The sequence below is a fragment of the Desulfosediminicola ganghwensis genome (genome assembly GCF_005116675.2).
In the GTDB taxonomy this organism is placed as follows: domain Bacteria; phylum Desulfobacterota; class Desulfobulbia; order Desulfobulbales; family Desulfocapsaceae; genus Desulfopila; species Desulfopila ganghwensis.
The window spans coordinates 5,385,687-5,616,372 of record NZ_CP050699.1; the positions used below are offsets into that span (position 1 = coordinate 5,385,687).

The 230,686-nt window shown below is 47.9% G+C and carries 184 protein-coding genes, 3 tRNA genes, 3 pseudogenes and 1 riboswitch (1 of these 191 running past the window's edge); of the genes and pseudogenes, 85 read left to right on the plus strand and 105 right to left on the minus strand.

Annotation, left to right across the window (positions count from 1 at the left end; translation table 11 throughout):
- The 5 genes from FCL45_RS23190 to FCL45_RS23210 all read right to left on the minus strand — a co-directional run.
- Positions 1–144, minus strand: the 5' end (the start) of a protein-coding gene (locus tag FCL45_RS23190) for a pilus assembly protein (protein WP_136795720.1). The gene continues 6,189 nt to the left of window position 1, outside the view; the window shows 144 of its 6,333 coding nt (coding positions 1–144); its start codon is at positions 142–144; the stop codon falls past the left edge of the window.
- Positions 145–221: 77 nt separating this feature from the next.
- Positions 222–884: a pilus assembly PilX family protein gene (locus tag FCL45_RS23195; RefSeq protein WP_167495641.1), complete on the minus strand. Its 663-nt coding sequence runs from the start codon at positions 882–884 to the stop codon at positions 222–224.
- Positions 885–896: 12 nt separating this feature from the next.
- Positions 897–1,349 carry a type IV pilus modification PilV family protein gene (locus FCL45_RS23200; protein ID WP_136795722.1) on the minus strand — a complete coding sequence of 151 codons (453 nt, stop codon included), beginning with the start codon at positions 1,347–1,349 and terminating at the stop codon, positions 897–899.
- Between the two features lie 4 nt (positions 1,350–1,353).
- Positions 1,354–2,088 carry a PilW family protein gene (locus tag FCL45_RS23205; protein WP_136795723.1) on the minus strand — a complete coding sequence of 245 codons (735 nt, stop codon included), beginning with the start codon at positions 2,086–2,088 and terminating at the stop codon, positions 1,354–1,356.
- Positions 2,089–2,112: 24 nt separating this feature from the next.
- Positions 2,113–2,604: a GspH/FimT family pseudopilin gene (locus FCL45_RS23210; RefSeq protein ID WP_167495642.1), complete on the minus strand. Its 492-nt coding sequence runs from the start codon at positions 2,602–2,604 to the stop codon at positions 2,113–2,115.
- 1,452 nt (positions 2,605–4,056) lie between these two features.
- Positions 4,057–4,361, plus strand: a riboswitch (cobalamin riboswitch).
- A gap of 23 nt (positions 4,362–4,384) precedes the next feature.
- On the opposite strand from FCL45_RS23210, the gene FCL45_RS23215 reads away from it, so the two are divergent.
- From FCL45_RS23215 to FCL45_RS23225, 3 genes are all read left to right on the plus strand, one after another.
- Positions 4,385–6,502, plus strand: coding sequence for a ribonucleoside triphosphate reductase (locus tag FCL45_RS23215; RefSeq protein ID WP_136795725.1), 2,118 nt, complete (start codon positions 4,385–4,387; stop codon positions 6,500–6,502).
- Entirely contained in the window at positions 6,502–7,098 is a 597-nt protein-coding gene (locus FCL45_RS23220) for an anaerobic ribonucleoside-triphosphate reductase activating protein (RefSeq protein ID WP_136795726.1), read from the plus strand. The genes FCL45_RS23215 and FCL45_RS23220 overlap by 1 nt, the downstream gene beginning before the upstream one ends.
- Before the next feature lie 359 nt (positions 7,099–7,457).
- Positions 7,458–8,468 carry a Gfo/Idh/MocA family protein gene (locus FCL45_RS23225; RefSeq protein WP_136795727.1) on the plus strand — a complete coding sequence of 337 codons (1,011 nt, stop codon included), beginning with the start codon at positions 7,458–7,460 and terminating at the stop codon, positions 8,466–8,468.
- Positions 8,469–8,562: 94 nt separating this feature from the next.
- Here the strand turns inward: FCL45_RS23225 and FCL45_RS23230 are convergent, their stop codons facing one another.
- The 5 genes from FCL45_RS23230 to FCL45_RS23250 form a co-directional block, all read right to left on the minus strand.
- Entirely contained in the window at positions 8,563–9,822 is a 1,260-nt protein-coding gene (locus FCL45_RS23230) for an OmpP1/FadL family transporter (RefSeq protein ID WP_136795728.1), read from the minus strand.
- Positions 9,823–9,989: 167 nt separating this feature from the next.
- Positions 9,990–11,855, minus strand: a complete 1,866-nt coding sequence (locus FCL45_RS23235; RefSeq protein WP_136795729.1) for an aldehyde ferredoxin oxidoreductase family protein — start codon at positions 11,853–11,855, stop codon at positions 9,990–9,992.
- 37 nt (positions 11,856–11,892) lie between these two features.
- A complete protein-coding gene (locus FCL45_RS23240) occupies positions 11,893–13,074 on the minus strand; it encodes an iron-containing alcohol dehydrogenase (RefSeq protein WP_136795730.1) in 1,182 nt (393 codons plus the stop codon).
- Positions 13,075–13,156: 82 nt separating this feature from the next.
- Positions 13,157–13,696, minus strand: a complete 540-nt coding sequence (locus FCL45_RS23245; protein ID WP_136795731.1) for a hypothetical protein — start codon at positions 13,694–13,696, stop codon at positions 13,157–13,159.
- Positions 13,697–13,793: 97 nt separating this feature from the next.
- Positions 13,794–14,363, minus strand: a complete 570-nt coding sequence (locus tag FCL45_RS23250) for a TetR/AcrR family transcriptional regulator (protein ID WP_136795732.1) — start codon at positions 14,361–14,363, stop codon at positions 13,794–13,796.
- Between the two features lie 368 nt (positions 14,364–14,731).
- Between FCL45_RS23250 and FCL45_RS23255 the strand changes: the two genes are divergently transcribed.
- Both FCL45_RS23255 and FCL45_RS23260 read left to right on the plus strand, forming a co-directional pair.
- Complete coding sequence (locus tag FCL45_RS23255) at positions 14,732–15,769, plus strand: NADP-dependent oxidoreductase (protein ID WP_136795733.1); 1,038 nt, start codon at positions 14,732–14,734, stop codon at positions 15,767–15,769.
- A gap of 48 nt (positions 15,770–15,817) precedes the next feature.
- Positions 15,818–16,498 (plus strand): type 1 glutamine amidotransferase domain-containing protein, encoded by a 681-nt coding sequence (locus FCL45_RS23260; protein WP_136795734.1) that lies wholly within the window; start codon positions 15,818–15,820, stop codon positions 16,496–16,498.
- Between the two features lie 12 nt (positions 16,499–16,510).
- Here the strand turns inward: FCL45_RS23260 and FCL45_RS23265 are convergent.
- Positions 16,511–16,586: transfer RNA gene (locus FCL45_RS23265), tRNA-Thr, on the minus strand.
- A gap of 47 nt (positions 16,587–16,633) precedes the next feature.
- Positions 16,634–16,718 (minus strand) — tRNA-Tyr (locus FCL45_RS23270).
- Between the two features lie 416 nt (positions 16,719–17,134).
- Here FCL45_RS23270 and FCL45_RS23275 point away from each other — a divergent pair.
- Entirely contained in the window at positions 17,135–18,334 is a 1,200-nt protein-coding gene (locus tag FCL45_RS23275; protein WP_136795735.1) for a TDT family transporter, read from the plus strand.
- 190 nt (positions 18,335–18,524) lie between these two features.
- On the opposite strand, the gene FCL45_RS23280 is transcribed toward FCL45_RS23275, so the two are convergent.
- The 8 genes from FCL45_RS23280 to FCL45_RS23315 form a co-directional block, all read right to left on the minus strand.
- Positions 18,525–18,725 (minus strand): cold-shock protein, encoded by a 201-nt coding sequence (locus FCL45_RS23280; RefSeq protein ID WP_136795736.1) that lies wholly within the window; start codon positions 18,723–18,725, stop codon positions 18,525–18,527.
- Between the two features lie 277 nt (positions 18,726–19,002).
- Positions 19,003–19,079: transfer RNA gene (locus FCL45_RS23285), tRNA-Arg, on the minus strand.
- A 94-nt stretch (positions 19,080–19,173) separates the two neighbouring features.
- Positions 19,174–21,504, minus strand: a complete 2,331-nt coding sequence (gene cysS, locus FCL45_RS23290; RefSeq protein WP_136795737.1) for a cysteine--tRNA ligase — start codon at positions 21,502–21,504, stop codon at positions 19,174–19,176.
- A 179-nt stretch (positions 21,505–21,683) separates the two neighbouring features.
- Entirely contained in the window at positions 21,684–22,157 is a 474-nt protein-coding gene (locus FCL45_RS23295; protein ID WP_167495643.1) for a DciA family protein, read from the minus strand.
- A 386-nt stretch (positions 22,158–22,543) separates the two neighbouring features.
- Positions 22,544–23,872, minus strand: a complete 1,329-nt coding sequence (glnA, locus tag FCL45_RS23300; protein WP_136795739.1) for a type I glutamate--ammonia ligase — start codon at positions 23,870–23,872, stop codon at positions 22,544–22,546.
- Between the two features lie 198 nt (positions 23,873–24,070).
- The gene (glnD, locus tag FCL45_RS23305; protein WP_136795740.1) at positions 24,071–26,659 is read right to left on the minus strand and encodes a [protein-PII] uridylyltransferase; all 2,589 of its coding nucleotides are present in this window, start codon (positions 26,657–26,659) and stop codon (positions 24,071–24,073) included.
- A 3-nt stretch (positions 26,660–26,662) separates the two neighbouring features.
- The gene (locus FCL45_RS23310) at positions 26,663–27,001 is read right to left on the minus strand and encodes a P-II family nitrogen regulator (protein WP_136795741.1); all 339 of its coding nucleotides are present in this window, start codon (positions 26,999–27,001) and stop codon (positions 26,663–26,665) included.
- A gap of 197 nt (positions 27,002–27,198) precedes the next feature.
- Positions 27,199–28,419, minus strand: a complete 1,221-nt coding sequence (locus tag FCL45_RS23315) for an ammonium transporter (protein ID WP_136795742.1) — start codon at positions 28,417–28,419, stop codon at positions 27,199–27,201.
- 475 nt (positions 28,420–28,894) lie between these two features.
- On the opposite strand from FCL45_RS23315, the gene mtnA reads away from it, so the two are divergent.
- Positions 28,895–30,004, plus strand: a complete 1,110-nt coding sequence (mtnA, locus tag FCL45_RS23320) for an S-methyl-5-thioribose-1-phosphate isomerase (protein ID WP_136795743.1) — start codon at positions 28,895–28,897, stop codon at positions 30,002–30,004.
- 331 nt (positions 30,005–30,335) lie between these two features.
- Positions 30,336–30,758, plus strand: a complete 423-nt coding sequence (locus FCL45_RS23325; RefSeq protein ID WP_136795744.1) for a PilZ domain-containing protein — start codon at positions 30,336–30,338, stop codon at positions 30,756–30,758.
- A 30-nt stretch (positions 30,759–30,788) separates the two neighbouring features.
- On the opposite strand, the gene FCL45_RS23330 is transcribed toward FCL45_RS23325, so the two are convergent.
- Entirely contained in the window at positions 30,789–32,225 is a 1,437-nt protein-coding gene (locus FCL45_RS23330; RefSeq protein ID WP_136795745.1) for a mannose-1-phosphate guanylyltransferase/mannose-6-phosphate isomerase, read from the minus strand.
- 41 nt (positions 32,226–32,266) lie between these two features.
- Complete coding sequence (locus FCL45_RS23335; RefSeq protein WP_136795746.1) at positions 32,267–33,631, minus strand: phosphohexomutase domain-containing protein; 1,365 nt, start codon at positions 33,629–33,631, stop codon at positions 32,267–32,269.
- A gap of 125 nt (positions 33,632–33,756) precedes the next feature.
- Here FCL45_RS23335 and rfbA point away from each other — a divergent pair, with 125 nt between their 5' ends.
- A complete protein-coding gene (rfbA, locus tag FCL45_RS23340; protein ID WP_136795747.1) occupies positions 33,757–34,635 on the plus strand; it encodes a glucose-1-phosphate thymidylyltransferase RfbA in 879 nt (292 codons plus the stop codon).
- Positions 34,636–34,640: 5 nt separating this feature from the next.
- Positions 34,641–35,543: a dTDP-4-dehydrorhamnose reductase gene (gene rfbD / locus FCL45_RS23345; RefSeq protein ID WP_136795748.1), complete on the plus strand. Its 903-nt coding sequence runs from the start codon at positions 34,641–34,643 to the stop codon at positions 35,541–35,543.
- Between the two features lie 78 nt (positions 35,544–35,621).
- On the opposite strand, the gene FCL45_RS23350 is transcribed toward rfbD, so the two are convergent.
- Genes FCL45_RS23350 through FCL45_RS23360 form a run of 3 tightly spaced genes read right to left on the minus strand, consistent with a single transcriptional unit; the run spans position 35,622 to position 37,467 of the window.
- The gene (locus FCL45_RS23350) at positions 35,622–36,005 is read right to left on the minus strand and encodes a PilZ domain-containing protein (RefSeq protein WP_136795749.1); all 384 of its coding nucleotides are present in this window, start codon (positions 36,003–36,005) and stop codon (positions 35,622–35,624) included.
- 11 nt (positions 36,006–36,016) lie between these two features.
- Positions 36,017–36,802 (minus strand): UPF0280 family protein, encoded by a 786-nt coding sequence (locus tag FCL45_RS23355; protein WP_217907623.1) that lies wholly within the window; start codon positions 36,800–36,802, stop codon positions 36,017–36,019.
- 20 nt (positions 36,803–36,822) lie between these two features.
- Complete coding sequence (locus FCL45_RS23360) at positions 36,823–37,467, minus strand: CvpA family protein (RefSeq protein ID WP_136795750.1); 645 nt, start codon at positions 37,465–37,467, stop codon at positions 36,823–36,825.
- A gap of 124 nt (positions 37,468–37,591) precedes the next feature.
- Here FCL45_RS23360 and FCL45_RS23365 point away from each other — a divergent pair, with 124 nt between their 5' ends.
- The gene (locus tag FCL45_RS23365; protein WP_167495644.1) at positions 37,592–38,365 is read left to right on the plus strand and encodes a 4'-phosphopantetheinyl transferase family protein; all 774 of its coding nucleotides are present in this window, start codon (positions 37,592–37,594) and stop codon (positions 38,363–38,365) included.
- An 8-nt stretch (positions 38,366–38,373) separates the two neighbouring features.
- A complete protein-coding gene (mutM, locus tag FCL45_RS23370) occupies positions 38,374–39,204 on the plus strand; it encodes a bifunctional DNA-formamidopyrimidine glycosylase/DNA-(apurinic or apyrimidinic site) lyase (protein WP_136795752.1) in 831 nt (276 codons plus the stop codon).
- Between the two features lie 112 nt (positions 39,205–39,316).
- On the opposite strand, the gene FCL45_RS23375 is transcribed toward mutM, so the two are convergent.
- The 8 genes and pseudogenes from FCL45_RS23375 to FCL45_RS24980 form a co-directional block, all read right to left on the minus strand.
- Complete coding sequence (locus FCL45_RS23375) at positions 39,317–39,976, minus strand: PEP-CTERM sorting domain-containing protein (RefSeq protein WP_136795753.1); 660 nt, start codon at positions 39,974–39,976, stop codon at positions 39,317–39,319.
- A gap of 1,092 nt (positions 39,977–41,068) precedes the next feature.
- Positions 41,069–41,713, minus strand: a complete 645-nt coding sequence (locus FCL45_RS23380) for a PEP-CTERM sorting domain-containing protein (protein WP_167495645.1) — start codon at positions 41,711–41,713, stop codon at positions 41,069–41,071.
- Between the two features lie 556 nt (positions 41,714–42,269).
- Positions 42,270–42,508, minus strand: a pseudogene (locus FCL45_RS25435) (sugar transferase); the annotation flags it as partial.
- Between the two features lie 411 nt (positions 42,509–42,919).
- Entirely contained in the window at positions 42,920–43,093 is a 174-nt protein-coding gene (locus FCL45_RS23390; protein WP_153305534.1) for a hypothetical protein, read from the minus strand.
- A gap of 120 nt (positions 43,094–43,213) precedes the next feature.
- Positions 43,214–44,596, minus strand: coding sequence for a TIGR03013 family XrtA/PEP-CTERM system glycosyltransferase (locus FCL45_RS23395; RefSeq protein WP_136795755.1), 1,383 nt, complete (start codon positions 44,594–44,596; stop codon positions 43,214–43,216).
- Between the two features lie 575 nt (positions 44,597–45,171).
- Positions 45,172–46,581, minus strand: coding sequence for a hypothetical protein (locus tag FCL45_RS23400; RefSeq protein ID WP_176360088.1), 1,410 nt, complete (start codon positions 46,579–46,581; stop codon positions 45,172–45,174).
- 58 nt (positions 46,582–46,639) lie between these two features.
- Complete coding sequence (locus FCL45_RS23405) at positions 46,640–47,383, minus strand: polysaccharide biosynthesis/export family protein (protein WP_167495648.1); 744 nt, start codon at positions 47,381–47,383, stop codon at positions 46,640–46,642.
- A gap of 309 nt (positions 47,384–47,692) precedes the next feature.
- Positions 47,693–47,818 (minus strand): hypothetical protein, encoded by a 126-nt coding sequence (locus FCL45_RS24980; protein ID WP_267313998.1) that lies wholly within the window; start codon positions 47,816–47,818, stop codon positions 47,693–47,695.
- A 427-nt stretch (positions 47,819–48,245) separates the two neighbouring features.
- Between FCL45_RS24980 and FCL45_RS23410 the strand changes: the two genes are divergently transcribed.
- Complete coding sequence (locus FCL45_RS23410) at positions 48,246–49,058, plus strand: cyclic di-GMP-binding domain-containing protein, MshE-related (protein WP_136795758.1); 813 nt, start codon at positions 48,246–48,248, stop codon at positions 49,056–49,058.
- Between the two features lie 40 nt (positions 49,059–49,098).
- Positions 49,099–49,977 (plus strand): XrtA system polysaccharide deacetylase, encoded by an 879-nt coding sequence (locus tag FCL45_RS23415; RefSeq protein ID WP_136795759.1) that lies wholly within the window; start codon positions 49,099–49,101, stop codon positions 49,975–49,977.
- Between the two features lie 425 nt (positions 49,978–50,402).
- Here FCL45_RS23415 and FCL45_RS24755 read toward each other — a convergent pair.
- Positions 50,403–50,727 (minus strand): annotated as a pseudogene (locus tag FCL45_RS24755) (transposase); the annotation flags it as partial.
- A gap of 342 nt (positions 50,728–51,069) precedes the next feature.
- Here FCL45_RS24755 and FCL45_RS23420 point away from each other — a divergent pair.
- From FCL45_RS23420 to FCL45_RS23435, 4 genes are all read left to right on the plus strand, one after another.
- On the plus strand, positions 51,070–51,981 hold the full coding sequence (locus tag FCL45_RS23420) for an exosortase/archaeosortase family protein (protein ID WP_136795760.1): 912 nt from the start codon (positions 51,070–51,072) through the stop codon (positions 51,979–51,981).
- Positions 51,978–52,622 carry an exosortase C-terminal domain/associated protein EpsI gene (locus FCL45_RS23425; RefSeq protein WP_136795761.1) on the plus strand — a complete coding sequence of 215 codons (645 nt, stop codon included), beginning with the start codon at positions 51,978–51,980 and terminating at the stop codon, positions 52,620–52,622. Before FCL45_RS23420 ends, FCL45_RS23425 begins: the two co-directional genes overlap by 4 nt.
- A 1,631-nt stretch (positions 52,623–54,253) precedes the next feature.
- Positions 54,254–63,265: an IPT/TIG domain-containing protein gene (locus FCL45_RS23430; RefSeq protein ID WP_176360089.1), complete on the plus strand. Its 9,012-nt coding sequence runs from the start codon at positions 54,254–54,256 to the stop codon at positions 63,263–63,265.
- Positions 63,266–63,501: 236 nt separating this feature from the next.
- Positions 63,502–65,025: a glycosyltransferase family protein gene (locus tag FCL45_RS23435; protein ID WP_136795763.1), complete on the plus strand. Its 1,524-nt coding sequence runs from the start codon at positions 63,502–63,504 to the stop codon at positions 65,023–65,025.
- Between the two features lie 256 nt (positions 65,026–65,281).
- Here the strand turns inward: FCL45_RS23435 and FCL45_RS23440 are convergent, their stop codons facing one another.
- Positions 65,282–66,781, minus strand: coding sequence for a lipopolysaccharide biosynthesis protein (locus FCL45_RS23440; RefSeq protein WP_136795764.1), 1,500 nt, complete (start codon positions 66,779–66,781; stop codon positions 65,282–65,284).
- A gap of 473 nt (positions 66,782–67,254) precedes the next feature.
- On the opposite strand from FCL45_RS23440, the gene wecB (FCL45_RS23445) reads away from it, so the two are divergent.
- The 23 genes and pseudogenes from wecB (FCL45_RS23445) (at position 67,255) to FCL45_RS23555 (ending at position 95,350) form a co-directional block, all read left to right on the plus strand.
- Entirely contained in the window at positions 67,255–68,358 is a 1,104-nt protein-coding gene (gene wecB, locus FCL45_RS23445; protein ID WP_136795765.1) for a non-hydrolyzing UDP-N-acetylglucosamine 2-epimerase, read from the plus strand.
- Positions 68,359–68,499: 141 nt separating this feature from the next.
- Positions 68,500–70,161 carry a Gfo/Idh/MocA family oxidoreductase gene (locus tag FCL45_RS23450; RefSeq protein ID WP_136795766.1) on the plus strand — a complete coding sequence of 554 codons (1,662 nt, stop codon included), beginning with the start codon at positions 68,500–68,502 and terminating at the stop codon, positions 70,159–70,161.
- A gap of 227 nt (positions 70,162–70,388) precedes the next feature.
- Positions 70,389–71,390, plus strand: a complete 1,002-nt coding sequence (locus tag FCL45_RS23455; RefSeq protein ID WP_136795767.1) for an NAD-dependent epimerase/dehydratase family protein — start codon at positions 70,389–70,391, stop codon at positions 71,388–71,390.
- Positions 71,391–71,546: 156 nt separating this feature from the next.
- Complete coding sequence (locus tag FCL45_RS23460; protein ID WP_136795768.1) at positions 71,547–72,863, plus strand: NAD(P)/FAD-dependent oxidoreductase; 1,317 nt, start codon at positions 71,547–71,549, stop codon at positions 72,861–72,863.
- Between the two features lies 1 nt (position 72,864).
- Positions 72,865–73,992: a glycosyltransferase family 2 protein gene (locus FCL45_RS23465; protein ID WP_136795769.1), complete on the plus strand. Its 1,128-nt coding sequence runs from the start codon at positions 72,865–72,867 to the stop codon at positions 73,990–73,992.
- An 8-nt stretch (positions 73,993–74,000) separates the two neighbouring features.
- On the plus strand, positions 74,001–74,369 hold the full coding sequence (locus FCL45_RS23470) for an EamA family transporter (RefSeq protein ID WP_136795770.1): 369 nt from the start codon (positions 74,001–74,003) through the stop codon (positions 74,367–74,369).
- Positions 74,370–74,460: 91 nt separating this feature from the next.
- Positions 74,461–75,615, plus strand: a complete 1,155-nt coding sequence (locus FCL45_RS23475; RefSeq protein ID WP_136795771.1) for a glycosyltransferase family 2 protein — start codon at positions 74,461–74,463, stop codon at positions 75,613–75,615.
- Between the two features lie 163 nt (positions 75,616–75,778).
- Positions 75,779–76,936: a glycosyltransferase gene (locus FCL45_RS23480; protein ID WP_136795772.1), complete on the plus strand. Its 1,158-nt coding sequence runs from the start codon at positions 75,779–75,781 to the stop codon at positions 76,934–76,936.
- Positions 76,933–78,282, plus strand: a complete 1,350-nt coding sequence (locus tag FCL45_RS23485) for a phenylacetate--CoA ligase family protein (protein ID WP_217907624.1) — start codon at positions 76,933–76,935, stop codon at positions 78,280–78,282. Before FCL45_RS23480 ends, FCL45_RS23485 begins: the two co-directional genes overlap by 4 nt.
- 42 nt (positions 78,283–78,324) lie before the next feature.
- Positions 78,325–79,263, plus strand: coding sequence for a glycosyltransferase family 2 protein (locus FCL45_RS23490; protein WP_176360090.1), 939 nt, complete (start codon positions 78,325–78,327; stop codon positions 79,261–79,263).
- The gene (locus FCL45_RS25440) at positions 79,260–79,664 is read left to right on the plus strand and encodes a GtrA family protein (protein ID WP_136799909.1); all 405 of its coding nucleotides are present in this window, start codon (positions 79,260–79,262) and stop codon (positions 79,662–79,664) included. Before FCL45_RS23490 ends, FCL45_RS25440 begins: the two co-directional genes overlap by 4 nt.
- On the plus strand, positions 79,622–81,334 hold the full coding sequence (locus FCL45_RS23500; RefSeq protein WP_136799910.1) for a glycosyltransferase family 39 protein: 1,713 nt from the start codon (positions 79,622–79,624) through the stop codon (positions 81,332–81,334). The genes FCL45_RS25440 and FCL45_RS23500 overlap by 43 nt, the downstream gene beginning before the upstream one ends.
- Entirely contained in the window at positions 81,331–82,476 is a 1,146-nt protein-coding gene (locus tag FCL45_RS23505; protein ID WP_136799911.1) for a glycosyltransferase, read from the plus strand. The genes FCL45_RS23500 and FCL45_RS23505 overlap by 4 nt, the downstream gene beginning before the upstream one ends.
- A gap of 598 nt (positions 82,477–83,074) precedes the next feature.
- Positions 83,075–84,016, plus strand: coding sequence for a glycosyltransferase family 2 protein (locus FCL45_RS23510; RefSeq protein ID WP_136799912.1), 942 nt, complete (start codon positions 83,075–83,077; stop codon positions 84,014–84,016).
- 224 nt (positions 84,017–84,240) lie between these two features.
- Positions 84,241–85,611 carry an O-antigen ligase family protein gene (locus FCL45_RS23515; protein WP_136799913.1) on the plus strand — a complete coding sequence of 457 codons (1,371 nt, stop codon included), beginning with the start codon at positions 84,241–84,243 and terminating at the stop codon, positions 85,609–85,611.
- A 106-nt stretch (positions 85,612–85,717) separates the two neighbouring features.
- A pseudogene (locus tag FCL45_RS23520) lies at positions 85,718–86,748 on the plus strand (IS3 family transposase).
- Positions 86,749–87,099: 351 nt separating this feature from the next.
- Positions 87,100–87,555 (plus strand): hypothetical protein, encoded by a 456-nt coding sequence (locus tag FCL45_RS23525; protein WP_136799914.1) that lies wholly within the window; start codon positions 87,100–87,102, stop codon positions 87,553–87,555.
- Positions 87,556–87,992: 437 nt separating this feature from the next.
- Positions 87,993–88,940 (plus strand): glycosyltransferase family 2 protein, encoded by a 948-nt coding sequence (locus FCL45_RS23530; protein WP_136799915.1) that lies wholly within the window; start codon positions 87,993–87,995, stop codon positions 88,938–88,940.
- 324 nt (positions 88,941–89,264) lie between these two features.
- Positions 89,265–89,861, plus strand: coding sequence for a sulfotransferase domain-containing protein (locus FCL45_RS23535; RefSeq protein WP_176360091.1), 597 nt, complete (start codon positions 89,265–89,267; stop codon positions 89,859–89,861).
- Between the two features lie 233 nt (positions 89,862–90,094).
- Complete coding sequence (locus FCL45_RS23540; protein ID WP_136799917.1) at positions 90,095–91,318, plus strand: transposase; 1,224 nt, start codon at positions 90,095–90,097, stop codon at positions 91,316–91,318.
- A 392-nt stretch (positions 91,319–91,710) separates the two neighbouring features.
- Positions 91,711–92,838 (plus strand): non-hydrolyzing UDP-N-acetylglucosamine 2-epimerase, encoded by a 1,128-nt coding sequence (wecB, locus tag FCL45_RS23545; protein WP_136799918.1) that lies wholly within the window; start codon positions 91,711–91,713, stop codon positions 92,836–92,838.
- Between the two features lie 74 nt (positions 92,839–92,912).
- A complete protein-coding gene (locus FCL45_RS23550) occupies positions 92,913–94,226 on the plus strand; it encodes a glycosyltransferase family 4 protein (protein WP_136799919.1) in 1,314 nt (437 codons plus the stop codon).
- Positions 94,227–94,315: 89 nt separating this feature from the next.
- Positions 94,316–95,350, plus strand: a complete 1,035-nt coding sequence (locus FCL45_RS23555) for an IS630 family transposase (protein ID WP_136799920.1) — start codon at positions 94,316–94,318, stop codon at positions 95,348–95,350.
- Positions 95,351–95,352: 2 nt separating this feature from the next.
- Here FCL45_RS23555 and FCL45_RS23560 read toward each other — a convergent pair whose 3' ends face one another.
- The 4 genes from FCL45_RS23560 to FCL45_RS23575 form a co-directional block, all read right to left on the minus strand.
- Positions 95,353–95,961: a PEP-CTERM sorting domain-containing protein gene (locus FCL45_RS23560; RefSeq protein WP_136799921.1), complete on the minus strand. Its 609-nt coding sequence runs from the start codon at positions 95,959–95,961 to the stop codon at positions 95,353–95,355.
- A gap of 121 nt (positions 95,962–96,082) precedes the next feature.
- A complete protein-coding gene (locus tag FCL45_RS23565; RefSeq protein WP_176360092.1) occupies positions 96,083–97,981 on the minus strand; it encodes an Ig-like domain-containing protein in 1,899 nt (632 codons plus the stop codon).
- Positions 97,982–98,120: 139 nt separating this feature from the next.
- Positions 98,121–98,513 carry a fibronectin type III domain-containing protein gene (locus FCL45_RS23570; protein WP_136799923.1) on the minus strand — a complete coding sequence of 131 codons (393 nt, stop codon included), beginning with the start codon at positions 98,511–98,513 and terminating at the stop codon, positions 98,121–98,123.
- A gap of 151 nt (positions 98,514–98,664) precedes the next feature.
- Complete coding sequence (locus FCL45_RS23575; RefSeq protein WP_176360093.1) at positions 98,665–101,817, minus strand: PKD domain-containing protein; 3,153 nt, start codon at positions 101,815–101,817, stop codon at positions 98,665–98,667.
- A 1,410-nt stretch (positions 101,818–103,227) separates the two neighbouring features.
- On the opposite strand from FCL45_RS23575, the gene FCL45_RS23580 reads away from it, so the two are divergent.
- Both FCL45_RS23580 and elbB read left to right on the plus strand, forming a co-directional pair.
- Positions 103,228–105,507 carry a tetratricopeptide repeat protein gene (locus tag FCL45_RS23580; protein WP_136795126.1) on the plus strand — a complete coding sequence of 760 codons (2,280 nt, stop codon included), beginning with the start codon at positions 103,228–103,230 and terminating at the stop codon, positions 105,505–105,507.
- A gap of 112 nt (positions 105,508–105,619) precedes the next feature.
- Positions 105,620–106,273 (plus strand): isoprenoid biosynthesis glyoxalase ElbB, encoded by a 654-nt coding sequence (elbB, locus tag FCL45_RS23585; protein WP_136795127.1) that lies wholly within the window; start codon positions 105,620–105,622, stop codon positions 106,271–106,273.
- Positions 106,274–106,373: 100 nt separating this feature from the next.
- Here elbB and mnmE read toward each other — a convergent pair whose 3' ends face one another.
- The 6 genes from mnmE to rpmH form a co-directional block, all read right to left on the minus strand.
- The gene (mnmE, locus tag FCL45_RS23590) at positions 106,374–107,765 is read right to left on the minus strand and encodes a tRNA uridine-5-carboxymethylaminomethyl(34) synthesis GTPase MnmE (RefSeq protein WP_136795128.1); all 1,392 of its coding nucleotides are present in this window, start codon (positions 107,763–107,765) and stop codon (positions 106,374–106,376) included.
- Positions 107,766–107,803: 38 nt separating this feature from the next.
- Positions 107,804–108,748: a Jag family protein gene (locus tag FCL45_RS23595; RefSeq protein WP_136795129.1), complete on the minus strand. Its 945-nt coding sequence runs from the start codon at positions 108,746–108,748 to the stop codon at positions 107,804–107,806.
- A 76-nt stretch (positions 108,749–108,824) separates the two neighbouring features.
- Positions 108,825–110,477 carry a membrane protein insertase YidC gene (gene yidC, locus FCL45_RS23600; protein WP_136795130.1) on the minus strand — a complete coding sequence of 551 codons (1,653 nt, stop codon included), beginning with the start codon at positions 110,475–110,477 and terminating at the stop codon, positions 108,825–108,827.
- 74 nt (positions 110,478–110,551) lie between these two features.
- Positions 110,552–110,752: a membrane protein insertion efficiency factor YidD gene (gene yidD / locus FCL45_RS23605; RefSeq protein WP_228721527.1), complete on the minus strand. Its 201-nt coding sequence runs from the start codon at positions 110,750–110,752 to the stop codon at positions 110,552–110,554.
- Positions 110,753–110,780: 28 nt separating this feature from the next.
- Entirely contained in the window at positions 110,781–111,137 is a 357-nt protein-coding gene (gene rnpA, locus FCL45_RS23610) for a ribonuclease P protein component (RefSeq protein ID WP_228721406.1), read from the minus strand.
- Positions 111,138–111,147: 10 nt separating this feature from the next.
- Complete coding sequence (rpmH, locus tag FCL45_RS23615) at positions 111,148–111,285, minus strand: 50S ribosomal protein L34 (RefSeq protein WP_136795133.1); 138 nt, start codon at positions 111,283–111,285, stop codon at positions 111,148–111,150.
- A 313-nt stretch (positions 111,286–111,598) separates the two neighbouring features.
- On the opposite strand from rpmH, the gene FCL45_RS23620 reads away from it, so the two are divergent.
- From FCL45_RS23620 to lgt, 3 genes are read left to right on the plus strand one after another with little or no spacing between them, the layout of a single operon-like run.
- Positions 111,599–112,435 (plus strand): class I SAM-dependent methyltransferase, encoded by an 837-nt coding sequence (locus FCL45_RS23620; protein WP_136795134.1) that lies wholly within the window; start codon positions 111,599–111,601, stop codon positions 112,433–112,435.
- A gap of 43 nt (positions 112,436–112,478) precedes the next feature.
- Positions 112,479–114,365: a tRNA uridine-5-carboxymethylaminomethyl(34) synthesis enzyme MnmG gene (gene mnmG, locus FCL45_RS23625; RefSeq protein ID WP_176360094.1), complete on the plus strand. Its 1,887-nt coding sequence runs from the start codon at positions 112,479–112,481 to the stop codon at positions 114,363–114,365.
- Between the two features lie 6 nt (positions 114,366–114,371).
- A complete protein-coding gene (lgt, locus tag FCL45_RS23630; protein WP_136795136.1) occupies positions 114,372–115,175 on the plus strand; it encodes a prolipoprotein diacylglyceryl transferase in 804 nt (267 codons plus the stop codon).
- A gap of 30 nt (positions 115,176–115,205) precedes the next feature.
- Here lgt and FCL45_RS23635 read toward each other — a convergent pair whose 3' ends face one another.
- Together FCL45_RS23635 and FCL45_RS23640 are read right to left on the minus strand one after the other, a co-directional pair.
- Positions 115,206–115,478, minus strand: a complete 273-nt coding sequence (locus FCL45_RS23635) for an HU family DNA-binding protein (RefSeq protein ID WP_136795137.1) — start codon at positions 115,476–115,478, stop codon at positions 115,206–115,208.
- 301 nt (positions 115,479–115,779) lie between these two features.
- On the minus strand, positions 115,780–116,448 hold the full coding sequence (locus FCL45_RS23640) for a response regulator (protein WP_136795138.1): 669 nt from the start codon (positions 116,446–116,448) through the stop codon (positions 115,780–115,782).
- A 344-nt stretch (positions 116,449–116,792) separates the two neighbouring features.
- On the opposite strand from FCL45_RS23640, the gene FCL45_RS23645 reads away from it, so the two are divergent.
- The 4 genes from FCL45_RS23645 (at position 116,793) to FCL45_RS23660 (ending at position 123,042) form a co-directional block, all read left to right on the plus strand.
- Complete coding sequence (locus FCL45_RS23645; protein ID WP_136795139.1) at positions 116,793–117,395, plus strand: carbonic anhydrase; 603 nt, start codon at positions 116,793–116,795, stop codon at positions 117,393–117,395.
- A gap of 39 nt (positions 117,396–117,434) precedes the next feature.
- Positions 117,435–119,597 carry a SulP family inorganic anion transporter gene (locus tag FCL45_RS23650; RefSeq protein ID WP_136795140.1) on the plus strand — a complete coding sequence of 721 codons (2,163 nt, stop codon included), beginning with the start codon at positions 117,435–117,437 and terminating at the stop codon, positions 119,595–119,597.
- A 181-nt stretch (positions 119,598–119,778) separates the two neighbouring features.
- Positions 119,779–121,206 (plus strand): sodium:proton antiporter NhaD, encoded by a 1,428-nt coding sequence (gene nhaD, locus FCL45_RS23655; RefSeq protein WP_136795141.1) that lies wholly within the window; start codon positions 119,779–119,781, stop codon positions 121,204–121,206.
- A gap of 33 nt (positions 121,207–121,239) precedes the next feature.
- Entirely contained in the window at positions 121,240–123,042 is a 1,803-nt protein-coding gene (locus FCL45_RS23660) for a YgiQ family radical SAM protein (protein ID WP_136795142.1), read from the plus strand.
- Between the two features lie 72 nt (positions 123,043–123,114).
- Here the strand turns inward: FCL45_RS23660 and FCL45_RS23665 are convergent, their stop codons facing one another.
- From FCL45_RS23665 to efp, 4 genes are all read right to left on the minus strand, one after another.
- A complete protein-coding gene (locus FCL45_RS23665) occupies positions 123,115–124,050 on the minus strand; it encodes a polysaccharide biosynthesis tyrosine autokinase (protein ID WP_136795143.1) in 936 nt (311 codons plus the stop codon).
- Positions 124,051–124,142: 92 nt separating this feature from the next.
- Entirely contained in the window at positions 124,143–125,702 is a 1,560-nt protein-coding gene (locus tag FCL45_RS23670; RefSeq protein WP_136795144.1) for a GumC family protein, read from the minus strand.
- A 471-nt stretch (positions 125,703–126,173) separates the two neighbouring features.
- A complete protein-coding gene (epmA, locus tag FCL45_RS23675; protein WP_136795145.1) occupies positions 126,174–127,100 on the minus strand; it encodes an EF-P lysine aminoacylase EpmA in 927 nt (308 codons plus the stop codon).
- Between the two features lie 4 nt (positions 127,101–127,104).
- Positions 127,105–127,668 carry an elongation factor P gene (gene efp / locus FCL45_RS23680; protein WP_136795523.1) on the minus strand — a complete coding sequence of 188 codons (564 nt, stop codon included), beginning with the start codon at positions 127,666–127,668 and terminating at the stop codon, positions 127,105–127,107.
- A gap of 300 nt (positions 127,669–127,968) precedes the next feature.
- Here efp and FCL45_RS23685 point away from each other — a divergent pair, with 300 nt between their 5' ends.
- From FCL45_RS23685 to FCL45_RS23695, 3 genes are all read left to right on the plus strand, one after another.
- Positions 127,969–128,466 carry a metallophosphoesterase family protein gene (locus FCL45_RS23685; protein WP_136795146.1) on the plus strand — a complete coding sequence of 166 codons (498 nt, stop codon included), beginning with the start codon at positions 127,969–127,971 and terminating at the stop codon, positions 128,464–128,466.
- 154 nt (positions 128,467–128,620) lie between these two features.
- Entirely contained in the window at positions 128,621–131,296 is a 2,676-nt protein-coding gene (gene mutS, locus FCL45_RS23690) for a DNA mismatch repair protein MutS (protein ID WP_136795147.1), read from the plus strand.
- 231 nt (positions 131,297–131,527) lie between these two features.
- Positions 131,528–133,411 carry an N-acetylmuramoyl-L-alanine amidase gene (locus FCL45_RS23695; RefSeq protein WP_136795148.1) on the plus strand — a complete coding sequence of 628 codons (1,884 nt, stop codon included), beginning with the start codon at positions 131,528–131,530 and terminating at the stop codon, positions 133,409–133,411.
- A gap of 181 nt (positions 133,412–133,592) precedes the next feature.
- On the opposite strand, the gene FCL45_RS23700 is transcribed toward FCL45_RS23695, so the two are convergent.
- The 9 genes from FCL45_RS23700 to FCL45_RS23740 form a co-directional block, all read right to left on the minus strand.
- A complete protein-coding gene (locus FCL45_RS23700) occupies positions 133,593–134,003 on the minus strand; it encodes a F0F1 ATP synthase subunit epsilon (RefSeq protein WP_136795149.1) in 411 nt (136 codons plus the stop codon).
- A gap of 29 nt (positions 134,004–134,032) precedes the next feature.
- Positions 134,033–135,448: a F0F1 ATP synthase subunit beta gene (gene atpD, locus FCL45_RS23705; RefSeq protein WP_136795150.1), complete on the minus strand. Its 1,416-nt coding sequence runs from the start codon at positions 135,446–135,448 to the stop codon at positions 134,033–134,035.
- A 49-nt stretch (positions 135,449–135,497) separates the two neighbouring features.
- Complete coding sequence (gene atpG, locus FCL45_RS23710) at positions 135,498–136,367, minus strand: ATP synthase F1 subunit gamma (protein WP_136795151.1); 870 nt, start codon at positions 136,365–136,367, stop codon at positions 135,498–135,500.
- Between the two features lie 17 nt (positions 136,368–136,384).
- Positions 136,385–137,908, minus strand: coding sequence for a F0F1 ATP synthase subunit alpha (gene atpA, locus FCL45_RS23715; RefSeq protein WP_136795152.1), 1,524 nt, complete (start codon positions 137,906–137,908; stop codon positions 136,385–136,387).
- Positions 137,909–138,454, minus strand: coding sequence for an ATP synthase F1 subunit delta (gene atpH, locus FCL45_RS23720; RefSeq protein WP_136795153.1), 546 nt, complete (start codon positions 138,452–138,454; stop codon positions 137,909–137,911).
- Positions 138,451–139,137 (minus strand): F0F1 ATP synthase subunit B family protein, encoded by a 687-nt coding sequence (locus FCL45_RS23725; RefSeq protein WP_136795154.1) that lies wholly within the window; start codon positions 139,135–139,137, stop codon positions 138,451–138,453. The genes atpH and FCL45_RS23725 overlap by 4 nt, the downstream gene beginning before the upstream one ends.
- Before the next feature lie 2 nt (positions 139,138–139,139).
- The gene (locus tag FCL45_RS23730) at positions 139,140–139,556 is read right to left on the minus strand and encodes an ATP synthase F0 subunit B (RefSeq protein WP_228721407.1); all 417 of its coding nucleotides are present in this window, start codon (positions 139,554–139,556) and stop codon (positions 139,140–139,142) included.
- A 305-nt stretch (positions 139,557–139,861) separates the two neighbouring features.
- Positions 139,862–142,513 (minus strand): alanine--tRNA ligase, encoded by a 2,652-nt coding sequence (gene alaS / locus FCL45_RS23735; protein WP_136795156.1) that lies wholly within the window; start codon positions 142,511–142,513, stop codon positions 139,862–139,864.
- 100 nt (positions 142,514–142,613) lie between these two features.
- On the minus strand, positions 142,614–143,204 hold the full coding sequence (locus FCL45_RS23740; protein WP_136795157.1) for an isochorismatase family protein: 591 nt from the start codon (positions 143,202–143,204) through the stop codon (positions 142,614–142,616).
- A 539-nt stretch (positions 143,205–143,743) separates the two neighbouring features.
- Between FCL45_RS23740 and FCL45_RS23745 the strand changes: the two genes are divergently transcribed.
- Positions 143,744–144,037: an ArsR/SmtB family transcription factor gene (locus FCL45_RS23745; RefSeq protein ID WP_136795158.1), complete on the plus strand. Its 294-nt coding sequence runs from the start codon at positions 143,744–143,746 to the stop codon at positions 144,035–144,037.
- A 39-nt stretch (positions 144,038–144,076) separates the two neighbouring features.
- The gene (locus FCL45_RS23750; protein ID WP_136795159.1) at positions 144,077–144,286 is read left to right on the plus strand and encodes a YgaP family membrane protein; all 210 of its coding nucleotides are present in this window, start codon (positions 144,077–144,079) and stop codon (positions 144,284–144,286) included.
- A 39-nt stretch (positions 144,287–144,325) separates the two neighbouring features.
- On the opposite strand, the gene FCL45_RS23755 is transcribed toward FCL45_RS23750, so the two are convergent.
- The 6 genes from FCL45_RS23755 to FCL45_RS23780 form a co-directional block, all read right to left on the minus strand.
- On the minus strand, positions 144,326–144,568 hold the full coding sequence (locus FCL45_RS23755; RefSeq protein ID WP_136795160.1) for a hypothetical protein: 243 nt from the start codon (positions 144,566–144,568) through the stop codon (positions 144,326–144,328).
- 312 nt (positions 144,569–144,880) lie between these two features.
- Positions 144,881–149,170 (minus strand): PEP/pyruvate-binding domain-containing protein, encoded by a 4,290-nt coding sequence (locus tag FCL45_RS23760; protein ID WP_136795161.1) that lies wholly within the window; start codon positions 149,168–149,170, stop codon positions 144,881–144,883.
- A 239-nt stretch (positions 149,171–149,409) separates the two neighbouring features.
- Positions 149,410–150,414: a type I glyceraldehyde-3-phosphate dehydrogenase gene (gap, locus tag FCL45_RS23765; protein ID WP_136795162.1), complete on the minus strand. Its 1,005-nt coding sequence runs from the start codon at positions 150,412–150,414 to the stop codon at positions 149,410–149,412.
- 95 nt (positions 150,415–150,509) lie between these two features.
- Entirely contained in the window at positions 150,510–152,153 is a 1,644-nt protein-coding gene (locus tag FCL45_RS23770) for a glycogen synthase (protein ID WP_228721408.1), read from the minus strand.
- 50 nt (positions 152,154–152,203) lie between these two features.
- Complete coding sequence (aroC, locus tag FCL45_RS23775; RefSeq protein ID WP_136795163.1) at positions 152,204–153,286, minus strand: chorismate synthase; 1,083 nt, start codon at positions 153,284–153,286, stop codon at positions 152,204–152,206.
- Positions 153,287–153,292: 6 nt separating this feature from the next.
- A complete protein-coding gene (locus tag FCL45_RS23780; RefSeq protein WP_136795164.1) occupies positions 153,293–153,829 on the minus strand; it encodes a shikimate kinase in 537 nt (178 codons plus the stop codon).
- Positions 153,830–154,227: 398 nt separating this feature from the next.
- On the opposite strand from FCL45_RS23780, the gene FCL45_RS23785 reads away from it, so the two are divergent.
- From FCL45_RS23785 to FCL45_RS23805, 5 genes are all read left to right on the plus strand, one after another.
- Positions 154,228–154,638, plus strand: a complete 411-nt coding sequence (locus FCL45_RS23785) for a secondary thiamine-phosphate synthase enzyme YjbQ (protein WP_136795165.1) — start codon at positions 154,228–154,230, stop codon at positions 154,636–154,638.
- 18 nt (positions 154,639–154,656) lie between these two features.
- Positions 154,657–154,917 carry a hypothetical protein gene (locus tag FCL45_RS23790; protein ID WP_136795166.1) on the plus strand — a complete coding sequence of 87 codons (261 nt, stop codon included), beginning with the start codon at positions 154,657–154,659 and terminating at the stop codon, positions 154,915–154,917.
- A gap of 9 nt (positions 154,918–154,926) precedes the next feature.
- Entirely contained in the window at positions 154,927–156,705 is a 1,779-nt protein-coding gene (locus FCL45_RS23795) for a UbiD family decarboxylase (protein ID WP_136795167.1), read from the plus strand.
- Entirely contained in the window at positions 156,702–157,418 is a 717-nt protein-coding gene (locus tag FCL45_RS23800) for a pseudouridine synthase (protein ID WP_136795168.1), read from the plus strand. The genes FCL45_RS23795 and FCL45_RS23800 overlap by 4 nt, the downstream gene beginning before the upstream one ends.
- Positions 157,419–157,666: 248 nt before the next feature.
- On the plus strand, positions 157,667–157,948 hold the full coding sequence (locus FCL45_RS23805; protein WP_136795169.1) for an HU family DNA-binding protein: 282 nt from the start codon (positions 157,667–157,669) through the stop codon (positions 157,946–157,948).
- A gap of 206 nt (positions 157,949–158,154) precedes the next feature.
- On the opposite strand, the gene rimO is transcribed toward FCL45_RS23805, so the two are convergent.
- The 7 genes from rimO to hemL form a co-directional block, all read right to left on the minus strand.
- Positions 158,155–159,492, minus strand: coding sequence for a 30S ribosomal protein S12 methylthiotransferase RimO (rimO, locus tag FCL45_RS23810; RefSeq protein ID WP_136795170.1), 1,338 nt, complete (start codon positions 159,490–159,492; stop codon positions 158,155–158,157).
- A 103-nt stretch (positions 159,493–159,595) separates the two neighbouring features.
- The gene (locus FCL45_RS23815; RefSeq protein ID WP_136795171.1) at positions 159,596–160,312 is read right to left on the minus strand and encodes a nucleoside phosphorylase; all 717 of its coding nucleotides are present in this window, start codon (positions 160,310–160,312) and stop codon (positions 159,596–159,598) included.
- A 133-nt stretch (positions 160,313–160,445) separates the two neighbouring features.
- Positions 160,446–160,685, minus strand: coding sequence for an ATP synthase F0 subunit C (gene atpE, locus FCL45_RS23820; RefSeq protein WP_136795172.1), 240 nt, complete (start codon positions 160,683–160,685; stop codon positions 160,446–160,448).
- A 108-nt stretch (positions 160,686–160,793) separates the two neighbouring features.
- A complete protein-coding gene (atpB, locus tag FCL45_RS23825; RefSeq protein WP_136795173.1) occupies positions 160,794–161,516 on the minus strand; it encodes a F0F1 ATP synthase subunit A in 723 nt (240 codons plus the stop codon).
- Between the two features lie 8 nt (positions 161,517–161,524).
- The gene (locus FCL45_RS23830) at positions 161,525–161,947 is read right to left on the minus strand and encodes an ATP synthase subunit I (protein ID WP_167495604.1); all 423 of its coding nucleotides are present in this window, start codon (positions 161,945–161,947) and stop codon (positions 161,525–161,527) included.
- 7 nt (positions 161,948–161,954) lie between these two features.
- A complete protein-coding gene (locus tag FCL45_RS23835; RefSeq protein ID WP_275942946.1) occupies positions 161,955–162,209 on the minus strand; it encodes an AtpZ/AtpI family protein in 255 nt (84 codons plus the stop codon).
- An 86-nt stretch (positions 162,210–162,295) separates the two neighbouring features.
- Positions 162,296–163,588, minus strand: a complete 1,293-nt coding sequence (gene hemL / locus FCL45_RS23840; RefSeq protein ID WP_136795175.1) for a glutamate-1-semialdehyde 2,1-aminomutase — start codon at positions 163,586–163,588, stop codon at positions 162,296–162,298.
- Between the two features lie 362 nt (positions 163,589–163,950).
- Here hemL and trxA point away from each other — a divergent pair, with 362 nt between their 5' ends.
- From trxA to FCL45_RS23855, 3 genes are all read left to right on the plus strand, one after another.
- Positions 163,951–164,277, plus strand: coding sequence for a thioredoxin (trxA, locus tag FCL45_RS23845; RefSeq protein ID WP_136795176.1), 327 nt, complete (start codon positions 163,951–163,953; stop codon positions 164,275–164,277).
- Between the two features lie 90 nt (positions 164,278–164,367).
- On the plus strand, positions 164,368–165,306 hold the full coding sequence (gene trxB, locus FCL45_RS23850; protein WP_136795177.1) for a thioredoxin-disulfide reductase: 939 nt from the start codon (positions 164,368–164,370) through the stop codon (positions 165,304–165,306).
- 13 nt (positions 165,307–165,319) lie between these two features.
- The gene (locus FCL45_RS23855) at positions 165,320–166,090 is read left to right on the plus strand and encodes an outer membrane protein assembly factor BamD (protein WP_136795178.1); all 771 of its coding nucleotides are present in this window, start codon (positions 165,320–165,322) and stop codon (positions 166,088–166,090) included.
- Positions 166,091–166,400: 310 nt separating this feature from the next.
- On the opposite strand, the gene FCL45_RS23860 is transcribed toward FCL45_RS23855, so the two are convergent.
- Genes FCL45_RS23860 through FCL45_RS23870 form a run of 3 tightly spaced genes read right to left on the minus strand, consistent with a single transcriptional unit; the run spans position 166,401 to position 168,483 of the window.
- Positions 166,401–166,847 carry an NIL domain-containing protein gene (locus FCL45_RS23860; RefSeq protein ID WP_136795179.1) on the minus strand — a complete coding sequence of 149 codons (447 nt, stop codon included), beginning with the start codon at positions 166,845–166,847 and terminating at the stop codon, positions 166,401–166,403.
- A gap of 18 nt (positions 166,848–166,865) precedes the next feature.
- The gene (locus tag FCL45_RS23865) at positions 166,866–167,474 is read right to left on the minus strand and encodes a P-loop nucleotide/nucleoside kinase family protein (protein WP_167495605.1); all 609 of its coding nucleotides are present in this window, start codon (positions 167,472–167,474) and stop codon (positions 166,866–166,868) included.
- Positions 167,461–168,483: a phosphotransferase gene (locus tag FCL45_RS23870; protein ID WP_136795181.1), complete on the minus strand. Its 1,023-nt coding sequence runs from the start codon at positions 168,481–168,483 to the stop codon at positions 167,461–167,463. Before FCL45_RS23870 ends, FCL45_RS23865 begins: the two co-directional genes overlap by 14 nt.
- A 509-nt stretch (positions 168,484–168,992) precedes the next feature.
- On the opposite strand from FCL45_RS23870, the gene secD reads away from it, so the two are divergent.
- Genes secD through FCL45_RS23885 form a run of 3 tightly spaced genes read left to right on the plus strand, consistent with a single transcriptional unit; the run spans position 168,993 to position 172,953 of the window.
- Positions 168,993–171,557 (plus strand): protein translocase subunit SecD, encoded by a 2,565-nt coding sequence (gene secD / locus FCL45_RS23875; RefSeq protein WP_136795182.1) that lies wholly within the window; start codon positions 168,993–168,995, stop codon positions 171,555–171,557.
- 19 nt (positions 171,558–171,576) lie between these two features.
- Positions 171,577–172,305, plus strand: coding sequence for a YkgJ family cysteine cluster protein (locus FCL45_RS23880; protein WP_136795183.1), 729 nt, complete (start codon positions 171,577–171,579; stop codon positions 172,303–172,305).
- A gap of 24 nt (positions 172,306–172,329) precedes the next feature.
- Positions 172,330–172,953: an HAD family hydrolase gene (locus tag FCL45_RS23885; RefSeq protein WP_136795184.1), complete on the plus strand. Its 624-nt coding sequence runs from the start codon at positions 172,330–172,332 to the stop codon at positions 172,951–172,953.
- A gap of 53 nt (positions 172,954–173,006) precedes the next feature.
- Here FCL45_RS23885 and FCL45_RS23890 read toward each other — a convergent pair whose 3' ends face one another.
- On the minus strand, positions 173,007–173,999 hold the full coding sequence (locus FCL45_RS23890) for a DUF4388 domain-containing protein (RefSeq protein WP_167495606.1): 993 nt from the start codon (positions 173,997–173,999) through the stop codon (positions 173,007–173,009).
- 503 nt (positions 174,000–174,502) lie between these two features.
- Between FCL45_RS23890 and FCL45_RS23895 the strand changes: the two genes are divergently transcribed.
- Positions 174,503–176,875, plus strand: coding sequence for a hypothetical protein (locus tag FCL45_RS23895; protein ID WP_167495607.1), 2,373 nt, complete (start codon positions 174,503–174,505; stop codon positions 176,873–176,875).
- Positions 176,876–176,943: 68 nt separating this feature from the next.
- Here the strand turns inward: FCL45_RS23895 and FCL45_RS23900 are convergent, their stop codons facing one another.
- Entirely contained in the window at positions 176,944–177,915 is a 972-nt protein-coding gene (locus FCL45_RS23900; RefSeq protein WP_136795187.1) for a KpsF/GutQ family sugar-phosphate isomerase, read from the minus strand.
- A gap of 543 nt (positions 177,916–178,458) precedes the next feature.
- Between FCL45_RS23900 and metK the strand changes: the two genes are divergently transcribed.
- Both metK and ahcY read left to right on the plus strand, forming a co-directional pair.
- Positions 178,459–179,622: a methionine adenosyltransferase gene (gene metK, locus FCL45_RS23905; RefSeq protein ID WP_136795188.1), complete on the plus strand. Its 1,164-nt coding sequence runs from the start codon at positions 178,459–178,461 to the stop codon at positions 179,620–179,622.
- A 45-nt stretch (positions 179,623–179,667) separates the two neighbouring features.
- Positions 179,668–180,966 carry an adenosylhomocysteinase gene (gene ahcY, locus FCL45_RS23910; RefSeq protein WP_136795189.1) on the plus strand — a complete coding sequence of 433 codons (1,299 nt, stop codon included), beginning with the start codon at positions 179,668–179,670 and terminating at the stop codon, positions 180,964–180,966.
- Between the two features lie 90 nt (positions 180,967–181,056).
- Here ahcY and FCL45_RS23915 read toward each other — a convergent pair whose 3' ends face one another.
- The 9 genes from FCL45_RS23915 to dnaG all read right to left on the minus strand — a co-directional run bounded on the left by FCL45_RS23915 (position 181,057) and on the right by dnaG (position 192,579).
- Positions 181,057–181,803 carry a biotin--[acetyl-CoA-carboxylase] ligase gene (locus FCL45_RS23915; RefSeq protein ID WP_136795190.1) on the minus strand — a complete coding sequence of 249 codons (747 nt, stop codon included), beginning with the start codon at positions 181,801–181,803 and terminating at the stop codon, positions 181,057–181,059.
- 83 nt (positions 181,804–181,886) lie between these two features.
- Entirely contained in the window at positions 181,887–182,132 is a 246-nt protein-coding gene (locus FCL45_RS23920) for a dissimilatory sulfite reductase D family protein (protein WP_136795191.1), read from the minus strand.
- A gap of 93 nt (positions 182,133–182,225) precedes the next feature.
- Positions 182,226–183,353 carry a dissimilatory-type sulfite reductase subunit beta gene (gene dsrB, locus FCL45_RS23925; protein WP_136795192.1) on the minus strand — a complete coding sequence of 376 codons (1,128 nt, stop codon included), beginning with the start codon at positions 183,351–183,353 and terminating at the stop codon, positions 182,226–182,228.
- A gap of 56 nt (positions 183,354–183,409) precedes the next feature.
- The gene (gene dsrA, locus FCL45_RS23930) at positions 183,410–184,690 is read right to left on the minus strand and encodes a dissimilatory-type sulfite reductase subunit alpha (RefSeq protein ID WP_136795193.1); all 1,281 of its coding nucleotides are present in this window, start codon (positions 184,688–184,690) and stop codon (positions 183,410–183,412) included.
- Between the two features lie 284 nt (positions 184,691–184,974).
- Positions 184,975–186,600, minus strand: coding sequence for a glucose-6-phosphate isomerase (locus tag FCL45_RS23935; protein ID WP_136795194.1), 1,626 nt, complete (start codon positions 186,598–186,600; stop codon positions 184,975–184,977).
- Between the two features lie 110 nt (positions 186,601–186,710).
- Positions 186,711–187,394, minus strand: coding sequence for a ribulose-phosphate 3-epimerase (gene rpe / locus FCL45_RS23940; RefSeq protein WP_136795195.1), 684 nt, complete (start codon positions 187,392–187,394; stop codon positions 186,711–186,713).
- Positions 187,395–187,472: 78 nt separating this feature from the next.
- Positions 187,473–188,711 carry a DNA-processing protein DprA gene (dprA, locus tag FCL45_RS23945; protein WP_136795196.1) on the minus strand — a complete coding sequence of 413 codons (1,239 nt, stop codon included), beginning with the start codon at positions 188,709–188,711 and terminating at the stop codon, positions 187,473–187,475.
- A 144-nt stretch (positions 188,712–188,855) separates the two neighbouring features.
- Entirely contained in the window at positions 188,856–190,508 is a 1,653-nt protein-coding gene (locus FCL45_RS23950; protein ID WP_136795197.1) for a sigma-70 family RNA polymerase sigma factor, read from the minus strand.
- Positions 190,509–190,755: 247 nt separating this feature from the next.
- Positions 190,756–192,579: a DNA primase gene (gene dnaG / locus FCL45_RS23955; RefSeq protein WP_136795198.1), complete on the minus strand. Its 1,824-nt coding sequence runs from the start codon at positions 192,577–192,579 to the stop codon at positions 190,756–190,758.
- Positions 192,580–192,870: 291 nt separating this feature from the next.
- On the opposite strand from dnaG, the gene FCL45_RS23960 reads away from it, so the two are divergent.
- Both FCL45_RS23960 and FCL45_RS23965 read left to right on the plus strand, forming a co-directional pair.
- Positions 192,871–193,605 carry a hypothetical protein gene (locus FCL45_RS23960; protein ID WP_136795199.1) on the plus strand — a complete coding sequence of 245 codons (735 nt, stop codon included), beginning with the start codon at positions 192,871–192,873 and terminating at the stop codon, positions 193,603–193,605.
- A 314-nt stretch (positions 193,606–193,919) separates the two neighbouring features.
- Complete coding sequence (locus FCL45_RS23965; protein ID WP_136795200.1) at positions 193,920–195,611, plus strand: ABC1 kinase family protein; 1,692 nt, start codon at positions 193,920–193,922, stop codon at positions 195,609–195,611.
- Positions 195,612–195,707: 96 nt separating this feature from the next.
- Here FCL45_RS23965 and FCL45_RS23970 read toward each other — a convergent pair whose 3' ends face one another.
- From FCL45_RS23970 to ychF, 10 genes are all read right to left on the minus strand, one after another.
- Positions 195,708–197,420: an FAD-dependent oxidoreductase gene (locus FCL45_RS23970; protein ID WP_136795201.1), complete on the minus strand. Its 1,713-nt coding sequence runs from the start codon at positions 197,418–197,420 to the stop codon at positions 195,708–195,710.
- A gap of 400 nt (positions 197,421–197,820) precedes the next feature.
- The gene (locus FCL45_RS23975) at positions 197,821–198,573 is read right to left on the minus strand and encodes a triose-phosphate isomerase (protein WP_167495608.1); all 753 of its coding nucleotides are present in this window, start codon (positions 198,571–198,573) and stop codon (positions 197,821–197,823) included.
- A complete protein-coding gene (locus FCL45_RS23980) occupies positions 198,542–198,844 on the minus strand; it encodes a DUF167 domain-containing protein (RefSeq protein WP_136795203.1) in 303 nt (100 codons plus the stop codon). The genes FCL45_RS23975 and FCL45_RS23980 overlap by 32 nt, the downstream gene beginning before the upstream one ends.
- A 42-nt stretch (positions 198,845–198,886) precedes the next feature.
- Positions 198,887–199,717: a DivIVA domain-containing protein gene (locus tag FCL45_RS23985; RefSeq protein WP_136795204.1), complete on the minus strand. Its 831-nt coding sequence runs from the start codon at positions 199,715–199,717 to the stop codon at positions 198,887–198,889.
- 45 nt (positions 199,718–199,762) lie between these two features.
- On the minus strand, positions 199,763–200,062 hold the full coding sequence (locus FCL45_RS23990) for a YggT family protein (RefSeq protein ID WP_136795205.1): 300 nt from the start codon (positions 200,060–200,062) through the stop codon (positions 199,763–199,765).
- A 17-nt stretch (positions 200,063–200,079) separates the two neighbouring features.
- Entirely contained in the window at positions 200,080–202,032 is a 1,953-nt protein-coding gene (metG, locus tag FCL45_RS23995; RefSeq protein ID WP_136795206.1) for a methionine--tRNA ligase, read from the minus strand.
- Between the two features lie 60 nt (positions 202,033–202,092).
- Complete coding sequence (locus tag FCL45_RS24000; protein ID WP_136795207.1) at positions 202,093–202,992, minus strand: PSP1 domain-containing protein; 900 nt, start codon at positions 202,990–202,992, stop codon at positions 202,093–202,095.
- 13 nt (positions 202,993–203,005) lie between these two features.
- Positions 203,006–204,037, minus strand: coding sequence for a DNA polymerase III subunit delta' (holB, locus tag FCL45_RS24005; protein WP_136795208.1), 1,032 nt, complete (start codon positions 204,035–204,037; stop codon positions 203,006–203,008).
- A gap of 53 nt (positions 204,038–204,090) precedes the next feature.
- Positions 204,091–205,122, minus strand: a complete 1,032-nt coding sequence (locus FCL45_RS24010) for a 3'-5' exoribonuclease YhaM family protein (RefSeq protein WP_136795209.1) — start codon at positions 205,120–205,122, stop codon at positions 204,091–204,093.
- 17 nt (positions 205,123–205,139) lie between these two features.
- Complete coding sequence (gene ychF, locus FCL45_RS24015) at positions 205,140–206,237, minus strand: redox-regulated ATPase YchF (protein WP_136795210.1); 1,098 nt, start codon at positions 206,235–206,237, stop codon at positions 205,140–205,142.
- 251 nt (positions 206,238–206,488) lie between these two features.
- Between ychF and FCL45_RS24020 the strand changes: the two genes are divergently transcribed.
- From FCL45_RS24020 to FCL45_RS24055, 9 genes are all read left to right on the plus strand, one after another.
- Positions 206,489–207,781, plus strand: coding sequence for an amidohydrolase (locus FCL45_RS24020; RefSeq protein WP_136795211.1), 1,293 nt, complete (start codon positions 206,489–206,491; stop codon positions 207,779–207,781).
- 522 nt (positions 207,782–208,303) lie between these two features.
- Positions 208,304–209,005, plus strand: a complete 702-nt coding sequence (locus FCL45_RS24025; protein ID WP_136795212.1) for an SDR family oxidoreductase — start codon at positions 208,304–208,306, stop codon at positions 209,003–209,005.
- A gap of 1 nt (position 209,006) precedes the next feature.
- On the plus strand, positions 209,007–210,152 hold the full coding sequence (locus FCL45_RS24030) for a DMT family transporter (RefSeq protein WP_136795213.1): 1,146 nt from the start codon (positions 209,007–209,009) through the stop codon (positions 210,150–210,152).
- Between the two features lie 124 nt (positions 210,153–210,276).
- Positions 210,277–211,785 (plus strand): threonine ammonia-lyase, biosynthetic, encoded by a 1,509-nt coding sequence (ilvA, locus tag FCL45_RS24035; protein WP_136795214.1) that lies wholly within the window; start codon positions 210,277–210,279, stop codon positions 211,783–211,785.
- Positions 211,786–211,889: 104 nt separating this feature from the next.
- Complete coding sequence (locus FCL45_RS24040) at positions 211,890–212,399, plus strand: nitroreductase family protein (RefSeq protein ID WP_136795215.1); 510 nt, start codon at positions 211,890–211,892, stop codon at positions 212,397–212,399.
- 604 nt (positions 212,400–213,003) lie between these two features.
- The gene (locus FCL45_RS24760; RefSeq protein WP_228721409.1) at positions 213,004–213,375 is read left to right on the plus strand and encodes a hypothetical protein; all 372 of its coding nucleotides are present in this window, start codon (positions 213,004–213,006) and stop codon (positions 213,373–213,375) included.
- Positions 213,282–213,470: a DUF1214 domain-containing protein gene (locus FCL45_RS25445; protein ID WP_420811247.1), complete on the plus strand. Its 189-nt coding sequence runs from the start codon at positions 213,282–213,284 to the stop codon at positions 213,468–213,470. The genes FCL45_RS24760 and FCL45_RS25445 overlap by 94 nt, the downstream gene beginning before the upstream one ends.
- The gene (locus tag FCL45_RS25450; protein WP_136795216.1) at positions 213,400–213,612 is read left to right on the plus strand and encodes a DUF1214 domain-containing protein; all 213 of its coding nucleotides are present in this window, start codon (positions 213,400–213,402) and stop codon (positions 213,610–213,612) included. Before FCL45_RS25445 ends, FCL45_RS25450 begins: the two co-directional genes overlap by 71 nt.
- 107 nt (positions 213,613–213,719) lie before the next feature.
- Entirely contained in the window at positions 213,720–214,496 is a 777-nt protein-coding gene (locus tag FCL45_RS24055; RefSeq protein WP_136795217.1) for a hypothetical protein, read from the plus strand.
- Between the two features lie 127 nt (positions 214,497–214,623).
- Here the strand turns inward: FCL45_RS24055 and FCL45_RS24060 are convergent, their stop codons facing one another.
- Positions 214,624–215,940: an MFS transporter gene (locus tag FCL45_RS24060; RefSeq protein ID WP_136795218.1), complete on the minus strand. Its 1,317-nt coding sequence runs from the start codon at positions 215,938–215,940 to the stop codon at positions 214,624–214,626.
- Positions 215,941–216,178: 238 nt separating this feature from the next.
- Between FCL45_RS24060 and FCL45_RS24065 the strand changes: the two genes are divergently transcribed.
- On the plus strand, positions 216,179–216,370 hold the full coding sequence (locus tag FCL45_RS24065) for a hypothetical protein (protein WP_136795219.1): 192 nt from the start codon (positions 216,179–216,181) through the stop codon (positions 216,368–216,370).
- 101 nt (positions 216,371–216,471) lie between these two features.
- Here FCL45_RS24065 and FCL45_RS24985 read toward each other — a convergent pair whose 3' ends face one another.
- From FCL45_RS24985 to FCL45_RS24090, 6 genes are all read right to left on the minus strand, one after another.
- Entirely contained in the window at positions 216,472–216,603 is a 132-nt protein-coding gene (locus FCL45_RS24985; RefSeq protein WP_267313999.1) for a hypothetical protein, read from the minus strand.
- A gap of 387 nt (positions 216,604–216,990) precedes the next feature.
- Entirely contained in the window at positions 216,991–217,218 is a 228-nt protein-coding gene (locus FCL45_RS24070) for a hypothetical protein (protein WP_136795220.1), read from the minus strand.
- Positions 217,215–218,384, minus strand: coding sequence for an FMN-binding protein (locus FCL45_RS24075; protein ID WP_136795221.1), 1,170 nt, complete (start codon positions 218,382–218,384; stop codon positions 217,215–217,217). Before FCL45_RS24075 ends, FCL45_RS24070 begins: the two co-directional genes overlap by 4 nt.
- A gap of 17 nt (positions 218,385–218,401) precedes the next feature.
- Complete coding sequence (locus tag FCL45_RS24080; protein ID WP_136795222.1) at positions 218,402–218,707, minus strand: hypothetical protein; 306 nt, start codon at positions 218,705–218,707, stop codon at positions 218,402–218,404.
- 50 nt (positions 218,708–218,757) lie between these two features.
- Complete coding sequence (locus FCL45_RS24085) at positions 218,758–220,398, minus strand: 4Fe-4S dicluster domain-containing protein (RefSeq protein ID WP_217907625.1); 1,641 nt, start codon at positions 220,396–220,398, stop codon at positions 218,758–218,760.
- Positions 220,399–221,223 carry a tetratricopeptide repeat protein gene (locus FCL45_RS24090; RefSeq protein WP_167495609.1) on the minus strand — a complete coding sequence of 275 codons (825 nt, stop codon included), beginning with the start codon at positions 221,221–221,223 and terminating at the stop codon, positions 220,399–220,401.
- 216 nt (positions 221,224–221,439) lie between these two features.
- Here FCL45_RS24090 and FCL45_RS24765 point away from each other — a divergent pair, with 216 nt between their 5' ends.
- A complete protein-coding gene (locus FCL45_RS24765; protein WP_228721410.1) occupies positions 221,440–223,089 on the plus strand; it encodes a sigma-54 interaction domain-containing protein in 1,650 nt (549 codons plus the stop codon).
- A gap of 101 nt (positions 223,090–223,190) precedes the next feature.
- Here FCL45_RS24765 and FCL45_RS24100 read toward each other — a convergent pair whose 3' ends face one another.
- On the minus strand, positions 223,191–224,795 hold the full coding sequence (locus tag FCL45_RS24100) for a sigma-54-dependent Fis family transcriptional regulator (RefSeq protein ID WP_217907626.1): 1,605 nt from the start codon (positions 224,793–224,795) through the stop codon (positions 223,191–223,193).
- 243 nt (positions 224,796–225,038) lie between these two features.
- Between FCL45_RS24100 and FCL45_RS24105 the strand changes: the two genes are divergently transcribed.
- From FCL45_RS24105 to FCL45_RS24115, 3 genes are all read left to right on the plus strand, one after another.
- Entirely contained in the window at positions 225,039–226,745 is a 1,707-nt protein-coding gene (locus FCL45_RS24105) for an FAD-dependent oxidoreductase (RefSeq protein WP_136795225.1), read from the plus strand.
- A gap of 8 nt (positions 226,746–226,753) precedes the next feature.
- On the plus strand, positions 226,754–227,269 hold the full coding sequence (locus FCL45_RS24110) for a cytochrome c3 family protein (RefSeq protein ID WP_167495610.1): 516 nt from the start codon (positions 226,754–226,756) through the stop codon (positions 227,267–227,269).
- Positions 227,270–227,832: 563 nt separating this feature from the next.
- A complete protein-coding gene (locus FCL45_RS24115; RefSeq protein WP_136795227.1) occupies positions 227,833–230,571 on the plus strand; it encodes a winged helix-turn-helix domain-containing protein in 2,739 nt (912 codons plus the stop codon).
- Positions 230,572–230,686 lie beyond the last annotated feature (115 nt).

The following is a 230,686-nucleotide window of genomic DNA, read 5'->3' on the forward strand; positions in this document are numbered from 1 at the left end:
TAAATTCGCATCAGACCCCGATGCAAGAAACGGTGGTTCCCCCGTGCCCTCACCACAAACCGCCGCAAAAACAGGCGACGTAAAACTGCACAGTATCAACCCGAAGAGACCAATAATCAGAACTTTCATTTCTTGCCGTTTCATTTCCTCAACTCTCTTATGACTCCACAATTTGCCGTAAAATGGTCACACAGTCTTGACAATCAAAAGAACTTTTATAGCTAGTACTGACATGCGCTTGGATCTTCAGTACCCACCAGATGACGCCAGCCCATAGCTATAGTTGTCTGGCTCTCGGTCTGGCCAGCAAACTGGGAGTAGACATCGATCACTTTCGCCACTCCACCCTGGCCGGCCGACTTACCTTTGCCTTCATATCCGGCTGTCATTTGCAAGGCACCACCAATCTGCACCATTGTTTTTGCCTCAAAGTAGAGATAACCGGTTTCTTCATCATCAGTTCCACTCGTCTTGAGGTTGCTTTTGGGATAGGCTGCATCGGCCTTATCCGGATCACCGATTTTACTAGCCAGGGCTGCTGCACTAGTGGACCGAGCGTTGTTATAGAGCACATAGTCTCCATCCCGGCTATAGACCCGAATATCTGTGCCACCAAGATCAGCCCATTTATTGGTCGCATCAGTTTCTTTGAATCCCGCCACACAGCTGAACGATTGTTCTATAATTTCCGTTCCCAACGCGGCTCCGGCTTCGGCCTCAAAGTATGTCTTTTTATTCACCTTATCGTTGCTGGCAATCTGTAATTCAATAGAGGTGTTGGTTGTAGTGGCGATTCCCAGGATTGTAAGAACCAACATGATCAACAGCGCAGCAACGAGTACAAACCCTTCGGGATTACCAATCGATATCGTCTTATTTTTCATAGCCATCGGAGATTATAGATATTTAGCTTTGAGATAATTCATCGTTACCGTCCTGGTCCCACCATTCACCGCACGCACAACCAACACGCGAATGGTTTTTGTATTCGGCAGTGCCACGTTCTCTGCTACATTCCAGTAAATTGTGAAATACCCGTCGGGGGAAACTCTCTTACCATCGGCTGTAGTGTCGGTAAAACTATTAAGACCTGCCGTAGAATCTGCGTTTATGGCGGTATTGGTGATGCTGTTGTCATCCACCAGATCGGGATCGTCATACTCCAGGGAGAAGAGTTGCTCAATCTGGTCAGATCCCCAATCCGAGGCCACGGTTATTCTTTCTGCCTTTGCATTGCCCTTGATGCCGGCAACCTGCATTGACACCAAAGATAAAATTCCCACACCAAAAACAACAATGGCAATAAGGACTTCAATAAGGGTAAAACCACTTGTATCTCTTAATCTCATAGTTCTATAACCTCAGGTTTCTGCAATCGACGGTCATAATCTTGAATCGCCTTCGGTAATTATCATTAAATTGCCACTTATCTCCGGACAATGTTCCTTTGTTATAGGCGGCAAGATTGGATGCAGGGTTATAGATGAATGAATTTTTAAAGGAGGAATCCGGTTCTTCCGCTCTGGCAATGATTGAGACAACAACAGTTTTTACCAGATCCTCGTCTGATGTTTCCTTTTCATCCTCATCAAGGTACATGAACTCTATCTTCTCGATGCGCTCTGCTACGATTACCGGCCCACTGCCACTTTTAACTTCCCAGTGACCGCTTCCCTTATCTTCGGTATCAATCGTGCCATTAGCAGCAGTACGACGTAGAGCTAAAACACCATTGTCTTCTTTGAGGTCGTACGCGATATGTTCGTCTGTGTCTGAAACGTCACCATCCTCATTTCGATCGATGGTGAAATAGATAAGGTCAGGTTTAATCTGGACGATCTTACCAGTGCCTTCTCCTATGGTGCTCAGCTCAGCACCGTTATAGCCAGCCATTCGTATATCACGGGCCAGCAGTTTCATTGCCGCACGGATATTTTGCTGCATCTCAGTGACATCGAGCTGGGCTTCGTATACATCCTGCTGTTTGGCGTAAATTTGAAAAACGGCCATCATAACCATTAAGCCGACAGCCATCGCGATAAGGAGTTCTACAAGGGTGAAACCTCTTTCTCTTGATCTTCTGTTCATCTTTTGCACCCGCAATACCCCACCCTAATTAATTTGGATTGAGCCTGCAGAACTCTGACTCAACTCTCGTGTTCTGCTTATTTTCGTATGGCCAAGCTCGATTTTGCCAATTGCTCCTCCAGACAGGCCCATTGGGTCAAATCCACTCTCATTTGTCTCATCCTTATTGGCAAAAGAAGAATTCAGAATACAAATACCATCAGCCATACTTCCGCCAGCAACAATGTTGCCCGCAGAATCCTCAAATGAGTAACTTGAACTACCTGTACAGGAAGGATCTACATTAAAAGTGAAGTAAACCGTTCTATTTGTCTTTACGGCATACACCCTGGCTTTTTGAAAAGATGCATATATCTCCTGGGTGGTTGCCTTTAAACGATAATTGGGAACCCATTTACCTAAAGCAGAAAAAGAAATTCCGCAGAGAATTGTGATAACAGATACCACAACTAAAATTTCTATAAGAGTAAAGCCGCAACAGCTCTTTATTTGGGCCTCACCATAATATTTCTTCACAGAATACACGTTTCCCCCACTGATTATCCATGCGGTTTCGAGATTATCAGAAGAGCAATCTCCTGAACATCAAACACAACACAAATCGAGCCCAACACATCACTATCATTATACATTTCTACAGACAACTAACAGACTAAACCAGTTCAATCAAGAACTAAAGTGAATATTATATACAATTATTTAATTACTTAGAGCTATCGACACGAAACAAAAAAATAAAGATCTGAGGTTTGAAGGAGAAAAGAAAACACATGGTACACTTGAAGCGAAACACACAATTCCACATCACATCATAAGAAGGGCCAATTTTCTATTTATTTCATATCCATTATTGAACCCAATCGACCTAGCACAAACATTAAGCACTGGAGGTATTTGAGGAATTTATGAAAGCCCTATAAATGAAGACATTTATTTTTTATGGTGGTAATTATGTCAATAGAATCCCCTATGTCACAAACCTCTACCAGATAAAGAACAATAACAACTCCGTGGAGCATTCACTTTTTTTTAAAAAAAATTTATGGTCGGAATTATGTTCTTAAAAGTTGCCATTAGTATTATTAAAATATCTGATTATCCCTAATCTTCAGCTTGAAAAGGTTAGGAGATAGACATGTAATGATGAACGTGACTGATTGGTACGTGACCAATCCCCGGAATAGCTCCGCAATCGGCTTGTAGAGTAGTGCTTTTAGCTTTAAGTTTGTACTCCTACCACCTTTCTCCGCACCCCTCACTCCGTGAAGCTGATCCTCAGTGGTAATCAGAATTATTCATCCAACAACCTGACTAAGGTCTATAACCAGATCACAAGCAACCGCAAAGGAACGCCAGGCGGCACTGAGTACCGCTTGGCACTCGTTGGTTTCACAGTCTAGACCTGACTATAGAGTCACAAGCAGAGCGCCTTTCGCGAAGTACCCCCCTAAAGAAAACAACAGTTTTCCTGCGACAACACACTGCTTTTACTAACTTTTTCTTAGTAGATTACAATACATAATCAGATTGTGTCCACGCGCCAGGCAGTGGTCGATCTCTTCTCGTCTCTAATGGAGAAATCCATGAAAAAATTTATCTATCTCATTAGCACAACCCCAGTATTTGCCGCAGGCGGCAAAAATCATGGAGATGTAGGATAGGGAACGTGTCGATCAGGGGGACACCGGCAGTGAAACCGGAGAAGCTGCCGGAGACAATGCCCAGGATAACCAAAGCCCTTAATCTTCAGTTGCCCGAGACCAACCGCCGCCCCATTACAAACCGATTCTGAGATTACTCACCAGATGTGATGGGGCTCAAAAAAACACCTGATTTTTTTTCCTCACACTTTCCTTCCTACTTCAACCGAACTTCGCATAGAAACGATTTCGTTAGCAGAAATGCGAACAACTTCATGATGGAACACACTATCTAGTGGTTGACTTTGCCCCCTCGCACAATATAAAGTAGGCGCCTCATTGTATTGGTTCACTTCAGGTGAAGTGTGGCAACAGGGAATCTGGTGAGAAGCCAGAACTGTCCCGCAGCGGTTATCAGAAACGAAAACCATTCAAATGCACTGGAACTGTCAGGATCTTCATCCGGAATTTTTTCGTATGTAAACCAGATAGTCCGGGAAGCTATGGTGATTAGGCAACAGTGGTTCTTACCAGGCACGACCTGCGCGAGAATCCCACTTACGCCGTTGTTGATACCAGCACTACGGCAAAATGTCTGAAAGTCCGAAGACCTGCCAATACCTCACAGTCATTGACCACCTTCGAGGAGAGGAGTTATGTCAGCACATCCAGCAGAGATCCGACCGCTTGGCCTATATAAGATCAGAAAACGGAACGGTGAAGTTGTTTCGTTTGAATCACACAAAATCACAATGGCCATAGCCAAAGCAGGTCTTGCAACCGGCGAGTTCGGTAAAGACGAAGCCAAACGACTCAGCATTAAGGTATTGTCACTGGCACACCAGATTGTTGAGGGCATACCTGAAGTTGAAGAGATCCAGGATCTGGTTGAAGAGGCTCTGCTCGCCTCACCCCACAGAAAATCAGCCAAGGCCTACATCCTCTATCGCGATCAGCAGAATCGCCGCCGCGAGATGATCGAAGAAGCCGATGTGCAGCTCATCGACAACTACCTCGACCGACTTGACTGGCAGGTGAATGAAAACTCCAACATGGCGTATTCACTTCAGGGGTTGAACAACTATATCGCCAACGAAACCAGCAAGACCTACTGGCTGCACCGCATCTATCCCCCTGAGGTACGGCAGGCTCACGAGAGTGGCGACCTGCATATCCACGACCTCGGTCTGCTCTCTGTCTACTGTGTTGGCTGGGATCTCCAGGATTTGCTCAAAAAAGGCTTCCGTGGCGTACCAGGCAAAGCTGCCTCTGCTCCGGCTAAGCATTTCAGGAGTGCGATGGGCCAGGTTGTCAACTTCTTCTACACCCTTCAGGGTGAGGCCGCCGGTGCCCAGGCTTTTTCAAGCTTCGACACTTTGCTTGCCCCTTTCGTCCGCTACGATAAGCTGAGCTATAAAGAGGTAAAACAGGCAATTCAGGAGTTTATTTTTAACCTGAATGTACCGACACGTGTCGGCTTCCAGACACCTTTTACCAACCTCACCATGGATCTTCAGCCGCCATCCACCTTACGCGACCTGCCGGTTGTGATTGGCGGGGTTGAGCAGGAAACCTGCTACGGCGACTATCAGGCTGAAATGAACATGATCAACGAGGCCTTTTTAGAAGTTATGTCTGAAGGTGATGCCAATGCCCGTGTTTTCACTTTTCCCATCCCAACCTACAATATTAGTCCGGACTTCAACTGGGAGGACCAGAGCCTTGATAAGCTCTGGTCGGTGACGGCCAAATACGGCATCCCCTATTTTGCCAACTTCGTCAACTCTGACCTCTCCGTGGAAGACGCCCGCTCCATGTGTTGCCGTCTGAGGCTTGACACCCGTGAGCTGGAAAAACGAGGGGGCGGTCTGTTCGGCGCCAACCCGCTCACCGGCTCCATCGGTGTTGTCACCATCAACCTGGTTGCACTCGGTTACCAGAGCAAGGATAAGACCGAGTTTTTTGAACGGTTAAATGCTCAGCTGGCAATTGCCAGAGCAAGCCTCGAACTGAAACGCAAGGTGCTCGAAAACTACACCACCAAGGGGCTTTACCCATACACCAAATACTATCTGCGCAAAGTATATGAGCGCTTTGGTCGCTACTGGGAAAACCATTTCTCCACCATCGGCGTGATCGGCGCCAACGAGGCCTGTCTCAGCGTGATAGGAGATGGTATTGCCAGTGCTGAAGGCAAACAGTTTGCCGAGGAAATTCTTGATTATATCCGTGAGAAGCTTTCCACCTTTCAGGAAGAGACAGGCAACCACTACAACCTTGAAGCCACCCCGGCTGAAGGTACCGGTTTCCGTCTGGCCCAGATAGATCAGAAGCGCTTTCCGGAGTTGACCACCGCCCTCAGAACAAGCGATGGCAAAACCCCGATCTACACCAACTCTACCCAGTTGCCGATTAACTACAGTGACGACATCCATGAGATCTTAGACCTGCAGGACAGCCTGCAGACCAGGTATACCGGCGGCACAGTCCAGCATATCTTCCTGGGCGAGGCTGCACCGGATCCTGAGGCAGTGAAGAACTTCGTACGTTCAACCTGCAACAACTACCAGATCCCGTATTTTACCCTGAGTCCGTCATTCTCTATCTGCTCTGATCATGGCTATGTAAATGGAGAAGTTACCTCCTGCCCAACTTGTAATGCCGACACCGAAATTTACTCACGTGTTGTCGGTTATCTCCGCCCGGTACAGCAGTGGAATGAAGGAAAGCAGTCCGAATTTGCCCAACGTTCCCACTTCACAGTGGTGAAATAGTGCGGTTAGGAGGTTTACAGAAGTTCAGCCTCTCCGATTTTCCGGGAACTCCGGCTGCCATTATCTTTACTCAAGGGTGCAACTTTCGTTGCCCCTTTTGTCATAATGGCAGCCTGTTGCCGACTGCTGGAGAGCATGAACTCGACGTTGAGGAAGTGCTCTCCTGGCTGAAGACTCGTTCTGGCAAATTGGAAGGAGTAGTGGTGACCGGTGGCGAGCCGACGATTCATGCTGACTTACCCGACTTTTTGGCCACGATCAGGGGGATGGGCTACAAGATCAAGCTGGACAGCAATGGCAGCAACCCGAAAATGTTGAAGCAGGTCATTCAAGCAGAGCTGGTCGATTATATCGCCATGGACATCAAGGCTGACTGGGGAAATTATGAGAGGCTGTGCGGTACGCCCGTAGATCTTGAAAAGATTAACAGAAGTATTGAAATACTTGCAAACTCCGGCACCCCGCACCTCTTTCGCACCACCGAGGTTAAAGAACTCATGTCCACCCATGAAATAGCAAATATCGAGCGGATGCTGCCAGCCAGCTCAAACTATAGTATTCAAACGTTCAAGCCGGAAACCGCCTGGAACATGTAACAACACTTCCACCCCGCCCGCAATTTTTCACTCCTTCAGTCATGACTCTTCGCCGGTTAGGCGAAGAACCCTTTCAAGAACCATCAACACGTTATCTATTACTTTCTGCCTAAAAGAAATATTTGCCCTTTGCAGCCCCCTTTTCGGTCAGATCAGGCCAGTGGCCCAGGACAATAATAAATTCATTTCCATATAGATAGCCGACGACATCTGACAATCCCGGCTATCCATTCTTGCTAAGGGCCAAACCAGCTGCATTGCTTCCTGCCAGTTGCCTGATCTGTTTCTATTGCCACCTGTTATGGATATCAATTAATGTTGGGGCAAACAGTACATTCATACTCTTTGGAGGAGTGAAAATGAATACAATCCGGTTCGGCATCCTCTCCACCGCCAAAATTGCTCGCCAGAAAGTCATTCCTGCCATGCAGCGGTCTGCCCATTGTGAGGTTACGGCTATCTGCTCGCGTAATCTTGACAATGCAAGGCAGTACTCTAAGCAGTTAGGCATAGCCAAGGCCTATGGCAGTTATGAAGAACTATTGGCTGACCCTGAAATTAATGCCGTTTATATCCCTCTGCCCAATCATCTGCATGTCGAGTGGTCGATAAAAGCCCTCGAGGCAGGTAAGCATGTTCTCTGTGAGAAACCGATTGGCCTGAATAGTGGCGAAGCACAAAAGCTTATCGATGCTGCATCCTGCTTTCCAGACTTGAAAATCATGGAAGCCTTTATGTATCGCCACCACCCGCAGTGGATCGAGGCTAAACAGCTGGTTGAGAGTGGAGCAATCGGTGAGCTGATTACCATCCAGTCGTTTTTTTCCTACTTCAATAATGATCCTGGAAATATCCGGAATATTTCAGATATAGGTGGTGGCGGCATGATGGATATCGGCTGTTACAACATCTCACTCTCCCGATTCCTTTTTGATGCTGAGCCGGATCGTGTCACAGGCTTTATCGACCGCGATCCTGATTTCGGCACTGACCGGTTATTTTCGGGCATGATGGATTTTGGCGGTAAAGTCTCCTCGTTCACCTGCTCAACCCAGCTTTCACCGTATCAACGGGTGAACATTCTCGGTACTTCCGGTCGCATAGAAATCCTTATCCCATTTAATGCTCCACCGGACAGAGAGTGTGAGATTGTCCTCCAGAAGGAAATACCCGACCAGGCAAGTTCATTAAAGACATTCACCTTTCCAGCATGCGATCAATACACAATACAGGCAGACCTGTTCTGTGAGGCTATTTCAGAGGACAGCCAGCTTCCGACCCCACTTTCTGATTCGCTGAATAACATGCTGGTATTGGAGGCACTTGTTCACGCTGCTGATGGGAAAAAATGGCTTGAGTTTAAGGCCTAACCTGCTCTCAAGATCGATTACCTCTATAATGGGCAGATTCCCCCCTGCCCGTTATAGTTTCGAGACCAGTATTGCGTGATAGCTGCATTTCTTATCAGAATCGGTAATTCAGGCCAGCTGTAACCAGCACCGCACAGGCATTCGAAAATTCGCCAAAAACTATACCCTCAGGATCAGCAGTATTCGATCTGGTTTCTTTATGATCATAGAGAGCTGCTATGCCAATATCCATCTTGTCATTGACCGCGTATTGCATGCCGATTGTGTAGATATAGCCGGTTGAATCAGGTGTGCTGAATTCCAGATTTTCGGTAGGGATTGGATCGTCATCGTAGGCAAAGCCCGCCATGAGCGTATATTTTTCATTCAACTTGTAAGTAATGCCAATACGAAAGGTATCGGCATCATCCCAGTCTCTTGCGGCTGGCAGAGCAAAAGGATTTGATTCCGGATCATTAAAGGGCGGTGCATAGTTGAATTCAAGCGCGTCATACTCTGACCAGAAGGTTCTATCCCAAACCAATTCTATGTTGAGCTTATCTGTGACGTCATAGGCTACTGCAACAGCCAGAACGGCTGGTGCCGGGACTTCAACCTCACCGTATACTGTAAAAGGATTTCCCATTATATTTAGATAGCTGTTATCCTCGAATTCGAGATCCACATTCGAGCGATAGGTAACAGCCAGATCCAGCCGATCATTTGGTTTTGCCGCCAATGCTACATTCCAGCCCCATTCTATCGTACCGTCCTCCATCGATCTGGAGAAAGGCCCTACCAACTCTACTACCCCATCGTCCTCTCGTTCAGGGACATACAATCCTGTGCTTTTTACCTTTGCTTCGGAATAAATCATCCTAAGTCCTGCCGCCACCGAGAACATATCTCCTATACCATAACTCACCGTCGGGTTTATATCGAAAACAGCCAGGGAGAATTCTTCAGCGAACGCCTTGGCATACCCCTCCTGCCATCGCTTCTTCAGGCCAAACGGTTCAGTAATTGAAAGGCCGAAGCGCGCCCCGCCATAGCTTGGTGAAACTATAAATCCTGTTGGCAGCAGGCAGTGTTCCTTTTCAGAATCACTGTCAAAAGCTGGTGTTCGATCGTCTTCATATTCAACACTCGAGAGATAGAGATATGTGAGATTTCCTTGAATATGCCACGTGTCCTCCATCCAGGTCATTTTTGCAGGGTTATAGTAGGCCGTATCAGCACGACTTGCCGAAGCGATGTTGGCACTTGCCTTGGCAGTGGCGTCTACCGATTGCTCAGGTATGCGATATCCTGAAGCCCAAGCTGTACCGCCGGAAATGATACCCAGAGAAGCAACAACACAGATAGTTTTCTTCATGCTTTTCTCCCATTACGTTGAAGTATTTCGCAATTGATCCCGATACAATCAATTGCCCTCCTCTCTCTTCACTATTTAAAACGGGATACTGCACAATATGCCTTTTACGTTAAAGTCAATTAGCGGACCCGTTTTGGTCATACGCCAACACTTCAACAACACCTCTTTCAAACTTCGTTTATCTTCAGTTTTTTCAGAATGTTCTTACCGGGGGCACCATTTTGATCATAGCCCCGTAAGCTGTAATAGCGTGGAACAAGATCGTCTATGGGTACAGTCTTCTTCTCTGCATCACAGGGCAATGGTTCTTTCGTCAACCGCAAGGGCAGGATATCTTCTGATCCAGTTCTCCCTTCACGAATATTCATATATCGTTCAAGGACATGGATACGATCCCCTGCCTGTAAAAATTCGCGGTTCGACATTCGTATCCCGGTGGCTCCATTCCACAGTTGGGTGTAAGTGCTGAAGTCGATCAGAGCTATGGCAAGCTTCGGGATATTCTGCATCAGCAATCCCAAGATCAGATCTGGGGTATATTTAGACAGCAGCGGTTCCAGGGTGTAGGAGTACATGGTAAATTGACAGGTTTGCAGGGCATTGATACAACAGGTCAGGCGCTCGAAGAAAATTACGAACTCAGGTTTCGCCCGGATGGTGTCAGGCTTCAGCAATCCAAAGTAATTCTCCAGCGCCACCAGATATGCCGAAAGATGACATGGACCCCTGTTGGCCACTGCATAGGCAAGGCCTTGCCCGAAACTTCCTCTAGGGTCGTAGGCTGCCATCTCAAGGCCCTTGACCTGCATGGCAAAATCCTGCCCACCATATTTTTCAGACAAAGCCCGACAACCAAGACCTAGCTCTTTGCCAAACCCTCTGCCATAGGCTATATCGGCTATTACTTCGGCAACCTTCTCCTGCTCGCCAAATCTCAGATCCATATCGATCAGACCTTTTTCAGCAGCCTCCATAGCCCAGCCCAGAGTCCCGCCGGTACTGATGGTATCAAGCCCCAACTCACCACAAAGCTCGTTGAATTCGGCAATGGCCTGTCGATCAAAGATATCCAGGTTAGAGCCGAGCATGGCTGTAGTCTCATATTCCGGCACTGCTAAGGTTTTCCCACCATAATTGCCTTTATGACCACAGAGGATCTTGCATGGCTTGCAGGTCTCGAACCGGGTGGTGTGAACGTCCTTTACCATTTCGCCGGATATTTGATACGCTCTGTCATCTCTGCCATCGGAAAAATTTTTCACCGGCAGAATCCCGGCCCTGTTGTTCGGATTCACATTGGAATTCGTACCGTAATTCCTGAGCCGCACAGCACTCATCTCATTGCGTGCTATATAGCTACTGCCTCGCTTTGCCGCCCGCTTGTACTCCTTTTTACTGACTGGGGCAATTCGATAGGCTCCGCCGCACGCAACCAGCGCCTTGAGCTTCTTGGCCCCCATCACCGCACCAAGCCCGCCTCTCCCGAGGAATCTCTTGCCGGAACGAACATTGGCATAACGCACCAGATTTTCTCCGGCCGGGCCGATCAATAACGAACTCTGTTTCTCATCATCCAGTACATCCTGAGTTTCCACTGTGGATTTTCCCCAGAGATGATCCGCAGCATGAATGCTCGCACCGTGCTCATCAATCAGGATATAGACTGGTTTTTCCGAACTTCCTGAAACAAGGATACCGCCCCAACCGGCTGTGCGAAGCGCCAGACCAAAGGGTCCGCCGCAGGAAGATGTTGAGATGATACCCGTCAAGGGAGATTTGGCCAGGGCATGAAACCTGCCTGTGCAGGGGCCACCCATACCAAGCAGCACTCCTGGCATGATCGCGAGAATATTGTCCGGCCCCAGAGGGGCCCTGCCAGGTTTGAGACGGTCAAAGAGGAGTTTCAGACCTAGCCCTTTTGCTCCCAGATAGAGGCGTCTTTCCTTATCCTTTACCTGGTAGATCGATACCTTGCCCGTAGACAAGTCAACTTCAAGGATTCTATTGCCGGGCCCTGTGAATTCCTGTGTCATTGCGGTCCAATCCCTGCTCATGTTAACAATTCAGTTCTCAATACGCCTTTTTCAGAATATTAAGCGCATCCTCATACTCAAGCTCTCTTGTGTTGAAGGTTACCGAGCCGTCTGAGATTGCCGCTCTGGCAATCTCCCCGAGCTGATGTTCTGCCACACCTGCGTCTCGCAGATTCATAGGAAGCTGACAACACTTATAGAGTGATCTCTGTAGATCTCTAATGACAGAGATTGTCTTAAACGCACGCTCATCCGAGTGGGTTCCTGCGTAAAGTTCAGGACCAGCCAGAGGGAGCAGAAGCTCGGCAATCAAATCCTCGTTCACACTCAAATTGTATTCAAGGCCGAGGGGAAGAAAAATTGACATTGCCTGCCCATGGGGAATATGCGCAACGCCACCCGCAGCATGGCCGAGAGCATGCACCACGCCCACCATTGAGTTAGAAAACGAAATACCAGCCATGGTGGCAGCATTGGCCATAGCCATACGTGATTCGCGCCCAGTTCCATCCTGAACAACAGAGAGAAGATGTTCACCGACAAGCTTTATCGCAGCAACAGCATACGCATCGCTTAAAGGGTTTTTCTGCAAGCCGGTATATGCCTCCATGGCGTGGGCCAACGCATCCATACCGGTGGCGGCTGTTATTTTGGGTGGCATAGTCAGGGTCATCCGCGGGTCAAGAATCGCCACATTCGGCAAGAGACGCCTCGACGCAAATGCCATTTTAACATTCCGTTCCGGGTCCGAGATAACGGCGACCTGGGTAACTTCTGAACCAGTGCCGGAGGTGGTCGGAATAACCAGCAGCGGTTTCATCGGCTTTTCAAGAATATCCACACCCATAAATTTCATCAGGTCATCAGAACCTTCCGAAACCAGAATATTGACCCCCTTGGCAGTATCGATCGGTGAACCACCTCCGATTGCTATGATCGAATCACAGCAATTCTCTGCAAAAATTACCGCTATTTCATTCACCACCAGGCTGGATGAATCGGCTGGAACCGTGTCATATATCGCCCCGATGGTCACCTCGGAACTGTAAAATGCCTTGATCAGCTTCTTGACCAAACCGGCTCCTGCCACACCCTGATCCGTGATCACCAGTGGCCTTTGGACCCCAAAATTCTTTAATTCGGAAGGTATGTTCTCGAGCGCTCTCTGCCCCGAAACAATTTTAACAGGATTACTGAATTCGTAATACGACGGTATCATGTGCGACTCCTTTGATTATGGACGACTCAACACATATTCCCCGATAACAATTTGATACTACACAATACTTATATTGAAGTGGTTATCGCCCAAATGGGATGCCAACCATGTAGAGATACAACCTGCGTCTGTATAAAGAGTGAATCGGCTCCGGTAGTCGCTTAACCAGCCTCCTGGCAATAACTCCAGGATAGAGATAGGCAAGAGTAACATTCAGACAACGGGTCAAGGCTACGGCTTTTGCCAGATCGCCGACAACACTCAACCTGCTTTCGGAAAAGGCTCTGGCCGCCCCCATCTGGGGGGTGAGCACCAAAAAGGCAGATTCGAGATTGTTAAAGCGTATGGTAAGATCTGCCCGGGAACGGAGACGGCCTGTATATTTGAGCCTGCCGTTCGCTTTCTCCAGTACCATTGTGGGGGAGATCCGGCCTGTTTCCCTCTCCGGCAATACCACCATTTTTATTGTGAAACCTTCCGGCAACTGAGCTACTTCGTTTTCGAGGCGGTGATCAAACTTTGCAGCACTCTGCAATGCCCGACCAAGAACAGACAAAACGATCTGGCAGATATATTCTTTCAGCCATTTCCTTTTGGGCGGGACAGCTTTGCAGAATTTCACATTATACCCCCTTCTTTTATGTCCAATCCATAGACTGCATTACATGATCATCTGAAAGCACAGCATATTTTCAGCTGAAATACCCCTTCCGTACTGGTTAGAATCTGCTTAAATACTCACCTATCTCTTTGGTGGGGATATCTCTTGCACCAAGCAGGCTCTGGAGAATGAAACCGTCTATCACCGCAATGATGGTGTCTGCCAGATAGGGATGATTGACACTTTCCGGGTCGAGTTGCGCCATATTCGCGACCAGCAACTGTCGCCATTCACTGTATTTGCCCCTGAAGCGTTCCCTGAGTGCCTCATTGCCTGTTAATGCCTCATGCATCAGGTAGTTATGCAGACGCCCACGGGTTTCGGCCTGAATCAGTGCCTCTAGCACCAGACCAATAGCCTCTGCCAACGACTTATCCTGCATGGTATTTGCCACCAGATCGAGTAGCTCTTCGGTCAACCCGGCCATCTGGCGTTCCGTAATTGCAAATATCAGGTCGTTTTTGGAGCTGAAGTAGTAATACAGCGTTCCTTTACTTATTCCTGTTGCCTTGGCCACGTCAGACAGACTGGTATTGTGGACCCCTTTTTCTACAAAAAGCCCCTCGGCAACATCCTGGATCCGCTCTTTATTATTTGGCTTTTCAGCACATTTTTTCTGCACGCTCACCCGACGCCTCCGTCCTGCTGGTTGTCAGTCGGCCGGCTGGCCGACAATTTACGTTTAACTGCATCGTATTGTTTTGTCAACATTATTCATTGACCACTGCGACGTTCATCGGTGCATGCAGACAGTGCAGGTACTGGATCAACTTTGCTAATCTCCCCCCTGGAATCCTGCCAAACCTGAGAAGCCCCCCTCACTTTTGCCGACTCAGCACAAAAGCCGAAATCGCAGACACTGCCCTTGTCAAACTCCCGGCAGTGACTAATAAGGTACTTAATAATAAAGCAAATCAGCTAACCAGAACTTCACATACGGTTGCTCCTTTATGCCGATCTAAAAAATCACGATAATTTCACCTCGGACGGATCAATATGAAAAGTTTAGAGCACAAAAACTGCAGGATAGTTCTCGCTTCAAGACCTAAGGGTGCCCCGACCAAAGACAACTTCAGAATGGAAGAAGTCACCTTGCCGCAACTGACTGCGAATCAGGTTCTTCTGCGGACCGTCTTCTTATCGCTGGATCCATATATGCGCGGTCGGATGAGTGATGCCCCCTCCTATGCGGCCCCGGTGAAAATTGGTGAAGCTATGGTAGGTGCCACTGTCTGCCGTATTGAAGAATCCTTGAACCCGAAATTCCAGGAAGGCGATTGGGTACTGACCTATGGTGGTTGGCAGTCCCATATAATTTCAGACGGTTCAGATCTCACCCGATTGGGCAGTAACCCTGAAAAACCTTCCTATGCTCTCGGCATTATGGGTATGCCAGGGTTCACTGCATATATGGGCCTGCTCGATATAGGCAAACCTCAAGATGGTGAGACACTGGTTGTCGCTGCTGCAACAGGCCCCGTGGGTGCAACCGTCGGCCAACTAGGTAAACTCAAGGGGTGCCGGGTAGTGGGGGTGGCAGGTAGCCCTGAAAAATGTAGATATGCAATCGACACGCTCGGCTTTGATGCCTGCCTGAATCACAAAAATGCTGATTTCGACGAACAGTTAAAAACTGCCTGCCCCGGCGGTATAGATATTTACTATGAAAATGTCGGTGGCAAGGTCTTCGACGCTGTTATGCCACTTTTAAACGTTGGAGCGCGAATCCCCGTTTGCGGCTTGATTTCCCGTTACAACGCAACCAGTCTTCCCGATGGCCCGGATCGATTGTCGCAATTAATGGCCACCATCCTGATCAAGCGCCTTACAGTAAAAGGGTTCATCATCTTCGACGACTACGGCCATCGTTATGATGAATTTGTTCGGGAAATGAGCCAAATTCTTAAAAGTGGCAAGATGTATTACCGGGAGCAAATTGTCGAGGGACTCGACAAAGCACCTGAAGCGTTCATCGGCCTGCTGGAAGGCACAAATTTCGGCAAGCTCATCATTCAGGTTTCCTCGGAAGATTAATAGTTCAGGGCAACTCCCACAAAACCAGAATATCACCAGGAGTAATTTATGAATATTTTAATGGTACTCACCTCCCACAATCAACTTGGCGACACCGGGCACAAAACCGGCTTCTGGCTAGAGGAGTTTGCATCTCCATATTACCTCTTCAAGGACCGGAATTTCACCGTCACCCTTGCCTCGCCGAAAGGTGGCCAGCCTCCTGTTGATCCTATGAGTGAACAACCCGACCATCAGACTGCTGCAACCCTACGCTTTAGTAACGACGACGAGGCTAAAGAACAGCTCGCCAACACCCTTCGTCTCGATAGTGTTGAACCTGAAAATTTCGATGCGATCTTTTACCCCGGGGGTCATGGTCCGCTTTGGGACCTGGCCGAGGACAAGCATTCAATTTCACTTATTGAGCAATTTGCCCGTCAGGAAAAACCTGCCGGTTTTGTCTGTCATGGGCCTGCTGTTCTGAGACATGTAAAAGGAATTGATGGCAGACCGCTGGTTAGTGGCAAGCGAGTGACTGGATTTTCAAACAGTGAGGAAGCCGCTGTGCAATTAACAGGGGTCGTCCCTTTTTCAGTGGAAGATATGTTGACGGCAAACGGTGGTCTTTACATCAAAGCAGATGACTGGACGAACCACGTTCAGGTAGATGGCAGGTTAATAACAGGCCAAAATCCTGCATCTTCTGAAAGCACAGCATTACATCTTGTGAAGGTACTGAAAAAGTAAGAGCGGCAGTAGTGGAGCCCACGACCGGATTTGAACCGGTGACCTCATCCTTACCAAGGATGCGCTCTACCAACTGAGCTACGTGGGCCTCCAAAACGAGTACAGTATGCCAAGAGCTCTCTGCATACTGAAAAATGGTGGAGGGGGGAGGATTCGAACCTCCGAAGGCTGAGCCGACAGATTTACAGTCTGTTCCCTTTGGCCACTCGGGAACCCCTCCATATTTTGGGCGCCTCATTGAAAAGGCAGAGTCCTATTTACACTCTCTGCTGCTCTCTGCAAAGATCTTTTTTACTTTTTTTTGAAAAATTTAAAGAGAGTCAGTGAGTCAATATCGACTATCCACCATAAGTCGGCAACATAGCACCTCCCCTGATCCCGGTTTGAGAAGGCATCCAATCCAGGGAGCAAATCAAACAGGATTTTCCCGCCTGTACCGGTATCGATTTTTCATCCAGCAGACAGACTCCCAGCCACGATAGTCATTCTGCAACCTGACTTAACCGGGCAAACGGTATCCCCTGTTTCTGATCAATCCGAAAGCTTCATTCCCCCAGCGCCCTTGTCTCGCAATGATATAGGGTTTCAGTCAATTTTCATCTAACCTTTTCCTCTTTTCACAGATATGATCATAGGATGAACAATGAACGAAGAAATACCAATGTCAAAGGATTTTGGTGGAAGCGTTTCTTTTACTCGGTCACAGGAGCAACCAATGACTACGAGTTGGGCCCCAACTGGTTTGCCTCCGTGATGGGTACAGGAATCATAGCCAACGCAGCCGCTTCGTTGCCTCTACTTTCTGAAAAACTTCAAGTATTTGCTCTCATTGTCTGGTGCATCGCGTTTACCATGCTGGCTGGCCTTATGCTTGCAACCTTCGTCCTCCTGCTCCAGGGACTCAGTGTCTGGAGAAAGCATTTCAGAGATCCGATGATGGCGCAATTTTACGGGGCACCTCCCATGGCCATTCTCACCATTGCAGGTGGCACCATCCTGCTGGGTGATACCATCCTCGGCCAGGAATTTGCTCTTAGAGTCAGCTGGGCTCTCTGGTTTCTCGGCACCATCAGCGGCCTTGGCTCTGCTGTGATTATTCCCTATCGCTTGTTTACTAAATTCAGGGTGCGACAGGACTCTGCCTTTGGAGGTTGGCTGATGCCAGTTGTCCCTCCAATGGTATCCTCGGCAATTGGGGCGATGCTTGTTCCCCACACCCCTGCGGGCACTATCAGAGAGACGATGTTTTACCTCTGTTTTTCCATGTTCGGGTTGAGCATGGTGACTGCCGCGATCATCATATCAATGATCTGGAGCCGACTGGCGCACCATGGTACATCCGGCACCTCCCGGGTACCAACTCTATGGATTGTTTTAGGCCCATTGGGCCAGTCCATGACCGCGGCAGGTATACTCGGTACTGTCGCCGATGGCGCGATCCCGACCCATATTGCTCAGGGGTTTGAGTTGTTCGCTGTGCTCTATAGTGTACCAATTTTCGGATTTGTGATCCTCTGGACATGCATGGCAACGCTGCTGACCTTTCGTGCCCGTCGCCGGCAGATGAGATTTGCCCTTACCTACTGGGCATTCACCTTTCCTGTGGGTACGTGTGTCACCGGTATTGCGCAATTAGCCCACCACACCGATCTTCCCCTGTTTGAATGGGTGAGTATTTTCTTCTATCTCTGCTTATTAACCGCCTGGGCTGTGGCCGCCTTTGGCACCACAAGAGGCATGATAACAGGACATCTGTTTCGACCACCAGCCTCAACATCCCCCATCATATCCACCAAAGACCCCGACTTCACCGGTGACATTCTCGATGAGCCATAGTCGCTGTCAGCACAAGGCATATAAAATCAATGAGTAAAACTTCGATCAGTCATAACGTGATAGGGCCCCGACACGTAATTTTCGGATATAGTCGCCCTGCATTCCTTCCCTTCCGTTGACTACAAACAAAAAAAGCCCCATGGACCGAAGTCCATGGGGCTTTTACAATCTACTCTAAACGTAATCAGAATTAGATCTGGGTAACGTTTGCAGCAGCAGGTCCTTTCTGACCCTGTACAACGTCGAAGGTTACGCGAGCGCCTTCTTCGAGGGTTTTGAAACCGGTAGCATTGATTGCGGTGTGGTGTACGAACAGATCGTCGCCGCCATCCTGAGCAATAAAACCAAAACCTTTTGAATCGTTAAACCATTTTACTGTTCCTTCAGCCATGATACTTCTCCATAATGAAGTTCTTTGTTCCAAACCAAGGCAGAATCCATCATACTGAAAAAACAGTATAGTAATAAATTTCGCATCCTAAGTACTGAAACAGAGTAAGAGATAACTTTCTTACCTCTATTTAATATGAATAAGACGAAATGCCCTATCCATCTCTACTGTGCCGTCTCCCGATCCAATATGAACCAATCGATCATGCACCCTACCGACACTCTGTCGGAAATTTTTCGAGGGTTTACAGCTAAAAACCATCCTCCCTCTTTATATCTGGTACGCCCGAGAGGATTCGAACCTCTGACCTACGGATTAGAAGTCCGTTGCTCTATCCAGCTGAGCTACGAGCGCTCATAGATTGTAGATGTGTAGTGCCAACAAAGACAACACAGTCACGAGCGACATAATAACCAAACCAAAACAAAAAGCAACAGGTTCTTTTAAATTAATCGAGTCCCCTGATTTTTTTCCATACAGGGCCACTGTCAGTATCGATCACAGTTATCCCCTTAGCTGCCAGCTCTTCTCTTGCATCATCAGCAAGTTGCCAATCTTTTTTTAACCTGGCCTGCTCCCGGCGCTGGATCAAAGCATTCACTTCCGGCGCCAGTGGACAACCCTGCAAACGAAAAATTCGCAGCACATCATCAATTTTTTTCAGGCATTCAAGAATATACTCTTTTTGGTCACGATCCAGATTATTGAGCAGGAGAATGGGATTGGTCCGATTGATAAAGATGTAAATCGCAGCCATCGCTTTAGAAACGTTCAGATCGTCATCCATTGCCTCGAAAAACTGTTCTTCCATGGCCGACACATAACTTGCAACTTCCGGATGCGGCTTGCCCGGCGGCAAACAGTGCAGCTTGCAGATAAATTCATCAATACGCCTCAAAGCCGTACGTACACTCTCTAACCGTTTATAAGAGAAGTTGATTGGCTTGCGATAGTGCACACTCAGAAGCATCAAGCGCACTTCCCTTGCGGTGAAACCCTTCGCCACCACATCGGCAAGAGTCACCACATTACCATTCTCAGCAGCCATCTTTTTCCCATCAACCAGGAGCATCTCAGAGTGCAGCCAGTATTTCGCCAGTGGTTTGTCCGTCAACGCCTCCGATATTGCGATCTCATTCTCATGATGGGGAAACATCAGGTTACGGCTGGAGGTATGGATATCCATCGTCTCACCGAGATTGCGAATTGCCATGGCAGCACACTCTACATGCCAGCTTGGGCGTACATTTCCCCAGTCTGTCTCGAAGAAGATACCTTTTTTCAACTCAGACAGAGTCGAACGCTTTAAAAGAGTAAAATCACGCGGGTTGTCTTTTTCATAGTCATCCAGATCAACTGTTTTGCCCAACTGAATCTTGCTAAGATCAACCCCGGAGAGCCGGCCGTATCTGGGAAATTTAGAGATATCGAAATAGATTGAGCCATTTTTTTCGTAGGCATACCCTTTATGCAGCAACTCATGGGCAATCTCGATCATGTCCTTTATATGCTCGCTGGCCCGGGGGTAACCTGTTGCCTTCCTGGCACCCAATGCCTCAATATCTGATATAAACCCATCGATATAGCCCTGGGTAAAATCAGCCAGTGGCTTACCTGCCGCCTCTGCACCGGCGATGGTGTTATCATCGATATCGGTAAAATTCATATACGCTGATACCTCAAAGCCTTTAACTTCGAGATAACGAGTCACAAGATCCGAAAATACAAAGCGCCTGCAGAGCAGCAGGTTTGCCTCTTCATATGCGGTGGGTCCGCAACTGTACAGGGTGACACTCCCCTCTTTTTGTGGCTCGAACAGTTCTTTTTTCTTGGAAAGAGTGTTGAAGAGATGAAGTTGAGATTCTTTTTCCTCTCTCTTTTTCGGGGGTGTAAAAAGCGGAGTACTGAGATACCGCTCACCACTATCCGGCAGCAGCACTACAAACATCCCACCCTCGACGTTTTTGGCATAATCCACCGCCGCAGACATGGCCGCACCGCTGCTCATGCCAACCAGCACTCCCTCTGTGCGCGCTAACCTGCGCACCATGTTGAAGGCATCATCATCTTCAATAGGCAGAATCTGGTCCGGCTGATTTTTATCATATATACCAGGACGATACGACTCCTTCATGTTTTTCAGACCCTGGATTTTATGTCCCCGGCCTGGCTCGACAGCCAGCACTTTGACCTGGGGGTGATTATCCCTGAACCATTTACTCAACCCCATGACGGTGCCTGATGTCCCCAGGGTTGCGACCACATGGGTCACCTTTCCTTCCGTCTGCCGCCAGATCTCCGGGGCGGTACCGACATAGTGCGCCCGCCAGTTGGCCTCGTTGTTGTACTGGTCGGTCATAAAGTAGCGATCGGGAAATTCCCTGGCCATTGCATAACACTTCTCTATCGCCCCATCTGTGGCGCGCCTGGCAGGAGTCAGTAGAATCTCCGCACCATAGGCTTGCATTATCTTACGACGCTCAATGGAGGCAGACTCCGGCATCACCAACACACAACGGTAGCCCTTGGCTGCACAAACCATAGCCAGGCCGATACCGGTATTGCCGCTGGTAGCCTCCAGCACGATCTTTTCCTTGGTCAACGCGCCGCTGGCCTCGCCAGCTTCGATCATGGAAAGAGAGATGCGCTCCTTGACGGAGCCGCCGGGATTGGTGGCTTCCACCTTGCCGTAAATTTCTACACCAGGCTGGTCCAACAGCCTGTTCATGCGGACCAGCGGGGTGTTCCCAATTGCATCAAGAATTGAATCAAATAACATTGGCCAACCGATGATTTTGAACACACCACGATACATCTGTGATGGAGTTGTTGATAGATGAGCTTTCAGAGAGAAAACTTAAGAACCACATCCGGAAATAACTAATACTTCGTGGAAGATACAGCCTATCACAGTTGGGTCAAGTCATTTTTTGGGGGACAGGACCTGGCAAACCCTTTCTACTCGCGCCTGCAGGCTTTGGAAAGGTACCAGAGCCGGACCAGGGCCTCCCGTGATGCCTCATCCTCAATAAAGGACGACTGTTCCTCGAATTTTTCCACCTCATCCCGTGGTGGGGCAACGAATTTCAGCTTCGGCTCCTCAACCTTCGCCTTTCGGCTCTCATGGGGCAGAACAAAGCGAATATCCTTAATTTTGGAGTTTTTCAGATGACCATTAATAGTCTTTAAAAGCATTATTTTCTGGTATTGAAACTGCTGCATCCAGGCAGAGTTCTCCACCTCTATCCATAAAGTTTCTTTGACAATTTTTAACGGTTGGGCGTAGGTGGCAGTGGTCTCATCCACAACCTTTTCCCAGTCTGGAAAGATGGAGTGCATCTCGAGCCTGGCTTCCCAGCCGTTGTCCTTCATCACTCGAGGCAGAATTGCCGCCAGCAATTTTTTTGCGTTTTTTCTTTGTTCATCTCTCATAGGTAACACCAGACCAGAATATTTCATGAAAGCGCTGTTTTTTCTGGCTATATCATGAAACACGATGTGATTACGCCTCATTTCGCCACTCTTTTAAGGGTAATACATATACCCGGCGGTTGCAGATCAGATTTCCTTCATTCGGCAACGTCTACCGATTTCGTACTCTTTATTATTAAAATTAACCCGTGCTTACTACAGTCCGACCCTTCACACCAGGATTCTGGAATCAATAAACACACGAAATACTCGGATCAGCAGATTTTCTTCTATCTACTTCCTTGCCAATCATTATTCAATGTTACACATGAAAAAACCCGCATCCCTCAGATGAGGGATGCGGGTCGCAAAACAACAGTGGCAAAATACTGCTGTGAAAAGATGTGCTAGTAAATGGTGAGGTAGTTCTCAAGTTCCCACTCAGTTACGGCGGTACGGAAACTATCCCACTCTGTCTCTTTAGCTTCGATATACTTCTCGAAGATATGCGGTCCAAGTGCTTCTTTAGCGATTGGGCTCACTTTAAGCTCTTCGATAGCCTCTTTGAGATTAGCAGGCAAAACGGTGATACCTTCTTCTTCCATATCTGCAGTGGTCATCTCGAAGATGTCCTTCTTTACCTCAGCTGGCGGAGCCAGCTCGCCCTTAACACCCTCAAGACCACAGCTCAGCATCATAGCCAGTGCCAGATATGGGTTACAGGCTGGATCCGGGCAACGGAGCTCGGTACGGGTAGAAATTCCGCGGGAAGCAGGAATACGAATCAGCGCAGAACGGTTGGAAGCAGACCATGCAGCATAAACAGGTGCCTCGTAACCAGGAACCAGACGCTTGTAGGAGTTAACCAGCGGATTGGTAACAGCTGCGAAACTACGAGCATTCTTCAAAAGACCGGCAATATAAGAGTATGCTTCCTTGGAAAGTTGCAGCTCATCGCTCTCGTCAAAGAAGGCGTTGGTGCCATCAAGCTTGAACAGGGACTGATTGGTATGCATACCGGAGCCGTTGATGCCAAAAATCGGCTTTGGCATGAAGGTCGCATGCAGACCGTATTTGGAAGCAACAGACTTAACAACCCATTTGAAAGTTACGGTATTGTCAGCTGCGGCCAGAGCATCGGCGTACTTGAAGTTAATCTCGTGCTGTCCTTCAGCAACCTCGTGATGAGATGCCTCAATCTCAAAACCCATGGACTCGAGGGTCTCGATAATCTCACGACGACAGTCATTGGCCATATCCTCAGGATCGAGGGAGAAGTAGCCAGCAGTATCGTTGGTGATAGTGGTCGGCAGACCATCTTCGTCACGCTCAAACAGGAAGAACTCAGCCTCGGTACCTACATTCATGGTGTAGCCAAGCTCTTTTGCTTCGGCAAGTACACGCTTGAGGTTCACACGTGGGCAGCCTTCGAACGGAGTGCCATCAGCTTTATAGACATCACAGATGATACGTGCTGCAGCAACACCGTCTTTATTTCTCCAAGGCAATACCGTGAAGGTATCATAATCCGGCTTGAGGTACATATCAGACTCGTTGATACGTACAAAACCGTCAATGGAAGAACCGTCAAACATCATATTTCCATCAAGAGCTTTACCAATCTGGCTCTTCGGAATAGCTACGTTCTTCATAAAGCCTAGAATATCAACGAACTGCAGACGGAAATACTGGATATTCTGGTCCTCAATAATCTGCAAAATTTCTTCCCTGGTCATTTCAGGTATCTCCTTTTTGTACTTATTTTTTTTTCTGCACTGCTCAACAACTACGCTCATTAATTGATTGGTGCTAAAATAACATTTCTGACAACCTTTGCAATAGCAATTTTAATTTTTGTTACACTTTTGTCATTTTTGATGCGCAAAAAAAATGCGCACACAATGACTTAGTGTACGCATCAGACAACGTGGGATCTATTTTTCAGAGCGTCCGAGAGAGTAGAGCACCCCCTGGGTTATCTCCTGCTTAAAATCCTCATCCTCGACTTTTCTGCCCCGGGAGTCGAGAACATAAAAAACATCAATCAACTGCTCGACTTCCGTGGCAATAATCGCCTTATGTATATTCATGCCGAAATCAGCAAGCGTCTGGGTGATATGATAGAGAAGACCAGGCAGATCTGCCGAATACACCTCGATAACCGAGTAGGTATCAGAACTTTCATTATCAATCACCACCCGCGGCTCAACCTTGCTCACAAGCTCATGACGCCTGCCGATAGTAGGCGCGAGCTTCTGATACAACCTGTGCCCGAGACCAAGGCGATGAACAATCGCCCTATCAAGATCATCATTAATGGCCAGCCAGTCTTTTTCGACAAAACTCAAGCCGTCTGTCGGTCGCACATCAAGAATATCCACAGCGGTATTATCATCCCAGGTGAAAATCTGAGCACGAACCACATTAAGATTATGCAGAGCGAGCACGCCGCATATTTTCGCCAGCAACCCCGGCCTGTCCATTGACATAACCAGAAGCGACCAGCAGTCATCACGATCACTGGCGACAACGAGAGACTTCTGGCGCACCAGCCCATAATGATCCCGGTGCAACCGGACATGATCACAAACGGTATCTGGAGAGAATGTCATCACATAATCAATCGGCAACATCTCCAGATCGACTCTCAGACCATTGCTCCCCTTAAGCCGCTCGGCTATCTGGGTTCGCAGCCACTCGGCATTCTGCTCCACATCCCCTTCAGACAAACCGGCCTCAACTTCAACCACTTCCATTGTCTCAATGGAGGAACGCACTTTAAAATACATCTCCTGCATAAGGGCGGCTTTCCAGTCACTCCAGGCGGAAGGCCCGGTGGCACGAGAATCCGCAACACTCAGCAGATAGAGCATAGACAATCGCCCAACATCACCGATGGTTTCGGCGCAGCGCTGGATAAATGACACATCGTTCAGATCACGCCTGAGTGAATTTTCCGGGACAAAGAGATGATAACGGACGAGAAAGGAAAGACATTCAATCTCTTCATCCGTAAAGGACATGCGCCGCCCTATCCTGGCCACGACATCGGCACCCTCATCCGAATGATCACGCCCGGAACCTTTACCTACATCATGCAACAGCGCTGCCATAAACAGCATAGCCGGCATCTCAACCAACTCAAAAATACCCGGTTCAGCGTCAATCACCTTGCGAAGCTCAGCCACAGCCTGCAGCGAATGACGATCTACTGTATATATATGGTAGATATCATGTTGAGCCAGGGTCTCGATTTTCTTAAACTCCGGAATGTATGCCGAGAGCAACCCGGTCTCCAGCATAACCTCCAGGATTGCGAATACATCGTCCGCCTCCTCGAGAATATGCACCAGAGCCTTTGACATGCGGGGCGAATGCCGCATCTTGTCATTTACCCGATCGAGGGATGACGCGATCAGCTTGCGGGTTCTATGATGCAGAAGCACACCAGTGCGTGCAGAAGCGAGAAAAGCCCTCATCAACAATTGCGGCTTGGCCGCGATCTGCCTCGGCATCGCAGTGATATGCACACGCCCCCGACGGATCTCCACTCCCTTCTCAATCTCACGATCTGGGATCTGTTGAGCGCTTTTCGTAGCGAACCCGAGAACCTCGTCGACATGATCAAAGAAGAGATCGGAGGCGATGGCAATATTTTCCATATGCCCGTAGGTATCGCGCATGAACTGCTCGACCCCCAAAACACCATCAACAACCTGATACCCGAGCGCCTGGGCGACTTCTTCCTGCAACTCAAAATAAAGCTGGTCGTTCTTACGGCGCGAGCAGTAGTGGAGGCGATTCCGCAACTGGACCAGCGCATCCCAGGACTTGAGAAACTGATCCCGCTCATCCTCCAGCATCAGCCCGGCATCACAGAAGTCCTCAACACCCTGGAGCCCGAACACAACCTGCGCCACCCAGGACATGGACTGGATATCACGCATCCCGCCCTTTCCCTCTTTTATATGGGGCTCAAGCAGAAAACTATGGCTGCCGTAACGATTACGGCGCCGCTCACGGTGCTCTTTCATCTGCTCGACAAAACTGCCGCGATTACCTGTCACAAACTTCTTACGATACGCTGTCAGCAACTCGTCAAAGAGGCTCTGCGACCCGTGAATAAGCCTGGCGTCAAGCATGGCTACCTGGAAAAAATAATCTTCCCCGGCCTGCTGCATCGATCGCTCCACGGTCCGAACACCGTGCCCGACCTCCAAACCGGTATCCCAGAGCGGATACAGTATCCCGTCGACCACAGCACCAATTCCGTCCTCCAGATCCTGATGATACAAGATCATCAAATCGATATCCGAAAACGGAAAGAGCTCACGGCGGCCATAGCCGCCAAGGGCCAACAGGGCAACCTGGCCCCCGCCCACATCCGGCTTCACCTTTTCAAAACACTCGACAATAAACTCGTCGACCAGACGGCTATGCTGCAGGAGAAGCTCTTTGCCGGTCAAGCCCTGCTCCCATAACCGCTCGAGAGCCTCTCTGTCTGCACGAAGCTGTACACTCATGAATTACACCGCATCCCGCCCTTCTTCACCAGTACGCACGCGAATAACCCGCTCAACCGGGGTGACGAATATCTTACCGTCTCCAATTTTATTGGTATTGGCGGCATTCCTGATCTTTTCGACTACCAAATCAACCTGGTCGGCCGGAACAACCAGTTCGATCTTAACCTTTGGTATAAAGTCGACGACATATTCGGCACCGCGATAAATCTCTGTATGCCCTTTCTGACGACCATACCCCTTCACCTCTGAGATTGTCATACCCTTAAGACCAACCTCATTCAAAGCATCCTTTACATCATCAAGTTTAAACGGCTTGATAATCGCTTCAATTTTTTTCATGGCTTCCCTCTATATTTGGCCCTGACCGGAACCACAGACTATCGCCTGCGGCTTCCGGTCAGAACATAATCATTTCATCATACAGCCAACCCATCTGCCTGATTCTCAATGCGACATAGTAGCCGACATCACTTCCAATAACAACACGTTGCAGCACAGTCAGGCAAATGATCGAAAATCGACCCGCTGAACGAAAACTAATTATTATAGGCCGTCTCCGAATGCTCGGAAGAATCCATACCAACGACCTCGGCCTCCTCTTCAAGCCTGAGACCAATAGTCGCGTTGATCACCTTAAAAAGCACCCAGCTCACAACAAAGGTATAGCCCCCTACAATCAGGATGCCCTTCACCTGAGCGACCAACTGAGCAACATTACCATAGAGCAGGCCATCAACTCCACCCGGATTTACCGCAGTTGAAGCAAAGATACCAAGACAGAGGCTACCCAGCAAGCCACCGATACCATGAATCCCCACAACATCCAGAGAATCATCCAGTTTAAACTTCGATTTTGAGTTCACCGCGATAAAACAGACCACGCCCCCCATAAGGCCAATCAATATCGCTGCATTCGGCCCTACAAAGCCTGCGGTCGGAGTAATGGTCGCCAACCCCGAAATCGCACCGGATGCCGCGCCAAGCGTAGTCGCCTTACCCTGGGTAATCCACTCCATCACAACCCACATGAACATCCCTGCCATACCTGCAAGATGCGTGGCCACAAAAGCGGTGGCAGCGACTTCATCTGCAGCAAGAGCCGAACCGCCATTAAAACCAAACCAGCCGAACCAGAGTAGTCCCGTGCCGAGCATAGTCATCGGCAGATTATGCGGCATGAAACTGGTCCTGCCATAACCGCGACGATTGCCTATCACCAGCACACCGGCCAAAGCTGCCGCACCACAGGTAAGGTGAACAACGAGACCACCCGCAAAATCCATAACCCCCATATTACCGAGCCAACCGCCCTTACCCCAGATCCAGTGACAAACCGGGTTATACACCAGAATCGCCCAAAGAACTGAGAAGACCAGAAATGGCACAAAACGAACGCGCTCAGCAAAAGCGCCGGTAATCAGCGCAGGAGTAATAACTGCAAACATACACTGGTATATCATAAACACGGTCTGCGGAATCGTGCTTGCATAATCAGGGCTCGGCGCAGTTGTCACACCATTCAGGGCAAACCAGGACAAATCACCTACAAGCCCTCCCACATCCGGGCCAAAAGCCATCGAATACCCAACATAAACCCACTCCAGAGAAATGAGTGCAATCAGAAAAAGACTCTGCATAATGGTTCCGAGTACATTTTTCCCACGAACCATACCACCGTAAAATAAAGCCAGACCCGGTGTCATGAGCATAACGAGCCCGGCAGCTGCCAAAATAAACGCTGTATCAGCACTATTCATCCAACCCTCTCCTTGTTGAAATTTTTTCAGCCGGAAACGCTCTCCAGGCACTTCCAAACCGCATCACAATTACATTTCTGTAATTTTTATTGTATTTTCAGCACGGAGGGTAACATAATTGAATCTTAAATCAATAATGAATTTTCGGCACACCAGGCAATGGACCACCTCAATTATCCCGACTTAACCATTATTTACTCCATTTTAACGATGAGATATCCAGTTTTTCACACGAACTATTAATTACTTTTTTGTTATATTTTAGTTTTAGATCTTACCAGATCCCCTTCTGGGGCGTTTTACTCCTTCCCTCCCCTTGAGTCCTTTCCACCTGCCGGTGCCATGTTAAATGCTGGTTAAAGAGCAGATCTCTGTTTCGAACGCGTTTACATTTGCCAACCATCGCAGTATTCTGGCCAGACCTGTCAAGCCACACCCCTCAACCAGATACATACATGACTTTTTAGGCAAGATTATGAACATACATGGAAAGCACTACAGAACCATCTGGCCGGAAATCGGGAAAAATGGTGTTATCAACATCATAGACCAGCGCCAGCTACCCCACTCCTTTATCGTAGAACAACTTTGCACCGTCGATGACGTGTTCAAAGCCATACGCGAAATGCACGTCCGCGGCGCCGGCCTCATTGGAGCGACAGCCGGCTTCGGCATGTATATAGCCGCCTGCAAAGCTTCTGACGATAGCTTCATGGAAGAGATGATCAAAGCAGGCGAGCATCTCAACTCCAGCAGGCCAACAGCAAGAAATCTTAAATGGGCAGTAGACAGAGTTCTTGCCGCACTGAACCAGGTTGAATCGGCAGCGGCAAAACGCAAAGTTGCTTTTGACACCGCCTGTGCAATCGCCGATGAAGACGCTGATTTCTGCAAACGACTTGGAGAGCATGGTAAAGAGTTGATTGCCGAAATAAGCAAAAAGAAAGGCGGCAAGCCGGTCAACATCCTCACCCACTGCAATGCCGGCTGGCTTGCCTTTGTTGACTACGGAAGTGCCACAGCCCCGATTTATGCAGCACGGGATGCCGGCATCCCGGTCCACGTCTGGGTCGATGAAACCCGACCCTGGAATCAGGGCGCCAAACTTACCGCCTGGGAATTACAGCAGGAAGGTATCGACAATACGCTGATCACCGACAATGCCGGTGGCCATCTGATGCAACATGGCATGGTAGACATGGTAATCGTTGGCACGGACAGAACCACCAGAGCAGGAGATGTTGCCAACAAGATCGGCACCTATCTGAAAGCCCTGGCCGCCAGAGACAACAGCATCCCTTTTTACGTCGCACTACCATCTTCAACCTTTGACTGGACCATCGATAACGGGTACGATATTCCGATAGAAATGCGGTCAGGCGATGAGATTACAAAAATTTCCGGGCTTGATCCTTCCGGCGCTGCCAATACGGTAGCCATCGCTGCGCCGGGCACCAAAGCAGCAAACTACAGTTTTGACATAACACCCGCCAGGCTCGTCACAGAACTCATTACCGAGCGTGGCAGATGCAAGGCCGACAAGATGGCAATTGCCGAGCTGTTTCCGGAATACGCTCATCTTTAAAACCGCTTTCCTTTCCAAGTTACATTTTGCAATCATCACGAGCTGCAGGGACGGACTCCAGGCATATTTCAACCTGCAGCTTTTTTATGACGACACACCTCATGCACACTCATGTATGCTTGGCGATGCTACCATATCAGTACGCATGCCAAGGCTTCAGGCTGCCAGAAAAAACTCTGTCAGCTAACGGCACAAAACCACCAGCCACTGCCTGACACATCACAGCGCCATCATTGATTTCTTGCCAGGGGCCCAGGAACATTTGATCTGGGATTTCTCATAATAATCCCGGCCTAACTCATTCTGCTGATAACTCTAACAAGGCAACCCTATGAGCGAAAAACGGAAATTCATTCGACACAACGCCATTCACCTGCTGGACTATCTGGTTCTGGAAGATGACGGCACCAAGACGACCTATTCCATGGGCCGCACCATCGATGTAAGTGCAGGTGGAATTAAGCTGGAGACAGCGCATGAACTTGAGCCAGGAACCCGCCTTGAAATAACGGTTGGCCTGGAAGAAGATCTGGTTGACCTGATTGGGACGATAGTGTACTGCCGAGAGAAAATGGGGAGATATATTTCTGGAATTGCCTTTGAAGAACTTCACGGTGAACACAAGAGGGTCTACCAGAAATATGTAGACGCCTTTTTAGAGGTAAAAAAAGGGCAGAATCTAAATAGAGAGCCAATTAACTATTTGCATTCTCCGCGATCAGACGGATCCGAACGCGAAGAATTGCAGTTTTAGACGACCAGCTGACCTGCCAGAAACACCCGGCTAATTTTCATCTCGCCCATATTCATCTTCGAAACGGACGATATCGTCTTCGCCAAGATACGGCCCTATCTGCACCTCAATGAGCTCCAGAGCAATAACACCTGGATTCTCAAGACGGTGAACTGAGCCCGCAGGAATATAGACCGACTCGTTCTCATAGACCAGCAGCACCTCGTCCCCGTTCGTCACCCGTGCTGTCCCCTTGACCACAACCCAATGCTCATAGCGATGATGATGCATCTGCAGTGAAAGTTTCGCTTTCGGGTTAACAGTAATCCGCTTCATCTGATAGCGTTCCTGCTCTTCCAAAACCGTGTAATTCCCCCAAGGTCTATGGACTGTCCGGTGGAATTTAAATTCCTTACGATTTTTCTTTTTCAGCTTGTTTACTATTTTCTTTACATCCTGAGCCCGCGAAAGGGGTGCCACCAATACGGCATCGGCTGTCTCAACTATCAGGGTATCCTCCATGCCGACAGCAGCAACCAGTGTATCGCCGGATCTAACGAGGCAGTTTCTGGTGTCTTCAAGCAAAACATCACCCTGACAAACATTACCATCAGCATCCTTATCCAGCACCTGCCACAGAGCCTGCCATGATCCTATATCACTCCACCCGAGATCCGCGGCAACAACTGATGCTTTATCGGTTTTTTCCATCAGGGCATAGTCGATCGAATCGCTTGGGCATTGTTCGATCACGTCGGGATTAAATCGAAAAAAAGCTCCGTCTCTGGTTCCAGTCGCAACCGCTTTTTTCATGCAGTTATAAATTTCAGCCGCATGTTGTGCCATCTCGTCTTTAAAAGCTGTCAGCGAAAAGGCAAACATACCACTGTTCCAGAAATAATTGCCACTGAGGCAATACTCCTGAGCCACGGCCAGGTCCGGCTTTTCCTTAAATGATCGAACCCTACTCTTCTCTCCGCGCTCTATATAACCATAGCCCGTTTCAGGGTGTGTCGGCTCGATTCCAAAAGTGACAATAGCCCCTTTTTGAGCGAGTTCGGCTGCATGGCCTACGGCCTCACAAAAAGCATCTACCTTCAACACCACATGATCTGCCGGCAATACCAGCATCACAGCATCATCGGCGATATTTGCCGAGCAATATTCAACCGCCCCGCAAATAGCCGGAGCCGTGTTACGGCCAGTGGACTCAAGAAGGATAGTAAATTCCGGAAATACACCAAGCTCCTCGATCTGCATCGTGGTGGTAAACCGATGCTCCTCTCCCACCACAATCACCGGTGGCAGGACATTATCAAGCGCATGTATTCTCAAAAGAGTGGTCTGCAGCAGGGAATGTTCGTTGGTAAGCTGCAACAACTGCTTCGGATACAATTCACGCGAAAGCGGCCAAAGCCTGGAACCGCTTCCGCCAGCTAAGATGACAGGTTGTATTTTTGGCACAGATGCACCTCGTATTTTTGGCATTTTGTTTATATCCCTCTACGACCAGAAGTTGGAGATGCCGGCTAAGCACCCTCGATAAGAGCCAATAACTCTCCTGTCTTCTGCCGGAGTAGCTCTACATCACCTCTGGTTTCCACATTGAGCCGCAACAGGGGTTCGGTATTCGATTTTCGCACATTAAACCGGAAGTCTGAGAATTCTACCGACAAACCATCAATATAGGTTTTCTTTCCGTCAGAATATCTCTCTTCAATAGCCTGAATTACCGTATCTGCATCAGCTACTCTACGATTAATCTCTCCGGAAACCGGGTAGGCGCTCATTCGCTCGGTCACCAGCTCTGATAGTTTACGCTTATCAATACTCAGCTGAGCGCAAACCAAAAGCCAGGGAATCATGCCCGAATCGCAGTAGCCAAATTTCCTGAAGTAATGGTGCGCAGACATCTCACCGCCATAAATGGCATCTTCTTCTCGCATGCGCTCTTTAATGAAGGCATGACCTGTTCTGGTAATAACCGGTATCCCCCCCGCCTGCCTGATAACCTCTTCACTGTTCCAGGTGAGCCTTGGATCGTACAGAATTTTGCTGCCGGGCTCCTGGACCAACATCTCCTGGGCCAGTAAACCGACAATGTAATACCCTTCTATAAATTCCCCTCGCTCATCCCAGAAAAAGCATCGGTCAAAATCCCCATCCCAGGCAAGTCCGAGATCCGCCCCGGTCTTCCTAACCATCGCCGCGGTTTCCTCTCGATTTTCCGGCAATAGGGGGTTTGGCACACCTTTTGGGAAGGTGCCGTCCGGTTCATGATTCAAACGTATAAATTCGAATGGCAGATGTTGTTCCAGCAGATCAACTATTGCACCAGCGCAACCATTGCCACTGTTCACCACAATCTTCAGCGGCTTGAGCTGAGCTGCGTCTACATAACTGAGGAGATGATCTATATACGGAGTTTTATCCTCCAGCGACGACTCTCGTCCATGCCCGTCTTTCTTACCGGACAAACCACCCTCGTTTATAAGCCGGGCCATTTCCAACAGACCGGATTCACCGGTGACCGGCCGTGCACCCTGAACCACAAACTTCATGCCATTGTAATCAGCAGGATTATGACTTGCGGTAACAATTATTCCACCGTCAACACCTGAGCCCTGCATTGAAAACGCTGCATGGTAGATCTCTTCGGTACCGCAAAGCCCTATATTTACCACGTCCACTCCGCTTTCGAGAAGACCGGCAATTAGTGCACCAGCCAACTCCTTGCTGCTCAACCGGATGTCATAACCAACCGCAACACGCTGAACTCCAAAAATTTTGCTATAAGCTCGCCCAATCTGCCTGGCCAGATCAGGGTTCAACTCTTCCGGAACTTTGCCGCGTATGTCATAGGCCTTGAAACAGGCCGGAATTTTATCTACCATAATACCATTTCATATTTTATTTTGGGCGGTTATACTATCAAATTGATTATGTGATATACTCGATAGTATAAGAAATTCAAGCCAACATCAACGACCAAACCTAAACTCCTGAAAAAACACTTCTTATGAAAGGAATAATCCTTGCCGGAGGCTCGGGAACCCGCCTCTACCCTCTCACCCGTGTCGTCAGCAAACAGCTTATCCCGGTATATGATAAGCCAATGATATATTACCCACTTTCCGTGCTGATGCTGGCGGGCATACGTGATATTCTGATCATTTCCACACCGCATGACCTGCCGGGTTTTGAAGACCTCTTTGGCGACGGCAGCCATCTGGGGCTGAGAATCAGCTACGAAGTACAGCCAAAGCCAGAGGGACTTGCCCAGGCCTTCATCATAGGCCGGGAATTCATCGGAGATGATTCGGTTTGCCTTATACTTGGTGACAACATCTTTTTCGGCCCCGGTTTTTCACGTATTGTCAAAAGCGCAGCACAACTCACTGAAGGCGGCCTGATTTTTGGTTACCTGGTAAAAGATCCAGAGCGATACGGCGTGGTTGAATTCGATGAAAAAAATCAGGTATTCGGCATTGAAGAAAAACCGTTCAAGCCAAAATCAAAATATGCAGTTCCCGGCCTCTATTTCTACGATAATAATGTTCTTGAAATCGCAGAAGGGATCACACCATCTGCACGGGGTGAGCTGGAAATCACCGATATAAACAACGAGTACCTGAGGCGCGGTAAACTCTCTGTAGAACCCCTTGGCCGCGGCTTTTGCTGGCTCGATACCGGTACCCATGAGTCGCTTATGCAGGCTTCCAACTATGTGCAGGCGGTTCAGGAACGCCAGGGGCTAAAAATTGCCTGCATAGAAGAAATCGCCTTCCAACTCGGCTATATCACCTTGGACCAACTCAACAGCCTGGCCGAAGACATGCTTAAAAACCAGTATGGTCAGTATATCAGGGAAATATCCTCAGAATTTCAGATGCGTTAAGATCTATGAAAATTGTTATTACCGGAAGTACCGGACAGCTCGGCCGCGATTGCTGTGCGCTGCTCGCTGAAAATCACCAGGTGATTGGCTGCAACGCCCCACGTATGGATATCAGTGACGCTGCAACCATCAACAGCCATATTGCCCGGCACCAGCCCGAGGTATTGATAAACTGCGCCGCCTACACTGCAGTTGACGCCTGTGAGACCGAAAGGGAACACGCCTGGAAAGTAAACGCGCTCGGGCCTGAATTACTGGCTAAGGCCAGTCACGAGCATAACTTCAGGCTGATACATATCTCGACAGACTACGTGTTCGACGGCTCCCTGCCTGCTCCTGAGGCGTACACAGAAAATGATTCAACCAACCCGCTTTCCGAGTATGGAAGATCCAAACTTGCCGGCGAAGAAGCTATAGCGCGCTATGCAGAAGATTACGTTATTTTACGAACGGCCTGGCTCTATTCAGCCCATGGCAAAAATTTCCTGAAAACAATGCTGCGTCTGGCACTTGCCGACAAGGCCGGCAAACTGGCCAACGGAGTACGGGTAGTCCATGACCAGTACGGTTCACTCACCTGGTCGTACACCCTGGCGCAACAGATAGAGCGCTTGCTGACTTCAGACATCAAGGGAATCGTCCATGCAACAGCCGATGGCTACTCCACCTGGTTTGAAGCCGCGCTATACTTTCTCATGAAAATGGGCATAGAGCATAATTTCTCCCCCTGCGCTACCAGCGATTATCCAACACCTGCCCACCGCCCTGCCAATTCTATTCTCGCCAACAGCCGGCTTGATGGCGCTGGCATCTCCACTTTTCGACACTGGCAGAAAGATATCGATCGTTTTGTGAATCATCACAGGGAAGAACTTCTGAAAGAAGCTGAAACTTCATTGGGAATATAGAGCTACTCAGGAGAGTGGGAGTAATCGGAACAGATGGTCTCCCCCTCTCACCTCACTCCGCTCTCCAACCTCTATCGCTCAGGACTGAAAGCTGAATTTTTTCAGGAGTTGATCGATATACTTGCTCACCTCTGTGGTAATTTTGTGTATTTCGAAGCCTGCTATATAAAAGTGCGGATTTTCGTCCTGTTTGCACCAACGACTGGTTGCGCTGAAAATGAGCTCATCCTTGTCAGCAATTTCAGTCGGTAACCGCATACGCAGTCTGTATTTCTGATCGACCGAAACCGGTTCATCACAGATCAGCATCATCCCCTGGTGGGAGATGTTGACAATATGGCCGACAACCCTGTTGCTCATGCCATCAAAAACCCGTAAATAGAATACGAGGTGCATCCTCTCCAGGGCACGATTTTCCCCAAGTGGTTGCTTTCCTCCCGAATCTGCTCCATGCTCAACCATTATCAGATCCCTCACGACAAGCTGACGAGTTCAACCTCTCCTGCTGCGCCTATTACCTCACCACAGATAACCACCACTCCACGAATGTCAGGAATGGACTTTGCGACAGCAAGCGCCCTGTTCACTCCTTCCTTGCCTCCTTTACCCTTGCCGACCTCGTTGCCCAACCTCGTGGCGGCCGCATCTGCAAGCGCTGTACTTTCTGCCAGCACTGTGACAGAATCGGCATCACCGAAGCTCAAGGAATGCCCCACCGTACCTGAAGAAGTGCACACTCCGCAGGGCATCCGCCCTGCAGCTATTTTTATCCCCACATTATAGCTCAAAGGTGACTGACCGGCAAAGATGGCTATCCTGCTGTCCTTTTTCCGGCTTAAAAAAATATCACCGCCGTTTTCTACAATGACTTCCGTTGCCCCCTCCCTCAACAAACCATTACCCACATACTCTGCCAAGGTACCGGCCACCGCTGCCATCGGCCCCACCTCCGTGGCCCGGGCGGCGACCAGCATCTGCCGTATAAGGGCTGGCGCCGACTCATCGACAGGTCGTGGTATCAGCGAAGTCGCAAATTCAGGAAAGCGATCGATATAAGACTGCAACTGCAACCGTGCCTGTAGCACCAAATCCCTGGCTGCATCCTCATCCATGCGATCGCATGAGATATGAAGATCTGTCTCTTCAATACAGACCCTCGCAGAGCTCAGCTCGCTGACATCCGCCACCAGGCGATAATCGCGCTGGACATATGACTCTGGAGCTCTCACCTGCTTGCGCTTTTGCGGAGTATCACCCATGCAGTCCCTGCCCCCTCATATTATTTCTCAGTATTTGCAGCAGCTTTTTCTCCAGCTTCCGCCTTACCCTTTGCAGTCTCCCCGCCTGAATTAAAAAGAGTCGAAGATATCGGCTTCAGGTAACCCTTTACTGCATCGAGGGTAATGGCCGGCTCCCGCCGTTTTAAAGCTTCACGCACCTCTTTGCTGGAAATCAGGTCCCGGGTGACCTCTGACGCTGCGTTCAAGGTGTCACAACTTTGGCAATCGCGGGTCATTTTGCTTTCCGGTGAAAGAACAGCTCCCAGGACCATATGCATCAGCACGACAATGATCAGTGCCTTGCCAAAACCGAGAACCGCACCGAGAATACGATCAAACCAGCCGACAATAGAGACTTGAATGGTGTGCGCCAGCAACTTTCCAAACAAAAGTATTATGATATAGGTAACTATGAAAAGTATGACATAGCTGGCCAGAAAGACAATTTCGGGGTTATCGGATAAATCTCGCAAAAAGGGAAAGAATTTGTCATGATACCGACTAGCCACAATGTAGCCAAGATAGAGCGCAAGCAAGCCAGTTATCTGCTTGATAAAACCAAGCCAGATGCCGCGTCCGATCAAAATGGCAAAAAGTGAAAGAACGACAATATCATAGGCTGTCACACCAGCGCCACCATCCATAATATACCTCTGATAAAGTTACAGAAAAGACCGGGATAACCGGAATAAACAGTGTCTATTAGTTAGCAGCCTGCATACAAATTGCAAGTTTTTTTTCCAACACCTGCCAATGTGCAACACTCCGATGTTTGTTAATATTTTCCCTAAAAATCTTCTTGGCCTGATTCGACTCCTTAACCCCCGCCATCGGTTTCAGGCTGTTATGCTGCCCATTATGGCTCTTGGTGAATATCAGCAGATATGCAGCAACATACCAGCAAAGCTGCACAGCCTCAACAAACAAGAGCTCTCTGAGGCCACCTCATTTAAACTTGAAAAACGCCAAAAAGAGTGGCTCACCGGTCGAGTTTGTGCCAAAACGGCATTTATCCAATATCATAATAAGTTTGCCCAAAATGACCGCCTGTTCACCCCCCGGGAGATACTGATAGGGAACGCCGCCAGTGGCCGTCCCCTGCTACAGGTACAAAACGCCCAAACACCTCTAGAAGTTGATCTGTCCATATCACATGGTGCAGACTTTGGAGTTGCCTTGGTTGCGGAGACTCAATGCGGCATAGACATCCAACGCTCCCAGGATACCCTGCTCAGGGTACGTGAAAAATTCTGCTGGCCTGAGGAAGAAGAGGTACTCTGTAAAAATTTTGGAGATCTTTCGGAACTCATGCATCTTACCCTTCTATGGACGGCAAAGGAAGCTGCCAAGAAGGCACTCAGCAGTGAGCGGATGCCAGGTTTTCTCGAACTTATACTCACCCAGGCCGAAGCGCACACCAATGGTTGGCAATTAAGTTTTCTCATAAGCTCAAGGTATTTTGACAACTACCCATTAACCATAGATGTCGGTATCGAGCTCTATGACGGCTACGCCATCGCTTTCTGCATTCTGCCCAAATAAAGAATCCTATGCCAGAGTTGCCAGAAGTAGAAACCATATGCCGTGGTATCAGACCGCATATTAATAACAGGGAAATCATAGCCATTTCCCATAGCGGCAAAGATCTGCGTCAGCCTCTGCCCATAACAGAGATGCGCCTTCATATGATTGGGGCGAGAGTATCCTCAGTCACTAGACGTGCGAAGTTTCTCATGGTTGAGATGGATAATGGCACCATATTGATCATCCACCTTGGCATGACTGGCAATCTCGGCATCTTTTCACCGGAAACACCACCCGCAAAGCATTGCCATGTGCAATTTCTGCTCGATAACGGTATGGAACTGCGCTACACAGACGTCAGGAGGTTTGGTTCAATGAACCTGGTTACAGCCCGGGAAGTGCCAATGCTCGAAGAGACCTTCTTCCGCACATCCGGACCGGAGCCGTTCAGCGATGCATTTAATGCCAAATATCTCTACGATCTGTCCCGCTCGCGTTCTATCCCGGTCAAGACCTTTCTCATGACCAATCAGGTGGTCGTCGGGGTTGGTAATATCTACGCCAACGAAAGCCTCTTTGAGGCTGGTATTCGTCCCAACCGCATAACTTCTACTATCCCCCGAAAAAAGTGGACGGTTATCGTTGAAAAAATTCAAACGGTTCTGCAACACGCCATTGAGTGCGGCGGGTCCACAATCAGTGACTATGTCAATGCCGACCAGTCCAGTGGCTATTTTCAGATTAATTTCCAGGTCTATGGCAGGGCAAACCAACCTTGCAGGAGATGTGAAGGAACCATAACAAAGTCTGTTATCGGTGGCAGAGCCAGCTACTATTGTCCCGATTGCCAACACTAGTGCAACATGCGGTTAGGCACACTCTTGCCACCACAACATATAGTTCACAGCCCAAAGGGCCAAGGCAGATCACACTGCACGGCCCCTTTGGGGCAAGCGTAATTCAAAAGAATTACTTCTTCATCTTACGGCGAAGCCCTGCAAGACACACAAGGCCGGTGCCTAAAAGAAACATAGTTGCCGGATCGGATACTGGAACAGGGGCAACATCAGCCATGTTGACAAGGTGCTTGATTTTATCGAAACAACCAGAGTTGTACCATAACGAGACGTTAACCGTGTCAACACCAAAATCCGGGTTCATCATCATGAGGCATTTATTCTCATTGAAGTTGAACTGTGAAGCAGAGTAGATTCCGGAATCGTACTTGTAGCCATCAACCTTATAGTAAAATCCGAAGTCAGTAACGAAGTCATCATAATTATCCACTCTTATATTACCACCAACTGGATTTTTCACTGTTACTTGAAGGTCGTAGTTTGAGCCGTCGAAGGTAAACGACGCAATAGCAGTATTTCCATAAATATCTATACCATGGAAGACCGATGCCTCGGTGTCGAGCATATTGCCGTTTGCGGTAAAAATACCGAAAGAAATCTCATCCCAGTAGTCACGATCAAAAGCAATGCCGAAGTTGACGGTACCATCGGGGCCTGCAGTTAAATCCGACAGTGACCAGCAGGAAATGAGACTGTTAGCGTAAGTTAACGTTGAGGCTAAGGTTAAGCACCCTGCTAACAACAACGATTTAACAAACATCCTGGATTTCATAATTTCATCCCATAGTCATTGTTAATGAAAATTGGATGCTGCACTCCACATTCAGTTTTTGCAGGAATTTTGGATATGAGCAATAAAGGACCCAAAACGGCAAAATGCAAGAAACGGCAAAGTGACAGAAACGATTTGATATCAGGTGCCCCAAGCCACGCGGGGCACCTGATTTTGTTTTCTAAGAGTAGCTTAGGGCAGCTTTAAAAAAAATCCAAGGGAGAAAATACCTGACGAATTGCATGCGTAGTTTTAACAGGATGTTGGAAAATTTTTTTTCTAACTACCAGCAATCCAATGTTAGCGCTCTGGAATGAGGCCAATGTCGTGAGGCATGATACATATGGAAGTTCAACAAACGGCGAAGATTGACAGGCTGGTTAAATCAAAAGCAGAATTCACCCAGATATTGAGGTAAACGGCTATGGATTATCCAGTGACATATATCGGTAATGGAATTTTTCACATTACCAATTATGGTGCTCAACCGATCAAATACTCGAAATTCTGGATCAAACTGCCCCCCCCCTGCCAAAACCTATAAGCAGTGGAGGACCTTTCTTATTCGTGAGGATAGCAGCGATAAATGGTGTTTTTCCTTTAGCACCCCGTCTTCGCTTTCCACCAGAGCAATTGCCGCCCCAATAGACTTCATCATCCTACACAAAATTTTTAAGCGGCAGGGAATCGTCATAAATTTTCATAACCATCTGCAGATTATACTTGGTCCGCATGGCAGCAGTAGCGGAGATACCTAGAATACGTCGTAGTTTCAGAGAGGAAATGACTTCCTTTGATCGACTTGTCTGGGTGGCACACAGTGTGCACCCAGACAAACAAAACGTTAGGCTGAGCTTTAGTGGTAATCAGATTGTTTTTGAAGAGTTGCTCTCAATTCAGGATAGGTGATAAATACCTTGCAAATTAGTGAGTTCAACTAATTCAGAATGACGGATATAAAACAGTGTTTCTTAAAAAGTTACATTGAAAAGAATAGATCTCCCCTCTTTCATAGACCAACTCCTATAACGCAAAAAGGCCTGCAGCGAATCGCTGCAGGCCTGATCTAAAACCAAACTAAGGGATTATTGATTACTTCTTTCTTCTTCTCCAGCCTGCGATACCAGCAAGGCCAGAACCAAGCAACAACATAGTGGCTGGCTCGGGTACAGGAGCTACGTCGGCAGCCTGAACGACATATTTCAGTTCTTCACCGTAATACAATTGAAGAAAAACAAGTTCGTTATCCAGATCTGCCACCATGTCCATGGAGTTGTCACCCTCATTATTATTGAAGGCTGGATCAGAGAATATCCAACGACCGCCATCTGCTTCCCGGTAAAAATAGAAGCCGAAGTCCGCGCCAAAACCATCATAGGAATCAGATGGTTGCACCAGGTTTCCTGTGTTGTCTCTCAGGCTCACAACAACATCATACTCCGTACCATCCCATGTAAATTCTACCGCTGCTGTGTATCCAACTGCAGTATCGGGCTCAAAAATTGGGATAAGCGTGTCAATCGCGGTGTTACTTGGATCGGTTGTATTGAAAATTCCAAAGGTAATGTTACTGTTTGAAGCATTGTCAAAAGTAACACTAAAGTTTGCAGTACCATCCGTACCCGTTGTAAGATCTGTCAAGGTCCAATATGGATACCCATCTGCCATTGCTCCGCCTGCGGTAAGCAGTATGCTTGCACAGAGCAAAAACACCCACCTGACAACCTTTCTTTTCATAACTTCCTCCCTGGCTACCTGACCTTTTTGAATGTTATAGAAATTACAGGATGTAAAAGATACACCCCCCCTTTCTAACAGTTTAGAAATCATTACATATGCCGTCCTCCCCCATTTGAATCATTAACGAATCATCCAATGGCCCTTTATTACGATAACCAAGCCATCTAACACAATGATCCGACATAACACCTGGGAACTCGACACTTCCAAGATTGGAAAAGACAATCCACTCTCTCAAGAAAAATGTGTTTGTTTGAACCTTAGAGAGTTATAAATGTTTACCATTCCAGTACTTATAACAATTGCGAGAAACCCGCGACTATTACTCCTTTTAAAAGTTAGGTATATGCTCTACCCAGCATACACCAACACCCACCTTGCAACAACACTTATTAGTTAGGCAAATGTTTTTTTTACATTTACCTGCCAGTGGGAGTTGGATTTTTTTACTATTGGAAGATGATACGGGAGGGTAAATTATTTTGGATCTCTGCTAGGAAAAACGCGACGTCGAAAAGATCTGATACCCCTTATAAAGGGTGAAAAAATAATATCAGCGCCCTCCTCTACCAAAGTGCACTGTTTTCACTGTGTGAAAAATAACCAGCAGGTCCAAGGCAAATGAAATATTCTTGAGGTAGTACAAATCATTTTCCAGTTTACGCAGGCATCTTCATTTGATGCTGCGTAAGGGTAACACACTTGAGCCCATCCAGTGACACCTGGCTTAACCACATGCCTGACAGAGTAATAAGGTATCTCTTTCGCAAGCTCCTCTAAGAAACGGTACCGCATAATAAACACCAGCAAGAATAATACACCCAACTCCGAATCCTACAAATATCTTCGTTACCTTTTTTGGAAGTTGCCATTTGCAGTGACAGTTGAGGATTACAAGAAGTTGCTGCCGTCCATGATAACTCTGCAGATGCTGCAGGAAGTCACTCAAGTCAGTTCTGTGTAAGGTGGTTGAGTCCGCTATAGGAACCACTTATCCTAGTACAGTTGGTGAAACGCTTACGTTGCTGTATGGAAAATACAGATGCCAGAAATCTCCCAAAAGAAGTTCAGCAGCACAACAACAGGGATCAAGCTATTCGTTTGTCATTTCTAGAATTGACAGTGGAGGGAAATTTGGCGGACAACGCTACGGAGTAAAAGGGGCCGCCCAATGTTCCAGCTGTATAAGGTCAGCCTTGAACTTCATGATATCGAACATTGTAGCTCCAGAGCCTGCACTCCAAGAACTGCTCGCTTGACCGCTTCAACCGCACCGTAGTTGACAACTCCTTCCGTGCTGCTTTCAGGAAAAAGCTGCATGAATCTGTTGAAGCGTTGCAGAATGATTCTGCAGGAACGTCTCACTATTTCAATCATTAGCGGCCTCAGCGAAGGCATCGCCATCAACCTAGATCGTAGGCTTACTGAAACGTTTGACAAAACAGAGAACCACCTAGATGGCAAACTACGTAGCTCCATTGATATGAAAAGGAACTATCAACGCCCTCCTCTACCGAAGAGCACTGTTTTCACAGTATGAAAAATTACCAGAAAGTCTAGAGCAATGGAGATATTTTTAATGTAGTATAAATCGTACTCCAACTTACGCAGCGCATCTTCCTTGGATGCTCCGTATGGATAGCAAACTTGAGCCCATCCGGTGATACCAGGTTTGACAACATGCCGAACAGAGTAATATGGTATCTCTTCTGCGAGGTCATCGATAAAAACCTTCCTTTCCGGCCTTGGCCCCACCAGGCTCATTTCCCCTTTTAGTACATTGATGAGTTGGGGCAATTCATCAATTCTTGCTTTTCTTATGAACCTTCCAAACGTCGTAACCCGATCATCATTCTCCTTGGCCCACACCGCCCCATCTTTTTCAGCATCCTGGCACATGGACCTGAACTTTATTACTTGAAAAAGCTTCCCATTCTGACCGACTCTTTCCTGCAAATAAAAGACAGGCCCCTCGGACTCCCACTTTATGATTATGGAGGAAATCAGCATTACCGGAAAAAAAATGACGAGTAAACCTGCTGCCATTAAGATATCTATCAGCCTTTTAGTGAAATACTTCCAAACGCTCAAGACAAAACCATCTGCAAAAATGATCCAACTGGGATCTATCCGCTCAGCAAGGACCTTTCCAGTGATCCTTTCATAAAACGTGACACCCTGCTCAACAGCTACTCCTCTGAGCTTCCAGGCAAGCAAGGTCCGAACAGGCATGGTCCCCCTGCGCTCATCCGGTGCGACCACTATACGCCTGATGGTTAACCCTGGATAAGCCTTCTGCAAATCTTCGAGACTTGCTATTAGTGGGACTTTATATGGATTAAATTGGGGTTCATCTTGTCCAATAAACGCCAACACCTTGTATTCTGAGTCATGTTTATGCTCAATCTCCCGGGAAATGTCATCGGCCAGTTTGCCAGTACCAACGATAACCACTCCGTTATGAAATAACCTTTTTCGAAGAACGTAATAATACAGTGCTCTGTAGCTCAACAGCACTGCACCCGTCGCCACAAACCCAGACCAGAATATCAGGGTAGTGATCGTAAGAAACGGTATAGCATAGTATACCCCTGCCAGGATAATACATCCTACCCCAAAGGCTTGTGCCAGGCGGGTAGCTGTATCAGGCATACTCTGGTGCTTGCTCAACTCATATAGGTCAAAAAAATACAAACATAGCAAAAAGACAACTGTCACCAACAGCGCCTGGCCTGTGTAAAGTTGCCAATCGGTAACGAAAAGATCATACCCCTTGAACCCCAGGCACATGAGCATCATAGAAAAGAGAATGAGCAATCCCTCACCCAGTAAAAACATAACATTTCTAACTGAATAATACCTGTTTAGGATGTATGGCATATTTATCAATCTCACATAAAGTATATATACGCAACTACAATATGTTATAAGATATAGTCTACACAGCCCCTAACGCTTCCCCCCCAATCAGCCGTTCTGATACAGTCTCTCCTATTTCTTCATTTGAAACAGTTAAGATCTTCCCAAACAGTTAGAGCCAAGATAAACGCCCCCTGCCATTGAAAGGGCTGAGGGGGAGCATATAAAGGGCGCCCGGCTTTGTCGAGTCCCCCTACCGTACGGTGCTCGACAAATTCTTCCTCACTGCTTGCAGCCAAAACTCTATGATTCGGTTGGACCATTGCAAATCGATCTGGCTGAATGGCTTCACCATTACAATTACGACCAGCCGCACCGAGGTTATCGCAACCAGTGGGGCGCAGGCTTATTGAGACGTTTGAAGATGGCAAAATATTATGGCAGGAACACAATTGAACTGAATTTGATCTGACAGGCACCTCGGAACAACTTGTAACTGTCAGATCAAATCTGAACTACTATAGGCGATCAAGATGAGTATACTTGCACCCCTCACCTTTGCTCAGCATATTGCCTCCGTCCCATTCTTTGATCAATCACCATCTGAAAAAATCATTTTCATATATCAGAGACACAAAAAATTTGTAACTGTCATACTCATCTTCCGGCAGGTCTGAATTGTACACATTATATACGTATTTGAAATCAAACACATAATGAGCACTGAGACGATAATCAAAGCCACATCCAAATGCATACCGATCTGTTGTAACTGAGCGCAACACCAAACCACTTACTGGGCCCTCACCTCCAGAGTCTGTATCAATTACAGGAACGTCATCTTCATCTTCCTGTCGATAGGTAAAAAACGCTCGCAGATTCAGATATTCGATAGGCATGTAGCTCACATCCGCCTGCAACTGCTGGAAATCTACTGTTCCTCTTTGCTCAGTACTATTAAAGTTTTGAAATTCGCTGCCGGTCGCCGCCGTCAGGTTCAATGAGCCTCTCTCAATTCTCCTGGATAATCCCACATTGGCATTTAATGACCAGTCACCACTTTTCCCATCTATTTTGGTGTAGGTTGGGCCAGCCCCAATGTTGAACTCAGTCTTCGGTGAAAACTCCTTGATCCAGCCAAAAGTTATATCCTGAATTTCATTATCCGGTTGCAATGGAGCGTCATAATCGGCCCGACTGTATTTGTATGCTGCACTGTATGATTCGACAGCAGATACCCTGTACTCCCCACGCACCCCAGCAAAATACTCATCCAAATCATCTGAAAGCTCCAAGGATGTTCCGGGTAATTCTTCCTCTTCAAAATCACCAATCACATAACCGAGGCTGGCGGATGTGAACCAGTTACCAGTAAGGAGATGAGCGATCTCTGCAATAAAGCTATATTTATCGTAATCCTGATAACCGTTAGATGCCTCATCATCCTCGTCATTATCCAACGTAGTCCAGTTATAATCGAAAGCGAAATAACTCCCTTCCTGATAGGCGTATTTCGTCCCAAAACTCAAAGCGTTGCGCGTATACCTTCTTACCCCCTGATCATCACTTATACTCTCTCCTGAGGCAAGGTCTTCACCTGGGGTCCCCGATATGATCGAATCTGTATCCGGGTCGAGTACCGGTGCATAGGAGTTGGCATCCTCAGCCTGCAAGAAATCGTTAGCTGCTGTAAACTCCCACCGCTCCGTCAGCTGTCGTTCATAGTCCAGAATGAGCCGGTTATCTACGTCGTTGTCATCGCTATCGTCCAGATCGAAGCGAAACGTTGGACTATAACTAAAGGAAAGAGTATCCCGGGCGCTTTCAGTAGCTATCAAAATGAAGGGTGAGAGAATAATCCTCGAATAGTCATCGCTACTCGAGGAGGGGCGTTCGATATCATAATCTCTTTCATAATCAGTATAACCGAGAGAAACTCCTCCGGAGAGGGTGGTAACCCTTGCTTGTGCCTCACCGACTATCATCAAACAACAAAACACAGCCATCCCAGACAGTATCCGTGCATTCATGTTCAGTGCTCTTTAGTATTGTCGAAGCAGTTCGTTAGTGAACTATGATAATATCATCCGGCTCAACCTGAATGTTTCTCTTCAGGTCTTTCCCTTTGAGGAATTCATCATAGTCAAATTTCAAGGTATTACCTTCAAACAACCGGGTTTGCTTTTCGGTGTTCTCCCGAACCACCGTCATCTTAGAGTTGGCCCACTCGGTAAAACCGCCGGAGCGCGCGATAGTCTGCACCAAATTAATCGGGTAATCTATATAATAGACACCAGGGCTGAGCACCTTACCCATAACCGTATATCTCTTGCTGTTGCTCTTATTCAGCACCACAGTCACAATGGGGTCTTCATAAACTGTTTTGTATAGTATTTTTAGATAATCCGCCATTTGGGTGAGGGTCATCCCGACGACCTCAACCTCACCGATGTGTTTGAGAGATACCCGGCCATCAATACGAACCTGCACCCCGGCGCCACCTGCCCGCACCATGTCCGGAGACGGCTCGATTCCCAGCGTTCCTGCAGACGGGGTTGGTGCGGATACCGCCATACTCCCTTCTCCATAGAGCTCCACCTCCAGGAAGTCACCAGCACCAATAATGTATCCCGATGTATCTGAAGATTTCCCCGCATCTTTCCCCAGCACTGTCTTTCGAGCCTTTTCCTTTAATTCATTGGATGCCATAATATCTGTGGTCGACTGTGCAGCATGGGCCACGAATGATACTCCAACTACAAACACGACACATATCAGCATTACAAGTATTGTGCGAAGGCTGTTCATGTTTCCCCCTCTGGTGGTAGTATGGAACCAGTATGGTAGCAGCTTGAAATTAAGATCAAAGGAATTGTTAGATTTGACCATATTTAGAATGCAATGTCAAAACTTTACACGATATCGATACTGTACGACTACATATTTACCAGAGTCATCCTAACTATCTGTACACACAAGTGATCAATAAAAAGAAGACCGTAATCGACTTGAAATCACATCCCTTTCTATGGAAAATCTTCATTAAATTTTTTTTGCGTGTGGTGGAGGGGGCACAGAATTTTGCCGGACGATTGATTCTCAAACAGGTTCGGGACTTCATACGGGTACCCCTTTCACCGCTACGCAGCGGCCCGGGTAGCGATTCACACCTTTCAGTATATAAATCAGCTCAAATACGGTATCATAAGGGATTCCACCGACTCCACCCTCTATCAGAATCATGACCTTATGGTGACTTTTGAAGAGAGAGAAAAATTGTACTTCGGGACAAATGGGCATATTCCAGAGCCTAATACAAGGTATCGTTTAACCGAATTCCTGTCATCAGCTCGTTTATAAAGAACCAAAAGGACGGCTTTTCTGATAAGCAGAAGGAATGGCTTGACTCGGGTAGATACAAGGGAAAACACAAGACCTAACTGCAGTACTTAGAACTGAGTGAAACTGTTACGAAACAAGGTTTGAATTGGAGTGAAGCGATGAGGAGTGTTGCGGAGGGTGCATTTAATCATTCATGACTTCGGTGGGTTAACGTGTGGGCGAGGAAAGGTTACACATGGCGCGAAGGTGGCGTTGCCCCCCCACGAGTCGTGCTTATTTTTTTCACAGATAATATTATAACTCCCATTTCTTACCTGGAGGTAGTGTTATGGCAGAGAAACAGCGACTTGGCGAACTCCTTATTCAACAGAAGATGGTGTCTAAAGACGTTGTCGATGAAGCTCTGCGCCTGCAGGCCGGAGGGAACCGCAGGCTTGGGCATATCCTTGTTCGGATGAAAGCCATATCAGACGACCAGCTGGCGGAGACGCTCGCAGGTCAGCTGGGCACCACAATTTGTGATATCGACCAGAGTTACTCGCCCGAAGTAAAAAAAGTTTTACCCCGTTACCTGTGTCGCCAGTTCGGAGTGTTGCCACTTTCCTTCCAGGATAACAACATCCTGAAGGTAGCCATGACCGATCCATCCGATCAGGAAACCATAAGCAACCTCGAGCATTACACCAATATGGCGGTGAAACCCGAGCTGGCACGTCACTCCGAAATCGACAGGGAAATCTCCAAACGCATACCTTTCGGCATCAAAGACCTGTTCTCACCGCAAGCCAGCAGCATAATGACCCGGTCGATTGCGGCCGTGGCCCTTGTCTTTGCCCTTGGACTGGGATTTTATACCTACGATTACATAAAAAAAGTCAGAGAGGGAACCGTTTCCATCACCAACGATATGGTGCTCTATCATCACCACGATCTGACCTTGGCACTGGATAAAGAGGGTACGTATTCCCTGCAGGGACACGGCACCTATGCCGGAGGACTGTATAAGGCCAGTTTTAACAACCTGCAAGACCTGTCCGCCTTTATCGAGCGCCGTGCGCACGAACTGTCCGGCAAGCAAAAAGAGTGGTTGCAGTGGGCGGTCCCTCAGATAGAGGCCACACGGGCAGAAAGACAAAAGTAATGGCCCAGAATTAACACCATTCATTATCTTGGATAGACTTATGGGACCAGTCTCTTTTACGGGGAAAAATATACTTCTTACCTTCGACGTTGAAGACTGGTTTCAAGTGGAGAATTTTAAATCGTATATCGATTATTCCTCCTGGCCCAGTCAAGAGCTTCGAGTGGGGAGAAACACCCATGAGTTGCTGAATCTGCTGGACGACTTCCAGACACCGGTACAGGCCACCTTTTTCATCTTGGGCTGGGTTGCCGAACGCCGCCCCGACCTGGTACGGGAAATCCATAGCCGAGGGCATGAAGTGGCTTCCCATGGCTATGCCCACCAACTCTGTTATGAGCTGACAGAAGACGAATTACGACAGGACCTGATTACCAGCAAAAAACTACTTGAAGACATTGTTGGCCATGCAGTCTCAGGATATCGTGCCCCGAGTTTCTCTATTTCGGACGAGGCCCTCAGTCTGGTTCGTGATGCCGGCTATCTTTATGACTCCAGCTATAATTCATATGAGGGCCATGGTCGTTATGGTTCCTGCACTTTGCCCAAAACCAGGAGCCCCGATCCTCCGCTCTACTCCATTTCTTCTTCATTTCACGAAATCCCGGTGAGCAATCTGCGCATCGGCCGAAAGCTGATTCCCTGGGGTGGTGGTGGATATTTCAGATTGCTGCCGGGACTTGTACACCAGGTCGGGGTAAAGCACATCCTGCGCAAGAGCGGCTGTTACACTTTTTACATGCATCCCTGGGAGATCGATCCCGAACAGCCACGAGTAAAAGAAGCGAAAGCATCCTATCAGTTCCGACATTATGTCAACCTGAAAGGTGCAAAAGCGAAGTTGAAAAACTTTGTGAGATGTAATCGTAAGCATAGGTTTCTTACTTGCCGTGATTTTGTGCTATCGCAAAAAGGATAGTGTCCAGAATTCTGTTTCATCTTCCACAATGGTACGGTATCTATCCTGCCCGTGAGCGGAGCAGAAAGCCTACTTCGAAAATGGGTCTTTCACTAGCGCTCGTCGGAGCTGCTTGCTTTCGGCGAAAGGAGTAGCTAACTCTACCCCCACACCTAACTTGCCCACACCTTCAAGACCCTAACCCGGATATTTCACGAGTTTGGCGGCTTCATGTGCTAGGCATCAAGGGTGAAGCTGTAGCAATTTACCGCAAGCCTTTTATAACGCCGCATATGAGTCTGTCAGATACGCCCGAAGGGTGAAACGCCAGACTCTGATCACGGGTACAAACTGCACCCTGAGAAATAGAGTTATTGTTAAATCCAAGCGACCGACTCAATGGAATTACATGTGATCTGCTCAAACATTTCATGAAATAATCGGGTTAATTCATTATTAAGCTGGCCCTCGAAGAAAATAGCCAATTGAGAAAGGGCCAGGGTCCAGTTTCTTATGGCCATAGCCCACTTCTTCTGAGCAATTTGGGCTCCAAGATACAATAACTGCAGCAGACTATCCTTACTCGGAAACGCACCCTTGGTTTTGGTAGCTTGCGAAACTGGCGATGCACTGCCTTAATGGTATTCGCAGTGTAGATGATTCGACGTACCTTTTCAGGATACTTGAAATATTCATTCAGCCCCTTCCAGTTCTTGCGCCACGATGTGGTGACCAAGGGTATTTACCGCCCCACGTTGCTTCCAGGTTATCGCTAATGGAGGTTTGCCGCTTCTTTACCGGCTACTGAGAAAAACTACCACTGAACTACTTTATGGTCCTTTGGTATTTATTATTTTTCCGGTTATCTGTGACTTTCTGAGTGAAATGTGAATCCAGCTCAGTCTCAAGTGCGGTCCCTACAAGCTACTTGATTAATGGGGTTAAAATGCTCCCTTTGCCCTTCTGTAATTCTTCGGGGAGACGGTTGAAATCGAATTCGGATTTTTCACCTGTCATGTCAGTCTCCCTGAGTCGCTGACGATATCAACGTTTCATATACGGACACAATACACTGAATATCCTAGCAAAAAATAGTTGTATAATGTGACACTAATGTATAACATGGAACTTACGTCGTTTATGGAACTTATCGAAGTTATGAAACTTATAGAACTTATGGAACTTAAGACAACTCGATTCAAGAGATCTCCATTCGGCCACATCCTGGGTCTGACCATAGTCTGCCTGCTCATCATCTTCCTGTACAAGATAACGCTGCTGTGGATGTATGACCGTTACACGGCAGCGGACAGCTATTACTCCCACGGCTTTCTCGTGCCACTCATTTCGCTCTATTTTATCTATCAGAAACGGCAGCAGCTTCAACTGTACACACAACAATTCAGCATGCTTGGATTGCTGTTGATACTGTTCGCCCTGCTCCTGCATATCCTTGGTACTGTCCTCTACATTTTTTCGATCTCCGGCTTTTCAATTTTTTTCCTGACTATTGGTCTATCCCTTTTTCTCTTCGGCAACCAACGAACGAAAGTTATCTGGTTCCCCCTGCTTTTTCTGATCTTCATGTTCCCGCTCCCAATGACTGTTATCAGCTTTATAGCATTCCCGCTGAAAATGATGGCCGCAAAGGCAGGCGTGTGGGTGACGAGTCTGCTTGGGGTACCTGTCTATCATGAAGGATTCAATATTTACATTCCGGCCGGCCATCTCCTGGTAGACAATCCATGCTCCGGCTTACGTTCGCTTATCTCCTTCATGGCTCTCGGTTCAATCTTTGCCTACGTCGCCCCCATCCCAACAGGCCGCAAATGGCTGCTCTTTTTGCTTACTATTCCCATTGCACTCTTCTCAAATTTCACCCGGGTGCCTCTGCTTGTTCAGGCCTCGCACTACTTGGGGTTAGAGGCTGCAGCACCCGACACCATTATCCACACCGGAACGGGAATACTGGTATTCGTGATAGGCTTTGTTCTTCTTCTGACCTCTGCCAAGGTGCTCGAATGACAAGTATTACATTCCGATACATTGCAGCTATTCTCCTGTTGATATCGACCTCCGCCGTGGTCAATGCCCTCCAGTACACCGCCAAGCATGATGATGAAACAGGATTCGCCATCCTGAGGCAAATCCCTTCACAAATCGGCGAATGGCAGGGGAGAGACTATCCTTTAGAGGAAAAGGTTTATGATATTCTCGAAACCAGGTCCATTATCCACCGTTCATTCAATAGCGACAGCGGGCAAAATGCCTTCCTCTCCATTGTCCATTACCACGACACAAAGGTAGATTTCCATAGACCCGAGTCCTGCCTGGGTGGAAGAGGCGTGGAACTTGAAAAGACCACCAAGGCTGTGACACTGCAATCAAACAGCGAGCCCATCACCTTTGATATTGCCAGAATAATTTCTACCAGCAGTAATGGGAAAACACTGGTCTATTATTTTTTTAAAGCGAACCGATTCATCGGTAGCAGCTATCTCATGATGCGTCTTAATATTGCCGCCAACAAAATGACTGGGAACGACACCAGAGGGTCACTGATCAGGATTTCGACCAACTATACACCAGGCAGGGAAACCGAGGCCGAAACAGTGTTGCTCGGTTTTTTGCAGGATCTATTCCCCCATATCGAAAACCTGTTATAGATTGTTTGGCAGTGCTCGCTTTTCGACGATATTGAATTGTAACGATCGGAGTAAGTCCGATTGTGATCCCCCCCAAAATTTCATCATAAACTTAAAGCACGGCAGCATCAGATAAACACACAGGCCACACCACGCTGTGTAATCACTGAATTTTGGGATGATTCAAGAAATGTTGTCACTTCGATATCTTATTTGAAGCACTTGAAGAATAGTTCGATTTTCCACCGTTCTTTGTAAACCGCCACGCCCTCGGATGCTTTCAGTTTCCGGGTCAACAGGGATGATTCGGCGAAAAGTACACTTTACGTTTATCGAGACGATCGTGCCAATTGTACTTGGTGAAACCACGATCAGAGACAATGCAGGAGGTAGTGTTCATAATTCTGTTTCATCTTCCACAATGTTCATGTTTCTAGCCCGTCAGTGAGTTCCGCCGAAAGCCAACGTCGAGAATGGGCCTCACTAGCACTCGCCGGGGATGCTGGTTTTCAGCGAAACGGGTCGCTGTTAGGACGAAACCTGATTACCTGACATTAAAAGGATTTTCGAATAGCTATTGAGGTGAAGTTACATTATGTAATCTCCAGGCTATGTCAGGTAATCACCGTACCCCTGACTAACTCCATACTCCTACCTAAATTGCCCACATAGTCAAATCCCTAAATCATTATCAAGTCCCCCCTCAAAGAAAATAGCCAATTGAGAAAGGACCTGTGCCCAATCTCCTGCCCGGATATTTCAGGAGTCTGACAGACACGCCCGAAGGGTGAAACGTCAGACTCTGACCAGGGGGGCAAACTGTACCCTGAGAAATAGAGTTATTGTTTGACCTAAGTAACCGATACAATTGAGTCAAATGTCATTCACTCAAACATTTCGTGAAATATCCAGGCTGGGCATTCACGATTGCAAGGTGAAGTAACTTCAGCTAACTCCCCAGATTCGGAAACGAGCCCTTTGTTTTGTGATACTTCGCCCAGGTAAACGCTGATGGGCAAAAGTTTATTGTCGTTGCATAGAGTAGGTACCTCTGGCCTTTCAACTTGAAGCTGAGCTTACGTGCAATCACCTGGAATTTCCTGAGATGATTATAAAGCCTCTCCTGTTACCTTTGGTATGGTTGCTCGCATCTACACGTGTCAGTGCCGCCCTGCTAATCAATTTCATCCCCAGATGGCACATGCGCTTTTCCTGGATGTGAGTTGAGCTATTGCCATCACAAAAAAACGTCCTTCCCCATTGAAGGAGCTGAAGCTCCGGTCACGATGAAATTTTTTGAGCACGTTTTTCAAAATCATGTCTCTGGACTAATAAAACGATCTGATCGAGAACCGTAGCGTAATGTGCCATAACTCGGATCTCCTTGATGTTGTTTTGTTCTATCGCACAGTCAAAATAGCACAAAAAGCACTCCGAGTCTTTTTTTGTGGTACCTGCCTAACCGGCTATGAGACCAATGCGATATGTGCTAAAATCAGATGAAGCCCCTGGTAATGAAGCATTATTTACATTCACAGACACTAGTTAGGTACGGTTTTTATTAGGATTACAACGTAGTCGCCGCTCTCATTTGTGCATAATCCCATTGCCGCGCATAAGTAGTGCCCATCCAGGAGTTAAAGGAGATGCAGATGAATATCATACACCTATTTTCCAAGTGCTGTATCCTGCGGGGTGACACCTTGGTACAGGTGAGCAAAGCAAGCATGATCCATGATAGAGACAGGCTCAGGCATTGTCTTGGAATCACCCTCCTGATAGCTTGTCTTTTGGTTTCACTTCTCGGCTTTACTGCAATAAAGATGGCGAATGCCCGCATTCTGACTGTTGCGGTCCTGATTGATTCCGGCAATATCGCCGGCTATAACGAAATTCCTTCAACCCCTGGTGAATTTCAAAGATATCCGGAAAGGTACCTGGAGCATCTACAGGTTCCGTATGAAATCTTCGACGTATCGGCACAGGAGCCTCCTGCTGATCTGGCAGAGCGCCAGTTGATCCTCGTCGGTCATAAGGATGTCCTGTTGTCCTCTGCGTGGAGAGAAGGTATTGTCTCGGCGGTATTCGCCGGTTCGGGTCTGGTGAATCTCGACTGGAACGAGAACATCGGCTTGGCATCCCATATTCAGCAAATTTTCGGGAGCTATGATTCTTTTCCCGACAATCCCGCTTCTACCATTACAGTCCCTTTTTCTATCACACCGGATGGCTCGGAACCACACTTCATAGCCGGATTACAGCGTAAATTTCTCGGCGATCCGTCGGGGGATTTCATTTACAATTTTCATGAGGACGAAAGTGGACTGATTCAGGAATCTTCCGCGACAGTCCTGGCTGGGTCAACAGGCACCGTAATCGCCTATCTCGGCGCAGCTCCACTGATTACAGCAACGAGCTACGGTCAGGGACGTGCGGTTCAATTTGGGACCCTTGAGTACCTGAAGGCGGATCGTTTCGGCTTTCTGATGGGCATCGACGATCTGTTCTGGCGAAGCTTGGTATGGGCCGCCAGGAAACCATTTATTCTACGTGGTTACCCCCGGATGTGGGCCATTCAGATGGATGATCAGAAAGCCGACTGGGGCTATCGCGTTAAGGACATGTATAACACCACGCTCACAGGCCCAGTCGACTCTACCGGCATCGGTGGTCCCTGGAAGCCAACCGGCTACATCATGTCATACATGCTCCGTGGAGATGAACGCAATTCGGTAATCGCTGACATAGAAGCTGGTTTACTGGAAATCTCTCCCCACTCCTTAAACCACGTTGAATACGGGGACTTTTTCTGGAATGGAAGCAACGGAGAACTCACCGATTCTCAGTGGGTTGCCAACCTTTCGGATTTTATTACCTGGGAAGAAGGGGACAGCTCAGTCCAACCGATCCCCTCGTTATCCCGATCAATGGTGGGCCACTTCTGGGATATAAGCGATAATATCGGCTATGACGCCTGGCATACTCTGGGGTTCAGGTACATTACTGCCATTCTCAGACCAGGCTTTCAGAATCCATGGTACGACCCGGATCTGTACGGCGGTTCCGAACGCTTGAGCCCACGTCCATTCTGGATTTATGAAAGGCCACCCAAAACCACAGCGGATGAGGATTTTTCATTTTTCTTCGCTGACGATCTGATCATCAACAGCCGAGCAGGTTTCCCGGCACAGACCTTTTATCTGTTCACGACCCAGTTTCATGACTACTCCCTCTACAATCGTCCTGACATATCCTGGCCCGACGCCTATGCTTCTGACAACATGACCGCGGCTGAGAGTGTTGGCATGCATACCCGTGCAACGTGGCGCTTCTGGTCATCTCTTGCCCCTTTTCAAGTCTACACCCATGACGGTAGTAACTATCAATATTCTTCAGTTGAGGATCGCCGCCAGGTTATCCAACAGGTTTCCAGCTGGTTGAGCCAAAATGGTGTCCGACACGTGTTCATGGACGAGATGGGAGATTACATTTATGCCCGGAACAACTCGATGCTGGAATCAGTCACCTCAGATAACAACATGCTAACCTGTTCCTTTAGCGGCACGACTGCGACGGCTGGTGGGACTCCGGTAGATACCGAGGTTCTGGTTTTCCCAGACCAGAACTCCCAGGGCACCTCTATCACCATACCCGCATTCAGCGAAGGTCAAACTCTGACAATTCCGATCACCCCTACCAATCCTCCCACAATATCGGATGTAACCCCCAATCAAGGCACGATAGATGGCGGCACCCAAATCACCATCAGCGGGACCAACTTCCTCGCAGATGGTGAATTGAATATCACCGGAGTACTGATTGGTGGCAACTCCGCCACGGCCGTTACCGTCATCGATTCCAACACCATTACCGCGACAACACCGGCCGGGTCGACAGGCCCGGCAGATGTCGCCGTGCTCAGCACTGCAGGAACCGCCCTGCTCCAAAACGGCTTTTTCTATATCGGCGCACCGGTCATTACCTCATTGAGCCCGAATTCCGGTTCGGAAGAAGGCGGGACAACAGTAACCATCACCGGACAGGGATTCGAACCGGGCAGCACGGTACAATTTGGCACTACCCCGGCATTATCCGTCACATATGTTGGTGCCACTCGGCTGGATGTCATCACTCCTGACGGCACAGCTGGCTTTGTTGATGTCTCTGTAAGTAACTCAGTCGGCAGCACGACCTACTCGGACGGCTTCCAGTATATATCCCCAGGCAGTCTGCTCGCCTCTGATGACTTCAACGATGGCAACGCCGACGGCTGGACGATCTCGCCCCTCGGGGGAGCGGATGGCTGGAGCGTCATCGATGGTGTTTACCATTATGACGGATCCGGTCACACGCAATCCTACAGCGGGGATGCAAACTGGGGCGACTACGTCCTGGACGTTAAATTCCGGTTAAGCACCTTGAGCGACTATCCGGGTGGCATCCGCGGCCGAGTCAACCCAGACACCGGCGCCGCCTACGCTGTCTGGCTCTACCCCGGGAGCGGCAAGATTGTTCTCTGGAAAACCACCGGCTGGAACATTGATAGTGCCGGCGTGAGCCAATTGGGCGTGGCTTCGGGAATTACTTTCGATACCACGCAGTTTCATCTGCTCAGTATGAGTTTCGAAGGAGATCAGATTACGGTTTCATATGATGGCGCACCCATCATCACCGCCACGGACGCAAGCTACGCCAACGGCCTGATTGCCCTGGATGTGTCAAATCAGGCAATAGATTTCGATGATATCGTCGTCAACACCATCAGCTCGGGCGGGTCACCCACGTTGACAGGGCTTTCAGTCACGCCGGCCTCAGTTACATTCAGCCAACTCCTCGAAACGGCCCAACTCCAGGTGACCGGACAGTATAGCGATGGGAGCACCACCGACCTGACCAGCGACCCGGACACCAGTTACAGCTCCGGTAACACCAACGTGGTTACCACCACCAGCACCGGCCTGCTGACCGCTATCGCTGATGGCGATACCTCTGTTACCGTTGCCAACGGCACGGTATCCACTCTGGTACCGGTGACAGTAGCCACAATCCCTGCTCCACCCGAAATCCTTGGCGTCACTCCCACCTCCGGCCCGGTCGAAGGTGGCACGAACATTGTGCTAACTGGCAGCAATTTTCTCTCCGACTCAACGGTTACGATTGGAGGTGCACTTGCCAGTGATATTGTTATCGTCGATTCAAACACCATCAACGCTGTTACACCGCCAGGTATTGAGGGAAGCGCCGATATAATCGTGACAACATCGGCCGGTTCTGCAACCCTGGCAGGCGGCTTCGCTTATACAGGTACGCCACAACTCACCGAGCTGCAAGTGTCTCCCAGCTCGGTGAATCTCTCCACGATAGGTCAAACCCAGCAACTGGAGGTTACCGGCCTCTTCTCCGATGGCTCAACCCAGCCCCTGACCAGCGATCCGGATACCAGTTACACCTCCGGCGGCACCAACGTGGTTACCACCACCAGCACTGGCCTGCTGACCGCTATCGCAGATGGCGATACTTCGGTTACCGTTGCCAACGGCACGGTATCCGTGCTGGTACCGGTTACCGTGAACACCTCCCCAACTCCACCTGAAATCCTTGGCGTCACTCCCAACTCCGGCCCGATCGAAGGTGGCACGAACATTGTCATAACCGGTAACGGCTTCTTGTCCGACTCGACGGCTACGATCGGAGGCACCCTAGCCGGCGATATCGTTGTTGTCGATTCAAACACCATCAACGCTGTTACACCGCCAGGTATCGAGGGGAGCGCCGATATAGTGGTAACCACATCAGCCGGTTCCGCGACCCTGACAGATGGTTTTTCCTACACCACCGGCACAGGCGGTATCCTGTTCAGCGACGATTTTTCAGACGGAGATGATCTCGGCTGGACGATATCCCCACTTGGGAACGAAGCAGGTTGGAGCGTCATTGATGGTGTATACCATTATGATGGATCCGGTCACACCCAATCCTACAGCGGTGATCCTACCTGGACCGACTATGTCCTGGACGTTAAATTCAAGCTAACCATCTTGAAAAACTACCCAGGTGGTATCCGAGGCCGGGTCGATCCGGACACCGGCACCTCTTATGCTGTCTGGCTCTATCCGACCAGAAAGCAAATCATCCTTTGGAAAACCACCGGCTGGAACATTGACAGTTCCGGCCTAACCAGATTGGGCGTAGCTTCAGGGGTCAGCTTCGATACCACGCAGTTTCATCTGCTGAGTATGGCCTTCGAGGGGGATCAGATCACGGTCTCATATGATGGCGATACCATCATCACCGTCACCGATGCAAGCTACGCTGGCGGCCTGCTTGCCCTGGATGTATCAAATCAGGCGATTGATTTCGATGATATCGTCGTCAAAGCAATCGGCTCAGGTGGGTCGCCGACGTTGACAGGAATTTCAATAACTCCAGACTCAGTTACATTCAGCCAGCTCCTCGAGACAGCCCAACTCCAGGTGACCGGACAGTATAGCGACGGGAGCACCACCGATCTGACCAGCGATCCGGAGACCAGCTACTCCTCCGGCAACACGGACGTGATCACAAGCAACAGCACAGGCCTGCTCACAGCTGTCGCGGATGGCGATACCTCGGTTACCGTTGCCAACGGCACCTTATCCGTGCTGGTGCCGGTTACCGTAGCCACCACCCCTGCTCCACCCGAAATCCTTGACATCAGCCCCTCCTCCGGCCCGGTCGAAGGTGGCACGGACATAGTGATATCCGGCACCAGTTTTCTCTCCGATTCAACAGTCACGGTCGGAGGCACCCTTGCCGGCAGCATTGTTGTTGTCGATTCAAACACCATCAACGGTGTTACACCTCCGGGTACCGAGGGCAGTGCCGATATAGTGGTAACGACTTCGGCCGGCTCGGCCACCCTGGCAGGCGGCTTCTCGTACACAAGTACGCCTGAGCTCACCGAGTTGCAGGTGTCACCCAACTCGGTGACTCTATCCACGATAGGCCAGACCCAGCAACTGGAAGTTACCGGCCTCTTTTCCGATGGCTCCACGCAATCCCTGACCAGCGATCCCGAAACAAGCTACAGCTCAGGCAACATTAACGTGGTTACCACGACCAGCACCGGCCTGCTGACCGCTGTCGCAGATGGCGATACCTCGGTTACCGTTGCCAACGGCACCTTATCCGTGCTGGTGCCGGTGACCGTAGCCACCACCCCTGCTCCACCCGAAATCCTTGACATCAACCCCTCCTCCGGCCCGGTCGAAGGTGGCACGGACATAGTGATATCCGGCACCAGTTTTCTCTCCGATTCAACAGTCACGATCGGAGACGTACTTGCCGGCAGCATTGTTGTTGTCGATTCAAACACCATCAACGGTGTTACACCTCCGGGTACCGAGGGCAGTGCCGATATAGTGGTAACGACTTCGGCCGGCTCGGCCACCCTGGCAGGCGGCTTCTCGTACACAAGTACGCCTGAGCTCACCGAGTTGCAGGTGTCACCCAACTCGGTGACTCTATCCACGATAGGCCAGACCCAGCAACTGGAAGTTACCGGCCTCTTTTCCGATGGCTCCACGCAATCCCTGACCAGCGATCCCGAAACAAGCTACAGCTCAGGCAACATTAACGTGGTTACCACGACCAGCACCGGCCTGCTGACCGCTGTCGCAGATGGCGATACCTCGGTTACCGTTGCCAACGGCACCTTATCCGTGCTGGTGCCGGTGACCGTAGCCACCACCCCTGCTCCACCCGAAATCCTTGACATCAACCCCTCCTCCGGCCCGGTCGAAGGTGGCACGGACATAGTGATATCCGGCACCAGTTTTCTCTCCGATTCAACAGTCACGATCGGAGACGTACTTGCCGGCAGCATTGTTGTTGTCGATTCAAACACCATCAACGGTGTTACACCTCCGGGTACCGAGGGCAGTGCCGATATAGTGGTAACGACTTCGGCCGGCTCGGCCACCCTGGCAGGCGGCTTCTCGTACACAAGTACGCCTGAGCTCACCGAGTTGCAGGTGTCACCCAACTCGGTGACTCTATCCACGATAGGCCAGACCCAGCAACTGGAAGTTACCGGCCTCTTTTCCGATGGCTCCACGCAATCCCTGACCAGCGATCCCGAAACAAGCTACAGCTCAGGCAACATTAACGTGGTTACCACGACCAGCACCGGCCTGCTGACCGCTGTCGCAGATGGCGATACCTCGGTTACCGTTGCCAACGGCACCTTATCCGTGCTGGTGCCGGTGACCGTAGCCACCACCCCTGCTCCACCCGAAATCCTTGACATCAACCCCTCCTCCGGCCCGGTCGAAGGTGGCACGGACATAGTGATATCCGGCACCAGTTTTCTCTCCGATTCAACAGTCACGATCGGAGACGTACTTGCCGGCAGCATTGTTGTTGTCGATTCAAACACCATCAACGGTGTTACACCTCCGGGTACCGAGGGCAGTGCCGATATAGTGGTAACGACTTCGGCCGGCTCGGCCACCCTGGCAGGCGGCTTCTCGTACACAAGTACGCCTGAGCTCACCGAGTTGCAGGTGTCACCCAACTCGGTGACTCTATCCACGATAGGCCAGACCCAGCAACTGGAAGTTACCGGCCTCTTTTCCGATGGCTCCACGCAATCCCTGACCAGCGATCCCGAAACAAGCTACAGCTCAGGCAACATTAACGTGGTTACCACGACCAGCACCGGCCTGCTGACCGCTGTCGCAGATGGCGATACCTCGGTTACCGTTGCCAACGGCACCTTATCCGTGCTGGTGCCGGTGACCGTAACCACCACCCCTGCTCCACCCGAAATCCTTGACGTCAACCCCTCCTCCGGCCCGGTCGAAGGTGGCACGGACATAGTGATATCCGGCAGCAGTTTTCTCTCCGATTCAACAGTCACGATCGGAGACGTACTTGCCGGCAGCATTGTTGTTGTCGATTCAAACACCATCAACGGTGTTACACCTCCGGGTACCGAGGGCAGCGCCGATCTAGTGGTAACGACCTCGGCCGGCTCGGCCACCCTGGCAGGCGGCTTCTCGTACACAAGTACGACTGAGCTCACCGAGCTGCAGGTGTCACCCAGCCCGGTCAATCTCTCCACGATAGGCCAGACCCAGCAACTGGAAGTTACCGGCCTCTTTTCCGACGGCTCCACGCAATCCCTGACCAGCGATCCGGAGACCGGTTACACCTCCGCCAACACGGACGTGGTCACCACCACCAGCACCGGCCTGCTGACCGCTGTCGCAGATGGCGATACCTCGGTTACCGTTGCCAACGGCACGGTATCCGTGCTGGTACCGGTGACCGTAACCACCACCCCTGCTCCACCCGAAATCCTTGACGTCAGCCCCTCCTCCGGCCCGGTCGAAGGAGGCACGGACATAGTGATAACCGGCAGCAGTTTTCTCTCCGATTCAACAGTCACGGTCGGAGGCACCCTTGCCGGCAGCATTGTTGTTGTCGATTCAGCCACCATCAACGGTGTTACACCTCCGGGTACCGAGGGCAGCGCCGATCTAGTGGTGACGACCTCGGCCGGCTCGGCCACCCTGGCAGGTGGCTTCTCCTACACAAGTACGCCTGAGCCCACCGAGCTGCAGGTGTCACCCAGCCCGGTCAATCTCTCCACGATAGGCCAGACCCAGCAACTGGAGGTTACCGGCCTCTTTTCCGACGGTTCCACGCAGTCCCTGACCAGCGATCCGGAGACCGGTTACACCTCCGCCAACACGGACGTGGTCACAACCACCAGCGACGGCCTGCTCACCGCTGTCGCGGATGGCGAAACCTCGGTTACCGTTGCCAACGGCACGGTATCCGTGCTGGTGCCGGTTACCGTGGCCACCACCCCTGCTCCACCCGAAATCCTTGACGTCAGCCCCTCCTCCGGCCCGGTCGAAGGAGGCACGGACATAGTGATAACCGGCAGCAGTTTTCTCTCCGACTCAACGGTTACGGTCGGAGGCACCCTTGCCGGCAGCATTGTTGTTGTCGATTCAGCCACCATCAACGCAGTAACACCGACAGGCACCGAGGGCAGCGCCGATCTAGTGGTAACGACATCGGCCGGTTCCGCAACCCTGGCAGGTGGCTTCTCCTACACAACTGGCACAGGCAATATCCTGTTCAGTGACAATTTCTCTGATGGAGATGCACTCGGCTGGACTATTTCCCCACTTGGAAATGAAGCAGGCTGGAGCGTCGTTTCAGGCAGCTACAGTTTTGACGGCAGCGGACATACGCAATCGTATACCGGGGATGCCGCCTGGCAGAATTATACCTTGCAGGTCGATTTTCAGCTTGATTCGCTGAGCAATTATCCGGGTGGAATCCGCGGGCGTATCGATCCAGCCACCGGTGCAGGATATGCGCTCTGGCTCTATCCGGCCGACGGTCGTATTATCCTCTGGAGGACAACTCAATGGCACGTGGACAGTCCGGGATTGGAGCAGCTGGCGAACGCATCAGGAATCAATTTCGGTGTCGGCACACAGCACACGATCGCCATGAATTTTACTAACAACGTGATCGAGGTGTATTTTGACGGTGAACTCCAATTCACTGTGGTGGATGACACGCTCAGCTCCGGCTTGATCGCGTTGGATGTTTCTAACCAGCCAATCAGCTTCGATAATGTTGTCGTAACCTTGTCGCAATGACAAGGATAGAGTACTGAGTAAAAGTGTTGCTTTATTTTAAAGGTCAAGACAACCGAACATTTAGTTGTCAGGCAGCGATCTCCATGTACGGCAACGCGGTGGAGTGGCACAAACAGCTTTACCACCTTACATATGCGAGGTCATTTCCTAATTTGACATAATCTTCATTAACAATGCGGTCTAGAAGAAGTCGTTCTACCATATTGAGCTGATACAACAGCATAAGAGGCAAAATAATGTCTATGAGAGTCTTTTTCCGACAACCGGGAACGATGATCGCTACGCTCATGATGTGTCAGTTAGCGCTGACACTGTATCTATCTTTCACGCTCAACATATGGGTTGACGAATACTTTTCATTATTTGCCACCGAAGGCTCAATGAGAAGAGCCATCTGGCAATCTATTCACTTTGACTCTCAACCGCCGCTCTACTATTTTCTGTTGAACTTGTGGCGAATGGGTGACAGTTCCGTACTATTTGCCCGGCTATTTTCCGTCATAAGTGTAGCTCTGGCCACATATATCATCTACCTTCTCGCCTGCCGCTTGTGGGGGCAGTCTAAGGTTCTGCCGTTCTTCCCAATCCTTGTACTAAACCCTTACTTGATCTGGGCAGCGAGCGAGATCCGACTCTACGGTTTCCTTTTATTGGAATGCGCGCTGTTGATGTACTTTTTCCATAAAGCTTTTTTACATGATGATCGGCAGCACGCCACAAGGGACCGACTGGCCTTCTTTGCTTTGTCCCTGGCAATACTCTATACACAATATTATGCAGGATTTCTTCTGTTGGCCGGTGCTTTCGCATTAATGGTGCTGGGGCGTTGGCAGGAGTTAAAGGTGTATATTGTTGGTATGCTGGTGGTTGGCATTCTCTTTCTGCCGATGATAGGCGTGCTCTCCGACCAGGTGCGCGAGGTCAGTCATACTGCCTCAGCAGCTGTTTCAGCACCGGGACTTACGGAAAGCGTGAAGCATGTGTGCTGGCTGCTTCAGGGATTGCTGTTTCCCGACAACGGAATTGCTGGTTGGGCGGCCGTGAAGGATTGGATCGTTCTGCTGTTGGTGCTGTATCTGGTTTATCTGCTTGTGCGACACAAATCTTGTGTAATCACGCTTCCAAATATGTATTTGCTCACACTTTTGTTCGTACTAGCAGGCAGCTTCACCCTTATCTGCTGGAAACTTGGTATGTATTATACCCAGCGGCGTCATCTGGCCATACTGTTCTTTCCGCTTCTTGGTCTGTGGCTTGGTTATCTCTGCTCGATCAAGCAAAGGTGGCTTGGTTGGCTGCTTCTGGCAATATGCATGGCCACTTATGCGAATGCTCTCATGTATAAGTATGTACCTCCGGTAAAGTACGGAGATTGGGAGCGGGTCGCCGGGCATATTTCCAGCTCAAGTCATTATAATGCCCCCATTCTGGTTTTTCGAAATACAGGCGCCTTGCCGTTCTCCACTTATTTCAAACCGACTGCCAATATCATTCCTGTACCGAATGCATTCGGCTTGGATCATTTTGATGCTCAATCTCCTGTTCTCAAGAGTGAACAATTACTTATCGAAATGGCAGAGAAGCTTGATAAATCTTCAAATCATTTCTGGCTGTTGACCTATGCAACTGGTTCTTGGCTCGGGGTTGATATCGGCGCGCGGTTTGTTGAACAATTTGTCGAAACACATTGCACAGTTATTGAGCAAAAGAAATTTGTTGGTACCAAGGTTCGTCTTGTCAGGTACAATCAGGCTCGTTAACTCTGTCTTTTGTCATAAGTTGGGCGCATACATTAACTCCTCTATTTATCCAACTCACAAAACTTTAAATTTCTCTAACATTATAAAGATGAATCCGACCAGGTTTCATCACGTTTTTGATAGTCACAAAAAACGATACCGACTCTTGGATGCCTCTCTATAAAACAGATCAGTTCACTACGGTAACGTTCAAGACTGGACTTGATTGAAAGAATGGCGTCATCCTGAACCTTTTTGACGATCTCTGTCTTGCGGTCTATCGTCTAACCATACTAAGAAGCAGGTTCCTTTCCTTCCGGGAAAAAAAGAGAAAGGGAATGATAGATATATAAATTATTCCTGCCACTGTGGTAATTGCCATAATATCGAGATAGCTGGGCACGGTGAGCCGAGCCTGTGAGAGCCAGTAGGTAATGGCAAGGTAGAAAACGGAAAAACCGATGATGTTACCTAAACTGGTCAAATATTTCCAAAGCGGAAGGTCAATTTGCCGGCAAGCGTACACCGGAACAAAAAAGATGCGTGCTACCAGCAGTGGAATTGCAGTAGCTACAGCAACCCCTAAAATCCCATATCGATGGATGAGGATAAGACTTAACATGAGATTCACGACACCTTCAACACTGTTCAATATGGCCAGAAATCGATGGCGATTGATCGCATATAACAGGTTATCAAGTGGATTTACTATAATTTGCACCATTATGGCGAGCATCAAAGTTATGAGTACCGGATAGGCATCTGTGTAATCGGTCCCCATCCACTTGATAATGAATGCCTTGCCTACAATGATGATTATCCCTCCTCCGAAAATGGCAAGAATGGTGTTGATGCGAGTGACAAACAACAATTTTTCCCGAATAGCGGCCTTGTCGTTTCGCGCGTGATATTTGGTGAACACGGGGGTCATCATATTGGTAGCCTTATAAACCAAGGTCCGAAAGTATTCCACCAAACGGGCACCAATAAAATAGTGGGTCACAGCTGAGGCTGAAAGGATACCTCCAATAACCAATGAATCAACACGGAACCGCATTTGATTGGCTATCTGGGTCAAGAAGGCCCAAATACTATAGGTAAAGAGTTCTTTTACTTCGGATTTTCGGAAAAGTCGGATATCGATTTTTAGTTTTTTGAACAAATGCTTTGCCACGAAAAAGAACATGACATTACAGAGCTGGTTGGAAAAAAGAGAGATTATAGATAAGGTCAGAATGCCATAGCCGTGGCTAAGAAAATACAACACAGCCATTGTTCTTAAACTAAAGGAAATGAAGTGGGAATAGGTAAGTAGATCATAGCGGAGGTAGGCCTGAATGATTCCAGCAAAGGCCTTGAAGGGAAACTCAAGGGCCATGTTGAGGCCCATGACCACGATAATTATCCTGATCAGACGCAATTCCTCGGGCGAGGCAACAAACACAGTGGTAAAGAATGCAATGATAGCCGCTACAACCAGGATCAATACTGCTATAAGGCTATAAATCACCAAAGAGGTATTGATAATGATGTTGGCTTGCTCGTATTTCTGTTTTTCAATGGAGGTCGTGACATACCGGGTGACGGCAAAAGCCAGACCGAAATCGAGAATATAATAGTAACTGGCGAAACTACCGAGAATAACCCAGATACCGTACCAATGGTCCCCCAACTGGCCCACGATGAACGGCATCATGATAAATGACACGACAATATTGAAGATCAAAAAGAGGGTTCTCGCAACCGAGCTGATAAAGAGTGTTCGGGGAATATTCATAATTTCATGTTGTTGTGATCGGTGTGGCCTAATGCCCTCAATTCATTTCCCGCCCTAACAACCTGCAGCGAAAGCGATATCACTCGACAAGATACTTTCTTCTCAATCGAGACACATGCGGAATTGTACCGCAGGCATTGGTCGCTACCCAGTGGAGCAATTCAATGGAATATCTGACAGTTAGGAGCAATTGGCCTTTTCTGGAAGGATATAACTTAGTGTTCGTGTTTATTATGTCATTTACGCAACTGGAATTCCAATCATAATCAAACCCAAACTAATCCATTATCTGCTTCAATCATGCAGAATTCAAGCACTCATTCGCTGTAGAACAACCTTTCCTCTTTCGTTCTTTTTTTTTGTCAGGATTACACTTTTTCCCTAGTATTTCAATTCATTTTTTGCTGTACTCAAGGTGTTAGGGACGCCCTCATGCCACTAAAAATCAGCGTAAACTGAGACGGAAGAATCAAGTGAATGTCGTCACGATCATAGGAGCACGCCCTCAATTCATCAAGGCTTCGGTGGTCAACTCTGAAATCAGGAAAAGATCTGAAAATCGCGACCTAGGTCATAATCGAGAGATCATAGTTCACACCGGCCAGCACTACGATTACAACATGAGTCGGGTGTTTTTTGACGAGCTGGACATACCGGAACCTCACTATCATCTGGAGGTAGGATCCGGCAGTCATGGGAGCATGACTGCCCGGATGATGAGCAAAATCGAGGAAGTCCTGAACGTTGAGCATCCGGACTGGGTTCTTGTCTACGGCGACACAAACTCAACGCTTGCCGGTGCGATAGTGGCCGCAAAAATGCACATCCCTATTGCTCATGTCGAGGCTGGCTTACGAAGCTTTAACAAACGAATGCCGGAAGAACTCAATAGGGTCCTAACTGATCATATGTCCGAGGCCCTCTTTACTCCGACAGAAATCGCAACAGCCAATCTCGTAAGGGAGGGAATTACCGAGGGAGTTATATTAACCGGCGATGTGATGTTCGATGCCTTCCTGCAATTCAAAGAGAAGGCGGCCGCTCGCTCCCGGATTCTAGATACACTTGACCTGTCCTCCGGCTCGTATTGCCTTGCCACCGTCCATCGTCAGGAGAATACCGATGATTGCCGGAGACTCACCAACATTTTCAGCGCACTCAAAGAGCTCTCGTATGGTGGACAGCAGATAGTACTGCCGCTGCACCCTCGCACTCGCAAGGCGTTAGAACAAAACAATATCTGCATTGATGACAATACAGGCATACGAGTGATAGAGGCGGTCGGGTATCTGGACATGATTCACCTGGAGGCAAATGCCGGCTTGATATGCACCGATTCGGGCGGGGTCCAAAAAGAGGCTTATTTCGCTGGCGTTCCTTGCATAACGCTCCGTGACGAAACCGAATGGGTTGAGACGGTGGAAGCGGGAGCAAATATTCTGGCCGGGGCGGAAAAGCAGGCCATCCTCAATGCCTGCACACTGGCTCGAAATACCAATGTGACAGTGCAGCCCGGTCTTTACGGCGACGGTGATGCAGCAGCCAAAATCGTTGATAGCTTTGATGCAAAACATTGAATTTGCACTACAATCCTTTCTCTTTTAAACATAACAGGATTCGGAGGATTTTCAGTCTGCCTAGGCATTCTTACCCCAAAATAGCCAAGCAGAAGAGAATTACCGAGATACTTGATAGCAATATACGGTCAGGGGGGTAAAATGGATACAATATCAGATTATAAACTACCTTCGGTGGCAGTTATCGGAACTGGATACTGGGGAAAAAATCTCGTCCGTAATTTTCACCAGCTCGGAGCGTTGAAGCTCATCTACGACAAGAGTGTGCCGGTACTCAGTTCACTCAAGGAGCAGTATAGTGGTGTAGACACCTGCCGCTCCTTAAACCAAGTGTTGGAGCGTGAAGATATCCAGGGCATAGTCATTGCCACTCCGGCTGAAACCCATTTTCAGGTGGCGCACAAAGCACTGCTCGCCGGCAAACATGTTCTTATTGAAAAACCGTTGGTATTACACGAAGCGGAAGGCATAAAACTTATAAAAATAGCGCAAGACAAGGGGCTCACCCTCATGGTCGGCCACCTTTTGCAATACCATCCAGCCTTTATCAAACTCAAAGACATGGTTATGTCCGGCGATTTGGGACGCGTGGATTACATTTATTCCAACCGGCTTAATTTTGGCAAAATTCGTCGTGAAGAGAACATCCTCTGGTCATTTGCACCGCACGATATATCTATGATTCTATCGTTGTCAGGAGAGGAACCGGAAAACATCATGACAACAGGCGGATATTACCTGCATCAACGTATTGCCGATGTCACGACAACTCATTTCGGATTTGCCAGCGGCCTGAATGCTCACATTTTTGTATCCTGGCTCCACCCTTTTAAGGAGCAGAAGCTGGTGGTTGTAGGCGAAAGGAAGATGGCGGTGTTTGACGACACCAAGCCCTGGCCTGACAAACTTCTCACCTACCCCCATCAGATGCAATGGGTAAATGGATTTCCCACACCGGAAAAAGCGGAAGCGGAACGGGTGGATATTCCGCAGGATGAACCATTGCGTCGTGAGTGCATCCACTTTCTGGAATGTATTGCCACCGACAAACAGCCGATTACTGATGGGTACGAAGGGCTTCGGGTATTACGTATTCTGAACGCAAGTCAACGCTCACTGGATGAGCATGGGCAAAAGGTACGTATAGACGGCACGCTGGTGGTAAGAGAACGCAGAGCCTCCGACCGGCTACGAAACCTTTCCTCCATGCACACCACAACTGGCGATATCCAGGTCCATGAAACAGCTATCATCGATGAGGGGGTCGAGATAAGCAACGGAACAAAAGTATGGCATTTTTCCCATATACTATCTGGATCAGAAGTTGGCGAACAGTGCAATATCGGACAAAATGTGGTGATCGGCCCTGATGTCAAAATAGGAAAAGAATGCAAAATTCAGAACAACGTATCCGTCTACAAAGGAGTCACTCTCGAAGACGGTGTATTTTGTGGACCTTCCATGGTCTTTACCAACATTACCAATCCTCGGGCCGAACTCTCCAAAATGGATCAGGTAAAACCCACATTGATCAAGCAGGGGGCGACCATAGGCGCCAATGCTACCGTCGTCTGCGGTAACGTCGTTGGTCGCTACAGTTTTGTCGGGGCAGGTGCGGTGGTCACTCGTAAAGTCCCTGATCACGCTCTGGTTGTCGGCAATCCTGCCAAGGTAATCGGGTGGGTGTGCAAATGCGGCGAAAGACTTGCTGAAGATTTCGCATGCAGTTTCTGTAACAAAAAATACGATCAAACGTCAGAAGGGTTACAACTCACGGCGCCTGATCATCTTGTCGTTAATTAGTGCCCCAAAAAAAGATATTTTTCTTCTCAATCGAGGCGTGTGAAAAATTTCGCCAATGGCATTCAGCTGATATTCCAAGGCTAGATTTTCGCACAATGATGAAGTAGGAAGAGATGCCGATTCTGGTTGGGACTCACCTACTCTTTTGATTCGATGTGAAATTCGGGGGGGTCTCACGATAACCCACCGCATAGAACAATCAGACCACGGATAAAAAGGTGGAATATATGAAACGTGTATTGATAACCGGTGTTGCCGGAATGATCGGTTCACATCTGCTGGATGCTCTTTTAGAGAAAAACACATATAGCGTTATCGGTGTTGACAATTTTTCCTATGGGAAAAAAGCCAATATCAGACACCACCTCCAAAACCCTCGTTTTACGTTTTATCGAGTAGACATAAGCGACTTCGAGACACTCAAGATTCTTACTCGCGACGTTGACACAATTGTTCATCTGGCTGCGGTGAAAAAAATAGGTGAGGCTGACTCCAGCATGGATACGTTGAGGGTCAATGAACACGGCACGAGAAATATCTTGGAGGTCGCCCGGATGTGGGGATGCAAGGTGTTTTTTGCATCGACGTCGGATGTATACGGTATGTCCCCGGACCTCCCATTTCGCGAAGACGGTGATTTGCTGCTTGGCCCTAGCATGATCAAACGCTGGAGTTACGCTGTTTCAAAACTTTACAGTGAGCAAATGGCTTTCGCATATTACAAGGATTACGGGGTACCCATAGTGGTCATTCGTTATTTTGGCGGATTCAGTCCGCGGTCCAGTTTCTCCTGGTCCGGAGGCCACATCCCGATTTTTGTCGACGCGGTTTTAAAAGATCGGGAAGTTCCCATTCATGGTGATGGCTCACAATCGAGGTCTATGGCATATGTCGACGACCTGATCAGTGGTTCGCTGCAGGCAATGGAAAATGAAAAAGCGGTTGGAGAGATAATCAACCTGGGAAATGATGAAGAGTTGAGTGTGCTGGAATCTGCCAGGCTCATTCATGAGATAGCGGAGACGGGTCTTGAACTGAAGCTCAAGTTTATTCCCATGGAGGAGGTTTTCGGTAAAAAATATAAGGATATTTTGCGCCGGCGACCTGATCTCACCAAAGCCAAGCGATTACTGGATTACGAGCCCAGGATAACTATGCGGGAAGCAATCAGGAAAACCATCGATGTCAGGCGCAGAGACCTGGAGACAACTGCCGCGTATGTCGCCTGACGTGAGCCCCTGCACCCGTCACATGATGTGGGACAGGCTGCCGCGCTTACCTTTCGAAGTACCGAAGATACTAAAACGAATGGACTGGATCTGCTTTATAGCCGATAACCAATGGCCATCCAGCAACAATGAATACTTAACGCATTGGAAAAGAGCATGAAGGTTGCGGTAATTGGTGGTGGAATGATGGGATTGGCAAGTGCCTTCTACTTGTCGCAACGGGGTTATAAGGTAACCCTTTTCGAAAAAGAACAGGAGATTGGCGGGCTCTCGAAAGCCGAGGAGTTGATTCCCGGTTTTAGCTGGGATCGTTTTTATCATGTTATCCTGTCAACAGATTCGGAGTTGCTGGGGTTTATCGATGAAATCGGTTTATCCCTCGACGTCCGTTTCACTGAAACGAAAACAGGTTTTTTTACCAACGGTCGGTTGCATTCGATGAGCACCACCCTTGAGTTCCTCCGATTCAAGCCCCTCTCCCTTTGGGAAAAGCTTCGATTGGGCGCCGGGATTTTCTATGCTTCGAAGATCCGCAATTCATCCAGGCTGGAGAAGCTGTATGCAAAAAACTGGCTGATCACGGTATTCGGGCGACGTATCTACGAGAAAATATGGGATCCGCTGCTGAGATCAAAGTTCGGTGCGGCCAAAGACCACGCCTCCGGCAGCTTTATCTGGTCATGTATTACCCGTTACTACGGCACCCGCGAGAAAACCTCAAAAAAGGAGATGATGGGAGTCGTCCGAGGTGGCTATTGTTCAATTCTTGACAGCATAAAGAGCCGGTTGCTTGACAACGGTGTGGAAGTCTACCAATCCAGGGGGATTCAGAAAATCGTCGCGACCGCAAGCGACCATATTTCTCTAATCGACAGTACCGGGCATGCTCATCGATTCAACAAAGTCTTGTCGACTATTCCAAACCCCGAGCTGATCCGGCTATGGCCTGACATGCCCAATGCGTATAGAGAAAAACTGGGTTCAGTGGACTATTTGCGCCTGATCTGCACCAACCTTGTGCTCAAGAAATCGTTGAGTCCGTATTACGTGACGAACTTGACGGATCCTGGCTTTCCATTTACCGGTTTTATCGATGCTACGAACATCGTTCCACCCGCAACACTTAACGGCAATGCATTGATTTACCTGCCGCGATATCTGCCTCCGGACGATCCCTACTATCAGCGCTCCGATAAAGAAGTCCTGGAGGATTTTCTCGCCGGAGTTCGCCGAATCTTTCCAGCCTTTTCCCGAGACGATATCGTCGCCACTGCCATTCATCGGGAACCGTTTGTTCAACCTATTCAAAAAATCAATTATTCCCAAATGGTGCCTAGCATGACGACACCGATGAAAAACCTGTTTTTGGTAAATACCACCATGATTGTCAATTCGACCCTCAACAACAACCAGGTTATCAAACTCGCCAGGCAGGCTGCCGACCTTCTTGCCGGCCAGGCAGGAGATGATTGACATGACCACTGCCGAAAGCCTGTCGTACGATCGCAGCAGAAATGTAAACAGGAAGGACGAGGCAACAAACATACCTCTGCTCAGTGTTATCGTCCCTGGATATAATGAAGCTGAAATAATCGAGAAAAATCTTGAAATCCTTCATCAATATCTGTGTATCAATGAGTATCGGTTCCACTGGGAACTCCTCGTCATCAATGATGGGAGTACAGACAACACCGGAGAACTGGCCGAACGTTTCGCCGGCCATCATGCCAATGTGCGCGTGCTGCACCACGCAGTCAATTTCAATCTGGGCCAGGCGCTGAGATACGCCTTCAACGAATCACAGGGCGCCTATGTCGTCACCCTGGATATTGACCTGAGCTATGCTCCTGAGCATATCGGCGCCATGTTCGACGCAATTGTGAGGGAACATGCGAAAATTGTCATCGCCTCGCCGTACATGGAAGGAGGGAAGGTTGCCAATGTTCCCAGGATCCGCAAATTCTTGAGTATCAACGCAAATAGATTCCTTTCAGCAACCTCGGAGGAGGATCTCGCCACCTTGACCGGCATGGTGCGAATCTATGATGGAACGTTTCTCAGGAACCTGAGCCTGAGGTCGATGGACGTTTCTATCCATGCCGAAATACTGTATAAAGCGATTCTGCTCGGCGCCCGTATCATCGAGATCCCTGCAACACTTGACTGGAATCCAACAAACGATCAGAATTTCAATAGAAGTTCGAGCATGAAAATCCGAAAGAGTATCTTTGCCTACCTCTTTTCCGGATTCATGTTCAAACCGTTTATTTTCTTCATCCTGCCCGGACTCCTTTTCCTGCTGCTCTCGTTCTATTCGACCTTCTGGGTCTTTGCACATACTTTTAGGAACCTGCCGCTGGTACAACACCTTGGCAATTCCTACGCTACCCGTTTGTCGGCAGCGGTAGCAGAGGCTTTTCAGCAGGCCCCCCATACCTTCATCATAGCAGGCATAGCGCTGATGCTTGCCATCCAGCTGGTAAGCCTTGGGGTACTCTCCATGCAAAACAAGAGATACTTTGAGGAACTGTTCTATCTAGGGACGGATATTTATAAGGCAAACAAACACGCCAAATCAAACCACGGTTCGAAATACAATTAGGGTGATATATGAAAGCATTATCGATTAGTTGCCTACTTACCAGTATCCTTATGGGAGCTATTGGTCAGGTTTGGATAAAAAAGGGTTTGAACAGTATTACCGATCTCAACTTTGCCAACGGCGTAATTAGCTCCTATTTCAAGATTTTTCTTTCCTCCTATGTTATGCTAGGCTTAACACTGTACGCATCGGGCGTTTTTTTCTGGCTCTATGGCCTTTCAAAGGTCCCACTGAGCTTTGCCTTCCCCTTCGTCAGTTTGAGCTATGTACTGGTGTTTTTCTTGAGCTGGTTTTATCTGGGCGAGCACATCTCCATGCTCCGATGGACAGGGCTCTGTACCATCTGCCTTGGGGTCTTTATCGTTAGCATGACCTGAGGAAAAGAGAGGTTTCATCCATGAAGCACTGTTGCACGAAATCAAAAACAACCCGTTACCATTCACTGAAAGAAAGCGACGGCATAGAGCAATGAACGCACTCTATTATGAAAGTATTTTTTTCTTCAGCATGTTCATGATATTCTATGTTTACATCGGTTATCCTGCGTGTATCTGGGTGCTCTCCAGACTCCTTGGGCGACACGTGAACAAGACCGCGAGCGAACCACGGGTCAGCATTCTCATAGCAGCTTTCAATGAAGAAGAGCATATCGGCCAAACTATAGCCAATAAGCTGGAGTTGAATTACCCAAAGGATAAAATGCAGATAATCGTTGTCTCAGACGATTCAACCGACAGGACAGATGAGCTTGTCAACAGCTTTCCTGAAGAAAACGTGACGCTCCTGCGCCAAGAACCTCGGGCCGGCAAGACATCGGCTCTCAATTTGGCAATTCCCCATGCCAATGGAGATGTCCTCGTTTTCTCGGATGCAAACTCGATCTACGCCGCCGATTCCCTGAGACATATCATGGCAAATTTTCATGACCCACAGGTAGGATATGTTACAGGAAAGATGATCTATACCAATCCGGACGGCACTCCAATCGGCGATGGCTGTTCGGCATATATGAAATATGAAAATTTCCTGCGTAGTCTGGAAACACAGATAGGCTCCGTGGTCGGCGTCGACGGTGGTATCGATGCCATGCGGAAGGGCCTGTATCGTAACATGACCCCGGATCAACTTCCGGATTTCGTACAACCTCTCAAAGTGATTGAACAGGGGTATCGAGTTGTCTATGAACCCGAGGCGATCTTGAAAGAATCAGCACTGTCACAATCCAGAGAAGAATATCAGATGAGAGTTCGGGTATCACTCCGCTCATTATGGGCTCTGTACGATATGCGCCCCCTTCTCTTCGGAAAAGCCGGTCTGGTCTTCGCCTGGCAGCTCTGGTCGCATAAGCTACTTCGATATCTAGTTTTTTTGTTTTTACTGGGAGCGCTTGTTACTAACAGCCTGCTTTTGACTGATGCATTCATCTACAAAGTAGTTTTCGTTACGCAAACAGCATGCTATGCAGGGGGCTTTTTCTCACTTCTGTTCGAAAAAACCAGGATGCAGCTTAACCGTTTACATTTTCTTCATTATTTTATTCTTTTGAATACTGCAGCAGCCCATGCTGCAATAAAATTCATATTAGGAAAAAAACAGGTTATGTGGACGCCTCGAAAAGGTTGAAATGAGTTAGGATTATTGACAAGGCTAATCCAGTTTGATAGTTAAATAAAGGATTGTTGCTTAACAAACTTTCTATAAACTCATTAGAATCGCCTGATTCTACCTGTAACAAGTCATTACGGACGTGATATTTTGCGTTCATATAATAGCAGGGATAATAGAGATGGGAAGAAGAGAGTGGAAAGAAGCACAGATACGAATCGCTTTTCTTATTGATTCAATTACCTGTGATACCGCAGGTACACAAAAACAATTGCTCGAGACAATCCGTCGCTTGGATCGCGAGCGCTTCGCCCCGTATCTTATCTGTCTTTCGAACTCTGAATGGCTCACACAGAACAGCCCCCCCTGTCCCTGTATAATTTTGGGGTATCAGGGCTTCTTAAAATGGAGCTTCCCTAGCGTCATAAAAAAGCTTACCCAAGTGATAAGGGAGAGACGGCTTCAAATCATTCAGACATTTTTTGAAGATTCGATTTTCGTTGGTTTTTTAGGTAAATTATTTACCGGGAATTCCTTGGTGTTACTATCAAGCCGGCGTGATATCGGGCTTGGAAACGAAAACAGCCCCTGGTATCATTCTCTTTTCACAATAGCATTACCATATGTTAATCGATCTTTCGCAGGAATAATCGCCAATAGCGAGCAAGTTCGGCTTTACGTCGCAGAACGAGAAAAAACCGTACCTGATAAGATAAAAGTCATTCCCAACGGGATCTCTGTTCCTGACAAATCCGATCATTCTCCACCTATCTTCTCGACGAATAGCAATGTCATCTGGATAGGAATGGTCGCCAGTTTAACACCGGTAAAACGTCATGATGTACTGATAAGGGCTGTCGCTGAACTGCAGTGTTTGGGTACCCAACAGGAATTCAGAGTTCTGTTGATTGGAGAGGGGCCTGAGCTTGAACACTTGAGTAACTTGGTAAAACATTATGATCTCAAGAATCAAATTTATTTTACCGGGTCGGTTAAAACAGTCCCAGCATATCTCCACAATCTTGATATAGGCGTTCTTTGTTCAGATCGTGAAGGGCTGTCAAATGCCATCCTCGAGTATATGGCCTGTGGCTTACCAATCGTCGCCACTACTGTCGGAGGCAATATCGAACTGGTCAATCATGAAAATGGTATTTGCTGTCCGGCCGGAGATTATCGAGCCATTGGACAGGCACTGCATAGATTGATTGAAAATCCAGATCTGCGACATAGACTTGGCGCCGAATCTTTAAAGAAAATTGAAAGGTCTTTTTCCTGGATTAAGACTATTGCTGAAACTGAAAAGTATTACCGATCATTAGTGAGAATAGAAATATGATTTTTCCATTGTTGAGACGACATTTCTTCGAACCACTTTACATAATGAAATCGGGGAGTGCTAAACTTTCGTATTGGCGAAGATTAGAAGAATCTCAATTCTACTCCAGAAACCAGCTTGAGGAGATTCAGTGGAGCCGCTTGCAAAAATTGTGGCGATTTCTATGGCGTGAGAATGGATTTTATCAAAAACAATTCCAAAATGCCGGCTTGAAAGAAAATGATCTTAAAGGACCTGAAGATATTAGACGATTACCAATTTTGACCAAGAAAGAGATCCTTCGTCAAGGACATGCCATGCTCTCAACCGGTTACCAGCCGAATAGACTGCTCAACTTTAAGACTGGAGGGTCCACCGGGAAAGCTCTGGAAATACTTATAACAGAAGAGTGCAGTGAATTAAGAAATGCTTGTGCCAGACGTCATGATCGCTGGACAGGATGGGAACCCGGAGAGCAGATAGGTGCAGTGTGGGGTAATCCTAAATTGCCCAAGACATTACGTGCCAAACTACTTAATGCCTGCGTCCAGCCTTATATTTACCTGGATACAATGGCAGTGACAGATGAATCGGTTCAAGAATTTGCGAAAACATGGGATAATAACAAGCCAACTCTGTTGTTTGGTCATGCTCATTCACTCTACATAGTAGCTAAGTATATTGAGAGACTAAAAATCGACACTATACGGCCAGTTGGAATCCTTTCAACCTCAATGATGTTGCTTCCCCATGAGCGAACGATGATTGAAAGAGTTTTCAACTGTAGCGTAACTGACAGATATGGTTGCGAGGAAGTGAGCCTTATCGCGTGCGAATGTGAAAAACATAATGGTATGCACATGAACATCGAGCACCTGGTCATCGAGTTTATACGAGAGGATGGATCGCATGCAGGTCCAGGAGAACCAGGTCGAATTGTAGTCACTGATTTGATGAATAGGGCTATGCCTTTTGTCCGCTACGAGGTGGAAGATGTTGGTGTGTTCTTTGATCAGGACTGTACCTGTGGTCGAGGTCTACCGTTGATGGGGAAAGTAACTGGCCGCGTGGCGGATTTTCTGTTAAAGCGGGACGGTACAAGAGTAGCTGGAGTTTCACTCATTGAAAACACTCTGACCAGGATACCCGGCATAGAGCAGATGCAGATAGTTCAGGAAGACCTTGATTCTTTTAATCTGAATATTGTCCCAGGTAAAAGCTATGGCCACTCGCAAGCCAACGAGCTTGAACGTTATTTCCAGACTTTGTTTGGGGATTCCCTCCGAATTAATATTCGGGTAACCGATGAAATAAAACCCGAAAAATCGGGTAAATACCGATTCTCCATTTGCAAAATTGATCACTGATGACCTATTTCTCATTACTGAGTACATGAGTAAGGGGTGAGGATGAGTACTGTAATAAGTGTTGTCGTCCCGTTGTATAACGAAGAACTTGTCATATCCGAAATGTATAGGCGCCTAAAAGAGGTTCTGGATAAGTGCGCAAGTGATCGATATGAAATTATCTTGATTGACGATGGTAGTCATGATGGTACTCTCAATCTGGCCAAGGACCTCTGTGACCAAGACGCTAATGTAAAATTATTAAGTTTCTCCCGAAATTTTGGTCACCAGATAGCAATAACTGCAGGCATGGATCGGGCCATTGGTGATGCAATCGTGATCATCGATGCTGATCTTCAAGACCCACCGGATGTGATCCCGGAAATGATGGAAAAATGGCGGAACGGATATCAAGTCGTTTATGGTATTCGTTTGAGCCGTAAAGGGGAAAGTTGGTTTAAGCGATTTACTGCAGCAGCTTTCTATCGCATTCTGAAAAAGGTAACATCTATTGAAATACCAGTGGATACTGGAGACTTCCGATTGATCGACAAAAAAGTGCTGCGAGAATTTAACCAAATGCGTGAGCAAGCTCGCTTTGTACGTGGAATGGTCAGTTGGGTTGGTTATCGTCAGGGAGAAATCTATTATAGTCGTAATGAACGATGGGCTGGGGAGACGAAATATCCTTTCAGGAAAATGCTTAAGTTTGCGATTGATGGGATGTTATCTTTTTCACATATTCCCCTTAAACTATCCTCTGCCTTCGGATTACTGAGTGCTATATTTAGTTTTTTTATGATCGCTTACGGATTAATTATAAAATATTTCTTCCCAGCACATGCTATTCCTGGCTGGGCCTCACTGTTTTCAGCAATTCTTTTTATTGGTGGGGTACAGCTATTCTGCCTGGGAGTCATAGGTGAATATATTGGGCGAATGTATGAAGAGTTAAAAAAGCGACCGCTTTATATCATCAATGAAGAAATAAACTTCAAATGAAAACTAGCTTTCAATTAGTGAGATTTGCCTTCATTGGGGCATTGAACACTCTAATCCACTACCTTATATTCATTTTACTTTTTAGGGCATTAGGATTTGCAATGATTACCGCATCAGTCATCGGGTACTTCTCCGGCATGATAAACAGCTTTATATTGAACAGAAGATGGACTTTTCAATTATCAGGACCAGGATTTGGTAGTGAATTCATTAAATTTGCGGCAGTTAATATTGTGTCATTGGGGATAAATATTCTATTCCTTCAAATGTTAGTGTCCTTTTTTGATATCTTACCGGAGATCTCCCAAGTAATGGCTATTATTGTCGCCCTATCGGTAAATTTTTCAGGAAACAAATATTGGACATTTCAACACAAAAGCCCGAGACGCGGGGATTTATGATAAGATCTCTACAAATTTTAGAAAACAAACTGGATCTAACCTCCGACTTGAGCAGATCCCTGATCCTGTTTTCTTTCTTTCTTTTGTCATTTTTACTAAAATTTTCTCTTATCAAGGTAGGATCGCCATTTGTTACTATTGATGACATAACGACCTTTGAAGGAGGCTTTTTAGTGTGGTTCGGTCAATCACCGCCACAACATATGTACCTTGAAAGCTGGATATGTGGTCTTTGTTCCCTTTCAACATATGTATTTAAAATGGTTTCATCGGGTAATGTGGATGCCATCAGTTTTAATCTGGTCGCAGACGCTTATCGTGATTTCTATGGTCAACCAGATGAATATGTCCATAACTACAGGATTCTGGTGATACTTATTGATATGGCAACAGGTTACCTTGTTTACTGTGTGGGAAAACAAGTAATCGAAAATTGTTGGCAAGGGTGGGCAGCAGTTCTGATTTGTGTAAGCTATCTCCTATCGTATAACACTTTCTGGTGTGATATTGTTGCTCGACCAGATTCATTTGTCGTCTTTTTCAGCACCCTGGGATTGTATTTTTATTATAAATCAGTATTTGGCAAGCGACTTGGATGGTTTCTCGCCGCAGCAGTTGCATTCGGGTTGGCGGCAGGCATGAAGTTGCATGGTGCTTTTTTTACAATCTTTATTGCACTCGATTTATTCCGTTTTCACGGCCTGCGTAAGGGATTTGGCAGTATCGTCATTTTTGTATGCATTTCCATCTTCTTTTTTTGTTTTGCTGCGGGATCCTTATTTGCGGATCCATTGACCTATATCAAACTTCGAATGGCAAATGTGAAAGATGATTTTTCTCCGTGGATCAACTGGGGAGAACAGTTCATCGCTATTTTTAATGGAACAGGATGGCTAATAGTCCCAGGAGTTCTGGGCGCGTTCGTGTTTGCTTTGTTTAATTGGAACAGCATTGATGGCCCGAACGAGAAAATGAAGAGTATCATACTGCAATCAATGTGTTGGCTTACTCTATTTGCCAGTATCCGTCAATTGCGAGCTTATTGGATGTTACCGGCGCTCCCCCTCTTTTATTCAGCTGCGGTTTACGGTTTAAGTCGTTTACCAAGACGGAGTATTACGGCAACATTAGCAATCTTTTCTGTTGTTATTCTGACTATCCAGTCCTATGCCCAGGTACGAGAGTTTAAGAGTGTCGATTTTGGGCAACTGCGGAGTTGGATTCAGGATAATGCCTTTGAAAAACCATTTTACATTATAGGCTTCGAATCGGTGATTCTTCCCAAAAATACTATCTGTATTAGAAATAGAACTACAGGCATTCGTAGATCTATGTCTAAATCGTTAGCAGCAGGTTTACCATTTACCCTGCGGCACCTTAAATACTGGGAAGAACGCTCACAATTAGTCTTATTTGATATGCTCGATCAGAGATATGACTCTGGGTATGAGTACTATTCTTTTTATCGAACTCCGCTTGATGCATACTCCGACATTATAGATATCGAGGATATGCACTATATTCTTCTACAAGAACATTTCCCAATAGCTGGTCAATTGGAATTAGCTGTCTATATTAAAAAGAATTTTACCGAAATTGCAGAACTGACAGGTGCCGGTGGTGGCGGAACCGGATTAAAATATAAAATATTTGAGAGAATACCACTTTGAATCAAACGAAAAAAAGAATACTTCACTTGCTTGATAGCGGTGGTATGTATGGTGCAGAAAATGTAGTTATCAACCTTTCAAGGGAGATGATGACCACTGGGTGCTACCGGCCGATTGTAGGCTGCATTGTCCCAAAGGCTGGAACTAAGGTCGATCTGCATATCGCAGCACAACGTAATGGTCTGGATTCACACATTTACAGCATTAACAACTACTTACTGTTTCGAGATCTGCCGCGATTTGCTCGCTCGTTGAAAAAGCATAAAATTGATCTGATACACTCTCACGGGTACAAGGCATCAGTATTTGCTTTTTGCGCCAAACTCTTGAATGGTATCCCTGTAATTGCAACTTGTCATTTATGGTTTGCAGATACCAAGCAACCTTTAAAAAAGAGATTGATGATAGGTTTAGAGAAACTTATCTACCGAACATTTCCAATCATCGTTGCTGTGTCAGAGGATATCAAGAGGATGTTAGTCGATTCAGGTGTAAATGAAAGGCAAATACGTATTGTCCACAACGGTATCGTTCTTTCAGACCACGTCGACTTGCCTTTTTCTGACAAGCAGCGGCTAAAAGAGCAACTTGGCCTGGGAGAAAAGGATATTTGTGTTTTTAATGTTGGCCGCTTAACTGCTCAGAAAGGTCAAGATTCACTTATTTATGCAGCAGGTTATGTCAGAGGAATCAATACGCAAGTAAAGTTTTATATTGCAGGCGAAGGAACCTTAAGAGAGTCACTACAGGAGAAGATTAACACCCTTGAACTCGGGGACACAGTTCATCTTCTTGGCTTCAGAGACGATATACCTAACTTACTCCAGGTTGCTGACCTGTTTGTTTTACCGTCACTTGATGAAGGAATGCCAATAGCGTTATTAGAAGCAGTGGCAAACCGTGTACCAGTCATCACCACCGCAGTTGGGGATATTCCCAAACTAATTGTTGCCGATAAGACCGGTATCATCTTGAGTTCTAACGAACCGGTTAGTTTAGGAAAAGAAATACTGAAGATTCTAGATGATCAACAAAAACAGCAAGCATTAGTCGAACAGGCTTGGGATAGATTTATCTCAATCTACACAAGTCAGACAATGTCTAAACATTACCATTATTTATATGGATCAATTATAAACTAGGGGCTTGACACTCTACTGCATTTCAGCACATTTGCCAAGACATGTTACATTGGTATACACTTAAAATAATAAAACATTTTCTCAGCCATTCATCTTAGCATTTAAAGTTTAGTAACATCAGATATCAGGAGAAATATATAAACAATCAATAGTTGCTAAAATATTATAGAACAAAAAAGTATCCTTTTCAAGTCTTCTGATTGACATTAATAAGACTAATCGAAACGTTTAACTGAATGATGGTTTAATATATGTTTCGTTTATCAACCACATTTACGCAAACTGCGAAATTAAGCGAACTTCAAACCAATATTGTGTTTGCTCACTATTTTTTCAGCCATATCGGAAATTTCAGATTTGCATCAAATGCACAGATAGAATATCGCTTTTAAAAAAGGGCTACATACAGACTGACTCAGGAAAACAAAATATGGTATCAGTGAAACATTCAGCTATGTTTTGCTATGTCACAACTGGCGACTGTTGACATGTAATTAGACAATTAATTACATTATACTCTTTAGCGTTCCCATGCAAATTATTACTGCACATTAATTTGTATGAGCAATTACTATTCAGCTTAAGATGGAGAAAGAAGATGCCTCGTGTAAGTATAATTATGCCAGCTTACAATTCAGCCTCTTTTTTACCTGACGCTATTAACAGTATATTAGATCAGACCTTCAGTGATTTCGAGTTGATTATTGTTGATGATTGTTCAACTGATAGCACTTATGCAACAATTGCCGGATACGATGATTCCCGCCTCCGCTACATACAATTGGCAAAAAATCATGGTGGCCCTTCAAAACCTAGAAATATTGGCATCAAAGAAGCAAATGGTGAGTATATCGCATTGTTTGATTCAGATGACATCATGTTACCTGAAAAATTAGAACTAGGTGTAACTATGCTGGACAGTTGCCGAGAAATATCAGCAATCTTTACAGATTGCTATAGATTTCTAGATAACGGCATGGTCTACCCAGACACACTCCTCCAAGACTATTATGGCCTAAAGAATTTACTTAACAACTATACCAAAGATGGTTTTTTTATACTTTCAGCTCAAGATGCTTTCCATAATCTTTTTCTTGAGAACTACATACCCACTAGCAGTGTTATGTTAAGAAAAAATCTTCTAGAGGATATAGGTTATTTTGACGAAGCTTTAGTAAATGGTGATGATAGAGATATGTGGTTTAGACTTTGTTTGAATTACTCAATCGGATTCATCAATTCTCCGTTACATAAATATCGTATAAGAAGCGGCAGTGTTTCGAGTAGAGGTATTATCGCACATCAAAATCGAATCAAAGTAATGAAGAAACAATTAAATAACGGTTTACCAAAAACACTTGAAACCCTTGCAAAGAAACTGATTTCCAGGAATTATTTCAGCATTGGATATATCCATCAGGCGCAGGGCAACATGACACTAGCCAGAGAATACTACCTAAAAAGCAACAGATACAATTTTAGAGTTTATTCGATTATTAGCTATCTTAAAACTTTTATAAAAGCCACAACAACCCCTTAAATAACTATATCCACAATGGCTATATCATTTTTTCCTTATTTTACGTTTGAAGCAATAAAACTCCTAACTTAGAGACACATCATGAATCCATATAATCAAAGCTCCTATCAAACAACACAGATTTAGATTGCGAGGAAAGAAACAGCATGAAATACCTATAATCACTTCTTCTTACTTCAGAAAGTATAGACAGAACTGTTCTACCTTTACCAAGGGTTTTGATCATGAGTGAATATAGCACTAATTATCCAAAAATAATTTTACCAGTTACATTTTTGTTTAATATTTATGTTTTTACTTGGTGGCTAGAAATAGGAGAGAGGTGGCCTTTTTTGGGAGATATTCGTTTTGAGTTTATTCTAGGAGCTACCCTTGCTGTAGCAACAATACTCACTCCGACAGGACCCACAAACAAAAGGATCAGCAACGTACCTATCTATTCTATTTGTATAGTTTATTTATTGGTCCTGATGTTTAGTCAATTCTTTTCTTATGATTTTGATACCGCATGGAACTCATATATCAATCGAGTAGTAAAATTCTCATTGATGACATTATTTATTAGCAAATTCGTTGCTTCTCCTACTTATTTGCGCTATTTTTTGTTTAGTACATTTTTAGCATTTTTCAAAATAGGCCAAGAGGCTATGATCGGAAAGATCACTGGGAGTCAGGTGTGGCAAAACCAAGGAATCATGCGATTACATGGCACTCAGGGCTCAATGTTTGGACATCCGAACTCACTATCAGGTAAGACCCTGAGCCTATTACCATTTATGTTGTATTTATTGCCTTCTGTGAAACAGAGATGGCTAAAAATATTAATCGGTCTGCAGGTTGTTTTCTCGATTAACATCTTAATATTCACTGGATCCAGAACAGGTTACTTGACTTTTATTTCCTTTATATTTTATGTATTTATTTTAAGTACCAAAAAGTGGAAATTGAGTGTGCTAATACTACTAACCGCCGTAATGGCAGTCACCTTCATACCAGGTCAGTATCAGGAAAGATTCGAATCATCCTTTACTGGTCAAGAAAAAGAAGGGCGCTCTAGAAACGCCCGTATCACACTCTTGAAAGATTCTTGGGAGGTTTTCCTTGACAACCCTACGGGTGTCGGTCTTTTGTGCTTCCCAAAAGTTCAGGAGGACGCCGGGAGAAGAGTACAGGAAACTCATAACCTTTATACTCAAATCCTCGCTGAGACAGGAATACAGGGGGCAATTTGTTTTTTGTCTTTCATGATCATACTTTTCCGCCAAAGTTTTATTATACGTAACGAGCTGAGTAAGCTTTTAGAATCACTAAATGCATGGCAAAATAGGTCTAGCGTAAAAAGACAAGATCGATCAATCATCAATGAACAAATGGATATAAAACTTATGCTATGTATTATGAACGCAACAATAGTATTCTTACTCGTCAGATTAACGCTTGGATTGTTTGGTCATGATTTATTGGAAATATACTGGTGGGTAGCGGCTGGAATAATTTTATCCATTTCGAAAATGTATACTATAGCAAGAAATCGATTTGAGGAATTAACTCAAGTCCACCATCAACTGCACAACCCAACACCTTTTACCAACTAATCGGTTCTATCATTAAGAATTTGTTTTATGTAGTTATCCCAAAAAATAGTACCAGCATGAATTAGAAAATCCCCTCATACTTCCCTATATCTCAGAGTAGGAGCCTATGCGGATAAAGCAAATCACAAAGCAACAGATCATTAAGGTCCTGAAACAGGTCGAAGCTGGACCCAAGTTCAAGGAAATTTGCCGAGAATGAGGGGTGAGCTAGGCCACTTACTACAATTGGAAGTTAAAATAAGGCGCCATTGAAGCATCTGATATTAAACACATCAAGGACTTGGATGCTCAGAATATTAGACTTAAGCAGATATATGCCAACCTCTCACTCGAGAAAGAGGTACTCAAGGACATCCTGGGAAAAAGATTTAAAGCCTGCAACAAAATGAACTCTGGTTGATTACCTCTGGAGAACTTTTGAGCTGAGGATTAGAGCGAGTTGTCGGCTATTACAGCTGAGCAGAACCGTGTATTGATATAAGCCTAATATGCATCGGAAGGATGAGGTCATAGCTGGAATCACAAGCGGGTCCATCGTGTGTATTGCAAGATGGGCTTGAACATAAGGCGGAAAGGTAAGCCAAGGCTAGCAAGTCGAAACCCACAACCCTTGTCCGTTCCTGCATCTACAAACCAGTGCTGGCATTAGATTTTATGAGTAACAGTCTTTCTGACAGCAAGACTTTCAGGACATGTAATGTTGTAGACGACTATAACCTTGAAGTGTTGGTCATTGAGGTCGACCTCAATTATTCCGTAAAAACGCATTATCAGGGTATTGGAAAGGATCACTGCCTGACGGTGATAGCGAATTAATCACAGCTGAGAGATGACAACGGGCCCGAAATTGTCTCGCTGGCCATGCCAGAATTCGCAGAAGATAACGCTATCCAGCTTGAGTTTGTTGAAAAAGGTAAACCTACTCAGAACTCTTATGTTGAAAGGTTCAATAAAACGTACCGTTACGAAATAATGGATTTCTATATTTTCAATACGTTAAGTGAGGTAAGGGAGATCACAGACAACTAGGTCGACTAGTACAATCGTGAAAGGCCCCACCAGTCCTTAGATAACTTAACTGCAGCAGAATATCTGCAGGAGAAACAACCGGATTTTTCTAAATTGCTATTGGACTAAAAGAAAGATATTTACATTTATTTTTTTGCTATTTATATGTTTTTGCAAAATTTTATAAAGTGGATATGCTTTTTACTATCAATGTCTTAACATACAATAGGAAACACATTCTAAAAAATCTTTTGGAAGATTTACGTAAAACCAGGTACCAAGACCTTGAGATTTTCATTGTCGACAATTGATCGAGTGACGGCACCCATGAGATGATTTCAAAGCAATACTCGGATTTATCTTCATTGCTATGAATAAGAACTTAGTGGTCTCTGCTAGAAATGAAGGATTAAAGAGAGCGAAAGGGGCCATAATAATATTAAGGAGTACGGTGATTAGTAGACATTGGCCTGAGATAAGATGACGCAAATCCTGTTACATAACAGCCCATGCTTGCAAATCAATGTCTGGCAATCAGTTTTCGTCTTAATAACCTTGAATGATGACTTTTTCGGAATTGATAACAGCGCAATTGACAACCATGTTGAATATTTTGGAAAGAAAACAAACGTTGGTGCACTGGACTTCAGCATAACAGATAGATTCTCAGGTAAAATAACTAATTGGATACATCACAGAGAAGTCGAAGTTTACTCGTCTAGAGAATTTATAACATATGAAATTTCTGAATGTGCCGTCGCATTTCATAAAGAAGAATTGAATGTTTCCGTTTTTTATACAGATTATTTTTTCCTTAGTTATGAAGGACTTGGTTTAGCATTTAGAATACTTAACTCCGGATTTGAGGTGCGCTATTCGCCAATGGTAAAGGTGTTGCAGACACATGCGCAAGAAGGACGGAAATCATGGTTATGATATTACTTCGACACCATAAATCAATTCTATCTTGCAATGCAAAACGTCCCTCCTTGGTATGCTACAAAATAGTTAATAAAGCCCTCTCTATCGACACTTTTCTATTCCCTTAGAGATGGTTTTTTTATGGTTGCTGGATTAAAGGTGTATATGACGGTATTTGTGACAGGGACACTTACTCTTCTGGCAGAAATATATTAAGCAAAATACCATGACATTTATATATGAAGTCGACACAAACAGACCATCACTAATTCACATGGTGAAAATAAATAATTTTCATAAATGAAATGAGATTACAATTACTACTATTACATATAAACACCCAACCACACAAAGTTTAAACATGAAATTAAGCATAATTAAGTGATGAAAACAGGGATTCAACTCTTGACCAATTTCTGCAACCGACCAACACCTAATTCATCCAGGTTTATATGGAAAAGCATGCTAACTACTACATTTCTCATAAGCTGACACCTCCTCCGAGAGTTTCTGTAGTTATTACCTGCTATAATTATGGCCGTTTTCTCGCCAGCTGTCTGAATTCTGTCTTAACACAAACATTCTCAGATCTCGAGGTCATTCTTATAGATGACGGTTCCACAGATAATTCCAAGGATATAGCTACTTCATTCCTTGATGATAAACGCTTCCGTTACATCAGACAATCTAATGGTGGACAGGCGAACGCAAAGAACCGCGGAATTCAGGAAGCCACAGGTACTCTTATTGCATTTTTAGATGCCGACGATACGTGGAATCCGAGAAAATTAGAAAAACAAATTCCGCTATTTGATGACCCGTTAGTCGGCGTTGTCTATGCTAGACAGAGCTTTATTGATGAATCCGGTAACCCTGTTGAAACTGGACCACGTCCTAAAACTTTGCGACCTTTCAGGGGAAATGTGACGAAAAGCCTCTTCATCGATAATTTTATACCTTTTTCCTCAACGATTGTAAGAAGTTACTGTTTTAATGAATTTAATGGTTTTGACGAGTCTCTCCCCATGGGAATCGATTGGGACCTCTGGCTTAGATTATCCACACGCTATTGCTTTGAATATATTGATGCTCCTCTTTTGATCAGTCGAATCGGTCACAGTGATCAAATGTCTAAGAATACACTCACACGTCACCAATGTTCTGACCGTATCATGGCAATGTTCAAGAAAAACTACCCTGAAGCTGTGCCTGCTTACCTCGAAAGGAAGGCATATGCTTTCACGTATTGTAATCGTGGAGCATATTTTCGGCGTGATGATAATGTGCCCTTGTCCACTCAGCACTACCTGCAAGCATTACGTTATCATCCCCTTTGGGTCGCAGCCTATAAGGGATTGTTAAGAAACGCTTTTTCAATTATTACCAAAAATAATAGGTAAATCGTGAATTCGAACCATAACCTTGTTTTCCTCTTTTCAAATTGGTATTCCGGCGCGACCTTGCTTGCAATATTGCTTAACAACCACTCAAAGCTGGTTTGCAATGGTGAGACATTCCCCTTTCAATATGATACTAACAACAAGGACGTATACATCTGCTCCTGCGGTCAACATATCCGCCAGTGCGATTTTTTTATTAAAACAACCGCGTCATTTAAAACCAAGTCTGGTGATTGGAACAATAATTTTCGGATACTACCCAATATTTCCTCTTTCAAGATACTTAACAAAGTTATCTGCAGTTTCAATCCACATTTCTCGCTGATGCATCTTCTGCTGGCTCCCGGAACTCCTCTACGCAATCGCCTTAACCGCTATCTTGACATCCATCAGGAATTCTATAAACAGGCACGATCCTACTATAATGACTCAGCATGTTATATCGACGGTACCAAATCAATCCGCAGAGCAGAACTTTTCATCCGATACAAGCAGAATAAGACCAAGATTATTTATCTTATTCGTGATGGGAGAGGGTTTTGCTGGTCGTATTTAAAAAACCATAACCTTTCAACAGACCAACTCAATATTGCCGCCATTGCTTGGCAGAAATACATTTCAATTGTTGATGAATTCCAGAGGAGATTTCCGCACGTTGAGGTACTCGTTGTTCGTTATGAAGATCTCTGCGAGAAACTTGAAAACACCTTATCAGAAGTTTGTGAATTCCTTGGAATCGAGTATGATTCGACTATTATCGGTCAACCGACTAATCATCATCTATTTGGTAATAGAATGAGAACATCGTTCGACGGAATCGTTAGGGAGGATTTGTCTTGGATGAAATCTTTCACTGATAACGACGTAAGGGCATTAACAGAACTAATCAAAGACGATTTGACCAGATTTGGCTACATTTGAAGCGCCGCTAGATTCAAGTAATAAGTGCAGCAATTCCCGACCCAACTTTAACTCATTAATATTCCGTCATTCACAATAGAGGACTTTCGTAAACATTTACCACAATATATGATGTAACATCTAAAAAATATAGCATGATTTTTTTGGTAGCGAGGCAGTTTTTCACTTGACAAAAACCGCTGCTGAAAATCGCGTTTTTCTATGTGATTACAAATATATACATAGGAAACGACATGAAAACAAAACAGTACAGTTCAGCCAAAGCTATAACGCTTACAAAGACATTCAAACGTAAAGTGAGAAAACACCTAAACGCAGATAGCCTGTTCGCTGGGATACGCGAAGACTTTCAACAAATTGCAGATAGCAGAAGTGCGAATTCATCAATATCACTTGATGATGCACTTATGTCCGCTCTGGCAATGTTTCAGCTTAAGGATTCATCATTACTAGCATTTGACAAACGAAGGAGAAATGAGCCAACTAATCTCCATAGCATATTCGGAATAACCAACATACCCTGTGACAGCCAAATGCGGACAATACTTGACCCCTTGGCCTTATCTTCCTTACGTCGTCCATTCCGCACTGTGTTTCGTCACCTTCAACGCGGTAAGGACTTCGAGAAGATGATGTGTTTTGACGACCATTACCTACGGAGTTGCGATGGAGCCGGTTTTTATTCATCGGAGAAAGTCGCCTCTCCGTATTGTTGGGAATCAAAGAGCAGAAACGGCAACATTCGCTATTATCAGCAGATGTATGCATCGTCCTTTATACACCCTGGCTGTAAAGTCGTCATCCCGGTATTCCCTGAAATCATGACGACAAAAGATGGTACCAAGAAAGCTGATTGCGAAAGAAAAGCTGCGAAACGGTTCTTTAAAGAATTTCGTAGGGAACACCCTCACTTGAAAGTTATTGTTGTGGAAGACGGTTTGAGCAGCAATGCTCCGCATATCAATGAACTTAAAAAGCACAATTTACGCTTTATTTTAGGAGCCAAGCCAGGAGATCACAAAGCACTGTTCGTGGAGCTCAATAAGGCGTGTGAAGAAGGTAGAGCGACAGAAATTCAATCTCTTGATTCAAAAGATCGGAACACTGCACATTTCTATAGGTTTTTGAACAATGTCCCCTTAAATGCTTCGAATCCAGATCTTCTGGTTAATGTTCTTGAATATACGCAAATTGGCAAAAATGAAAAAATTACCAAGTTCAGTTGGGTAACCGATGTCGAAATAACCCCAGAAAATGTGTATTCCATCATGCGTGCTGGGCGTCCCCGTTGGAAGATAGAGAATGAGACATTTAACACCTTGAAGAACCAAGGGTATAATCTGGGGCATAATTATGGCCTTGGCAAGAAGAATCTGAGTGGCATTTTTGCCATCCTGATGATGCTCGCTTTTCTCGTGGACCAAGCGCAACAACTTGGTTGCTGGCTATTTCAATAGGCACTGAAGCGTGAAGAATCCAAGAGGGCCCTTTGGGAAACGATCAGGGGAGCATTCCGTTTGTACCGGGTAGATTCTATGGAATCAATACTCCGGTTAATAGCGCACGGAACTGATCAGGGAAAATTAGACGAGGTATGCATCACGTAAGAAAGCTGAAAATCTGTTCTGTAATAAGGTTGTCAGAGATCAGAAACTTCCCCTGAAAATTGATATCTTCAGAGCGTGTGGACAACTGTGTCCGAATTACGTGATAAATACAGAAAAATCTGTCACATGAACAGGAAGCTTCAATAGAAGTAGCTTTTTTTTCATGTTTTAGAGTTATCTCAAGAGTAGAATGCCATTTGAGTCAACATTTTTAACGATCTTAGATTAAAACGGGAATAGCTGTGAAAATATTATCTATATTTGGCACTAGGCCAGAGGCCATAAAAATGGCCCCGGTTATTAAGGCTTTGAAAAGCCACCCTGACATAAATAGTCTTGTGTGTGTTACAGGCCAACATCGACTAATGTTAGATCAAGTGCTTAAACTTTTTCAAATTGAGTCGGATTTTGATTTAAATATTATGAAGCCGGGACAGGATTTATATGATGTAACCTGTTATGTCTTGCAGGGTTTAAAGCCGATCCTACTTGAACAACAACCTGATGTCGTATTGGTTCATGGAGATACGACTACCACGATGGCTGCAAGTTTAGCTGCTTTTTACTCACATACAAAAGTTGGTCACATTGAGGCCGGGTTAAGAACACACAATAAATGGGCTCCATTTCCAGAAGAAATTAACAGAAAAACAGTCGGATGTATTGCAGATTTTAATTTTGCACCAACAACAGCAGCACGAGAAAATTTGATCAGAGAGGGTGTAGATGAAAAATCAATTTTTATTACTGGCAATACTGTGATTGATGCTCTTCAGTCAATTTCAAAAATTGTAACTAATGAGAATGTAGGTAATAAATTATCTGATGAATTTTCTTTTCTTAATTCGAACAAAAGATTAATTCTGGTGACTGGACATAGGAGAGAAAATTTCGGGAAAAAATTTGAAGATATTTGTCATGCACTTGTAGAAATTGCAGTGATGTATTCAGATGTTGAGATTCTTTATCCAGTTCACCTGAATCCCAATGTTCAAGACCCCGTAAAACGAATTATCGGACAAGCTAGGGTAGATAATATTTATTTAATTGATCCCGTAGACTATTTGCCGTTTGTGTATTTGATGAACCGTTCATTCCTGATAATCACTGATTCTGGTGGAGTGCAAGAAGAAGCGCCATCACTTGGGAAGCCTGTGCTGGTAATGCGTGAGTTAACCGAACGTCCTGAAGCCGTCACGGCAGGAACAGTAAAAATGGTCGGTACAGACAAAGGGAGGATCGTAACTGAAGTAACCAGACTCCTAAACGACTCAAATCGCTATCAGGAAATGAGCATGGCTAATAATCCTTATGGCGACGGCTTAGCCGCTAGTCGCGTTGTTAAGGCATTGCTTGATTCTAATAGCTGAAAAAAATACTAAGGAAACATTATGGGTACAAATTTGCGTAATTGACTGCCAACACACGAGCAATTGCTCGTTAATTGGCTAAAAGCCGACTTAAGGTTGAAATTTATGTTGTTAAACCAGATCGTGATTTTTTAGTCAAAACCCTAAGTCAAAGCGGCAAAGTGTGCTCCGAGATAGCTCACGTTCACCATTGGAGGGTTTATAGTTTGAATATTATGGGAATATATGCAGAAGACTATCCCTGGGATGTCCGAATTGAGAAAATCCTTGGGGGGCTAGCAATACATGGCCATAATGTCTCACTTGTTTGCCGGAATTTAAACAGAAGTGATAGGACTGAACAAATTGGAAATATTCTATGCCTAAGAGTTTTAAATCCGAGAATAGGCAGATTCTGGCAATCTCTTTTCAGCATACCGGCATTTTTTAACCCCGTTTGGAAATTAGCAATCAGAGAAGCAATATCTATCAATCAGATTGATTTGGTTATTGTTCGTGACCTACCATTAGCACCCCTTGCTTTGAGTGAAGCAAATCATGCTGGAATCCCCTGCATAGTTGACATGGCGGAGAACCACCCTGAAATGTGGAAACAAGTCGGCCTTAATGACAGCTGGAAGATCAGATCATTTATTTTCAAGAACCCCTATTTAGCCAAGAAGATGGAGTTCAACGTAGCCAACTCTTCAGCTGTTATTTTTGTTGTTGTAGAGGAAATGCAAAACCATTTGCTGTCGTTAGGTGCTAATCCAAATAATGTTTATGTAGTGTCGAATACTCCCGAATTGAAGAATGTAAGCCAATGTCCGACTCCAACGAGTGTAACCCTGGGGAAAAAATATTTAGACATTGTGTACACAGGGCTTATTACGAAAAGACGAGGCCTTGACAAAGTTATTGAAACTTTATCAACACTGAAAAACATGACTCCTTTACCGAGACTACAGATTATAGGTGCTGGAGATAATGTGGAAGAACTAAAAAAATTAACGCAATCCCTTCAATGTGAACACCAAATCCATTTCCATGGCTGGGTTGACCACAAGAATCTAACCGCCATGATAGCCGAATTCGATGTCGGAATTATACCTCATCCCCGAAATGGCCACACCGACAACACTATTCCCAATAAGATTTTTGACTATATGGCGGTAGGAAAACCGGTTCTTGTGTCTAATGCTCGCCCCCTTAAACGACTGGTAGAAAATTTCAATTGCGGAAGAGTGTATATTGATGGCAGTCTTGATAGCATGGCAAATGCTATTAAAGCCTTTTCTGATTGGGGCCAAAACTTTGAAATGGGAGTTAATGGATATAACGCAGTAAGATTACAATATAATTGGAAAACAGACTTCAAACGAGTTTTAGAAATCATAGATTCACTTTAGATGTAGTGGCCCAGATGCTGAAAAAAGAAGTGGTCCCGAATTTTATTAACCCGGGGGCCATTTAGGTTCTTGCGTGGTATAATCTGTCTATGAAAAATACAGATGGCAGGAACCTTCCCAGGGAAGTTCAACAACACAACAGAACTCAGGTGATTCGACTTTTCCAGGACGGAAAATCCCGTAAAGAAATCGCTGAAATAGTATCAGTACATTACAACGTAGTGTGTCGGTGGATTCGCGCATGGAAGAAAGGTGGCGACGATGCAATTCAGTTGAAAAAGAGAGGACGCGGATCCCAAGAGCAACGAATGTTGACTGAGAGCCAGGAAGCCATGCTGAAAAAGCTGTTAACGGAAAAGAATCCAAGGCAGCTCAAGTTGCCCTTTTCTCTCTGGAACCGAAAAGCTATTCAATCAGTTATATACCAGAACTGGCGCAAGCAAATCACGATAAGAACTATCGGTGATTACATGAAGCGTTGGGGATTTACCCCACAAAAGCCGATCAAAAAAGCTTACGAACAAAGCCCAAAAGCGATGCAGGAATGGCTCGACCACACGTACCCTGAAATCAGGAAATTAGCCAAAAAGGATGACGCTGAAATTTATTGGGGTGATGAGACTGGTATCAGAAATGACTGCCAACATAGTCGTGGTTATGCTCCAAAAGGTAAAACTCCGGTTGTTGAGATCAATGCGAAACGATTTTCCCTTAACATGATATCAGCAATCAACAACCAGGGATTGGTGCGTTTTATGACGTATGAAGAAAGCATGACAGCCCGTGTTCTTATCAAGTTTGTGAAAAGATTGATAAAGGATGCCAAGAAAACGGTTTTTCTGATTCTGGATAACCTGAGAGTACATCATGCTAAAATAGTGAAAGAATGGCTTAAACGACATGAAGATGAGATAGAGGTTTTCTATCTGCCTTCTTATTCACCAGAACTGAATCCCGATGAATATCTCAATTGTGACTTAAAAAATGGGATTCGCAGTTCATCGCCTTCAAGAAATGTTGAAGAGCTGAAAAGTAAAGTTCGGGGCCATATGCGGATGTTACAGAAAAAGCCTGCCAGAGTGAGAAAGTACTTTAAGCATCCGGCTATCCAGTATGCTGCGTAACCCTAATTGCCCGCCGGATTAATATTTATCGAACTGTTTCTCCAACGGATCAGACCCAACCCGACTATTCCAAACCCCAGGACCAGGACTGTAGCCGGTTCTGGAACTGGCGTTACATTTAATGATACCGAGGTGATTAATCCGTCATACTCCCAGTACTCCGGCAAATCAGGGTCATTATGATTAACAGCTATCCACAGAATCTGCCAATCAAGATCACCAAAAAGATCCCAGTTAACCGAACCATCGTCTGAAATGAGCTCCTTAGATGAGTCAAGTCCATGAATGTGCCATATACCGAGTGGATGGTCAATTGCCAAACGATAATAGATTACATCAAAATCTTCAGTAGAATCTAACTCAAATAAAGGGGTAGGACTGAGACTGTGGTATATTTCTTCCTCGATTTCACAATATGCTTCTTCTCCGAGGTCCCCCCACATTCCAAATATACTGAAAGCTGTAGGTATCTCGATAAATGGATCAAAGCCGTTTTGTTCCCAATAGTCGCTGAAGGTAATTAACCCCTTAAATTCATAATTATAGACTGACGAAAAGGCAAAGGAACCGTGAAGCAAAAAGACCATGGACAACAGGATCACTTGTTTCATTATAACCTCCTCTACGTATACCGTAAGGTTTCACCCCTTCGCCATTGCTGACCTGAGAGAAGGTTATGGCTCATAATACGCTCAACCATAAACTCTCTTAAAGTGTATGAAAAACTGCACCTTATGGTGCCTGTTGAAAATCCGGAGTGGGAGGAACGTTAGCCGGATCAGAAACATAAATCCTCGAGAACGCATGATAGTCCTCGCCTACCCAATGCCCATTCCCACCCCAATCTATATCGTAGGTTCGATCCTCAGTCGAAAAAGTGAGTTCCCGATAGCCAGCCGGTGGAACAAGATAAACAGAGGGAGCATCGATTTTAAAGGTCACATAATAATCGGTACCAGGCTGCAAGTTGAAATTCAGCGGATCGCTCAGCTTTTCCGTGTTTGCACTAACAGTTACGGCATTGTTCCACGCAGCACCGTCGAAAAACACTTGGGTCCAGCTCTCATCAACCACATCGCCCTCACGCCCTGCAGTATCCCTCTGTGCGATAGAGACATTTCGAATAGTATAATCACCCGAATCACGTCCTTGAAAACTCAGAGCAATCTTGCTCGCGGCACTCGTTATGCTATCGCCTTCTATCAGTAGCCTGACGCAGTATCTCACGCTGGAGTGTTTCCAAACAGAATCACCTGTCTGTATGGTTGCATCCCAGGCAATGGACCCGCTATCCGGGCCGGAGACACAGGTGATAGTCAGCGTCTTATTGGTGCCTTGCCCCGCATCGTCAGTTGCAGTTACCGTTACGACAATTGTTTCACCCTGGTTAACCGTCACCGGAAAATTCCAGTTGGCATAGCCGTCATCGGTAACGGCCTCGCCCGTTACCCCGGTATCAGTTGAGTAAGTGACAGATGATATCATGCTATCATCGCTTGCCGTCCCTGCAATCGTGATCGTTTCCTGATCGTTTGCTGTTTCGATCGTATAGCTGGAACCAGTAGTTGGTTGAGTGAAGGACAAACTGGGAGGTGTGTCAACTCCGCCACCGTCTCCCTCGCTGCCGATGGTGACAGGAAATCCTGAACTTACACTTCCATCTGCCTTGAATACGAATAGGTACGCTGCTTCGCCAGCTGAAAAAACTCCAGTATTAACCGTTGCGGTAATACTGTTATTACTCCAGGCCGTTGGGGTCAAAATCGTCATCCGGGTTGAATCTGAATAGGTAGAAGCATTGCCGATTTCCACCCTGGCCTGCGCTGACGGCCCTGCCGCGATATAAATATCGTCAAATGAACTGAAACAGTTTGATGTTTGTCGCCCATAGCCATTTGGCCGAACCCTTTCCCAATACCCCCCAGCCCCTGCGGCCTTGAGATTATTAACGCCGAGGTCATTTTCTCGCTGTACGACACCACCTTGGGTCAACTCCCAGAACTTCACCTCTCCATCATTGCTGGTTGAGGAGGTCGAACCTTTCATCCATATCCAAAGCCTCTTCCACTCACCTTTGACAAAATCAACGTTGGTATAGTTTGAATACCCCGGATCAGGCTCATTTCCATTTATCTGCCATGTGGAACCACCTCTTCCTGGCAAAATTAAATCGTCATCATTCGTGCTGCTGCCCTGCAGCCACATTTGTTTCCAATTTATTCCAGACGATGAACCTTCCCCTGGATAATTGTTGCCCGAAGGCAGATAGAGCCACCAGGAGATAAATACATTTCTTGTGTTTGCTGGCAAATCCGCCTGTATCCAGTTAGCATAATGTACCGAATAATCAGACGTAAACGATTGTGAACCGCTCACTGATGCGGTCGTTCCATAATAGGAACTACCGTCTCTCGAAGACCACCCACCGAATTTTGCTGATCCCGGCCCCGTGGAAATGTTTGCACCGGATTGCCCAGATTCAAAATCGTCAAAGAGAATTACGTCAGGTCCTGCTGCACCAAAATCTGAACCACTGATAGTGATGACCTCCCCATCTGCAACAACTCCTTTGACTCCACTTACCGCCGCTGCCTGACTTATATCCCCGGAGGCTAACAATGAAATACACATAAAGAGTAAGCAGCTCATTATAGTGCCAGCCCGTACTTTACAAATTCTGCTATATGTAGCTAAGCAATATCCCATGCCATTCCCTCCATGTGATTCACTCTGAAATTTCACCTAATAAAAAAAACCTACTACCCCTCTACTACTGCACGGTAATATTTATAATTACCGGAGCATCCTGTGGGGAAACGGTCACCATTGCAGATTGCCCGCTTTCTCCATTTTCATTAAAGGCGGTGAGCACGAAATGATAGGTCTCATCTTCCAAGAGCCCTGTCACAGTATACGAGGTAACTTTGCCGACCAAGATAGGCGATGCCCCCTGGCTTAGCTCAGTTCCCACCCAGGGAGGCCCACCCGTTCCACCCGAATTGTAATAGAGTCTGTATCCGGTTAGTGGCTCGGGGACTGCCGTCCACTGGAAAGTAACATCTTTAGCGTTTGTAGAAAGTGGAAGCAGAAAAACAGTCAGCAACAACAAGGTTGCATTGATTAAGGCCACTTTGATATATCGAGCGGTTTTGAACGATTTCATTGCCTTTTTCCCTTAAACAATATAGTTAACAGTTTTATAAGTTGATCAGTTTGTCTTCATCACTTAGCTTAACTCTATTCCATTCTGAATATTGAGTGCTGACTTATGCGTGAGTTAGTTTATCAACAAGAGTTTTTCCTGTTACCCCTATTTACTCTTGTCCCGGCGGAGTGGAACCAATAACCAGATATCCAACCGTTTCCGGAGCGTGGCTCACCTCCTGGTCTTGAGACTGTTCTTCCTCAACTTTTATCAGAACAGATGAAGTTCCGGCATCTTTCATTCTCAGTGCAGCGGTATCACTCTCATTGGTCGTCTGCATTGTGGCAAGAAATAGCGGAATATCAGAGAACCCGCTTTGATAGGTAATTGTGGCCCAGCTATCTGTAATCGAATTCGGTGTCAAAACTGCTTCATACGCCAATTGATTCTCCGGGAAGAAACCGGAGCCACTCTCCCAGGCGATATAGCCTATGCTTTCTTGTCCATGGTTTGATTGCGTCGATTCCTGCCCTTGCAACTGATATTCGAATCCGATCAGATCGACATTACGCAACCTGCCGACCACCACGCCTGACTCATTTACAGTGAGCACCTGGGTAAGAAGCACCGGCTCGCGATTAAGCCGCTCGGTGAATTTTACCTCTGTAAACGAGCTATCTGCCGTAAAAGTGCCGACTTCGATCTTCGTCCCGTCAGCAAGGGTGTATGAACCCCTTTCCACGACCATATAGGTCACTGTTTCCCATGCGTGTTTACCTTTGAGATATTCCCATCGGCCCAGCTGCATCTCAAATCCTGTGGAGTCGACATTTCTCACCTGAACGGCCACAGGAGTTGAGTCTTTGTATGTCGGAGGCCCGACAATTACCACAGGGTCCTTGTATTGCTGAGCGAACTCAAATCGTTGCCAGTTTTGCCGCACCTGCACTTCCTGAAGTTCGAAGTAAAACTCTGGAAGAACAGATTCAAGGGCGGTGATGGTCGTGGAGCTGCTTCCAGTCTCTCCGGCGCTATCGGTAACCTGCAAAGTAGCAGTGTATGTTCCCGGAATGGTATAGATATGCTCAGTAGTCGCCCCGGTAGCCGTGGAGCCATCACCAAAACTCCATTTATAGGAGGCGATAGCTCCTTCAGCATCACTTGATTCGGAGCCGTCAAAACCCACCGTAAATGGCACTTCCCCCCTGGAACTCGTGACAGAGATGACTGCTTGCGGTGGTTCGTTGGGCGTCGACCCTGAATCAGTGACAAGTATAGGCGTGCTCGCCTGATCGCTGAGCGAAGCACTATCCGTCACCGTCAAAATGGTATCAAAGGATCCGGCCACGTTAAAGGTATGGGCCACCGCTTCACCTATGGCAGTGCTCCCGTCACCAAAATTCCACTCGTAGGAAACTATCGGTGGCTGGTTCGTGGTGGAACCGTTCCCTTCAAATGAAACGTCATGCGGTTTGTCACCGATTGGGTTCGATGATGCTATCACCGCCGTCGGCGGTTCGGTGGTAGGTGGCTCTGTCGGCTCTTGAACGCTAATGATCACCGATTCTTGATTGGTGTTACCAGCCTGGTCTCTCACCACCAGGCTGGCGGTAAAGTTACCCTTAGTTGCATATGCGTGGTCAGCCGTCACCCCGCGGCCAAGACCGCCATCACCAAAATTCCACTCATAGGCGGTAATTTCACCTGAGGAGCCGGAACCGTCAAAAGAGACGGAGAGCGGAGCATCACCTGAGAGCGGAGTCGCGACTATGGCCGCACTGAGTGGCGGTTCTGCTGGCGTGCCTATGCTCAGGGTGAATGGGGCTGAGTGGGGACTTTCGCTATCGTCGCTGTAGAGTGCTGTGAGGGTGAAATTAAACGTTCCATCCTCGCTGGTAATATCACAACTGAACGGTGTCGCGGTGGTTTCCGCTGTTTCACACACCGGTTGTCCGTCTTTATACAAGAGGTATCCAACATGATCTACCCCGGCGATGTTCGGAGGGCTGAAAGTATATTCTATGGTCAATGTATGTGAGGCCGTTTCTCCCACTGTTATATTGACGGTGTCTTGACTGCTGTTTCCTGCGGAATCGCTGACCACCAATGTTGCCGTATAGCTGCCAGCAGCTTCGTAGGTGTGCCCTACAGCTGATCCGCTGCCCTGGTTGTTGTCACCGAACGACCACTGGTAGGAAACAATTTCACCTGTTGAACCGGTTCCGTTAAACGCCACTGCCAGGGGCGGCGCACCGGAGGTGGTGTCGGTACTGATCGAGGCTTTAAGAGGCGGCGACTGTTCCGCGGCGGTAATGCCAACACTGCTTGTGTCTGTCGCACCACTTGCATCGGCAATGGTCAAGGTAGCAGTATAATTACCCGCTTCCTGATAGGTATGGGAAGTGCTCACTCCCGTTCCCGATCCACCATCACCGAACGACCAGGAATAGCTGGCAATTTCTCCACTTGAGGCAGAAGCATTGAACGATACGGAAAGTGGAGCCTCTCCTGAGGTGGGAGTGGCTGAAATGGATGCACCAAGAGGCGGGAGTGGTTGCTCGGCAACGCTAATGCCAACGCTGCCTGTGTCTGTCGCACCGCTCGCATCAGCTATGGTCAGAGTGGCTGTATAACTGCCTGCTTCCTGGTAAGTATGGGAAGCGCTCACTCCCGCTCCCGTCCCGCCGTCACCAAATACCCAGGAATAGCTCGCAATTTCCCCGCCTGAGGCAGATGCATCGAACGATACGGAAAGTGGCGCCTCTCCTGAGGTGGGAATGGCTGAAATGGATGCACCAAGAGGCGGGAGTGGTTGCTCGGCAACGCTAATGCCAACGCTACTCGTGTCTGTCACACCGCTCGCATCGGCAATGGTTAAGGTGGCCGTGTAGTTACCGGCCTCTTGATAGGTATGGGTGGCATTCCCCCCCACTCCCGTCCCGCCGTCACCAAATGCCCAGGAATAGCTCGCAATTTCCCCGCTTGAGGCAGATGCATCGAACGATACGGAAAGTGGCGCCTCTCCTGAAGTGGGCGTGACTGTGAAGGCCGCGCTTGGAGGCGGTAAAATTGGCGGTGTATCGGTAATGGTTAGAGTGAATGGCGATGAGGCTGCACTCTCAGTATTGTCGCTGTATAACGCAGTCAGGGAGAAGTCAAAGGTCCCAACACCCGTCAATATGTTGCAGACCATTGGGTTGGTGGTTGTGTCTGCAGTTTCGCAGGCCGGTTGACCTTCTTTGTACAACCGATACCCCACATGCGTTACACCTGATAGAGGTGGAGCAGTAAACGAATACTCTATAGCCAGTGTTTTTGACACTTCGCCTGGAGGAAGAGTGGAGATAGTGTACGAGAACGATATGGAAGGAGGGCTTTCAGTATTATCGCTATATAATGCCGTTAGGGTGAAGTCGAAAGTCCCGCTGTCCGTCATTATGTCGCAGACCATTGGGTTGGTCACTGTATCAGCAGTTTCGCAGGCCAGCTGACCTTCTTTATACAGCCGATACCCTACGTGGCTCCCTCCCGAATAATCTGGAGGGGTGAAAGAATATTCTATCTCTAAGGTACGTAGTTCAGCTCCCCACAGACTCAAAGGAACCAAACAACAGAGTAGAAGAAGTGGCACTAAAAGACGTAACATTAGAAGGCGTCTCATCGTTCAGTCCATCATTGCTGAATCGCAAAGCCCTTTGGTATGAATAAGGTCTCCCGACCAGATCTTTAGTGCTTCATACCATCGGCCCACCATCAAATCGGCTATATTAATAATATCCAAAGAGAAAAGAGCACTCATCGTACTTTCCCATTATGATTCATCGCTCTATCCAAGAATCGCAGGTATACATGCTTGCATAGTACGTCCTGAGACGACCCGTGTCAAATCGGGCGAAAAGCGCGGTGGAGCACATTTTTTTATGTAAACTCAGACAAGTCTTGGCTATAACTGGCCATCTTTTTTTTCTTTAATTTTTGCGGAAATGAATAAGAAAGGAGAACAACGATGACCTGCGATATAGAGTTTTCCCCTCAGCGATCTTCCGAGCCGCGAGAGCGCTAAGACTCGCCCTGGCAGTAATGTACCTTCAAGCTATCTCGCCCCATAAGGTTTCCAAGATAACCGAGGAACTCTGCGGTATTGAAGTCCCCCCAAGCAGATGTAAGTAGGACAGTGAAGCGCTGGATGAGCGGCTACAGAGCTGGCGTGACCCAACACTACAAAGCTTCCAGGTGAGTATCACTTTTGACGTCCTTAACGATATTGCCAATCCAAAGATTTTCTAAGGGAAAAAGACAACTGATCTATCGGTTGGAGATAGGTACTCCCGCATGTCACTCCCGCACTTTAAGGGGCTCCCCCACCCAATCGCATAACAACATTCAGCTTCTTTTTCCTTCAGAATTTATCGGTTCTCAACCCATCTCTTTATACAGAAATTTTAATTTCCTGGGCCTTTTGCCCCCGTGGCAGCAAAATTTTGCTATGAACAGCGGCATTTACTGATTTACTCAGGCACCCAATATATGAGATGGTAATACTAGTGTTCGGAACAAGCAGGCCACCTTGATGACAGCACGTTTTTTTTGATAGGAAAATCATTCGACATATACTACGGTTATTTGTTATGTCCTAATAAATTGCGTAACGATTATACCCAGTTCTTAATTCAAGGCACAACCAGTCTCAGCACGTGCAGCATCAGATTAACTTTTTCTGAAAGGATACGTTATGCTCTTCTCAAGATTGATTTCTTTATGCTGTATCATGATTATGCTCCTTATTACTCCCGGTTGTTCAGACGACGACAAGAAAAAGCTCAAACACTACAACAGGGCCATGGAATATATCGAGCAGGATGACAACAAGGCCGCAATAATAGAGCTTCGAAATGCCATCCAGATCGACCCCAAATACGCTGAAGCAAGGTATCAGCTTGGCCTTTTACAGCTCGAAGAAGGAAACATGCAGGCTGGGTTCAACCAGTTGAAGCGGACAGCAGACCTGGAACCTGCCAACACTGATGCCGCTGTCAAAGTAACTGAATTCCTGCTTATGGCCAAAGAAACTGACGATGCCAGAAAGTACATAGAGAAGGTACTGGAAATAGAGCCTGATAATACTCAGGCTCTGTACCTGCTCGCTAACCTGGAACTACTCGCTGGCAACATTGAGGCCACCCAGCAGGTTGTAAATACCCTCAAAACTAAAGATCCCCAATCAGACCGTTTTTTCAACTTGAGGGGCCGCATTGCGGCCGTCGAGAAGGATTTCGAAACAAGCGAAGAAATGTTTTTGAAGGCTCTTGAAGCAAACCCTGAAAATTCCAATAATTTTAGAACACTACTCTTTTTCTATCAACAGCAGCAGGATAAAGAGAAGGCAGAAGAAATTTTGCTGCAAATGGTGGAGAGTTTCCCGCAAGACTGGCGTTCCTATTCTTTGCTTTCCAATTTTTATTTGCAAACAAAGGATATTGATAAAGCAATGACCGCCGCCCAGAAAGCTGTAGAACTTGATCCAGAATCCAGCGACCTCAGGTCAGCCGTTGCTAATATCTACCGGACCGGAAACCAGTATCAGCAGGCGGTAGACTTCCTCGAAATTGCCACGACGGACCTCCCTGATTCCATTCAACTCAAAGCCGAACTTGCCAATGCCTATTTTGAATTGAGACGGTTTGATAAAGCCAGCGAAATTTGTGAGTCAATCCTTTCTGACAACGCGAATCACGGCGGTGCCCAATTTGTCAAAGCCAAGCTACTACTCAATGATAATCAACTCAATGAGGGTTTGGAGCTGCTCATCTCTCTCACGTCGAACTACCCGAAGTGGCCTGACCCACATTACTTTATGGCCCTTACCCATATGCGCTCCGGAGATCTCGAGCTTGCACAAAAGTCGGCTGCAACTGCTCTTCAACTTGCACCAGCCAACAGTCGCTATCATACACTTCTGGCGAGGATTTTGCTCGGGAGAGGCGAGTTTGACGGGGCGGGCCGGGAGGCCACCATAGCCTTGCGCCTGGACAACAAAAATCTTGCTGCAGCCAAATTGATGGCTAAAGCACTGCTTGCGGAAAAACGCTTTGATGACGCAATAAAAGCTATTGAAGAGATACGTAAAATCACCCCAACGGATCTTGACATGCTCGGCAGTCTCGGCCTCGCCTATCTCGGTAAACAAGACAAGGAACAGGCGGAAAAAACCTTCCAGAAACTTGTCGAACTGGCACCGGACAATGCAAAAGCTTTAGCGCTCTACGCCTCGCTTGCATCAGAAAATGATATTGGAAGAGGAATAGAGATTGTCAAACAACAGATTGAACGTTCACCTGATACAGCCGGACACTATATGCTGCTCGGTAACATTCTCTCCCAGGGAGGACAACCAGAAGAGGCGCTGGAAGCTTATGCAAAATCCCAGGAACTTGCACCAGACCTGCCTCACTCTTTTGTTGCATCTGCGCGGCTTATGCATTCGATGGGCCGCACAGATGAAGCCATTAACGAGTTTCTTGGGTTGCTGAAGTCTCAGCCTGATTCCATCCCTGCAGGCCTTGGACTTGCCACCTTATACGAAACAAAAGGCCAGATGGGGGAGGCTAGAAAGCACTATGAACACGTTCTTACAGTCGCGCCGGACCTGCCGTCAGCCGCCAATAATCTTGCCTATATTCTTGCGAGTGATGAAAATGCCGACCTTGGAGAGGCACTCCGGCTCGCCATGCTTGCTAAACAGGCACTACCTGACGACCCCCATATCGCCGACACCCTCGGAGTGGTTCATCTGAAACGGGAATCGTATGGGCTGGCCATATCCCAGTTTCAGCAGGCACTGGAAGCAGATCCTGAGAATCCAATCATTCTCTACCACATGGCGCTCGCCCAAAAGGGTAACAATGATCCCAAAAGTGCAATCGAGGCGTTGCAATCGTCTGTCGACTCAGAACAAGAGTTTGCAGAACGCGAAGATGCCGAAGCACTGCTGAGGGAGATACAGGCTCACTGACAGGGCATCAATACCATCAAGCATAATGAAAATTTCTATTCAGGTTAGATGAAAGAGGCAGGCTACTCTAGGTACAAACCAACCCCATAGAGGGTGCAATAGGAGAAACACGATGCAGAAAAACATCGCTGTACTGTTATCTGGATGCGGCTATCTTGATGGGACAGAGATCCATGAAGCGACTCTCACGTTACTTGCCATCCATAAATATGGTGCCCAGTACACCTGTTTCGCCCCGGACAGGAACCAACACCATGTGATAAATCACCTGACCGGCGAAGAAATGACTGAAAGCCGAAACGTTCTTGTCGAATCGGCTAGAATTGCCCGTGGAAATGTTGTCGATTTAAAGGATTTTTCAGCAGATAGTTTCGATGCTCTGATACTACCTGGAGGCTTTGGAGCTGCCAAAAACCTCTCAGACTTTGCCTTTAAAGGACCGGATTGCACTGTAGAACCCGGCGTGGCAAAAGCCATAAAAATGATTCATGAGGCAGGCAAACCCATTGGTGCACTCTGCATCGCTCCGGTAATCATTGCTCAGATCATCCAGGAGGTTACTGTTACAATCGGGCAGGATCAAGGGACATCAGAGGCCCTGATAGCAATGGGAGCCCATCACCAAAAAACCATGCATTGTGAAATAACTGTGGATACTGCGAACAAGGTAGTCACGACCCCATGCTATATGCTTGATTCACGGGTAGACCAAATAGCGGAAGGAGCTGACAAAGTAGTGCAGGCAGTGTTGGAAATGACCTTATGAATTACAACAAATGGGGTATCGCCTGGCGATGCCCCATTTGTTCGATCACCGATCTGAGCGATGAAAAACACAGAGAAGAACTTCACCAGGCAACAGATTATTACTTGCCAAGACAAAACTGTTCAAAAATAACGTCAAGGATATCTTCTGTGGTCGTCTCACCAACAATCTCACCAAGTTGATCGAGACATTCCTGTAATTCGACCGCGATCAGATCACTGGTTAACCCCATATTCAATGCTTCCTGAATCCGGATACAAGCTTCATTGGCTTTTTGCAGCGCCAGCTTATGCCGCATATTCGGCGCACAAGCAGTCTCCTCCCACTGCTCACTACCGGACGCCACACGATTAAAAATCGCTTTCTTCAGTTCCTCGATACCATGCTGCTCTCTGGCTGATATATAAACAGCCGGAGCATCGGTACCAAGAGGCCTGGTAAAGCCTTCATGAACTTTGCACACATCGGTTTTATTAACCAGCACCAGTAAAGGCTTATGAGCAACTGACTCATAAAGGCGGACGTCTGCAGCAGATATTTCCCGAGCTCCGTCGAGCATGAACAGCACCAGGTCTGCCGCGTTAATCAACTCCTTCGCTCGCTGAATTCCGAGTTCCTCAACAGTCTCGGCATCTTCCCTGATACCCGCAGTATCAACAAGTCGTACCGGCATTCCGAGAATATCTATATATTCTTCAATTGTATCTCTGGTTGTCCCCGGGATCTCTGTAACCAAGGCCCGCTCTTCCTGCAATAGAGTATTGAGCAGGCTTGATTTGCCGACATTGGGAAGCCCGGCTATAACCACTGAAATCCCTTCCCGATAGATCTTGCCCTGCTCTGCACTTCGCAAAAGTTTGTCCAGCGGTGATGCCACTTCAGTGTCCAGCTGGCTGATAAGATGGCTGTGATCGACAATTTCCACATCTTCATCCGGAAAATCGATCGCCACCTCTATAACCGCCCGCATGTTGGTCAGGCTTTTGCGAATTATATCTATTTGTTGAAAGAGTGAACCGGAGAGTTGTTCCTGCGCCAGATCTACACCTTTGTTGGTGCGGGCAGTGAGAATGTCGATTACCGCTTCTGCCTGGGTAAGGTCGATTCTGCCATTGAGAAATGCTCTTTTGGTGAATTCTCCGGGTTCAGCCAGTTCGACCCCCTGACGGAGAAGCAGTTCAAGCACATTCTGCAATACCAGAAATGAGCCGTGGCAGTGAATTTCGACCACATCTTCCCTGGTATAGGTGCGCGGAGCCTGCATATAAACTGCAAGCACCTCATCAAGCACTTTGCTGTCTGCCGGGTCTGTTACATGACCATAATAAAGGCGATGACTTTCGTAAGCGCAGTTTTTGTCCAACGGCACAAAAATACGGCGCAGAATCTCGAGAGATTCTGCGCCGCTCATTCTGATAATGCCGATTCCACCTGCACCAGGGGGAGTAGACATTGCAGCTATGGTATTTTCCTGATTGAGATGATTGCTCATTTTTTCTCTACAGCTGCGAGCAATCGTGTGCAGGCAGCTTACTCATCACTTGTGGGTTTTGCCCCGTTTTTTCCATTCCTGCCTTTGCGACCACCGCGATTACCGCCTTTTTTGCGGCCGCCACGTCCGGCTTTCCCAGGTTTGTAGATAAGGATTTTTTTGAAGAGTCCGTCTCCAACAGATCGGCTGCGAACTTCTTTGTCTTCCTGGAGTACCATATGTATTTCGCGGCGTTCGGAAGGGTTAAGTGCCGGAAGAACCTGGGTTTTGCCTGTCTCCTTGACTTTAGCAGCATACTCTACGGCTTTCTGCTTGAGTTCTTCAAGCCTGCGCTCACGGAAACTACCGACATTGACCTTGATCCGAAGTCGCTCCGGACACTGTCTTGCCACCATTTTGCGGAGCAGGTATTGAATGGAGTCTAAGGTTTTGCCTTCCGGACCTGCGAGCTCCTCTTCAAATTCACCGCTGACATTGCATTCAACAGCAAGCCCTTCATTGGAAACCGCAACCTCTGAGGGATACCCCATCTTCTCAAGCAATTGTACAAGCTGAGCCTTGACAATTGCAACACTCTGAGCGCTTGCTTCAGTCTCGGCCTCTGCCTCTGCCTCCGCCTCTACTTCGATTTCAGCGGATTCGCTTTTTTCTTCGACTGGGATAGCTGCTTTCGCAATTGGCTCAGCATCATCAACGGATTGAGTTTCATCAGCCACAGACTCTTCAGCGTGTTGCTCCTCAACCGTCTCTTCAGGCTCAGGCTGTTTTGCTGAAGAGATCGCATTCGCGAAATCTTCATCGACATCCTGCTTTAAGGAAACTCGAATTTTGGCCTTTCTGCGAATAAGCCCAAAAATCCCATTTGATCCCGTTTCCAATACCTCGATATCAAGCATTTCCTGTGGAACGTTTAAGGTCTCACAAGCTTTCTTTATTGCGTCTGTAACTTCTTTTCCGAAAAAGTCTTTTTTTTCACCAGACATTGCTTCTCTCTGCTTTTAGGTTTCTCAGCTACCGCGATCCGATCTCATCATGAGATCGGATGCGAATTTGCCGGAATCAGGCTGCCTTTTGCGCCACTTCGCGGTTGATCAACTGCTGCTGGAGAATCGACAACAGGTTGTTGACAAACCAGTAGAGTACCAGACCAGAGGCAAAATTGAGAAACATAAAGGTAAAGATCACCGGCAGGAACATCAGAATTCTTGCCTGAGTCGGGTCAGCTGTCGTTGGGGTGAACTTCTGTTGAATAAACATGGAAGCGCCCATCATCAATGTCAATACTGGAATACCGTGCAGGTATGGAATATCGAAACCAATCCACAATCTGTCTGGCGCCGAAAGGTCGTTAATCCAGAGCATGAACGGCGCATGGCGAAGCTCAATACTCTGCAACAGGACCTTATAAAGTGCAAAGAATACCGGAATCTGTAACACCATTGGCAGACAGCCGCCCAGTGGATTGACCTTATAGGTCTTGTAGAGGCCCATCACCTCCTGATTCATCTTGGTTGGATCATCCTTGTACTTCTCTTTGATCTTCACCATCTTCGGCTGAAGTTTCTGCATATTTTTCATCGACTTCATACCCTTTTGGGTAATTGGCCAGAAAACTGCCTTGAAGAGAACGGTCACCAGGATGATGGCAATACCGTAGTTGTGAACAAATCCGTAAAAGAAGTTCAACAACCAGAGGGTTGGACGGGCGATAAAATCAAAGAATCCGAAGTTTACAGCCTTCTGGAGATTGTGCCCGATCTCCTCCATCACCTTTACTTTTTTCGGTCCGTAGTAGATTCCGTAACTATAGGTCTTCTCGGCTCCTGGCTGAAGCGTGTCCAGATCTCCGGACAATGTGGTGACAGTAAGCTCTTCATCACCTTGCATATGGTAACTGGTGCCGATCCCTTCATATGGGATAATGGCCCTTACGAAATAATGACTGCCGTAACCTGCCCAATCAAAATTACCCTGCAGGGTCATCGGGCCGTCTTTGTACTTCTTGACCTTCACCTCATTGAGATCGCCATTCTGATAACTGGTCGGCCCACGGAAGAGAAAGCCATCAGCCGGACTACCGGTTTTCAGGAATGGAGTGTTGACCTGCTGCAACTGCGGCATTCCCTGAAGAACGCTGCCGCTGGTATTTCGTACAGTCACCGCGAGGTCGAACAGATAACTGTCCTTGGCGAAAGTGTAGGTACGGGTAATAACAAGACCTGCTCCGGCATCAGCTTCCATCACCAGACGGGCCTTGCCATCGCTGAAAGTCACGCCCTCGCTGGTGGCCTTGTAGAGGAGATCCTGACCAACCGCGCCACCCCAGGAAAATTTCAGTGGGTAGCCAGCCGCATCGCTGGAATTGACGAGCTCTTCTCCCGGAGCATTTTCTTCCATTGTATGGAAGTGCTCTTTCAATGAGATCCGCTTCAGCGCGCCACCATTTTCTGTGAACACTGCAGTATACAGATCGGTGTCCACAGTGATATCCCTGGCCTCAGGATGCATTACAACCGGCTGAACCGGAGTAACCATTGCCGGCGCCTGTGTCTCTTGTGGAGTTGCTATTTGCTGGCTACCATCAACTGCGGTACCTTCCACCTGGGTCACAACCTGAGTCTGCTCAGGCTCAAACCCGACAAAAAAGTACTGGTAACCAAACAATATGGCGAAAGATAGAATTACTGCCAATATGGCTCTTTGGATATCCATGTGCTTACCGATTGAATTTACGCCACAGAAATGATCCCGTGGAATGGAAGTTAAATAAGTGTGGCGGCAACCGCTTAGCGCAGAGGATCATAACCGCCTCTCGAAAATGGATGGCAACGCAGTATACGACGAATGCCGAGATATGTCCCCCGTATCGCACCATATTTCTTTAGTGCCTCGATTGTGTACGCAGAACACGTGGGAGTAAAGCGGCAGCTGGGGGGAAGTAATGGGGATATCAAATATTGATATCCGCGAACCATCCACAAGAGCATAATCTTGGGAATCTGAGATATTCTGATCTCAGCTTTCATGTATTGCTCTCCACTTGCGGGTCAGTGGTTCAACCGCTTTACTGATGGAAAGGGGAGAGGTGAATGCGAAGTCAGGCCTGACTGCAAATACGATATCGGCACCGGACGGATAGAGTTCCCGCTCCAAGCGGAACGATTCTCGAATTATCCGTTTGATGCGATTTCTCCTGACAGCACCCCGAATTTTCCGGTTTACACTGATCCCGATCCGGCTGTACCCCAGGTCGTTTGGACAACAGATGAGAGAAAATCCCTTGCCGTGCAAACGTTTGCCCTGGTCATATACCCTATTGAACTCCCAGCCTTTGCGTAGCTGAGAGTCCTTGGGAAATGAAAGTTTTTTCAAAAAAGCTCGGTTATGCGGACAAACGTTTACGACCGCGCGCTCTGCGAGCATTAAGAATTGCACGTCCTGCGCGAGTTGCCATACGGGCACGAAATCCATGGGTGCGACTACGTTTGATGTTGCTTGGCTGAAAAGTACGCTTGCTCATAATTCACTTCCTCTTGTACTAATCCGTGCGCTGCACGGAGTATTCTAAAATTTCCCAGGCCTTTGTCGAGCTCTTTAAACCTGTACATCCTTGATTTATAAGAGCTTGCCTCCCCAATAGCGTTATGCCCAAATTTTATCCGGGGATTTAAAAATCACAAAAGATGAATATTAACCACAGAAGTCACAGACTGTCAAACATTTTCACCTGTCAGGAACACCTCGTCTTGCATAGAACAGTCCGCTATGATACTTTCAGGCGAAATACATGATCTATCGCGTCTCCTGAGTTCAATTGCTTCGGTATCCTCCACATGACAGACTTTGCTAATTATACATACAACGACCTCGACTGGAACCTTCTCTGGCAAAACGCCCGTGACAAAAGAGGCTGGTCCAGCAAAGGCCCATCGGATTGGGATAAAAAATCTGCGTCATTTGCCTCGCGCAACAGCGACTCCCCGTTTACCAGTCTGCTTTTGCAACATTTGCCGCTTACGCCTGAAACAACTGTACTTGATATCGGTTGTGGTCCTGGCACTCTGGCTATCCCCCTGGCCAGAAAAGTCTGTTCGGTAACGGCCATCGACTTCTCACCCGGTATGCTCGATATCCTGCAACAAAACGCCCGAAAAGAACAACTGAAAAACATCCGTACCATTCAGTGCGCCTGGGAGGATAACTGGCAGCAAAAAAATATCAACGTACACGATATAACAATTGCTTCCCGCTCCCTGAACGTCAAGGACATCTCAGGAGCAATTGACAAACTTAACAGTTACGCTGCCAAATACGTGTTTATAGTAGATCGGATTTCGCCTACCCCATTCGATCCCGATCTCTACGAGGCCGTGGGCCGAAGCTTTCAGTCCGGCCCCGATTATATCTATACGCTCAATACATTGTATACTAAAAATATACACCCAAACGTCGTAATTATTGAGCTTGAAAAAGAATTACATTTTGAAAGTCTTGACCAGGCCTTTCTCTCGTATAGCTGGATGTTGAAAGACATGAACGATGAAGAGGAGTTACTGGTCAGGCGCTACCTGAATCAAAAGTCTCAGCCCAACGCGGACGGCAGTATAACAATTATCCGTGAGACACCACCGCGCTGGGCGGTGATCTGGTGGAAAAAAAATCAACATTGAACTTGTGCTGAACAGCACTCCCTAGGATAAGCAAATAAAATCAATGAACGACTACGATGTAATAGTAATTGGTGCAGGCCATGCCGGTTGTGAAGCTGCGCTGGCCAGTGCCCGCATGGGATGTAATACTCTGGTAACCATTATCAACGCTGATACAATTGGTGCCATGTCCTGCAACCCCGCCATTGGCGGATTGGCTAAAGGTCACCTGGTCCGGGAGATAGACGCTCTTGGTGGTGAAATGGCAACAAATATAGACGCCACTTCTATCCAGTTCAGAAGGCTCAATACCAGCAAAGGACCGGCAGTCAGATCATCCCGGGCCCAGGCTGACAGACTCCTTTACCGGCTGCGAATGAAGTCTGTACTCGAAAATCAGAAAAATCTTACGATCAGCCAGACAGTTGCCGACTCCCTCATCGTAGAAGACAACAAAGTTTGTGGCATCACCACTTCTCTCAATGAAGAGATCCGTGCTGCCGCAGTTATCGTTGCCACAGGGACATTTTTAAACGGCCTCGTGCATATTGGGTTGAAGAATTTTCCAGCAGGCCGTCTTGGCGATTCGCCATCCGTTAAACTTGCTCAGTGGTTTAAAGAGGCGGGTTTTCAGGTTGGCCGGATGAAGACAGGTACCGTCCCCAGGCTTGATGCGAATACTATCGACTATTCAGAACTGGAACCCCAGCATAGTGATCAGCCTCCTGCACACTTTTCCTTCGCCTCTTCAGGACGCTATACTCTGCCTCAGCTCCCCTGCCATATTACCTATACCAACGAAACAACACATGAGGTTATCAGGCAGGGAATTGATCAGTCCCCGATGTACACCGGTATAATAGAAGGCATTGGCGCACGGTATTGTCCTTCCATCGAAGACAAGGTTATGCGCTTTCCGGAAAAGCTCAGACATCAGGTTTTCCTTGAGCCGGAAGGTCTCGACACCACAGAAGTTTATCCCAACGGGTTACCCACCAGTCTCCCTCTCAACACGCAGATTGCCATGATCCGCTCAATCAAAGGTCTTGAAAATGCAAAGATTATTCGACCTGGCTATGCTATTGAATATGATTACATTGATCCGCTTGAACTTCGCCCATCACTTGCCACCAAACGCTTTGATGGCCTTTACCTTGCCGGTCAGATCAACGGCACCTCCGGTTATGAGGAGGCTGCTGCACAGGGTTTGATGGCTGCCATCAACGCCGTGCGCTATGTTCGCGGAGAAGAACCATTCATTCTTGATCGTTCTGAGGCATATATAGGTGTACTCATAGATGACCTTGTAACCCTCGGCACTAAAGAGCCTTATCGTCTCTTTACCTCAAGAGCCGAATACAGACTTTTGCTGCGCGAAGACAACGCAGATCTCAGGCTTTGCCAGAAAGGATTTGACATAGGTCTGCTTGACCAGGACCGTTACCAGCATTTCATTGCCAAACAGGCTGCCATCCAGGAAGGACTTGAACTGCTCAAAACTGAAACGGTACGACCAACCAGTGAAATAAGCGATGCACTGGTCGAACTTGGCAGCACCCCGGCTAAACAAAAATATTACCTTGCCGACCTCCTTAGAAGGCCTGAAATTGATCTGCATAAACTTGCCCAACTCCCCCTGGCCGATGTGGTACAGCAAAGGCTGGACAATCTTGCCGCCTCTGATGTCTGCGACGAAATCCAGCTTGAGATCAAATTCCAGGGGTATATTGACCGCCAGCGTGAACAGGTTGAACGATTCAAGAAAATGGAAGCGGTCAAACTGCCTGAAGAACTCGACTACCAATCGATGTCAGGACTTTCCAATGAGGTCGTGGAAAAGTTGACTACAATCAAGCCACTCTCGCTCGGCCAGGCTTCACGCATTTCCGGAGTAACGCCTGCAGCAATATCAGTTCTCCAGGTGCATCTCCGGCGCCGCAGACACCAATAATACACAATGCTCACCTACCCAGAAATCGATCCGGTTCTATTCAATATCGGCGGTCCCTTCCAGGTCCGCTGGTATGGACTCATGTATGTGCTTGGCTTTATTGCTACTTACATCCTGGTGCGGCACCAGATACGCCGCTTTGGCTACAATGAACTCTCAGAGCACTTTGAAAATCTTAATTTCGTTCTCCTGCTTGGAGTTGTACTTGGTGGCAGGCTTGGCTATATCCTTTTCTACAATCTTGATTTTTACCTGGAAAATCCTCTTCAGATGCTTGCCCTTACCTCCGGTGGCATGTCCTTTCACGGTGCATGCATCGCCCTCATCGGGGGGGCCTGGATTTTCACCAGGAAAAACAAGATCGATTTCTGGAAAACAGCCGATCTCTATGCTGCAACGATCCCGATTGGTCTGGGCCTTGGTAGAATCGGCAACTTTATCAATGGTGAACTCTTCGGTCGCACAACTGAAGTCCCCTGGGGGATGGTATTCCCAGGCGGTGGTCCCTTACCAAGACATCCATCCCAACTCTACGAGTCACTGCTTGAGGGCCTTGTATTGTTCATCATCCTCTGGTCACTGAAAAGCAAACCATGGCGAGGCCTCAAAGGATGGCCACACGGTTCGATCCTCTCGCTTTTTCTCATAGGTTATGGAGTCTTGAGATCGTTAGTGGAGCTGGTCCGAGAACCGGACCAGCAAATCGGTTATCTGTTTGCTTCTTTTACCATGGGGCAACTTCTCAGTTTTGCCATGATTTTCACAGGTATGAGCATTTGGCTGTATCGTTCACACCTCACCAGAAGCTAACAGATTCGATTCAATTCAAATAAGGCAGGCTTACTGAACTTTTTCACACAGACGCTTGCCTGGTTTGAATTTCACAACGTTGTGCGCAGGAATGATAATAGACTGTCCGGTCTGGGGGTTACGCCCTTTCTGGGCAGCGCGCTCAACGACCTTAAATGAGCCAAAGCCAACAAGTGTGACACGCTCACCACGCTCCATGGCTTCCACCATGTTCTTAAGTACGATGTTCAGCGCTTTCTCAGCCTGGACTTTGGTAATTCCCCTGGTCTCCGCTATTGCCGCAACCAACTCCCCTTTGTTCATCGTGTACTCTCCTTTTTCCCCTCAAGAAATCTGAACTTCGTTCAATAAACACAAGCATTATTAATGGGTTCAGAGGAAAATACAATTGAGACAATTACCTGTTTTTCGCTAGGTACATATACCTAGTACACCTTCAACTTTCCTATGCTTTTATAATAATATCAATTAATTAAGCAAATCAACAGCAGCAACAACATACCTACTGCATGCAAAAAAAAATGAAAAATTATTGAATTAGTAACATTTCCGCATCAATTATTAGTGTTTCACTTCACCAATATTACAACTATTTCGTTTAATCCTAATATTTGACAGGGGTGACAAAGCCGTTTCGCACGGCAAAATTCACCAGGTCGACGCTATTCTTCATCTGAAACTTACGAAGCAAACTTGAGCGATGGTGGTCGACGGTTCTCGGGCTCAGCCCCAGATTGTCCGCCATCTGTTTGCTGGTATAGCCGTCAACGACGAGTTGGAGTATTTCCTTCTCCCGTTTTGTTAACTGCTGAAAAGGACTTTTCCGTTCTCCTCGATAGGTGTTGATAACATCATCTGCAAAATCCTCAGCAATAAATGGCGAAATATAACTCTTCCCTGATTGGATTTTACGGATAGCGATCAGCAACTCCTCATCAGAATCGTCCTTTACCATATACCCGTCTGCACCTGCAGTCATTGAATGATAAAAATACTGTTTGCTTTTGTGCATGGTCAAGATGAGAACTTTCACCCATGAGCACTTCGCTTTGACCTGGCCCACAGCCTCCATGCCGCCAATCTTCGGCATACTTATATCAAGTATTACAAGATCAACCGGTTGCCTATCAAGGAGCTCCAGCAATTCTTCTCCGTCTCCGACTTCCCCAACAACTTCAAGGTCATCATTTTGAGAAATAATATTCTTAATTCCATGCCTGATCAGTACATGATCATCTGCCAGGACAACCCTATAGGGATGAGTCTCAACCATTTAATTTACCTCTGTCACCTAACATCAATTCATCACACCAGAGCCTGAATGACGCTATAATAGAACACGCTGTAGTGCCCAGTTTTTCCATTGTTTTATTCAATATGCTATGAATATCTCATAATAATCTTATTTACTAACAAAAATATTACCAATCGTGCATATGTGCGCTATAAGCGGACTATTTTTCTTGACTTTCTAGCACAGAGCGCTTTGATTAGTGTCTCCAAATATAATGGGAAAATAGAACCTGCTGATGGTCGCAAACTTTTATGCACGTGTAGAGCCTAGGCTCTTTGAAGTTTATATAGTTTTTGAACTTGAAACCTTAAAGGAGATTTACCATGGGAAACGAACCTATTAAACGCCCCACGGCAAATGAAGCACTGCAGATTTTGAAGGATGGAAATCAGCGATTCATGAACGGTGTCCCCGAGCACCCGAATCACAACGAGGAAGTACGCCAACTACTTTCTAAAGGCCAGGCTCCGATTGCCACGATCCTGACCTGTGCAGATTCCCGGGTTCCGCCGGTCAACATTTTTGACCAGGGACTTGGCGACCTGTTTGTTGTACGTGTTGCCGGAAACGTCATCGGTGATCACTCACTTGGGAGTATTGAGTATGCAGTCGCGCATCTCAACACCAAACTCGTTATTGTAATGGGGCATTCCAGTTGCGGTGCAGTAGCCGCGGTAGCTAGCGGTACAGCGCTCGAAGGCCACATCAACTCTGTAGCACCCGCTATCCAGACCGCATTGAAGAAGGTCCGGGAGGACAGTACAGATGTTGTTAATGATGCATCAAAAGAACTCGCCTGCCATATCGCCCAGAAGATAGCCGAATCGGAGCCGATAATCTCCGACAGGGTACAAAACGGAGATGTACTCGTAATTCCGGCTTATTATGAACTGGAAACAGGAAAAGTCTCTTTTTACGACGCTTGATGCAAACATTAATTTGACATTTATTATTTAGGGTTACCAATGAACATCATTCTTAAATTTTTCCCTTTCCTGTCATGGTTTAAGGACTATGACGGCGGCAAGTTCAAGATTGACCTTCTTGCTGGTATTACCGTTGCTCTCGTTTTAATTCCCCAGTCGATGGCCTACGCACAGCTGGCAGGTCTGCCGGCATATTATGGTCTTTATGCAGCGTTTCTACCTCCTATGGTTGCAGCGCTTTTCGGCTCGAGTCGCCAACTTGCAACCGGCCCCGTTGCTGTCGTTTCACTCATGTCAGCAGCTTCTCTTGAGCCGCTCGCCACTGCAGGATCGGCAGAGTTTATTGCCTATTCTGTCGCGCTAGCACTCACAGTTGGTATCTTCCAGTTCTCCCTTGGCGTGCTTCGCTTGGGGCTGGTGGTGAACTTTCTCTCGCATCCTGTTGTAAACGGTTTTACCAATGCTGCGGCGATTATTATCGCCTCTTCTCAGTTCTCCAAATTTTTCGGGGTGTATGTCGATAAGGCAGAGCACCATTACGAAACCCTCATCCGGGTTGGAGAAGCTGCCATTGATTACACTCATATCCCAACCCTTATCTACGGCATAACGGCTGTTGTTATCATGGTTGGACTGCGCAAGATCAACCCACGTATACCTAACGTGCTGATCGCTGTTGCAATCACTACAGTCTTTTCCTTCTTCACCGGCTTCAACAAGGATTCCGTGGTCGATGTAAGTGCCATGAAGGCTCCTGGTCTGGCTGAAACGATCACCGAATTCAACGGTGTCATCAGCGATATCCAAACACTCGGTGAGGAAAGGGCAGCTGTAGGGCTCCAGGTTGACGAGGAAAATCTAAAGGAAAGCTCAGGGCATGGGCAGTCTATCGATATTATTCGTCTAGAAAGCCAGATCGCCATTCTCACTTCCGAAATGGCCGAACTTAAGCACAAAGCCAGCACCATCAGGGAAGGACTGCGCTACATGAAGTTTGAAGCAGTAGAAACTGATGGCGCGTACACTTTTTATCCCAAGGATAATGTCCCTTCAGACGTTACCACAGATGGCGGCACCTGGAGAATCAAGGTGGGTAACAACGTCCTGGATGCTGCCCAGATCAAGGTCATGGGCGGTGGCGCCATTGTCGGTAAAATCCCTGAAGGATTACCAACACTGTCTGTACCTGAGCTCGACTCAAAGACCTTTTTCAAGCTTCTGCCAACCGCAATTATCATCTCTTTGCTCGGTTTCATGGAGGCAATCGCCATCGCCAAGGCAATGGCTGCCCAGACCGGCCAGAAACTTGATCCGAACCAGGAACTTATTGGTCAGGGTCTTGGTAACATCCTTGGTTCCATCGGCTCCAGTTACGCAGTCTCCGGTTCGTTCTCACGTTCCGCTGTAAACTTGCAGGCCGGTGCCGTCTCTGGTATTTCTTCGGTCGTTACCTCATTGATGGTTGTTATCACCCTGTTGTTCTTTACCCCGCTCCTCTACCATCTTCCACAGGCTGTTCTGGCGGCGGTTATCATGATGGCGGTAATCGGCCTTGTCAATGTAAAGGGCTTCGTCCACGCCTGGAAGGCACAATGGTATGACGGGGCAATCTCAGTACTGAGTTTCCTTATAACCCTGTATTTCGCACCACACCTCGATAAAGGCATCATGGTCGGTGTTGCACTCTCCATGACTGTATTTCTTTATAAGTCCATGAGACCGGTGGTTGCCAGCCTGTCCATGAACGAAGAAAAAGTACTCAAGAGCGCTGAGCACTTCCGCTTGAAGGGTTGCCGCCATATTGCTGTAGTACGGTTCGACGGTGCTCTTTTCTTCGCTAATGCCAGTTATCTCGACGAACAGGTATTGAAATTTCGTACCGATCAGCCTGATCTCCGTTACATTCTGCTTGATGCCCGCGGTATCAACGATATGGATGCTTCTGGTGAGGAGGCGCTTGAGATGCTCGTCAAACGGGTACGCAGTGCCGGTCTCGGCTTTGCCATGTGCGGAATCAAGGGCCAGGTTATCACAGTAATGGAGCGTACCGGCCTGCTCGCCAAGATTGGTGAAGATGAGATTTTTGCTGACAGCAAAGCCGCTGTCGCCGCGTTAATCGACCGTGTGCACACCAACACTGACCTCCCTGAAAAAGGTTGTAAGAGTTGTCCACTGACACAATATATACCTGCTGAAAGCTAATTTTCAGCCAACTCTCAATCGATCTATTGGGCCGCATTTTCTCGCTATTTACAGAAAATGCGGCCTTTTTTCTTCAACTCCTCTTTCCGGCATTGCTTGTCAACAATATCTTTGACTGTTATAGTAGCCCCGTTATCAGTTTTACTGTTTTGGCACCCCACTACAATTGAAGGATCTACCAATGAAAAGGCTATTGTTTATTACGGCTTTTATGGCATCGCTGTGCGGAACTGCATATGCAAGTGCCGGAGCCAGCAGTTCGCATATTGATGTTGCTGCATTGACCACTTCCGCTTTAGGAATCTTTTCGCTGCTTCTCTTTGTTTCAGCGTATGCGCTCGTCATATTTGAAGAGCAACTTCATTTACGTAAATCCAAGCCCGTTTTGCTGGCTGCCGGTGTCATCTGGATATGTGTCGCTATCACCTACTCAGCCCTGGGAGACACCCATAGCGCTGAAGTCGCTATTCGCCACAATTTACTGGAGTACGCAGAGCTTTTTCTCTTTTTGCTCTGTGCCATGACATACATTAACAGTATGGATGAGCGAAATGTCTTTCAGGCTCTCCGTTCCTGGCTGGTCGGCAAAGGCTTTTCCTTCAGGGTGGTCTTCTGGGTGACCGGCTTGCTCTCTTTTTTCATCTCTCCCATTGCAGACAACCTGACTACAGCTTTGCTTATGGGCGCTGTTGCCATGGCCGTTGGTGGCAGTGATAAGAAGTTCGTCACCCTGGCGTGTATCAATATCGTCATCGCCGCAAATGCAGGCGGTGCCTTTTCACCCTTTGGTGATATCACCACCCTTATGGTATGGCAGAAAGGCAAAGTTCAGTTCGCTGAATTCTTTGCTATTTTTATTCCATCGGTCGTCAACTGGATTGTTCCTGCAATTTTCATGAACTTTGCAGTCGCCAACAAGCAACCCAAAGCATCTGGTGACACTAAAACCATGAAACTCGGTGCCAAGAGGATTATTGTATTGTTTCTTCTTACCATCGCTACAGCGGTTTCTTTCCACAACTTCCTGCATCTACCACCCGCAACAGGCATGATGCTCGGACTTGGTTACCTCGGTTTCTTCTCGTACTACCTTAAAAAGAAAGAACATCGTAATTATGATGTCGATGATAACCCGTTAGCGCATCAAACGTACAAGACCCAGCCGCATCCTTTTGATCTTTTCAGAAAGATCGCCCGTGCAGAATGGGATACCCTCCTTTTCTTCTACGGTGTAATTCTCTGCGTAGGCGGTCTTTCACAGTTTGGTTACCTTGCTATGGTGTCCAATTTCCTGTATCACGATCTTGGTGCCACCACAGCCAATGTTATGGTTGGTATATTGTCAGCCATTGTCGATAACATTCCGGTAATGTTTGCAGTACTGACCATGGATCCAACAATGTCTCACGGCCAGTGGCTTCTTGTCACCCTCACCGCCGGAGTAGGCGGCAGCCTGCTGTCAATTGGCTCCGCTGCAGGTGTTGCACTCATGGGAAGCGCTCGCGGAATTTACACTTTTGGCGCTCATTTAAAATGGACTCCTGTAATTGCTCTTGGGTATGCAGCTTCAATCGCTGCTCACCTGCTGATCAATGCCGGACATATGTAGATTTTTATTTAAACTTTTTTTCTGGCAGTACAAATGACTCCTCTCAAGTTGCAACCATTACCAGCCTCCTGGGAGGAGTGCATTCAGCGTGGATGGGACAGCATTGATATTCTCCTTGTTACCGGAGACGCATACATTGACCATCCGTCTTTTGGTGTAGCCCTTATTGGCCGTTTTCTTGAACATTACGGTTATAGAGTGGCCATCCTGTCCCAGCCTCGATACGACTCTCCCAGTGACTTCCAACGCTTCCCTGCTCCTAACTTATATTGCGGAATTACTGCAGGTAATCTTGATTCCATAGTTGCCAACTACACAGGTAACGGTAAAGTTCGAGAGACCGATGCCTATTCACCCGGTGGAAATGGATGGCGCTCCAAGGAGAAAAACAAGAACAACAGGTATCGCCCGGATCGAGCATCGCTGATTTATGCCAATCTGGCTCGATCCTGCTATAAAGATACGCCAATCGTTCTCGGTGGGCTTGAGGCCTCCCTTCGCAGGTTTGTTCATTATGATTACAAACAAAACAGGATAAGAAGCTCTTTTCTGACAGACGCCAAGGCTGACCTGGTCGTTTATGGGATGGGGGAACATGCAGTTCTTGATATAGCTCGAAAATGCCAATCGGGAAAACCGCTGCAGGGAATTTACGGTAGCTGTGAGAGGCTCACTGAAAACGAGCTTAACAGGCGCTTTGCAGGTTGGTCCGCACCAGACTCCAATGACTTTCTGGTGTTACCTTCTTTAACTGAGATTCAGGGAGACAAGAAATTATTTCTGGATGCTGAGCTTGCTCTGGATAAACACTCCCGGGCCGGATCAGATCAAATAGTACTGCAAAAGCAACAGACCCATTGGGTTGTCCAGCACCCTGGCGCGAAAAGCCTCACAGTTAGAGAACTTGATTCGTTGTATGAGCTTCCATACACGAGATTGCCACATCCGCAATCACCTGATGTTCCCGCTTATCGGATGATCAAAGATTCAGTCACCATCGTCCGTGGTTGCTCTGGTAACTGCTCGTTTTGTGCCATAACCAGGCATCAGGGTGCTACCATCCAGAACAGGTCGGTTGAATCGATTACCAGGGAATGCAAAACTCTGGCCGCCTCACCTTCTTTCAGCGGCACCATCAGCGATCTGGGAGGTCCTACCGCAAACCTGTACGGGACTTCCTGTGCAATTGGTGGATGTAAGAAAAAGGACTGCCTCTACCCGCAAATATGCAAGCATCTGGTGATTGACGAAGAACGTTTTTTATCTCTTCTTGCGAAGGTCGCCTCCATAGACAATGTCAGGCACGTTTTCATTTCTTCAGGCTTGAGAATGGAGCTTTTATTGCGTACACCTTCACTGCTGCGAGAACTCATCCTGCACCATATCCCCGGTACGATGAAAATCGCACCGGAGCACAGCAGCAAAGAAGTGTTAAAGCTGATGCATAAAGAGCCCCATGCTCTCCTGACCAAATTCATCAATCACAGTAGGGCATTGGCAAAATCCTTAGGCAAGAACCTTAAGGTTGTTCCCTATGTGATCAGCTCTCACCCTGGCTGCCGGGATCAGCACGCTACGCAGTTGGCAAATGATATGGGCAAGCTCGGTCTGCCGCTAAAACAGTTTCAGGATTTCACCCCAACTCCTGGCACATTATCGACGGCCATGTATGTAACCGGCCTGAGCAGAATTGACAAAAAACCAATTTATGTAGCCAAAAATTCGAGCGAGCGTATGAAACAACGCAAGCTCCTTGAAGGGAAAAACAGCAACCCGCGAGTCAGGCATAATGACATCCGCGCAACTGCCACCCGAAAGAAAGTGCGCAGGCGTTGAAAATAGCACCTCACCCCGGGTTGGGCGCCGAGATTCCATCTTTTTTAGGGAAATTGGTCGCTCTAACAGTCGCTAGTTTTTCTTCGCCTTATAGTAATCACCATACTGAGCGTACCGTTCAAATACTTTCTTTTTGATATATCCTTCTTCCTGCCCGTTAAATACCACACCAATCACTTTTTCTTCACCTATTGAATGAATCATGGCTTTAATCTTCTGCCGGTCAGATTTGCCATAACGCACCACAATGACAACTCCATCCACTTTCCTGGTCAGCACATTGGATTCGGAAGCGACTAAAAAGGGTGCGCTGTCAAAAATAATAAACCGATCCGGATACCTGTCAGACAATTCATCGATCAGTCTGCCCATTCTCTCTGAAGATAAGAGTTCCGCAGGGTTTGCTGGTGGATGTCCACTGGGTAAAACAGAAAGTTTGGACACCGACGTATTCATTAGAATATCCTGAATCTCGACCTTGCCCTGCAGATATTCCGAAAGGCCATTCTCAACCCTGCCACTGATACCAAGCAAACTTGCCACACTTGGCCTTCTCAGATCACAATCAACCAAAAGTGCATACTGATCTAGACCACGCGCAAAGGCGACGGCCAGGTTTGCAGCAACAAAGCTTTTACCTTCCTGTGGCGCACTGGAGGCAATGAGAATTGTTCTGGCACCGGGCTTGCCATCTTCCGGGTGAAGAATAGAGGACCGTAACACCCTGAACGACTCAGCAGATTGGCTGTTTTTCTCCATAACCAAGCGTATTCTCTCATCCCAGTTATCTGCATATCCTGCTTCATCGGTAATATGGCCTCTCTCGACATCACGAGGCGAATCCGTTGTAGGCAACTCTCGCACCATTTCACGGATTGGGACAACGGCATCAAGTTTTTCGCTCTCTGAAACAGCAACTTCCTGCTTTTCCGTTGGCTCCTGAATGTCATCGTCCTTTGCACCCAGATCAACCCCCGCCTTTTTCAACGCATCTGCTATATTACCCATAACCTGTACCTTTGCTTATGTAATGTGTCAGCCTTGGTTGTCATTGCTCGAATACCAATTCAGCAGCATATTTTATCCTAGTACCACCTTAACTAAACCACCACAATTCCCTTGGCAAACATGTACCAATACAAAGCTATGACAAGCACAAAACAAACAGATACCCCCGCGATTTTCATTATAGAGGTAATTGTCCCTCTTCGTTTTTCTGCATTGGTTTGAATAGACGAAATGGTTGTTATCAGCGGCACCCCAAAATATTGCTCCAGTTCCTCAGACTCCCTGAAAGATCCGTCAAGAAAATCTGTTATCAGAATAAATCCACATCCCATTACCAGAACCGCACCCAGCGCAACTAACATTGTTTTCAAAAAATCTGGTTTTACCGGCTTTTCGGGAAATCTTGCCGGATCTACTATCTTGAACTGATTTCCTTTTTGTCTACGCTCGAGGTTCAGCATGGATTTCGCTTCAAGATTTAGCGCGACAAGTTGATCATAGTGATGTTTGAGTTGTGCATATTCCCGCGTCAATCCAGACCATTCCGCCTCCCTCACGGGAGCAGCTGCAATCCATTCTTCATATTGCTTGATTTTCTGGCTTAACTGTTCTTTTTCCCTCGCTATGGTCTCCATGCTGAAGTCAACGTTAGAAAGTTGAGCCTGTAACTTCATGAGTACTTCGTCCCGAATCTGATTACTTCCAGAAGATGATTCTTCACCGCTATCACGAGTCTCCTGCTCGAATTTGGAAATCATCTTCTTGACCCTTTTGATCTCCGGGTGGTTGGGCTTATATTTAACTTCCAGCGACTCTAATGTAAGTCTTAATCGTTCCAGATACTGGGCGCGGGAATCTAGCCCTTTTCTTGAGATATTGCCGTTTTCACCAATTAGAGCAATCTTCTCCCCCTCCAGCATTTCTTTTCTGGCGGCCACCTGATCTTGAATCAATACCCGGGTACGCTCCAGTGCCAGCATGCTCTCCTGCGTGCCTTGATACTGTTCCTGCAGGGAGGTAAGCCGCTCTACGTTGACCCCCCTCTGCTCTGGCATTTCGTTATAGTATTTGAGCTTATAATCCCGCATGGTTGCTTCTTTGACATCCATCGTTCTCTTTGCCATCTCAAGCCTGTTACTCGTATATTCCGAGGTCTCACTGGCTCGCTCTTCACGGTATTTGAGGTTCTCCTCAATGAATTTCGCGGCTAAAGCATTTGCGACCTTAGCAACCTTTCCCTGGTCCTCCCCACTAAACGAAATCTCAAAAGTGTCACCACGACGGGAAGGTTCGATCGAAATATCCATCCGCATCATATTAATGACATCTTCCATTGGATATTCCTCGCGAGCATCTCTGTATAGATCAAAGCTCTTGATTATCTCTTCTAAATTTGTTCTGGAGGTTACAATCTGCGTGAGTGTACTGACCACGTCACGAATTCGTGCAGTTACATCACGGGGCGTCTTGTTGGGACTTATCTGCGGCTGCTGATAACTCAGCAAAGATGTTGCCATGTATGTCTTCGGGGTGATTATGTAACTCACCATTCCACCCACCAGGCCAACCACAAACAGCAACAGCAGCAGATACTTCCAGCGAAACACAAGATCAACATACTTCTTCAGCATTAAACTCTGTTTTGTGTCCATGGGAAACTCTTGTGTCGAACAGATATTAAATGATTACCCCCAATCGCCAGAGAGGCATCCAGTAGTTAGGTAGAGCATATTCGATTTATATTTATCCCGCAATAAAACATTCGATCTATGTCATATAATCGTATTAAACAATTACTAATTATGAATACGACCAGCCAGATTGACAGCTGCGAGTCACCTGATTGCAAACACTTTTGTCTGCTGGCCGACACAATACCTGAAAATTCCCGTCAACCTCTATTAAGTGTCGAAAATAGTAGGCTTTGACCGTTAATGGAAAGGGGTCTCTACTGATAGAGTCAGTACCTGTTGTGGATAGAAATAAACAGGACAATTTAGACCCTTCGGACGAATCGATACGACCAGCTCTTCCGCGTCTTTTTTTGAGCTTTACACACTAAAGCATCATAAACCTCAAGCCTCCTTGACCTGGCAGACCGTCTCAACTCTAGAGTTAGGAGGCTAAATCATGTCATCGGGGGCAAAAGTCACTACTGACTGAATAGTATCACTTCCTGTAAGGAGCATAAGTAAGCGGTCGAGGCCGAATGCGATACCTGCTGCATCCGCCAGTTGGTTAAGATCGTTCAGAAATCTTTCGGGTATCTCCTGCTGTCGACCCTGATCGTTTTTAATCGCAGCCTGTTCGGCTAAAAATCTGGTTCTCTGCTCATCCGCATCGGTCAACTCAGTAAAACCATTTGCGAGCTCAATGCCATCTATGTAGAGTTCGAACCGCTCGGCAACCTGAGGATTATCTGCAGATACCTTTGCCAGGGATGCCAGCTGGACAGGGTAATCCGTAAGAAATGTCGGTTTGCCGATTCCAAGCTTTGGTTCAATGTGTTCAACAACGATTTCGTCAAAAAGATCCTGTTCCAGCGCACGCGCCATCGGAACAGGAGAAAAACGGTTAAACGCTTCTTCGACTGTTATATGTTCTGCTGGTTCAAGAAATTTTGAGAAATCGATATGTGCAAGACGCCTTGTCTCAAATTTTTTTTCAGCCTCGAAGGCTGGCAGACCCAGCACCACAAATCTCAGCAGATCCTCACAATCAGCCATTAATGAACAGTAATCCTCACCACGCCTGTACCACTCAAGCATGGTAAATTCCTCCAGATGACGGCGCCCCCGCTCACCTTTTCTAAAGCATGGGCAAATCTGAAATATTGTGTCTGCACCGGCCGCGAGGATCCGCTTCATGCACAATTCCGGCGATGTCTGCAGGAACTGGCCTTCAGCAGTAATTGGCTCTATATACTGTTCCGGGATTATGACTGGTTGGCGGACAGGGGTATCCACCTCGAGAAAACCGCGTTCGAAAAAAAATTCCCTCAGCAGTCGCAGGAGGGCTGCACGAATGTGCAGCCCGTGAAGATCCAGCATGGAGTTACTCTTTTACTCGAGTCACATATTCTCCGGTGCGGGTGTCGATCTGAATTTTATCACCCTCTTCCACAAATGGTGGAACCTGAAGCTGATATCCGGTTTCTACGGTTACAGGCTTGGTATCTGTCCCGGAAGTGTCGCCTTTGACCCATGGATCAGCTTTGGTCACAGCCAGATTAACGAAAATCGGTAAACTGACATCGATCGGACGATCATCAAAAAACAGAACCTCAAGCTCCATATTGTCCATCAGGAAGTTCACATTGTCACCCAGCTGCTCGACGGTCAGAAAAAGCTGATCGTAATTCTGGGTATCCATGAAGTGATACTCTTCGTCCTGGTGATAGAGGTACTGCATCTTTCTCTCTTCCAGGTTCGCTTTCTCAAACTTATCACCAGAGCGATAGGTCTTGGAAAACTGGTTACCGTTGATCATGTTTTTCATTCTGCAACGGTACAGGGCCTGGCCCTTTCCCGGTTTTGAAAATTCAAAATCAGTTATAATGTATGGATTGCCATCAATCTGCAGTTTAAGCCCTTTACGCAAATCCGAAGCGCTCAGCATAATTTTTTCTCCATCTACATCGGCAAAACCGATCTTCGTGATTATTTTGCTCATTCCCGGCGCTGTTGCAATGTAAGCACCGAAAAATCACTATTTGCTATTTAGATCTGAACAAAGCAGTATACCTGTCTTTATGCCTGTTACGCAACCGTTAAAGCCTGATTCAGGTAGAAGCCCACTTGCACGTATCAATCAAAATAATCACTGCTCTCTCAGGTTATAGTGAGTAAATCTATTTTTTCTCATGCTTCCCTTCGCTCTCTGTTATACTATCTTCCGAAATTTCAGTGGAGACCACATATGATCAGAGTAGGAATATTATCGGATACACATCTTGACAACTGTAAACCCGCATTCGTTGAGACAGTACAAAATGTCTTTTCAGAGTGTCAGGTGATCATACATGCCGGGGACATCACAGATATTTCACTGCTTGATTCCTTTGTGGGAAAAGACATCTACGCTGTACATGGCAATATGTGCAACCACAAAACCTGCACGACCTTGCCTGAAAAGCGCCTTGTCTCTCTTGGTGGCTATGCCATTGGTATCTGCCACGGTGCCGGTCCACGTCATAATATAGAAGATCGTATGTTTGACCTGTTCCCACTTGCAGATTGTATAGTTTACGGCCACACTCACCAGCCGGTCTGTCACAGGATCGGCAAAACGCTGATAATCAACCCCGGCAGTTTTCAAGCTACCGGCCGGTATGGTGCTCCCGGTACTTATGCACTGCTGACAATTGCTGCGGATGGGCTGAACGCCACCCTGCATGAATTACCAGCCCAGCCATGAAAACGGCGCGCTCATCGACATGGTTCGGACTGCTACCGCTATCCTACCGAAAATTTTCTCACCGGACGGAATGCACACTATAGCAGAATATATCGACGTAACCTTTGACAAGCTCTTACCAGAAATCAACAAACTCAGCTAAACAGTACCTGGAATGACCGCTAATCTAAAACTCACCCCAATGCTTCAGCAGTACCTCGAAATCAAGGAACAACACAAAGACACCATTCTCTTTTACAGGATGGGTGACTTTTACGAAATGTTCTTTGACGATGCAGAGGTTGCTTCGAAAATATTAGGCATCACGCTTACATCCAGAAATAACAAGAGCGATGCCCCTAAGGTTCCTATGTGCGGGATCCCCTTTCACGCTGCCCAGGCATATCTTGCAAAACTTGTTAGGGCAGGTAAACGTGTCGCCATCTGTGAACAGGTCGAAAACCCGGCTGAGGCCAAGGGAATTGTTAAACGAGAAGTAGTTCGAGTCGTCTCCCCCGGTGTGATCACCGATGACGGTTTGCTTGACGACAAAGACAACAATTATGTCTGTAGCATCTGTTGTGATATCAGCGGTGCCAGAGCCCTCTTCGGCTTGAGCTTTCTCGATGCCACCACCGGCGAATTCCTGGTGGGCGAATTTATCGATGAAGACCAGAGTGCGGAAATCGTTCTCGACCAGCTGACCAGACTCACCCCTTCTGAGATATTGATCAGCGACAAGGAAAATCAGCTGATAAATGAATTACTCGACACTGCCCAGATTCTCCTGCCAGGTCTCTGTGTAACCACACGCTCTTCCTCATTGTTCCATAAGGCCACCTTGGAACAGCAAATGCTTGAGCATTTCCAGGTTACCACCCTGGACGGGTTCGGCTGCTCCGGCTACACGCAAGGGATAGTCGCAGCCGGTGTATTGCTCGATTATATCGTTGAAACCCAAAAGGCAGGCATTGACCACATCAGTAAGGTTGTCCCTCTGGACCTCGAAACGATTCTGCAGATCGATGATTCTTCCAGGAGAAATCTCGAACTGACCCAGACCCTAATCGGTGGCAAACGGGACGGGTCGCTGCTCTCTGTCATGGATCAGACCTGCACCCCCATGGGTGCCCGAATGCTCAAACAAAATCTGCTTTTTCCGCTTCAGGATCTCTCCCGAATAAAGCTCAGACTGAACGCAGTAGAATTCCTCTTTGGCCATCCGACCTTGCGCCAACAGCTCCGTGAACAGCTCGATTCCGTCTATGACATCGAGCGACTCACCAGCCGTATGATCCTTGGATCAGCTAACGGCAAAGATATGCTCGCGCTTGACCATTCTCTCGCGCGTCTTCCGGATCTGCTTGCCACCCTGGCCAAATGCCCTGCCGATAAGCTTATCGAACTGCATGAAAATCTTGATCCGCTTGAAGATCTGCACGAACTCCTGAACCAGGCTATCAACCCGGAAGCGCCGATCACCCTGAGAGACGGCAACCTGATCCGCGAGGGATATAACGCCGAACTGGATGAGTTGATAGCAATTCAAAGAGATGGCAAACAAACTATCCTCCAACTTGAGAGTTCAGAACGGAAAGCTACCGGAATAGCTAAATTGAAAGTAGGGTTCAACAAGGTTTTCGGATATTTCTTTGAAGTGAGCAAACTCCATTCTGAAAAAGTTCCTGATTATTACATTCGTAAACAGACACTGGTCAATGCGGAACGCTTCATTACTCCTGAACTCAAGGAATTCGAAAATAAGGTTCTCGGAGCCCAGGACCGTCGCCTTGAACTCGAATATGACCTGTTCATCGAAGTCAGGAACCATATGGCCGCACATAGCGGACGGCTGCTTTCCACAGCACAGCTGCTGGCAAAACTCGACTTTCTTTGCTCTCTTGCCGAGATCGCCCATAAATACAAGTACAGCAGGCCAACTGTGACAGAAGGTGACCTCATTCAAGTCACCGAGGGAAGACACCCTGTAATCGAACGTTCACTCCCTGCCGGCAAATTCGTCCCCAACAACGTTCATCTTGATCAGGCCGACCAGCAGTTGCTTATTATCACCGGCCCTAATATGGCCGGTAAATCCACGGTGCTCAGGCAAACGGCCCTCATCGTGCTCATGGCCCAGATGGGAAGCTTCGTCCCTGCGGAGTGTGCTGAAATCGGCATCGTAGACAAGATCTTCACCAGGGTTGGGGCCATGGACGATCTTCGCCGGGGCCAGTCAACATTCATGGTAGAAATGAGTGAGACGGCAAATATTCTCAATAATGCGACCCCGAAAAGTCTGGTCATTTTAGATGAAATCGGCCGGGGGACATCCACGTACGACGGTTTATCAATCGCCTGGGCGGTCGCCGAGGATCTGGTTCAAAAAGATGGGCAAGGCGTTAAAACCTTGTTCGCAACTCACTATCACGAACTTACAGACCTGACCTCGACCATGCCACGGGTAAAGAACTTTTCCATCGCAGTCCGGGAGTGGAATGATTCGATCATTTTCCTCCACAAACTGGTCAAGGGATCTGCCAATCGCAGCTATGGTATTCAGGTTGCCGGTCTTGCCGGTGTGCCCCAGGATGTCGTGGCGCGTGCCGGGGAGATACTCACCAATATCGAACGTGGAGAATTTGATCATGCCGGCCTGCCCAGGATCGCACACTCTGTCAAACCCAAAACTACCAAGCGTAAAGCACACCCGGACCAGCTATCCCTATTTCGTCCTCCTGCTGAACCTGATCCCGTCAAAGAAGTTCTGGATGAACTTGATGCCGACGAGCTGACCCCAAAAATGGCTCTTGATGTTATCTATAAGCTCAAAGAGTTGATGAGAAATTAGTTTTTTATCATTTTTATGACCAAACCTAGCCGTGTCGCGCAATTATTTCATTGGCTCGACTCGGCTACTTCATATGCGATATACACTTCACACCTTTTTTACGTCGCACTGCATGCCTGCCACGATTGTTTTGTTTTGCCTTACAGGGTCCTTTTTTGTATACTCATTCTGCATATTTCAAGCAAATTCGCTTCTCTGGATTGTATCCAATTATTCCTGTAAGTATCGGCTGTGAAAAAAGGTAAACAACAACTCGAAGCATCTGCGTCGCTCAGATTTTTTTCAAATCTTCTGATAGGATTAGCTCTTATCCTTATCATTTCGTCACTTTCGCCATTAGCTATTGCTTCTTCAATAGCTGGCAGCTCCCAGGGGAGCGAAGTCGAACTCCCACTGGATAAGCGATATGACAAGGCTAAGTTCTACTTTAACCAGCTGCTTACCAATCAGTCTCTCGCACAGGAACGATATAATTGGTCCAAGGGTGCGCAGAATTTTCGCAGAATCTATCTCTCCAACAGTAAATCCGAATTTGCAGCTCCCTGCCTCTATATGCTTGGCAGGATGTACCATTTGATGTACAAGCAGTTTGATCACGATTCAGATCTCAATGAATCTATCAGTTATTACAAAGATAGTGCACGGCTGTTCTCCAACCACTCTCTGGCAGACGACGCATACTATGCTCTTGGTTTAATCTACCTCGGTGATAAAAACAGTGCGGAGGAATCCGCAGAATATTTTGCCCGCATTGTAAGGAAGTATCCCTCCGGTGATATGCTTGCACGAGCCGAGGATATGCTCAAGCAAATCTCCAGAGACCACGACATAGCCCTGCCCAAAAGCATGGTCGGCAACTCTCCACTTGGTAAACTTAACAACGTGCTGCCAGTCAAATACTGGTCATCCGATAACTATACCCGGATTGTCGTCAAAGCTTCCGGCCCGGTCAGTTATGAAGACAGTATCCTTCCCAAAACCAACAATGCCCCGCGTCGTCTGTACGTCGACTTTCACGATAGTTATATAGAACCTCGATATCGTGCACCAATCCCCATATCCGATGGCCTCCTCAAATCTATCAGAACCGGTCAGTATTCGAAAAATACGGTCAGGGTTGTATTGGACATAGACCGTATTGACAGCTATAAAATATACAGCCTTCCAGACCCTTTTCGAGTGGTCATTGACGTGCGCGGAGATAGCATCACCTCTGCCAAGTCTATTCAACGGATAGCCTCTCAGAAAACCAAACGATATTTTGGGTCATTCTCTTCAGTTGAAGCGAGCGGTATGGTCGTTCTCAAGGACCGCAAGAAATACGTACCTGGTGAAAATTTATCCTTTCCAGCTGCCACTGGTTCGGAATCAGACCAGGCACCAGATCAAACCGAACTTTCCCTCGCCCAGCAGCTCGGCCTCGGAGTCCGGACAATCGTGCTTGATCCAGGCCATGGCGGCAAGGATCCCGGAGCCGTAGCCAATGGCGTAATGGAAAAGGACATTGTACTCACTTTGGCCCATCAACTTAAGCCCCTGCTTGAGAATCAACTGGGATGTGAGGTTATTCTCACCAGAGATGATGACACCTTTATTTCCCTCGAGGAGAGAACGGCGATTGCCAACACCAAAGGAGCCGATCTCTTCATTTCACTTCATGTGAATGCCCATCGTTCCAGCAAAGTGCGCGGCGTTGAGACCTACTTCCTGAATCTGACAACCAGTACTGATGCCATGAAGGTTGCAGCGAGGGAGAATGCCACCTCAACTCATCAAATGAGCGATCTGCAGGATATCCTTTCGGATATTATGAAAAACTCAAAGATCGAGGAATCATCGAGGCTTGCCCAAAAAGTCCAGACGGCAATTGTTCAGGGACAATCAGGCACCTCCTTTAATGAGCTGCGCAATTTAGGAGTCAAACAGGCTCCCTTTTACGTCCTTATTGGTGCGGAAATGCCGGCAATCCTGCTTGAAACCTCATTTATCAGTAACAGGGGTGATGTGGCAAATCTCAAGTCACCTTCCTTTATCAAGGCACTGGCTGATGATATTTCCATTGGCATAGGGTCGTATATCAATGGCAATCTGGTCGGTTTCAACAGTACCCTGTAGCTCTATAAAATCCTTGTAATCAACTCCCCATCTTCTCCGGAACCCTGCCTGAAACAGGCAGCTACCCTTTCTCATTAACTCTTTGCTCAGGCTAAGCTTTTCATTGAGTTCGTATACAAAAAAAAAGGCCTCCCGAATTTCGGGAGGCCTTTTTTTATATGACTATTTCGACTGCTGCTAATTACAGCTTTGCAGTCTTAAGTCTGGCAACCGCACGCTGCAAAGATGCTTCAGCGCGGGTCAGGTTTAAGTTTTCGTTTTGTGCTGAGGCTTGGGCAAGGCGCTTTTCAGCGCGCTCTTTTGCCCTCATAGCCCTGTCCACATCAATGTCACGACCGAATTCGGCACTCTCTACAAGAAAAGTGATCTTGTTATTTGAGACTTCACAAAAGCCGCCACTAATCATTAGTGCATGCCGCTCTTTGCTCGCCTCATAAGTCAGAGTTCCGATCTTGATGGTAGACAAAAATGGGGCATGATTAGCCAGCACACCAAAGTCGCCACCATAACCAGGTGCGTTAACGATATCAACATCTTCGTTAACCACTGCCCCGCTCGGTGTAACAACTTCAAGTCTAATCTGCTCTGCCATCGGTTTGCCCTCTCTAGTTCAATGGTTGTTTATTCTTTGGACGCTGCGTCTTTTGCAACTGCCTCGTCGATGGTACCAACCATATAGAAAGAGTTCTCATTCAGGTCGTCATGCTTACCTTCGAGGATCTCTTTAAAGCCCTGTACGGTGTCAGCAACCTTTACGAATTTACCTGACATACCGGTGAAAACCTCAGCAACGGTGAATGGCTGAGAGAGGTAACGCTGAACCTTACGGGCACGGGCAACAAGAATCTGATCTTCTTCAGAAAGCTCGTCCATACCAAGAATTGCAATAATGTCCTGAAGATCCTTATACTTCTGCAAGGTAACCTGAACACCACGGGCAACCAGGTAATGCTCTTCACCGATAACGTTCGGATCGAGAATCCTGGAGGTGGAATCCAGAGGATCAACCGCAGGGTAGATACCAAGCTCGGAAATCTGACGGGAAAGAACAACAGTACCGTCAAGATGGGCGAAAGTGGTAGCTGGTGCAGGATCGGTCAAGTCATCCGCAGGTACGTATACGCACTGTACCGCGGTAATGGAACCTTTGGTGGTGGAGGTAATACGCTCCTGCAGGGCACCAAGATCGGTGGCCAGTGTCGGCTGGTAACCAACAGCAGAAGGAATACGTCCAAGCAGCGCGGATACCTCAGAACCTGCCTGGGTAAAACGGAAAATGTTATCAACGAAGAAGAGAACGTCCTGGCCTTCCTCATCACGGAAGTACTCTGCCGCGGTCAGACCGGTCAGAGCAACACGTGCACGTGCTCCTGGAGGTTCAGTCATCTGACCGTAGATCAGGGCTGCTTTCGGCAATACGCCGGAATCCTTCATCTCGTGGTAGAGATCGTTACCCTCACGAGTACGCTCACCAACACCACAGAATACTGAAATACCACCATGATGCATGGCGATGTTGTTAACCATCTCCATCATGATAACGGTCTTACCACAACCAGCGCCACCGAAGAGTCCCATTTTACCACCAAGTGGGAATGGAACCAGAAGATCGATTACCTTGATACCGGTTTCAAGAACACGTACCTCGGTGTCCTGCTCGGTGAAAGCAGGTGCCGGACGATGAATCGGCATTTTCTTCTCGGATGCGATATCACCAAGACCATCAACAGGCCGGCCGACAACGTTCATAATGCGACCAAGAGATGCCTCACCTACAGGAATCTCAATCGGCTTACCGCTATCACGAACTTCCATTCCACGAACAAGACCATCGGTCTGATCCATGGCGATACAGCGACAAACGTTGTCACCAAGGTGCTGAGCTACCTCAATAACAAGGTTGTCGGCAACATCAGAGATACCTGGGTTGCTCACAAAGAGCGCATTCATGATTTCGGGAAGATTCCCGGCTTCGAACTCAACGTCAACTACAGGACCAATTACCTGTGTTACTTTACCAATTCTCTGCTCACTCATAGGGCCTTACCCCTCCTAAAAGTATTTAGATTTTCTGTATAGTCAAAAATTATTTCAGGGCTTCTGCACCGCCAACGATATCCATAAGCTCATTTGTAACGGCGGCCTGGCGAGCCTTGTTGTATACAACTGTCAGATTAGCAACGATATCCTTACATGCGTTGGTCGCATTATCCATCGCCGTCATACGTGCTGCATGCTCACCTGCTCCGATTTCGAGCATTGCTGCGTACATAACAACGTTGAGATATAACGGCTGCAAGACATCCATGATCTCTTCTTCTGAAGGCTCATAGATGTAGTCACCAGAAGTACTTGCTTTAGCAGCCTCATCGGATTCAATCGGCTGAACCGGAAGCATCGCCGCGACTGTCGGTACCTGTGATGCTACTGACTTGAACTCGCTGTACAGAATTTCCACTTTATCAGATCCACCTTTGAGGAACTGATCAGCAAGGTCCGAAGCGATCTCCCTGGCGTTGAACATCTGGAAGTTCGCCATGATATCACCATAAGATTTCCGGACTTTGCCGGTCTTCTTCAGGACCTGAAATCCTTTTTTTCCTACACATACGAGGCTGACTGTTTTCCCTTCCGCTTCGTAGGCCGCCATCATTCTTTCGGCAAGCTTAACGACATTCGCGTTGAAGGAACCACAAAGTCCTCGATCAGAGGTGACCACGACGAGCTCTACAGTTTTCACATCACGGGCTTCCATGAGTGGGAACTGATCTGGGTTGGCACCTCCGGACAAATTCGACATAGCCTCATTGAACTTGGATGTATAAGGACGGAATGCTTCCATCTTATCCTGGGCACCACGCAGTTTCGCTGCGGCGACCATGTTCATGGCTTTGGTGATCTGGGATGTCTTCTTGACACCCGTGATCTTAGTTTTGACCTCTTTTAAACTCGGCATATCGGTACCTACCTGTATTAGTTAAGACCTTTAGTTGCCTTGAAAGTTTCACCAAAGCTGGTCAGCACTTTATTGAGTTTATCCTTGATTCCATCAGTAAAAGTCTGCTCTGTCTGCAGATCGGTAAAGATGCTTGGCTCGTTGGATTCGATGTAGTTATAAAGTTCCTGCTCGTAGTCGGCAAGGGTATCAACCGGCAGAGGATCAAGATAACCATTAGAACCTGCATAAATGATGGTAACCTGCTTTTCCATCGGCAGCGGCTGGTACTGTGGCTGCTTGAGGATCTCAACGAGACGCTCACCACGGGTCAGCTTGGCCTGGGTTGATGCATCCAGATCGGAACCGAAGGCTGCGAACGCCGCCAACTCACGATACTGAGCAAGGTCAAGACGGAGGGTACCGGCAACCTGCTTCATAGCTTTAACCTGGGCAGCACCACCAACACGGGATACAGAAAGACCTACGTTAATCGCAGGGCGTACACCAGAGAAGAACAGGTTTGGCTCAAGATAAACCTGGCCATCGGTAATGGAAATAACGTTGGTAGGAATAAACGCAGAAACGTCACCGGCCTGGGTCTCAATGATCGGAAGTGCGGTAAGCGAACCTGCACCCAGATCATCGTTAACTTTAGAAGCGCGCTCGAGAAGACGGGAGTGGTTGAAGAAAATGTCACCAGGATACGCCTCACGTCCCGGTGGACGTCTGAGGAGCAGGGAAAGCTCACGATATGCAACAGCCTGCTTGGAGAGATCATCATAAATGATAAGAGCATGCTTGCCGTTATCACGGAAGTACTCACCCATGGAACAACCGGCAAAAGGTGCGATGTACTGCATTGGTGCTGGATCAGAAGCACATGCGGCAACAACAGTGGTGTACTCCATGGCGCCGTGCTTTCTGAGTGCTTCAACAACCAGGGCAACAGTGGATTTTTTCTGACCAACAGCTACGTAAATACAGTGCACATCGGTGTTTTTCTGGGCGATGATCGCGTCAACACAAAGAGCAGTTTTACCAATCTGGCGATCGCCGATTACCAGCTCACGCTGACCACGTCCAACAGGAGTCATAGCATCAACTGCTTTTGCGCCGGTGTAACATGGTTCATGAACACCTTTACGAGCAATAACACCAGGAGCAAGAACCTCGATTTTAGCGCTCAAGGCTGCGTTGATTGGCCCCTGTCCGTCAATCGGAGCACCAATAGCATCAACAACACGACCTTCCATTTCCGGTCCAACAGGAACCTCAGCGATCTTGCCGGTACGCTTAACGATATCGCCTTCTTTAATACCTGAAACATTACCGAGAACAGCACAACCAACGTTGTCTTCTTCAAGGTTCAGGGCAAGACCCATAATACCGCCAGGGAACTCGAGAAGCTCCATGGCCATACAATTCTGAACACCATAAACGCGGGCAATACCATCACCAACAGAGATAACGGTACCAGTCTCGTTCAGGTCAATGCTTGTCTCGTACTCACCAATCTGGTCTTTGATAATCTGACTGATTTCTTCGGCTTTAATCTGCATCTATTCTCTCCCCTTAATGGAATCTTTTAAACCTGCAAGCTGTGCTTTAATACTTCCATCCAGTACCAGATCACCTACCTTGGCGATCACCCCGCCGATAATGGACGGATCAACACTGGTTGTAAGTTCCACCTTCTTGCCTGTTAACTTTTCAAGTGTAGCCTGAACCTTGGCTTGTAATTCATCACTAAGTTCAACTGCTGAAATAACACTGCCATGACTGATGTTTTTCTCATCATCAACCATGGCCTTATATTCTTCTGCAATTTCAGGAAGTATTTCAGCACGTTTCTTCTGAACCAGCAAATTCAGAAAATTCCCCATGACCTTATCAGCATCCATCGAGCTGACTATGCCGGTCATGACTTTTTCCCGGATATCCATCGGGTAGAGTGGGTTGGTCAAAGCATCTGCAACTGCAGGGGTGCTGTTATAAAGCGCCGCTACCGCCTGGAGAGCGTCGCCATATGCTTCGAATTTATCCTGCTCTTTTCCAACCGCAAATAAAGCCTTGGCGTATCTTCGTGCAAGGATTGTCTGTTTCACTGTACGGCCCCCACTTTAGCTAAATAATCTTCAACAATCTTCACCTGATCATCGGCGGTGAGATTTTTCACGATCAGTTCTTCAGCCATTACAGCGGCCTGCTCGGCGACATCATCCTTTAAGGTGCGCTTGGCTTCCATAACTTCTTTCTGGATGGCCATCTCAGCCTGTCTTTTGATATCAGCTGCAGCAAGTTCAGCTTTTTCGATAATTTTGGCTTTTTCAACCTTTGCCTGGGCAATGGCTTTGTCTACAACCGTATCGATCTCCTTCTCAACACCAGCAAGCTTGGTCGTAAATTCCTGATACGATTTCTCAGCCGTGGCTTTCTTGGCCTCAAGCTCTTCGATCTCATCTCTGATCTGCTTGCGCCGTGCAGAGAGTCCGTTACCGATTGGCTTGGCAGCAAATTTAACCAGCAGAAACACCAAAACGGCGAAGTTCATGATCCTGAAACCAAGATCTTTGATCTTCTCCGCTGAGAGACTGCCACCGGCAGCTGCGCTATGCCCGCCGGCAGCTTCACCGTGTGCGTCAGCAGGTGCTGCGTGGGTTGCCTGATCTGTTGTGCTGTGACTTGCCTGGTCTGAAGAAGAGGCCCAAACGGGTGCCGATGACAGGGTAAAACACAGCGTCATAATTGCCAGAATCGTCAGTCTGACTGCTTCCTTCACTCCTCTCATCGTTAAAGACTCCTTCCCAGAATTTTACTGGCCATTTCGGTTGCGAAGCCGTCGAGATTCTCCTGAAGGCTTTTCTTAGCACTCTCGAACTGAGCACTGATATCAGCCAGCTGCTTTTTCTTTTCACCATCAGCCTCAGCCTTGATCTCAGTAAGTTTAGCATCTCCGGCTGCCTGTGCCTCAGCACGGGCGGATTCCAGAGCAGCTTTCGCTTTACCGGATGCCTTGGCCATCTTGGCATCTACCTCTTCCTGTCGGAGTTGGGCGTTTTTCTCGTAGTCCGAGACTTCCGCTCTCATCCCCTGCAGCTTTTCAGATCTCTCCTTCAAGATTTTCTTTACTGGTTTGTAAAGAACACCATTAAGGAGAAACATGAGTACAAACATGTTGATGATCTGAATCACCAAAGTAATGTCCATCGTAATCATGTTAGTAAGCCCCCGATTAACTTGGATAAAAAAATAAAAAAACTAACATCCATAAAAATGAATGATGACCGCAACCAAGACAGAAAACATGCGTCAATGAATGGAATTATTACTGATTTTACACTGAACGACCATTCACAATAGCAAAAAATCAATACTCAATATAGTGTTACCTGTCAACCACTTTATAAGATTTAACCCTGTACCTTTTCGCCTGAAACTGGAAAGAGTTAGCCCCATCAACATCTCAAAAAAACAAAATCCGGTTCCCGCCAGGAAACCGGATTTCTCTCTACTTACTCCCCTTTCAACAAACTACCGACTATAACCGGCACCTGCTTAATCGACTCCGACAGCTTATCCGTCATTGGCCCTCCGGCCTGGGCCATATCTGGCCTGCCGCCGCCTTTACCGCCGACAATCTGCGCAACCTGGCTGACCACATCTCCCGCCTTTATTCGCTTAGTGAGATCCTTGGTGACGATGGCTAAAAGGGCCGCTTTACCCTTAATAACTCCACCAAGAACGGCCACACCTGAGTCAAGATTGTCTCGCACCTTATCACCAACCTCACGTAATGTTTTCGGGCTATCAAGCGGGATTTCAGCAGCGATGACCTTGATACCGTCCACCTCGACGCCTCCACTCAACACGGAATCAAGATCGGAGGTTGCAAGCTTGGCGGAAAGTTCGCCAACCTGCTTTTCCAGAGCCTTCTGCCCGGCCAGCAGTGCCTCGATTTTTACGATAACCTCATCGTCCTTGGAGTTAAGCAACTCAGAAATCCTGCTTTGACGGGCAAATACCTGCTGCACGTGGACAAAGGCCGAGCTTCCGGCGATCGCCTCAATACGACGCACGCCAGCGGCAATACCCCCCTCAGAGAGGATTTTAAAGAGCCCGATATCACCAGAAGCGTGAACGTGGGTACCGCCACAGAGCTCTTTGCTGAACTCACCCATTGAAACAACCCGCACCTTTTCATCATATTTTTCACCGAAAAGGGCTGTCGCGCCTTCTTCAATTGCCTGCTCACGGTCGAGCAGGGAAGTGGCGATGTCAATATTGGCTCGAATTTGTTCATTAACGAGATTTTCAACACGAGCGATTTCTTCATCAGACAGCGGTGAAAAGTGGGTAAAGTCAAACCGTAGTCTGTCAGGCCCCACCAGAGAACCAGACTGCTTGACATGATCCCCGAGAACAGAAATGAGAGCTGCCTGCAGCAGGTGTGTAGCAGAGTGGTTCGCAGCAGTTGCCTGGCGAGCGTCAGTGGAGACCTGCAGGTTCACCTCATCCCCGACTGCGAGTTGCCCCTCGCTTACCTCAATCTCACTTAAAATGAGGTTATCGCCCTCTTTAATGGTGTTCAGGACCTTCGCCTTGCCAGCTTTTGAGGACACCTCACCGGTATCTCCCAGCTGGCCACCAGCCTCTGCATAAAATGGCGTTTCCGGAACCAGTAAACGCCCTGAGGCGCCGGCAGCCAGCACCTGGACAGACTGCCCGTCAGCATCGACCAGACCGGCGATTGTCGTCGCAGCAGCAAGCCCGTCATAGCCGACAAATTTTGAGGTCAACCCTTGATCGGCCAGGGCCTTCACACCCTCATCCTTCAAGCGGACACCTTCACCTTTTCTCGAAGCACGGGACTTTGAGCGCTGCTCTTCCATCGCCGTCAGAAAACCGGGTTCATCGAAACCAACATTTCTCTCCAGGGCAATATCACGCACGATATCGAATGGAAAACCGAAGGTGTCGTAGAGCTTGAAGATGAATTTGCCATCGATTACTTTCTTGTCTTCATCTGCCAGCCCGGCAATTTTTTCATCAAGCAGCTGCAGACCATTTTCCAAAGTTTCGCGGAAACGCTCCTCCTCATTATTGACAACCTTGGCCAATAGAGTCGCTGCATCGTTGAGCTGCGGGTAGGCATGGGACATAGAGGCCACAACTGCATCCGTGACCTCCTCCATGAACGGTTTGTCGAGTCCCAGATTTTTTCCATACCGAACCGCGCGGCGCATGATACGTCGCAGGACATACCCCCTTCCCTCGTTGGATGGCAGCACACCATCCGAAACCAGAAAGGATGTCGCCCTGGCATGGTCTGCAATGACCCGCATGGCTACATTTACCGCATCACTCTTGCCGTATTCTTTGCCGGAGAGTTTCTCAAGACGCTCGATGATCGGAGAGAAAAGATCAGAGTCGTAATTATTCAATTTGCCCTGCAGCACCGCAGCAACACGCTCAAGCCCCATGCCGGTATCAATACTCGGCTTTGGCAGCGGTGTCATGGTGCCATCTTCTGTGCGGTTGAACTGCATGAAAACCAGATTCCACAACTCGAGAAAACGATCACAGTCACAACCCAGTTTGCAATCAGGGCTGCCGCAACCAGCAGCTTCCCCTTGATCGATATGGATTTCCGAGCATGGTCCGCAGGGACCTGTGTCCCCCATAGCCCAGAAGTTATCCTTTTCACCCATACGGACGATGCGGCCCTTGGGCAGATCTTCGACCTTATCCCAGAGTTCATAGGCCTCATCATCGTCATCAAAAATCGAGACCCAGAGATCTTTCGGATCAAGTCCCAGTTCTTTGGTTAAAAAGGTCCAGGCAAAACTGATAGCCTCTTCCTTGAAATAGTCACCAAACGAGAAATTACCGAGCATCTCAAAAAACGTGTGATGGCGTGCAGTATAGCCAACGTTTTCCAGGTCATTGTGTTTTCCACCCGCACGGACACATTTCTGAGAGGTCACTGCTTTGGTGTAGTCTCTCTTATCCTCACCCATAAACACGGTCTTGAACTGAACCATGCCAGCATTGACGAAGAGCAGTGTCGGATCGTCCTTTGGCACAAGGGAAGAACTTTCTACCTTTTTGTGCCCATTTTGTTCAAAATATTCCAGAAATTTTCTACGTATTTCGTCGCCTTTCATGTCTTTCGTCTATGCTCGTATGAATAGTGAGAAGGTCATCCGCACTGCCAGAATTTCAGCAGATTGGCACAACCGATCTAAAAATCCTAAATTTATCTTTTTATCCCTGTTTGAGGATCAACGGGAGAATTTCCTTGAACCTCGGAGTCCCTGCCTTGTGGAGCAACTCGTATATCAACATCTCGGCAGGACCGATATCGGCGCCGACTCCTGCCAGTCGTTCCAGAGCCATCTGGTGATGCTCTCGTCTCCGACTCGATACACCGTCTGATACAATCCAGACTTTAAGACCCAGGTCCAGAGCCGCCATGGCTGTCTGGTAAACACAGATATGAGTCTCGACTCCTACGAGAATCATGGTGTCTATTGCCGACGGCAAGGAATTAACCCTGGCCAGCGTCTCAGCATTCGCCAGCGCATTAAACTCCACTTTGTCGTGCCGGGGTATGTCCTCAAACAAAGGCTCAAGGTCAGAAACATATGGCCCGAGACCTTTTTTATACTGAGTATTACCCATGATAGGCATACCGAATATTCTAGCACTGTGGACCATCATACCGGTAATATCCGCAACCTTATCCGCGCCATGCACATGTTTCATGAGGCTCTCTTGGACATCAATAACATGCAGGTAACATGACTCAGGTGTCAATAGCTTCGTATTTGCCATACCAGCTCCTCCGCCTCTCATCGGTCATATAGTGTTCAACATGGAGCCTGGGTGCAGATGAATACCCAAGCCGGACATCTCATTCATTAACGACCTAATAAACTCTTTTCTCAGCCGAGATTCAAGAGTATCCTCTTTTTCCAGCAAAAAATGAGATCCATCACAGTACACCCTTGATTGAAAATCCTGATATCCTTAGCCCAATCCATTTTTTTACCTCAACTCCTTCAACCTCATCACCAGGTGACCGCAACTGACCCGGAGCACGATAAACACCCACTCATATGCCAATCACCTGCCATCAGCTTCTTTTCTACAACAGCCAACGGCTTTCGCCAGCCACTTCATTAAATATGCTTCCTATGGGTTTTATAGGGAAATTATATTTGATCAGGCGCCAACATGTTCAGATCAGAACAATTTTCTCAGCGCTGCAAAGATGGTATGGTATTTTTTTTATGCCCAGTCTCGACAATTCCTGGTAAATAAAGGAACCAAAAAAAGCTTTACAAAGAAAATATTACTATTAAATTAAAAGCTAAAAAACAATAAGGTACAAAATGGAAGACCAACAGATTGACGCAATGTCAAAAATCCTCAAATCGATGTCTCATCCGATCAGACTTAAAATCCTCTGCCTTCTTCAGGATAAAGAACTTTCGGTTGGGGATATTCGCGACCAGGTAGAGACAACCAACGCAAATGTTTCTCAACACCTTAACATTTTGCGCGGCCAGGGAATCATCGATTATAGAAAGGACGCTAATTTTATCTATAACCGGATAACAGATCAGCGCATAATCGAACTCATTCATACCATGCGCAAGTTGTTCTGCCCGACTTTTGATGATTAAATTGGGATGATTGTTCCCTGAAGACAAGAGAGGTGCGTCATGATCATAACAGATTGGATACACTCTATAGCCGGCTCATTGATTCTCGTCAGCCTTGCTCTTGGCGTTGAGGCCAGCCCGGCATTCCTGAGTCAATACTGGCTGCTGCTAGCCGCTTTTGTGGGCCTCAACCTTTTCCAATACGGAATCACCAAGTTCTGCCCCATGGAACTCATTCTGCGCAAGCTCGGAGTAAGGGAAATCAGATAGCCCTCAAATACTATTCCGGTCTGTCAGGCGCAAACTCCCCTACGCCTTTCCAGTCTTCCCTTTATTTATCATCTTGGTGTTGCATGATGCCTGCCAGCAACAGTTAAGCTGAGTACATACCTCACGACGCTGATAGCACGGCAGATTCCCCTCTCTCTCCTGTATCCTGCAAATCAACTCGGAAAGCTTTATCCCCTTATGTTGGGGAATATCCATCCGTAACGCTTTTTTACGAGCAAGAGAGAATAATTTCGGTCCTTTGAGATAAGCCTTTGGTGCCATAAACCTTCACCTCATCCGGATTGGAATATGAATATTTACACACTCTTTTTTGACGAAAAAATAAATGACAATAACAAGGAAAACTTAAAGCACATATCGGAGGTTCGCGCTGCCGATCCTAACAAGTTTTAAACATCGTTCAATTATATAAAAATATCACCTAAAATGTCCACAACAATCGGCAAATCCCACAAAGATGATCCATATTTATTACTCCATCGCTGACGATGAAAAATTGTAGCTCAACCCTACGAGCCAGCGACGGAGTTCACAAAAGCCACAGCATCCGACCGAAAAGTCCATGTCATATTGCTAGATTGGCAAGATATGGTGTTCTTCCCTGATCTTATGCATACCCATCAAAACCACGCCATTTCGGCCATCTATGGAAACAGCATCCCCAAAGCTGATTCGATGTTCGCCTATTTCGCAATATTGCGCTGTTTCATATACTTTGAGCTGTCGCACACCAACGACACAGGTTTTCTCCAGCCGCACAGCAACGACGGATGCGTGGGACGTCTGGCCTCCCCTGGATGTCAGGAGCGCGTCAGCCATGCTGATAACTTTTATATCCTCAGGAACAGTATCGGCACGTATGAGCACCAGTGGCGCATTCGGATCTTTTTCCCGCATCTCAAGAATATTTTCCTCGGTGAAAACTGCCCGACCAGAAAGTGCTGAACCTGACACACCAACTCCCTGCCCAAGATAGGCCTGCTCGACAGCATCCGGCTCGTCGAACACCCTGAAGTGCTCCTTTTTCTTGATAGTGATCATGTCACGGGTTTGCAGAAGATAGAGATTTTCTGGCTTGGGACCTTCGAAAGTAAATTCTATTTCCTGCGGATTCCACCGCTTCTCGTAGACCAGTTCCCTTGAAATTTCGAGCAGTCTGGAATATATCTGGGGAAAGCGTCTCTCTAACGTTTCATCTATATTTCGGCCATCCAGCTCGGCCTGCTCCACGGAAACAGCACAACTCGTCACCAGGCCTGACACGATATCCTCTCCCTGATCGCCGTAGGCATAATCCCCCCAGAGAGCGACACGCTGAACCTTCCGGTAAGGATGAGCTGTAAAAACTACACCCGCACCGGATGTGTCACTGAGGTTACCCAGCACCATCGCCTGCACAATAACAGCAGTACCCCAGGATTCACTTACATCCATAATACTCCGATATTCTACTGCTTTTTGAGAGTTCCATGAATCCTGAACCAACTCAATAGCGTTAACAAGCTGCAACCATGGATCATCAGGAATACCGAGACCTCTCTGGCGAACAAGTTTCTGGTAGGCCAGAGCCAACTCCTTCATCTGCGTGGAAGAGAACTGCCTCTTCAGGGCCACCCCATGCTTTGCTTTGGCCTCGTTCATAAGACCCTGAAAATCCTCGCGCTCAACTCCTGAAATCATTGCCCAGCTTTGCAGAAAACGGCGGTAATTGTCCCAGGCGACATATTCATTCCCATGCCGTAGGACATATTCTTCAATCAGGTCCTCGTTATAGCCGACATTGTGGACCGTAGCCATCATACCTGGCATTGAGATAGCACCACCACTTCGTACGGAAAGAAGCAGTGGTGTATCCACAGAACCGTATTTCTTACCTGTGACATTCTCAAGCTCAGTCAGCGATTCACGTATTCGCTGCATAAACTCATCCCGGGCCTGTGAATAGCCAAACACCACCTCCCGGCAGCGGAAAATCTCTGTGGTTATCACGAAAGCAGGCGGAACTTTGATATTTTCTGCCATCAAAGTGGTGAGATTGAAGCCTTTATTGCCTAATAAAATCAGGTTATCCGTAAAAGGATTTTGCTGATGCAACAGGGATATCGCTCTCTCCTGATTGTACGTCATGAGCAAATCGAGATGTTCCTTATTTAAAACATCCTTCTGACTCTCCAGGGTCTGGATAATTCGCAAAATAAAATTATCGAGATGTTGCAGACCGAACGTTGAGGCAATCAGTTCACGCAAAAAGGTTTCGGACAGGCGCTGGATTGAATTCGCCTGCTCCTCTTCGTCATATAGCCCCTTGTATTTCGCGAGGAGATTCTCCTTACCGATCTGGGGGATGATGATTGACAGATTATTTTGGTGGATATTGGTGTAGTAGGCATAGATAATATCCTTCACACCTTCTGAAAGACCCCGGAAAATATCAAGATATTGCGTATATGAAAAGCGCCTGATTTTCAGTGAGTTCACCAGGAGGTTGAGGTGGATCGTCAGCCTCCTCGAGGTGATACCATCTATTCGCAGAGCTTTCATAAAGAGCCGCAGACATCGTATGATATTCCAGAATGTTGCCTGGGTTATGAGGTTCAGGTTCACCGTATCAGGCAATTTCTCCAGATAGATATTGGCAAGGTTTTCCAATCTGAAGCTCAGACTCAGAGCATCGAATTTCTTCTCCTTGTATCTGCCGTAAACAGACGGAATATCTACCGCAATATGTCTTTTATAGTAAATATCCTCCCGCGACTCAAACTTCTCATCCGAGAGAATGATTGCCTTGAGCCCTTCCAGGGCGTCGAGTATAACCTCCAAAGCCTGTTCCGTATCATCTGACTCGAGAACCTGCAGTACTTTCTCCATATCAGTGAAGCCATCATTTACCGCAGCCTGCAATTCAGAGCGAATCTCCTGAAAACCAAGCTTGTACTTCTGGTGCAGCAGCTTGAACATTTTCACCAGCAACTCAAACCGTCTGGTCTCATGGGCCTGAAGATCGGTCTGGGTCGCCAGAAATTCTTTCAATTCATCCTGATCAAGAGTGAGCAAATCATTTACGCTCTTGAGGCTGAAGCGCAGAATAACTCTATCGCTTAGAATCTGCTGATCATCGATAAACGGCCCTGATGACTCTACCTGGGCATACACGTCCTCCGGCAGATACGGGACCAACAGCATTTTGTCCTTGGTACGCCAGAATTTAAAAATTGCCCGGATAAAATCGACAATCAGATTGGAACTTTCCACATGCCCCTGCTTTCGCAGAAAGTGAATGAGCAAATCCTTACGCTTGTGAATCTCATCCAGTTCAGTCGAGACATCACGCAGCTCCCCTTCTGAGCCGATCTCATTATAAAAAACCGGCATCAGCTTGGTGAACTGTTTCGACAAATTATAGATGGGCTCAATCGGATGGTTGAGCAGCTGGGTAATATCCCGTTGGAACAGATCAGTATCTTTAATGCAGGTTCCCGATAATTTCAGATGAATTATCAGTGCCGAAAATAGCGTTCCACACCACTTCGGCTCGCGCATGATCAGATGCAGCCAGACCCTGATATTGCTCAGATGCGCCGGGTTGACAAGTGGTTGCCAGTTCTCATCCACACCAACGACATTCGCATGCTGGAAACCAAAGCGAACCACTCCCCACAGGAACGCCTCAACCATCCGGCTATTGCCCCTGTCAAAGATCTCCCCGCCAAGCACCTGAATGCATTGCAGGGAAGTATGGGGAAACTTGACCACATTAGCCTTGAGTAACTTGAACGTGGTCAGCAGAAAATCCTCGATTTCCTCAAAAGATTGCTGACGAACCAACAGGACCAGGCCACGATTGATCTCACGCAATGTCTCTTCGTGGATCAGGTATAAGCCTTTGGTGTCCATAATACGGAATAAGAACAGCAGCCTCTGGTTTTCGATAAAATTATGTACTCTCTTTTCATCCTCCCCGCTATCGAGGTGCTGCTCCGCCTTGGCAATAACTGACGGGATCTGACGATAATACCGCACAACATCGACATGCCCGGGTAACTTCAGAATCTCTTTCAGCCCTCCCAGAGGGTCTTCGTCAATCGCTATCTCTTCCAGTATGGCAATGTTGTTCCGCATTGCTCCGTGGGAAATTTTTTCAAAAAGTTCTTTCGAGTCCGTATCGTCTTTCAATATCGAACAATGTTCAAAGAACCATTGCTGCGGGTCACCTTCACTGAGCCAGTAGTCATAGTTTCTTCTGAGAACTGTACGTACCATGGAGGCAAGGTTGAAGTAATCGAACGTCAGGGATTCGGCCTCACTGAATTTGACCAGACGGATAGCCAGTTTTTTCACCGAATGCTGGCCGTGGACGATATTCATAATGATTTCATCATTGGCCCTGTCCAGCTCTGCAATTCGATAGAACATCTCGTTGAGCGGAGCTGCGAATCGCTCGAGATCGCTGGTGCTGAACAAAGTGATCATCTTGTCTATCCAGGCAAGCTTGGCAGCCACCACCTGGCTCAGCAGGAACGGATATCTCAACGAATCTTCCAGTGCTTCGAAAAACAGCCCGCTAAACAGACGAAAGGCCTCGGGCCCTTCGGGATGGGCACGATAATGCCCGCTGTTTTTCAGCACAAAGCTCCGCAGTTGTGGCAAAATCATCTTCCAGTTGCGAAAAGGATGACACACTTCATAGAGCAGTTTTTCTAAAGATGCGTGAAGCCCCTTGTACCTCTCCACCACCTCCAGAAGAAGCATATACTTCGGCTCGATTTCAACCTGCCCTGCTGTTTCCAGAAGGTTCGCCCTCAACGCATCCGATTCAATCGGGTCAACCTTATTCAGCGGCCCGTAGAAATCCGAGTTGCTCATGATCTATCCTGATGATTCTGGTTTGTCGCAACTCCATCGACTGGATTTGCAACCTTGATGAAACCAGAAGTTACCTTGTAAGCATCTGGCTACCCTGCGGGACACTGGGGTGCAAACATTACAGCCCCTGGCCCGCTGTCTCTTATTTGCTATAATCGCATTCTTGAGCAAACGCAATAACGCCCCGGAAGTGAACCTTACGGGGCGTTATCATTATGCCACATTTTCTCTACAGCCTGCTACAGAGCTTTGTTTGCCTCCATATGTCTGATGAGATCGAGCATTCTGTTCGAATAACCCCACTCATTATCGTACCAGCTCATTACTTTCACTGTTTTCCCGATAACTTTGGTCGACTGACCATCCACAATTGAAGATCTTCCATCACCCTGAAAATCAATGGATACCAGCGGCAGGTCGGTGTAGCCGAGATAACGATTAGCAGCGTCCTTCAAAGCCTGATTCACTTCGTCCACCGTTGTTTCACGTCCTACCTCCATAACAGCATCGACTAAAGAAACAGTCGGCGTAGGAACACGCACCGCGAGGCCATCGAATTTCCCTTTCAACTCTGGAATAACCAGAGATACGGCGGCAGCCGCGCCGGTTTTGGTTGGTATCATCGACAGAGCTGCAGCACGTGCCCTGCGTAAATCAGAATGGGGGAAATCCAGCAACCGCTGGTCGCCGGTATAGGCATGCACGGTGGTCATCAGACCACGCTCAATACCGAAATTGTCGAGAATTACCTTGGCAAACGGAGCCAGGCAGTTGGTAGTACAGGAAGCGTTGGAAACAATATGGTGCAGGGTGGCATCATACTCATCCTCATTTACACCCATGACAAAAGTCTTCACGTTACCTTTGGCAGGGGCGGAGATAACTACTTTACTGGCACCGGCATCAATATGCGCCTGAGTGGAGTCTGCGTCCCTGAAAATACCTGTGCATTCAGCGACATAATCAACACCCATATCACCCCAGGGGATATCAGCAGGGTTGCGATGGCTGGAAACAGCGACACGCTTGCCACCGACAGTCACTCCAGTATCATCGCTTTCGACTTCAGGTTCGAATTGGCCCATCACCGAATCATACTTGAGCAGGTGGGCAAGAGTGGCATTATCAGTAAGATCATTGATAGCGACTACTTCAATATCCGAAAATTCAGGATCCTTAGTCATTGCCCTGAAAATATTCCTGCCAATACGACCAAATCCGTTTATACCGATCTTTATTGTCATCGTCGTTCTCCTAAAGTTACAAGATGTTCAACACATCTTCATTTCATCAGGTACCTGCAGCACAAAGGTCTGATGGACATGCTTTCAGATTCTAATTATGATGCCTTTTCGCGGCGTAACATTGCTTGCCGATACAACTCCAGATATTTTTTCTTCACAACATCCCAGGTATATTCTTCCCTGATCTTTCTGACAGCCATCCTTTGCATTTTTCTCATCTTGTCAGGCTGCAGGTAAAGTTCCTGCGCCCTGACAAGTGCCCCATACAACTCATCGGCTGAATCACCGCGATACGCGATGCCTGTCTCGTTATCCACAACCTTAACCAGCCCGCCCACATGGTGCACCACAGGAACGGCACCGAATAACTGAGCCATATAGTCAGTCAGGCCGCACGGTTCATAACGGGATGGTATGACGAAAAAGTCTCCTCCTGCATAAATATGATTAGCCAATTCCAGGCTGAACCCTCTTACAAAACATAACCGGCCTGCAAGCTCTTTCTTCAGGCTCAATGATCGAATGGCTGCATCGAGATACTCACTACCGCTCCCAAGAATTACGGCCTGACAATCCTCGTACTCACTGAACAAATTCTCAATAGCGACCAGGAAATGATCAATCCCTTTCTGCTCACTGAGTCTGCCGATAAAGGTAAAAAGCGGGTCGTCTGGCTTAACGGCGATTTCCCCGAACAGCTCCAGCCCTGCAGGCAATTCCTTTTCCGCCAACGTCCGCAGCAAACGCTCCTTGCACTGTCTCTTGCCAGCCAGCTCATCTTCTTCTGAAGAAGGATCATAACTGGCAGCCAGACCAAGCTCTTTTGCCTTCAATGGGTTAAATGACTCGGGCTGAATACCGTTTGTTACACCTTCAATGGTGTACCCCCGGGCCGCAAGGGCATGCCCCAACCAATCAGTACGTGCGTCTTCCTCACTCTCCATGAGTTCTTTGGCATAGTTGCTGCTTACCGTATTTAAGACAGCATAGCTCCCTGCGGTTAAAAGGGGATCAAACTTGCCGGACAGCCTGTTCTCACCGATCACACTCCAGGGCAATCCGGTAATACCATGGGCAAAGGGCAGATCCGCAACTTCCTGGTGATAACCAACGCCAGCGTTGTGTATTGTTACCAGACAGCCCGTGTCTTTAAAGAAACAGCGCCAGCCCTGGCATTCATAGATAAGGGCGGGGATAAGCGCAGTGTGGCCGTCATGACAATGAATAACATCAGGTTTCTCATCCAGACAGACCATCAGTTCAAGAGCCGCCTTCTGCAAAAGGACATTCATGGCAAAATAGTCATAATGCCCGGTACCGGTTTTCTTCCAGGCCTCTCTGGCCGCCTCTTCATCCGTATAGGTATAGACATCGAATTTTTCTGAAAAGCGGTCGGCCTCGATGAGATAAAGGGTTACAGCTTTTTCTTTCTTGAACCAGACCATGCAGGATTCCCTACGCTCTTCAAGGCCATAATTCATATCCACGCCGAACCGCAGCCTATCCTGCCGCTTGCCTCGTCTGTAAATTGGCTTGAAGCCGGCTTGTTCAGGGTTGATAAACCCGTATCCAGGCAACACAATGCTCACCCGGCAGCTATCCTCTTTGATCAGACTCTCCGACAGCTGGAACACTACATCCTTCACCCCGCCGGCCCCTGCAAGATCATTATACTCGCGACTTATCATCCAGATGTTGCTTATGATGCCGCCACCGTTTAACGCCGGAATCTTTTCCATCAACCTCCGCCAATATCAGTGATGATGCTCACCAGTGTCTCCATCGCTGCCTACTCACCTTCCGGAAAACATGTTGCGTTTTGTCTCAACAGTTGGTCAAGCAAGGTTATGCGAACCATTGCCTCACATACCGGAATAACTCTTGGAATAGCGGAGATATCGTGACGGCCACCTATCTTGATTTTGACAGCCTCACCATCGCTACCCACTGTTTGCTGCTCTTTGGCAATAGAGGGGATGGGTTTTACGGCTACCCGTATGACCAATTCCTGCCCGCTGGAAATTCCCGCCAGCATGCCACCAGCATTATTGCTGGCAAATCCTTCCGGGGTAATCGGGTCATTACTCTCTGAGCCGACCATGTCAGCCACCGCAAAACCCGCACCGAACTCAACCCCCTTCACCGCTCCTATGGAGAGAAGTCCGTGGCCCAGTTCTGCTTCAAGTTTATCAAAAACAGGTTCACCAAGTCCCGGCGGGCAGGTGGCGCGAATCTCCACGATGCCTCCCAGAGTATCTCCCTGCTTTCTGACCTCTTGAACGCGCATATCCATCTTTTCCGCGGCAACAGGGTCCGGACAGTAATAGAGATTTTCGTCAATCACTGAAAGATCACAACTTTCGATATGCACCCCGCCAAGCGCCACGGTGTAACCAATCACTTGAATATCGAAGTGATTCAGCACCTGTTCCGCAACTGCCCCTGCGGCTACCCTGGCTGCCGTCTCACGAGCGGAAGCTCTGCCCCCGCCCCGATGATCCCGCAGACCATACTTGGCATCATAGGTTATGTCCCCATGCCCCGGTCGGTAGATCCCTTTGAGGTGATCATAGGATTTAGAATGGGCATCCTTGTTAAAGATGGCAAGCGATATAGGGGTCCCCGTAGTCACTGGAGGAAGATCATCTTCCAGTTTTACGATTCCTGAAAGTATCTCAAGCTGATCAGGCTCCTTCCGGGGGCTTGATGCACCACCCTGGCCAGGCCGTCTGCGGTCCATCGTCTGCTGCAATGCGTCGAGATCAAGAGATATACCTGCGGGACAACCATCTACCACAGCGCCGATCGCCGTGCCATGAGACTCTCCCCAACTGGTTACCCTGAAAATTTTACCAAAAGTGCTTCCTGCCATATTCAGCTATTCTCCCACTGCGATCGAATGAAATTTCTCTGTAATCGAATCCACGGCAACCGCAATACTCATCCTGCCGGTATCCACTGCGTAATCTGAAAGCTCCCTGTAAATCGGAGTTCGTACCTCCAGGATATCGGCAATTTCCTGGTCTATCGCCTTACCGGTTAAAGTTGGCCGCTCAGAATTACCTGCATCGTTGCCGCCAAGTCTGCCTGCCAATACGGATAAGTCTGCTGTGAGCCATACCACGAGCGCCTTTCTGCCATATTGCGCCCAGATGTCACGATGCATAATCGCCCCCCCACCGGTTGCGACAACGGTGTTGGACGACTCAAACGCTTTGATGAGAGCTTCAGCCTCGTATTTCCTGAACGCGTCCCACCCCTGGCTTCCCACAATTTCCTCAATTGATGAGTTGCACTTTGAGCGAATGAGCGAATCGGTATCTAAAAAGGAAAAGCTGAGTTTGGAGGCTAACGCACGGCCAATCGTGGACTTACCAGTGGCTCGATATCCAATGAGAACAATCTTATCTATCATAATCCATTACCAAATTTTCATTATCTATACTATTCGCAAATCAAATGATGTCAAGCATTGTTGCAGTAAACATGTACTTCAAATTTATTGATAAACCGTAGGTTTTATAGTGATTTCAGCCTCGACTCCCCATGGATCATTCCCAGCTTCAAGATGTGCAACCTTCGTTTCAGAGACATTTGGGCGCGGATTGACTGGAATTACGAAACAACCTATAGTAACGACAAATTATTCATTTCGGCAGGTCATTGTTGCAGTTGCAGAAATACTCTCGTATTTTCCAAGACTGCTGCGACAGTGGTCAGTCAGAGGTGCTCGATTTTGGCATCGATTCCTGTCCCAGACAAAACGATTTTACTACCTGCTGCCTCTACATTCAGCAACTATCCGGAGCTATCATGTTATCAGGAACTTTTTCACTCAAGACAAATACATACATGAAAATGGTCGACATTACTGACTCTGTTGATGCCATCCTGCATGAGCATAGCATGCAAAACGGGTTCTGCTATCTGTTCAACCCGCATACCACCGCCGGCCTTACGATCAACGAAGGTGCGGATCCCGATGTCCAGACAGATATCATTGCCGCTCTGCAGCACATTGTCCCCTTAAAATTTAATTACCGGCATAGCGAGGGAAATTCTCCATCGCATGTCATGGCCTCGCTAATGGGTTGTTCTCTTACCATAGCTGTAGAGAACGGTAAACTTCAGCTAGGTACCTGGCAACGCGTTTTTTTCTGTGAGTTTGACGGCCCGAGGACCCGCAAAGTATACTGGCGACTTGACAATAACCTTAATCAATAGCAGATTACCTGCCTTATTATGAAATCAATAACACCTGATCAGATCTGTTTCGGCCTCAACAGGCAACTTGACGAAGCATCGTTTTCCTGCTACCTGCAGCTTCTTGGACGTCCCGAATTTGCAGATGTCCTGGCAGAGAGAATGACAAGCGAAGAAATCAATGTCTTCATCGACAACATGACGGCATTACTCAAAAAGCATCTGCGGGGTAACGAATATCACGCCTTATTTCTCCAACAACAAGGCCACCACTCCCATGCTCACTCCCATGATGAATAGAGAACACCTGTGAAAAAAGAAAAGCTCCAAGATTTACGCGGATTTATAGATTTACTCAAAGAGGATGGCGACCTTCTGGTTATTGAGGAAGAAGTTGACCCCTATCTGGAAATTGCCGAAATCCACCGGCGGGTGATTTCCCGCGGCGGCCCTGCACTCCTTTTCACCAATGTAAAAGGCTCCGATTTCCCTGTGGTCACCAATCTGTTTGGCACCAGCAATCGGCTTGAGCTGGCCTTCGGCGGCAAACCAAAACAATTTGTCCGCGACATTGTCAACCTTGCAGAAACCGCAATGCCGCTTACCGCCAAAAAAATATGGGCCAACCGTTCCCTGGTTGGCGATTGCATGAAGCTGGGCCTGAAGAAAACAAAGCGGGCACCAATCCTCGAAAATTGCCAGCAACCTGCCGAACTGTGTAAACTCCCAATGCTTACCTCATGGCACAGCGATGGCGGACCATTCGTCACCTTGCCATTGGTTTATACCGAGCATCCTGATGGTCATGGCCACAACCTTGGCATGTACCGCATTCAACGTTTCGATGATACCACCACCGGTATTCACTGGCAAATACACAAGGGAGGAGGCTACCACTATTTCGAAGCCGAGAAACAGAACAAACCCCTGCCTGTCACCCTCTACATAGGCGGACCACCGGCTCTTATTCTCTCCGCCATTGCCCCACTGCCGGAAGATCTGCCGGAACTGATGCTTGCTTCCCTGGTCATTGGCGACAAACTTAAAATGGCCACGGACCCCCTTGGCAGCCACGATCTCGTTGCCAATGCCGAGTTTGCAATCAAAGGCGTAGTCCCTCCCCACCTGCGACGCCCTGAAGGGCCTTTTGGGGATCACTACGGCTACAACTCCCTACAGCATGATTACCCAGTTTTTCAGGTAAGCCACCTTTATCACAGAAATAATGCTATCTACCCGGCCACCGTTGTTGGCCGTCCGCGGCAGGAGGATTATTTCATAGGCGACTACCTCCAGGAAATGCTCTCCCCCCTCTTCCCGCTGGTAATGAAAGGCGTGAGGGAATTAAAGACATTTGGCGAGACGGGTTTTCATTGCCTTGCTGCTGCACGGGTTACCGATCGCTATCCCCGCGAGGCATTTGCCTGCGGTCTCCGCATTCTTGGTGAGGGGCAGCTTTCGCTGACCAAATTCCTCATCATTACAGATGGTGATATCGATATTACTGATTTTGGCGCACTCTGGTGTCATGTATTAGAACGCGTGAAGTGGGATCGTGACCTTTTCGTTTTCGCCAACGTCTCACAGGACACTCTGGATTACACCGGTCCTGCGGTAAACAAGGGCTCCAAGGCCTTAATGATGGGGCTTGGTGAGGAAAAGCTGCGAACTCTTTCACACGAATTTACCGGTACTCTTCCTGCAGAATGCAGGAAACCGAAAGTCTACCTGCCAGGTACTCTCGTGGTCGAGGGAACTTCTTATGTAGAAAACCAGGAGCTTGGAGCCCAGCTGGCGTGTTGGGACGGTCTCGGTGACTGGCCTTTCGTACTCCTGGTGGATAATGTTGAAGAGGCAACCTGTTCAATGCAGGAATTCCTCTGGACGTTTTTTACCCGGTTTGAACCTGCCAACGATATTCACGCCTCTGCCACGAATGTCCGCAGATTCCATATCGGCCTCCGGGGACCTATCGTGATCGATTGCCGAATGAAGCCGTGGTACACAGATGTCCTGGAAGTCGATCAGGCTACTAAAGATCTTGTCGATGAAAAATTTGAACGAATCATTCCAAAGAGATACCGATGACAGAAAAGGTACGTTTACAGAAATACCTCGCCAGTTGTGGCGTCGCCTCCAGGCGAAAGGCCGAAGAGTACATCAGTCACGGTCGGGTCAAGATCAATGGCCAGACCATCATCTCAATGGGGGAGAAAATCACTCCCGGAGAAGATCTGATACAATTTGACGGCAAAAATGTAGTGCCGCCGGAAGAGTTTGTTTATGTTCTGCTCAATAAACCAGCAGGCTATGTCACCACTTTATCTGACCCCCAGGGACGCCCCATCGTCACCTCCCTGGTTAAAGACATTGGCCACAGACTCTTTCCCGTGGGTCGACTCGATCTTGACACAGAAGGCGCACTTATTCTGACCAACGATGGCAGCCTGGCCCAAAAAATTCAACATCCAAGTCACAAGACCAACAAAACATACCAGGCACTCGTCCAGGGCCATCCAGGCAAAAGCAAACTCCGCCAGCTGGAAGAAGGTGTTGTAATAGAAGAAAAAATTACAGCCCCTGCAAAAGTGAAAGTCGTCAAACACTATCAGAAACAAACCCTGGTCGAAATTACCCTCCACGAAGGCCGAAAGCGGCAGGTTAAAAAGATGTTTGAGTTGATAGGCAATCCTGTCATTCAGTTGAAACGAATCTCATATGGGAAGTTACACCTAGGAAAACTCCCTACCGGCAAGCATAAGATACTTAACTCCAGAGATTTAAATAAAATATTTTTATAAAATTCTCTTTACAAACCAAAAATTAACTGATTAAATCTAAACAGTTAGGCATGCATTGGTGATTTTGCAATTTCCTCCAATCGCCCTAACGCTCTGGTTTTTAAAGACTAATCACCCTAACACCAGTAACATCATCCAGAAAAGTTTGAACTGTACCAGTTCAATTTTGCTGCATGACTAGAAATGAGTGGGTTTTTTCAATTCCCTACAGGCGGGGCCATAATCAGACTTCTTGACAGGAGTACAGCATGAACAAATCAGAACTCATCGAGACTTTAGCACAGGACATCAACATCCCACACCGTGAAGCAGCTGCTATCACAAATACCGTCATAGAAACAATGACGGAAGCCCTTTCACGGGGCGAGAGTATAGAGATACGGGGATTCGGGAGCTTTGTGATCAAGAAGTATGATGCGTACGAAGGAAGAAATCCTAAGACCGGTAAGAAAATACTGGTGAAGCCAAAGAAACTGCCTTTCTTTAAAGTGGGAAAGGATCTTCGCGAAAAGGTAAATATCAGTAAATAATAGCTGACCCCCACCAGATATTTTATCTGAGTGGGGGTTTGGTGTCTTAGCCCTCCAACCTGCCAGAATAGGCGGAGGGGTGATCCTCAATAATGAAAAACGCCTTTCTTTTCAGTGGTGCCAGCTGACTCTTGGCTTTGGCGAGCGGTGAAGAATGTCTCCAATTCCAAGTGACATGTTCTCACTGTGCCCACGGCTCAGTATCGTTAGCGCACAATTCCACCGACCAGATCATAAGTCTGTGCCTCACTGATCAGAACCTCAACCAACTCACCAGGGCTGGCTTCCCCGTCGTTGATGTAGACACAGCCATCCACATCCGGTGCCTGGAATCGCGTTCGTCCCTCAAGGAGAAGGTCCGTCTCCCTGCTGAGCCCTTCCACCAGGACCAACTCTTTTCTCCCAACATATTTTTGCTGTATGCCTGCTGATAGCTCAGCCTGCAAAGTCAATATAGCATCCCGTCTTGCGATTTTGTCTTCTTCTGTGACCTGATCAGGGAAGAGCTGTGAAGGTGCGCCTTCCTCGTTTGCATAAGGAAACACCCCTACATGATCCAGCCGGACGTCTCTCATAAAAGCCATTAACTGTTCTACATCAGCCTCTGTTTCACCCGGAAAGCCAACAAGGAAGGTCGTACGAATCGCAACGTCAGGCAAATAGTGACGAATGCGCTCAACAAGACTGTAAAGGTCTTCGGTTGAATATCGCCTGTTCATCCTGTGCAGTACGCTCGTCGATACATGCTGAAAGGGAATATCCAGATATGGCACAATCCTGCTGTTTGCAGCCATAAGCTCCAGCAGCCTGTCGGTGATCCCCGAAGGATAAAGATAAAGCAACCTGAACCACGGTATTGCCGTGTCTGTCAACAAGCGCTGCAGCAGGTTTGTGAGGGTGCTCTCGCTATCCAGGTCGTTACCATACGCTGTTATATCCTGGGCGATGAGGGATAGCTCACGGGCCCCCTTTTGTTCGAGATTAACCGCTTCCTGAACCAGGTCATCAATGGGCCTGCTTCTGAGATCTCCTCTTATTGATGGAATCATGCAGTACGAACACCTGTTATCACAGCCTTCGGTAATCTTGAACCAGGCCCTGAAAGATGGTGTAGTGAGGATTCTGGGCATGCTGCTATCCATAATAAAGCGATCAGGCAACTGGACCTTGGCGTGCTGCTCTCCATGGTTTTCAAAGAGCCCAGCAAGCCTGGCCGGCATGTCGTGACATCCTTCTGTACCAACAAAAAGATCGACCTCCGGCAACTCGGCCGGCAGGCTGTTTCCATAACGCTGAACAAGGCATCCCACTACCACGAGTTTCTGACCGGGGTTTTGCGCCTTGATCTCGGCAAGACCAAGTATCTCATCAACAGCCTCCTCTACAGCCGGTTGGATAAAGCCGCAGGTATTCAGCATAAGCACCTGCGCTTTTTCCGGTGACTCTTCATAGGTCCACCCGGCTTCAGCTAAACCACCAATAATCATTTCGGAATCAACAAGATTTTTGGCACACCCCAAACTCACCAAATGAAACGAATGCATGAGTAAAACTCCATTTATGTTTTCAAATATATGCTATCTAATGAAAGAAGTAAGAATACGAGCTGCCCATCTTATTTTGGATAATACAGCAGTCCCTGAGAGACTATTTGCCAATAGTCGTTAACAATGCCACGAGTTCACTACTTTTATCTCGGAAATCCCGCCTTACGTAACCTGGTTGCCATTTATCCCGATAGAGTTCGTCCGACACCAGAAAGAGTGCACTGAATTCTACATTTCTGAATTGAGCTACTGCACACAAAGCTGAATACTCCATATCAACGCATTTAACATCTGCATTTTTGTGGAGTTCTGCAAGATAACTTCGCTCTTCCCTGTATGGAGCATCCGTTGACCAGATATTCGCACGTGAGTGCTGAATCCCTGCCCCCTCCAACAAATCAGAAAGGCTATCGCATAAAGGCATGGACGGCATTGCAGGAGAATCCAGTGGGTAGTGGTGACTTGTCCCTTCCCCGCTCACAGGCACTCCACCGACAACCACATCCCCAACGGAATATTCTTCAGTGACTGCGCCACACCAGCCGAAAAGAATAATTTTCCTGGCACCAAGCGCAATAAGTTTCTCCATGGTCATCACTGCAAATGGAGCCCCGATAGTAGGCCCGGCCGCAAATAGATCAGCCTCAGCGGAGACAGCAAGCTTTGATATATATATGTTTTGCTGTCTACCGCCGTTATTCATCAACAGCTTTTGGGCCAATCGTGCTTCACCAGCTGTTGCAACCAGTAGCCCGGTCTCAGGAACCGTTTTTTCCTTTTTCCCCTTAGCAGGGTGGATAATAATTTGTTCTTTCATAGTGGTATACGACTAGCAACTGATGGGAGAAAAAGTAATCATATATACGCCTTCACCAAACGCAAAAAGGGCCGCAGATTTCTCTGCGGCCCTTTCACTTCGATCTTAAGTAAGATCGAAACAATCTTTTTGCTTATCCGAGCAGCGGGTTAGCATAAAGAAGGATCAGGGAGATAACCAGTCCGTAAATCGCGATGGACTCAGCAAGAGCGATACCAAGAATCATGAATACCATGAGCTTCGGCTGTACTTCTGGGTTACGAGCAAGACCCATACATGCGCCCTGACCGATAGAACCGATACCAATACCTGCTCCAAGTCCTGCAAGACCGATTGAAAGTGCTGCACCAATACATACGAGAGCTAATTCCATTGCTTTCTCCTTACGTGTTTAAAAATTGTGTGTTTGGCCTTCTTCGATTACTGCAAAATATTCAAAGACTCACTGTGAGCCCTTTAAATTGTACAAGTCTTTCTCAAATCAGTGTGCATGCTCCTGGGCCTGTGCAAAGTAGATGACGGTCAGAAGTACAAAGACCATCGCCTGCACCAGGGATACCAGAACACCAAGAACCATGATCGGCAGTGGTGCGAAGAACATTCCCGCCAGGGTAAACAGGATACCGAGCAGGGTCTCTTTCGCCATGATGTTACCGAAGAGACGAATTGAGAGAGAGAGAATACGAGCAAAGTTACTGATAAGTTCGATTGGCAACATCAGCGGAATGAGCACCGGCATAGGACCAAGAAAGTGCTTGATGTATCCTGCACCATGCTCCTTAAAGCCAATGATGTGATGGGTAAACCATACGATCAGTGTCAGAGCGAGAGTGGTGTTGATGCTGGAAGTCGGTGACATAAAGCCTGGAATCAAACCAATCAGGTTCGCAACTGCGATGTACAGTGCAAAGGTGGCAATCATCGGAAAGAACTTGTCAGCCATCTCTCTGCCCATGTTTTCGACAAAGAAATCATCAAGGCCACCAATTACGATTTCCCAGAAGTTCTGCCCTGCACCAGGAATCATTTCAAGATTTCCCAAGGTCAGCTTGGAAACAAGAAAAAGAAATGCCATGACCAACCAGGTGTAGGTCATATACGGTGCACACAGTTGCTCCAATATCCCGTGGCCGACAAAGCCATGAGGAACCGGCAAGCCGAGCTTCTCAAGGATAATTGAAATAAATAGTATCGGATGTTCCATAACTTCTTTTACCTCCTCCCACTGAAGTAATAGTGTCTAACAATCTCCACTGCTGTGAGTGCGACCGCAAACACTACTGTTGACAACCCCATAATAAGCCCAAAGGCGTTTATTGAACTGAACCGAACCAGGAGCAGGACAACAACACCTATAATTACAATGCGAATCCAGAATCTGAGCAAAAACCCGCTTTTCTTGAATTGTGATTTGGCCTGCCCCTCGGTCAGCTCTTCACCCACCGGGAGCGTCTCAAGAAACTGTGTCAAATCACGCTGAGAAACCCAAAAGCTCAGAATCGCTATCAATCCACCGACGAGCACCGACCAGGCCAAGGCCCAGGAAAACAACCCCCATGCCCCCAAGGTCAAAACCGTCAGGTAGACCCAGCTCACAACCTGCATCTTCTGCAGGGAAATAATACCTCTGGTCACGTTATCCTCAATCGTCCGTCTTATCGTCTTTATCTTTCGGTTGATTTTTCCACAAAACATCTAGCAAGGTCTTAAACCCTGCAGCAATACCGAATGCCAGACCGATAAACGTGAACCATGGAGCGGTCCTCCCATCAAAGACTTTCTGGTCCAGATAAATGCCACCTCCCAACCCGATGAAGATGGAGGCAACAAAAGTAAAACCAACATGGCCGTAGTGAGCCATCAACTGAACCAGCTCTTTTCTCATTCCCGACATCATTTTCCTCCTAAATCCCGAGAGGATAAATCGGTTACATTACTAGAAGGTTTTGGTATCATGCCTCCCTGCCAAAGTCAACGCATTTTTCATTTTTCGAGCAATTTTTTGAATGACCATTCAGTCATTTCTGCTGCTTTCAGCAGCTCTTTTTCGGTATGAGCTGCTGAAACAAATGCCACCTCAAACTGAGATGGAGCAATGTTAAATCCGCTACCAAGCATCTGCCTGAAGTGTTGAGCATAGCGATCAGTATCGGCCGTCATGGCGCTATCAAAATCAAAGACTGCGCTTTCAGTAAAAAAGCCGGTCATCAGTGAACCGACCCTGTTCAGGGTAACCGGTACACCTGCACGCTCTGCCGCAGCATTGAGCTGCTCTGCATAAGCAGACGCCTTTCCATTGAGCTTCGTATAGAAATCAGACTCCTGCAGCTGCTTCAGGGTTGCAATACCTGCCGCCATCGCCAATGGGTTACCAGAGAGCGTTCCAGCCTGATATACCGGTCCATCCGGGGCAATGCAATTCATGATATCAGCTTTACCACCATACGCGCCGACTGGCAGACCACCGCCAATAATTTTACCGAGGCAAGTGAGATCAGGCTGAACTCCGAAATACTCCTGAGCCCCACCATAGGCGAGTCTGAAGCCGGTGATAACTTCGTCGAATATGAGAACAATACCCATCTCGCTGGTCAGCTCACGCAGTTTAGCGAGGAACCCATCAGCTGGCGGCACACAGCCCATGTTGCCTGCGACCGGTTCCAGGATAACGCAGGCAATGTCCAGCGATGCGTCACGCAATGTCTTTTCAAGTATTTCCAGATTATTATACGGAATAGAAATGGTGTTTTTGACGATATCATCAGGAACTCCAGGGCTACCGGGAATACCGAGGGTCAAAACACCTGAGCCCGCCTTCACCAGAAAAGAGTCGGCATGACCGTGGTAACAACCGTCAAATTTAACGACCACCTTTTTACCGGTGTAGCCCCGCGCCAGGCGAACCGCACTCATGGTTGCCTCGGTGCCAGAGTTCACAAACCGCACTTTCTCAATTGAAGGCACCGCCTCAACTACCATCGATGCAAGTTCGATCTCAGAGGGTGTGGACGCGCCGAAACTGGTGCCCGAGGCAGCGGCCTCATTGACAGCTTTCAAAATCAGAGGGTTGGCGTGGCCCAGGATCATAGGACCCCAGGACCCAACAAAATCCAGGTATTCATTGCCATCGACATCATAGACATAGGTGCCCTGAGCACGTTCGATAAACACCGGATTACAGCCTACAGAACGACACGCTCTTACCGGGCTGTTCACGCCACCCGGAATATATTTTTGCGCTTCCTGAAAGAGACGCTGGGAAGTTTCAGTTTTCATAGAGTCACATCCTCATTGATAGTATTTAAAAAAACTCCCTGGTGAGAGCTTCATTCACATAGTATTGATTCCAACTGTTGAAAAGACGCCGAAAATCAGTATCAGGCAGCGGACACAATAACCTGAATATATAGCACGGAGATCATTTTAATGTCAAACATCCTGATACTTGATTTTTCCTGTTTCATACACAAAATAGGTAGGCAAATTAGCCACCAGTAAGGTTAAAGGTGCTGTCCAACATTTTCCTTGTCAGCTTTCCGGCCAAAAGGTAAACTGAGCCCGGAATTCATGAACTTCGAGAATTCAACAGCATAGACATACATGACCTTCTGATAACATCTAAAGGAAAGGAGCACATAATGGCAAACGATAAAGTCCAGCAAGTTAACGATGCTGAGTTTGATACGCTGATCGGCTCTGATCAGCCAACCCTGGTTGATTTCTGGGCCCCCTGGTGTGGTCCCTGTAAAGCTATCGGGCCCGTCATCGAGGATCTCGCCGATGAATTTACAGGCAAAGTCAACATCGCTAAAATGAATGTAGACGATAATCCCGTCACCCCAGGTAAGTATGGTATTCGTGCTATCCCTACACTGATCCTGTTCAAGAGCGGTGAAGTTGTAGACCAGATCACCGGCGCCGTTGGCAAGGCCCAGCTGGTAGACCTCATCAACAAAGCCCTGTAACAGCGTTCACCATACACGCTGCCAATCGCGATTGCATGAGCTCCGCCGGTCGGCAGCGTTTTTCTTTCAGCAGTACGACACATAAAAATCATGATTAAAGAGCACTACGAATTGGTAATCCTTGGCGGAGGTCCGGCTGGTCTTTCTGCCGGTCTGTATGCTGCCCGCGCCCGCCTGGACCATGTGGTTATTGAAAAAGGCGCTCCTGGTGGTCAGGTCCTGAACACTGACTGGGTAGATAATTACCCCGGTTACCCCGAAGGGCTATCCGGCTTTGAACTTGCCGACAACATGCTCAAGCATGCACAGCGGTTTGAAGTTAATATACAGCACGGTGAAGTCGAGCGAGTTGACCTGAGTAACCCTGATAGTAAAATCCTGCACATGGGTGACGGCTCTACCGTGCGATGCGATGCCTTGATACTCTGCACCGGAGCTCGTCCCAACACCTTGAATGTACCCGGTGAGAACGAATTTCGCGGCAAGGGAGTATCTTATTGCGGCACGTGTGACGCACCTTTTTACAGAAACGTGCCCGTCGTCGTTGTAGGTGGTGGAGACACTGCCGTTGAAGAAGCATGTTACCTGACACGTTTTGCCAGCAAAGTAAGTATCATCCATCGTCGCGATGAGCTCAGAGCTACCAAAATCATTCAGGAACATGCGTACGCCAACGATAAAATCGAGTTTGTCTGGAACAGCCAGGTAAGCTCCATCGAAGGAGATAACGGCGTAAAGGAAATCAAACTGTTAGACAACGATGGCAACACCTCCACTCTGGAGGCAGAGGGTATCTTTGTTCTTATCGGTATTACGCCAAACAACAGTTGTCTGCCACTGGAGTTGCTGAATGCAGATCAGTGGGGTTTTATTCCCGTCGATAGCGAATGCCGTACTGCTATTCCCGGAGTTATGGCCGCAGGTGACATCATCAGCAAAAACGTTCGTCAGGTTGTCAACGCAGCAGGTGAAGGGGCTGTCGCAATGCTTGCCGCCGAGGCATACCTGAACAGATTAAAAGAAAAATAACAGACATGATTGCATGAACTTCTCTACTCAGCAGTTCCGGAAAATTGCAGCTTCAAGTCTGGCAGGGGTATTTCTCGCCAGCATACTCGTTCTTAGTGGATGCAGTAAGGTTTCTGATTATTTTGATTTCACCTCTGATGCCGACCTCGATCTTCAAGTACCATCCAAGACCCTCGCAACCAAGGGTATGGAAGACTATAACGTCGGGAAATACTTCACAGCGATAGAGTATTTTGAGGAAATTCTAGACCGCTACCCGTTCAGCCCCGAGGCGACCCTTGCTGAGTTGAAGGCAGCCGATTGTAACTATCAGATGGGCAGGTACATGGAAGCCCTGGTACTTTACAAGGAGTTTGAGGAAAGGCACCCCACAAATGAGGCAATTCCTTACGTGATGTTCCAGAAAGGCATGACTCATTACATGCGTATCGACCGTATTGACCGTGATACCAGCGGTGCAGTCGAGTCTATCAAGGCATTTAATCAATTGCTGCGAGCATACCCTGATTCGCCATATAGTGCCGAAGCAAAGGGACGAGTGGCCTCCGCCAGAGAGTTCCTGGCGAACCATGAATTTTTCGTAGTCGATTTCTACGTGCGCACAGAAGAATATGAACAGGCCAAAAAGAGACTCGGTTATCTTTTGGCAATGTATCCTGACTCGACAATCTCAGGCGACGCCCAGGAGTTGCTCGCCCAACTTGAGGCCGGCGAACCACCAGAACGGGGGATACTGCATTATCTACCAAGCCTGTCACTGCCGGACTGGAAACTCTTCAAATAAACCTCTTGTCCCGGTAGTCTCTTCACGTAAAAAGCCCGGCTGGATTTCAAATATCCACCGGGCTTTTTTTGTATTCTCTGCGGACTGGCTACAGACATCTCCTTGCCTCTGCCCGCTATACCGCCTGAATTTATCAGCTCAGGCAGTGTCGTGCCTCAAAGACCCTGCCAGCAAACCACGGCAGCCAGCAATGGCGGCGCTGATATCTCGAGGGACCAGCTGTCATTTTGCAAAATACAGAAGAAGATCATACTAGGTGCACTGTGGTCCCGGGCATTTTTTCCCCGGGGCACACTGGATGTACACCAGATTACACCTTCTCTGCTGGCGGTAGCATCCAGTCTTTATCCAGTGAGACTTCCATGGCACGTACAGGGCAGATAGGAACGCACAGGCTGCAACCGGTGCATTTTTCCGCATCAAAGATCACTTCCATTTCAGGCCGCTTCAGGTAAAGGGCCCCAACGGGACAAATACCTGTGCAAGCTCCACACTGAAAGCACTGCTCATCGTCTCTGCGAATTCTGGTAGCCAGCCGCTCGGTCTGCACCCCAAGTCCACCCAGAAAAGACAGCCCTGCATCGACACTGGTTTTACTGCTCCCTGTCAGTTCGAGGATCATCACCCCTTCACGCTGCAACAGGATATCGGCCTTCAGTATGTTGAATTCGAGATCATACTCTTTGACCAGCTGATAAATAAACGGTTTGTCACTGGTATCTTTTGGAAAACGTAAAATATAAATCTGAGTATACACGTGCGGTCCCTTCGGTAGTTATTGATTAGGCGAGGCATCCTTCCTGTCGGCGGAAGGTGCAGAAGTGACAAAATCCTCAAGACGGGCTATAAGGTGCTCAACTGACGCGTCGGTATCAAGCTCAAGCAGCAGTTCATTCGGTATCTCAACTGGATATTCGAATTTTTTCAACTGGTCGAGGTAGACCTCCAGACGACCATCCGACACCGCGTCAGGCTCTGCAAGACGCTTCTTCAGACGCTGTAGCGTAACATTTTCACTACAAAAACAATAGATAAACAGTACCTGATAATCTCTGCTGAAGGTATCAATAACGCGCTGTCGCTGATTTTGCAAATGAAAGGAAGCATCCAGGATCGCAATTGGATGCCCATCCTCCAGTGCTCCGAGCGCACAATTCAACATCTCTTCATAGGTTTTTTTGCTGTATTCAGGGTGATAAAAGCCGCTGTTAATACCATCCCTGCACTGTTGGGTAGGCACTATCCCCACAAGCTGTTTTCGTATGACATCTGAATTAAAATAGGCAAAACCATTCTTTTCGGCCCACCGGCTTGCCAGGTAACTTTTGCCTGAACCAGTTAGGCCAAAAAAAATCAGTAACCTTTGTACGTTATCTACACTCAATTTGCTCTCCATACTCCTCAGCCAACATGAAGTACTTCTTTGCAGATTCTTCAGCATTCTTTCTGGTCTCGGCTGACACATGGCTATCAGCTGAAGTCAGTAACCCTATTTTTCCACGGACATACGCCCGGTAGCACATATAAAAAGCCAGCACGTCCATAAGTTTTTCATCTTCAGACCTCTCCAGATAACTATTGATGAAGAGATCAGAGTAATCGTGCAAGCTATGATAATCGAGATCCATAGCCATAAAAGCCAGGTCTGCTGCAATATCTGTACACCTGAGTCTCTCGTTGAACTCAATACAGTCAAATATCGCCACCTCCTGCTCCAGGCATATATTGCCTGAATGCAGATCCCCATGACACTCGCAAATTTTATTGAGCCGTACCCTCTGCGCAAAAATCTGCTCTTTTCCCAGGAACCGCAGAGCAATACGTTGTATTTTTTTAAAGCGATTCTCTGGCAGTGCGACACCGCCCACAAACTGGCGGGTCTCCATGAAATTTTCCTGGATAGTCCTGCTTACAACTCTGACATCTCCAAATTGTTTCACCCGGTCGGAGCGACCGGCACGTTCATAAAAAGGTATAAGGACATCGGCTATTCGTACGATATCAGCCTTCTGAAGCTGCCCTCGCGCTATGAGCCGACCCATCATTCTGTCTTCCTTCAGACGTCTCATTTGAACCGCATATTCGATCGGCTCATCGCCTTCTCCCCAGCAGAAGTCATCGCAACATTTGCCGAGTTCTACAGTACGCAGATAAACATTGGGGCATAATCGTCTGTTCAAGCGCAGCTCTTCATTACAGAAATATTTTCGTTTCTCCAATGATGTAAAATCCAGAAAACCAAAATCAACGGGCTTTTTAAATTTATACACATACGCCCCGGCCAGAACAATGTAGGAGATATGTGTCTGAATTAGTTCAACTGACTCCACCTGGTGTGGATAATTCTCTTTATCCATAAGCCATTGGACATAATCAGGGAGTAGAGCATCCATCTGTACCTCCGAAAAAAAATCGATAACCTGAAACGACCATGATATTACCAACAATCTTTTCGATAGTTATTGATGTCAACGGAACCGGTTAACTCGCTGGCCCAGCCTGCAGGCAGGCCGACGAACACTTCTAAATGGCAGTGTTGAATTTCCATTTCCGGCACAGTACGATTATTACTTTACCACTACACGAAAGGACGTGAAAACGGGATGTATCCTCTCTTTCTTTCATCTTCCAAAGCCCGTATACTTATGTTGCTTTTTCAGTACATCAACGTCTGACAGCATGAAAGTTTGATGCAGATTTATTCGCACCGGCCCCATGAATTTGGCTGGACCCAGCATAAATCATCGGCCTGTTCATGCATCATTACGTGAATAATTCGACGCATAACCTTGCAAGAATCAGTCATCACGTTATAATCGCTGCATTTGAAACCATACAATGATAGTGGTTTACCGCTTGAATAGATCATAACCTATTACAGATACTTTCTTTAGGGCTATCAATGAACACATCACTAAAGCTGAAACTTGGTCTCATGGCCATGTTGGTCGTACTCTCCGTAGTCACGATTGTCCCCTCATTCTATTCTTCCACCCCAAACTGGTGGAAGCAATATCTTGCCCCTGAAGGGCTCAGGCTTGGCCTTGACCTTCAAGGAGGTATGCACCTGATCTTAAAGGTCAATCTTGACAAAGCCCAGGAAAACGCCCTCGAATTTTCAGCCAACGATATCAAGGATACCCTGGCAGAAGAATCAATCAGTGCTGTACGCACACCGTCCAATGACCCTGCAACGGTTATCTTTACCCTGCCCAATACGGGAGCGGTAAAACAGGTTCAGGCCCTCATCACCGATGACTTCCCTGACATTGACGCCCGTCTCGAATCAAAGGAAGGAACCTTTCCCCGCATTTTTCTCAGTTTGAAAGATGAGCGAATTTCCTACATCAAAACCCACGCTGTTGATCAGTCTCTTGAGATCATCAGAAACAGGATTGACCAGTTTGGTGTGGCCGAGCCTGTTATTCTCCGTCAGGGTGCCGATGAGATTGTTATTCAGCTTCCAGGCATACGTGATCCGGAACGCGCCATGAAACTCCTTGGCGACACCGCTCAGCTCGAATTCCAGATGGTTGCAGATTCAAGCGGACTCAATCTCCGTGAGCTGGTGAATCAGGCTGTTCAATCCGGACAGTGGCAAGACGGTGAAGAAATCGGCAAGCTGAATCGTGCACTCAGTTCCATTTTGCCCGAGAACACTTCTATTCACTTTGAAAAATCCATCGACCCCAACACCAAGCAGGAAGTCTCCGTACCTATTCTGCTTGAGAATCAGGTGTTAATGACCGGCGACATGGTTAAAGACGCCCAGGTACGCATAGGCGGCACCTTCAATGAGCCGTACGTCAGCCTTGATCTTACCAGTCGCGGCGGCAAACTCTTCGGTCACATCACCGAGCAGAACGTCAACAAGCGGATGGCCATTGTCCTTGATAACGTTGTGCGCTCAGCGCCTGTTATTCGTGAGAAAATTCTTGGTGGCTCGGCACAGATCTCCGGCAGCTTCAGTCACGAAGAGGCATCAGATCTGGCAATCGTGCTCAGAGTTGGCGCCCTGCCGGCTCCTGTTGACATTATCCAGAACATGACCGTTGGCGCAACACTTGGTCAGGACTCCATCCAAAGGGGCCTGAGTTCCGGTGTTTTCGGGGCGATACTCGTCTTGACCTTTATGTTCATCTACTACAGGCTCTCCGGTATTATTGCCAACTTCGCCCTGACCCTGAACATATTGCTTCTCTTCACCGGTCTGGCCATTTTGAATGCCACACTTACCCTTCCTGGTATCGCCGGTATCGTCCTCTCCATCGGTATGGCCGTTGACGCGAATGTACTTATTTTTGAACGAATGCGGGAAGAGTATGCGCTAGGAAAATCGGTGCGCTCGAGTGTCGACTCCGGTTTCGGCAAAGCATTCTGGACCATTGTCGACTCCCAGGTCACCACACTTATTACCGCAACTGCACTGTTTCTCTTCGGCACCGGCCCGATTAAAGGTTTTGCCGTTACCCTCTCTCTGGGTATTATTTTCAACCTTTTCACCGCTCTGTTCTTCTCCCGCCTGCTCTTTGACACCTTCAATTCTGGCAAGCCAATGAAGAAACTGCGCTTCATGCAGTTCACCAAGAAGCCGAACCTCGACTTCATGAGCCTACGCAAATTCACCTATGTCGGCTCCGGCATAATGGTTTGTATTGGCCTTTTCGCATTCATGCAGATCGCTCGTGGCACTGCCAACCTTGGCGTTGACTTCTCCGGTGGCTCCCTGCTCCAGTATCAGGCAAGCCAGAACTTCACAATGAGTGAAGTTCGTTCAGCTTTTGACGGCAGTAACCTCGAAGGTTTTAACCTGCAGGAGGTTGAAAACGAGAACCGTCTGATCGTCAAAATAAAGCAGGATGAAGCAACCGTCGCCAATCTCGCTGAAAGTGTTGACGTCATCTTGCATGAGAACCTTGCAGATAAAGGCTTTGTCCTCGAAAGCCAGTCTGAAATCGGCTCTTCCGTCTCTGCTGCGCTACGTAATAAGGCTATCCAGGCTATCCTGATTTCCCTTGTCGGTGTTATCTTCTACCTGGCAATGCGCTTTGACATCCGTTTTGGTCTGGCCGCAGCGGCAGCTACAGCCCATGACGTGCTGGTGGTGCTTGCAATTTGTTACCTGTTGAATGTGGAAATCACGCTGCTTATCGTAACAGCCTTACTCACTATCGCTGGTTATTCACTCAACGACTCCGTTGTTGTCTTCGACCGCATACGTGAGAACCTGAAGAAGGCCAGTGAGGATAAGCTTATCCCCATTATCAACATGAGCGTTAATGAGGTAATCAGTAGAACAATCGTTACTTCGCTTACTTCGGCTATGGTATTGGCGGCCCTGTTCGTACTTGGCGGTTCCGTAATCCATGACTTCTCGTTCGCACTGCTTACAGGTGTACTTGTCGGTACCTATTCCTCGATTTTTATCGCGAGTCCGCTGCTGACACTTTGGAAACGCGAACAGTAATCACAGGAGATACGTCAACATGTCACGACCACAATTCCCTGAGGCGGTTTACCGCCTCAAGTCAGACGAGCCTTTCAACTTTGCCTGCCACCCTGGTGTGCCATGCTTCACCGACTGCTGCAAAATGCTTGAGCTTGCACTGACACCATATGACGTACTGCGAATGCGCCGGGGTACCGGTTTAACCTCCCAGCAGTTACACGACCAGTACATCATTGAGGAGCGCGGGGAGCAAGACATGTTCCCCAAATATTACCTGACCATGATAGATGATGGGCAGGCAAGTTGTGCCTTCGTTGACAAGGAAAAGGGCTGTGCGATCTATTCGCACCGCCCTGGGGCCTGCCGGGCATACCCGCTCGGCAGAGCAGCCGTTCGGACTCGAAGCGGTGAACTTCATCAACATTTTGTGCTGATGAAAGAGTCTCATTGTAAAGGGTTTGCTGAATCTGTGGAACAGACTCCTGAGAAGTACTCACAGGATCAGGATCTGGTCTCTTATAATCGGTTCAATGACGCCATCGCCACCCTGATCCAGCACGATAAAATCAGGCAGGGCCTGTTTATGCCTAATGATGAGCAACTCAGGCTTTACACCCTGGCTCTGTACAATATTGACGTATTCAGGGCCCAGGTTCACGCCGGTACACTAAATATTGGCGAAGTACCTTCTTCTGTTTTAGATAATGATGAAGAGTTATTGCTTTTTGCCATCGACTGGCTGAAAGATCTGTATTTTCAATCTTAGATTCCCGTTCCCGACGCTGTACCCATGCTGAAAACTATTATTTTTGACTGCGATGGCGTGATGTTCGACTCACAGAACTCAAACCGCCACTACTATAACTCTCTCCTCACCCACTTCGGATTCTCTGAGATGAACGAGGATGAACTGCACTATGTGCATATCCATAGTGTCTACGACTCGGTTAAACACATTTTCCGCAATTATCCGCAACAGTCCATCGAGCAGGTGCACGAATACCGCAGGGCTAACAGTTATCTGCCTTTCCTGAAACACATGGATATGGAACCTGATCTACTCAACTTCCTGGAAAAGACCCGTGACAACTATAATCTGGCTATTGCCACAAACAGGTCTGATACCATGATGCCCCTCTTAAAGGAATTTAAGCTTGAGCACTATTTCGGTAAGGTGATGACCGCTGACAACTCGCCAAGACCTAAACCGGCTGCAGATCCATTACTCGAAATCATTAAACATTTTGACTGTATGATTGACGAGGCCATTTACATTGGGGATTCTACAGTGGATGAAGAAACTGCAAAGAATTGCGGGATGCGACTGATCGCTTTTAAAAACGATGAATTAGACGCGGACTACCACGTGGAAAGCTTTACGGAAATTCTGAAGCTGCCTGTTTTTGCCGACTAAAAAGACCTGATTTCATACTCTGGGGATGCAAGGAGCTGAACTGACCGGACTGCTCAGCCCTTGCCCTCTTCGTCGACTCTTTTAATACCTTCCATGAGCAGTGCCATGAAATCGCCAATTTCGGCGGCGCGCATCTCTTTGGCTGACAATCCTGTAATGAAGCGATAGTAGCCACTCCTTTCGGCCAGAATTGCAAAAATCGCTTCCTGGCTTTCTTTGTCGCCATACGTGGCGTTGATAATACAACCTTCCCGGAATAAAACCCGCGCCTCCCCACTATCAAGATTCATCGACAGCACGCCTGTTTTCTGGTGCATGTGAAACACCTGGAATAATTCAGCAGGGAGGACTTCGTCGAGTTTCCCGGTCATGCACGATTCGAAATCACGAGCACGAGCCTGGTTGATCTGTTGTAGTCTATTCGCCAAGAGGCGGGCCATATAACTCTGTACGGAGGATTCAGATTCGAGCATTTCGCAAAAATCCTCTATGGGTACAGTAAGGACCTGTGCATCATCCAGTGACCTCACGGTGGCAATTGCCGTGCCGGGACTCAAATAGCTCATCTCGCCGAAAATATCACCGGCAACAAGGGTTGCTATCTGCTCCCCCCTCGTTTCCACCGCAAACTCTCCAGTTACCACGAGATAGAGATTGGAGTTTTTGTCGCCCTGCTCTACCAGCACGGTATTACCCGGAACAACAACTTCCTTGAAGGATTTCAGCACCTGATGGAGTTTTTCAGGCGGGATGGAATGCAGGAATTGACTCTCAACGGTTGTACCGTGAATCTCCTGCATGACTGTCTCAACACGGCTATCGATATTTTCTTTTCCCTCTGGTATCCCCTGTACCGGTTCCTCGGCCTGCCTGAATTTAATCAGCCCGGTGCAACCGCTACAGCTATGTAGTTTAGGAGATATTTCTTTACGTCCTTTTCCAGCCTCGTTCAGCAAGGTGAATAAGAGCTGGGTCATATCCCTGACCAGGATGAGACACACCTCCTTGCCAACTGGGCAAGTGAAGGTTTTGTCACTGAGTTGCATGAATTCACCCTGAGCATACAGGGGGCAATTTATATCTTCTGCTATTTCAAAATAGGCTTTGAGGGATTTCATAAATTTTACGACGAAGCTATCAGAGCAATGACCACAACAGCTTCAGGAATTCCGTGTAAGTGTTTTTTGCTGAATATTATACATGATTCACCGTTGATTGACCGACCACCTGAAATCAACCTTTCAATTCTCTGCACAACAAATCACATCATAACCTTTTTATCATGGAGTTCGCAGGGTGAAATTGATATAGTAAGCGGAAATTATGATTTTTTTCTTAACTATATTATTTATTTGTGATGACTGTAGACAATCAGACGCTTGGTAAGCTGTTCTCTGAAATCGAGAACGAATTTCAACAGGACTCCGATATAACCATAACTCCTGTTGCAGGTGATCCACCAAACGAGTATGAGATTACCTTTCATATTCCTTGTACCACGAAGGATGAACAAGGTAACATAGAGATCACATCTGAACATGTGGTCAGCATGTCAATACCGTTTGGTTTCCCACACTTCCCACCAAGTTGCAAGCCGAAAAGCTCTATATTTCACCCAGACTTCGATAACTCCGCTGTCTGTCTTGGGGATTTCTGGAGCAACACGCCTTCGCTGGTTGAGTTGATCCGCCACCTCAAAATGATGATTGGTGGGGAAAGATATTCCACACAGAATCCCTTTAACCCCGCTGCCGCTGACTGGTTCCTTGCCAATCAATCCCAATTGCCTTTTGCAAAAGAGTATGCTGGGGATTTAAAGCAGCCGCCACCCCTGGAACTTGAAAAAACAAAACAGGAGTTCGATGTAGTTCAGGATTCTGATTTCGCCGATGATTTCACCTTCGAGGAGGAAACCCTCGAATACAATCCACCAGACCAAAGCAACATTTCCCAATCCGTTCCTGTTGAGCAATCTGTACCAAAAGATATGGCGCCACGGCCATATATTCTCAGCGACATTGATCTCCAACGATTTAACCTTTTGGCATCAAAGAGACATTTTCAGGAACTGGACGCTGAACTGTCAGCGCTACCCGACACCGCAGACTCCAAAGAGATCAGACAACTTCGAAAAATTGCCTCTACAGCAATGGAGAAGGGTTCTGCTCTTCATCAGCAGGCTTTGCAATTACAGCAACAGGATGAACCGTCAAAAGCCCTTGAATGTTTCCAGGCGGTCGAAAAACACGTTGCAGACTTTCCCAATATCCTGGAGAAGATCAGTAAGATTGAGCATCTTTTAGAAAATGAAACCACCGAGCCAGACGATTTCAGTGACCTGCAGACAGATTTTGCTGTCGATGCGCCTGTGGCTCAAAAGGTAGAGAGTACCCCCACTCGCAAAAAAAACGCCCCCCCAGTTACCAAACAAGCTTCAGTGCTAGAGCACAAGAAAGGCCGAAAGGGTAAACTGGCCGTGCCGAAGTTTAGCAGACCTCTCGTCTACTCCCTAGCCGGGCTGGTCGTAATAGCCGGTTCCGGGTTAGGCTTTCTTGCCATAAACGGCTCAAGCAAGCTCGAACAAAGTCGATCTTTTTTGCAGCAATGCACTACCGCCGTAAAGAATCAACAGTTCCGTACAGCACAGAATGCCTGCCTGGACTCCAGAAAAGCAAGCGATTCCATAATACTATTTCATCAGGCTGAGGTTGCCGCTTTACAGCAACAGATACATTCGGCACTTAACTCGCAGACCTTACAACAGGGACTCAAGGGTAAGGTACTGTTCGAGGGAGAATACGTTCTCAAAGCTACAGTCTCGCAACGTCAGGAACTCATCCAGGTACTGGCCTCCGGCGAAACCGCGTTCAGTGAATCCGATTGGCTTGCTGCCGAGACCAACCTTAGAAGAGCCATCGAACTTGATGATGACCTGAAGGTACTACCTGATGAAGAACTGACCCGGCTTTCCCGACAAGCCGCTCATGCAGCTTTTATTGCCAAGCTGGAGGCGATAGAAAATGCTTTTCTTCAAGGGAATGATTCTGTTGATCTGGCCGCACTTAACTCTTTAAGTGATGAACTCAGCTCGCTGCCTGCTGCAAGCGCTGCTCCCTTGCGTTCAAGGGTTGAAGTCATACTCGCCAAATATCAATTTTCTTCGCTGAAGAAGCAGGCAGATACCCTCTTTTCACAATCTGACTGGCCAGGTGCAATGTCGCTTTTCGCCAAAGCGGCCGAAACAGGCAAACTCCTCTCAGAGACTGAACCGCCAGAACTCACCGATATCAGAAAGAACATAACTCGAGCTGAACTTTACTCAAACATTGACGCCGGAAATAGTCTCTTTGCCGATGGCAGATGGGACGATGCCATCAGCCACTACCAACAGGCCATTGCAATTCTAAAAAGCAGCTACCAGCTGCTCAATCAGGGAGATTATCAACATTCAGTTGAAAAGCTTGAGCGGATCATCCTGCAATCCACCATAATACGAGACCGTCAAGCGGTGGAAACACTGAGAGGAGAAGGTAAATTCAATGAGGCTCTGGACAAACTTGCTGTAGTCATGGCAAGTATCACCGGTAGCGCTTACGCTGATGAGGCTGAGTTTTCTGAGATTCTCACCGATGCCCGGGACACATCTCAAGAGTTGAAAAGAAAGGCCCTCCTTGATTACTGCACGACATACCTGGTGGAAAATTATTATTCCTTTGTAACCAGAAATTACGTTGCAGCCAGTAAAGACACCATTTCCTCGCCATCGGCCGAGTTCGTCAAAGAGCTCGACCCCAGCCATTATCTTTTTAAGCTTGAATGCACGGAAAGCGGGCGAGGACGTCCACTCAAGCTCGTAATGTACTACTCATATGACCTTGACCAGGACAAATGGGAGTTTGCAAACGCCGATAGTTCGCAATAAAAAGGGGCATCCGGTTCTGACGTAAACCGGATGCCCCTCTGCAAATGCTGACTTTGCGTTTATTTCGATCAGACGAGGAAGCGAAATTCACCTTTACCAAGCAAATCGTGGAGGTGAAGGATACCCACCAGTTTTTCCTCTTCTCCCTGCACAGGCAACACAGTAATCTCATGCTGCTGCATGATAGACAGAGCATCAGCTGCCATTGCCTCACCGGTTATCGATAAAGGATTTCTTGTCATAATATCACCAGCAGTCTTGCCGGTAAGATCTGCTGCTTCTGCAAGCAGCCTGCGAACATCACCGTCTGTTACTATTCCTCCCACCAGGTTGTCAGCACCCACCACCAATACTGCACCAATATTCTTGGCATTTAAAATAGCAATTGCGGCAGACGCTAGCTCAGTCTCAGAAATGACCGGCATCTCGTCCCCCTTAAGCATCACCTCTTCAACTTTGACTTTAAGTCGTTGACCGAGACTACCGCCTGGATGGTTGAAACGAAAATCCTCAGCCTGAAAGTTTCTTCTGTTCAACAGCACAACAGACAGGGCATCACCCAGGGCCAGGGTTGCGGTGGTGCTGGCTGTTGGCGCCAATCCCAGTGGACACGCCTCTTTCGGGACTCGAATATTCAAAACGATATCGGCATAACTGGCCAGGGTCGAGGTGGCACCACCCGTCATGGCAATAATAGTGTTGCCTCTCTGTTTCAATGAATTGAGCAGACCATTAAGCTCCGCAGTTTCACCCGAGTACGAGATCGCGATAACCACATCCGATTTCATAACCATGCCGAGATCGCCATGCAATGCCTCTACCGGGTGCAGAAAAAACGATGGCGTGCCTGTACTGTTCAGCGTAGCTGAAATCTTCTGACCGATGAGGCCAGACTTTCCAATTCCGGTGATAACAAGCCTGGTCTTGCAGGCGAGAATCTTCTCCACCGCCTCAATAAACTCGGAACCGATCCGTTCCCTTACCGCGGCAAGCCCCTGCTCCTCGATTTTCAGCACATTTTGTGCTTCAGCTATAGACATTTTTTGATTCCTTCACCAGCATTTGCATATAACAGGCAGTTGGCCGGCAAACGCAGTCTTGAGTAATTAAAATTCAATGTATTTTTCAAATCAGCCGCGTGAACCGCTGCTTTTGAAAGGTCTCTTCTCTTTCGCTTCTATCTTTATACCACTTACCTGATTGTTACAGGTAAGATCAGAACCAGGTCATAGTTCAATATTCTTGGCATGCTTTCAAGCCATTTTAAGCGTCCCGAAAATTTCGGCCAAAATGCGCATGGCAATATCTCAAATAGTTGATTCATGCTTACTATTTTTTAATATGAAAACTGCCTCTGCACCTAACACACCAACTGCCCGCACAATTTCACTACCCTTTTACTGCAAATCTGGTATAAAGTACGATGTTTTTTTGCATCTTCCTTGATTCAGCAGCGACTTCGTATTACAAATCTCGGATAGTCCTGTAACATTCTTGGTTACCAAATATAAACTCGATATAATATTTACGGTTTACAATCCATATACTGGTTTCATCCAGCACAATTACAGCGGAGATAATCCATGTCTAACTATCTTTTTACTTCTGAATCTGTTTCCGAGGGACATCCGGATAAAGTCGCCGATCAGATTTCAGACGCAATTCTTGACTCCATCCTCGCCCAGGATGCAAATGCCCGTGTTGCATGCGAAACACTTGTTACCACCGGCATGGCCCTCATTGCAGGAGAGATCACCACATCTGCGTGGGTCGATATGCCCGATGTAGTTCGCCAGACCATTAAGAGCATTGGTTACAACTCCAGCGACATGGGTTTTGATTGGCAATCCTGCGCTGTGATGACCTCGATTGATAAGCAGTCTTCTGATATTGCCCAGGGTGTTGACGAAGGCAGCGGTCTTGACCTTGATCAGGGCGCCGGTGATCAGGGCCTCATGTTCGGCTACGCCTGCAACGAAACAGAAGTGCTGATGCCAATGCCCATCTACTATGCACACAGGCTCACCAAAATGCAATCGGAAGTACGTAAGAATCGTGTCCTCCCATGGCTTCGCCCAGACGCAAAAAGCCAGGTTACAGTTGAGTACGATCAGGGCAAGCCCAAACGCATAGAGGCTGTTGTCCTCTCCACGCAGCATGATGAGAGTGTATCCCATAAGGATCTCAAAGAATCCGTGCTCGAAGAGATCATCCGGCCTGTACTGCCTGCAAACATGATTGATGCCAACACTAAATTTTACATCAACCCAACCGGACGCTTTGTTATCGGTGGCCCTGTCGGCGACTGCGGCGTTACCGGCCGTAAGATTATTGTCGATACCTACGGCGGACGGGGATCACATGGCGGAGGCGCATTCTCAGGTAAAGATCCCTCCAAGGTAGACCGATCCTCGTCTTATATGGGACGCTATGTTGCAAAGAACATCGTTGCAGCAGGGATTGCTGATGAGTTTGAAGTGCAGGTGGCCTATGCCATCGGTATCTCCCATCCCGTTTCCATCAATGTAAACAGCTTTGGTACCGGTAAACTCTCTGACCAGGAGATCAAAGCACTTATTGTTGACACCTTCGATCTTCGTCCTAAAGCTATCATTCATCACCTTAATCTCCTCAGACCGATCTACAAAAAGACTGCTGCCTACGGCCATTTCGGTAGAGAGGATTCTGATTTCACCTGGGAAAAAACCGACAAAGCAGAACAACTGCGGATCGCTGCTAAACTGTAATCGCGTCCACTAAAAGATTAACCTGAATTATAGCTGGTACACACTATGTCTACTCAAACCCAAGACTATAAAGTCGCTGATATTTCCCTGGCTGAATGGGGACGTAAAGAAATTGAGATCGCCGAAACCGAAATGCCGGGACTGATGGCGCTCCGTGAAGATTATCGCGATCAGCAGCCGCTGAAGGGTGCACGTATCGCAGGCTGCCTGCATATGACCATCCAGACTGCGGTATTGATGGAGACTCTCGTCGAGCTTGGCGCAGAGCTTCGTTGGTCAAGCTGCAACATATTTTCCACCCAGGATCATGCCGCAGCAGCAATGGCTGCCGCCGGCCTTCCGACCTTTGCCTGGAAGGGTGAAAGTGAGGAGGAATTCTGGTGGTGCATCGATCAGACAATCTTCGGTCCCGACGGCTGGACCCCGAATATGATTCTCGATGATGGCGGTGACCTCACCCAGATAATGCACGAGAAATACCCGGAAGAGATTAAAAAGATTAAAGGTATCAGTGAAGAGACCACTACCGGTGTTCTTCGTCTCAACGAGATGGCCGCTGAAGGCACACTTAAGTGCCCAGCCATCAATGTAAACGACTCTGTAACCAAATCAAAATTCGACAACCTCTATGGCTGCCGCGAGTCACTGATCGACGGTATCAAACGCGCCACTGACGTAATGATCGCAGGCAAAAATGCCGTGGTGGTCGGTTATGGTGATGTTGGAAAAGGTTGTGCACAGGCACTTCGCGGCATGGGTGCTTCTGTCTATGTTACTGAAATTGATCCTATCTGTGCTCTTCAGGCGGCCATGGAAGGCTTTAAAGTCGTTACCATGGAAGAGGCTGCCAGTTACGGTAACATCTTTGTAACCTGCACAGGCAACGTCAACGTAGTCACCCGCGCCCACATGGAACAGATGCCTAATGAGGCTATTGTTTGCAACATCGGCCATTTTGATTCAGAGATCGACATCGCTGGCATCCGCGATCTCCCCTGGGAGAACATCAAACCACAGGTGGACCACGTGGTCTTTCCTGATGGCAAGAAAATAATCGTACTGGCAGAAGGTCGTCTGGTTAATCTTGGTTGCGCCACCGGCCACCCGAGCTTTGTTATGAGCAACTCCTTCACCAATCAGGTACTGGCGCAGATTGAGCTTTGGAATAACTCAGAGAAATATGAGAAGCGTGTCTACTTCCTTCCCAAACAACTCGATGAGATGGTGGCCAAACTGCACCTGAAAAAAATCGGTGCCAAGCTTACCGATCTTACACCTGAACAGGCCAAATACATTGGTGTTTCAGTCGAAGGCCCTTACAAGCCTGATTATTACAGATATTAGAACAATAACTGTACAGGTTAGACGCAAAAGCCCTCACGGATACTCTCCGTGAGGGCTTTTTTTATTTCAAGTAGCCTGTACTGGTGTGCCTCAGCTTGTTCCCAGCTGCACATCACCTGAGAGTACTTCGTGAACCTTTCCTGAATCGTCACGAATGTGGAGTCTGCCAAGATTGTCAGGGCCCAGCGAGATACCTTCTACCACCTTACCATTGACCGCAACCCAAGCCAGTCTCTTCCCAAACATACAGTCTAACTCTCGCCACCTCTTAATTACAGGTGTAAAACCGTGATGTTCGAATGATTGGACCTCGAGCAGCAGCTGGGCATGGATCTTGGTGAATACCTCATCTACGGACATTTCCCGGCCAGATTCTATAAACAGAGACGTCGCCCTTGTGGCTACCTCAGCAGGAAAATCATTTATTGTAGTGTTCACATTCAAGCCTATCCCAACAACAGCAAAACGGCAGGACGGATCTTCGGTTAATGCCGAAGACTCACTTAAAATACCACCGCACTTCTTCATGAAAAAGTAGATGTCGTTAGGCCATTTGAGGCCAGGCTGCAAATTGTACAGTTGCTTGATAGCATCTGCCACCGCAAGACCTGCCACAAAAGTCAGATATGGAAAGTCCTCAGCCTTGAGGACAGGTCGAAGTATCACTGAGGTATACAGCCCTTTTCCGGCTGGAGACTGCCATACTTTACCTAACCGGCCACGTCCCTTGGTCTGAGTGGCTGAGATAATCGCAGTTCCATGAGCTGCACCGTCCGCAGCCATCTCCATGGCTACACGATTTGTTGAATCGGTTGATTGCAGGCGAACAATTTTCATAGTCAGAAATCCAGGCAAAAAAAAAGTGCAGAGTCCTGAGACTCTGCACTTTAACAACGATCTACTCAGTGACAGGTAATAAATTAATTAATACCTTCTTCACCTTCCTCGTTCTTGATACGACTTGGTACACCGTACATGGTTGTAGAACCGGAAGACCAGAACATCAGTTTTCCTTCACGTACAAGCTCATTCGCGATGTTTTTGATCTGACGAGGCTTGGTATCAGGATCACATTTATAGAAATCCTTGATGTACAGCTGTGGCTTCGGAGACTTTTCAGCCTTCTCAATCATTGCTGCTTTGATTTCGTCTATGCTTTTAGGCATAACGACCCCTCCTAGAGATAGGTAGAAGTCCAACGGCGCCGTCTTTTCACCGCGATATTGCGATGAAAAGACAAACGTCTGTCAAGGCTTCAATTACTTGATATGGCTGGTGTACTTAAACTGAGTGGTTGTACGCCAGGTGTCATAAGCAAGACGATAGTCATCAATAGACTTATCGGTAAATGGGATCTCACACTTTTCGAAGAATTTCTCCCAACCGATACGCTCTGCCCACTCACCAACACGCTCATATTTGCGAGCGTCTGCAGCGTAAGCCTCAAGAATTTTCTTGATAGCATCAACAGTCTCAGGCCAACGTGGAGTGGTGTTTGGCAGGAAAGGAATAACCAACTTGGAGAACTTAGGAGCAGTTCTGGAGTTAGAAACCTTACCACCAACGAGGATAGCAATACCGTCACCCTCTGGATCAGCAAGAGGCATAGCAGGACACATGGTGTAGCAGTTACCACAGAACATACAACGCTCAACGGTAACTTTTACGGTCTTGATCTCTTTACCATCAACCTCTGCTTTAGCAGGCTTAACAGCACCAAGCGGACAAGAAGCGATTGCGAGCGGAAGCTCACAAACACCGGTGATACGCTTGTTATCGATCATAGGTGGCTTACGATGTACACCAAGAATAGCGATATCGGAAGCATGTACAGCACCACACATGTTGAGACAACATGCGAGAGCGATACGTACCTGTGCAGGCAGGGTCATGGAGGTGAAGTAATCAAACAGCTCATCCATTACCGCCTTAACAACACCAGAAGCGTCGGTGGCAGGGGTGTGACAATGTACCCAACCCTGGGTGTGAACGATGTTGGTTACACCAGCACCGGTACCACCTACCGGGAATCTGTTACCACGGCCAGCAAGGTCATCCAGCAGAGGCTGAACTTTATCCTTGGCATCAACCATGAACTCTACGTTGTTACGGGTGGTCCAACGCATGAAACCATCACAATGTGCATCAGCAACATCGCAGATCTCACGAATGAGATTGATGGTGATCAGACGTGCGGTACCAACACGAACGGTGTATACCTCGTCACCGGTCTCTGATTTATGCATCAGAACGCCAGGCTGGAGGATTTCGTGCCAAAGCCACTTACCTTTGTTAGCTTTGATTACTTCAGGAAAAAATTGCTCGTAATGTGGTGGACCAAGATCGGAAATACGTCCGTCCATCGGTTTATCTGGATTGTAGCCCATGATAAATCTCCTTATATTTCTTTAATATGAATTGTTAGCTCAAATTAAAACAGGTATTAGGCTGCGTGCTTAGCACGGAACTCATCAATGTCACGTGTAAAGCCGCCCTCAACCTCTTCCTCTTTCCAGAAGACGTATGGGTTAGAACGAGGCTCTTTAACGTGCTGTGGAATCGGATCGAGTCCCATAACCTTGATGAAGGTCGGCAGGCCAATACGCTGCATGGTCTCACCTACACGCTCACGGTTCTTACCAACTTCCATCCACCAGTCCCAAACGTTCTCAATGAAGTCAACGAGTTCCTGGAACTCATTGTCAGCAGACATTGGGATGAACGGGAGAACCAGAGTAGAGAACTGAGCACCATCGAGGATTGGAGCTTTCGCACCAACCAGAATGGAAGCACCCTGCTCTGCACCCGGACGAAGCGCGCGTGGCATTACGTTGATGCAATGCATACAACGGGTACACTCTGCGTTATCGATCTTGAGCTCATCGCCTTCCATCCACATACACTCGGTAGGACAGAGACCAAGAACCTCTTTCTCGATGTCAAACTTACCCCAGTCACGACCAGCATGGGCGCCACCGTTTGCAGGGTAATTACCAGCTACGTACTCTTTTACCGCTGCCTGGTCGATACGGATATCGTCTTTCCAGGTACCGATAACGGAGATGTCGGAACGTGCGATAGAAGCAACACAGTCGTTCGGACAACCGGAGAACTTGAACTTGAACTTGTATGGGAACGCTGGACGATGAATCTCATCCTGATACATCATGGTCAGCTGATGACAACACTCTTCAGTGTCGTAGCAGGACCACTCACAGCGGGACTGACCGATACAGTTCGCAGGGGTACGAAGGTTTGAACCGGAACCACCAAGATCCTGTCCCATGTCGTGGGTCAGATCCCAGAAGAAAGGCTCAAGGTTCTCGGTACGGGTACCAAGAAGAATGATGTCACCGGTGGAACCGTGCATGTTGGTAACACCAGAACCATGCTTCTCCCACAGATCACAGAGCTGACGAAGATTTGAAGAAGAATAGTATTTAGATGCAGGCTGAGCTACACGTACGGTGTGAAAGTGCTCAACACCTGGGAACTGCTCGGGAACGTCAGCGTAACGTCCAACGATACCACCACCGTATCCGAAAACACCAACGATACCGCCGTGCTTCCAGTGGGTGATTCTGTCCTTGAAGGACAGCTCCAGGATACCAAGAATGTCCCAGCACTCAGGCTTGGTCTCAGCCTGCTGCTTTAAGTCGGTGACGAAACTCGGCCACGGGCCTTTCTCAAGTTCGTCCAACAAGGGCGTCTCATGTTTTGCCATGATTTCCTCCTTTGAATTACTGTTTAAACTACAACCTCTACCAAAAGATATAGCGAATCTTATAGTTCTTATCCTGAACAGGCAGGCAAGCAACTTGCAGAGCAATATGTGCCCACCCGACTACTTCATGTTCAACTTTCGAACCGGCCCTGACATGTTTCTCCTGTCAAGACAATACGAAACACTATCACAGTGTATAGTGATTCAGCGGCTGAGAATATCGCCCACCGGAAATTTTGTCAACAAAAAACGGTGTAATTGTCTTTGGGAAAATGAACGCATATTCACCGTGCAATTCTACTGCTACTGCCATTTCCAGCAACTTTCAGAAACCGATTTTCAAGCTCATTATCTTCGACACCCATACCCTTTATGAGTTTCAGGATTCTGGTAGCCAGCACCTTTCCGAGTTGCACTCCTTCCTGATCAAATGAATTGATATCCCATAAAAAGCCCTGATAGACTATCTTTGCTTCATAAATAGCCAACAGAGCTCCCATAGTGTGAGGTGTCAACTTATCAGCCAGCAGCAATGAACTCGGACGATTGCCTTCAAACTTTTTATTTGGATTTTCATGCAATCTGCCAACCGCCATGGCGATCGATTGCGCCAGGAGATTCGCAAAAAGTTTCTGTTGCGAGGTTGTATCTTCAACAATGAGATCAAGATTTCGCTGATTTTTTATAAAACCAATGAACTCAACAGGAACTATCTCAGTTCCCTGGTGAAGCAATTGATAAAATGCATGCTGCCCGTTGGTGCCAGGCTCCCCCCAGACAATCGGTCCGGTTTTGATTTTTACCTGGCTGCCGTCCCGATGAATCGATTTGCCGTTGCTCTCCATATCACATTGCTGGAGATGGGCAGGGAAACGATGGAGCGCCTGGCTGTACGGCAATACCGCCACAGTAGAACGTTCCAGATAATTATGATTCCACACCCCGATCAAGGCCAATAGTAAGGGAAGGTTACTCCTAATGTCGGGGATAGTTTCCGCAGCCTGATCCACCTCATTTGCACCCTTGAGAAATTCGAGCAATTGATCATAACCCAGATAAAAACCCAACATAACAGAGCCCACCATAGAGGTAGAACTGTACCGTCCGCCGATGTAGTCGAACATGTAAAATGATCGAAGATATTTGTCAGGGTCATCCATGGGGCTGCCTTCTCCGGTCACTGCCAGGCAATGCTTCGCAGGATCAATGCCGGCCGCGCGCAACTGTTCAATTACCAGTCTCTCGTTGGTCAGGGTCTCAAGTGTGGTACCGCTTTTTGAGACGATATTTATCAGGGTTCTGCTCAAATCCACCCGACTGAGCACATCAGCAGCATCATCGGGATCGACGTTGGCAATGAAATGGACGGATCGCCCACTGATACCGAAAGGTTTGAGTGCCTCATAAATGGAGCGCGGGCCCAGATCCGAGCCACCAATGCCAACGTTGACCAGAGTAGTGAAACTCTCTCCCTCTGCGTTTGTTATCTTACCGTTTTCAAGATCTGTTAAAAATTCTTTGAGCTTGGTGAGTTCATCTCGGGCTCTGGCCGACTCGGCTGGAGCGGCGGCCGTATCGCCGAAGACATCCCGGGTGGCGGTATGCAGAACCTGCCTCTCCTCACTCTCGAAACCTTGAATGCGATTCATCACCGCACCACTTCTCATCTCTTTAAACTGAGCGGTAAGAGCGCATTGATCGGCAAGAGCCTGCAAAGCGTTCAGGACATCATCATCCACCCGTTGCGTAGCATATAGCATTCTGAACGGACCAGTCTCACAAATATATCTCTCAATCCTGTCGGTTTCAGTCAAGGCCCCGCTTGCCGTTAGATCATAAGGCTGACCTGCCAGACGACTCAAACTTTCTGCAGCTTCCGCTGTGGTCAGATTCTTATATTTGGGATCCATAGTCTTCTCCGCAAGGCTAATATAAAAGATTCATTACCAGTGGACCTCTGCATTGAAACTCAATGTCCACCTAAGCCTGAAGTCGCCTGTTTTACTGACAGTCGACCGCGCTACTCAATTCTCGCAGCAGCACCATTTTCGGCAAGCTTCCGTAATTCGCCGATAGTAGCGGTATAATCGTCACTGTTATAAACAGCAGAGCCAGCCACAAAAATATTGGCACCAGCCTGGGCTACATCCTGAATGGTCTTTTTGCTCACGCCACCATCCACTTCGATTCCCACCTCAAGCCCCATACTATCGATACGTTGCCTGAGCTGCCAGATTTTCTCAAGCGAGGATGGGATGAATGACTGCCCGCCAAATCCGGGATTTACCGACATCAGCATGACCAGATCAAGATCTTCAAGCACATAATCAAGTGTTGAAAGAGACGTTGCCGGGTTTAATACCGCACCGGCTTTCAAACCGCGCTGCTTGATCTGGCCGATCACGCGATGCAGGTGGGTGCACGCCTCAACATGCACTGTAATCCAGTCTGCGCCAGCATCTGCGAAAGCGTCTATATAGTCACCGGGATTACTGATCATCAGATGGACATCCAGAACCCGATCTGTCACTCTCTTCGCCGCCTCGACAACCAAAGGCCCGATGGTGATGTTTGGTACGAAGTGTCCGTCCATGACGTCAATATGAATAACCTCTGCACCGGCCTGATCCACCGCCCTGATCTCATTGCCCAGTTGACTGAAGTCGGCTGAAAGTATTGATGGTGCAATCTGTATTTCCCGCATGATATCTCCTGATATGTAAATACATTCAAAGCTGTTTTACCTGATGGAAAAACAGCATAATACTTAATTTTTTCGTAATTAGACCGTTCTTCGTACCATATCACCGGGGCCCATTTCAACCACCCCTTCCAGTTCCAGATAAAGAAAGAGTTCGCTCAACCGGGCAGGGCTCAGATGAAGCTTCTCTGAAACCTCTTCCCTGGAAACAGGGTACGGCTCCAATTGCTTCAATAGTTCAATTGCATCCGGTTCAAGCCCCGGAGCCAATTGTTCTATATTATTATCAGGTTGATTGTCAAAAGTTCCTACGCCGCAAGTGTTATAATAGGCAGAAGTGCCTGCCACGATATCGGCAGCTGACATTACCAACTGCGCGCCCTGTTGCAGCAGCCAGTGTGCGCCTTCACTTTTATACGAATCAACCTGGCCGGGCACAGCAAAAATCTCACGGCCAAAATCCAGGCCAAGCTGGGCAGTAATCAGAGAACCTGACTTTCTGGCAGCCTCAACCACCACAACCCCTTTGCTCAGGCCCGCAATAATTCTGTTTCTTGCCGGAAATCTAAATCCCTCAGGTCTCGTCCCGGGAGGATACTCACTGATAAGCAGTCCTTTTGTTTTGACCTCATGATACAGAGAACTATTCTGCCTCGGATAAACGACATCAATACCACACCCGAGAACTCCAATAGTGCCGCCCCGGCCCTGCAGGGCACCGATGTGTGACTCCGAATCGATGCCAAGCGCCATACCGGAGACCACGGTCAGGCCTTCGCGCGACAGCCCCTCGGCCAATGACCGTGCCACCCTGCGACCATAACTGGTCGCTGATCGTGATCCAACCATGGCTACGCTGGAAGATGTCAGTAAACCGATATCCCCAAGACAGTAAAGCACAGCAGGCGGGTCGGGTATCTCGCGAAGTAATTCTGGGAATGCCGCATCGTCAATGCTCAGCAATTGCCCTCCCATGGATATTGTCCGATTTGCCAGCAAACGGGCTGTTTTACTGCACTCATCAATGCAATTCCAGGCCGCAAGCTGTTTTGAGCCAAGCCCTGACACATCACTCCATTGCCGTCTGGTAGCAGCAAGCGCTGCCCCGGGGGAACCAAAATGATCGACCAGTTTCCTGATAGTTCCCGGACCGCAGCCAGGCAACAATGTCAGGGTCACCCAATCGGCAACAGCCGGATCGTATGCAGACTGCTCCGCAGCCTGAGAAGTTGGAGGTGGAGGATTACACGACGTGTTTTGGCTTTCAACCAAGTCCATCTTACTTTGAACTCCAGGATCAACTACCGCTTCAGACGACATAGTTCCCCTCTTCCCCAAAGACAATGGCACCTATCCGTTTCCGAATTGGTGCCATTTATAATGAACCCGCTATCGGATTTCTCCGGCCAATCAGCAGATACACACTCCCAGAAAAAAACCTGATGGGCTGTACGGGTCTGCCAATTACCTTTCTGTCATGAATACCCGCAGTTCTTCAATACGGGAAGGATGCTTCAATTTTGATATTGCCTGCGCCTCGATTTGACGAATACGCTCCCTGGTCACGGCAAAGCAACGCCCTACCTCCTCAAGAGTATGGTCATATTCGACATTGATGCCATAACGCATGCGCAAAACTTTAGCCTCACGAGGTGAAAGCGATGACATTACCTGGTTAAGGCACTCTCTCAGGCTGTTGATCATGGTCTGCTCGTGGGGGCCGACCCGTTCACCATCTTCAATAAAATCGCCTAAAAAGGTTTCTCCATCATCACCCACCGGCGTATCAAGAGAAATTGCATCCTTGGCTATCTTTAGAGCTGATTTCACCTTATTTACATCAGAGCCAAGAAGTTCGGCCATCTCTTCCGGGGTCGGCTCTCGGTGTTCTTCCAATAGAAAATCCTTGGAAACCCTGAGCAACCTGTTGATGGTCTCGATCATGTGAACAGGCAAACGGATTGTTCGCCCCTGATCGGCTATGCCACGGGTAATGGATTGACGAATCCACCAGGTGGCATACGTGCTGAACTTGTAGCCGCGGTGGTAGTCAAATTTCTCGACAGCTTTCATCAGGCCAATGTTCCCTTCCTGAATGAGATCTGAAAACTGCAATCCACGATTGACAAATTTCTTGGAAACAGAGATGACAAGCCTGAGGTTGGCCCGAACCAAGGCCTCTTTGGCATGTTTCGTCATCTCCTTGCCAACTTCAATTTCTTTTAACAGTTTCTGAATCTTTCTACCATCCAGGCCTGCATCGATAATAAACTGCCTGTTGACAAAACGTTCTATTTTTTCTGGCGGTGGCTCCGAGCCATCTTCCGTCACCAGTTTTTTGGACCGTACCAGGTCAACGAAGACGCGCCGAAACTTTCTGGAAAGTTCCTCTAAACCTTTGGCGGCCGCATTAACACAATCTGCACAAACAACCTTATCCTTAAAAAGTGCTGCTATCTCTTCGCCAATTACCCCGACTTTGTCGTACAGTTCGGCAACCTTTTCAGGCTTGAGATCAAAATCCTGTAACTGTTTCAGGAGAGCACTACGTTTTTTATCCAGTTGCAAAGCCTTCTCGACGTTCTTCAGGAAAAGCTTGCTCTCTGACTCTATGAGCTCAGGATTATTATCCGGGACCCCCATGATAGTCTGACAGATCTTGCCTTTGTTTTTCTGGAGATCTGCGGCCAGAGCCTGAAGGGATGGAATGGCGAGAACCGTCTGGAAAGCGCACGCCTGTACCCTCTGCTTGCCCTCTTCCATCATCTTCGCAAGCTTCAGCTCCTCATCATGACTGAGGAGCGTGAGCGTTCCCATCTCACGGAGATAGATATTCATCGGGTCTATGGAATGACTTCCATTTTTACCAGCTTTGGGTGAGCGCGCAGCCCTGCGCTTCGCTCCTTTACGACGACCAGCCACTACTCCGACCTGATTTTCTTTATCAGAACCGGCTGCTATGTCATCCGGTACGTCATCTTGGAAACCGTTCCCTCTTCTATCTTCGTCTGAACCAAAGATCCCTGTTAAATCATACATCGCAGGATCATCTTCATTTTCATATGAATCCTCATCCTGTTCGTACTCATTATCATTTGCGCGTTCATCGTGATTCATGAAATTCTCCCTGATAGCACAGAAGCCTACCGATAGTGCTTCTATGGAAAATCTCTTCTTTTTCCCTTAATGGAAATTTCCACTTTCTCCTCTAGTGCTCAACGAAACCATCGCTATTCCTTTAAGCACAAACATGCATCCTAACAATGCACACCATTGAAGCAAAATGTCAAGAATATTTCCTTCAATTCTCCATCGCAAAAAAAACAGCAGAAACACAGTTAGTAAAATAAATATCCGAGCTGGCTTATAATTCCGGCCCCTTGAGTTCTCTGTCTATATTCTGTTTTTTTTGCAGTAACTCCTGAAGTAAGGAAAAATCCCCACCAGTCTTCATCCCGGAGATTTGATCAAGCAATTGCCTGGAAGCACGTTGCAACCTGTAGACACGCATCCATTCGAGCAATTCCTCTGCTTCAGCACCAATCAGCGAATCAGCCTCATGTTCATCCCCTGCGTCAGGAGCCTCAAGCAGCAGGTCCGACACAAGTTCCCGCTCGGCTCCCCCCGGCAGCTTTGACAGCAGTTCCTCCGGTTCAATCTCGCCGTGCTCGGCAATCAGCGATCGCAACTGCAGAAACAGCACCTCCCCAACACTTCCGGCTATACACTCCCGCAATCCGCCATCTTCAAGGCGACCGAGGTACGAGGGATTGAGAACCATGAATTCCACCAGTCGCCTCTGTGATTTCGACAACGGCTCAATCTGCTCTACTGCCCGCATTACCGGTGGCTCCGGTGGTGGCGGCGGAGCTTCCTCCACTGGAGGTGGTACCGAACGGTCCAGCATGGAATCAAGCTGTTCGGCTGAGATACCAAGCTGCTCGGCAAAATGAGTAATAACAACAGTCCGCTGCAATGGTGAAGCCGCAGCTTTTACCAAAGGCCGCAATTCTTCAACAATCTTACTTTTACCATCCAGGGTAAGGCCATATTCCTTTACCAGCTGACCGAAAACAAATTCAGGCAGAGTCTCCGCCCCGGCGACCAACTCCTCAACGGCCACGAGCCCTCTTTCGCGCACAAAGGTATCCGGGTCATGTCCTTCAGGCAAAAGTGCCACCCTGCCGGAAACCTGTTCTGCCAGAAAATGGGGAACAGAACGCACCGCAGCCTTCACCCCTGCTTCATCACCGTCGAATAACAGTACTATTTCGTCACAGAACCGCTTCAGTAAGCGAAGCTGCTCGCGGGTAAGTGCTGTCCCCAGCGGTGCAACAACGTTTTCACACCCATTGCAGACAAGGGAAATAAGATCGAAATTTCCCTCGACAATTATTGCCTGGTTCTTCTTGCGAATAGCATCTTTTTGTTGATAGAGCCCAAGCAGAAGCTTGCTCTTGTTATAAATTCGGCTCTCCGGGGAATTCAGGTATTTCGGTTGACCTTCGCCGATGATACGACCGCCGAAACCACACACCTGACCACTGATCTCATAGATTGGAAACAGTACACGATCACGGAATCTGTCGTAAACCCCGCCTCTGTCGTTTTTCACGGAAAGGCCGGCTTCAAGGGATGCCTTCTTTTCACTTTCGGTCAGCTTGTCGGTGAAATAGTCCCAGCCTTCCCCCTCCACCGATGGCGCATATCCTATGCCGAAGCGGGTAAGAATGTCTTTGGGGATACCTCTTTCAGTCAGGTATGCTCTGGCGCCGGCAGCCTTGTCAGTACCGAGATAGCGGCTGTAGAGCGCTGCTGCCTTTTCACTGACCGCATACATCTCCTTTTTAAACTGGTCCTGCTTTGCCTGCTCGGCTGAGCGTGGCCGCTCAGGGAGAGCTATCGAGTATTTGGCTGCAAGCTCCTTTAAAGCTGATGGAAAATCGAGGTTGTGATACTTCATCATGAATGAGAAAACATCACCAGACTCCCCACAACCAAAACAGTGAAAAAACTGTTGCCCGGAATGGACCGAAAACGAAGGTGTTTTCTCGCCATGAAACGGGCAGAGCCCAAGGTATCGTGCACCACTTTTTTTCAGATCGACAACCTCGCCTATGATCTGTACAATATCAGCGCGTTCTTTGACCCGGGCTACTATATCTTCTCGTGATTCGTTTATTGCCATTTTTTATTTTCACTTGGGGAATTACGTCTCGCATCGTGCCATACTGCAAACGTTGCAATAGAGTACCAGGATTCTTTTTTCCTGTGGGGAGCATATCAGCGCTATGAGGCTGAGTAAGCAACGAAGTCAGGAAATCGGAGTAAATATGCTCTGGTCAACAGGTTAAGCGCGACTGGGCACTAACTGCTCAACTGCCAGCCCATAAACATATCACGGGAGGTGTGTTTACGCATGCCCTTTCATGACTGCAACTTCTCAGGCAGCAATACATAATCTGGTTAATGCACCGATATGGAAGATATTACACAGGTCCTGGCTTTCCAGGTAAAAAAGGATATGGCGGAGCGCTATTTCGGCTTTCGCAAGCGAATCGAAACCGACACCATCAATTACAAGCAGATGGTCACACAGTCAGCCGTGCAACTTGAAAACAACCTGGGTACCTCCCTGGTTCGCATCTATATCCTTCTTCAGCGTCGTGAGCTGATTACTGAATTTATCCATTTGATCGGGCTCAAAACGCCCCCATATTACGAGCCGTATACCGTCGAGTCCCCTACCATAAAAAAACGCGTATTCCAGGGCCTGAACTACAGAGGGTTAACCCAAAAAAGAGCGTACAAAAACATGCTCTACGACAGCTATTGTCAGCTCTACGAATATGCCTCTGATTATCTTGAAACCTTTCGGAATCTCCAGGAGGAGCATGAGACAATTCAAGAGGAAATAGCGCACTTTTACAGAAACAACGACATCGACACCATTCTGCAATTCCTCCGTCGGCTCGATCTCTATTCCGACGAACATTCCTCCAGCCAGCAATATCAACAAACCCCATCAAACTATCAGAAGTTATCCGACCAGATCAAGCTTCGCCCCCCCTTGCCTCCAGGTGAATTACTCCCCACTTTCCCGCCGCTTCCGCCACCGAAGTCTATTCGAAAAAAGCTCGATAAGCTCATTGACAAAGCCATTCCCTACGAAAAGCCGTTCAATCTGCGAATGCTTACCCGGGAAGTCGGATAGCCACTCAATTTCACAATTGATCCCGGCAGCTGTACCTTTTCCTTTGCGCGAGACCATGCAACCCGGCAAAAAGGACGACAGCCTTTTCAGTGGCCCCTGCTGTCGCTATAATTAATAAGAATCAGCCCTTTACACTGGACCTCTTTTGGGTACTTGCAACAATACTCAGCAATTTCAGTAACAAAACATTGTATGTTGCCAAGCAGAAAACCCTGGCGGAACAATCAAATTTCGTGTGAAGGTAACTGTGGTACTTTAATAACATTCTTTTCCAATTCATTTGCTCGCAACATCTTTTACTTCTCCTTCTCATTATGAAGATAGGCAATATAAAACGCACCATCCGCAATACCAAGCGCCTCGCCGAAATCATACGCGTTCTGTCCCGTTTCGGTTTTCAACAGGTAGTTCTCGATACCGGAATATACCGGTTACTCGACCTGGTCAAAGAAGACGTTGACACCAGCCTCAGCCCCTCTGCTGCCGACCAGCCCCGTGCCGTCCGTTTTCGTTTGGTTCTTGAGGAGCTGGGACCAACCTTTATCAAGATTGGACAGATCCTTTCCACCAGGCCTGACCTCATCCCCCCTGAATGGGCAGATGAGTTGAAAAAACTGCAGGATCGCTGCACCAACGTCCCATACTCAGACATCCATAATGTACTTATAGAAGAGTTCCCCCAAGGGCTCGAAACTTTTTTTGAAAAAATCGATGAAGTACCTATGGCGGCGGCCTCCCTGGCCCAGGTACACAAAGCGGTAACAAACGAGGGTGACGAAGTTGTGCTCAAAGTGCTGCGCCCGGGCAGCCGCAAAATGGTTGAGGAGGATACCTCTCTGCTGGAAGGCCTGGCACAACTGGCAGAGCAATATTTCTACGATCTTGGATACAGCCCTACAGCAGTTGCCAAGGAATTTTCCCGCGAGTTGCTCAAGGAAATTAATCTGGTCCATGAGGGGCAGTCCACCGACCGGTTGAGAAGATATTTTGCAGACGACCCCACCGTGTCATTTCCCAGGGTCTATTGGCAGACCACTACCCGCAACGTATTGACCCTTGAAGAAATAAAGGGGAGAATTGTCTCCTCACTGACTCCAGGCGACCTTTCTGCCCAGGAGCGGCGGACTCTCGTTTCCAGAGGTACGGATGCCGTTTTCGCCCAATGCCTGCAGTTCGGTTTTTTCCATGCCGACCCGCACCCTGGCAATATCATCCTCAAACATGACAACACCATCTGTTTTATCGATTGCGGCATGACCGGCCAGCTCGACAAACATACCACCGACCAGCTCATAGATCTTGTCGCGGGGGTAATAAAAGCTGATATCGATAAACTCTGCAGGGTAGTCATCGAACTTACCGAGGCGGACCCTGCAATTACAGACCGCAGGGACTTTCGCACCGACCTGCAACATCTTATTTCCCATTTCCAGAGTAATGAACTGAAAAATCTCGATATCGCTTCCCTGCTCTCCGAGTTTTTCAAAATGCTCCAGCGCTACAAGATCAAGTGCCCCGGAGATCTCATTCTGCTCACCAAAGCCCTGACGACCATTGAGGGCGTTGCCGAGCAGTTCGATCCTGAATTCGATGTCATCTCCCACGTGGAGCCACGTATTCAGGAGATCGTCATCAGCCGTTACGGCTTAAATGCCCTTTACGGCCGGCTGCAAAGAACCATGAGCGGCTACCTCGAACTCTTCGAGAGCCTGCCCTCCGATCTACAGAGGTTTCTCGGCTATTTTCGCCATAGCCGCTTCACCCTCAACCTCGAACTGAAGCGACTTGAACATCTTGCCGATAAAATCGATCTCTCCAGCCGCATCATGGGCATGGCCATGATTATTGCCGCGCTGATCGTTGGTTCTTCGATTCTGATTCTCGCCGACAGCCTTGCCAGTAAACATGGTATTTTCGGTACCTTGGGTGTAATCGGCCTGATCCTGGCCGGAGTGAATACAGCGGGCTTTATTGCCTCCTTTCTGTTACCCAGAAAAAAGAAATAGCCCGCCAATATTTTTTTGTAAATCCCAGTCCTATCGATACGGCCACCATACCATCAAATCAAACCACAGCAGCCATTCATCGGCAGGGGCTGGTTGCTAAACTGCCACAAAATCCGGCTCAATGACCCTAATCATGGCATATCCACCCTGAATGATCCGGGTATTTGAGATACCCTGCGAATCGAGGTAGACCTGTGCCTCATAAGCTCTTGGGCCCGTATCGCAGAGAATGGAGATGTCTTGGTCGACAGGAATTTCCCTGGCTCTTTTGCGCAGCTCCGACTGAGGGATATGTAACCAGCGACTGCCATATTTTTCTTTTCCCGCACTCGACTCACGATCACCCCGGATATCAAGAACCGTAGTCCCGTTGTCGGCAAATCTATCCAGGAACTCAGGTACATCAATAGGCCTGTTCATGCCGCAAAGGATATTATCCAAAGCATTACCTGCGTTATTGACAACATCCATGGCCGAGGCAAATGGCGGTGCATAGCCGGTTTCAAGGCAGCAGACATCGTCAACGGTGATACCGTGCTCCAGCAACACCGCGAGAGCATCAACTCTTGCCTTCACTCCGTCTCCGTTCTTTCCAGCTGCCTGAACACCGAGTATTTTTCTAGAGTTACTATCTGCTATAAGCGTCATGTAAACGAGCTCGGAATTGGGGTAGAAATGGGCATGATCGGCCTGTGAGACCGTGGCACAGACAGGATCATAACCGGCATCGCGCGCCTTGGCTGCTGTAAGCCCTGCTGTACACACGCCAAAATCAAAGATCTTTATGCAAAACGTCCCGACAGTACCGCGAAAATACCCCATCCCACCAGCTATATTGGTGGCGATAATTCGCCCCTGTCGATTGGCAAGTGACCCAAGAGGCATCGGCATCTTCTGACCGTTAACATGATTGGTCAACTCTGCACAGTCGCCACCCGCATAGATGTCAGGATCACTGGTTCGCATCCGCTTGTCGACGACTACTCCGCCGCTTTGACCAATTGAAAGTCCGGCGTTGGCTGCCAGCTTTGCATTTGGGCGTGCACCCGTGGCAAGAATCACCAGATCACAGGTATATTGTTCCCCACCGGCATAAACAATCTGCTGACCACTCGTGGCATCCGTCTCTATCTTGCTCACGGTTGTCCCTAACCGGACCCGAACCCCTTTGTCCTCAAGCTCCCTTTTGGCAATTCTGGCGATATTTTTGCCCAGGACCATTGGCAATACTTTTTCGGCAACTTCAATGAGAGTCGTTTCAACTCCCCAAAGATCAGTGAAGGCTTCTACCATCTCCACACCTATAGCACCGGCACCGATGACCACAGCGCTGCCGATTTCGCCCTTTTTCATCTTGTTCTTCACCTGCTCTGCATGGTGCAGGTTGGTAACCGTCATGACTTTAGGAGAATCTATGCCAGGAATGGGAATACGAAAAGGTTCGGCGCCGGTTGCCAACACCAGGGTATCGTATTCCATCACCCCTTCTTCACCGTTTCTGAGATCCCTGACTGTAACTGTTTTTTCTTTCCTGTTGATTGACAGAGCCTCCATCTCCGCACGGATATGCACTCCTTTGCAATCTGTAAAAAAATCCTGATCGCGTACCGCGTGGGCTGTGGTCGAATAGAGATCCTCAAGGTCATTGACATCTCCACCCACATAATATGGGATTCCACAACCTCCATACGAGAATAAATTATCTCGTTCAATAACGGTTATCCTGGCCTCTGGATCAAGCCGGCGTAAACGACATGCAACCTTGGGCCCTAATGCGACTGCTCCGATAACGAGTATTCGTTTTGACATGCAACCTCCTTTCAGGTCAACCTGCACAACTACCGCAAACTGGTCGGTCGAATCCTGTTATCCGGCCTTCCGGTCCATTCCAATTGAATCAGAAACAGCCTCATCTTAAGTCTACATATGCACAAAACCAAGAACTTTTTCACTCCTTTTCTATTTACATGTAACTTTTCTCAAAAACCCAATAATATAACAATATTAATTATATACTGCATTGTGAGACATCCCGAGTACAGATACCACAATGTCAGGTTTTTCGAAGTGAAAGTGTATCTTATATTGCGGGAAGAAATTAGTGTATGTCTGAAGCGACGTAGAGATGGGGTTGCTGCGTACCTTGAGATAACGATTTATACAAGGGTCAGTTGCAGCAACCCGGATCGGGCAAGGAGGAGGGCGGGAATTAAGCAGCTTTGGAGACGATCCTCAGAAAGGAGCTGGCATCGAGACTGGCTGAACCGATAAACAGGCCGGAGACATTACCGAGGCGGAAATACTCATCTACACAGTCAGCTGTGAGAGAGCCACCATATATTACAGCTCGATCCGGATATATTCCCCTGATGAAATCAACAGATTCGGCAACCTTCTCCGGAGATTCGGGAATCCTGAAGCTGAGAGCATCCACCGGCGAGTAGGCAATGATGATATTCTCGTTTTCGATATCAGAGAGCGCGGTAAGCTGGGACATGGCATAGGGCTGATCGACACAAACTATCGGTCTGATCCCGGCATCAACGGCCTCGGCGACCTTGTTGGTTACATCGAGGGATTTTTCATGAAAGTATCTGCGTCGCTCAGAGTGACCGACTATAACGAAATCAACAAGCCCTTTGAGCATATCTGCTGCCACAGCACCTGTATAACTCCCCTTGGGGAAAGGCGAGACATCCTGGGCACAGAGATAAAAGTTGTCGAGTTTCAGGCTGTCCAGGTGCTTTCGGACATTTTCAAGACATAAAAAAGTGGGGGCTACGATAACATCAACATTTTCGGAAGCCTTGTAGCCTTCGGCAAACTCATCGAGCCATGCTTTTGCCTCATCGCTGTTCTTGTAACACTTCCAGTTGGCAATTACCAGACGATGACCGGAATGTTCCGGAATATCTTTTGGTTTGGGTGTCTCATTTTTTAAGAACCGATTCAATATACCCACGGATTTCCTCTTCAGTTATACCGCTGATTGCAATGGTCTTACGACGGGAGGTATGGCCAGAACGCAACTGAACGTCACGCTTGGCGACCTTGAAGGTCTTTGCCAGAAAGGCAGTCACAGCACTGTTGGCCTTGCCATCGACAGGCGGGGTGGTGATCGAAATTTTCAGGCTTCCATCATGCACTCCGCTTATCATGTTACGTGAAGCCCTTGGCTGAATGTAGAGGGACAGCAGGGCTGTTCCATCAGTGCCGCAGGTGAGATATGGCATCCATCAATCCAAAGTCGACTCAGGCTTACTCAGTAAAAAGAATCAGACCTTCTCCATCTCATCGTCATTGAGCCTGATGGACTGGAAAAGATCGGTAAGATCTTCATCCGCATCAGAGCCCATGGCGTGAACCACATCAAGCTGCTCGAGGTAGGTGTTGAGGACTGCTCTCAGATCCTCATGCACCTGCACTTTCTTCTCTTGTAGTTTTTTAATTTCCACCGGAAGGGCTGCCAATTCAGCTTCAGCTTTCATGCGGAAATCATCTACTTCCTGATGGGCACCGGAAATTATCTGATCTGCTTCCTGCTGAGCTTTACTCTTCACATCCTGGGCAAATTGCTGCGCAGCTACCAGAGTCGACTTGAAGTCCAGCTCTTCCTTCTTCAGTTCAGCGATCTGGTTGTTCAGCAAATCAACCCGGGCCCGCAGCTTCTCGGCTTCGTTACTCGTTTCTGAGTCGGTCGCACTTCGCTCTTCAAGCTCAGTGGTCAGCTTTTCTATCTCTTCACGAAGCTCTGCTTCCTGCTTCTCCCAGGACTCCTGCTGGATCAGCTTTTCCTGCTCGGAGCTGTCAATCTTGCTTTCGAGCACTGTAATGCGCTGGTCTTTTTCCAGGAACTCTTTCTCGCTTTCCTCAGAACGTTCTTCACGTACTCTGCCTTCCTGCAGCAACGCATCCCGCTCTTGCTTCAATGCCTTGTTTTCCACGAGGAGTTCGTCATAATCCTCTTCCTGTTTTCTCAGCTGTTCATGCAGCTCGAAAAACTCCTCTGCCAAAAGTTCCAGATACGCCTTGACTTCAATAGAGTCATAGCCCCTGAACTTAACCTGAAATTCCTGATCTTTAATAGCCTGTGGAGTAATAGACATTATGTTGCCCCATTAAGGAAAATTTTACTGTCAAAACAGAGGTTCCTATCCGATCCCCATGGCGATCTGTTTCATGGTTGGCACGATAAAGCTCTGCAGAAAAATGATCACCATGATCAGAATCATCGGAGAAAAATCTATACCGCCCATATTCAGCGGTATCAGGTTGCGTATTCTACTCAAAACCGGCTCGGTCGCTTCATAAAGGAAGCGAACGATTGGATTATATGGGTCCGCACTGACCCACGACACTATGGCACGGCCAATGATGATCCATACATAGGCGGTAAAGAGGAAATCGACTACTCCTGCAAGAGCCATCAGAAAGTTATTCACTACAAACATCTTCTCTCCTTCTCATATCAGGCAACGGTGCTGCCGACAGCTACAGGCTTGCTGACCGTGGCCAGAACCAGTCTGGTTTCTCCGTCAACTTCAGTCTTGGCGGCCAGTACCATACCCTGGGAGGGAATTCCCATGAGTTTGGCCGGCTTCAGGTTCGCAACGATCAATACCTGCAAACCAACGACTTCCTCAGGTGCATAATGTTCAGCAATACCTGCTACAATGGTACGTTCCTCAGGTGCTTTTACGGTAAGCTTGAGCAGTCTGTCCGATTTTTTGATCTTCTCGGCCGCCACGACCTCGGCTACCCGGATCTCCACCTGCTGAAACTGCTCAAAGGTAATCAACCCTTCAGCATTTGCAGGAACGCTCTTGTTCGCTTTCTTCTTCTCTTTTTTGGATGTATCGCTCTTTTTCTCATCTTTTCCCATATGCTGTTTTACATCAACACGTGGGAAAAGCGGATCAGCTTTCTGCAGCACTGTGCCTGGGTTCAGCACGTTCCACGCACCTCCCACAGCCAGCAGATTAACAGACGCGTCATCAGCGGCAATACCCAGCCCCGCTACCATCTTATCTGCAGTCTCGGGCATAACCGGCTTGAGCACCAGGGCCAGCAGACGCAAACATTCAGCCAGGTTATACAAGACGGTCTCAAGACGCGGACGCTGCCCCTCATCCTTGGCCAAGGCCCAGGGTTCGTTGGTCACGATATACTTGTTGGCATAGCTCACCAGCTCCCAGACAGCCTTCAATCCCCGATGGAACTGGAATGTCTCCATATTTTTGGTGTAAGCGGCCAGCATCTTTTCGGCAATTTCAGCGAGTTGCTTGTCATTTCCACCTTCCTGTTGCGGTGCAGGAACAACGCCATTGCAATACTTCTGCAGCATGGCCAACGATCGGCTATAAAGATTTCCCAGGTCATTGGCCAGATCGGAATTCTTCCTGGAGACAATGGCCTCACTGGAAAAAGATGCATCAAGGCCAAACGACATCTCACGCAGGGTGAAATATCTGAGTGTGTCGATACCATACGCCTCCACCAGCTCTTTGGGGCGAACCACATTCCCGATGGATTTGCTCATTTTGGTGTTGTCTACGTTCCAGTAACCATGAACATGCAGTTTTTTGTAGAGCGGCACCTCCATGGAAAGCAGCATGGTCGGCCAGTAAATGGCATGCGGCTTCAGGATATCCTTGGCGATTACATGTTCAGCAACAGGCCAGAACTTTTCGTATTTTTCGCCATCGGGATACCCGAGCCCGGTCAGGTAGTTAATGAGCGCATCAAACCAGACATAGGTCACAAAATTTTCATCAAACGGCAGTTCAATCCCCCAGGTAAGACGAGTCTTCGGCCGGGAAATGCAGAGATCCTCCAGTGGTTCACTCAGAAAAGAGAGCACCTCGTTCCGGTAACGCTCGGGGGTGATAAATTCCGGATTAGCCTTGATATGATTGATCAGCTGCTGCTGATATTTCGACATTCTGAAAAAGTAGTTCTGCTCGGCAATCTCCTGCGGCGGCTGCTGATGATCCGGGCAGTTGCCGTCAACCAGTTCCTTTTCCGTGAGGAATCGTTCACAGCCACGGCAATACAGACCTGAGTATTCGTCAAAATAGATATCGCCCTTGTCATAGACATTCTGCAGAATTTCCTGAACAACGGCTATATGATCAGCATCGGTGGTGCGGATAAAATTATCCGGCTCTACCTGGAGAATCGGCCAGGTGTCACGAAACATGCCACTGATACGATCCGCATACTCTTTTGGAGCGACATCTTCCTTATCGGCTGCTTCCGCAATCTTGTCGCCGTGTTCATCGGTTCCGGTCTGAAAGCGAACATCTTCTCCGGAGATTCTGCGGAAGCGGCTATAGGTATCCGCAACAATAGTGGTATATGCGTGTCCCAGGTGAGGCTGGGCGTTTACGTAGTAAATCGGGGTTGTGATATAAGTCGTCATTATCTATTTCGCCTTAGGCGGTCGACCGCCGCTTCTGCTGTTTCAGGGAAGAAGTAACCCTTACTCCCTGTTCTTTTTCTCTTTTTTTGGACCTTTGTCAACTCGGATAATCTCGTAATTTTGCCATTCTGCAGCTTGCAGAACTGTTTCGTCACCCGAATCGGTCTGAACTAATATAGATTGCTGTAACGGATTCTGGCGACGCACCTTGTAAGTTCTGCCATCAATTCTAATCCGTTTACCCGGCTTCGGCATACCTTTACGTTGTTGCCGATAGGTATCGTACTCGTAGGTGAGGCAACAGAGCAGCCTGTTACAAAGGCCTGATATCTTAGAAGGATTTAACGGAAGATCCTGTTCCTTCGCCATCTTGATGGAGACGGAATCGAATTTTTTTATAAACGAAGAGCAACAGAGTTCCCGCCCGCATGTTCCCATGCCACCGATCATCTTGGTCTCATGGCGAACACCCACCTGACGCATCTCGACCCTGGTACGGAACTCCTGAACCAGGTCCTTGACCAGTTCACGAAAATCGACTCGATTGTCAGCGGTGAAGTAGAAAATCATTTTGCTGCCGTTGAAAAACCGTTCGACACGAACCAGGCTCATTTCCAGCTTGTGGCGAACAATCAACCTCTGGCAAATATCAAAAGCTCTGTTTTCCTGATCGGGTAACTGTGCGTAGCGCTCAAGCTCATCATCCCCGGCCCTTCGCAATATCTCGTAGTTCACCTTGGCTTTCGCCTTGCAGCCGCAGATGGGGGCAGGACCGGATACCGCCGCCGGTTCCAGACCATGATCTGTCTTCACCATCACAATATCGCCCCGGACCGGCTTCTCCAGCTGTGAAGATGCGGTGAACATCTGTCCGTCTTCGCGAAAGCGTACCCGGTAATATTCAAGCTGTTTATCGGGTGATGTACCCTCAACTTCCTTTTCAGCTTCTTTATCCGACATGTAGATGTATCCTTTACGATGTGCCGCCATGCAGATGAAAAATCAGCACTTCGCACACAAGAGTTCGATTACAATTTCTTTTCAGCTGTTTTTCAGCTGTATCAACCGCCTGCAGTTTAGCAAAAAGGTCTTCCGAACTCCAGCTTTTCAGTTGATGTGCAATATCCGGACCAACGGCCACCAACGGTTTTTGCCAATTATTATAGGCGTCACCACCACCTTCAGGAATAAGCAATAAATCTCGCAGCCAAAGCCGCAACAAGCCGAGGAGTGGCGGAATGTGCTCTTTCAATTCGGAAAGTTCCTGGGCAACCTTGAGCAGCACACCAACATCACGGTTGGAGTCAACCCCTGCGTCGCTGACCGTTGCAATTATTTTTCCGGCAATAGAGAGCAGTTCTGTTTCATGCAGTAATAACGCCTTACCCGGACTCCCTTCGGCGAGCCTGGCCAGGAGCATGGCCTGCTCTTTATCCATGACTGGCGCCAGTTGCCGCAGAAGCTCTGCACACTGTTCCGCCGGCAAACCGAAAAACGGAATCACCTGACAACGGGAGGAAATGGTGGTCAGTACCTCCTGGGATGCCTCTGCGGTCAATATGAGCAGATTACCAGCCGGAGGTTCCTCGAGGGTTTTCAAGAGGCTGTTGGCTGCCTCCTGGCGCATGGTGTGAACATCCTCCAGCAGCACCACTCTCAGATCAGATTCATATGGCGCATAACCGAGGGTGCGACACATCTCCCGGATCTGATCAATTTTAATGGTGCCTTTTTCGGGTCGTATCACCATATAATCAGGATGATTATCCGAAAGGAACTTTTTACAGGAACTGCAGACGCCACAGGCTGACCCGGGAGTTTCACCACGACAGTTCAAGGTCGCCGCCAAACCACGGGCGAAGAGCTTTTTGCCAACACCATCCGGCCCTTTAAAGACATAGGCGTGAGGCATTCTGCCGGAGCGCATGGTTCTCTCCACCAGAGACTTTGCCTTATCCTGGCCGATGAGCTCCATATGGCTGAGTATGGTAGTAGGCTGATCCATGGCTTCGTAGCGTTACAGGGCGAAGTCGGTCTGCTCTGTCAGAAAGTATATTGTTAGAAAAGAGACTGCTGTTTCTGGCGGGCTATCAGCTGGGCTGGCTGCTCTACCGCCAACGCTTCCTCTTTTTGCAGGGCGTTGAGGTACAGATACCGTTCCAGAGAGCGCTGATAATCACTCCAGCTGAGCTCCGTACTGTTCAATTTTCGTCGTAACTGCTCCAGCACGTTCATCTTCGAGTCCATCTCATCGATGTGATTGAGCAACATCGCCTCGACGGTCATCGGTACCACCGGGGAGCCAAACTCCTGCTTGCCGTGATGACTCAGGATCAGGTGCTGCAACTGTTCCAGCAGGTCTTCGGGAAAATCACGGATACCGGCAGCGACATTGCTGACCATCTCACTGCCCATGACCAGATGCCCTTTGAGCCGCCCACTATCTGTGTAATCAATGATACCGTTTTCCATGCGCAACTCATTCACCTTACCCAGATCATGCAACAGGGCACCGGCGATCAGCAGCGACCTGTTCACTCCCGGATAATGGGAAGAAAGCATGTCAGCGAGCTTGGCCATAGAGAGGGCGTGCTCCAGCAACCCGCCCACATATGCGTGGTGGATTCCTTTGGCAGCCGGCGCCTCTTGAAACATGGTCCAGGTTACTTGATCTTTCTTAAAAAAATGGCTGAGCAGCTTCTTGATAAACGGGTCATTGACGCTGCGGACCAGAGCTTGCAGCTCAGCGGCCATTTCTATGCGATCATGGGGCGTCGAGGGTAAGAAATCGGAGAGATCAACCTCACTGACAGGTACCGGCTGGATCTCATCCACCTTCAGCTGCAACTTGTCCCGGTAGGACTGCACCTGACCACGGACCCGGACACAATTTCCCGGCTTGCAGATATCGTGCAGCTGCTCGGCGTTATCCCAGACAGGCCCGCCAAGCTCACCGCTCTTATCCATCACTGTCAGTATCAGGTAGGGCTTACCTGCCCGCGTTTCCGAAAGCCTGGCGGACTTGACCAGAAAGCGGTCATCTACTCTGGCTCCCTCCTGCAACTCCTCTATAAACATTCGTTTCGACATAGAGCTGGCCGTAATTATCAGACATTAAATCGAAAGTGCATGCAGTCGCCATCGGCCACTACATATTCCTTCCCTTCAACCCTCATAAGTCCTTTTCCCTTGGCTCCGTTTTCACCATTGCAGGTGACATAATCATCGTAGGCAATCACCTCTGCCCGAATGAAGCCATGCTCAAAATCCGTATGGATTTTTCCAGCAGCCTGGGGAGCCTTGGAACCGACCGGGATCGTCCAGGCGCGAGTCTCTTTTTCACCTACGGTGAAAAAGGTCTGCAGACCAAGCAGCTGATAACCGGCGGTGATCAACCTGTTCAGACCAGGCTCTTCCATACCGAGGTCATTCAGGAACTCCTGCTGTTCGTCTACTTCAAGCTGACTCAGTTCCTGCTCGATGGAACCGGCAATCATTACCAGGAGAGCACCCTCATCTTCAGCAGTAGCCCTGAGCTGGTCAACGTACTGGTTGCCGTCTATCACTTCTTCTTCAGTAACATTGGCAACGTAGAGTACAGGCTTGGCTGTAAGCAATGAAAGCTCTTTCACCACGCCCTCTTCCAGTTCACTCTGAATGTCGATCTTACGAGCCGGCTGACCGGAGTCGAGCAGATTCTGCAATCTCTCTAAAAAGACAGCCTGGGCCTTGTAGGTTTTATCACCGGATTTGGCCATGGACTGCGCCTTTTGCAGTCGCTTCTCAACGCTGTCCAGATCTGCCATGATCAACTCCATGGTGATCACTTCCCGATCACGATTCGGATCGATGGAGCCCTCAACATGGACGATATTGTCATCTTCGAAACAGCGGATTACATGAACAATTGCTTCAACCTGGCGAATATGGCCAAGAAACTGGTTGCCCAGCCCCTCACCTTTGCTTGCACCTTTTACCAGACCAGCGATATCAACAAACTCCATCTGGGTGTTGATTTTTTTTCTGGTTTTGGCAATATCCGCCAGTACGTCAAGACGCGCATCAGGCACCGGCACTACACCGACGTTTGGCTCAATTGTACAAAACGGGTAATTTTCAGCATCTATCCCAGCGGCAGTCAAAGCATTAAAAATAGTGGACTTGCCAACATTCGGCAAGCCAACGATACCACAACGAAAACCCATTACAACGACTCCTTTCCTTCAATCACAGCAAGCTACAACACGCCTGTGTGCGCTCTTTCACGATATATGCATTACAGCAGAATACAGCTGACGACATTACTCTATGCCATGTCAGCCATTATAAGACGGCATCCTTTTTTACGCAGATGCAATCTGCAAAACAGAGTATCATACACGGAATTCGAGGAAAATACCCTCTTTTTCACTTTGAGGTTTCCAAAACCGACTGAATCCCATTCACCACAACGACCATGCAAACACTTTTCACCAATTGCACACTCTACACCGGGCCCGGCGCAACACTTGAGCCTGATTCGTATCTGCTTACTGATACCAGCTACATAGCCGATATCGGGCCAATGACCAAGGTAACCATCCCTCCGAGAGCCAGGGTGATCAACTGCAAAGGCCGCATGGTAATGCCCGGCCTGATAAATAGCCATAACCATGCTGCCATGACCCTTTTTCGTGGTCTCGCCGATGACCTGGAACTTTCCGAGTGGCTGCATAAACATATTTTCCCGGCTGAAAAGGCCCACGTGAACCGGGAAATGGTCTACTGGTGTTCACGCCTCGCCATCGCAGAAATGATACTTTCAGGAACCACCTGTGTTGCCGACGCCTACTTTTTTTCCGGTGACTCCGCCCGCGCCCTGCGCGACTGCGGCATGCGCGCCGTGGTCGGGCACGGCATTGTCGATTTTCCAGCACCCAGTGTGCCGGACCCGAAAAAGAATATAGACACTGTTGCCGACTTTATCGAAGAGTGGCTTGATAAGGACGAGTTGATAACCCCTGCCGTATTCGCCCACGCCCCCTACACCTGCTCCCCCAGGACGCTGGTAAAGGCCAAGGAACTTGCAGAAGATCGAGGCGTTCGCTTTTTCACCCATATCGCCGAAAGCCCAAAAGAGATGGAGATGATTATCGAACCCCAGGCGAACACCCCGCTAAGCCATCTTGCCGCACTCGATATCCTGGACCCCGATTCGACACTTATTCACGCCATCTGGCTCTCAGACAGTGACATTAAAATACTTGCTTCAACGGAAACGAAGATTGTCTGTTGCCCACAATCCAACCTGAAACTTGCCTCAGGTATAGCCCGGGTCCCGGAAATGCTTGCAGCAGGTATACCAGTCGGCCTTGGCACTGACGGTTGCGCCTCAAACAATGGACTTGATATGTTTCGCGAGATGGATATTTTCGCCAAGCTCTACAAGGCCAGATACCTGGATGCCACAGTTATCCCGGCAGCCACCGCTCTTGCCAGTGCCACTTCCATCAACGCCGAGACCCTCGGCCTGCCCAAAATCGGCAGACTGGCTAAAGGTAATTACGCCGATCTCATAGTGATCGACACCAACTCACCTCACCTCACCCCAATGTACAACGCAGACCTGCTCGTCTACAGCGCAAGGGGTAGCGATGTGCACTCGACCATGATCCACGGCCGCATGGTTATGGAAAACAGGGAGATTCTCTCGTTCGACCTTACCGAGACCATGGCAAGGGTTCGGGAACTGGCTGGTACTATTTCATAAGGTGCATGGCTCCAGGCTATAGCCTCGCCCCGGAGCCTTGTTGTATTAGCTTACTGTCACCGGCCTGCTCACACTCTCCATGACACCGTTGATACTCTCAAAATGTACGTTGTGGTGTTCGAAATTGATAAAGACCCGCCTTATTGATAACTTCAAGCTGACCAATCAACTCATCGCCCACCAGGCTTTTGTGGACAATCTCAATTGTCCAGCCATTTTGGGGTAAGGAGTCTGCTCAGAAAAACGGCCTTCAGAATTTCGAGGATGGAAAAAACTACCACTTTTGATTATCTTCCTAAGAATCCACTAGCCCAAAAGGAATCGTTGAACTCATTCAGATTACCAGCTTGCCGGTGCCGATCGTTCCTGTTAACATCTTTGGAAGTTGCTGAGTCGTAGGATCAAAAGTTATACCTGCTCTCAGCAACCACCTGTTTCCAACAGAAACACCAGCTAGGAACAGAGATCGCACATCACAAACCCATACGCCTTCCCATAGACATATTTCATAAAGGAAACATAATGACCAGACACGTTGCTCTGATAACAGCCGCCGGCAGTGGCATGGGGGCAGAAATAGCCCGTAATCTCTCGCAAAACGGCTATATAGTAGGCATCCTCTCATCCTCTGGTAGAGGCGAAAAACTCGCGAAGGAACTCGGTGGCTTTGGTGTTACCGGTTCCAACCTCAACCAGGATGATCTGCAGAAACTCGTCGATCTGGCCATGGAGAGGCACGGCAGAATAGATGCACTCGTAAACAGTGCCGGTCACGGGCCAAAAGGTGATATCCTTGAGTTAAGCGATGACGACTGGCACCGCGGCATGGATGTCTATTTTCTCAACGTCGTTCGAATGTGCAGGCTCATTACCCCTATCTTCGAAAAGCAGGGACAGGGAGCTATTGTCAACATCTCCACATTTGCAACCTTTGAACCGGAATCAGCCTTCCCCACCTCGGGAGCATTTCGGGCCAGCCTTGCCGCATTTACCAAACTTTATGCTGACAAATACGCTGCCGCAAACATCAGGATAAACAACATACTGCCAGGATTTATCAACAGCCTGCCAGAAAAAGAACACTTCAAATCCCGTATCCCCATGCGACGTTACGGGACTGTGCAAGAAATCGCTGCAACAGCAGCTTTTCTACTTTCCGACGGGGCAAATTATATCACCGGACAAAACCTGAGAGTGGACGGAGGCATTACCCGTTCTGTATAAAATGAACAGGCAGCAAAAAAGACCAGCCAAAAGCAGGCCATCCAGGCTAAAACAAAAAACGCATTTTCCCTTTGTCCCCCTTAGTCTTGGCCTGGCTTCTGCCCTGCTGTTTGGCCTTGCCACCCCTGCCAGCAAAATTCTCCTGGGTGAATTAAACATTTTCCTGTTGGCGGGGCTGCTCTACCTTGGAGCAGCCCTGGGAGTTATCCCCATATTCATCTTCGAATCACGCCGCCCCGGCACACTCGGAAAAAACAGACACTCGGTTTTTCCACCTAAAGCTCTCTCAGCCCCCCAGACCAGATACATTTCCGCAGCAATCGTTTGTGGCGGTTTTCTCGGACCGCTGCTGCTATTACAGGGCCTGAAAGCCGCCCAGGCCTCGTCCGTTGCCATCTGGCTGAACCTCGAACTGGTTGCCACCGCAATCCTCGGGGTACTGTTCTTCAGGGACCACCTCGGACGCAACGGTTGGACGGGTGTGCTCCTTGCGACAGCAGCCGGAGTGATCATAACGTTTTCAGAGGGTACTTCCGGCCTCACTGCCGCACTGCTTGTTACACTTGCCTGCATCTGCTGGGGATTCGACAATCACTGCACTGCTCTCATCGACAGTTTTTCCGCAGCAGGCATTACTCTCCTCAAGGGCATATTCGCTGGCAGTTTCAGCACCTTGATCGGCATTATCAACTCCCCTGTTCTGCCCGACCCTCTCCTGGTATTGAAAGCGTTGCTGCTGGGTGTAATCTGTTACGGCTTGAGCATTGTTTTATATGTAAGCTGCGCCCAACAAAGCGGTGCCACACGGGCGCAAATCCTTTTTTCCAGCAGCCCTTTTTTTGGTGTTGCCCTGGCTGTACTCCTTCTTGGTGAAGAGTTTTCGCCCGCCCACCTGGCTGCCCTTTGCTGCCTTGCCGGAGCCATCTACTTTTCACAAAAAACGAAGCATTATCATTTGCACAGCCACGAACCGCTCAGCCACACCCACCTGCACCGCCACAACGACGACCACCACAACCACGACCACACCGGCAGCAACCAGCCTAAAGAAGACGGATTTCACTCACACCACCACGACCATCGGCCAATCTGCCACAGCCATCCGCACTATCCAGACCTACACCACCGCCACCAACATGATAATTGATTTTCCACGGAAACGAACTTGACCTGATATGCACATTAGCAGTACGTTCAACAGTCCACCTGTAAAAAGATCCGTTTAACAGCAACAAACGCTACAATAACTACCTACCTAAACCAGAAACACCATGCGCAAGATCATCCGCCAGATACTCACATCCCGGGTCTATGAGGCCGCGGTCGAAACCTCACTTGACCCCGCACCAGCCCTTTCTGCAAAATACAACAACACCATACTGTTGAAACGTGAAGACCAGCAGCCGGTATTTTCCTTTAAGCTTCGAGGGGCGTACAACAAAATTGCCAATTTGAGCGAGAATGAACTCTCCCGGGGAGTAATCGCCGCTTCAGCCGGCAACCATGCCCAGGGTGTTGCTTTCTCTGCCAGAAAGCTCGGCATCAAAGCGATGATCGTTATGCCGGTAACAACACCTGAGATCAAGATCGAAGCCGTTAAACGATTTGGCGCCGAGGTGGTACTCCATGGCAATAGTTATTCCGAAGCAGCAGAACGGGCCACCCAGCTTATTGAAGAGACCGGCATGACCTTTGTTCACCCATTCGACGACGAGCTGGTAATCGCCGGCCAGGGAACAGTGGCAGATGAGATCTTAAGACAAAATCCCGGCAGGCTGGATGCTGTCTTTGTGCCAGTCGGAGGTGGCGGCCTCATTGCCGGCATAGCGGCCTATATTAAAATGCTGCGGCCTGAGGTAAAAGTTATCGGAGTGGAGCCGGAAGACAGTGACGGTATGGCCTGCTCCCTTGAAGCAGGTAAATTAGTCAGCCTCCCCTCTGTTGGGATCTTTGCCGACGGCGTCGCCGTGAAACAGGTTGGCCGTAAAACCTATAACTTGTGTAAAGAGTTTGTCGATGACATCGTCCGGGTCAACACAGACGAGATTTGCGGGGGAATCAAGGCAATTTACCAATCCACCAGATCCATTGTCGAACCGGCCGGTGCCTTGGGCATAACCGGACTTCTGAAGTATATTCGTAACAGCGGCTGCCAGGGGGAAACCCTGGTCGCCATCAATTCAGGCGCAAACATGAATTTCGAACGGCTGCGATACGTGGCCGAGCGCACCCTGGTTGGTGATAGCCAGGAGGCACTCTTCGCTGTGACCATTCCCGAAGAACCCGGCAGCCTGAAGAAGTTCTGTCATGATCTGGTCGGCGAAAGGAACATCACCGAATTCAACTACAGGCTATCAGACCGTTCCAAGGCTCATATCTTCGTCGGAATTTCCATTACCGACAGTGACGAAAGAGAACAATTCAGCAATGAACTGACTGCGGCAGGCTATATCAACATCGATCTGACCGACAACGAACTTGCCAAGACCCACATACGCTACATGGTCGGCGGTAGATCCGAAGAGGTGAAAGATGAACGACTGTTCCGCTTCTGGTTCCCTGAAACCCCGGGAGCACTGGTTCGATTCCTCGATGCCACCAAGGGCAGACGCAACATCTCGCTTTTTCATTATCGCATGCAGGGAGGGGATTTCGGCAGGGTTCTGATCGGCCTGGAATCAGCAAACGGAGATGACAGAGAGCTCATAAGACGGCTTGATGAACTGGGCTACACCTACTTTGAAGAGACGGATAACCCGGCATACTCACTCTTTTTGTAGAGTATGCCTTACTTGCCCCACAAATAGAAAGGGATTACCCGTAATGATTAGCTGTTTATCAATTCACTGACAATCTTTTTCTTCTATATATTCAGGACTTAACCATGGACGTATTCGACGCGATCAACACCAGGCGAAGTATTCGCAGTTATACAGACCAACCTGTTTCAGATGAAATGGTACAGGATATTATCAAAGCAGGCATGCTCGCACCTTCCGCCGGTAATCAACGCCCCTGGCATTTCATTGTTATCCGGGACCAGGAGTTACTTGCCAAAGTCCCGGATTTTCAATCCTATGCCAAAATGGTAACCAAGGCGCCGGTCTCCATTCTGGTCTGCGGTGATCCTGAAGGAAAAAAATGGCCCGACTTCTGGCCGCAGGACTGCAGCGCAGCTCTCCAGAACATGCTGCTTGCCGCCCGCGGGCTTGGCCTGGGTACGGTCTGGGCAGGAATTTATCCTCTGGAAGAGCGTATCGTCGCCACCCGGAATCTGTTTGGCATTCCCGAAAACGTCATCCCTTTCGCCATAATGCCGATCGGTTGGCCGAAAGATGAGTTCACCGCCAAAGACAGATTCGAGCCGGAACTGATCCATCACGATCGCTGGTAAGCTGCCCTTATTTCCTGCAGCCGAAAAGCAACCAGACGATAGAACCTGAAACTGCGACTGGCTTAACGCATCTGAAGCAGCAGCCCGCAACAGTATCCGGATGCTGCTTCAGGCCAATCACATCCTGCCCATTCGTTCAGCGCATCACCTTCGTCCCCTCACATCCAGTGTGATTATCTTGATATCCTAAAGACCATCCGGTATTACCTTGAACCTCTTCACCGCATAGTTACAATTGAAATACCATAGTCCTACCGGGGCCCCGGGGCATTTCTACCCAGGGGACAGTGCCGTTACTATCAAGTACCCCCCGCCCTGATTCTGGCATACCCCTAAAGCTGTCACGATTATTTACCTGCTTCACACCCCGCTATTCACCGATCTTTGTCGGATTTTTTTTGCGCTTTTGCTTTTGCTTTAACCCGGCCAGGGCCGAAGCTGCTTTAAAATACGCTGCTCAGCGAGGAGGATGTATGAAAAGACCGACACAATTGGCGGCTTGCAAGCGGTTACTGTATGCGATGTGCCTGACCTTCTTTTTCACCTACCCTCTCTCAAAATGCATGGCCCATCGGCGAGATGTTCAAGCATGCTGGCAAGCTTGATGAAAACAAATCCGCCCGCCCCGGAGGATAACGATATAGTAGATGGAATGGCCAGGATCGGCCAGATTGAAATGGCACTGTTTCTGAAAAAGCAGAAAACCACCAACGGCTGGCTCTGCTTCACCAAAAGGGTCGGCAACTTCGACACCGATTACCTGCTGCGTGCCATGGCCAATCTGCTCGGTCCCGGCTGGAACAGGCCGGCTGATGCCGTCTATCCGCTGTCTCAAAAGATGGTGATGGCAACAAGTATGACGGCTCCAGATACAACTATGTCATCCACTTTGAAAAGGGCCAACTTCCCCCTGTTGATGGTTTCTGGTCGCTCACAATGTATGACAAGGATCTCTTCCTGGCCCCGAACCAGATAGACAGGTACAACCTCAGCCAGAGCGATGATTTTATCTATAACCAGGACGGATCTGTGGATTTTTTATCTCCAGGCCGAATCGCCGGGAAAGGATAAAGAGGCTAATTGGCTGCCTGCTCCCAGGGACACGTTCAGCCTGTGTCTGCGGGTATATGGGCCCTCCGATACCTCACCGTCAATCCTCGATGGCAGCTGGCAACCGCCACCGCTACTAAAGGTGCCAAAGGGCAAAGAGTAAAACATGTTTTCATCGCCCCTTATTCAATAACCGGCAAGCAAGGCAGATAAGCGCAGCACTACTGCGCGAACCCAATTTTTTAAATTTCAAAAAATGGAGACAGGACAATGCATGCAGATACAAAAAAAACAATCGGATTTCTGACTATGGCTTGCTGTATGGTCGCTCTGCTCTGCGGTTTTGCAGATGTTCCCAAAGATGACGAGAATATTAAACTGCTACGATTCGACGGCATAAACGGCAACCGCTATTCCGAAATTTTTCTGATCAGCGGCAACCCTGAGACCAAGGAACTCAAGGGTGGGGTCTACCAGACCATCGGCCTCAATGACCCGAATAACGTCGGGGATACCGCCCCGGCTGCCATCCTGGACAAGATGGACATGAAAGCTTTGGCAGAAGAGTACGGCATTGTAAAAGCATACAAAAATGGCCAACGACTGTGGACCTTGGACTGGCTTGAAGTCAATGTTGGAACACAGAGAAATTTCCAGGGGTTGAACGGTCGCTGGGTCATGTGGCTGGATGTGCCGGAACATCTGGGGGGCAGTCAGGATAAAGTTGCCTATCGGCCGATGACAGGAAAGCGGGATACGCAATTTGGGATTAACAAGGGAACACGAGTCTATCTCCTCGATAGCCCCGAGGGGATAACCTATTACATGAAGTCAGCCAGCCAAATCCTCTTTCCTGACCAGACCTATGACAGCCTCAAGGATCTCGGCAATACGCTGACGCTCCCGGAAGGATGGAAATTCAGGACTGTTGTCCTGGATAAAGACCTCGTTTTGACACCAAACGACGGTAAATGCGAGATCTGCCAGGACAGTTTTGGCAACAGCTACGATCGAACCGGTGGCCCTTACAGTAGCTACAACCCATGATAGCTGACCGTGCAAAAGACAACCCCGGGCACACGGAGCCGGGATTATCTATCTGAATAACGATTGCCTCCCCTGCACACAAAATTGCAACAGGAAAGGCCAAGGCCGCAGTGCAGGCAGCATAAAATTACTGGGACGCGGTATCGGACTGTTCCATTTCTTCAACAAGCTCTTCAAAACTCTCTTTAATTTGTTCACCATCCTCAGCCATGGCTGCCTCAAGCTCATCGAGTTCAACTTCAGGGTTGAGGGAGGCAGAGAGTGGTGTTGGCGCAATGACTACGAACTTGCCGCGTTCGTCTTTGACCTCACCTCTCCGTTGTGATCGGTACGCGGCAAAAATACTTATAAACAACATCATCACTGCCAGGCTGGCATAAAAGGCTGAAGGGCCATAGAAATCCATAGCAAAAGCGGTGAGCGGTGAGCCGATCGTTGCCCCGGTCGCACTGAGCAGAACCAGGGTGCCGCTGGCGGCGACCATTTGGGTGGGAGTCAGGTAATCGTTGGTATGCACACCACAGAGCGCATAAAGCGGCATGGTGAGCCCGCCGATTACAGCTATCAGGAAGTATTGGAGCAAACCGGATTCCGGCAGGAAGATGGCGTACAATGAGGCACAGCCCCCTGCCAGTGAGGCAAAGATGATGACCTTGCTTCTGCCAACAGAATCGGACACCCAGCCCAGCGGATACTGGAGGACGAAACCTCCGACAACCAGTGCCCCCATGAAGAGAGATACCTGCTGCGCAGTCATACCGACTTCAGTGCCGTATACTGCGCCCATGCCGAAAATCGCTCCATAGCACATGCCGTTCATCAACATACCGACCACACCCAGCGGCGTAACCCGGTAAAGCTGGATGATAGAAATGTTCTCCATCAGCTCAAACTGCGGTGCCCGTGCTGTGGAGAGCAGGATGGGAATAACCGCGATGCTTATCAGCAGGGAGGAGAGCACGAAAAGCTCATAACTGTCGGGAGAGGAGATGTTCAACAATAACTGGCCGCCCGCCAGACCGGCCAGTGAGACCACCATGTAAATGGAGAGCAGCTTACCGCGGCTACCGTTGTCGGCAGCTTCATTGAGCCAGCTTTCCGCCACGATATAAAGACCTGCATAGGAAAAACCGGTGACCAGCCTCATGCACCACCAGACGGGAGGATTGACGAAAACGGCCTGTACCAGAATCGAGGTGGAAGCGAGGGAGGCGAGCGCACCGAAGGTCCGGATGTGGCCGACATTCAGCACCATCTTCGGAACCCGTCTGCAGCCGAGGATCAGGCCCAGGAAGTAACCCGACATGACGATACCGGTCAGGGTAGTGCCGAAATCCTCCATGGAGGCACGCACGCCGAGCAACGTACCCTGCAATCCGTTACCGAGCATAATGAGCCCCATACCAAGAAACAGTGCCCAGCAATTGGAAATAATCGGTAACATGTTGCTATGTCGGCTCCACGATGATTAGTACGTTGTCGGATTTATCCTGACAGCAACACCACTTTTTTATAAACGTGGCTGCTCATCCGGACAGAGTGTTTTCATCCTTTAACTAATCTTACCGCCCGTTTCAATCTGAATCAGATGAATCTATAGGGAAATCGTCGAATCGTTCTTCTCGTAACGAGCGATCAGTTTCCCCGCTACCTCAACGTTTCGCTCTTTTCGATTATCCTGCATGGCGGCAAAACCGACTTCTAACAAGCAGGCCCGCATATCAGCAGGGAAGACCCTGAAGCACGGCCAGGCGAAGCCTCCGAACGGCGTTACCGGTATCGGTCAGGTACTGGAAAAGAGGTTAGAGGAGATAAGCGTAGACTTCCTGTGCGCGGTAGTCAGTGCCAGCCAGCCTGGCCTGAAGGTGCGTTAAAGCCTGCACATCCTAGATATCATTCATCAAGTTACGCTTTTAAAACTTTTCAGGCGACACTATTGTATAAAAAATCACAAAAACACTCGACTCATCCCACATCAATCATAACTCCACTTTCTGCGAAGTGACCAGATTCCACGCTGGCCACCGCTCGGCTCAGGCTGGGTGACGATGATCTGATTGCCCTCACCCCACCAGGCAACTACATAATAATATTTTGTGTAGAGCATACCGATCCGCTCACAGTTTTTACCTGTTATCTCGATCTCGAAGTTGATTCCAACCTGAGCGTCAACGGCACCCGGATCTCAGGATCTGCTGGACGGGCTCATAGGAATTCGTGGTTATCTCAATTTTCAAGACAAATGGTTTCTGCCATACTACGCAGATGTCGGTACCGGTGATTCCGAAGTAAGCTACAACCTTTTTGCCGGCGTCGGATACCGGTTCAGCTGGGGAGATGTCAGGCTCGGCTACCGATATCTCGACTTTGATATGGATGATGAGAAGTACATGGAGGATCTATCAATGAGCGGCCCCGTACTCGGACTGGGGTTTCGATTCTAACCTGGATATTTCATGAAACATCCAGGTTAGAATCGTCAAACAGGGCTGCCTCAGGCACCATCGGTATTTATACCCTTTGTCAGTTCCTTATAGTCGATCTCCTGAACCTCTTTAGTGCTGAGCTTCGTCTGTTCCTTCGTATGGTTCTTTTTTGTCGAGGCAACGAAAAGGGGCACGGCATTCTCCTGTGTTGCCGTTTCATAAAATTTTGGAACGACTTCCCAGCCGCAAAGAACCATAAAGCCTATAAAAAGAAGAATTGAAGCCAACTTTTTCATTTCACTATCTCCCTGACTGGCTGTGCCTTTGCAGAGGCTGGCTGTGGTGCGAACGCCCTCCTTGCAAATCGCAAGTAGGAAATGATGGCACTGGTCGGGCAAAAGAGATGGCACCAGGGTCGCTTGAACATCAATGATGCAAGTACCACCAGGATTGTAATACTGTAAATTATCCCTGAACCAATGAAATTGAACACCTTCCCAAAAGGCTCATACATCGCGTATGAAGGCGATTTGTAGTAAAGGGCCGCCATCAGCACCATCAATACCCAGCTCCGGCCTGCCCATACCATCCATTTTTGCTGAACAGGTGCTGAACAACCGGTGATCTTGCCAAGCCCCTCCTGGATTGCTCCAAAAGGACAGATATAGGTACAGAAAAGATTCTTTCTGGTAACAAGGAAAGCGAGGATGGCTAACACAAGGCAGAGAAGTGCGGCATAGCTGGACATCCCTTTCACCCAGGAACCGTTAAGCAGTGAAACGACGGTGGCCAGCGAATATTGGGCACCAAGCCAAAAGCCGAGCACCACTACAGATGTGCTGAGAAGTACGGCCCGGGCTCGATTTTTCTTTTTGATTTTTCCAGTCGTTATGATAAACGCCGCGACAAAAAACAGGCAGATAACCGCAAGCTTGAGTTTTTCAGGAGTTGCAGGCTCCGCCTGTTTTTTTACCTGCCGTATTCCGAACTCTGTGGAACCTATCTGCTGGGCAGCGCGCTCGATCCCCCTGATGACAGCAGCCGAGGAAAGAGTCGCGCCACTCACCGCATCAACTTGCGGTGAGTGATCGATTCTTTTATCAATAAATCCTTGCAACACTCCGAGGCCTGTGATCTTTTCGAGATACGAACGAGTATCGGAACTGGAAAGTATTGCCGTATGGCGGATCTGCTTATCATTGTCGATAACCGCGGCAACCTCCATCAGGCCGCCGTAACTCGGTTCGCAGGCAGTGGCAACATAGAAGATTGTATCCTGATTGGTGCGGCTTTTGGCCTTGTAGAGGTTATCGCCTATCGGGCGTACCTCAATTATGTCATCAGCAATATTGGACAGCTGTTCTAATACAACTCCAGTAGCTCGATATTGCCCTCCCGCCCAGGCAAGAATCAGGGCGAGAGGAACCAGCAAAGAAGCGATTAGCCGGGAAAATCTAGACACAGGATCGTCCTCACAATTTACGCTTTTGCCTTTTTGAAGACGAAGAGTTTGACCAGTATAGCCATGATAATAACATGGGGGACCCCAAGGTATCCAATGAAGTAGTAGCCACCATGTGACTCGTATTCACCCATCAGGGTCGTGCCGCCAGCCACAACGAGGCAGAATGAGAGAAAGCAGCCGTACATCGCCGCCATCTGCCACCAGGCAACCTTCTTCTTGTAGTATTTCAGCCATTCGTAAGCGCCTGCAATGACCAACACCTGCAGAACTCCCATCCCCATCCAAAAGAGATAATCAAGTATCGTTGTTCCGGGAAACATCCTGTTCTCCTTATATGTTTTCTGATGTTCGATTGTAGATATAGGCTCTGTTAATCCATACCGTGGTATTCCCAGGTTTTTTCAATATCCTTGAACACTTCTTCAGCCCGCAGATACCATGGCGGATTGTGATAGACCGCTTCCTTGCCACCAAGCCAGTCCGCCTGAAAGTCTTCCCCTTTAGGGTACTTGAAGAAGTTTTTCTGCATGGCGAGCAAGCCTGAGGCAACCAGTCCGGTAGGATCGCGGGGCTCAATCTCTCTTGATAAGGTGTGAATCCAGGTGTTTTTTCTTGAATACGGGCAGACCCCGATGCAGACCCGGCAACCCAGGGCATCGACGGTATGTCCGGCAGCCCACTGGCTGTAACATTTTTCGTCGTCGAGCAACCATCGCTTGAAGCCACGAACCACAGTAGTAGGTTCATCTTCAAAGGAAATGGCTCCTGAAGGACAGGTCTCAGCGCAGATTTTGCATTTCATGCAGAATTCCGACATCTTTACGCTGATTGGCTCGTCGTACTCGAAATCGATATTGGTAACAACCGCCGCGGGCCTCACGTTGCAGCCGAGCTCCGGCACCATTACCATACCAGAGCGGCTGTACTCGCCGAGACCTGTGGTCAGCATGTAGGGCTCCATCATGATTTCATAATGGTAACCGGGGAATTGGGCACGGGCCGGGTAGCCGAGCTCATTGATAAAACGCTCAAGCAGACCGGCTGTGATACGAGAACGGAAATAGGCGTCATAGGATGTGCAGTAGCCGATGGCAGAATAGGTCTGATCCCAGTACATCGGAACCCCGAAAACAATGATCGATTTCCAGTGCTCAGGCACCTTGTCACCCCAGTCTGCACCGCCGTTCGGCATGCCGCGCATCTTGTTGGTAAACATAAACCTGGGATCGAACTTGCCAATTCCGACGATGGATGTACCGAAGAGATGTGCCATGCGTTTGATCAGGTCCGTTGCATGTTTCGGCGACTTGAACTCCATCGGTTTCTCACGCTTGACATGGCGGTAATCCCACTTTTCAGGCGGTTGTGGCTCACCTGTTTCCTTGTAGGCATCATCCGGTTCTTCCGGGACGGTGGAACCGTAGCGGTTGTACATACCGCCGTGAGCCAGCGCTTCGGTGTATGCTGCCGGCAGGGTGTACCGCTCATGTTTGCCCTTTTCCCAGTCTTCCCTGCTTTTCGCCCGCTTTTCGAGAGAGTCCAACATTATTCGATACTTTTCAGGATATTTCCTATAGTACTCTCCGACCTTGCCTGGAAGCTTTTCAAGCCCCATCCCGGGATTCCACTCCCCTTTTTGCAGCAGACCGACAACCTCTTTGAGCCTGTCGAAGATGAAGTCATACCGGTCCGGGCGCTCCACTTTACCCACAGGCTCCATCATAGCGGCAGTTTTTACCCGAAACGGCTCCCGGTTAAAAAACATGTCACCGCCCTGGTAGGTGCGACCATATCCTGTGTAGGCATCATCTGAACGGCCGATCTTGAATCCCGCCGCGCCTGCTCCCGCCAGGGTTGCGGCCGCCGCGGCAACTCCTCCGACCTTTAAAAAATTTCGCCTTGAGAGATTGGCGCAATCATCGACTGATGGATCATCGTTCACCTCCTGGTCCAGCTTTGTGTAATTTTTAGGATCGGTTATGATATCCATCGCCTCATTCTTTTCAGCCATTTACCTATCTCCTCTTTTTTCTTTTTGCGGCTGGTTGGTTGAACAGCCTGAGCAACTCTTTTTCCCCGCCGGTAATGATGACTTCACAAAAGCTGCAAATTCCGGGTAGGACTTTTGAACAATTTCGGCATAGGCATCATGCGCCTGCTTATCTCTGTTTTTCAGAATCTGTAGCCGGGAAACCACGAAGTCCCGGCTATCCAGGTCAATTCGGCATAAATCGATGTGACAGCGCACCGCCTCTTCGTACCTATCAAGGGCCAGCATAGCGTCTCCTTTCAATTGGAGGGGAAGAGTCGCTGTACCGTGTACCCTCATCGTTTCATCACAAATACATGCCGCCTCCTCAAAACGTTCCATGCTGAAGAGTGCTATGGTAAGCCCCTGGAGTGTCTCGAAATGGGCTGGATGAACACCATATGCGCCCCTGAAATATGGCAACGCCTCTTCTGCACGCCCGAGATTGAGGAGAATCTCCCCGGTGACATACTGCACCTGCCAGTCCTCGGGCTTAAGGGCCGCAGCCTTACTAAACCAGATTAGGGCCTGTTCTTTCTTTTCCAGATGCAGATGACACAGGCCGCCGTTGAATAGTGCTTCGAAATAGTCGGGACGCGAATTCACCGTATCTTCCAGACATTGCAATGCATCGTCCAGCCGCCCCTGCTGCATCAGTAGCGTCCCCAGCTTGCAATAAATGACCGGATCTTCATCGTGCGGGTCGATGAGTGCTTTCAAGAGCTCTTCGTCCAGGCTGTACATCTCCTGCAACTCGTCCACCATCGCTTCCCTGTGCTTCTCACTCACTTGCTCAGATGCTTCCATATCCATCACCTCTCGGTTGAACTGTTTACGATCACATCGATTTTAGAGCAAAGGGTGTGCCATAACATTTTATCCTGAAATTACAGACCTATAGGTTGTCGAAGAGATCAGACAACCGTTGACATTACGCTATTTCGTGAATATAAATGCTATTGGACAAGATGTATCAAATAGGGTAATCTCTCACACTCTTTAACTCTTAAAGGGATTTTATTTATGAAAGATGACGATTTTTTCCGTACTTTAGCGATCCATATATCCAACAGCCTTGAACTCTCCAAGTCACTCAGGGCTATCTATGATTTTCTCTCCAGGGAATTCCCCCTGGTGGGCATCTCACTTCACCGCTACAACCAGGAAATGCGCTCTATGCAGCTGGATTTCCTGGTAACATCCAGGGATTTTCATGAACTGGACCAGATCATTCCGATGGATGATGAAGATATTGAAATCATCATGGAACACGAGCAATGCTCACTGATCAGTTACTCCCCGACATCTTCCCACAACTGTTTGGCCGCCAAACACCAGCGGGCAATTGCCGAGTACATTCCAACCGGGGATCGTGCCTACCTGGTTGTCATTCTCACTGCCGGCCAACAGACAGTCGGCCACTTCGCCCTGATTGGAGAAACGGTGGATTGCTTTTGCGAAAAGCATCTGCACAAGCTTAGCCTGGCCAGAATTCCGTTGAGCCTTGCCATGGTCAATATGCTCCACTACAAGAAAATAAAGATGCTGCAGCAGCGACTCGACGAGAAGAGAAAGCAGCTGGAGGGAGAGGTCGAACTGTTACGGGATACGGCAATCATCGGCCGGGATGGTGGCTTGCGGGATACCCTCAAAATGGTTGAACAGCTTGCAGGCAAGGAGATCCCGGTGCTCATCCTGGGTGAAACCGGAACCGGCAAAGAGGTTATAGCCGATGCTGTTCAGAGAGTATCGCCCAGGCGCGGTAAACCGTATGTAAAGGTAAACTGCGGTGCAATCCCCGAAAGCCTCATGGACAGTGAGCTGTTCGGTTATGAAAAAGGTGCTTTTACCGGAGCACTGACGACAAAGCCGGGGAAGTTTGAACAGGCCGATGGCGGCACCCTTTTTCTTGATGAGGTGGGAGAACTGTCACCGCAGGCCCAGGTACGACTCCTCAGGGTATTACAAGAGCATGTGGTGGAACGGGTTGGCGGAAGCAAATCCATAGCCGTGGATGTCAGGATTATAGCCGCAACGAATCGACCTCTCGAAAATATGCTGCAGGATGGAAGCTTCCGCGACGACCTCTTTTACCGCCTGAATGTCTTCCCTGTCACCTTACCGCCACTCAGGGAAAGAAAACAAGATATCCCCCTGTTGATACATACCTTTGCTCAGGAGTATGCAAAACGAATGAAGCTTTCCCACGAAATTCAAATTGAGAGCAACTCGCTGGACAGACTGGAGCGATATTCCTGGCCGGGAAATATCAGAGAGCTGAAAAACATTGTCGAAAGGGCACTCACCTTAAACAACACCAGTCCAGTCGACCTGGCCCGACACCTGCCCAAGGATGACGGCTGGTATCTTACTGAACAGGAAAAGGACGGCTATTTAAAAAAGCTGATCAAAGAGCAGTTGCTCGAGGTGTTGGATGGAGGGCTGGCAAAGCTTCCAGAGCACAGCAGCGAAAAGTCGCAACATGAGCAAAAAACCGAACTGCTCTCACTGGATGAAATCAACACCCGGCATATACGAAATGTTCTCCAGCACTGTCGTGGCAAAATAAGTGGCCCAGGAGGCGCGGCCGAGATACTCGGCATAAATCCCAATACTCTGAGAAAGAGGATGCAAAAACTGAAGATACCTTTTGGTGGTCGGGAATATGCATGACAGATTGTTGCGGAATGGCCTCGTGCTGCTGCAACAATCTCGCAATTCCACCATCACAGCTGCTACCCGGAGAAGACCACTCTCCCCATTTACCCGGCAAGCTAATGCGCTTTTAGTTTTCGATACAAGGTTGCAAGTCCGATCCCAAGCAGTTTTGCCGCTTCCCGCTTGTCGCCCCCTGCCAGTTCCAGTGTTCTTTTAATGTGATCTTTTTCTAATTGCCTTAAAGTCCTGCAACCTTCTGAACCGGTATAGGAGTCTTCTGCTTGCCGCAGCTCAACAGGCAGGTCCGCCCTGGTTATCATTCCCCTGTCACACAGGGCGGCAGCTCGGTAAATTACATTTTGCAATTCACGGACATTGCCGGGCCAGTTATATTGAAGTAGTGATTCTGCGGCAGCGGAAGAGAAACCGGTTGCCACGGATTGCATCTCATGGGCTGCCTCTTTTAAAAAGCAATGGGCCAAGGGCAAAATATCTGCTGCTCTTTTTCGTAAGGAGGGAATCGTCAGTTCTATTACCCTGAGGCGGTAATAGAGGTCCTGGCGGAAATTCCCCCCTTTAATCTCATCTGTCAGAACCTTATTCGTTGCGGAGATAATGCGAACCTTTACCTTTCGCGCACCGTTCTCCCCTATACGCCTGATCTCCTTTTCCTGTAACACCCGCAACAGCTTGACCTGCATTTTCAGGGAGGTTTCGCCAATCTCATCCAGGAAGAGTGTGCCGCCCTCCGCCTCTTCAAAAACGCCCTTGTGATCTCTTTCAGCACCTGTAAACGCTCCCTTTGTGTAACCGAAAAGTTCACTCTCCAGCAGCGTCTCGGAAAATGCACCACAGTTAACTGCAATAAAGGGCTTATTTCCACCGCAGGAGGTGTTGTGGATATAGCGGGCCAGGACCTCCTTCCCCACACCGCTTTCGCCGGTGATTAAGACAGGAGAGTTGACACGGGCTGTCCTGGAGGCCAGATCAACCACATCCTGCATTGCTTTGCTGCGCACAACCATCCCCTCCAGAAAAGTCCTCTTTCGTTCGAGATGTTCAAGGCTATGCCGGGTTTTTTTAAGTTGCTGCTCAGTATCACGAATCCGGGAGGTCAGTTCCTCGAGAATATCGTTTGTTGAAGCCATACCATAGAATGGCAACTGGGTTTGCAAGGTGCTTCCCCATTTTTCTGCATAACGTCCTTCCATTTCACAATATTCATCACCCTTTCCAATACATTTCGTTTCCAGAAAATAGACATCCTTTTGACGTTTGAAGGATTCATAGCCACTGGCAAAACCAGTCAGGGTCCAGCAGACGGCTTCATCTGCCACCCCGAAATGCATGAGGTGCTGCTCTGCCTCATAGGAATGTTCCAGCCGTGAATGGATAAGGGGTTGGTCGCTTTCACCGTCAGTCTCGGAGATCGCTGTGGTGAAGACGAGACCATAGAGCATATGCAGATGTGCTCCGCCCTTTGTTGCATGAAAGAGTTTGGGGGATTTACTCTTCAGCATCTCGGCTGTCCTCCAGCCATGTGCATAACCATAGCGAGTCAGTACGTTTTTAGCTCCATACTCCCCGAACACCTGAATAAGTTCTTTGCGTAAGAGACCGCGAGATATGGAATCGCCTATGAGTACCCGCTGATCAAGAAAAGAGATGATTTTAGTTTCCGAATCAACTTTGAGCAGGTCTTTCAAATGTAATTCTCTCATATCCATCCGCATTTTTCCTTATCTGGTTCAGTCCCTTGTTTTTGTTAATAAGAAATTAACATAACAGAATTTTTCAGTTTGAGAATCGTTTTCTCAAGTTGAGAATATATGACAGGCGCCATACACACAAAAACCCCTAAAAACCTGTTATTGTGCACATATGGCAAATGGCACTCAATTTGCAACTCCAGTCTCAATCAATGCTGGGCCTATGCCCTGACAAAAAAACAACAGGAGATGAGGATGGGTAAGAATACGAAAACAGATCTTTCAAGACGTACGTTTCTCAAAACCAGCGCAGTTGGTGCGGCAACACTGGCTACCGCAGCAGCTTTTCCCGGCGCTGTCAGCGCGAAAGAAAAAGAAGCAAAAGCCGTTGGTGAATGTGAAAGCAAATGGAGTTGGGAAAAACCGGCTAAGCCAATTCCTGCCAGCAAAATAAAAGAAACGGTTTCAACCGATGTTGTCGTTATTGGCGCGGGCCTGTCTGGTATAGTGGCGGCACTTTCTGCAGCAGAGCAGGGTGCCAGGGTATGTTTGGTGGAAAAGAACAAAAGCTGGGCAGCACGTGGAGGGCATATCACTGCTTTTGACAGTAATGTGCAGAAACAACTCGGCATTGAAAATGACTACCGGCAGATCATTCGTGCCTGGGTGGCCTGGGCACAGGGACGTGTCGATGAAAAACTTCTCTGGGACTTCGCCAGAAAAAGTGGCGGCTGCATGGATTGGGCAACAGAAATAGGTAAAAAGCACGGGCTTGAGGTGACCATGTGGGAAGGCTATTACAAAGGGCCAGACTACACGGAGTTCCCGGTCACCCATTTCTTCCACGAAGAAGATGCCGACCTTTCCTATGTTTATGGACACTCCAAGGGTATTGGCAACATCACCTTGCTGCCTGTACTCGAAAAAGAGGCCATATCCCAAGGGGTGAAATTCATGTACAAAACCCCCGCGGTGCAGATTCTGAAAGACGCACAGGGAAGAGCGGCCGGGATCATTGCGGGCAAGCCGGGCAAATACACCAGAATAAATGCAAAAAACGTCATTATTGCCACTGGCGACTATGCTTCCAACAATGAGATGGTCGAGCGCTTCTCGCCATTTAGCCTGAATGCTGACGCCCAGATCTACTTTCCCAATAAGTGCAATACTGGTGATGGTATGATCATGGCTATGCAGGCAGGTGGCGCGATGCAGAAACATGAGCCGCATGCAGCCGTAATTCACCTGGAGGCGGGAGCTGCAAGCTACGGCTTTCTGCATGTAAACGCCAATGGTGAACGTTTTAAAAACGAGGATGTCAATACCCAGTCCAAGAGCTGCACCAAGGAACTGGAGCCGGAGGGAATCGCCTGGACCATTTACGATAAGAACTGGGCCAATCAGGTCAAAGAGCAGGTGGATTCAAATCTCGCAGGCGGACTGTTCTATGGGCAGATGTGGCAGCCGTGGGGTAATGGCTGGAATCAGGAAGTGGAGGAAATGACCCAGCAGGCGCATATCAAGGACGGAAAAGTCCTCGTTGCAGACACCATCGAAGAACTCGCCAGGAAGATGAATGTGCCGGTCAAGAAGCTGGTTGCAACCATCAACCGTTACAATGAATTGCATAAAATGCAGGATGATCCGGATTACGGTAAACGCAAGGAACTGCTGACCCCGATAGCAAATCCTCCGTTTTATGCAGGAAAACTCGCCAGTACCCTGCTCACCATGTGCGGTGGCCTGAGAACCGACAGCAGCCTCCTGGTTATGGATGAAAATGATACCCCGATTGAAGGGTTGTATGTTGTAGGTGCCGCTCAGGGTGAGTTTTTTGCAAACGATTATCCGACCATCTGCCCGGGAATCGGACACGGCCGTTGTCTGACTTTCGGCAGGATGGCAGGGCTCATGGCAGCAGGAAAAGATCCTGAAAAACTTATCCCATCAATAAAAGTGTGATGTTGATCATGTTTAAAGACCTGGTGAAACTTCAGGCGGCAACTTTTCTGGCGGCAGCGCTTTTGGTCTGTTTCAGCGGCGTATTCAGCAAGGCGTCGGCGGACGCCTCGTGTGCAAGGTCCTGCCATATCATCGAGCCTTATGTTGAAAGTGTACGTGATATAACCCTGCTTGCTTACGCCCATGCCGAGGCTGGCCTGTCTTGCATAGACTGTCATGAGCAAACGGAAGAGACTCAAGTTTACGAACAGAAAATCTGGGACAGGGGGGAATATGACGATCCCCTTCCTGCCAGAGAGTATGACTCTGATTTTTGCTTCCGTTGCCATGATTCTTATGAAACGTTAGCTGATAAAACAAAAGACTTTGCAGAAAAATATGATAAGAACCCTCATGACTCGCATCTTGAGGAGCCTGACTGCTACGAATGTCATCGTGTCCATAAGCCGTCAAACTTTATCTGTGCCGGATGTCACACTGCGAACTGGCAGGAGAGGTTGCCACAAGGCTGGACTGCCGAATAAAGCCTGTAAAAAGGGGTGGGATCCTCCACCCCTTTTTACAGACTATCATAGAGCCGTATGCGTCCATTGCATTGAAACTTTCGGAAGATAAAATGTATTTTCCGAAAATTTCAATGCACTTCTGTCACTTCCCTGCAGTCTCAGTATCAATATGACGATGCCAGCTTGAACCAACTTGTGTAATGGGGCTGGCAGGTAAGATCTCACAACAGACTTTTCCAGGAATCCCGACCGTTTTAGAGGGCAGCCGATTTCCCTCCTGTAGATGTGCAAAAAACCAGTCTCCTGGAATTAATCATGGATTTGTCCCGGAAAATACGCTTAATGGGTTGAGGAGGTTATTCATTTGAACACTTCCAGGATATGCATGTGTGAATCTGGAAGATCAAGTTCCTGGTCACAGAAACACCAAACAGTACAATCCGCCTCCGAGATGATTGAAAAGGGAAAGATGGTCAAAGACGTTTACCGGGCTGGGGGAAGCAGTCGATCCAGGCACTGCAGTGCTTCGAAATTCTGGCTAAACATACAGTAAGCAGCTGTCATTGAGTCGATGACCGAAAATGGCAAGTTTTAATATGGACACGTTGCTGATAACCAAATTTCACAGACCTCATCTTCCGGGCGAGACTGTTACAAGGCCACGCCTCAGTGACAAACTGTCGTCCACGGCCAGGGTGTCTCTGATCTGTGCACCAGCCGGATTCGGGAAAACCACCCTCGCCAGCACCTGGCTCAGCCGGCAAAAAGCTGCTGCTGCCTGGCTATCCCTGGATGAAAACGACAATGAGGCGCAACGCTTTTTCAGCTACCTGTTTACAGCCTTGAACCGTATTGTGCCCGATATTGCCACAAAATCCCTCGACCTTCTAAAATCACCAATTCCAGCCATAATAACTTCAGCAATTACACAACTGATCAACGACCTCGAACAGGCAGGCCATACTCTCATCCTGGCCCTTGACGATTACCACCTGATCGAAAATCAGGAGATACATGAAGCCATTAGTTTTTTAATCAACCACCAGCCACAACACCTTCACCTGCTTATCATCAGCCGTACAGCCCCCCCGTTGCCAATTGCCAGGCTACGTGCTAAAAACCAGCTCAATGAGCTTGGAACCGAAGACTTGCGTTTTAACACAGAGGAGACCTGCGCCTTTCTCAACCGTGCCATGGCGCTGAGTCTGACAGGAGAACAGATCTCCAGACTGGAAAAACAATCCGAAGGATGGGTTACGGGATTGCAACTTGCCGCCCTGTCCCTGAGGGACCTCCCGGAGGCCAATGCATTCATCGACAATCTGTCAGGCGAGGATCGTCACATCACGGATTATCTTATAAGTGAAGTTATTGCCCATCAGAAAAAAGAACTACAGGAATTCCTGATTCGGACCTCTATTCTTAAACGGATGAATGCGGATATCTGTGACAACCTGCTTGGAATTACCAACAGCCAGCAGATTCTTGAGCAAATGGAAAAGGACAATCTGTTCATCATCCCCCTGGACAATTCCCGCTGCTGGTACCGCTATCACCATCTTTTTGCCCAAATGCTCAATAACCGCCTGCGTAGTGGTGACCAACAACAGCTCACCCATCTTCACCGACAAGCGGCAAATTGGTTTATGGCCCATGATATGTGGGAAGAAGCCATCGATCACGCACTGGAAGCAAAGGATTATGATCAGGTCATCAACCGTCTGGAGACGAACATCGACCAGATTCTGGCCCGGGGGGATTTCCACATTTACCTCCAGTGGTTCAATAAAGTTCCCGCAAACTATCTGCCTCCGGCCCTGACCCTGCATCAGTTGTTCTTTCTTCATGAAATGGGGGAGTTTGAAGCATTTGATCAATGCTTGCGACGCATTGAAAAACAACTCAGGCCACCAGCAGATTGCAAGCCTGGACAAGAAACTGCACAACATGGGATTCTTTCAGCCATCAAGGGGATTCGCAGTGCATCGTTCTTTGCCGTTGACGAAGCGAGAGTCCATTTGAACGACGCGCTGACCAGGCTTGACGAGGGGCAGAGTTTCTGGCGTATCCTTGCTCTCGGTTGCTACGGATTTTGCCACAGGGTCAGCGGCAACCACAGTGAGGCAATAGAGATTTTCAAACACGCCGCCGCAATGGCGCTGAAGGCAAATCTCCCTTTCTGCTTTTTTATGGATTCGATCGCTCTGACCAAACTTTACCTGGATTATGGGCAACTGGAACAAGCATTGCAGACCTGCCGAATGGTGGTTGACTACAGCACGGGTGACGACGGAGAAGTTCCTTTTTCCGGCCTTGCCCATGTGGTCATGGGACAACTGCTCTACCATTCCGGCGAGCTTATTCAGGCAGAACAACACCTCAGGCACGGCTTGAAAAGAGTATGCAAAGATGGCGACGTATTTTCAATCGTTGATGCCTATCTGACCCTGGCACGGTGTCTGCTCAATCAGGGGAAACCGGAACAAAGCATCGCGGCAATAAATGAGATGAGCACCACCATCGGCAGCCTGGCGCCTTCACGTGCGGTGACCATTATCGCCAGATCCTGTAAAGCCCTGATTCAAACCTTGAGTGGCCGGCCCGACCTGGCTGACAGGTCGTTTTCGCAAAACGATCAGCAGTATCTTGCAGGAAAAAGATATCCTGATCTATACCCACTGAACTTTCAGGGAATCTACCGCACCGGCCAGCAGCCTCTGACCTTTTACTCAAACGTCACCCACCTCATTACCGCCAAACTAGCCATCGAAAAAGGGAGGCCGGAGGATGCACTTGTCCTACTCAATGAGCTCGTTGCAAAGTGTGACGAAAAAACCAGCCTGCTGTTTCGATCCGAAGTACTGATCCAGGTGGCTTTAGCCCATCGCTTGCTCAGCCGTGAGCAACGGGCGCTGCACAGTCTGGGTAAAGCAATAGCCCTGGTCGCACCTGAAAACTACTGCCAGATATTCATAAGAGAGGGACGGGCCCTGTATGAGCTGCTGAAGCAGCTGGTCCAGATCACCGCTGATTGCGAAACCGTGTCTTTCATCAATGTATTATTAAAAAGAATTTCCTGTTCCGGCTGTTCTCTAAAAGCACAGCAGCCTCTTTTCGATCTGACCCCGCGTGAGGTAGAAGTCCTGAGCTACCTGACCAAAGGCAAGAGTTATCGGGAAACAGCCGGGCAACTGTTTGTCTCCGTCAACACTCTGAAAACACACGCCAAAAGAATATACAGCAAATTAGGTGTCGGCAACCGGACACAGGCGATCAATAAAGCCAAAGAACTCAGTCTGCTTCCACCGTATTCATCCTGAAAAAAACCTCCGCAAATTTCCTTTTCCCGGTCTATCACCCTTTTGGGTGACTTTCATCAAAAAGCAAAATCACCCGTAGGGGTGTTTTATTAATCCCCCCTCCCTCTAATATACA

Excerpts from the sequence above, each read along its gene's own strand:
- FCL45_RS23195 (WP_167495641.1), bottom strand. The coding sequence starts at position 884 with ATGAAAAATAAGACGATATCGATTGGTAATCCCGAAGGGTTTGTACTC.
- FCL45_RS23200 (WP_136795722.1), bottom strand. The coding sequence starts at position 1,349 with ATGAGATTAAGAGATACAAGTGGTTTTACCCTTATTGAAGTCCTTATT.
- FCL45_RS23205 (WP_136795723.1), bottom strand. The coding sequence starts at position 2,088 with ATGAACAGAAGATCAAGAGAAAGAGGTTTCACCCTTGTAGAACTCCTT.
- FCL45_RS23215 (WP_136795725.1), top strand. The coding sequence starts at position 4,385 with ATGTCAGCACATCCAGCAGAGATCCGACCGCTTGGCCTATATAAGATC.
- FCL45_RS23225 (WP_136795727.1), top strand. The coding sequence starts at position 7,458 with ATGAATACAATCCGGTTCGGCATCCTCTCCACCGCCAAAATTGCTCGC.
- FCL45_RS23230 (WP_136795728.1), bottom strand. The coding sequence starts at position 9,822 with ATGAAGAAAACTATCTGTGTTGTTGCTTCTCTGGGTATCATTTCCGGC.
- FCL45_RS23235 (WP_136795729.1), bottom strand. The coding sequence starts at position 11,855 with ATGACACAGGAATTCACAGGGCCCGGCAATAGAATCCTTGAAGTTGAC.
- FCL45_RS23240 (WP_136795730.1), bottom strand. The coding sequence starts at position 13,074 with ATGATACCGTCGTATTACGAATTCAGTAATCCTGTTAAAATTGTTTCG.
- FCL45_RS23255 (WP_136795733.1), top strand. The coding sequence starts at position 14,732 with ATGAAAAGTTTAGAGCACAAAAACTGCAGGATAGTTCTCGCTTCAAGA.
- FCL45_RS23260 (WP_136795734.1), top strand. The coding sequence starts at position 15,818 with ATGAATATTTTAATGGTACTCACCTCCCACAATCAACTTGGCGACACC.
- FCL45_RS23275 (WP_136795735.1), top strand. The coding sequence starts at position 17,135 with ATGAACAATGAACGAAGAAATACCAATGTCAAAGGATTTTGGTGGAAG.
- FCL45_RS23280 (WP_136795736.1), bottom strand. The coding sequence starts at position 18,725 with ATGGCTGAAGGAACAGTAAAATGGTTTAACGATTCAAAAGGTTTTGGT.
- cysS (WP_136795737.1), bottom strand. The coding sequence starts at position 21,504 with ATGTTATTTGATTCAATTCTTGATGCAATTGGGAACACCCCGCTGGTC.
- FCL45_RS23295 (WP_167495643.1), bottom strand. The coding sequence starts at position 22,157 with ATGAGAGATGAACAAAGAAAAAACGCAAAAAAATTGCTGGCGGCAATT.
- glnA (WP_136795739.1), bottom strand. The coding sequence starts at position 23,872 with ATGACCAGGGAAGAAATTTTGCAGATTATTGAGGACCAGAATATCCAG.
- glnD (WP_136795740.1), bottom strand. The coding sequence starts at position 26,659 with ATGAGTGTACAGCTTCGTGCAGACAGAGAGGCTCTCGAGCGGTTATGG.
- FCL45_RS23310 (WP_136795741.1), bottom strand. The coding sequence starts at position 27,001 with ATGAAAAAAATTGAAGCGATTATCAAGCCGTTTAAACTTGATGATGTA.
- FCL45_RS23315 (WP_136795742.1), bottom strand. The coding sequence starts at position 28,419 with ATGAATAGTGCTGATACAGCGTTTATTTTGGCAGCTGCCGGGCTCGTT.
- mtnA (WP_136795743.1), top strand. The coding sequence starts at position 28,895 with ATGAACATACATGGAAAGCACTACAGAACCATCTGGCCGGAAATCGGG.
- FCL45_RS23325 (WP_136795744.1), top strand. The coding sequence starts at position 30,336 with ATGAGCGAAAAACGGAAATTCATTCGACACAACGCCATTCACCTGCTG.
- FCL45_RS23330 (WP_136795745.1), bottom strand. The coding sequence starts at position 32,225 with ATGCCAAAAATACGAGGTGCATCTGTGCCAAAAATACAACCTGTCATC.
- FCL45_RS23335 (WP_136795746.1), bottom strand. The coding sequence starts at position 33,631 with ATGGTAGATAAAATTCCGGCCTGTTTCAAGGCCTATGACATACGCGGC.
- rfbA (WP_136795747.1), top strand. The coding sequence starts at position 33,757 with ATGAAAGGAATAATCCTTGCCGGAGGCTCGGGAACCCGCCTCTACCCT.
- rfbD (WP_136795748.1), top strand. The coding sequence starts at position 34,641 with ATGAAAATTGTTATTACCGGAAGTACCGGACAGCTCGGCCGCGATTGC.
- FCL45_RS23350 (WP_136795749.1), bottom strand. The coding sequence starts at position 36,005 with ATGGTTGAGCATGGAGCAGATTCGGGAGGAAAGCAACCACTTGGGGAA.
- FCL45_RS23355 (WP_217907623.1), bottom strand. The coding sequence starts at position 36,802 with ATGGGTGATACTCCGCAAAAGCGCAAGCAGGTGAGAGCTCCAGAGTCA.
- FCL45_RS23360 (WP_136795750.1), bottom strand. The coding sequence starts at position 37,467 with ATGGATGGTGGCGCTGGTGTGACAGCCTATGATATTGTCGTTCTTTCA.
- FCL45_RS23365 (WP_167495644.1), top strand. The coding sequence starts at position 37,592 with ATGTTTGTTAATATTTTCCCTAAAAATCTTCTTGGCCTGATTCGACTC.
- mutM (WP_136795752.1), top strand. The coding sequence starts at position 38,374 with ATGCCAGAGTTGCCAGAAGTAGAAACCATATGCCGTGGTATCAGACCG.
- FCL45_RS23375 (WP_136795753.1), bottom strand. The coding sequence starts at position 39,976 with ATGAAATCCAGGATGTTTGTTAAATCGTTGTTGTTAGCAGGGTGCTTA.
- FCL45_RS23380 (WP_167495645.1), bottom strand. The coding sequence starts at position 41,713 with ATGAAAAGAAAGGTTGTCAGGTGGGTGTTTTTGCTCTGTGCAAGCATA.
- FCL45_RS23390 (WP_153305534.1), bottom strand. The coding sequence starts at position 43,093 with ATGATTGAAATAGTGAGACGTTCCTGCAGAATCATTCTGCAACGCTTC.
- FCL45_RS23395 (WP_136795755.1), bottom strand. The coding sequence starts at position 44,596 with ATGCCATACATCCTAAACAGGTATTATTCAGTTAGAAATGTTATGTTT.
- FCL45_RS23400 (WP_176360088.1), bottom strand. The coding sequence starts at position 46,581 with ATGGCTGTGTTTTGTTGTTTGATGATAGTCGGTGAGGCACAAGCAAGG.
- FCL45_RS23405 (WP_167495648.1), bottom strand. The coding sequence starts at position 47,383 with ATGAACAGCCTTCGCACAATACTTGTAATGCTGATATGTGTCGTGTTT.
- FCL45_RS24980 (WP_267313998.1), bottom strand. The coding sequence starts at position 47,818 with ATGATTCTGATAGAGGGTGGAGTCGGTGGAATCCCTTATGATACCGTA.
- FCL45_RS23410 (WP_136795758.1), top strand. The coding sequence starts at position 48,246 with ATGGCAGAGAAACAGCGACTTGGCGAACTCCTTATTCAACAGAAGATG.
- FCL45_RS23415 (WP_136795759.1), top strand. The coding sequence starts at position 49,099 with ATGGGACCAGTCTCTTTTACGGGGAAAAATATACTTCTTACCTTCGAC.
- FCL45_RS23420 (WP_136795760.1), top strand. The coding sequence starts at position 51,070 with ATGTATAACATGGAACTTACGTCGTTTATGGAACTTATCGAAGTTATG.
- FCL45_RS23425 (WP_136795761.1), top strand. The coding sequence starts at position 51,978 with ATGACAAGTATTACATTCCGATACATTGCAGCTATTCTCCTGTTGATA.
- FCL45_RS23430 (WP_176360089.1), top strand. The coding sequence starts at position 54,254 with ATGAATATCATACACCTATTTTCCAAGTGCTGTATCCTGCGGGGTGAC.
- FCL45_RS23435 (WP_136795763.1), top strand. The coding sequence starts at position 63,502 with ATGTCTATGAGAGTCTTTTTCCGACAACCGGGAACGATGATCGCTACG.
- FCL45_RS23440 (WP_136795764.1), bottom strand. The coding sequence starts at position 66,781 with ATGAATATTCCCCGAACACTCTTTATCAGCTCGGTTGCGAGAACCCTC.
- FCL45_RS23450 (WP_136795766.1), top strand. The coding sequence starts at position 68,500 with ATGGATACAATATCAGATTATAAACTACCTTCGGTGGCAGTTATCGGA.
- FCL45_RS23455 (WP_136795767.1), top strand. The coding sequence starts at position 70,389 with ATGAAACGTGTATTGATAACCGGTGTTGCCGGAATGATCGGTTCACAT.
- FCL45_RS23460 (WP_136795768.1), top strand. The coding sequence starts at position 71,547 with ATGAAGGTTGCGGTAATTGGTGGTGGAATGATGGGATTGGCAAGTGCC.
- FCL45_RS23465 (WP_136795769.1), top strand. The coding sequence starts at position 72,865 with ATGACCACTGCCGAAAGCCTGTCGTACGATCGCAGCAGAAATGTAAAC.
- FCL45_RS23470 (WP_136795770.1), top strand. The coding sequence starts at position 74,001 with ATGAAAGCATTATCGATTAGTTGCCTACTTACCAGTATCCTTATGGGA.
- FCL45_RS23475 (WP_136795771.1), top strand. The coding sequence starts at position 74,461 with ATGAACGCACTCTATTATGAAAGTATTTTTTTCTTCAGCATGTTCATG.
- FCL45_RS23480 (WP_136795772.1), top strand. The coding sequence starts at position 75,779 with ATGGGAAGAAGAGAGTGGAAAGAAGCACAGATACGAATCGCTTTTCTT.
- FCL45_RS23485 (WP_217907624.1), top strand. The coding sequence starts at position 76,933 with ATGATTTTTCCATTGTTGAGACGACATTTCTTCGAACCACTTTACATA.
- FCL45_RS23490 (WP_176360090.1), top strand. The coding sequence starts at position 78,325 with ATGAGTACTGTAATAAGTGTTGTCGTCCCGTTGTATAACGAAGAACTT.
- FCL45_RS25440 (WP_136799909.1), top strand. The coding sequence starts at position 79,260 with ATGAAAACTAGCTTTCAATTAGTGAGATTTGCCTTCATTGGGGCATTG.
- FCL45_RS23510 (WP_136799912.1), top strand. The coding sequence starts at position 83,075 with ATGCCTCGTGTAAGTATAATTATGCCAGCTTACAATTCAGCCTCTTTT.
- FCL45_RS23515 (WP_136799913.1), top strand. The coding sequence starts at position 84,241 with ATGAGTGAATATAGCACTAATTATCCAAAAATAATTTTACCAGTTACA.
- FCL45_RS23525 (WP_136799914.1), top strand. The coding sequence starts at position 87,100 with ATGACGCAAATCCTGTTACATAACAGCCCATGCTTGCAAATCAATGTC.
- FCL45_RS23530 (WP_136799915.1), top strand. The coding sequence starts at position 87,993 with ATGGAAAAGCATGCTAACTACTACATTTCTCATAAGCTGACACCTCCT.
- FCL45_RS23535 (WP_176360091.1), top strand. The coding sequence starts at position 89,265 with ATGCATCTTCTGCTGGCTCCCGGAACTCCTCTACGCAATCGCCTTAAC.
- FCL45_RS23540 (WP_136799917.1), top strand. The coding sequence starts at position 90,095 with ATGAAAACAAAACAGTACAGTTCAGCCAAAGCTATAACGCTTACAAAG.
- FCL45_RS23555 (WP_136799920.1), top strand. The coding sequence starts at position 94,316 with ATGAAAAATACAGATGGCAGGAACCTTCCCAGGGAAGTTCAACAACAC.
- FCL45_RS23560 (WP_136799921.1), bottom strand. The coding sequence starts at position 95,961 with ATGAAACAAGTGATCCTGTTGTCCATGGTCTTTTTGCTTCACGGTTCC.
- FCL45_RS23565 (WP_176360092.1), bottom strand. The coding sequence starts at position 97,981 with ATGTGTATTTCATTGTTAGCCTCCGGGGATATAAGTCAGGCAGCGGCG.
- FCL45_RS23570 (WP_136799923.1), bottom strand. The coding sequence starts at position 98,513 with ATGAAATCGTTCAAAACCGCTCGATATATCAAAGTGGCCTTAATCAAT.
- FCL45_RS23580 (WP_136795126.1), top strand. The coding sequence starts at position 103,228 with ATGCTCTTCTCAAGATTGATTTCTTTATGCTGTATCATGATTATGCTC.
- elbB (WP_136795127.1), top strand. The coding sequence starts at position 105,620 with ATGCAGAAAAACATCGCTGTACTGTTATCTGGATGCGGCTATCTTGAT.
- mnmE (WP_136795128.1), bottom strand. The coding sequence starts at position 107,765 with ATGAGCAATCATCTCAATCAGGAAAATACCATAGCTGCAATGTCTACT.
- FCL45_RS23595 (WP_136795129.1), bottom strand. The coding sequence starts at position 108,748 with ATGTCTGGTGAAAAAAAAGACTTTTTCGGAAAAGAAGTTACAGACGCA.
- yidC (WP_136795130.1), bottom strand. The coding sequence starts at position 110,477 with ATGGATATCCAAAGAGCCATATTGGCAGTAATTCTATCTTTCGCCATA.
- yidD (WP_228721527.1), bottom strand. The coding sequence starts at position 110,752 with ATGCTCTTGTGGATGGTTCGCGGATATCAATATTTGATATCCCCATTA.
- rpmH (WP_136795133.1), bottom strand. The coding sequence starts at position 111,285 with ATGAGCAAGCGTACTTTTCAGCCAAGCAACATCAAACGTAGTCGCACC.
- FCL45_RS23620 (WP_136795134.1), top strand. The coding sequence starts at position 111,599 with ATGACAGACTTTGCTAATTATACATACAACGACCTCGACTGGAACCTT.
- mnmG (WP_176360094.1), top strand. The coding sequence starts at position 112,479 with ATGAACGACTACGATGTAATAGTAATTGGTGCAGGCCATGCCGGTTGT.
- lgt (WP_136795136.1), top strand. The coding sequence starts at position 114,372 with ATGCTCACCTACCCAGAAATCGATCCGGTTCTATTCAATATCGGCGGT.
- FCL45_RS23635 (WP_136795137.1), bottom strand. The coding sequence starts at position 115,478 with ATGAACAAAGGGGAGTTGGTTGCGGCAATAGCGGAGACCAGGGGAATT.
- FCL45_RS23640 (WP_136795138.1), bottom strand. The coding sequence starts at position 116,448 with ATGGTTGAGACTCATCCCTATAGGGTTGTCCTGGCAGATGATCATGTA.
- FCL45_RS23645 (WP_136795139.1), top strand. The coding sequence starts at position 116,793 with ATGGGAAACGAACCTATTAAACGCCCCACGGCAAATGAAGCACTGCAG.
- FCL45_RS23650 (WP_136795140.1), top strand. The coding sequence starts at position 117,435 with ATGAACATCATTCTTAAATTTTTCCCTTTCCTGTCATGGTTTAAGGAC.
- nhaD (WP_136795141.1), top strand. The coding sequence starts at position 119,779 with ATGAAAAGGCTATTGTTTATTACGGCTTTTATGGCATCGCTGTGCGGA.
- FCL45_RS23660 (WP_136795142.1), top strand. The coding sequence starts at position 121,240 with ATGACTCCTCTCAAGTTGCAACCATTACCAGCCTCCTGGGAGGAGTGC.
- FCL45_RS23665 (WP_136795143.1), bottom strand. The coding sequence starts at position 124,050 with ATGGGTAATATAGCAGATGCGTTGAAAAAGGCGGGGGTTGATCTGGGT.
- FCL45_RS23670 (WP_136795144.1), bottom strand. The coding sequence starts at position 125,702 with ATGGACACAAAACAGAGTTTAATGCTGAAGAAGTATGTTGATCTTGTG.
- epmA (WP_136795145.1), bottom strand. The coding sequence starts at position 127,100 with ATGCTGGATCTTCACGGGCTGCACATTCGTGCAGCCCTCCTGCGACTG.
- efp (WP_136795523.1), bottom strand. The coding sequence starts at position 127,668 with ATGCTGAGCGCTTCGGATTTGCGTAAAGGGCTTAAACTGCAGATTGAT.
- FCL45_RS23685 (WP_136795146.1), top strand. The coding sequence starts at position 127,969 with ATGATCAGAGTAGGAATATTATCGGATACACATCTTGACAACTGTAAA.
- mutS (WP_136795147.1), top strand. The coding sequence starts at position 128,621 with ATGACCGCTAATCTAAAACTCACCCCAATGCTTCAGCAGTACCTCGAA.
- FCL45_RS23700 (WP_136795149.1), bottom strand. The coding sequence starts at position 134,003 with ATGGCAGAGCAGATTAGACTTGAAGTTGTTACACCGAGCGGGGCAGTG.
- atpD (WP_136795150.1), bottom strand. The coding sequence starts at position 135,448 with ATGAGTGAGCAGAGAATTGGTAAAGTAACACAGGTAATTGGTCCTGTA.
- atpG (WP_136795151.1), bottom strand. The coding sequence starts at position 136,367 with ATGCCGAGTTTAAAAGAGGTCAAAACTAAGATCACGGGTGTCAAGAAG.
- atpA (WP_136795152.1), bottom strand. The coding sequence starts at position 137,908 with ATGCAGATTAAAGCCGAAGAAATCAGTCAGATTATCAAAGACCAGATT.
- FCL45_RS23725 (WP_136795154.1), bottom strand. The coding sequence starts at position 139,137 with ATGAGAGGAGTGAAGGAAGCAGTCAGACTGACGATTCTGGCAATTATG.
- FCL45_RS23730 (WP_228721407.1), bottom strand. The coding sequence starts at position 139,556 with ATGGACATTACTTTGGTGATTCAGATCATCAACATGTTTGTACTCATG.
- alaS (WP_136795156.1), bottom strand. The coding sequence starts at position 142,513 with ATGAAAGGCGACGAAATACGTAGAAAATTTCTGGAATATTTTGAACAA.
- FCL45_RS23740 (WP_136795157.1), bottom strand. The coding sequence starts at position 143,204 with ATGAGAGGCGGAGGAGCTGGTATGGCAAATACGAAGCTATTGACACCT.
- FCL45_RS23745 (WP_136795158.1), top strand. The coding sequence starts at position 143,744 with ATGGAAGACCAACAGATTGACGCAATGTCAAAAATCCTCAAATCGATG.
- FCL45_RS23750 (WP_136795159.1), top strand. The coding sequence starts at position 144,077 with ATGATCATAACAGATTGGATACACTCTATAGCCGGCTCATTGATTCTC.
- FCL45_RS23755 (WP_136795160.1), bottom strand. The coding sequence starts at position 144,568 with ATGGCACCAAAGGCTTATCTCAAAGGACCGAAATTATTCTCTCTTGCT.
- FCL45_RS23760 (WP_136795161.1), bottom strand. The coding sequence starts at position 149,170 with ATGAGCAACTCGGATTTCTACGGGCCGCTGAATAAGGTTGACCCGATT.
- gap (WP_136795162.1), bottom strand. The coding sequence starts at position 150,414 with ATGACAATAAAGATCGGTATAAACGGATTTGGTCGTATTGGCAGGAAT.
- FCL45_RS23770 (WP_228721408.1), bottom strand. The coding sequence starts at position 152,153 with ATGGAAAAGATTCCGGCGTTAAACGGTGGCGGCATCATAAGCAACATC.
- aroC (WP_136795163.1), bottom strand. The coding sequence starts at position 153,286 with ATGGCAGGAAGCACTTTTGGTAAAATTTTCAGGGTAACCAGTTGGGGA.
- FCL45_RS23780 (WP_136795164.1), bottom strand. The coding sequence starts at position 153,829 with ATGATAGATAAGATTGTTCTCATTGGATATCGAGCCACTGGTAAGTCC.
- FCL45_RS23785 (WP_136795165.1), top strand. The coding sequence starts at position 154,228 with ATGTTATCAGGAACTTTTTCACTCAAGACAAATACATACATGAAAATG.
- FCL45_RS23790 (WP_136795166.1), top strand. The coding sequence starts at position 154,657 with ATGAAATCAATAACACCTGATCAGATCTGTTTCGGCCTCAACAGGCAA.
- FCL45_RS23800 (WP_136795168.1), top strand. The coding sequence starts at position 156,702 with ATGACAGAAAAGGTACGTTTACAGAAATACCTCGCCAGTTGTGGCGTC.
- FCL45_RS23805 (WP_136795169.1), top strand. The coding sequence starts at position 157,667 with ATGAACAAATCAGAACTCATCGAGACTTTAGCACAGGACATCAACATC.
- rimO (WP_136795170.1), bottom strand. The coding sequence starts at position 159,492 with ATGCATTCGTTTCATTTGGTGAGTTTGGGGTGTGCCAAAAATCTTGTT.
- FCL45_RS23815 (WP_136795171.1), bottom strand. The coding sequence starts at position 160,312 with ATGAAAGAACAAATTATTATCCACCCTGCTAAGGGGAAAAAGGAAAAA.
- atpE (WP_136795172.1), bottom strand. The coding sequence starts at position 160,685 with ATGGAATTAGCTCTCGTATGTATTGGTGCAGCACTTTCAATCGGTCTT.
- atpB (WP_136795173.1), bottom strand. The coding sequence starts at position 161,516 with ATGGAACATCCGATACTATTTATTTCAATTATCCTTGAGAAGCTCGGC.
- FCL45_RS23835 (WP_275942946.1), bottom strand. The coding sequence starts at position 162,209 with ATGATGTCGGGAATGAGAAAAGAGCTGGTTCAGTTGATGGCTCACTAC.
- hemL (WP_136795175.1), bottom strand. The coding sequence starts at position 163,588 with ATGAAAACTGAAACTTCCCAGCGTCTCTTTCAGGAAGCGCAAAAATAT.
- trxA (WP_136795176.1), top strand. The coding sequence starts at position 163,951 with ATGGCAAACGATAAAGTCCAGCAAGTTAACGATGCTGAGTTTGATACG.
- trxB (WP_136795177.1), top strand. The coding sequence starts at position 164,368 with ATGATTAAAGAGCACTACGAATTGGTAATCCTTGGCGGAGGTCCGGCT.
- FCL45_RS23855 (WP_136795178.1), top strand. The coding sequence starts at position 165,320 with ATGAACTTCTCTACTCAGCAGTTCCGGAAAATTGCAGCTTCAAGTCTG.
- FCL45_RS23870 (WP_136795181.1), bottom strand. The coding sequence starts at position 168,483 with ATGGATGCTCTACTCCCTGATTATGTCCAATGGCTTATGGATAAAGAG.
- secD (WP_136795182.1), top strand. The coding sequence starts at position 168,993 with ATGAACACATCACTAAAGCTGAAACTTGGTCTCATGGCCATGTTGGTC.
- FCL45_RS23880 (WP_136795183.1), top strand. The coding sequence starts at position 171,577 with ATGTCACGACCACAATTCCCTGAGGCGGTTTACCGCCTCAAGTCAGAC.
- FCL45_RS23885 (WP_136795184.1), top strand. The coding sequence starts at position 172,330 with ATGCTGAAAACTATTATTTTTGACTGCGATGGCGTGATGTTCGACTCA.
- FCL45_RS23890 (WP_167495606.1), bottom strand. The coding sequence starts at position 173,999 with ATGCAACTCAGTGACAAAACCTTCACTTGCCCAGTTGGCAAGGAGGTG.
- FCL45_RS23895 (WP_167495607.1), top strand. The coding sequence starts at position 174,503 with ATGTCAATACCGTTTGGTTTCCCACACTTCCCACCAAGTTGCAAGCCG.
- FCL45_RS23900 (WP_136795187.1), bottom strand. The coding sequence starts at position 177,915 with ATGTCTATAGCTGAAGCACAAAATGTGCTGAAAATCGAGGAGCAGGGG.
- metK (WP_136795188.1), top strand. The coding sequence starts at position 178,459 with ATGTCTAACTATCTTTTTACTTCTGAATCTGTTTCCGAGGGACATCCG.
- ahcY (WP_136795189.1), top strand. The coding sequence starts at position 179,668 with ATGTCTACTCAAACCCAAGACTATAAAGTCGCTGATATTTCCCTGGCT.
- FCL45_RS23915 (WP_136795190.1), bottom strand. The coding sequence starts at position 181,803 with ATGAAAATTGTTCGCCTGCAATCAACCGATTCAACAAATCGTGTAGCC.
- FCL45_RS23920 (WP_136795191.1), bottom strand. The coding sequence starts at position 182,132 with ATGCCTAAAAGCATAGACGAAATCAAAGCAGCAATGATTGAGAAGGCT.
- dsrB (WP_136795192.1), bottom strand. The coding sequence starts at position 183,353 with ATGGGCTACAATCCAGATAAACCGATGGACGGACGTATTTCCGATCTT.
- dsrA (WP_136795193.1), bottom strand. The coding sequence starts at position 184,690 with ATGGCAAAACATGAGACGCCCTTGTTGGACGAACTTGAGAAAGGCCCG.
- FCL45_RS23935 (WP_136795194.1), bottom strand. The coding sequence starts at position 186,600 with ATGGATCCCAAATATAAGAATCTGACCACAGCGGAAGCTGCAGAAAGT.
- rpe (WP_136795195.1), bottom strand. The coding sequence starts at position 187,394 with ATGCGGGAAATACAGATTGCACCATCAATACTTTCAGCCGACTTCAGT.
- dprA (WP_136795196.1), bottom strand. The coding sequence starts at position 188,711 with ATGTCGTCTGAAGCGGTAGTTGATCCTGGAGTTCAAAGTAAGATGGAC.
- FCL45_RS23950 (WP_136795197.1), bottom strand. The coding sequence starts at position 190,508 with ATGAATCACGATGAACGCGCAAATGATAATGAGTACGAACAGGATGAG.
- dnaG (WP_136795198.1), bottom strand. The coding sequence starts at position 192,579 with ATGGCAATAAACGAATCACGAGAAGATATAGTAGCCCGGGTCAAAGAA.
- FCL45_RS23960 (WP_136795199.1), top strand. The coding sequence starts at position 192,871 with ATGGAAGATATTACACAGGTCCTGGCTTTCCAGGTAAAAAAGGATATG.
- FCL45_RS23965 (WP_136795200.1), top strand. The coding sequence starts at position 193,920 with ATGAAGATAGGCAATATAAAACGCACCATCCGCAATACCAAGCGCCTC.
- FCL45_RS23970 (WP_136795201.1), bottom strand. The coding sequence starts at position 197,420 with ATGTCAAAACGAATACTCGTTATCGGAGCAGTCGCATTAGGGCCCAAG.
- FCL45_RS23980 (WP_136795203.1), bottom strand. The coding sequence starts at position 198,844 with ATGCCATATCTCACCTGCGGCACTGATGGAACAGCCCTGCTGTCCCTC.
- FCL45_RS23985 (WP_136795204.1), bottom strand. The coding sequence starts at position 199,717 with ATGTCTATTACTCCACAGGCTATTAAAGATCAGGAATTTCAGGTTAAG.
- FCL45_RS23990 (WP_136795205.1), bottom strand. The coding sequence starts at position 200,062 with ATGTTTGTAGTGAATAACTTTCTGATGGCTCTTGCAGGAGTAGTCGAT.
- metG (WP_136795206.1), bottom strand. The coding sequence starts at position 202,032 with ATGACGACTTATATCACAACCCCGATTTACTACGTAAACGCCCAGCCT.
- FCL45_RS24000 (WP_136795207.1), bottom strand. The coding sequence starts at position 202,992 with ATGTCGGATAAAGAAGCTGAAAAGGAAGTTGAGGGTACATCACCCGAT.
- holB (WP_136795208.1), bottom strand. The coding sequence starts at position 204,037 with ATGGATCAGCCTACTACCATACTCAGCCATATGGAGCTCATCGGCCAG.
- FCL45_RS24010 (WP_136795209.1), bottom strand. The coding sequence starts at position 205,122 with ATGTCGAAACGAATGTTTATAGAGGAGTTGCAGGAGGGAGCCAGAGTA.
- ychF (WP_136795210.1), bottom strand. The coding sequence starts at position 206,237 with ATGGGTTTTCGTTGTGGTATCGTTGGCTTGCCGAATGTTGGCAAGTCC.
- FCL45_RS24020 (WP_136795211.1), top strand. The coding sequence starts at position 206,489 with ATGCAAACACTTTTCACCAATTGCACACTCTACACCGGGCCCGGCGCA.
- FCL45_RS24025 (WP_136795212.1), top strand. The coding sequence starts at position 208,304 with ATGACCAGACACGTTGCTCTGATAACAGCCGCCGGCAGTGGCATGGGG.
- FCL45_RS24030 (WP_136795213.1), top strand. The coding sequence starts at position 209,007 with ATGAACAGGCAGCAAAAAAGACCAGCCAAAAGCAGGCCATCCAGGCTA.
- ilvA (WP_136795214.1), top strand. The coding sequence starts at position 210,277 with ATGCGCAAGATCATCCGCCAGATACTCACATCCCGGGTCTATGAGGCC.
- FCL45_RS24040 (WP_136795215.1), top strand. The coding sequence starts at position 211,890 with ATGGACGTATTCGACGCGATCAACACCAGGCGAAGTATTCGCAGTTAT.
- FCL45_RS24760 (WP_228721409.1), top strand. The coding sequence starts at position 213,004 with ATGAAAACAAATCCGCCCGCCCCGGAGGATAACGATATAGTAGATGGA.
- FCL45_RS25450 (WP_136795216.1), top strand. The coding sequence starts at position 213,400 with ATGATTTTATCTATAACCAGGACGGATCTGTGGATTTTTTATCTCCAG.
- FCL45_RS24055 (WP_136795217.1), top strand. The coding sequence starts at position 213,720 with ATGCATGCAGATACAAAAAAAACAATCGGATTTCTGACTATGGCTTGC.
- FCL45_RS24060 (WP_136795218.1), bottom strand. The coding sequence starts at position 215,940 with ATGTTACCGATTATTTCCAATTGCTGGGCACTGTTTCTTGGTATGGGG.
- FCL45_RS24065 (WP_136795219.1), top strand. The coding sequence starts at position 216,179 with ATGGCGGCAAAACCGACTTCTAACAAGCAGGCCCGCATATCAGCAGGG.
- FCL45_RS24985 (WP_267313999.1), bottom strand. The coding sequence starts at position 216,603 with ATGCTCTACACAAAATATTATTATGTAGTTGCCTGGTGGGGTGAGGGC.
- FCL45_RS24070 (WP_136795220.1), bottom strand. The coding sequence starts at position 217,218 with ATGAAAAAGTTGGCTTCAATTCTTCTTTTTATAGGCTTTATGGTTCTT.
- FCL45_RS24080 (WP_136795222.1), bottom strand. The coding sequence starts at position 218,707 with ATGTTTCCCGGAACAACGATACTTGATTATCTCTTTTGGATGGGGATG.
- FCL45_RS24085 (WP_217907625.1), bottom strand. The coding sequence starts at position 220,398 with ATGGCTGAAAAGAATGAGGCGATGGATATCATAACCGATCCTAAAAAT.
- FCL45_RS24090 (WP_167495609.1), bottom strand. The coding sequence starts at position 221,223 with ATGGAAGCATCTGAGCAAGTGAGTGAGAAGCACAGGGAAGCGATGGTG.
- FCL45_RS24765 (WP_228721410.1), top strand. The coding sequence starts at position 221,440 with ATGAAAGATGACGATTTTTTCCGTACTTTAGCGATCCATATATCCAAC.
- FCL45_RS24100 (WP_217907626.1), bottom strand. The coding sequence starts at position 224,795 with ATGAGAGAATTACATTTGAAAGACCTGCTCAAAGTTGATTCGGAAACT.
- FCL45_RS24105 (WP_136795225.1), top strand. The coding sequence starts at position 225,039 with ATGGGTAAGAATACGAAAACAGATCTTTCAAGACGTACGTTTCTCAAA.
- FCL45_RS24110 (WP_167495610.1), top strand. The coding sequence starts at position 226,754 with ATGTTTAAAGACCTGGTGAAACTTCAGGCGGCAACTTTTCTGGCGGCA.
- FCL45_RS24115 (WP_136795227.1), top strand. The coding sequence starts at position 227,833 with ATGGCAAGTTTTAATATGGACACGTTGCTGATAACCAAATTTCACAGA.